Source organism: Sphingobium sp. SJ10-10 (assembly GCF_036038995.2).
Lineage (GTDB): Bacteria > Pseudomonadota > Alphaproteobacteria > Sphingomonadales > Sphingomonadaceae > Sphingobium.
Genome location: NZ_CP158132.1, coordinates 2,727,501 through 2,950,715, shown reverse-complemented (window position 1 = coordinate 2,950,715; position 223,215 = coordinate 2,727,501). Strand labels below are relative to the sequence as shown.

The 223,215-nt window shown below is 64.2% G+C and carries 227 protein-coding genes, 4 tRNA genes, 2 rRNA genes and 1 pseudogene (2 of these 234 running past the window's edge); 93 read left to right on the top strand and 141 right to left on the bottom strand.

Annotation, left to right across the window (positions count from 1 at the left end; genetic code table 11):
• The 29 genes from VVT58_RS14395 to rpsL form a co-directional block, all read right to left on the bottom strand.
• Positions 1–862: the 5' portion of an acyltransferase gene (locus VVT58_RS14395; RefSeq protein WP_327752460.1), read on the bottom strand. 179 nt of this gene lie to the left of the window's left edge; 862 of the gene's 1,041 nt are visible here — the first part of the coding sequence; its start codon is at positions 860–862; its stop codon lies off the left edge, out of view.
• Between the two features lie 139 nt (positions 863–1,001).
• Entirely contained in the window at positions 1,002–1,541 is a 540-nt protein-coding gene (locus tag VVT58_RS14390) for an SRPBCC family protein (protein ID WP_405053707.1), read from the bottom strand.
• Between the two features lie 33 nt (positions 1,542–1,574).
• On the bottom strand, positions 1,575–2,231 hold the full coding sequence (locus VVT58_RS14385; protein WP_066560505.1) for an adenylate kinase: 657 nt from the start codon (positions 2,229–2,231) through the stop codon (positions 1,575–1,577).
• A 48-nt stretch (positions 2,232–2,279) separates the two neighbouring features.
• Positions 2,280–3,644 carry a preprotein translocase subunit SecY gene (secY, locus tag VVT58_RS14380; RefSeq protein WP_087574635.1) on the bottom strand — a complete coding sequence of 455 codons (1,365 nt, stop codon included), beginning with the start codon at positions 3,642–3,644 and terminating at the stop codon, positions 2,280–2,282.
• 192 nt (positions 3,645–3,836) lie between these two features.
• Positions 3,837–4,373: a 50S ribosomal protein L15 gene (gene rplO, locus VVT58_RS14375; RefSeq protein WP_327752462.1), complete on the bottom strand. Its 537-nt coding sequence runs from the start codon at positions 4,371–4,373 to the stop codon at positions 3,837–3,839.
• Between the two features lie 148 nt (positions 4,374–4,521).
• On the bottom strand, positions 4,522–4,701 hold the full coding sequence (gene rpmD / locus VVT58_RS14370) for a 50S ribosomal protein L30 (RefSeq protein WP_066560520.1): 180 nt from the start codon (positions 4,699–4,701) through the stop codon (positions 4,522–4,524).
• A 6-nt stretch (positions 4,702–4,707) separates the two neighbouring features.
• Complete coding sequence (gene rpsE, locus VVT58_RS14365) at positions 4,708–5,418, bottom strand: 30S ribosomal protein S5 (protein WP_082748715.1); 711 nt, start codon at positions 5,416–5,418, stop codon at positions 4,708–4,710.
• 2 nt (positions 5,419–5,420) lie between these two features.
• On the bottom strand, positions 5,421–5,786 hold the full coding sequence (gene rplR, locus VVT58_RS14360) for a 50S ribosomal protein L18 (protein ID WP_066560522.1): 366 nt from the start codon (positions 5,784–5,786) through the stop codon (positions 5,421–5,423).
• A gap of 1 nt (position 5,787) precedes the next feature.
• Positions 5,788–6,321, bottom strand: coding sequence for a 50S ribosomal protein L6 (gene rplF / locus VVT58_RS14355; RefSeq protein WP_087574636.1), 534 nt, complete (start codon positions 6,319–6,321; stop codon positions 5,788–5,790).
• Complete coding sequence (gene rpsH, locus VVT58_RS14350; RefSeq protein WP_087574637.1) at positions 6,321–6,716, bottom strand: 30S ribosomal protein S8; 396 nt, start codon at positions 6,714–6,716, stop codon at positions 6,321–6,323. Before rpsH ends, rplF begins: the two co-directional genes overlap by 1 nt.
• A 12-nt stretch (positions 6,717–6,728) precedes the next feature.
• The gene (gene rpsN / locus VVT58_RS14345; protein WP_066560526.1) at positions 6,729–7,034 is read right to left on the bottom strand and encodes a 30S ribosomal protein S14; all 306 of its coding nucleotides are present in this window, start codon (positions 7,032–7,034) and stop codon (positions 6,729–6,731) included.
• 51 nt (positions 7,035–7,085) lie between these two features.
• Positions 7,086–7,658 carry a 50S ribosomal protein L5 gene (rplE, locus tag VVT58_RS14340; protein ID WP_066560528.1) on the bottom strand — a complete coding sequence of 191 codons (573 nt, stop codon included), beginning with the start codon at positions 7,656–7,658 and terminating at the stop codon, positions 7,086–7,088.
• Positions 7,658–7,969, bottom strand: coding sequence for a 50S ribosomal protein L24 (gene rplX, locus VVT58_RS14335; protein ID WP_025547274.1), 312 nt, complete (start codon positions 7,967–7,969; stop codon positions 7,658–7,660). The genes rplE and rplX overlap by 1 nt, the downstream gene beginning before the upstream one ends.
• Positions 7,969–8,337 (bottom strand): 50S ribosomal protein L14, encoded by a 369-nt coding sequence (gene rplN, locus VVT58_RS14330; protein ID WP_007686569.1) that lies wholly within the window; start codon positions 8,335–8,337, stop codon positions 7,969–7,971. The genes rplX and rplN overlap by 1 nt, the downstream gene beginning before the upstream one ends.
• A 166-nt stretch (positions 8,338–8,503) precedes the next feature.
• The gene (gene rpsQ / locus VVT58_RS14325) at positions 8,504–8,767 is read right to left on the bottom strand and encodes a 30S ribosomal protein S17 (protein ID WP_006960320.1); all 264 of its coding nucleotides are present in this window, start codon (positions 8,765–8,767) and stop codon (positions 8,504–8,506) included.
• A 12-nt stretch (positions 8,768–8,779) separates the two neighbouring features.
• A complete protein-coding gene (gene rpmC, locus VVT58_RS14320; RefSeq protein ID WP_007707894.1) occupies positions 8,780–8,983 on the bottom strand; it encodes a 50S ribosomal protein L29 in 204 nt (67 codons plus the stop codon).
• 4 nt (positions 8,984–8,987) lie between these two features.
• On the bottom strand, positions 8,988–9,419 hold the full coding sequence (gene rplP, locus VVT58_RS14315) for a 50S ribosomal protein L16 (RefSeq protein ID WP_066560530.1): 432 nt from the start codon (positions 9,417–9,419) through the stop codon (positions 8,988–8,990).
• Between the two features lie 21 nt (positions 9,420–9,440).
• Entirely contained in the window at positions 9,441–10,136 is a 696-nt protein-coding gene (rpsC, locus tag VVT58_RS14310; RefSeq protein ID WP_066560532.1) for a 30S ribosomal protein S3, read from the bottom strand.
• A 4-nt stretch (positions 10,137–10,140) separates the two neighbouring features.
• Entirely contained in the window at positions 10,141–10,527 is a 387-nt protein-coding gene (rplV, locus tag VVT58_RS14305; RefSeq protein ID WP_004208717.1) for a 50S ribosomal protein L22, read from the bottom strand.
• Positions 10,527–10,805 (bottom strand): 30S ribosomal protein S19, encoded by a 279-nt coding sequence (gene rpsS / locus VVT58_RS14300; protein WP_046761676.1) that lies wholly within the window; start codon positions 10,803–10,805, stop codon positions 10,527–10,529. Before rpsS ends, rplV begins: the two co-directional genes overlap by 1 nt.
• Before the next feature lie 5 nt (positions 10,806–10,810).
• Positions 10,811–11,647, bottom strand: a complete 837-nt coding sequence (gene rplB, locus VVT58_RS14295; protein WP_066560540.1) for a 50S ribosomal protein L2 — start codon at positions 11,645–11,647, stop codon at positions 10,811–10,813.
• A gap of 2 nt (positions 11,648–11,649) precedes the next feature.
• Positions 11,650–11,967, bottom strand: coding sequence for a 50S ribosomal protein L23 (locus tag VVT58_RS14290; protein WP_066560542.1), 318 nt, complete (start codon positions 11,965–11,967; stop codon positions 11,650–11,652).
• A complete protein-coding gene (gene rplD, locus VVT58_RS14285) occupies positions 11,960–12,583 on the bottom strand; it encodes a 50S ribosomal protein L4 (protein WP_327752463.1) in 624 nt (207 codons plus the stop codon). The genes VVT58_RS14290 and rplD overlap by 8 nt, the downstream gene beginning before the upstream one ends.
• A gap of 2 nt (positions 12,584–12,585) precedes the next feature.
• A complete protein-coding gene (rplC, locus tag VVT58_RS14280) occupies positions 12,586–13,341 on the bottom strand; it encodes a 50S ribosomal protein L3 (protein ID WP_327752464.1) in 756 nt (251 codons plus the stop codon).
• Between the two features lie 275 nt (positions 13,342–13,616).
• A complete protein-coding gene (gene rpsJ, locus VVT58_RS14275) occupies positions 13,617–13,925 on the bottom strand; it encodes a 30S ribosomal protein S10 (RefSeq protein WP_007686587.1) in 309 nt (102 codons plus the stop codon).
• Between the two features lie 209 nt (positions 13,926–14,134).
• A complete protein-coding gene (tuf, locus tag VVT58_RS14270) occupies positions 14,135–15,325 on the bottom strand; it encodes an elongation factor Tu (protein ID WP_066560553.1) in 1,191 nt (396 codons plus the stop codon).
• A gap of 137 nt (positions 15,326–15,462) precedes the next feature.
• A complete protein-coding gene (fusA, locus tag VVT58_RS14265; protein ID WP_327752465.1) occupies positions 15,463–17,535 on the bottom strand; it encodes an elongation factor G in 2,073 nt (690 codons plus the stop codon).
• Between the two features lie 155 nt (positions 17,536–17,690).
• Complete coding sequence (gene rpsG, locus VVT58_RS14260; protein WP_066560556.1) at positions 17,691–18,161, bottom strand: 30S ribosomal protein S7; 471 nt, start codon at positions 18,159–18,161, stop codon at positions 17,691–17,693.
• Between the two features lie 13 nt (positions 18,162–18,174).
• The gene (gene rpsL / locus VVT58_RS14255; RefSeq protein ID WP_007686591.1) at positions 18,175–18,546 is read right to left on the bottom strand and encodes a 30S ribosomal protein S12; all 372 of its coding nucleotides are present in this window, start codon (positions 18,544–18,546) and stop codon (positions 18,175–18,177) included.
• A gap of 372 nt (positions 18,547–18,918) precedes the next feature.
• Here rpsL and VVT58_RS14250 point away from each other — a divergent pair, with 372 nt between their 5' ends.
• The 3 genes from VVT58_RS14250 to VVT58_RS14240 all read left to right on the top strand — a co-directional run bounded on the left by VVT58_RS14250 (position 18,919) and on the right by VVT58_RS14240 (position 22,926).
• Complete coding sequence (locus VVT58_RS14250) at positions 18,919–21,219, top strand: putative bifunctional diguanylate cyclase/phosphodiesterase (RefSeq protein WP_405053743.1); 2,301 nt, start codon at positions 18,919–18,921, stop codon at positions 21,217–21,219.
• Positions 21,220–21,413: 194 nt separating this feature from the next.
• Positions 21,414–22,559, top strand: a complete 1,146-nt coding sequence (locus VVT58_RS14245) for a M23 family metallopeptidase (protein WP_327752467.1) — start codon at positions 21,414–21,416, stop codon at positions 22,557–22,559.
• Positions 22,540–22,926 (top strand): polymer-forming cytoskeletal protein, encoded by a 387-nt coding sequence (locus VVT58_RS14240; RefSeq protein WP_327752468.1) that lies wholly within the window; start codon positions 22,540–22,542, stop codon positions 22,924–22,926. Before VVT58_RS14245 ends, VVT58_RS14240 begins: the two co-directional genes overlap by 20 nt.
• A gap of 118 nt (positions 22,927–23,044) precedes the next feature.
• Here the strand turns inward: VVT58_RS14240 and infC are convergent, their stop codons facing one another.
• Both infC and thrS read right to left on the bottom strand, forming a co-directional pair.
• Positions 23,045–23,578, bottom strand: coding sequence for a translation initiation factor IF-3 (gene infC, locus VVT58_RS14235; protein ID WP_013847538.1), 534 nt, complete (start codon positions 23,576–23,578; stop codon positions 23,045–23,047).
• A 127-nt stretch (positions 23,579–23,705) separates the two neighbouring features.
• Positions 23,706–25,688, bottom strand: coding sequence for a threonine--tRNA ligase (gene thrS, locus VVT58_RS14230; protein WP_327752553.1), 1,983 nt, complete (start codon positions 25,686–25,688; stop codon positions 23,706–23,708).
• 174 nt (positions 25,689–25,862) lie between these two features.
• Between thrS and VVT58_RS14225 the strand changes: the two genes are divergently transcribed.
• The 3 genes from VVT58_RS14225 to VVT58_RS14215 all read left to right on the top strand — a co-directional run bounded on the left by VVT58_RS14225 (position 25,863) and on the right by VVT58_RS14215 (position 28,580).
• On the top strand, positions 25,863–26,300 hold the full coding sequence (locus tag VVT58_RS14225; RefSeq protein WP_327752469.1) for a biopolymer transporter ExbD: 438 nt from the start codon (positions 25,863–25,865) through the stop codon (positions 26,298–26,300).
• Positions 26,301–26,412: 112 nt separating this feature from the next.
• Positions 26,413–27,498: a YjgN family protein gene (locus VVT58_RS14220; RefSeq protein WP_327752470.1), complete on the top strand. Its 1,086-nt coding sequence runs from the start codon at positions 26,413–26,415 to the stop codon at positions 27,496–27,498.
• A 5-nt stretch (positions 27,499–27,503) separates the two neighbouring features.
• A complete protein-coding gene (locus VVT58_RS14215) occupies positions 27,504–28,580 on the top strand; it encodes a M48 family metallopeptidase (RefSeq protein ID WP_327752471.1) in 1,077 nt (358 codons plus the stop codon).
• 162 nt (positions 28,581–28,742) lie between these two features.
• On the opposite strand, the gene VVT58_RS14210 is transcribed toward VVT58_RS14215, so the two are convergent.
• From VVT58_RS14210 to pabB, 6 genes are all read right to left on the bottom strand, one after another.
• Entirely contained in the window at positions 28,743–29,861 is a 1,119-nt protein-coding gene (locus VVT58_RS14210; protein WP_087575968.1) for a zinc-binding dehydrogenase, read from the bottom strand.
• 12 nt (positions 29,862–29,873) lie between these two features.
• Positions 29,874–30,545 (bottom strand): peptide-methionine (S)-S-oxide reductase MsrA, encoded by a 672-nt coding sequence (msrA, locus tag VVT58_RS14205; RefSeq protein ID WP_066560583.1) that lies wholly within the window; start codon positions 30,543–30,545, stop codon positions 29,874–29,876.
• Positions 30,532–30,699 (bottom strand): hypothetical protein, encoded by a 168-nt coding sequence (locus tag VVT58_RS14200; RefSeq protein WP_169576124.1) that lies wholly within the window; start codon positions 30,697–30,699, stop codon positions 30,532–30,534. Before VVT58_RS14200 ends, msrA begins: the two co-directional genes overlap by 14 nt.
• 286 nt (positions 30,700–30,985) lie before the next feature.
• Positions 30,986–32,188, bottom strand: coding sequence for a pyridoxal phosphate-dependent aminotransferase (locus VVT58_RS14195; protein WP_066560588.1), 1,203 nt, complete (start codon positions 32,186–32,188; stop codon positions 30,986–30,988).
• A gap of 183 nt (positions 32,189–32,371) precedes the next feature.
• Positions 32,372–32,995, bottom strand: coding sequence for an aminotransferase class IV (locus VVT58_RS14190; protein ID WP_327752472.1), 624 nt, complete (start codon positions 32,993–32,995; stop codon positions 32,372–32,374).
• Between the two features lie 84 nt (positions 32,996–33,079).
• Positions 33,080–34,255, bottom strand: coding sequence for an aminodeoxychorismate synthase component I (gene pabB / locus VVT58_RS14185; RefSeq protein ID WP_087575967.1), 1,176 nt, complete (start codon positions 34,253–34,255; stop codon positions 33,080–33,082).
• A gap of 95 nt (positions 34,256–34,350) precedes the next feature.
• On the opposite strand from pabB, the gene VVT58_RS14180 reads away from it, so the two are divergent.
• Complete coding sequence (locus VVT58_RS14180; protein WP_327752473.1) at positions 34,351–34,734, top strand: DUF983 domain-containing protein; 384 nt, start codon at positions 34,351–34,353, stop codon at positions 34,732–34,734.
• Between the two features lie 29 nt (positions 34,735–34,763).
• On the opposite strand, the gene VVT58_RS14175 is transcribed toward VVT58_RS14180, so the two are convergent.
• On the bottom strand, positions 34,764–35,201 hold the full coding sequence (locus VVT58_RS14175) for a thioesterase family protein (protein ID WP_066560595.1): 438 nt from the start codon (positions 35,199–35,201) through the stop codon (positions 34,764–34,766).
• A gap of 215 nt (positions 35,202–35,416) precedes the next feature.
• Here VVT58_RS14175 and VVT58_RS14170 point away from each other — a divergent pair, with 215 nt between their 5' ends.
• Together VVT58_RS14170 and VVT58_RS14165 are read left to right on the top strand one after the other, a co-directional pair.
• Positions 35,417–36,649, top strand: coding sequence for a YceI family protein (locus tag VVT58_RS14170; protein ID WP_327752474.1), 1,233 nt, complete (start codon positions 35,417–35,419; stop codon positions 36,647–36,649).
• 43 nt (positions 36,650–36,692) lie between these two features.
• Positions 36,693–37,802 (top strand): AI-2E family transporter, encoded by a 1,110-nt coding sequence (locus VVT58_RS14165; RefSeq protein ID WP_327752475.1) that lies wholly within the window; start codon positions 36,693–36,695, stop codon positions 37,800–37,802.
• 72 nt (positions 37,803–37,874) lie between these two features.
• On the opposite strand, the gene VVT58_RS14160 is transcribed toward VVT58_RS14165, so the two are convergent.
• From VVT58_RS14160 to VVT58_RS14150, 3 genes are all read right to left on the bottom strand, one after another.
• Positions 37,875–39,755, bottom strand: coding sequence for an ABC-F family ATP-binding cassette domain-containing protein (locus VVT58_RS14160; RefSeq protein ID WP_327752476.1), 1,881 nt, complete (start codon positions 39,753–39,755; stop codon positions 37,875–37,877).
• Between the two features lie 281 nt (positions 39,756–40,036).
• Complete coding sequence (locus VVT58_RS14155) at positions 40,037–42,295, bottom strand: glycoside hydrolase family 3 N-terminal domain-containing protein (RefSeq protein ID WP_327752477.1); 2,259 nt, start codon at positions 42,293–42,295, stop codon at positions 40,037–40,039.
• Positions 42,296–42,417: 122 nt separating this feature from the next.
• Positions 42,418–42,504: transfer RNA gene (locus tag VVT58_RS14150), tRNA-Tyr, on the bottom strand.
• A gap of 101 nt (positions 42,505–42,605) precedes the next feature.
• Here VVT58_RS14150 and rlmB point away from each other — a divergent pair.
• Entirely contained in the window at positions 42,606–43,346 is a 741-nt protein-coding gene (gene rlmB, locus VVT58_RS14145; protein ID WP_327752478.1) for a 23S rRNA (guanosine(2251)-2'-O)-methyltransferase RlmB, read from the top strand.
• A 33-nt stretch (positions 43,347–43,379) separates the two neighbouring features.
• Positions 43,380–44,147: a hypothetical protein gene (locus tag VVT58_RS14140; protein ID WP_327752479.1), complete on the top strand. Its 768-nt coding sequence runs from the start codon at positions 43,380–43,382 to the stop codon at positions 44,145–44,147.
• Positions 44,148–44,166: 19 nt separating this feature from the next.
• Here the strand turns inward: VVT58_RS14140 and VVT58_RS14135 are convergent, their stop codons facing one another.
• Positions 44,167–44,484 (bottom strand): 2Fe-2S iron-sulfur cluster-binding protein, encoded by a 318-nt coding sequence (locus VVT58_RS14135; protein WP_066560627.1) that lies wholly within the window; start codon positions 44,482–44,484, stop codon positions 44,167–44,169.
• Positions 44,485–44,563: 79 nt separating this feature from the next.
• Between VVT58_RS14135 and VVT58_RS14130 the strand changes: the two genes are divergently transcribed.
• From VVT58_RS14130 to VVT58_RS14120, 3 genes are all read left to right on the top strand, one after another.
• The gene (locus tag VVT58_RS14130) at positions 44,564–45,181 is read left to right on the top strand and encodes a DNA-3-methyladenine glycosylase (RefSeq protein ID WP_066560629.1); all 618 of its coding nucleotides are present in this window, start codon (positions 44,564–44,566) and stop codon (positions 45,179–45,181) included.
• Complete coding sequence (locus VVT58_RS14125; protein WP_327752480.1) at positions 45,182–45,409, top strand: DUF2188 domain-containing protein; 228 nt, start codon at positions 45,182–45,184, stop codon at positions 45,407–45,409.
• Positions 45,410–45,480: 71 nt separating this feature from the next.
• Positions 45,481–45,918: a response regulator gene (locus VVT58_RS14120; protein WP_066560639.1), complete on the top strand. Its 438-nt coding sequence runs from the start codon at positions 45,481–45,483 to the stop codon at positions 45,916–45,918.
• Here VVT58_RS14120 and VVT58_RS14115 read toward each other — a convergent pair.
• Positions 45,863–47,386, bottom strand: a complete 1,524-nt coding sequence (locus VVT58_RS14115; protein WP_066560641.1) for a sensor histidine kinase — start codon at positions 47,384–47,386, stop codon at positions 45,863–45,865. The two genes, VVT58_RS14120 and VVT58_RS14115, sit on opposite strands and share 56 nt — an antisense overlap.
• Entirely contained in the window at positions 47,379–48,662 is a 1,284-nt protein-coding gene (gene murA / locus VVT58_RS14110) for a UDP-N-acetylglucosamine 1-carboxyvinyltransferase (protein WP_327752481.1), read from the bottom strand. Before murA ends, VVT58_RS14115 begins: the two co-directional genes overlap by 8 nt.
• Positions 48,663–48,869: 207 nt before the next feature.
• On the opposite strand from murA, the gene VVT58_RS14105 reads away from it, so the two are divergent.
• Complete coding sequence (locus tag VVT58_RS14105; RefSeq protein WP_066562060.1) at positions 48,870–49,607, top strand: Crp/Fnr family transcriptional regulator; 738 nt, start codon at positions 48,870–48,872, stop codon at positions 49,605–49,607.
• A 39-nt stretch (positions 49,608–49,646) separates the two neighbouring features.
• On the opposite strand, the gene VVT58_RS14100 is transcribed toward VVT58_RS14105, so the two are convergent.
• Positions 49,647–50,213, bottom strand: a complete 567-nt coding sequence (locus VVT58_RS14100; RefSeq protein ID WP_087574987.1) for an HNH endonuclease — start codon at positions 50,211–50,213, stop codon at positions 49,647–49,649.
• 123 nt (positions 50,214–50,336) lie between these two features.
• On the opposite strand from VVT58_RS14100, the gene gluQRS reads away from it, so the two are divergent.
• The 6 genes from gluQRS to egtD all read left to right on the top strand — a co-directional run bounded on the left by gluQRS (position 50,337) and on the right by egtD (position 55,539).
• Positions 50,337–51,215 (top strand): tRNA glutamyl-Q(34) synthetase GluQRS, encoded by an 879-nt coding sequence (gluQRS, locus tag VVT58_RS14095; protein ID WP_327752482.1) that lies wholly within the window; start codon positions 50,337–50,339, stop codon positions 51,213–51,215.
• Positions 51,216–51,224: 9 nt separating this feature from the next.
• Positions 51,225–51,458 carry a twin transmembrane helix small protein gene (locus VVT58_RS14090; RefSeq protein WP_066560645.1) on the top strand — a complete coding sequence of 78 codons (234 nt, stop codon included), beginning with the start codon at positions 51,225–51,227 and terminating at the stop codon, positions 51,456–51,458.
• A gap of 16 nt (positions 51,459–51,474) precedes the next feature.
• Positions 51,475–52,044: a cob(I)yrinic acid a,c-diamide adenosyltransferase gene (locus VVT58_RS14085; RefSeq protein ID WP_327752483.1), complete on the top strand. Its 570-nt coding sequence runs from the start codon at positions 51,475–51,477 to the stop codon at positions 52,042–52,044.
• A 118-nt stretch (positions 52,045–52,162) separates the two neighbouring features.
• The gene (locus tag VVT58_RS14080; RefSeq protein ID WP_327752484.1) at positions 52,163–53,029 is read left to right on the top strand and encodes a GGDEF domain-containing protein; all 867 of its coding nucleotides are present in this window, start codon (positions 52,163–52,165) and stop codon (positions 53,027–53,029) included.
• A 280-nt stretch (positions 53,030–53,309) separates the two neighbouring features.
• Positions 53,310–54,578 (top strand): ergothioneine biosynthesis protein EgtB, encoded by a 1,269-nt coding sequence (gene egtB, locus VVT58_RS14075; RefSeq protein ID WP_327752485.1) that lies wholly within the window; start codon positions 53,310–53,312, stop codon positions 54,576–54,578.
• 4 nt (positions 54,579–54,582) lie between these two features.
• On the top strand, positions 54,583–55,539 hold the full coding sequence (egtD, locus tag VVT58_RS14070) for an L-histidine N(alpha)-methyltransferase (protein ID WP_327752486.1): 957 nt from the start codon (positions 54,583–54,585) through the stop codon (positions 55,537–55,539).
• A 22-nt stretch (positions 55,540–55,561) separates the two neighbouring features.
• On the opposite strand, the gene VVT58_RS14065 is transcribed toward egtD, so the two are convergent.
• The 3 genes from VVT58_RS14065 to typA all read right to left on the bottom strand — a co-directional run bounded on the left by VVT58_RS14065 (position 55,562) and on the right by typA (position 60,057).
• A complete protein-coding gene (locus VVT58_RS14065) occupies positions 55,562–56,617 on the bottom strand; it encodes a DUF1176 domain-containing protein (protein WP_327752487.1) in 1,056 nt (351 codons plus the stop codon).
• Positions 56,618–56,678: 61 nt separating this feature from the next.
• Positions 56,679–58,001: a NupC/NupG family nucleoside CNT transporter gene (locus VVT58_RS14060; RefSeq protein ID WP_087574981.1), complete on the bottom strand. Its 1,323-nt coding sequence runs from the start codon at positions 57,999–58,001 to the stop codon at positions 56,679–56,681.
• Between the two features lie 235 nt (positions 58,002–58,236).
• Positions 58,237–60,057: a translational GTPase TypA gene (gene typA, locus VVT58_RS14055; protein WP_327752488.1), complete on the bottom strand. Its 1,821-nt coding sequence runs from the start codon at positions 60,055–60,057 to the stop codon at positions 58,237–58,239.
• Positions 60,058–60,278: 221 nt separating this feature from the next.
• Between typA and VVT58_RS14050 the strand changes: the two genes are divergently transcribed.
• Genes VVT58_RS14050 through VVT58_RS14040 form a run of 3 tightly spaced genes read left to right on the top strand, consistent with a single transcriptional unit; the run spans position 60,279 to position 62,379 of the window.
• Positions 60,279–61,490, top strand: coding sequence for a toxic anion resistance protein (locus VVT58_RS14050; RefSeq protein WP_327752489.1), 1,212 nt, complete (start codon positions 60,279–60,281; stop codon positions 61,488–61,490).
• 4 nt (positions 61,491–61,494) lie between these two features.
• The gene (locus VVT58_RS14045; RefSeq protein WP_087574979.1) at positions 61,495–62,208 is read left to right on the top strand and encodes a hypothetical protein; all 714 of its coding nucleotides are present in this window, start codon (positions 61,495–61,497) and stop codon (positions 62,206–62,208) included.
• 15 nt (positions 62,209–62,223) lie between these two features.
• Entirely contained in the window at positions 62,224–62,379 is a 156-nt protein-coding gene (locus tag VVT58_RS14040) for a hypothetical protein (RefSeq protein WP_327752490.1), read from the top strand.
• Between the two features lie 12 nt (positions 62,380–62,391).
• On the opposite strand, the gene VVT58_RS14035 is transcribed toward VVT58_RS14040, so the two are convergent.
• The 5 genes from VVT58_RS14035 to VVT58_RS14015 form a co-directional block, all read right to left on the bottom strand.
• A complete protein-coding gene (locus VVT58_RS14035) occupies positions 62,392–62,691 on the bottom strand; it encodes a PilZ domain-containing protein (protein ID WP_327752491.1) in 300 nt (99 codons plus the stop codon).
• 119 nt (positions 62,692–62,810) lie between these two features.
• Entirely contained in the window at positions 62,811–63,548 is a 738-nt protein-coding gene (locus tag VVT58_RS14030; protein ID WP_327752492.1) for a methyltransferase domain-containing protein, read from the bottom strand.
• A complete protein-coding gene (gene prfB / locus VVT58_RS14025) occupies positions 63,548–64,675 on the bottom strand; it encodes a peptide chain release factor 2 (protein WP_327752493.1) in 1,128 nt (375 codons plus the stop codon). The genes VVT58_RS14030 and prfB overlap by 1 nt, the downstream gene beginning before the upstream one ends.
• Positions 64,676–64,821: 146 nt before the next feature.
• Positions 64,822–67,359, bottom strand: coding sequence for a transglycosylase domain-containing protein (locus VVT58_RS14020; RefSeq protein ID WP_327752494.1), 2,538 nt, complete (start codon positions 67,357–67,359; stop codon positions 64,822–64,824).
• Between the two features lie 82 nt (positions 67,360–67,441).
• Positions 67,442–68,410, bottom strand: coding sequence for an N-acetylmuramoyl-L-alanine amidase (locus VVT58_RS14015; protein ID WP_327752495.1), 969 nt, complete (start codon positions 68,408–68,410; stop codon positions 67,442–67,444).
• A gap of 516 nt (positions 68,411–68,926) precedes the next feature.
• Between VVT58_RS14015 and VVT58_RS14010 the strand changes: the two genes are divergently transcribed.
• Positions 68,927–71,590: a ribonuclease E/G gene (locus tag VVT58_RS14010; RefSeq protein ID WP_327752496.1), complete on the top strand. Its 2,664-nt coding sequence runs from the start codon at positions 68,927–68,929 to the stop codon at positions 71,588–71,590.
• 170 nt (positions 71,591–71,760) lie between these two features.
• Here VVT58_RS14010 and VVT58_RS14005 read toward each other — a convergent pair whose 3' ends face one another.
• Both VVT58_RS14005 and VVT58_RS14000 read right to left on the bottom strand, forming a co-directional pair.
• On the bottom strand, positions 71,761–73,131 hold the full coding sequence (locus VVT58_RS14005; protein WP_327752497.1) for a cytochrome P450: 1,371 nt from the start codon (positions 73,129–73,131) through the stop codon (positions 71,761–71,763).
• Positions 73,128–74,255, bottom strand: coding sequence for a hypothetical protein (locus VVT58_RS14000; protein ID WP_327752498.1), 1,128 nt, complete (start codon positions 74,253–74,255; stop codon positions 73,128–73,130). The genes VVT58_RS14005 and VVT58_RS14000 overlap by 4 nt, the downstream gene beginning before the upstream one ends.
• A gap of 22 nt (positions 74,256–74,277) precedes the next feature.
• Here VVT58_RS14000 and VVT58_RS13995 point away from each other — a divergent pair, with 22 nt between their 5' ends.
• Positions 74,278–74,571 (top strand): hypothetical protein, encoded by a 294-nt coding sequence (locus tag VVT58_RS13995; RefSeq protein WP_066560688.1) that lies wholly within the window; start codon positions 74,278–74,280, stop codon positions 74,569–74,571.
• A gap of 5 nt (positions 74,572–74,576) precedes the next feature.
• Positions 74,577–75,398, top strand: a complete 822-nt coding sequence (gene kdsA, locus VVT58_RS13990) for a 3-deoxy-8-phosphooctulonate synthase (RefSeq protein WP_327752499.1) — start codon at positions 74,577–74,579, stop codon at positions 75,396–75,398.
• A gap of 100 nt (positions 75,399–75,498) precedes the next feature.
• Here the strand turns inward: kdsA and VVT58_RS13985 are convergent, their stop codons facing one another.
• The 3 genes from VVT58_RS13985 to VVT58_RS13975 all read right to left on the bottom strand — a co-directional run bounded on the left by VVT58_RS13985 (position 75,499) and on the right by VVT58_RS13975 (position 80,093).
• The gene (locus VVT58_RS13985) at positions 75,499–76,764 is read right to left on the bottom strand and encodes a glutamate-5-semialdehyde dehydrogenase (RefSeq protein ID WP_327752500.1); all 1,266 of its coding nucleotides are present in this window, start codon (positions 76,762–76,764) and stop codon (positions 75,499–75,501) included.
• Positions 76,765–77,026: 262 nt separating this feature from the next.
• Positions 77,027–77,671 (bottom strand): class I SAM-dependent methyltransferase, encoded by a 645-nt coding sequence (locus VVT58_RS13980; RefSeq protein WP_066560700.1) that lies wholly within the window; start codon positions 77,669–77,671, stop codon positions 77,027–77,029.
• Between the two features lie 130 nt (positions 77,672–77,801).
• Positions 77,802–80,093, bottom strand: coding sequence for a CDC48 family AAA ATPase (locus tag VVT58_RS13975; RefSeq protein WP_082748727.1), 2,292 nt, complete (start codon positions 80,091–80,093; stop codon positions 77,802–77,804).
• A gap of 351 nt (positions 80,094–80,444) precedes the next feature.
• On the opposite strand from VVT58_RS13975, the gene VVT58_RS13970 reads away from it, so the two are divergent.
• Together VVT58_RS13970 and VVT58_RS13965 are read left to right on the top strand one after the other, a co-directional pair.
• Positions 80,445–81,326 carry a LysR substrate-binding domain-containing protein gene (locus tag VVT58_RS13970; RefSeq protein ID WP_066560703.1) on the top strand — a complete coding sequence of 294 codons (882 nt, stop codon included), beginning with the start codon at positions 80,445–80,447 and terminating at the stop codon, positions 81,324–81,326.
• Positions 81,327–81,403: 77 nt separating this feature from the next.
• Complete coding sequence (locus tag VVT58_RS13965; RefSeq protein WP_087575948.1) at positions 81,404–82,567, top strand: diguanylate cyclase; 1,164 nt, start codon at positions 81,404–81,406, stop codon at positions 82,565–82,567.
• A gap of 43 nt (positions 82,568–82,610) precedes the next feature.
• On the opposite strand, the gene VVT58_RS13960 is transcribed toward VVT58_RS13965, so the two are convergent.
• Entirely contained in the window at positions 82,611–83,282 is a 672-nt protein-coding gene (locus tag VVT58_RS13960) for a glutathione S-transferase family protein (RefSeq protein WP_066560711.1), read from the bottom strand.
• 182 nt (positions 83,283–83,464) lie between these two features.
• Here VVT58_RS13960 and acs point away from each other — a divergent pair, with 182 nt between their 5' ends.
• The gene (gene acs, locus VVT58_RS13955; RefSeq protein ID WP_327752501.1) at positions 83,465–85,408 is read left to right on the top strand and encodes an acetate--CoA ligase; all 1,944 of its coding nucleotides are present in this window, start codon (positions 83,465–83,467) and stop codon (positions 85,406–85,408) included.
• A 21-nt stretch (positions 85,409–85,429) separates the two neighbouring features.
• Positions 85,430–85,942: a cytochrome b gene (locus VVT58_RS13950; protein ID WP_087576373.1), complete on the top strand. Its 513-nt coding sequence runs from the start codon at positions 85,430–85,432 to the stop codon at positions 85,940–85,942.
• Between the two features lie 189 nt (positions 85,943–86,131).
• On the opposite strand, the gene VVT58_RS13945 is transcribed toward VVT58_RS13950, so the two are convergent.
• Both VVT58_RS13945 and VVT58_RS13940 read right to left on the bottom strand, forming a co-directional pair.
• Entirely contained in the window at positions 86,132–87,340 is a 1,209-nt protein-coding gene (locus tag VVT58_RS13945; RefSeq protein ID WP_327752502.1) for a UbiH/UbiF/VisC/COQ6 family ubiquinone biosynthesis hydroxylase, read from the bottom strand.
• A gap of 86 nt (positions 87,341–87,426) precedes the next feature.
• Complete coding sequence (locus VVT58_RS13940; protein ID WP_066560724.1) at positions 87,427–88,518, bottom strand: branched-chain amino acid aminotransferase; 1,092 nt, start codon at positions 88,516–88,518, stop codon at positions 87,427–87,429.
• A gap of 152 nt (positions 88,519–88,670) precedes the next feature.
• On the opposite strand from VVT58_RS13940, the gene VVT58_RS13935 reads away from it, so the two are divergent.
• Both VVT58_RS13935 and VVT58_RS13930 read left to right on the top strand, forming a co-directional pair.
• The gene (locus tag VVT58_RS13935; protein WP_327752503.1) at positions 88,671–89,687 is read left to right on the top strand and encodes a beta-eliminating lyase-related protein; all 1,017 of its coding nucleotides are present in this window, start codon (positions 88,671–88,673) and stop codon (positions 89,685–89,687) included.
• The gene (locus VVT58_RS13930; RefSeq protein ID WP_066560735.1) at positions 89,684–90,568 is read left to right on the top strand and encodes a DMT family transporter; all 885 of its coding nucleotides are present in this window, start codon (positions 89,684–89,686) and stop codon (positions 90,566–90,568) included. Before VVT58_RS13935 ends, VVT58_RS13930 begins: the two co-directional genes overlap by 4 nt.
• Here the strand turns inward: VVT58_RS13930 and VVT58_RS13925 are convergent.
• From VVT58_RS13925 to VVT58_RS13870, 12 genes are all read right to left on the bottom strand, one after another.
• Positions 90,565–90,720, bottom strand: a complete 156-nt coding sequence (locus VVT58_RS13925) for a hypothetical protein (RefSeq protein ID WP_327752504.1) — start codon at positions 90,718–90,720, stop codon at positions 90,565–90,567. The two genes, VVT58_RS13930 and VVT58_RS13925, sit on opposite strands and share 4 nt — an antisense overlap.
• A 94-nt stretch (positions 90,721–90,814) precedes the next feature.
• Entirely contained in the window at positions 90,815–91,612 is a 798-nt protein-coding gene (locus VVT58_RS13920; protein ID WP_066560742.1) for an NAD(P)-dependent oxidoreductase, read from the bottom strand.
• Positions 91,613–91,624: 12 nt separating this feature from the next.
• Positions 91,625–91,996 carry an iron-sulfur cluster assembly accessory protein gene (locus VVT58_RS13915; protein WP_066560745.1) on the bottom strand — a complete coding sequence of 124 codons (372 nt, stop codon included), beginning with the start codon at positions 91,994–91,996 and terminating at the stop codon, positions 91,625–91,627.
• Positions 91,996–92,460 (bottom strand): SUF system Fe-S cluster assembly protein, encoded by a 465-nt coding sequence (locus tag VVT58_RS13910; protein ID WP_327752505.1) that lies wholly within the window; start codon positions 92,458–92,460, stop codon positions 91,996–91,998. The genes VVT58_RS13915 and VVT58_RS13910 overlap by 1 nt, the downstream gene beginning before the upstream one ends.
• Positions 92,457–93,662, bottom strand: coding sequence for a cysteine desulfurase (locus VVT58_RS13905; RefSeq protein WP_327752506.1), 1,206 nt, complete (start codon positions 93,660–93,662; stop codon positions 92,457–92,459). Before VVT58_RS13905 ends, VVT58_RS13910 begins: the two co-directional genes overlap by 4 nt.
• Complete coding sequence (locus tag VVT58_RS13900) at positions 93,659–94,411, bottom strand: SufD family Fe-S cluster assembly protein (RefSeq protein ID WP_327752507.1); 753 nt, start codon at positions 94,409–94,411, stop codon at positions 93,659–93,661. The genes VVT58_RS13905 and VVT58_RS13900 overlap by 4 nt, the downstream gene beginning before the upstream one ends.
• Positions 94,408–95,154, bottom strand: a complete 747-nt coding sequence (gene sufC, locus VVT58_RS13895) for a Fe-S cluster assembly ATPase SufC (protein ID WP_066562063.1) — start codon at positions 95,152–95,154, stop codon at positions 94,408–94,410. Before sufC ends, VVT58_RS13900 begins: the two co-directional genes overlap by 4 nt.
• 18 nt (positions 95,155–95,172) lie before the next feature.
• Complete coding sequence (locus tag VVT58_RS13890; RefSeq protein ID WP_327752508.1) at positions 95,173–95,628, bottom strand: hypothetical protein; 456 nt, start codon at positions 95,626–95,628, stop codon at positions 95,173–95,175.
• On the bottom strand, positions 95,625–96,092 hold the full coding sequence (locus tag VVT58_RS13885) for an endonuclease domain-containing protein (protein WP_327752509.1): 468 nt from the start codon (positions 96,090–96,092) through the stop codon (positions 95,625–95,627). The genes VVT58_RS13890 and VVT58_RS13885 overlap by 4 nt, the downstream gene beginning before the upstream one ends.
• A gap of 32 nt (positions 96,093–96,124) precedes the next feature.
• A complete protein-coding gene (gene sufB, locus VVT58_RS13880) occupies positions 96,125–97,609 on the bottom strand; it encodes a Fe-S cluster assembly protein SufB (RefSeq protein ID WP_066560766.1) in 1,485 nt (494 codons plus the stop codon).
• Positions 97,606–98,016: an Rrf2 family transcriptional regulator gene (locus VVT58_RS13875; RefSeq protein ID WP_066562065.1), complete on the bottom strand. Its 411-nt coding sequence runs from the start codon at positions 98,014–98,016 to the stop codon at positions 97,606–97,608. The genes sufB and VVT58_RS13875 overlap by 4 nt, the downstream gene beginning before the upstream one ends.
• 104 nt (positions 98,017–98,120) lie before the next feature.
• A complete protein-coding gene (locus VVT58_RS13870) occupies positions 98,121–98,951 on the bottom strand; it encodes a helix-turn-helix domain-containing protein (protein ID WP_327752554.1) in 831 nt (276 codons plus the stop codon).
• A 466-nt stretch (positions 98,952–99,417) separates the two neighbouring features.
• Between VVT58_RS13870 and VVT58_RS13865 the strand changes: the two genes are divergently transcribed.
• Positions 99,418–100,455, top strand: a complete 1,038-nt coding sequence (locus tag VVT58_RS13865; RefSeq protein ID WP_327752510.1) for a quinone-dependent dihydroorotate dehydrogenase — start codon at positions 99,418–99,420, stop codon at positions 100,453–100,455.
• Positions 100,456–100,503: 48 nt separating this feature from the next.
• Complete coding sequence (gene ggt / locus VVT58_RS13860) at positions 100,504–102,204, top strand: gamma-glutamyltransferase (RefSeq protein WP_327752511.1); 1,701 nt, start codon at positions 100,504–100,506, stop codon at positions 102,202–102,204.
• Between the two features lie 49 nt (positions 102,205–102,253).
• Here ggt and VVT58_RS13855 read toward each other — a convergent pair whose 3' ends face one another.
• The 8 genes from VVT58_RS13855 to VVT58_RS13820 form a co-directional block, all read right to left on the bottom strand.
• Positions 102,254–102,748 (bottom strand): hypothetical protein, encoded by a 495-nt coding sequence (locus VVT58_RS13855; RefSeq protein ID WP_327752512.1) that lies wholly within the window; start codon positions 102,746–102,748, stop codon positions 102,254–102,256.
• Between the two features lie 67 nt (positions 102,749–102,815).
• Positions 102,816–103,238: a SufE family protein gene (locus VVT58_RS13850; RefSeq protein ID WP_405053706.1), complete on the bottom strand. Its 423-nt coding sequence runs from the start codon at positions 103,236–103,238 to the stop codon at positions 102,816–102,818.
• Between the two features lie 48 nt (positions 103,239–103,286).
• A complete protein-coding gene (locus VVT58_RS13845; protein ID WP_327752514.1) occupies positions 103,287–103,520 on the bottom strand; it encodes a hypothetical protein in 234 nt (77 codons plus the stop codon).
• A 36-nt stretch (positions 103,521–103,556) separates the two neighbouring features.
• Entirely contained in the window at positions 103,557–103,808 is a 252-nt protein-coding gene (locus VVT58_RS13840) for a hypothetical protein (RefSeq protein WP_327752515.1), read from the bottom strand.
• Between the two features lie 152 nt (positions 103,809–103,960).
• Entirely contained in the window at positions 103,961–104,341 is a 381-nt protein-coding gene (pspC, locus tag VVT58_RS13835; protein ID WP_066560785.1) for an envelope stress response membrane protein PspC, read from the bottom strand.
• Position 104,342: 1 nt separating this feature from the next.
• On the bottom strand, positions 104,343–104,624 hold the full coding sequence (gene pspB / locus VVT58_RS13830) for an envelope stress response membrane protein PspB (RefSeq protein WP_327752516.1): 282 nt from the start codon (positions 104,622–104,624) through the stop codon (positions 104,343–104,345).
• 3 nt (positions 104,625–104,627) lie between these two features.
• A complete protein-coding gene (pspA, locus tag VVT58_RS13825; protein WP_327752517.1) occupies positions 104,628–105,296 on the bottom strand; it encodes a phage shock protein PspA in 669 nt (222 codons plus the stop codon).
• Positions 105,297–105,335: 39 nt separating this feature from the next.
• Complete coding sequence (locus VVT58_RS13820) at positions 105,336–105,509, bottom strand: hypothetical protein (RefSeq protein ID WP_327752518.1); 174 nt, start codon at positions 105,507–105,509, stop codon at positions 105,336–105,338.
• A gap of 176 nt (positions 105,510–105,685) precedes the next feature.
• On the opposite strand from VVT58_RS13820, the gene pspF reads away from it, so the two are divergent.
• Entirely contained in the window at positions 105,686–106,702 is a 1,017-nt protein-coding gene (pspF, locus tag VVT58_RS13815) for a phage shock protein operon transcriptional activator (RefSeq protein WP_327752519.1), read from the top strand.
• Positions 106,703–106,753: 51 nt separating this feature from the next.
• Here the strand turns inward: pspF and VVT58_RS13810 are convergent, their stop codons facing one another.
• Positions 106,754–107,632 (bottom strand): 3-hydroxybutyryl-CoA dehydrogenase, encoded by an 879-nt coding sequence (locus VVT58_RS13810; RefSeq protein ID WP_327752520.1) that lies wholly within the window; start codon positions 107,630–107,632, stop codon positions 106,754–106,756.
• 182 nt (positions 107,633–107,814) lie between these two features.
• Between VVT58_RS13810 and ybgC the strand changes: the two genes are divergently transcribed.
• The 6 genes from ybgC to pal all read left to right on the top strand — a co-directional run bounded on the left by ybgC (position 107,815) and on the right by pal (position 112,459).
• Entirely contained in the window at positions 107,815–108,285 is a 471-nt protein-coding gene (gene ybgC / locus VVT58_RS13805; RefSeq protein WP_327752521.1) for a tol-pal system-associated acyl-CoA thioesterase, read from the top strand.
• Positions 108,282–109,001, top strand: coding sequence for a protein TolQ (tolQ, locus tag VVT58_RS13800; RefSeq protein WP_327752522.1), 720 nt, complete (start codon positions 108,282–108,284; stop codon positions 108,999–109,001). Before ybgC ends, tolQ begins: the two co-directional genes overlap by 4 nt.
• A 130-nt stretch (positions 109,002–109,131) precedes the next feature.
• Complete coding sequence (gene tolR / locus VVT58_RS13795) at positions 109,132–109,599, top strand: protein TolR (protein WP_327752523.1); 468 nt, start codon at positions 109,132–109,134, stop codon at positions 109,597–109,599.
• An 18-nt stretch (positions 109,600–109,617) separates the two neighbouring features.
• Positions 109,618–110,532 (top strand): cell envelope biogenesis protein TolA, encoded by a 915-nt coding sequence (locus VVT58_RS13790; RefSeq protein ID WP_327752555.1) that lies wholly within the window; start codon positions 109,618–109,620, stop codon positions 110,530–110,532.
• Positions 110,529–111,878: a Tol-Pal system beta propeller repeat protein TolB gene (tolB, locus tag VVT58_RS13785; protein WP_145907136.1), complete on the top strand. Its 1,350-nt coding sequence runs from the start codon at positions 110,529–110,531 to the stop codon at positions 111,876–111,878. Before VVT58_RS13790 ends, tolB begins: the two co-directional genes overlap by 4 nt.
• Positions 111,879–111,949: 71 nt before the next feature.
• Positions 111,950–112,459 carry a peptidoglycan-associated lipoprotein Pal gene (gene pal, locus VVT58_RS13780; RefSeq protein ID WP_066553204.1) on the top strand — a complete coding sequence of 170 codons (510 nt, stop codon included), beginning with the start codon at positions 111,950–111,952 and terminating at the stop codon, positions 112,457–112,459.
• Positions 112,460–112,598: 139 nt separating this feature from the next.
• On the opposite strand, the gene VVT58_RS13775 is transcribed toward pal, so the two are convergent.
• The 7 genes from VVT58_RS13775 to VVT58_RS13745 form a co-directional block, all read right to left on the bottom strand.
• Positions 112,599–114,020 carry an efflux transporter outer membrane subunit gene (locus tag VVT58_RS13775; protein ID WP_327752524.1) on the bottom strand — a complete coding sequence of 474 codons (1,422 nt, stop codon included), beginning with the start codon at positions 114,018–114,020 and terminating at the stop codon, positions 112,599–112,601.
• Entirely contained in the window at positions 114,013–114,915 is a 903-nt protein-coding gene (locus VVT58_RS13770) for an efflux RND transporter periplasmic adaptor subunit (RefSeq protein ID WP_066553193.1), read from the bottom strand. Before VVT58_RS13770 ends, VVT58_RS13775 begins: the two co-directional genes overlap by 8 nt.
• The gene (locus VVT58_RS13765) at positions 114,912–115,127 is read right to left on the bottom strand and encodes a DUF1656 domain-containing protein (protein ID WP_020817535.1); all 216 of its coding nucleotides are present in this window, start codon (positions 115,125–115,127) and stop codon (positions 114,912–114,914) included. The genes VVT58_RS13770 and VVT58_RS13765 overlap by 4 nt, the downstream gene beginning before the upstream one ends.
• Complete coding sequence (locus VVT58_RS13760) at positions 115,124–117,184, bottom strand: FUSC family protein (protein ID WP_327752525.1); 2,061 nt, start codon at positions 117,182–117,184, stop codon at positions 115,124–115,126. Before VVT58_RS13760 ends, VVT58_RS13765 begins: the two co-directional genes overlap by 4 nt.
• Positions 117,185–117,226: 42 nt before the next feature.
• Positions 117,227–117,676 (bottom strand): MarR family transcriptional regulator, encoded by a 450-nt coding sequence (locus VVT58_RS13755; RefSeq protein WP_327752526.1) that lies wholly within the window; start codon positions 117,674–117,676, stop codon positions 117,227–117,229.
• A 166-nt stretch (positions 117,677–117,842) separates the two neighbouring features.
• Positions 117,843–118,145 (bottom strand): hypothetical protein, encoded by a 303-nt coding sequence (locus VVT58_RS13750; RefSeq protein WP_066553190.1) that lies wholly within the window; start codon positions 118,143–118,145, stop codon positions 117,843–117,845.
• 23 nt (positions 118,146–118,168) lie between these two features.
• Positions 118,169–121,039 carry a pitrilysin family protein gene (locus VVT58_RS13745; RefSeq protein ID WP_327752527.1) on the bottom strand — a complete coding sequence of 957 codons (2,871 nt, stop codon included), beginning with the start codon at positions 121,037–121,039 and terminating at the stop codon, positions 118,169–118,171.
• A gap of 149 nt (positions 121,040–121,188) precedes the next feature.
• Here VVT58_RS13745 and VVT58_RS13740 point away from each other — a divergent pair, with 149 nt between their 5' ends.
• Both VVT58_RS13740 and clpB read left to right on the top strand, forming a co-directional pair.
• A complete protein-coding gene (locus VVT58_RS13740; protein WP_327752528.1) occupies positions 121,189–122,823 on the top strand; it encodes a M28 family metallopeptidase in 1,635 nt (544 codons plus the stop codon).
• 165 nt (positions 122,824–122,988) lie between these two features.
• A complete protein-coding gene (gene clpB, locus VVT58_RS13735) occupies positions 122,989–125,568 on the top strand; it encodes an ATP-dependent chaperone ClpB (RefSeq protein ID WP_327752529.1) in 2,580 nt (859 codons plus the stop codon).
• Between the two features lie 79 nt (positions 125,569–125,647).
• Here the strand turns inward: clpB and VVT58_RS13730 are convergent, their stop codons facing one another.
• The 4 genes from VVT58_RS13730 to xseA form a co-directional block, all read right to left on the bottom strand.
• On the bottom strand, positions 125,648–128,662 hold the full coding sequence (locus VVT58_RS13730; RefSeq protein ID WP_087574702.1) for a TonB-dependent receptor domain-containing protein: 3,015 nt from the start codon (positions 128,660–128,662) through the stop codon (positions 125,648–125,650).
• Positions 128,663–128,984: 322 nt separating this feature from the next.
• Positions 128,985–129,821 carry a M23 family metallopeptidase gene (locus tag VVT58_RS13725; RefSeq protein WP_327752530.1) on the bottom strand — a complete coding sequence of 279 codons (837 nt, stop codon included), beginning with the start codon at positions 129,819–129,821 and terminating at the stop codon, positions 128,985–128,987.
• A gap of 16 nt (positions 129,822–129,837) precedes the next feature.
• On the bottom strand, positions 129,838–130,047 hold the full coding sequence (locus VVT58_RS13720; RefSeq protein ID WP_066553168.1) for a DUF2093 domain-containing protein: 210 nt from the start codon (positions 130,045–130,047) through the stop codon (positions 129,838–129,840).
• A gap of 34 nt (positions 130,048–130,081) precedes the next feature.
• Positions 130,082–131,578 (bottom strand): exodeoxyribonuclease VII large subunit, encoded by a 1,497-nt coding sequence (xseA, locus tag VVT58_RS13715; RefSeq protein WP_327752531.1) that lies wholly within the window; start codon positions 131,576–131,578, stop codon positions 130,082–130,084.
• A gap of 7 nt (positions 131,579–131,585) precedes the next feature.
• Here xseA and purD point away from each other — a divergent pair, with 7 nt between their 5' ends.
• Both purD and VVT58_RS13705 read left to right on the top strand, forming a co-directional pair.
• The gene (gene purD, locus VVT58_RS13710; protein WP_327752532.1) at positions 131,586–132,869 is read left to right on the top strand and encodes a phosphoribosylamine--glycine ligase; all 1,284 of its coding nucleotides are present in this window, start codon (positions 131,586–131,588) and stop codon (positions 132,867–132,869) included.
• Between the two features lie 63 nt (positions 132,870–132,932).
• Positions 132,933–133,442 carry a hypothetical protein gene (locus tag VVT58_RS13705; RefSeq protein ID WP_066553162.1) on the top strand — a complete coding sequence of 170 codons (510 nt, stop codon included), beginning with the start codon at positions 132,933–132,935 and terminating at the stop codon, positions 133,440–133,442.
• Between the two features lie 4 nt (positions 133,443–133,446).
• Here VVT58_RS13705 and VVT58_RS13700 read toward each other — a convergent pair whose 3' ends face one another.
• On the bottom strand, positions 133,447–134,403 hold the full coding sequence (locus VVT58_RS13700; RefSeq protein ID WP_066553160.1) for an acyltransferase: 957 nt from the start codon (positions 134,401–134,403) through the stop codon (positions 133,447–133,449).
• Positions 134,404–134,520: 117 nt separating this feature from the next.
• Between VVT58_RS13700 and VVT58_RS13695 the strand changes: the two genes are divergently transcribed.
• Positions 134,521–135,234 carry a GDSL-type esterase/lipase family protein gene (locus VVT58_RS13695; protein ID WP_066553157.1) on the top strand — a complete coding sequence of 238 codons (714 nt, stop codon included), beginning with the start codon at positions 134,521–134,523 and terminating at the stop codon, positions 135,232–135,234.
• A 139-nt stretch (positions 135,235–135,373) separates the two neighbouring features.
• Here VVT58_RS13695 and VVT58_RS13690 read toward each other — a convergent pair whose 3' ends face one another.
• From VVT58_RS13690 to VVT58_RS13675, 4 genes are read right to left on the bottom strand one after another with little or no spacing between them, the layout of a single operon-like run.
• The gene (locus VVT58_RS13690; protein WP_327752533.1) at positions 135,374–136,171 is read right to left on the bottom strand and encodes an inositol monophosphatase family protein; all 798 of its coding nucleotides are present in this window, start codon (positions 136,169–136,171) and stop codon (positions 135,374–135,376) included.
• Complete coding sequence (locus tag VVT58_RS13685; protein ID WP_327752534.1) at positions 136,158–137,504, bottom strand: TldD/PmbA family protein; 1,347 nt, start codon at positions 137,502–137,504, stop codon at positions 136,158–136,160. The genes VVT58_RS13690 and VVT58_RS13685 overlap by 14 nt, the downstream gene beginning before the upstream one ends.
• Before the next feature lie 48 nt (positions 137,505–137,552).
• Positions 137,553–138,473: an NAD(+) diphosphatase gene (nudC, locus tag VVT58_RS13680; RefSeq protein ID WP_327752535.1), complete on the bottom strand. Its 921-nt coding sequence runs from the start codon at positions 138,471–138,473 to the stop codon at positions 137,553–137,555.
• Positions 138,460–139,530 (bottom strand): A/G-specific adenine glycosylase, encoded by a 1,071-nt coding sequence (locus VVT58_RS13675; RefSeq protein ID WP_066553147.1) that lies wholly within the window; start codon positions 139,528–139,530, stop codon positions 138,460–138,462. The genes nudC and VVT58_RS13675 overlap by 14 nt, the downstream gene beginning before the upstream one ends.
• 26 nt (positions 139,531–139,556) lie before the next feature.
• On the opposite strand from VVT58_RS13675, the gene VVT58_RS13670 reads away from it, so the two are divergent.
• The 4 genes from VVT58_RS13670 (at position 139,557) to smc (ending at position 145,249) form a co-directional block, all read left to right on the top strand.
• Complete coding sequence (locus VVT58_RS13670) at positions 139,557–140,099, top strand: DUF721 domain-containing protein (protein WP_327752536.1); 543 nt, start codon at positions 139,557–139,559, stop codon at positions 140,097–140,099.
• Between the two features lie 91 nt (positions 140,100–140,190).
• Positions 140,191–140,850 carry a thioredoxin domain-containing protein gene (locus VVT58_RS13665; RefSeq protein WP_327752537.1) on the top strand — a complete coding sequence of 220 codons (660 nt, stop codon included), beginning with the start codon at positions 140,191–140,193 and terminating at the stop codon, positions 140,848–140,850.
• Positions 140,851–140,894: 44 nt separating this feature from the next.
• Positions 140,895–141,629, top strand: a complete 735-nt coding sequence (locus VVT58_RS13660; RefSeq protein WP_087575531.1) for a thioredoxin domain-containing protein — start codon at positions 140,895–140,897, stop codon at positions 141,627–141,629.
• Positions 141,630–141,805: 176 nt separating this feature from the next.
• Positions 141,806–145,249 (top strand): chromosome segregation protein SMC, encoded by a 3,444-nt coding sequence (gene smc, locus VVT58_RS13655; RefSeq protein WP_327752538.1) that lies wholly within the window; start codon positions 141,806–141,808, stop codon positions 145,247–145,249.
• Positions 145,250–145,387: 138 nt separating this feature from the next.
• Here smc and VVT58_RS13650 read toward each other — a convergent pair whose 3' ends face one another.
• Positions 145,388–146,830 carry a phospholipase D-like domain-containing protein gene (locus VVT58_RS13650; RefSeq protein WP_327752539.1) on the bottom strand — a complete coding sequence of 481 codons (1,443 nt, stop codon included), beginning with the start codon at positions 146,828–146,830 and terminating at the stop codon, positions 145,388–145,390.
• Positions 146,827–147,729 carry a 4-hydroxybenzoate octaprenyltransferase gene (gene ubiA / locus VVT58_RS13645; protein WP_327752540.1) on the bottom strand — a complete coding sequence of 301 codons (903 nt, stop codon included), beginning with the start codon at positions 147,727–147,729 and terminating at the stop codon, positions 146,827–146,829. Before ubiA ends, VVT58_RS13650 begins: the two co-directional genes overlap by 4 nt.
• A gap of 96 nt (positions 147,730–147,825) precedes the next feature.
• Between ubiA and VVT58_RS13640 the strand changes: the two genes are divergently transcribed.
• Together VVT58_RS13640 and VVT58_RS13635 are read left to right on the top strand one after the other, a co-directional pair.
• A complete protein-coding gene (locus tag VVT58_RS13640) occupies positions 147,826–148,572 on the top strand; it encodes a 16S rRNA (uracil(1498)-N(3))-methyltransferase (protein WP_327752541.1) in 747 nt (248 codons plus the stop codon).
• A gap of 111 nt (positions 148,573–148,683) precedes the next feature.
• Complete coding sequence (locus VVT58_RS13635; RefSeq protein WP_327752542.1) at positions 148,684–150,057, top strand: glutamate--cysteine ligase; 1,374 nt, start codon at positions 148,684–148,686, stop codon at positions 150,055–150,057.
• Positions 150,058–150,125: 68 nt separating this feature from the next.
• On the opposite strand, the gene VVT58_RS13630 is transcribed toward VVT58_RS13635, so the two are convergent.
• The 3 genes from VVT58_RS13630 to VVT58_RS13620 all read right to left on the bottom strand — a co-directional run bounded on the left by VVT58_RS13630 (position 150,126) and on the right by VVT58_RS13620 (position 152,942).
• Entirely contained in the window at positions 150,126–151,427 is a 1,302-nt protein-coding gene (locus VVT58_RS13630; protein ID WP_327752543.1) for an isoprenylcysteine carboxylmethyltransferase family protein, read from the bottom strand.
• A gap of 270 nt (positions 151,428–151,697) precedes the next feature.
• Positions 151,698–152,324, bottom strand: a complete 627-nt coding sequence (locus VVT58_RS13625; protein WP_066561234.1) for a DUF1345 domain-containing protein — start codon at positions 152,322–152,324, stop codon at positions 151,698–151,700.
• A 42-nt stretch (positions 152,325–152,366) separates the two neighbouring features.
• Positions 152,367–152,942, bottom strand: coding sequence for a peptidase S14 (locus VVT58_RS13620; RefSeq protein ID WP_327752544.1), 576 nt, complete (start codon positions 152,940–152,942; stop codon positions 152,367–152,369).
• A gap of 138 nt (positions 152,943–153,080) precedes the next feature.
• Between VVT58_RS13620 and ruvA the strand changes: the two genes are divergently transcribed.
• The 3 genes from ruvA to VVT58_RS13605 all read left to right on the top strand — a co-directional run bounded on the left by ruvA (position 153,081) and on the right by VVT58_RS13605 (position 156,813).
• Positions 153,081–153,689, top strand: coding sequence for a Holliday junction branch migration protein RuvA (ruvA, locus tag VVT58_RS13615; protein WP_066553114.1), 609 nt, complete (start codon positions 153,081–153,083; stop codon positions 153,687–153,689).
• Positions 153,686–154,705, top strand: coding sequence for a Holliday junction branch migration DNA helicase RuvB (gene ruvB, locus VVT58_RS13610; RefSeq protein WP_327752545.1), 1,020 nt, complete (start codon positions 153,686–153,688; stop codon positions 154,703–154,705). Before ruvA ends, ruvB begins: the two co-directional genes overlap by 4 nt.
• A 329-nt stretch (positions 154,706–155,034) precedes the next feature.
• The gene (locus VVT58_RS13605; RefSeq protein ID WP_327752546.1) at positions 155,035–156,813 is read left to right on the top strand and encodes an AMP-dependent synthetase/ligase; all 1,779 of its coding nucleotides are present in this window, start codon (positions 155,035–155,037) and stop codon (positions 156,811–156,813) included.
• Between the two features lie 3 nt (positions 156,814–156,816).
• On the opposite strand, the gene VVT58_RS13600 is transcribed toward VVT58_RS13605, so the two are convergent.
• From VVT58_RS13600 to VVT58_RS13590, 3 genes are read right to left on the bottom strand one after another with little or no spacing between them, the layout of a single operon-like run.
• Positions 156,817–157,233 (bottom strand): hypothetical protein, encoded by a 417-nt coding sequence (locus VVT58_RS13600; RefSeq protein WP_327752547.1) that lies wholly within the window; start codon positions 157,231–157,233, stop codon positions 156,817–156,819.
• 55 nt (positions 157,234–157,288) lie between these two features.
• Complete coding sequence (gene gloB, locus VVT58_RS13595) at positions 157,289–158,023, bottom strand: hydroxyacylglutathione hydrolase (protein WP_327752548.1); 735 nt, start codon at positions 158,021–158,023, stop codon at positions 157,289–157,291.
• Between the two features lie 4 nt (positions 158,024–158,027).
• Positions 158,028–158,462: a VOC family protein gene (locus tag VVT58_RS13590; RefSeq protein ID WP_066561228.1), complete on the bottom strand. Its 435-nt coding sequence runs from the start codon at positions 158,460–158,462 to the stop codon at positions 158,028–158,030.
• A 104-nt stretch (positions 158,463–158,566) separates the two neighbouring features.
• On the opposite strand from VVT58_RS13590, the gene VVT58_RS13585 reads away from it, so the two are divergent.
• Positions 158,567–159,271, top strand: a complete 705-nt coding sequence (locus tag VVT58_RS13585; protein ID WP_087576065.1) for an SIMPL domain-containing protein — start codon at positions 158,567–158,569, stop codon at positions 159,269–159,271.
• 26 nt (positions 159,272–159,297) lie between these two features.
• Here the strand turns inward: VVT58_RS13585 and VVT58_RS13580 are convergent, their stop codons facing one another.
• Both VVT58_RS13580 and VVT58_RS13575 read right to left on the bottom strand, forming a co-directional pair.
• Complete coding sequence (locus VVT58_RS13580; RefSeq protein ID WP_066553100.1) at positions 159,298–160,170, bottom strand: tetratricopeptide repeat protein; 873 nt, start codon at positions 160,168–160,170, stop codon at positions 159,298–159,300.
• Positions 160,170–160,925 carry an alpha/beta hydrolase gene (locus VVT58_RS13575; protein WP_327752549.1) on the bottom strand — a complete coding sequence of 252 codons (756 nt, stop codon included), beginning with the start codon at positions 160,923–160,925 and terminating at the stop codon, positions 160,170–160,172. Before VVT58_RS13575 ends, VVT58_RS13580 begins: the two co-directional genes overlap by 1 nt.
• Before the next feature lie 141 nt (positions 160,926–161,066).
• Between VVT58_RS13575 and VVT58_RS13570 the strand changes: the two genes are divergently transcribed.
• A tRNA-Leu gene (locus VVT58_RS13570) sits at positions 161,067–161,153 on the top strand.
• 166 nt (positions 161,154–161,319) lie between these two features.
• A complete protein-coding gene (locus VVT58_RS13565) occupies positions 161,320–162,555 on the top strand; it encodes a phage integrase central domain-containing protein (protein ID WP_327752550.1) in 1,236 nt (411 codons plus the stop codon).
• A 50-nt stretch (positions 162,556–162,605) separates the two neighbouring features.
• On the opposite strand, the gene VVT58_RS13560 is transcribed toward VVT58_RS13565, so the two are convergent.
• On the bottom strand, positions 162,606–163,577 hold the full coding sequence (locus tag VVT58_RS13560; protein WP_327752551.1) for a hypothetical protein: 972 nt from the start codon (positions 163,575–163,577) through the stop codon (positions 162,606–162,608).
• A 194-nt stretch (positions 163,578–163,771) separates the two neighbouring features.
• Between VVT58_RS13560 and VVT58_RS13555 the strand changes: the two are divergent.
• From VVT58_RS13555 to VVT58_RS13540, 4 genes and pseudogenes are all read left to right on the top strand, one after another.
• A pseudogene (locus VVT58_RS13555) lies at positions 163,772–163,927 on the top strand (IS3 family transposase); the annotation flags it as partial.
• 110 nt (positions 163,928–164,037) lie between these two features.
• Entirely contained in the window at positions 164,038–165,552 is a 1,515-nt protein-coding gene (istA, locus tag VVT58_RS13550; protein WP_351999992.1) for an IS21 family transposase, read from the top strand.
• Positions 165,539–166,267 carry an IS21-like element helper ATPase IstB gene (gene istB / locus VVT58_RS13545; protein ID WP_327754304.1) on the top strand — a complete coding sequence of 243 codons (729 nt, stop codon included), beginning with the start codon at positions 165,539–165,541 and terminating at the stop codon, positions 166,265–166,267. The genes istA and istB overlap by 14 nt, the downstream gene beginning before the upstream one ends.
• Before the next feature lie 351 nt (positions 166,268–166,618).
• On the top strand, positions 166,619–166,957 hold the full coding sequence (locus VVT58_RS13540) for a hypothetical protein (RefSeq protein WP_327753794.1): 339 nt from the start codon (positions 166,619–166,621) through the stop codon (positions 166,955–166,957).
• A 166-nt stretch (positions 166,958–167,123) separates the two neighbouring features.
• Here the strand turns inward: VVT58_RS13540 and VVT58_RS13535 are convergent, their stop codons facing one another.
• Positions 167,124–167,450 carry a DNA-binding transcriptional regulator gene (locus VVT58_RS13535; RefSeq protein ID WP_087573693.1) on the bottom strand — a complete coding sequence of 109 codons (327 nt, stop codon included), beginning with the start codon at positions 167,448–167,450 and terminating at the stop codon, positions 167,124–167,126.
• A gap of 348 nt (positions 167,451–167,798) precedes the next feature.
• Positions 167,799–167,873, bottom strand: a tRNA-Thr gene (locus VVT58_RS13530).
• Between the two features lie 113 nt (positions 167,874–167,986).
• On the opposite strand from VVT58_RS13530, the gene VVT58_RS13525 reads away from it, so the two are divergent.
• The gene (locus VVT58_RS13525; RefSeq protein ID WP_254911417.1) at positions 167,987–168,121 is read left to right on the top strand and encodes a hypothetical protein; all 135 of its coding nucleotides are present in this window, start codon (positions 167,987–167,989) and stop codon (positions 168,119–168,121) included.
• A 54-nt stretch (positions 168,122–168,175) separates the two neighbouring features.
• On the opposite strand, the gene VVT58_RS13520 is transcribed toward VVT58_RS13525, so the two are convergent.
• A complete protein-coding gene (locus tag VVT58_RS13520; protein WP_087573692.1) occupies positions 168,176–169,957 on the bottom strand; it encodes an aminopeptidase P family protein in 1,782 nt (593 codons plus the stop codon).
• Between the two features lie 93 nt (positions 169,958–170,050).
• On the opposite strand from VVT58_RS13520, the gene VVT58_RS13515 reads away from it, so the two are divergent.
• Both VVT58_RS13515 and VVT58_RS13510 read left to right on the top strand, forming a co-directional pair.
• Entirely contained in the window at positions 170,051–172,111 is a 2,061-nt protein-coding gene (locus tag VVT58_RS13515; protein WP_327753792.1) for a S9 family peptidase, read from the top strand.
• Positions 172,111–172,509, top strand: coding sequence for an acyl-CoA thioesterase (locus VVT58_RS13510; protein WP_327753790.1), 399 nt, complete (start codon positions 172,111–172,113; stop codon positions 172,507–172,509). The genes VVT58_RS13515 and VVT58_RS13510 overlap by 1 nt, the downstream gene beginning before the upstream one ends.
• Here the strand turns inward: VVT58_RS13510 and VVT58_RS13505 are convergent.
• From VVT58_RS13505 to VVT58_RS13480, 6 genes are all read right to left on the bottom strand, one after another.
• Complete coding sequence (locus VVT58_RS13505; protein WP_087573690.1) at positions 172,506–173,489, bottom strand: TerC family protein; 984 nt, start codon at positions 173,487–173,489, stop codon at positions 172,506–172,508. The two genes, VVT58_RS13510 and VVT58_RS13505, sit on opposite strands and share 4 nt — an antisense overlap.
• A gap of 233 nt (positions 173,490–173,722) precedes the next feature.
• Entirely contained in the window at positions 173,723–175,591 is a 1,869-nt protein-coding gene (locus tag VVT58_RS13500) for an ABC transporter ATP-binding protein/permease (RefSeq protein WP_087573689.1), read from the bottom strand.
• An 80-nt stretch (positions 175,592–175,671) separates the two neighbouring features.
• Entirely contained in the window at positions 175,672–176,511 is an 840-nt protein-coding gene (gene dapD, locus VVT58_RS13495) for a 2,3,4,5-tetrahydropyridine-2,6-dicarboxylate N-succinyltransferase (protein WP_327753788.1), read from the bottom strand.
• Complete coding sequence (locus tag VVT58_RS13490) at positions 176,508–177,179, bottom strand: pyrimidine 5'-nucleotidase (protein WP_327753787.1); 672 nt, start codon at positions 177,177–177,179, stop codon at positions 176,508–176,510. The genes dapD and VVT58_RS13490 overlap by 4 nt, the downstream gene beginning before the upstream one ends.
• Positions 177,180–177,255: 76 nt before the next feature.
• On the bottom strand, positions 177,256–178,131 hold the full coding sequence (locus tag VVT58_RS13485; RefSeq protein WP_327753786.1) for an LOG family protein: 876 nt from the start codon (positions 178,129–178,131) through the stop codon (positions 177,256–177,258).
• Positions 178,132–178,240: 109 nt separating this feature from the next.
• Positions 178,241–178,936: an extensin family protein gene (locus VVT58_RS13480; protein WP_066552985.1), complete on the bottom strand. Its 696-nt coding sequence runs from the start codon at positions 178,934–178,936 to the stop codon at positions 178,241–178,243.
• A 160-nt stretch (positions 178,937–179,096) separates the two neighbouring features.
• Here VVT58_RS13480 and VVT58_RS13475 point away from each other — a divergent pair, with 160 nt between their 5' ends.
• The 7 genes from VVT58_RS13475 to VVT58_RS13445 all read left to right on the top strand — a co-directional run bounded on the left by VVT58_RS13475 (position 179,097) and on the right by VVT58_RS13445 (position 186,831).
• The gene (locus tag VVT58_RS13475) at positions 179,097–180,257 is read left to right on the top strand and encodes a phosphoserine transaminase (protein WP_087573686.1); all 1,161 of its coding nucleotides are present in this window, start codon (positions 179,097–179,099) and stop codon (positions 180,255–180,257) included.
• Positions 180,258–180,380: 123 nt separating this feature from the next.
• Positions 180,381–181,961, top strand: coding sequence for a phosphoglycerate dehydrogenase (serA, locus tag VVT58_RS13470; protein WP_327753784.1), 1,581 nt, complete (start codon positions 180,381–180,383; stop codon positions 181,959–181,961).
• A gap of 55 nt (positions 181,962–182,016) precedes the next feature.
• Positions 182,017–182,403, top strand: a complete 387-nt coding sequence (locus tag VVT58_RS13465; RefSeq protein ID WP_327753783.1) for a DUF559 domain-containing protein — start codon at positions 182,017–182,019, stop codon at positions 182,401–182,403.
• The gene (locus VVT58_RS13460; RefSeq protein WP_327753782.1) at positions 182,400–183,530 is read left to right on the top strand and encodes an ATP phosphoribosyltransferase regulatory subunit; all 1,131 of its coding nucleotides are present in this window, start codon (positions 182,400–182,402) and stop codon (positions 183,528–183,530) included. Before VVT58_RS13465 ends, VVT58_RS13460 begins: the two co-directional genes overlap by 4 nt.
• A 130-nt stretch (positions 183,531–183,660) precedes the next feature.
• A complete protein-coding gene (locus VVT58_RS13455) occupies positions 183,661–184,950 on the top strand; it encodes an adenylosuccinate synthase (protein WP_066552976.1) in 1,290 nt (429 codons plus the stop codon).
• A gap of 4 nt (positions 184,951–184,954) precedes the next feature.
• A complete protein-coding gene (locus VVT58_RS13450) occupies positions 184,955–185,137 on the top strand; it encodes a hypothetical protein (protein ID WP_066526237.1) in 183 nt (60 codons plus the stop codon).
• A gap of 128 nt (positions 185,138–185,265) precedes the next feature.
• Positions 185,266–186,831 (top strand): peptide chain release factor 3, encoded by a 1,566-nt coding sequence (locus VVT58_RS13445; protein ID WP_066552973.1) that lies wholly within the window; start codon positions 185,266–185,268, stop codon positions 186,829–186,831.
• A gap of 5 nt (positions 186,832–186,836) precedes the next feature.
• Here VVT58_RS13445 and metW read toward each other — a convergent pair whose 3' ends face one another.
• Both metW and VVT58_RS13435 read right to left on the bottom strand, forming a co-directional pair.
• Complete coding sequence (gene metW / locus VVT58_RS13440; protein WP_327753781.1) at positions 186,837–187,424, bottom strand: methionine biosynthesis protein MetW; 588 nt, start codon at positions 187,422–187,424, stop codon at positions 186,837–186,839.
• The gene (locus VVT58_RS13435) at positions 187,421–188,572 is read right to left on the bottom strand and encodes a homoserine O-acetyltransferase (RefSeq protein ID WP_327753780.1); all 1,152 of its coding nucleotides are present in this window, start codon (positions 188,570–188,572) and stop codon (positions 187,421–187,423) included. The genes metW and VVT58_RS13435 overlap by 4 nt, the downstream gene beginning before the upstream one ends.
• A gap of 67 nt (positions 188,573–188,639) precedes the next feature.
• On the opposite strand from VVT58_RS13435, the gene VVT58_RS13430 reads away from it, so the two are divergent.
• The 3 genes from VVT58_RS13430 to VVT58_RS13420 are packed head-to-tail and all read left to right on the top strand — an operon-like array spanning position 188,640 to position 191,632.
• Entirely contained in the window at positions 188,640–189,590 is a 951-nt protein-coding gene (locus tag VVT58_RS13430) for a 2-hydroxyacid dehydrogenase (protein ID WP_327753779.1), read from the top strand.
• A gap of 39 nt (positions 189,591–189,629) precedes the next feature.
• Entirely contained in the window at positions 189,630–190,727 is a 1,098-nt protein-coding gene (hisC, locus tag VVT58_RS13425; RefSeq protein WP_327753778.1) for a histidinol-phosphate transaminase, read from the top strand.
• A complete protein-coding gene (locus VVT58_RS13420) occupies positions 190,727–191,632 on the top strand; it encodes a prephenate/arogenate dehydrogenase family protein (RefSeq protein ID WP_327753777.1) in 906 nt (301 codons plus the stop codon). Before hisC ends, VVT58_RS13420 begins: the two co-directional genes overlap by 1 nt.
• On the opposite strand, the gene VVT58_RS13415 is transcribed toward VVT58_RS13420, so the two are convergent.
• Genes VVT58_RS13415 through ftsE form a run of 4 tightly spaced genes read right to left on the bottom strand, consistent with a single transcriptional unit; the run spans position 191,624 to position 194,482 of the window.
• Entirely contained in the window at positions 191,624–192,319 is a 696-nt protein-coding gene (locus VVT58_RS13415) for a lysophospholipid acyltransferase family protein (protein WP_327753776.1), read from the bottom strand. The genes VVT58_RS13420 and VVT58_RS13415 overlap by 9 nt on opposite strands.
• 11 nt (positions 192,320–192,330) lie before the next feature.
• Positions 192,331–192,861 (bottom strand): YdcF family protein, encoded by a 531-nt coding sequence (locus VVT58_RS13410; RefSeq protein WP_066552959.1) that lies wholly within the window; start codon positions 192,859–192,861, stop codon positions 192,331–192,333.
• Positions 192,858–193,772 (bottom strand): FtsX-like permease family protein, encoded by a 915-nt coding sequence (locus VVT58_RS13405; protein WP_327753775.1) that lies wholly within the window; start codon positions 193,770–193,772, stop codon positions 192,858–192,860. Before VVT58_RS13405 ends, VVT58_RS13410 begins: the two co-directional genes overlap by 4 nt.
• Complete coding sequence (gene ftsE, locus VVT58_RS13400) at positions 193,772–194,482, bottom strand: cell division ATP-binding protein FtsE (RefSeq protein WP_066552953.1); 711 nt, start codon at positions 194,480–194,482, stop codon at positions 193,772–193,774. Before ftsE ends, VVT58_RS13405 begins: the two co-directional genes overlap by 1 nt.
• Positions 194,483–194,651: 169 nt before the next feature.
• Between ftsE and VVT58_RS13395 the strand changes: the two genes are divergently transcribed.
• A complete protein-coding gene (locus tag VVT58_RS13395; RefSeq protein WP_327753773.1) occupies positions 194,652–195,449 on the top strand; it encodes an MJ0042-type zinc finger domain-containing protein in 798 nt (265 codons plus the stop codon).
• A gap of 14 nt (positions 195,450–195,463) precedes the next feature.
• On the opposite strand, the gene VVT58_RS13390 is transcribed toward VVT58_RS13395, so the two are convergent.
• Genes VVT58_RS13390 through VVT58_RS13380 form a run of 3 tightly spaced genes read right to left on the bottom strand, consistent with a single transcriptional unit; the run spans position 195,464 to position 196,949 of the window.
• Complete coding sequence (locus tag VVT58_RS13390; RefSeq protein WP_327753772.1) at positions 195,464–196,369, bottom strand: pirin family protein; 906 nt, start codon at positions 196,367–196,369, stop codon at positions 195,464–195,466.
• The gene (locus tag VVT58_RS13385) at positions 196,366–196,641 is read right to left on the bottom strand and encodes a hypothetical protein (RefSeq protein WP_327753771.1); all 276 of its coding nucleotides are present in this window, start codon (positions 196,639–196,641) and stop codon (positions 196,366–196,368) included. The genes VVT58_RS13390 and VVT58_RS13385 overlap by 4 nt, the downstream gene beginning before the upstream one ends.
• A 23-nt stretch (positions 196,642–196,664) precedes the next feature.
• On the bottom strand, positions 196,665–196,949 hold the full coding sequence (locus tag VVT58_RS13380) for a BolA family transcriptional regulator (protein WP_066552946.1): 285 nt from the start codon (positions 196,947–196,949) through the stop codon (positions 196,665–196,667).
• Positions 196,950–196,993: 44 nt separating this feature from the next.
• Here VVT58_RS13380 and VVT58_RS13375 point away from each other — a divergent pair, with 44 nt between their 5' ends.
• A complete protein-coding gene (locus VVT58_RS13375; RefSeq protein WP_327753770.1) occupies positions 196,994–197,626 on the top strand; it encodes a DnaJ domain-containing protein in 633 nt (210 codons plus the stop codon).
• 4 nt (positions 197,627–197,630) lie between these two features.
• Here the strand turns inward: VVT58_RS13375 and VVT58_RS13370 are convergent, their stop codons facing one another.
• The gene (locus VVT58_RS13370; protein WP_327753767.1) at positions 197,631–197,849 is read right to left on the bottom strand and encodes a DUF1294 domain-containing protein; all 219 of its coding nucleotides are present in this window, start codon (positions 197,847–197,849) and stop codon (positions 197,631–197,633) included.
• 155 nt (positions 197,850–198,004) lie between these two features.
• On the opposite strand from VVT58_RS13370, the gene VVT58_RS13365 reads away from it, so the two are divergent.
• The 6 genes from VVT58_RS13365 to VVT58_RS13340 all read left to right on the top strand — a co-directional run bounded on the left by VVT58_RS13365 (position 198,005) and on the right by VVT58_RS13340 (position 204,029).
• The gene (locus tag VVT58_RS13365) at positions 198,005–199,294 is read left to right on the top strand and encodes an Hsp70 family protein (protein ID WP_327753766.1); all 1,290 of its coding nucleotides are present in this window, start codon (positions 198,005–198,007) and stop codon (positions 199,292–199,294) included.
• An 88-nt stretch (positions 199,295–199,382) separates the two neighbouring features.
• Positions 199,383–200,390 carry a cobaltochelatase subunit CobS gene (gene cobS / locus VVT58_RS13360; protein ID WP_066552930.1) on the top strand — a complete coding sequence of 336 codons (1,008 nt, stop codon included), beginning with the start codon at positions 199,383–199,385 and terminating at the stop codon, positions 200,388–200,390.
• A gap of 22 nt (positions 200,391–200,412) precedes the next feature.
• Positions 200,413–200,835: an OsmC family protein gene (locus VVT58_RS13355; protein WP_327753765.1), complete on the top strand. Its 423-nt coding sequence runs from the start codon at positions 200,413–200,415 to the stop codon at positions 200,833–200,835.
• Positions 200,832–201,617 (top strand): tyrosine-protein phosphatase, encoded by a 786-nt coding sequence (locus VVT58_RS13350; protein ID WP_327753764.1) that lies wholly within the window; start codon positions 200,832–200,834, stop codon positions 201,615–201,617. The genes VVT58_RS13355 and VVT58_RS13350 overlap by 4 nt, the downstream gene beginning before the upstream one ends.
• Positions 201,617–203,443, top strand: a complete 1,827-nt coding sequence (gene cobT / locus VVT58_RS13345) for a cobaltochelatase subunit CobT (protein WP_327753763.1) — start codon at positions 201,617–201,619, stop codon at positions 203,441–203,443. Before VVT58_RS13350 ends, cobT begins: the two co-directional genes overlap by 1 nt.
• A 115-nt stretch (positions 203,444–203,558) precedes the next feature.
• Complete coding sequence (locus VVT58_RS13340; protein WP_327753762.1) at positions 203,559–204,029, top strand: GreA/GreB family elongation factor; 471 nt, start codon at positions 203,559–203,561, stop codon at positions 204,027–204,029.
• 176 nt (positions 204,030–204,205) lie between these two features.
• Here the strand turns inward: VVT58_RS13340 and VVT58_RS13335 are convergent, their stop codons facing one another.
• The 3 genes from VVT58_RS13335 to VVT58_RS13325 all read right to left on the bottom strand — a co-directional run bounded on the left by VVT58_RS13335 (position 204,206) and on the right by VVT58_RS13325 (position 205,739).
• Positions 204,206–204,697: a DNA starvation/stationary phase protection protein gene (locus VVT58_RS13335; RefSeq protein ID WP_327753760.1), complete on the bottom strand. Its 492-nt coding sequence runs from the start codon at positions 204,695–204,697 to the stop codon at positions 204,206–204,208.
• 120 nt (positions 204,698–204,817) lie between these two features.
• Complete coding sequence (locus VVT58_RS13330; protein ID WP_327753758.1) at positions 204,818–205,384, bottom strand: TMEM165/GDT1 family protein; 567 nt, start codon at positions 205,382–205,384, stop codon at positions 204,818–204,820.
• 22 nt (positions 205,385–205,406) lie between these two features.
• A complete protein-coding gene (locus tag VVT58_RS13325) occupies positions 205,407–205,739 on the bottom strand; it encodes a hypothetical protein (RefSeq protein ID WP_327753757.1) in 333 nt (110 codons plus the stop codon).
• Positions 205,740–205,972: 233 nt separating this feature from the next.
• Here VVT58_RS13325 and rpmG point away from each other — a divergent pair, with 233 nt between their 5' ends.
• Complete coding sequence (gene rpmG / locus VVT58_RS13320) at positions 205,973–206,140, top strand: 50S ribosomal protein L33 (RefSeq protein WP_007687342.1); 168 nt, start codon at positions 205,973–205,975, stop codon at positions 206,138–206,140.
• Positions 206,141–206,435: 295 nt separating this feature from the next.
• On the opposite strand, the gene VVT58_RS13315 is transcribed toward rpmG, so the two are convergent.
• Both VVT58_RS13315 and VVT58_RS13310 read right to left on the bottom strand, forming a co-directional pair.
• Complete coding sequence (locus VVT58_RS13315; RefSeq protein ID WP_327753756.1) at positions 206,436–208,310, bottom strand: PhoX family phosphatase; 1,875 nt, start codon at positions 208,308–208,310, stop codon at positions 206,436–206,438.
• Positions 208,311–208,670: 360 nt separating this feature from the next.
• Positions 208,671–209,033: a response regulator gene (locus VVT58_RS13310; protein ID WP_176392264.1), complete on the bottom strand. Its 363-nt coding sequence runs from the start codon at positions 209,031–209,033 to the stop codon at positions 208,671–208,673.
• 77 nt (positions 209,034–209,110) lie between these two features.
• Between VVT58_RS13310 and VVT58_RS13305 the strand changes: the two genes are divergently transcribed.
• The 5 genes from VVT58_RS13305 to VVT58_RS13285 are packed head-to-tail and all read left to right on the top strand — an operon-like array spanning position 209,111 to position 212,362.
• Positions 209,111–209,407, top strand: coding sequence for a DUF3572 domain-containing protein (locus tag VVT58_RS13305; RefSeq protein WP_327753755.1), 297 nt, complete (start codon positions 209,111–209,113; stop codon positions 209,405–209,407).
• Positions 209,404–210,060 (top strand): HAD family hydrolase, encoded by a 657-nt coding sequence (locus VVT58_RS13300; protein ID WP_327753753.1) that lies wholly within the window; start codon positions 209,404–209,406, stop codon positions 210,058–210,060. The genes VVT58_RS13305 and VVT58_RS13300 overlap by 4 nt, the downstream gene beginning before the upstream one ends.
• Positions 210,057–210,518, top strand: coding sequence for a RidA family protein (locus VVT58_RS13295; RefSeq protein ID WP_327753752.1), 462 nt, complete (start codon positions 210,057–210,059; stop codon positions 210,516–210,518). The genes VVT58_RS13300 and VVT58_RS13295 overlap by 4 nt, the downstream gene beginning before the upstream one ends.
• Complete coding sequence (locus tag VVT58_RS13290; protein ID WP_327753750.1) at positions 210,502–211,227, top strand: glycerophosphodiester phosphodiesterase family protein; 726 nt, start codon at positions 210,502–210,504, stop codon at positions 211,225–211,227. The genes VVT58_RS13295 and VVT58_RS13290 overlap by 17 nt, the downstream gene beginning before the upstream one ends.
• Positions 211,220–212,362, top strand: a complete 1,143-nt coding sequence (locus VVT58_RS13285) for a GNAT family N-acetyltransferase (RefSeq protein ID WP_327753749.1) — start codon at positions 211,220–211,222, stop codon at positions 212,360–212,362. The genes VVT58_RS13290 and VVT58_RS13285 overlap by 8 nt, the downstream gene beginning before the upstream one ends.
• 84 nt (positions 212,363–212,446) lie before the next feature.
• Here the strand turns inward: VVT58_RS13285 and VVT58_RS13280 are convergent, their stop codons facing one another.
• From VVT58_RS13280 to VVT58_RS13270, 3 genes are all read right to left on the bottom strand, one after another.
• Positions 212,447–213,346 (bottom strand): UTP--glucose-1-phosphate uridylyltransferase, encoded by a 900-nt coding sequence (locus VVT58_RS13280; RefSeq protein WP_327753748.1) that lies wholly within the window; start codon positions 213,344–213,346, stop codon positions 212,447–212,449.
• Between the two features lie 86 nt (positions 213,347–213,432).
• Positions 213,433–213,861 (bottom strand): hypothetical protein, encoded by a 429-nt coding sequence (locus VVT58_RS13275; RefSeq protein WP_066552892.1) that lies wholly within the window; start codon positions 213,859–213,861, stop codon positions 213,433–213,435.
• A gap of 199 nt (positions 213,862–214,060) precedes the next feature.
• The gene (locus tag VVT58_RS13270; protein ID WP_082748337.1) at positions 214,061–214,234 is read right to left on the bottom strand and encodes a DUF1674 domain-containing protein; all 174 of its coding nucleotides are present in this window, start codon (positions 214,232–214,234) and stop codon (positions 214,061–214,063) included.
• 105 nt (positions 214,235–214,339) lie between these two features.
• On the opposite strand from VVT58_RS13270, the gene htpX reads away from it, so the two are divergent.
• A complete protein-coding gene (htpX, locus tag VVT58_RS13265) occupies positions 214,340–215,269 on the top strand; it encodes a zinc metalloprotease HtpX (protein ID WP_327753747.1) in 930 nt (309 codons plus the stop codon).
• A gap of 178 nt (positions 215,270–215,447) precedes the next feature.
• On the opposite strand, the gene VVT58_RS13260 is transcribed toward htpX, so the two are convergent.
• On the bottom strand, positions 215,448–215,744 hold the full coding sequence (locus VVT58_RS13260; protein ID WP_327753746.1) for a hypothetical protein: 297 nt from the start codon (positions 215,742–215,744) through the stop codon (positions 215,448–215,450).
• Between the two features lie 199 nt (positions 215,745–215,943).
• Here VVT58_RS13260 and VVT58_RS13255 point away from each other — a divergent pair, with 199 nt between their 5' ends.
• Entirely contained in the window at positions 215,944–217,218 is a 1,275-nt protein-coding gene (locus tag VVT58_RS13255) for a multidrug effflux MFS transporter (RefSeq protein WP_327753745.1), read from the top strand.
• Positions 217,219–217,255: 37 nt separating this feature from the next.
• On the opposite strand, the gene VVT58_RS13250 is transcribed toward VVT58_RS13255, so the two are convergent.
• Positions 217,256–218,872 carry an amino acid permease gene (locus tag VVT58_RS13250; RefSeq protein WP_087573668.1) on the bottom strand — a complete coding sequence of 539 codons (1,617 nt, stop codon included), beginning with the start codon at positions 218,870–218,872 and terminating at the stop codon, positions 217,256–217,258.
• 163 nt (positions 218,873–219,035) lie between these two features.
• Here VVT58_RS13250 and pgeF point away from each other — a divergent pair, with 163 nt between their 5' ends.
• The gene (gene pgeF / locus VVT58_RS13245; RefSeq protein ID WP_327753744.1) at positions 219,036–219,797 is read left to right on the top strand and encodes a peptidoglycan editing factor PgeF; all 762 of its coding nucleotides are present in this window, start codon (positions 219,036–219,038) and stop codon (positions 219,795–219,797) included.
• 544 nt (positions 219,798–220,341) lie between these two features.
• Here the strand turns inward: pgeF and VVT58_RS13240 are convergent.
• The 3 genes from VVT58_RS13240 to VVT58_RS13230 form a co-directional block, all read right to left on the bottom strand.
• Positions 220,342–220,418, bottom strand: a tRNA-Met gene (locus VVT58_RS13240).
• Between the two features lie 75 nt (positions 220,419–220,493).
• A 5S ribosomal RNA gene (rrf, locus tag VVT58_RS13235) occupies positions 220,494–220,608 on the bottom strand.
• A 127-nt stretch (positions 220,609–220,735) separates the two neighbouring features.
• Positions 220,736–223,215, bottom strand: a 23S ribosomal RNA gene (locus VVT58_RS13230) (it continues 336 nt past the right edge of the window).

Here is a 223,215-nt window from a genome sequence, read left to right as displayed (position 1 = left end):
TTTTCAGCATCACGACAAAGCCGACATGCTGGTGGATGAGGTAGAAGGAATAGCTGATCCCACCCATCCAGACGAGCGGCCGGAGGCTGAGAAAACGCAGCCGCCCCGCGATCAGCGCCGCAAAGACGCCCAGCAGGACAACGCCCGCCAGGGTGATGTCCTGGCTGTCGACCGTCGCGATCGAGAGCAGAGCCAGCGCGGCATAGGGCGCCTGTTGCCGCCAGCTTCGCTGCCCCGCCCAAACGCGATAGGACAACATGCCGATGATGAAAAAGGGCACATAGCGCAACACCAGCAGCATCACGATCCGCTCGGGCATGCCCGGCCACAGCGCATAGAGCCAACGCAGCGCGAGCCAGGCCAGCAGCACCAGCTCCAGCCGCCTGACACCCGCCCATTTCCAGATCGCCACCATGCAGAAATAGAAGGCTATCTCGACCGTCAGCGTCCAATAGGCGCCATCGACCTCGGGCAAGAAGGCAAAACCCTGCAACATGGTGATATTGGCCAGGATCGCGCCCGGCCCGATCAGCAGTTGCGACACCCGCGCCAGATATTCGATCCCCAGCGTCAGCAGCATCGCGACCAGATAGGCGGGATAGAGCCGGGCAAAGCGGTTGATCACGAAATCGGCGGCGGTCCGGATTCGGTCGAGCGTGAAGAAGATCGCAAAGCCGGAAATGGTGAAAAACAGCAGCACCCGGTAATTGCCGCCCAGGAAGCTGTAGGGAACATGGGCCGCCTGCGGAAACAGCTCATGGAAGCGGGTGGAGTAATGAAAAACCAGCACGCACAGCGCGCCCAGACCGCGCAACGCGTCCAGTTCCGTCAAGCGGCCAGTGGAAAGGCGCGACCCCGTCATGTCCTCGCCATAGCAACGGAACAGCAATCTTTCCGTCAATATCGTGGTTAACCGCATGGCCCGGCTGTATTTTCGGAAAGCGTGACGAATTCGGACGTAAGCGCCCCTTGGCGTTCGACAGGGCCAGGCCGGCCCCGAGCTAAGGCTGTCCCGCTTCCGCCGCGCGTTTCAGCCCCTGCAATTGCTCGGTCAGAACCCTGTCGACGAGCGGAGCGATCTTGGACGCGCCCATGCGCATATAACCGCCGACGACATAGCTCATTCCGACCCGCACGCCTTTCCCCGTCGGCGCGATGTCGAAAGTGAGCGTCCCGGTTACCGCCTCCGCCTGCAACGGCCCCAGCGCCCCGGAAAGGCGCAATTGCTTGTCCGGCGCCGCATAGATCACCCGGCCATGCTCGACGCTTCCGGCCTTCCCATCCTTGCCCGGCACCTTTTCGCAGAAGCAGCCGCCCGCAACGGGGTCCAGGCTCAGATTGGCGGGATCGCCGCTATAGCTGTGCTGTCCGTTCCACCAGCGGGCCGGTTGCCCCAACAATCGATAGACAGTCGCCGCATCGGCGGAGACATCGACACTATTCTCCGCCACGAAACCGACATCGCTGCTGCCCGTAACAGCGCAATGGGCCGGCGCGACCATCGCCGCACCAGCCCATGCCAAAATCATGATCTTGCACATCGCCTTCCCTCCCTTGCAGGAGGGTAAATTAGCTCAGGCGCCCTTGCCGTCCAAGATGGCCGCGATCGCAACCGTCACATCGTCCATGTCGGCCATGCCGTCGACCCGCGACACGATGCCGCGCGCTTCGTAGATGGGCAGGATCGGCGCGGTCTTGGCGCGATATTCGGCCATGCGGGTCCGCACGGTTTCCTCATTGTCGTCCGGGCGGCGCTTGAACTCATGGCCACCGCATTTGTCGCAGCTACCCTCGACCTTCGGCGTCTTGAACGTGTCGTGATAGCCCTCGCCGCAGGTCGCGCAGGTGAAGCGCCCGGTGATACGCTCAACCAGCGCGTCCTCGTTCACGTCCAGCTCGATCACATGGTCGAGCGTCCGATTGCGGTCCGCCAATATGCCGTCGAGCGAATAGGCCTGCGCCTCCGTCCGCGGATAGCCGTCGAAGATCACGCCGGTTTCCGGCGACAGCGCATCGAGGGCTTCACCGATGATGCCCGACACGATCTCATCCGACACCAGTTCGCCGGCTTCCATCACGGCCTTGGCCTTAAGGCCGATGGGCGTCCCGGCCTTCACCGCCGCGCGCAGCATGTCGCCCGTCGATAGCTGCACCATGCCCCGGCTATCCACCAGACGCGTCGCCTGCGTTCCCTTGCCGGCGCCCGGAGGGCCGAGCAGAATGATATTCATGTCGCGCATTCTCCCCTGTTCTTCGCGCTTTTCACGTGCTGCGCCCCTTCAGCGCATACGCCCCTTCAGCTTCGCCTTCTTGATCAGATCCCCATATTGATGGGCGAGCAGGTGGCTCTGAATCTGCGTCACGGTGTCCACCGTAACATTGACCACGATCAACAGGCTAGTCCCACCAAGGTAGAAGGGAATTCCCGCCCGGGCGATGACGAATTCCGGCACCAGGCAGATGAAGGCCAGATAGGCCGCGCCGATCACCGTGATCCGGGTCAGCACATAATCCAGATAATTTTCGGTGTTCTTACCCGGACGGATGCCCGGAATGAACCCGCCATTGCGCTTGAGATTATCGGCCGTCTCTTCCGGATTGAACACCACGGCGGTGTAGAAGAAGCAGAAGAAGACAATGCCGAGGCCATAAAGACCCATATAAACCGGGCTGCCGTGCGACAGATACTGGTTCAGCGTCAGCACGAAATCGCCCAGCTTGCTCTCGCCCGCGACCGTCCGTCCCGCGAACTGCGAAATGGTCAGCGGCATCAGCAGCAACGAACTGGCAAAGATCGGCGGGATGACGCCGGCGGTGTTGACCTTGAGCGGCAAATGGCTGCGATCTGCCTGCATCAGGCCCTGGCGCGTCTGACGCTTGGGATACTGGATCAGCACCCGGCGCTGCGCCCGCTCCATGAAGCAGATGAACGCAATCAGACCAAAGCCCAGCACGATCACCAGGAAGATCAGCAGACCGGAAATCGCGCCCGTGCTGCTCGACTTGAACAGGTTGCTGAGCGTCACCGGCAACTGGGCGACGATACCCGCCATGATGATGAGCGACACGCCGTTGCCGATGCCGCGCGAGGTGATCTGCTCACCCAACCACATCAGGAACATGGTGCCGCCGATCAGCGAAATCACCGCCGCGACCCGGAACAGGATGCCCGGATCGACCACCGCCTGTACGCCCGACTGCGCGCCGAAGCTCTCAAGGCCGACGGCAATGAAATAGCCCTGCACCGCAGTCAGGCCGACGGTGCCGTAGCGGGTATATTGGTTGAGCTTCTTGCGACCGCTTTCGCCTTCCTTCTTGATCGACGCAAGCTGCGGCGAGAGGCTGGCGGCGAGCTGCACGACGATCGAAGCCGTGATGTACGGCATCACGCCGAGCGCGATCAGGCTCATGCGCGAGAGCGAACCGCCCGAGAAGGTGTTGAAGATGTCGAGGATGCCGCCATTGGTCTGCTTGTAGAGCTGCGACAAAGCTGTCGGATCGACGCCCGGCAGCGGCACGAAGCTCAGGAAGCGGAAGACGATCAGCGCGCCCAGCGTGAACCACAGGCGCTTCTTGAGGTCGGTCGCCTGGCTGAACTTCGCCAGGCTGAGATTGGATGCGAGCTGGTCGGCTCTCGATGCCATCGTGGCTGCCCTTCAAAACATCTTGCCGGGATTTGGATGCCCGGAGCGGAATCGCTAACCCCTTAGCGGGGTGATGGGGCGCTGTCGAACCGGGAATCGCCGCCGATGCGACAAAAACTTGCCCCGAAACACATGACCCCGCCCACCCATATCGGGCAGCGGGGTCACGCTTGCAAGCCTTGGCAGGCCGGATCAGGCCTTCGCTGCGGCCTTCTTGGCGGCGAGGGTGGTGCCCTTCTTCGCCTTGGCCTTCTCAGCCGCCGGAACGACCTCGATCACGTCGACCTTGCCGCCGGTCTTCTCGACCGCTTCAACCGCGCCCTTCGACGCGCCGGCGACCAGGAAGCTGACCTTGGCGGTCAAATCGCCCTTGGCGAGCAGACGCACGCCGTCCTTGCCGCCACGGGCGAGGGCAGCAGCCTTCAGCGCCGCATGGTCGATGGTGGCGTTGGCGTCGAGCTTGCCGGCGTCGATCGCCTTCTGCACCGCGCCCAGGTTCACGATCGCGTAATCCTTGGCGAAGATGTTGTTGAAGCCGCGCTTCGGCAGACGCATGTGGAGCGGCATCTGGCCACCCTCGAAGCCGCTGATGGCGACGCCTGAACGTGCCTTGGCACCCTTCTGGCCGCGACCGGCGGTCTTGCCCTTGCCCGAGCCGATACCACGGCCGACGCGCATCCGACCCTTGCGGGCGCCAGCATTATCGTTGAGTTCGTTAAGCTTCGTCATCTGTGCACTCGCTTTCGCTATGTTCGCGCAGTCCCACCTCTGATTTTTCGCGGCGGGACAACAAAGAGGGCGCGCCATTAGCGCCCTTTCCCAAAAAACGAAAGAGGGGTTTCCCCCTCTCCCGCCTTATCTCGATGAACCGAAGGGTTTAGCCTTCGACCACTGCCACCATATGGGGCAGCTTCTTGATGGCGCCGCGGACTTCCGCAGTGTCTTCCAGCTCCACCACGCGGTGCATCTTGCCAAGGCCCAGACCGATCAGAATCTTCTTCTGGTCGGCGGGACGGCGGATCGGTGAACCGATCTGCTTGATCTTGATCTTCGCCATGTCGTCTTACTCCGCAATCGCTTCGGCATCAGCCTGCGCGACTTCGGCCGAGGCGCCGCCGCGACGCAGAAGGTCAGCGACCTTCTTGCCGCGACGCTGCGCCACCGACTTCGGGCTGGTCTGTTCGCCCAGCGCCGCGAAGGTCGCACGGATCATGTTATAGGGGTTGGACGTGCCGTTCGACTTGGTCACGACGTCAGCGACGCCGAGGCTCTCGAACACGGCGCGCATCGGACCGCCGGCGATGATGCCGGTACCGGCAGGCGCCGAACGGACCGTCACCTTGCCCGCACCGAAATGGCCGAGGCCATCATGATGCAGCGTGCGGCCTTCCTTCAGCGGAACGCGAACCATCGCCTTCTTGGCCGAAGCGGTCGCCTTGCTGATGGCTTCGGGCACTTCGCGCGCCTTGCCATGGCCGAAGCCCGCGCGGCCCTTGCCGTCACCGACCACGACGAGAGCAGCGAAACCGAAGCGCTTACCGCCCTTGACGGTCTTCGAGACGCGGTTGATGTGAACCAGCTTCTCGATCAGTTCTTCGCCCTGCTCCTCGTCGCGGTTGCCGCGACGGTCATCACGACGGCCACGGCCGCCGCGCTCGCCACGGTTGCGATCGCCGCCGCGACCACGGCCACGGCCGGGACCGCGACCTTCGGTCGGTGCAGCCTCGACGCCCTCGGTGGGGGCGCCGGCTTCAATGGTGTTTTCGTCAGCCATGATCAGAACTCCAGCCCGGCTTCACGGGCCGCATCGGCCAGCGCCTTGACGCGGCCATGGAAGAGGAAGCCTCCACGGTCGAACACGACCTTGGTGACGCCGGCAGCGGTTGCCGCAGCGGCAACGCGCTTGCCGACCTCGGCTGCGGCTTCGGAAGAGGCGCCGGTCTTGCCCAGAGCCTTGGCCCCGATATCCTTGTCCAGGGTCGACGCGGCGGCCAGGGTCTTGCCCTGCGCATCGTCAATGACCTGGGCGTAGATGTGACGGCCCGAACGGTGAACGCTGAGGCGGGGCTTGTGGCCAGAAACCGCCTTGAGCGCTGTGCGAACGCGGCGACGACGCCGCGCGAAGAGGGAAAGCTTTGCCATCTTACTTCTTCTTCCCTTCCTTGCGGAAGATGAACTCGCCGGCGTATTTGATGCCCTTGCCCTTATAGGGTTCGGGCTTGCGCCAGCGGCGGATCTCGGCGGCGACCTGACCCACCTTCTGCTTGTCGATGCCGCTGATCTCGACCGTGGTGTTGTCCGGGGTCTTGATCTCGATCCCTTCCGGAATCTCGAAATCGACGTCGTGGCTGTAGCCGAGCTGCAACTTCAGGGTCTTGCCCTGCGAGTTGGCGCGGTAGCCGACACCGGTGATCAGCAGCTTCTTGGAGAAGCCCTCGGTCACGCCGGTGACAAGGTTCTGGATCAGCGTGCGCTGCATGCCCCAGAAGGCACGTGCCGCTTTGGTGTCGTTGGCTGGCCTCACCAAAATGCTGCCGTCCTCGATCGTGTAGCTGATCTCGTCGCGCAACTGCAGTGCCAGGGTGCCCTTGGGCCCCTTGACCGACAACTGCCCGCCTTCGATCGACGCCGTCACGCCCGAAGGCACGGCGATCGGCTTCTTACCCGTGCGGCTCATCAGAACACCTCCGCCAGCACTTCGCCGCCGACATTCTGCTCGCGCGCTTCGGCGTCGGACAGAACGCCACGGGGCGTCGAGACAATGGTGATGCCCAGGCCATTGCGCACCACCGGCAGTTCCTTGGAACCCGAATAGACGCGGCGGCCAGGCTTGGACACGCGGGCGACATGCTTGATCGCCGGCTGGCCCTCGAAATATTTGAGCTCGATGCGCAGGCCGGGGTGCTTGCCGAGGGCTTCCTCGGAATAGCCACGGATGTAACCTTCGCGCTGGAGCACGTCGAGCACGCGGGCGCGCAGCTTCGAAGCGGGGGACATAACGCTGTCCTTCTTCGCCTGCTGCCCGTTGCGGATGCGGGTGAGCATATCACCCAGGGGATCGGTCAATGCCATCTCAAATGATCCTTACCAGCTCGACTTGGTGACGCCGGGGATCAGGCCCTTGTTGGCCAGATCACGCAACTGCACGCGGCAGAGACGGAATTTGCGGTAGTAGGCCCGGGGACGGCCCGTCAGCTCGCAGCGGTTACGCACGCGGGTCGGGTTGCCGTTGCGGGGGATCTCCGCCATCTTCAGACGCGCGATCAGACGATCGCCGTCATCAGCGGTCGTATCATTCGCGATCGCCTTGAGCTTCGCATAGCGGCCGGCATATTTCTTCACCAGCTTCTTGCGGCGCTCGTTCTTGTTGATCGAACTCAGTTTCGCCATGACTTAAGTTCTCTTCCTTAGCTTAAGCGTTGGGAGAGAAGCGGGGCCAGATTAGGCCGCCTGCTTCTCTTCGAGCGGGAAGGGGAAGCCGAAGAGGCGCAGCAGTTCGCGCGCTTCCTCGTCCGTCTTCGCCGTGGTGGTCACGATGATGTCCATGCCGCGCACCTTGTCGATGCGGTCATAGTTGATCTCCGGGAAGATCAACTGCTCCTTGATGCCGAAGGCATAGTTGCCACGGCCATCGAAGCTCTTCGGATTGAGACCACGGAAGTCGCGCACGCGGGGCAGAGCGATGTTGATCAGACGATCAAGAAACTCGTACATGCGCTCGCGGCGCAGCGTGACCTTGGCGCCGATGGGCATGCCTTCACGCAGCTTGAACTGCGCGATCGACTTGCGAGCCTTGGTGATGACCGGCTTCTGGCCAGCGATCAGTTCCATTTCCTCGGCGGCCTGCGTGACCTTTTTCTTGTCCTGGGTCGCTTCGCCCACGCCCATGTTGAGCGTGATCTTCTCGATCTTCGGAACCTGCATGACGTTCTTGTAACCGAACTTCTCGGTCATCGCCTTGGCGATTTCGGCGTCATACTGCGCCTTCGAGCGCGGCGTATATTTGTCGCTCATTACAGCACCTCACCGGACTTGACGGCGACGCGGACCTTCTTGCCGTCGCGATCCTCGAAACGGACGCGGGTCGGCTTGCCATCCTTGTCAGCGACAGCGACGTTCGAAATGTGAAGCGGCGCCGGCTTACGCTCGATGCCGCCCTGCGGGTTCGCCTGGTCGGGCTTGCGGTGACGCGCATGCACATTGATGCCTTCGACGAGAACCTTGTCCTCCTTCGGCAGCACCTGCAGGACGGCGCCGGTGCGGCCCTTGTCCTTGCCGGCCAGGATGACGACCTTGTCGCCCTTCTTGATCTTCGCAGCGCTCATTACAGCACCTCGGGGGCAAGCGAGATGATCTTCATGTGCTTCTTGGCGCGCAGTTCGCGAACGACCGGGCCAAAGATACGGGTGCCGATCGGCTCCTCGTTCTTGTTGATGAGCACAGCGGCATTGCCGTCGAAGCGAATCACGCTGCCATCAGCGCGACGCACGTCCTTGGCAGTGCGCACGATGACGGCACGATGCACGTCACCCTTCTTCACCTTGCCACGAGGCGCAGCTTCCTTGATCGAGACGACGATGATGTCGCCCACGCTCGCGAAGCGACGCTTCGAGCCGCCCAGCACCTTGATGCACTGGACGCGCTTGGCGCCGCTGTTGTCAGCGACGTCAAGATTGGATTGCATCTGGATCATGGATCCGGTTCCTTCTTATTTGGCCTACCGGAATGATTCCCGGCGGTTCCGAATTTCGTGCCTGGACCCTTGAGTCTCTACGCGAAGCGCGGGCCTGTACCCTTTCCTTGAGAAAAAGGCCAGCCCCGCGTTGCGCATTTGACTCAAAGAGTCAGTGAGCCTTCCCTCAGGCTGCCGTTTCCGGCGACTTGTGGGTGTCCACGCGCTCGATGACCTTCCAGGTCTTGAGCTTGGAAATCGGAGCGGTCTCCTCGATGCGGACCGTTTCGCCTTCCTTGTAGACATTGCCCTCGTCATGGGCATGGTACTTCTTCGAACGGCGGATGATCTTGCCGTAGAGCGCATGCTTCACCTTGCGCTCTACACGAACCACCACCGTCTTGTCGGTCTTGTCGGAAACCACCGTTCCCGTCAGCACGCGCTTGGGCATCGTGTGTTTCCTTTACTTCGCGGCCGAGCGGTTACGCTCGGTCTGCAGGGTCTTGATCTGCGCGATCGAGCGGCGGACTTCCTTGACCCGGCTGGGCTTTTCCAGCTGGTTGGTGGCCGCCTGGAAACGCAGGTTGAACTGCTCGCGCTTCAGGTTGTTGAGTTCGGTCGACAGTTCGTCGTCCGTCTTGGTCTTCAGGTCTGCGACATTCGCCATGTGCTTAACCCTCCAGATGCGAGGTGTCGCCGAGGCGGGCAACGACCTTGGTCTTGATGGGCAGCTTCATCGCGGCGCGCGAGAAGGCCTCTGCTGCGAGCGGGCCGGGCACGCCGTCCAGTTCGAACAGGATGCGGCCCGGCTTGACGCGGGCGGCCCAATATTCGACCGAACCCTTGCCCTTGCCCTGACGGACTTCGGCGGGCTTCTTCGACACGGGAACGTCGGGAAACACGCGGATCCACAAACGGCCCTGACGGCGGATGTGGCGGGTGATCGCACGACGAGCCGCTTCGATCTGACGCGCGGTGATCCGTTCAGGCTCCAGAGCCTTGAGACCATAGGAGCCAAAGTTCAGAGCGGCGCCACCCTTGGCATCGCCCTTGATCCGGCCCTTGAAGGTCTTGCGGAACTTCATTTTCTTCGGTTGCAGCATGACGCTATACCTACCTTATTCTCAGCGCGCCGGGCGCACGCCGGAGGTCTGAGCCTCCAGCATCAGCCGGTCGGTGGCCATCGGATCATGGCCCAGGATCTCACCCTTGAAGATCCAGACCTTGATGCCGCAAACGCCGTAAGCGGTGTGGGCTTCGGCTTCGGCATAGTCGACGTTCGCACGCAGCGTGTGCAGCGGAACGCGGCCTTCGCGATACCATTCGACGCGGGCGATCTCCGCGCCGCCCAGACGGCCGCCGCAGGTGATCTTGATGCCTTCGGCACCGAGACGCAGAGCCGACTGCACCGCGCGCTTCATCGCGCGGCGGAACGCCACGCGGCGCTCCAACTGATCGGCAATGCCCTGCGCCACCAGCTTCGAATCGACTTCCGGCTTGCGGATTTCGACGATGTTCAGCGACACATCCGAAGACGTGAGCGCGCCCAGCTTCTTGCGCAGCTTCTCAATGTCCGCGCCCTTCTTGCCGATGATGACACCGGGACGGGCAGCGTAGATCGACACGCGGCACAGCTTGGCGGGACGCTCGATCACCACCTTCGAAATCGCGGCCTGCGGCAGCGACTTCATGATGAACTTGCGGATCTTGAGATCTTCCAGCAGCAGACGGCCATAGTCGGCGCCTTCGGCATACCAACGGCTGTCCCAGGTACGGTTGATCTGAAGACGCAGACCGATCGGATTGCTCTTGTGACCCATGTGCTTACGCCTCCGCTTCTTCGCCAGCTTCACGCACGACAATGCGCACGCGGCTGAAGGGCTTGAGGATCCGGGTCGACTTGCCGCGGCCGCGGGCGTGGAAGCGCTTCAGGGTGAAGCTCTTGCCCACCGATGCTTCCGCGACGACCAGCGCGTCGACGTCCAGATTGTGGTTGTTTTCCGCATTGGCGATGGCCGAAGCCAGCACCTTGCGCACGTCGACCGCCATCGCCTTCTTCGAGAAGGCGAGGATATTCAGCGCGTCCTCGACCTTGCGGCCGCGGATCAGCGTGGCGACCAGGTTCAGCTTCTGGGCCGAACCACGGATCTGCGTGCCAACGGCCAGCGCTTCATTGTCGGCGACGCGACGGGGAGCCTTTTCCTTGCTCATTAGCGCTTGCCCTTCTTGTCGGCGGCGTGGCCGGGGAAGTAGCGGGTCGGGGCGAATTCGCCCAGCTTGTGACCCACCATTTCCTCGTTCACCGAGACCGGTACATGCTTGCGGCCGTTATAGACGTTGAACGTCAGGCCAACGAACTGCGGCAGGATGGTGGAACGGCGCGACCAGGTCTTGATCGGACCCGAACGGCCACCGGCGTCCTGCGCGGTTTCCGCCTTCTTCAGAAGGCTGAGGTCCACGAACGGACCTTTCCAGACGGAACGAGCCATCTCGCTTACCTCTTCTTCTTCGCGTGGCGGCTACGGATGATGAACTTGTCCGTCGCCTTGTTGTGGCGGGTGCGCGCACCCTTGGTCGGCTTGCCCCAAGGCGTGACCGGATGACGGCCGCCCGAGGTCCGGCCTTCACCACCGCCATGCGGGTGATCGACCGGGTTCTTCGCCACACCGCGCGTCAGCGGACGCTTGCCGAGCCAGCGGTTACGACCGGCCTTGGCGAGATTGGTGTTGGCATTGTCCGGGTTCGACACGGCACCGACGGTGCCCATGCAGTCCGAACGGATGTAGCGCTGCTCGCCCGAGGACAGGCGAACCATCACCATGCCGCGATCGCGACCGACCAGCTGGGCATAGGTGCCCGCCGAACGGCAGAGCTGACCACCCTTGCCGGGCTTCATCTCGATATTGTGGATGATGGTGCCGACCGGCATCTGGCCGAGTTCCATCGCGTTGCCCGGCTTCACGTCAGTCTTCTTGCCCGCGATGACCTTGTCACCGGGCGCCAGACGCTGCGGCGCCAGGATATAGGCCTGGGTGCCGTCGGGATAGTTGACCAGCGCGATGAAGGCGGTGCGGTTGGGGTCATATTCCAGACGCTCGACCGTGCCTTCCACGTCCCACAGCCGACGCTTGAAGTCGATGATGCGGTAACGCTGCTTGTGACCGCCGGCGATGCCGCGCGAGGTCACATGGCCCTTGTTGTTGCGGCCGCCGGTCTTGCGCTTGCCTTCGGTCAGCGCCTTGACGGGCTTGCCTTTGTGCAGGCCGCTGCGGTCGACGAGGATCAGGCCGCGCTGGGCCGGGCTCGTCGGGTTATATGTCTTCAGCGCCATGGTCAGCGCACTCCTTCGGTGATGTCGATCGATTGGCCATCAGCCAGACGAACGATCGCCTTCTTCACGTCCGAGCGGGTGTAGGGCTTGCCCTTCCACTTCTTGGTCTTGCCCTTGGCGACCAGCGTGTTCACGCTCTTGACGCTCACGCCCCAGATCGCCTCGACGGCGGCCTTGATCTCCGGCTTGGACGCGTCATTGGCGACCTTGAAGACCACGGCGTTGTTCTCGGAGAGAAGGGTCGACTTCTCGGTGATCACCGGCGCGACAACGACGTCATAATGACGGTTGTCCACGGTCGCGGCTTCTTTCTTAGCCATTGAAACGGGCCTCCAGCTTTTCGACCGCGGCGCGGGTGAGCACCAGCGAATCGGCCTTCAGGATGTCGTAAACGTTGGCGCCGACGGCCGGCAGCAGGTTCACGCCGATGATGTTGGCCGAAGCCTTGGCGAAGCTGACATTCACCGCGTCGCCGTCGATGAACAGCGCCTTGTTGAGGTTCAGCTTGGCGAGGTGCGCGACCAGAGCCTTGGTCTTGCCTTCCGCCACATCGAGATTGTCGAGAACGATCAGCGAGCCGCTCTTCGCCTTCGACGACAGGGCCATCTTCAGGCCGAGCGCACGAACCTTCTTGTTGAGGTCGTGACCGAAGGTGCGAGCGCGGGCACCGTGAGCCTTACCACCGCCGATGAAGACGGGAGCGCGGCGATCGCCGTGACGAGCCGTACCGCCGCCCTTCTGGCGACCGAACTTCTTGCCGGTGCGGGCAACGTCCGAACGCTCACGGGTAGCGCGGGTCGGAGCGCGACGCTTTTCGAGCTGCCAGGTGACGACGCGGTGCAAAATGTCGGTGCGGGGCTCGATACCGAACACGGCATCGTTCAGCTCCACTTCACCGGCGGCTGCGGCATCGAGGGTCTGTACCTTGACCTTCATGATTAGCCCTCCTGGCCTTCGGTCGCTTCGGGAGCAGCCGCTTCTTCAGCGGGCGTTTCGGCCGGAGCGTTGTTGCTGTTGGCGGCAGCCTTCAGGCTGGCCGGATAGGGCGCGTCGGCCGGACGCTTCACCTTGACGGCGTCGCTGACGGTCAGCCAGGTGCCCTTGGCGCCCGGAACCGAACCCTTGACGAACAGCAGGCCACGCTCGACGTCCGTGCGGACGATTTCGAGATTCTGCTGCGTGCGCTCACGGTCACCCATGTGACCCGCCATCTTCTTGTTCTTGAAGACGCGGCCCGGGTCCTGACGGTTACCGGTCGAACCATGGGCACGGTGGCTGATGGACACGCCGTGGGTGGCGCGCATACCGCCGAAGCCCCAGCGCTTCATGGCACCGGCGAAACCCTTACCCTGGGTGTGACCGGCGACATCGACCAACTGACCGGCGATGAAATGATCGGCCGCGATCTCGGCGCCGACATCGAGGAGCGCGTCCTCGGCGACACGGAATTCAACCAGACGCGCCTTCGGCTCCACTTCCGCCTTGGCGAAGTGGCCGCGCTGCGGTTTGGCGACATTCTTGACCTTCGCGACGCCCGCGCCGAGCTGAACCGCGACATAACCGTCACGATCAACTTCCTTGCGAGCCACGACCTGATTGCCCTCAAGGGCCAGAACCGTAACCGGAATATGACGTCCGTCCTCCTGGAACAGACGGGTCATCCCGACTTTCTTAGCGATCACGCCTGTGCGCATCACTGATTACTCCCATAGAGGCCCGCCTTAGCAGCGGGCGTATCCAACGAAAAAACCGCTCAGGATCTCTCCTTCGCGGCCCAACCCAAATAATAGATCACCCCGTCCGGGTTGGATGCCGATCCCGCCAGGGAAAGGCGACGGGGGACCAGGACCACGAGCCATTCCGGTTTACCGGAAAGGCCGTGCGGTATCCCTTGTGTCGTTTGAGTTTCCGGTTTCCCGAAATACCCGATACCCTGCCCACCTTTCGGAGAGCAGGGACTTGCCGGCGCTTAGGCCAGCTTGATTTCCACGTTCACGCCGGCAGCCAGGTCCAGCTTCATCAGCGCGTCGACCGTCTGCGGCGTCGGCTGCACGATGTCAAGCATACGCTTGTACGTGCGGACTTCGAACTGCTCGCGCGACTTCTTGTCGATGTGCGGACCACGGTTAACCGTGAACTTTTCGATGCGCGTCGGAAGGGGAATCGGACCGCGGATAAGGGCGCCAGTGCGGCGGGCGGTGTCGGCGATGTCGCCGGTCGCCTGATCAAGCACGCGATGATCGAACGCCTTGAGGCGAATGCGGATGTTGCTGTCCATTGTTCCTGTACCGATGCGAAAGAGCCAAAAACTCAGAGCATTTTCATGAATCAGCCGGAGCAGCCGATGATTTATGAAAATGCGCCAACAAAAATTTACCGCCCCGTTTCTTGCCCTTCTAGCTCAGCAAGAGCCGGAGAAAGGCGATCCGGGGCGGTTAAAATCCTCAGCGGCGCGAATCAGACGATTCGCGCCGCTGCGGTCCTATATTACTTCGAGATCGTGCCGACAACCCCTGCGCCGACGGTACGACCGCCTTCACGGATGGCGAAGCGCAGACCCTGGTCCATCGCGATCGGAGCGATCAGCTTGACGCCGAGCTTCACATTGTCGCCGGGCATGACCATCTCGGTGCCCTCGGGGAGGATCACTTCGCCGGTCACGTCGGTGGTGCGGAAGTAGAACTGCGGACGGTAGTTCGCGAAGAACGGGGTGTGACGGCCGCCTTCTTCCTTCGACAGAACATAGACTTCCGCGTCGAACTCGGTGTGCGGGGTGATGGTGCCGGGCTTGGCCAGAACCTGACCGCGCTCGACTTCTTCACGACCCACGCCACGGATCAGCGCACCGATGTTGTCGCCAGCGCGACCTTCGTCGAGCAGCTTGCGGAACATTTCGACGCCGGTGACGGTGGTCTTGCGGGTGTCCTTGATGCCGACGATCTCGACTTCTTCACCAACCTTGACGATGCCGGTTTCGACACGGCCGGTCACGACGGTGCCGCGGCCCGAGATCGAGAACACGTCTTCGATCGGCATCAGGAAGGGCTTGTCGATCGGACGCTCCGGCTGCGGGATGAAGGTGTCGACCGCTTCCATCAGCTTCAGAACGGCCTGCTTGCCGATTTCGTCGTTCGTGCCGTCCAGCGCCTTCACGGCCGAGCCGGGGATGACGGGGATGTTGTCGCCGTCGAAGTCGTAAGACGACAGCAGCTCGCGGATTTCCAGCTCGACGAGCTCAAGGATTTCCGGATCGTCAACGAGGTCGACCTTGTTCATGAACACGACGAGCTGCGGCACGCCGACCTGGCGGGCGAGCAGGATGTGCTCGCGGGTCTGCGGCATCGGGCCGTCGGTGGCCGAAACGACGAGGATGGCGCCGTCCATCTGGGCCGCACCGGTGATCATGTTCTTGACGTAGTCGGCGTGACCCGGGCAGTCGACGTGCGCGTAGTGGCGGGCTTCCGTCTCATATTCGACGTGGGCGGTCGAGATGGTGATGCCGCGCTCGCGCTCTTCGGGAGCCTTGTCGATGTTGGCATAGTCAACGAAGGTCGCGCCGCCGGTTTCAGCGAGCACCTTTGTGATCGCTGCGGTCAGCGAGGTCTTGCCATGGTCGACGTGACCGATGGTGCCGATGTTGCAGTGCGGCTTGGTCCGCTCAAACTTAGCCTTAGCCATTTTATCCTACCTTCTAATCAAATCAGCTTTTGTCTGACCGCTCGGCCGCGCCTCGCGAAGGCGCGTCCATAGCAGCAAATTCACAGATTACCAGCCCCTAACCGAGCCGTTCGCACGGCCCGGCGAGAGAAAAATCGTCAGGCCATCTTCGCTTTGACTTCGTCCGCCACATTCTGCGGCACTTCGTCATAGTGCGAGAAGATCATCGAATAGTTCGCGCGCCCCTGGGTGAAGGAACGGAGCGAGTTCACATAGCCGAACATGTTGGCCAGCGGGACCATCGCCTCAACGACCTGCGCGTTGCCGCGGGTGTCGGTGCCCTGGATCTGACCGCGACGGCTGTTCATGTCACCAATGACGTCGCCCAGATATTCCTCCGGGGTGACGACTTCGACCTTCATGACCGGCTCGAGCAACGTGATACCCGCCTTCTGCGCCGCTTCACGCATCGCCGCGCGACCGGTGATTTCGAACGCCAACGCCGACGAGTCGACGTCATGATAGGCGCCGTCATACAGGTTGATTTCGAAGTCGATGATCGGGAAGCCGATCAGCGAGCCGGTGGCCGCGGTTTCGCGCATGCCCTTTTCGATCGCCGGGATATATTCCTTGGGAATATTGCCGCCCTTGATCTCGTCCTTGAAGATGATGCCCGCGCCGCGTTCGCCCGGCGTCAGCTTCACCTTGATGCGGCCGAACTGGCCGGTGCCGCCCGACTGCTTCTTGTGGGTATAGTCGACGTCGACCGCCTTCTTGAGATATTCGCGATAGGCCACCTGCGGCGCGCCGACATTCGCCTCGACCTTGAACTCGCGCTTCATGCGGTCGACCAGGATTTCAAGGTGCAGTTCGCCCATGCCCTTGATGATGGTCTGGCCCGATTCGTGATCGGTCGTGACGCGGAAGGACGGATCTTCGGCAGCCAGGCGGTTGAGCGCGACGCCCATCTTTTCCTGGTCGGCCTTGGTCTTGGGTTCGACCGACAGCTCGATCACCGGCTCGGGGAACTCCATCCGCTCCAGGATGATCGGCTGGCGCTCGGCGCACAGCGTATCGCCGGTGGTGGTTTCCTTCATGCCGGCCAGCGCGACGATGTCGCCGGCATAGGCCGCATCAATGTCCTCACGCGAGTTGGCGTGCATGAGGAGCATGCGGCCGATCTTCTCTTTCTTGTCCTTGACCGAGTTCAGATAGGTGCCCTTGGTCAGGGTGCCCGAATAAACGCGCAGGAAGGTCAGCGAACCGACGAACGGGTCGTTCATGATCTTGAACGCCAGGCCTGAGAAGGGCGCGTCGTCCGCGGTCGCACGGCTGTCGGGCTGATCATTGTCGGGGTTGATGCCCTGAACGTCTTCGATGTCCAGCGGCGAAGGCAGATAATCCACGACCGCGTCGAGCAGGGGCTGCACGCCCTTGTTCTTGAACGCCGAGCCGCACAGCACCGGCACGAACGACTGGTTCAGCGTGCCCTTGCGGATCAGCTTCTTCAGCGTCGCGACGTCGGGCAGATTGCCTTCGAGATAGGCTTCCATCGCCTCGTCATCCTGTTCGACGGCGAGTTCGATCAGCTTTTCACGATATTCGGCGGCCTTATCGGCGAGATCGGCCGGAATTTCCTCATAGGAGAATTCCGCGCCCAGATTCTCATCTTTCCAGATGATCGCGCGATTCTCGACCAGATCGACCAGACCCTTGAACTCCGATTCCGCACCGATGGGCAGATAGAGAACGGCAGGCGTCGCGCCCAGGCGATCGATGATCGTCTGCACGCAATAATAGAAATTGGCGCCGGTGCGGTCGAGCTTGTTGATGAAGCACATCCGCGGAACCTTATACTTGTCCGCCTGGCGCCACACGGTTTCCGACTGCGGCTCAACGCCCGCAACGCCGTCGAACGCGGCGACCGCGCCGTCCAGCACGCGCAGCGAACGCTCAACTTCGATGGTGAAGTCGACGTGGCCGGGGGTGTCGATGATGTTCAGACGGTGGTCGTTCCAGATACAGGTGGTCGCAGCCGACGTGATGGTGATGCCACGCTCCTGCTCCTGCTCCATCCAGTCCATGGTGGCGGCGCCGTCATGGACTTCGCCGATCTTGTAGGACTTGCCGGTGTAGTAAAGAATACGCTCGGTCGTGGTGGTCTTGCCGGCGTCGATATGCGCCATGATACCGAAATTGCGATAGCGTTCGAGCGGATGGCTGCGGGCCATGATGCTTCTCCGTTGCCGGTGCGCCGGCGGTGAGTGAATGAGTCTTGCGGCTGGCCCCTAAACCAATCCGTCCGCCATGGGTAGCCCCACGGCGAACGGACCGATCTTCAAAACCAGAAATGGGAAAAGCGGGCACCGGAGCGCCCGCTTGCCCGTTACCAGCGGTAGTGCGAGAAGGCGCGGTTCGCTTCCGCCATGCGGTGCGTGTCTTCGCGCTTCTTCACGGCATTGCCGCGGTTGTTGGCGGCGTCCAGCAGCTCGCCCGACAGGCGGGCGGCCATGGTGGTTTCGCTGCGGTTGCGCGACGCTGTGATCAGCCAGCGGATGGCCAGCGCCTGGGCGCGCTCGGGGCGCACTTCGACGGGGACCTGATAGGTCGCACCGCCGACGCGGCGGCTGCGGACCTCGATGCCGGGCTTCACATTGTTCAGCGCATCATGGAACATGCCGATCGGGTCCTTCTTGGACTTCGTCTCGACGGTTTCGAGCGCACCGTAAACGATGGACTCGGCGACGGCTTTCTTGCCGTCCTGCATGATGCTGTTCATGAACTTCGACAGCACGATATCACCGAACTTGGGATCGGGCAGGATAACGCGCTTTTCGGGGCGACGACGACGTGACATGCTTTAGTCTCCCTTACTTCGGACGCTTCGCGCCGTACTTGGAACGGCTCTGCTTACGATCCTTGACGCCCTGGGTATCCAGAACGCCGCGCAGCACGTGATAGCGCACACCGGGAAGGTCGCGCACGCGGCCGCCGCGGATCAGCACAACGCTGTGCTCCTGAAGGTTGTGGCCTTCACCCGGAATATAGGTGATGACTTCGCGCTGATTGACCAGACGCACCTTCGCCACCTTGCGGAGAGCCGAGTTCGGCTTCTTCGGGGTCGTCGTGTAAACACGGGTGCAAACGCCGCGCTTTTGCGGGTTCGCTTCCATTGCAGGGACCTTCGACTTGGTCTTCTGCAGCTCGCGGCCCTTGCGGACCAGCTGGTTGATTGTTGGCATGAAGCCCTTCACCTTTTTCAGTTACTTTACCGCATGCATTCCCGCGTTCTCACCACCCGGAACGACCCGTCTCAAACGAATCGCCTCCAAATAGCAAAGGCCCCGGCGGAAACCCGCCCGGAGCCGCAAGAGCACCGGCAATGTTCAGCTCTGATGCCCCCAGAACCGGATTTGGCGCAGACGAATCCGTCCATTCCGAGCCTTTGGGCAGGCGCGCCTATAGCCATGCCGGCCCCAAGGGTCAAGGACGAGGCAGAGAGGAGTTGTTCCGCCTCCGGCCCGGCATGGTGAAGGTGCCATTAGGAAATTGATAAGGACAGCCAATCTATCCTGATCCGATGTCGTCCAGGAACGGCGCATGTGGACAGCGATGTGACCCAGCTTTCGACGATTACCGGCGAATTTCAAAATCCGGACATGGAAGCCGCTTTCCAGGCGGATCGCCTGCCCGAGTCGCAGCGCCATGCCCGGATATTGTTCCTGCTTTCCGCGTTGCTCAACGCGCTGTTTCTGCTAAGCGACTGGCGCTTTGCAGGGACGCCGCATTTCTGGGTCGCCGTGCCCGCCCGCGTCGCTGTCATACTCTGGTCGCTGGCCTGCCTGTCCTTCAGCCGCCATATGGTGAATTTCCGCGCGGTGGAGCGCATCTGCTTCGCCTGGCAGGTGGCGACCGCGATCGGCGTCGCCTTCCTCGTTTCCTCACGCAGCGACATCGCCATCTTCGTGCTGGTGATGCTGCCGTTGATCTTCTACCTCGTCGTCCCCACGAGCTTCCATGGCAATGTCGGCGGCGGCCTGGGCTGCGGGGTGGCGCTGCTGATCGGCTATATGGCGCCTGCCCCGCTGTCCCCGACGGCACCGGGCATGGTCATGGCGGTGCTGATCCTGCATTGCGGCATGTGGATCGCGATCGCGCGGACCAACCGCCTGCAGCGCAAGGCATGGACCGCGAGCCAGATGGCGCAAAACGCCCGCGCCGCGCTAACCAGCAACGGCGAGACGCTGGAGCGGATGTTCATGAGCGTGCCCATTCCCCTGCTCGTCACCCGGCCGGACGGCACGGTGGTGCGGTTCAACGATGCCGCCGCCCGCGCTTTCGGCACGGAGGACGACATATCGCGCGTCCACATGCTGGGCGAAGGCCCCGCCGCCGTTTCGGGTATGTGGGGCAGCCTGCGCGACTACATCGCAAAGGGGCAGGAGATCGACAATTGCGAATGCCGCATCGTCTCCCGCGACAGCGCGGTCCATGACGTCCTGCTCTCCTCCCGCCCGATCGTGATACGCGGCGAGGATTGCATCCTCTCCAGCATCGTCGACATCACCGCCCGCAAGGAGGCCGAGCGCCACCTGGCCCATCTTGCCATGACCGACGCGCTGACCGGCCTTGCCAACCGATCGCACTTCATGGCGACGCTGGCCCAGGCGGCCGGCGCCACCAGCCGCACCGGCGGGCAGATGGCGGTGGTGCTGATCGACGTCGACGAATTCAAGCGGATCAACGACAGCGCCGGCCATGACGCCGGCGACGCGCTGCTCAGCGCCGTGGCCGATCGGCTGCGCGAAGCCGTGCGGCCCGGCGATCTGGTCGCGCGCATGGGCGGCGACGAATTCGCCGTGCTGCTGACCCGCCTGCGCACGGCAGCGGACCTCGACACCATTCTCGCCCGCATGACCGGCCAGCTCCACCGCCCGCTAAGCCACGGCACGCGCGACATAGACTGCCGCGTCTCCATGGGCGTCGCGCTCTTCCCGGAGCATGCCGGCGACATAGCCGACCTCATGAAACATGCCGACATCGCGCTGTATGAGGCGAAGAATGGCGGCCGCGGGCGAGCCTGCCTTTTCGAACCGCATCTGCTCGAACGCTGGCAGCGCGAGGCGCGGATGCTGGAGCGGGCCCGCGACGCGCTGATCCACGCGCCGCCCGCGCCCTGGTATCAACCCAAGGTCGACCTGACGACCGGCAAGATCATCGGCTTCGAGGCGCTGCTGCGCTGTGTCAGGCCCGACGGGTCGATCATCATGCCGGGCGAGATCGCCGCCGCCTTCGAACATTCGGAACTGGGCCGCGTCATCACCGAACGCATGCTGACGCAGGTGCTGGCCGATTGCCGCCGCTGGCAGGACGAGGGCGTGGATTTCGGCCATGTCGCGATCAACGTGCCGGGCGTCGAACTGCATGACGGCAGCTTTCCCGACCGGCTGCTGGAGCAGATGACCGCCGCCGGCGTGCCGCCACACCGGATCGAGCTGGAGGTCACGGAATCGGTGTTCCTTGGCCGCAACGCCGAAGTGGTGGAGCGCAGTCTCCATCGCCTGAGCGCCGCCGGCATCTCCATCGCGCTCGACGATTTCGGCACCGGCTATGCCTCGCTCTCGCACCTCAAACAATTTCCGATCGACATCATCAAGATCGACCGGCGCTTCATCCACGACGTGGAAACGGACCCCGATGACGCGGCCATCGTGCGCACGGTGCTCAACCTCGCCTACAGCCTCGGCATCCGAACCGTGGCCGAGGGCGTGGAAAATCCGCGCCAGTTGGACTATCTGCGCGCCGGCGGATGCCATTACGGCCAGGGCTTCCATTTCGGCGCCGCCACACCGGCTTGCCATGTGCCCCCTATGCTTGGTTGGAATCCCGCCTACGAAACCCTTGGTCCGGCGTAGAAAAATTTTCGGCGTCCTGGAACCGCAAGGCCGGTTCCACGTTTCAGCCCGTTCATCGTTCGACTCGTCACGAGTCCGTCCTCCCGGATTCGCGCGACTCGATTCCTTTTGTTAGCGCCCCGTTCACTAAAAAATACGCGGGGTCGCAATTGTCGCAACAGAGCAAGACGGGGGCAGCCGCCCTCTGGGCCAGGATGACTGCCCAGTGTTCGAAGCTGTGCCCGGAGCGGGAGATTTTCCTGCGCTCGGGCGGCCAGGTGAAGTTCATCCGCATTTCGCGCAAAGCGCAGCTTGTCGCCGCGGGCCTTGTCTCGTCCGCGCTAATCGGTTGGGCAGGCCTCACTCTGTCCATGGCTGCCAGCAGCGCGAGGATCGAGCAGGACCGCGCCGCCCTGACCGCGCAGGGCAAGGCCGTCGCCAGCACCGCCAGCCAGGTCGCGACCTACCGCAAGTCCGTCGACCAGCTCGTCCATGAGCTGGAAGAACGGCAGGATTTCATGGACGACCTCTACCGCACCCATTTCGGCAAGGAGGATGCAGCCCCCGCCCAGGATGTGGTCGGCAAGGCCGATGCCGGAACCAAGGCGCACAAGCTCGACACCAGGATCAGCAGCGCGCCCGAAGCCGCACCGCTGCTCCAGATCGATGCGCGGCAACGGCGCTTCGCCGCCCTGTTGACCAGCGCGGTCCAGCAGCGCGCCGACAAGGCCGCCGCCGCGATCCGCAGCTTCGGCCTCAATCCCGACAGCCTCGCCCGCAACGCTGCCCGCGCACAGGGCGGCCCCTTCGTCCCGTGGGAAGGACAGGACGCGATGCCCGGCGAGTTCGAAAAGCTCGCCAAGGCGCTGTCCCGCATGGAATTTCTCGAAGCCAGCCTGCTCGCCATCCCCTCCGGCAAACCGACCGCGACGCCGATGCTGAGCAGCAGCTATGGCTATCGCAGCGATCCGTTCAACGGCCATGCCGCCTTCCATGCGGGCCTCGATTTCCCCGGCAGCATGAGCCAGCCGATCCTGGCCGCCGCATCGGGCAAGGTCAGCTTCGTCGGCCAGCGCAGCGGCTATGGCAATGTGGTGGAGGTCACGCACGGCAATGGCCTGATGACCCGCTACGCCCATCTGTCAGCCTTCGACGCCCGCGTCGGCCAGCCCGTCACGCGGGGCGAAAAGATCGCCCGCATGGGCTCGACCGGCCGCTCCACCGGCCCGCATCTCCATTTCGAGGTGCGCGTGAACGGCAATCCCATCAACCCCCGCCGCTTCCTCGAGGCCCGCAAAGATGTTCTCCAGATCCAGCAAATCGCCACGGCGCGCCTCGCAGATGTCGGCAACCGGGGCTAAGAACACGCCCTTTTCCCTGATCGGCGGCGACGTGACGATCAGCGGCAACCTGACCGCCAGCGTCGACCTGCATATCGACGGCACGGTCGAAGGTGACATAAGCTGCGCCGCCCTGGTGCAGGGGCCGGACAGCCGCATCACCGGCCATGTCGCGGCGCAAAGCGCGCGGCTTGCGGGCCTGGTCGACGGATCGATCACGGCAGAGGAATTGGTGGTGGAAAGCAGCGCCCGCATCACCGGCGACGTGATCTATGACAATATCTCGATCGCACCCGGCAGCCGCATCGAAGGGTGCTTCACGCACAAGCAAAATGGGCCGGTCACTGTGGGCGAACTCAAGCTGATCGCCAACGACAGCGCCGGCTGAGGATTGCCCGGTCCTACGACCGCATTTGGCCAAAACCCGAACTTCCGATCTCAAAAACACATCGGGCGGAGCCTGCATCCAGACTCTGCCCGACAAGCGTAAAACTGAAACCAAAGCCTTATTTCGGCGCCAGCACCATCAGCATCTGGCGGCCTTCCATGCGCGGATAGGCTTCAACCTTGGCGATCTCGCCCACATTTTCCGCCACGCGCTGGAGAAGCTGCATGCCGAGCTGCTGGTGCGACAATTCGCGGCCACGGAAACGAAGGGTAATCTTCACCTTGTCGCCATCGCCAATGAAGTCATGGACCTTCTTCATCTTCGTATCATAGTCATGATCGTCGATGTTCGGACGCATCTTGATCTCTTTGAGTTCCTGCGTCTTCTGGGTCTTGCGGGCGATATTCGCCTTTTTCTGGGCCTCGTACTTATACTTGCCGATGTCGAGGAACTTGCAAACCGGCGGATCGGCGGTGGGCGACACTTCGACCAGGTCCAGGCCCAGTTCGTAAGCGCGCTCCATGGCCTCCTGCGTAAACATCACGCCCAGATTTTCGCCTTCGTCATCGATCACGCGCACCTTGGGCACGGTGATGAACTCATTGTAACGGGGACCGGACTTAGGCGGCGGCGCCATCGGGCGGCGCATCATTGGGGGACGTATAGCAGCTTCTCCTACGGTAGTTGATAGAACGACTCTGGCGGCGCTTTAACGCAAAGCCGAAAGGGTCGGCAAGTCCGCAGTTGCGGATTCACCGACCCCATGTGGCATCGCTGCCTCACTGCATATCGGGTGCTCGGCTCTCTTTTGCAAGACGGGCGATCACATCCTCGATGGAAAGGATACTCTGCCCCTCCTTGCCCAACTCGCGCAGCGCCACCGTGCCCTCATCGGCCTCGCGTCGGCCGACGACCAGCAAATTCGGCACTTTTGCGAGGCTATGCTCACGCACCTTGTAATTGATCTTCTCATTGCGAACGTCGGTTTCCGCCCGGATTCCAGCCGCCCGCAGCTTCTCGACCACTGCCTGCGCATAGCTATCTGCGTCCGACACGATGGTCGCCACCACCGCCTGAACCGGCGCCAGCCAGAGCGGGAATTTGCCCGCATAATGTTCGATCAATATGCCGATGAAGCGCTCATAGGAGCCGAAAATCGCCCGATGGAGCATCACCGGCCGGTGCCGCTCGCCATCTTCGGCCACATAGGAAGCGTCGAGTCGTTCGGGCAGCACGCGGTCGGACTGGATGGTCCCGACCTGCCAGGTGCGCCCGATGGCGTCGGTCAGATGCCATTCCAGCTTGGGCGCGTAGAAGGCGCCTTCGCCCGGCAGCTCTTCCCAGCCATATTCGGGGGTGTTCAGTCCCGCCGCCGCCACCGCATTGCGCAGTTCCTCCTCGGCCTTGTCCCACATTTCCTCAGTGCCGAAACGCTTGTCCGGACGCAGTGCGAGCTTGATCGAATAAGTGAAACCGAAATCCTTGTAGATGCGGTCGGCCAGCGCACAGAAGGCGCGGACTTCCTCCACGATCTGGTCCTCGCGGCAGAAGATATGCGCGTCGTCCTGCGTGAACTGACGCACGCGCATCAGCCCATGCAGCGCGCCATGCGGCTCGTTGCGATGGCAGCAGCCATTTTCGTAGAAACGCAGCGGCAGATCGCGATAGCTTTTGATCCCCTGCTTGAAGATCAGGATGTGCGCCGGACAGTTCATGGGCTTCAAGGCCATCCAGTCGGCATCGTCCGACACCAGCGGGCCTTCGTCGGCAACATTGGGCACTTCGTCGGGGATGACGAACATATTCTCGCGATATTTGCCCCAATGGCCGGACTGCTCCCATTGGCGCGCGTCCATCACCTGCGGCGTCTTGACCTCGCGATAGCCCGCCGCATCGATGGCGCGGCGCATATAGGCTTCGAGTTCCCGCCAGATCAGATAGCCCTTGGGATGCCAGAAGACCGATCCATGCGCTTCCTGCTGGAGGTGGAACAGGTCCATCTCCGCGCCCAGCTTGCGATGGTCGCGTTTGCCCGCTTCCTCCAACCGCGTCAGGTGGGCGTCGAGCTGCTTCTTGTTGAGCCAGCCGGTGCCATAGACACGCGAAAGCATGGCATTTTTCTGGTCGCCGCGCCAATAGGCGCCCGACACGCGGGTCAGCTTGAACGCCGCCGGATCGAGCTTGCCCGTTGAGGCCAGATGCGGCCCCCGGCACATGTCGAGCCATTCATTGCCCGACCAATAGACCGTCAGTTCCTCGCCTTCGGGCAGTTCGGCGGCCCATTCGGCCTTGAACGTCTCGCCTTCGGCCTTCCAGCGGGCGATCAGCTCCTCGCGCTTCCACACTTCGCGGCGCAGCGGCTTGTCGGCGGCGATGATCTCGCGCATCTTCGCTTCGACAAGCGGGAGGTCTTCCTCGGTGAAAGGGCGGTCCTTCGGCGCGAAATCATAATAAAAGCCATCGTCGGTCGAAGGGCCAAAAGTGATCTGCGTCCCCGGAAACAGCGCCTGCACCGCTTCCGCTAGCACATGCGCGAAGTCATGCCGCGCCAGTTCCAGCGCGTCGGCCTCATCCCGCGACGTCACCAGCGCCAGTTGCGCGTCACCCTCCAGCGGCCGCATGATATCGCGCAGCTCGCCATCGACTCGCGCGGCGATGGCGGCCTTGGCCAGACCCGGCCCGATCGCCGCCGCAATGTCCGCCGGGGTAGTGCCGGGCGCGACTTCACGCACGGAACCATCGGGCAGGGTGATCTTGAGCATGGCGGACACGGGTGGTCTTTCTTTTGGAATGAGAGATTGCGCGCGGCCCAAAAAGCCGCGCCTTCCCCATAAATCGGCCGCCCGCCCTGTCAATAGAAGCCCTCTTGCCAGCCCGTCCCATTCAAGGCATGTTTCATGTGTTGATATATCATTATTTCAACAGGAGGGATGCAAATGGCTTTGAGCTTCGCAACACCCCAATCGGGCGCAGAGGACAGGCTCCTGTCCGACATGAATAGCACGCCGCTGATCGATGTGATGCTGGTGCTGCTGATCATGTTCATCATCACCATTCCGATCCAGACGCACGCCGTCGGCGTCGACCTGCCGCAAACGCCCAAAGAGCTGCCCCCGACTCCCATCGACACCGTCAAGAACAAGGTCGGCATAGACGAGAGCGGCGTCATCCGCTGGAACGGAGCAGCCGTCGACCGGCTCACGCTGCGCCAATATCTCGCCGCTTCGCTCCGCCTGCCCGTGGAGCCGGAACTTCAGTTCCAGCCCGATGCCGCCGCCCGCTACGTCATGGTGGATGAAGTGCTGGCCGACATCCGCCGCGCCGGGGTCAAGAAGCTCGGTTTCATCGGCAACGAACGCTACGCCCGCTTCTGACCGGCCAAAGTCGCAAGCCATTTCAGCATAATGGCCGCCAAAGCGCGCCCGATCCCTCTTGACCGAAAGCCGCGGGCATAGTCTTCTCCTGCCGGGGCTACAGGGGGTTATCATGGATCAGGAACGCATTGGCGGCGACGGCTTCGCCTTTGAGGGGAATTGGCGCGACTATGCGCCGATCGCCTTCTCCAACCTGCTGCTGACGATCGTGACGCTGGGTATCTATCGCTTCTGGGCGACGACGCGGACGCGACGCTATCTCTGGGCGAACACGCGCTTCATCGACGACCGGCTGGAATGGACCGGCACGGGCAAGGAATTGTTCCTGGGCTTCCTGATGGTGCTGGTATTGATCGGCATTCCCTTCCTCTTCCTGCAATTTGGCGCGCAAGCGCTCATTCTCCAAGGGCATGAAGGCATCGCCGCGATCCTGACGCTCGCAGCCTTTGTGACGATCTTCTACATGGTCGGTCTCGCCCGCTTCCGCGCACTGCGCTATCGCCTGAGCCGCACCTGGTGGCACGGCATTCGCGGCGGCAGCGACGACCAGGGCTTTGGCTACGGCATTTCCTATATGTGGAAGAGCTTTGTCGGCACATTGGCAGCGGGACTGATGATCCCCTGGTCGATGATGTCGCTGTGGAACGAGCGCTGGAACAAGATGAGCTTCGGCCCGCATATGTTCGAGGCAGCGGGCGATCATGGCCCGACCTTCAGGCGCTTCCTGCTTTTCTATCTCTTTCCCATCGTGGCCGTCATCGTCGGCGCCATCCTTGCCTTTGTCGCCATCCCGCTCGGCGGCATGCAGCCGGGCGGGAACGCCGGGAAGGTCGCGGGCATGTTCCTGGGCATATTGTTCTTCGTGGTGGCGATCTATGCCGGTCTGGGCCTGATCGCGCTCGCCTTCTATGCCAGCTTCTTCCGGGAAGCGGTGGAGGGTCTGTCGCTCACCGGCCTCAACTTCCATTTCTATGCCCGAACCAAGGACTGGTTCCTGCTGTTCCTGGGCGACATCGCGCTGGTCATCTGCACGCTCGGCATCGGGTCGATCTTCCTGCAATATCGCCACTGGAAGTTCTTCGTGACCCATATGGGCGCGACCGGGACCATCTACACCGACGAACTGACCCAATCGCAGACGAAGACCAGCCGCCATGGCGAAGGCCTGCTCGACGCGCTCGACGTGGGGGCTTTCTGACCGATATGTCGGACTTCCGGCTCTGGCATTATGACGGCGTGACGGCGGTTCGGCGGAGCGTGCTGCTCCGTCCCGCCGGCACGGGCTTCGTGCTGGAGGAGCCGGAAAGCGGCTGGGTCGGCGCGCCGACCGACTGGAGCGCCCTGACCGTCATCGGCGCCCAGGGCGACCGCTCGGCCTATGGCCACGGCGCAATTCCCGGCTGGCGCATGGGGTTTTCGGGCGAAGCACCCCCCGGCATCGCCGCGCATCTGCCCAAGGGGGAGCGCTATGGCCGCTGGATCGACCGCTTCGGCCTCTGGCCGGCGGCGGGTGTCTTCACGGCGGTCGCTGCCCTGGTCGTCTGGGGCGCGCTGGAAGCGCCCGGCATCATCGCCCCGCTCGTCCCGCAAAGCTGGGAAAACCGCATGGGCGACTCGATGGTGGGCGATTTCGGCGGCCGCTTCTGTCACACCCCCGCAGGCGACGCCGCGCTCAAGGCTCTGGCGGCGCAGCTTGATCCGCAGCATGAAGCCCGCGAAATCGCGCTCGCCAATATCCCGATGGTGAACGCGGTGACTTTGCCCGGCGGGCGGATCATCCTGTTCGACGGCTTGGTTCAGCAGGCCAAATCCCCCGATGAAGTGGCCGGTGTCCTTGGCCATGAACTGGGTCATGTCCGCCACCGCGACACGATGACGGGGCTTATCCGTCAGCTTGGCCTCAGCGTCGTGCTGGGCGGCGCAGGGGGCAATGCGGGCGGCTATCTGAACGGCGTGCTGTCGCTCAGCTATGGCCGGGGCGCGGAAAGTGCGGCGGACGGCGTCGCCATCGACCGGATGCGGGAGGCGCGGATTTCCCCTGCCGCCACCGCTGCCTTTTTCGAACGCCTGGGCGGCCAGGAGGGTGAAGGGACGGAAGCGCAAGCCATGACCTGGCTTTCCTCCCACCCGCTCTCCGCCGCCCGCCGCCGCCGCTTCGCCGCCGCCGTCAAGCCGGGCGCATCCTATCGGCCTGCACTGGATCAGGCCCAATGGCAGGCACTGCGAACCTCCTGCGCGAGCGACCCGAAGGTCGCCAAATTCTGGGGCAAAGCTTTCTAAGGTGGAGGAATGGCCGAAGTTGGTCTTTCCGGACATTTTCGAAGTTCGTCATCCCCGCGAAGGCGGGGATCCATCTCCTGGCCTAACCGCTTGATGCAACGCTAGGAGATGGATTCCCGCCTTCGCGGGAATCACAAAACAGGAAGCGTCCACTCTCCACCCCTATCCGCCATTCGGGACGATCAGATATTTCTCTCCGGTGCGGCGGGCGTTGTAGGTCAGGACCGCGTCCCGGCTGAGCGCTTGCCTGAGGGAGATACGGGCCTTGTAATGGCTGGCGAAGGTGGTGGTGAGGCCGTCGCGGACGCGCTGGCGCAAACGTTCGACCGTTTCGGCGTCGGTCTTTTGCAGGAAGGGGAAGAGCAGCCAGCCGCCGACATTCCACATAAAGCCGAAGCTGCGCGTCAGGACGGTCGGAGACAGGTCCAGCGCGCCGTAGATATAGGCCTGTTTGAGACTGTTCGAGCCATAGCGGCTATAGGGCGCATCCTTGACCTGCACCTGCTCCATGGCATGCAGGATCTTGCTGACCAGATTGCCGCCGCCGATCGCGTCGAAGGCAATGGTCGCGCCGGTGGCGGCGATCGCGGTCCGAAGCTGGGCGGGGAAGTCGTCCTTCGAACTGTCGAGCACATGTTCCGCGCCCAGATCCTTCAGAATCGCCACCTGCGCTTCGTTGCGGACGATATTTACCAGCGGAATGCCGTCCTCCTGGCAAATGCGCACCAGCATCTGGCCGAGATTGGAGGCGGCGGCGGTGTGAACGATCGCCCTGTGCCCTTCTCGTTTCATGGTTTCGACGAAGCCAAGCGCAGTCAGCGGGTTGACGAAGGCCGAAGCCCCCTGCTCCGCTGTCACATCGTCGGGCAGGACCATGCAGCCGCCAGCGCCCAAGAGGCGATATTCCGCGAACATGCCGCCCCCGATCAGCGCCACCCTCTTGCCGAGGAGCGCCTGGGCCTGCGGCGCGTCACCTGCCGCGATGACGGTGCCGGCGCCTTCATTGCCGATCGCCATGGGCTGGCCGACTCGCCCGGCCAGCGCGCGGCGGGCGGAATCTGGCATCCGGGCGACAATGCGGCCTTCCTCATAATCGGCATGTTCCACATCAGCGGAGGCGAACAGCAGGCCAAGATCGGAGGGGTTGATCGGTGCCGCTTCCACCCGGACCAGCACTTCATCGCCGTTGGGAGCGGGCAGCGCTTCTTCCGCCAGTTCGACCACCAGGCGGCCGTCTTCCTGCAACGTCGAGAGCAATTTGAGGCCTAGGGTATCGCTCATGAACACTCCGTTTCAGGCTGAGGGACGATCGCTGTAGAGCGTGGGGAACATGGTTTTGAGGGCCGTCAGCTTCGGCATGTCCCAACGCTGAATATAGGGGTGGCGCGGATTCTTGGTCAGGAAATTCTGGTGATAGCTGTCCGCATCTTGGAAACCGGTGAAGCGTTCGATGCGGGTGACGATGGGATCGCGCCAGAGGCCGGATTGGCCGAGTTGGGCAAGATAGGCTCTGGCTGCCTTGTCCTGCTCCGGGGTCAGCGGGAACAGCGCGCTGCGATATTGGGTGCCATGATCCGGACCCTGATAGTTGAGCGTGGTAGGGTCCGCGATCACCGAGAAGAAAACGCGCAGCAACGTGCCGTAGCTGACCATCTTGGGGTCGTAGGTGACACGAACGGACTCGGCAAAGCCCGTATCGCCCTCGCTGACCTGCTCATAATCGACCTTGCGGTCGCGTGGCCCCCCGGCAAAACCGGAGACGGCCAGGTGGACGCCCTTTAGGTGGGAGAAGACGCCTTCCACGCCCCAATAGCAGCCCCCCGCAAAGACGGCGGTTTCGAGCTTGCGGCTGGAAGCGGCGTCAACCACAGGAACCGGAGTGAGGACCGGGCGTTCGGCGCGCAGCGGGGATGCGACGGCCAAAGCCGCCAGAAAAGCAAGGGCTATGCCGTCAGAGCGCCGCATTGTCCGCGGCCGAAGCCGGAGCCGAAGCCGCCATGGCGGAGCCGGTCAGCGGGGGCGCATCGCCATTCGGCTGAAGCACGAAAACGCCGATGGCGCCGATCACAAACCCGCCTAGAAAACGGAGGAACAGGTCTGATTTCAAGAAGGCCACCATGGCGTTCTTCCTTTCGGTCGTCTTGGCCGCCACAAGCGGGCGGCAATGAATGTCGCGCGGCCTAGTCCCGGATGAACACTGCGCTATGGCAGTTTCGACCAACGCTCGATGCGAGACGATGGGTGACGGGCAAAGCCGGTTTCGGTTCGCAACGGGATATAGAGTCCATCGCCCCATCTGCAAGACGGCACGGGGGAAATTTTCCGTTTCCGAAATGGGGGTGATCGGATGCCTGATGTAAGCTGGTCACCCTCCCCTCTCCCACAGAGAGAAGGAAAATGGCGCATCATTTGAGGGCGGCGCAGGCTTCCTGGATGCGGGTGCAGGCCTTGGCCAGCACCTCTTCGGAAGTGGCGTAGCTGATGCGGAACGCCGGGGAGAGGCCGAAGGCGGCGCCATGGACGGCAGCGACCTTCGCTTCGTCCAGGAAATAGCCGATCAGCGTTTCGTCGCTGTCGATCAGCTGGCCCTTGGGCGTCACCTTGCCGATCACGCCGCTGGCGTCGGGATAGACGTAGAAGGCGCCTTCCGGCGTCGGGCAATCGAGGCCCGGCGCGTCGTTCAGCATGGCGACGACCATGTCGCGGCGCTTCTTGAAGGCAGCGTTGCGTTCTTCGAGGAAGTCCTGGTCGCCGGTCAATGCGGCGACGGCAGCGGCCTGGCTGATCGAGCAGGGGTTGCTGGTCGACTGCGACTGCAGCTTGCCCATCGCCTTGATGATCCATTCCGGGCCACCGGCGAAACCGATGCGCCAGCCGGTCATGGAGAAGGCCTTGGAGCAGCCATTGACGGTCAGCGTGCGGTCGTAGAGGTCGGGGCAGACCTGCGCGATGGTGGCGAAAGGGGTCGGCGCGTACCAGACATGCTCATACATGTCGTCCGTCATCACCAGCACATGCGGATGGCGCAGCAGCACTTCGCCCAGCGCCTTCAACTCGTCGGCCGAATAAGCCGCGCCCGAAGGGTTGGAGGGCGAGTTCAGCATGACCCACTTGGTCTTCGGCGTGATCGCCGCTTCGAGCTGAGCCGCGGTGATCTTGTAGCCCTGACTGGCCGGGCCTTCGATGAAGACCGGGGTGCCCCCCGCGAAGTTCACGATGTCCGGATAGCTGACCCAATAAGGCGCCGGAATGATGACTTCATCGCCCACGTCGACGGTCGCGACCAGCGCGTTGAACAAGGTATGCTTGCCGCCCGAGTTCACGCTGATCTGGCTGCGCTTGTAGATCAGGCCATTGTCGCGCTTGAACTTGAAGGCGACGGCTTCCTTGACGTCGGCGGTGCCGTCGACATCGGTGTAGCGGGTCAGATTGTTGCGAATCGCGGCAATACCCGCCTCTTTGACGAAATCGGGCGTGTCGAAGTCCGGTTCACCGGCAGAGAGGCCAATAACGTCCACGCCTTCGGCTTTGAGGGCATTCACGCGCGCGCTCATCGCCAGAGTGGCGGAGGGCTGGATGCGACCGAGGGCAGCGGAAGTCTGGCTCATTGCAATAGTCTTTCTCTAGAGCGATTTCAAAGCGGGCGGGATAGCCCGCTGGCTTAAGAAATCGCGGCACAATAAAGAATCCCCAAGGCCCGCAATAAGGCGGACGCGAGGCTCCTTAGTGCGCAACGAAAGAAGGGGCAACCGCCAGTTGGCCTCGGCTGGCCGTAACGGCAGATTATGACGTCAGCGCGCCAGCGACGCGGCCACCATGCCACGCGCCGCATTGCCGATGAAGAAGCCATTTTCCAGATCATGCGGTCGCAGATCGGCCTCCACCGCCTCCCCCATTTCGATCAGGCTGCGGCGCAGCACGCCAGGCAGCAGGCCGCGGGAGAGCGGCGGGGTCAGCAGCTTGTCGCCGCGCTCGACGAAGAGGGAGGAGAAGCAACCTTCGGTCAGATAACCCTGTTCGTCCTTCATCACCACTTCATAGGTGCCGCCACGCCGCAATGCGTCGTGGTACAGCGCGCGGTCGGTGGTTTTGTGCATCAGGCGCGGGTCGGCGGCCGGCGCGTTGCGGGGGACGAGCGCCACCTGCATGATCGCCTGCGGCCAAGTGCGATGCTCGCGCACCTCGATGGCGATCGCCCCCCTGCGCGACAACAGCAGGCGCAGACGGCTGCGTTCACGCAGGCGGAAGGTCGCGGCTTGCAGCTCATTGCGCACATCATGGCGGTCGAAGGCAAAGTCGAGGGCGTCCGCGCTAGCCTTCAGCCGTTCCAGATGCAATTCCAGCAATCTGATGCCATCGACCGGATCGAAGGCCATGGTTTCCAGCAGATCGAACCGTCCGTCAGCCAATGCCATGAAAATCCCGTAAACTCCTTGGAGCATTCTGAAATCGGCTGGACCAGCCGACGGCATGCAGAATGCGGACAATAAACACGCCCTTCAAGCCGGTGTGAGGAAGCGCCCCTTGGCCAGACATTCCGCCCATTCGGACGCGACATCCGAATCCGCGACGATGCCCGATCCCAGACCCAGGCGCCCCTCCCTGCTGCCTTCTTCAACACAAATGGTGCGGATGGCAACATTGAAGGCAGCATCGCCCGACGGATCGATCCAGCCCATCGAGCCGGTATAGACGCCGCGCGGGAAGGCTTCGACCGCGTCGATAATCTCCATGGCGCGGACCTTGGGCGCGCCGGTGATCGATCCGCAAGGGAAGAGGACGCGCAGCACATCGACCGGCGAAAGGCCCGGCAGCAGGCGGGCGCGGACGGTCGACACCATCTGATGGACGGTGGGATAGGTTTCGACCTTGAACAGGTCGGGCACCGTGACCGTGCCGGCGCGGGAGACGCGCGAAAGATCGTTGCGCAGCAGGTCGACGATCATCAGATTTTCCGCGCGCTGCTTGGCATCCTGTTCCAGCCAGTGGATGAGGTCTGCGTCGCGGGCGAGATCGGGATCGCGGGGGGCGGTGCCCTTCATCGGGCGGGCGGTCAGTTGGCCCCGCACATTGGTGAAGAACAGCTCGGGGGAGAAGGAGAGGATGGCGTGATCGCCAGTGCGGAGCACGCCGCCATAGCCCGCCTGCTGGCGTGGGCGGAGCGCGGCGTAGAGCGCCATGAGATCGCCCGTGAAATGCGCCGCGCAGGGAAAGGTCAGATTGACCTGATAGATGTCGCCGGCGCGGATGAAATCCTGAACCTGCGCGAAGGCAGCGTGATAGGCGGCCTCATCGATGAGCGGCTGGAGCCGGTTGACTCTCGCGGCGGTCGGATCGGGCAGAAGGCCGGGCATGGCCCCGGGTTCGATCAGGCGCACGCCTTCGAACAGGCCGAACCAGAGCAGCGGGGTTTTCGGCCGGTCCTCCCTGTGCCGCTCGGCCAGCGGGTGGAGGCGGTCCTCCAGCGCGAGACCCGCTTCATAGGCGATGAAACCGGCTGCATGCAGTCCGGCCTCCGCCGCTTCGGCCAGGCGATCGAGCGCGGGCTGCACCTCCGTCAGGCGGTGCGCGGCGATGACCGACACCGGATCGCGATAGAGGCGCGCGGGCGCAGCACCCCGCGTACGGGCGTCATCGAACAGGACAAAGGTTTCGGTCGGTCCCGGGAGGCGCATGGCCGCTCTCTTAACAGGCTTTGCACCGGGCGGAAGCTCTAACAGGGACACCGCATTGTTGCATGGACCGGGCATTGACCATAGGGAAGGACGCCATGACCCAAGGATTGCCCCGGAATGATGCGGCACGACCGCTGCGGCCAGCGCTGGCGCTTGCCCTGCGGGGCCGCTGCCCGGCCTGCGGCGAAGGCCGGATGTTTGCGCGCTTCCTGAAGCCCAGTCCAGCCTGCGAGGCTTGCGGGCAGGCGTGGGACCAGTCGCGGGCGGACGATTTCCCGGCCTATATCGTCATATTGCTGCTGGGGCACTTGCTCGTGCCGCTGATGATAGAGGTGAATGCGGCGCTGGACATTCCGATGGGACTGCAGGCGCTGCTGTGGCCGGGGTTCGCGATCCTGCTGGCGGTGGCGATGATTCAGCCGGCCAAGGCGGCGGTCATCGCCTTCCAATGGAGCCGCCGCATGGACGGCTTCCGCTAAGGCCGCCTCAAAATATCAGCGCGGCAACATCATTCCGGGCGAATGATGAAATTGCGTTCCATCGCTTCACGCAGGCTTTCATCGATGCTGCGGCGTCCTTCGGAACCATGGGTGACGACCGTGGTGTCGGCGGTGGCGACGCACACGCCCTTCTGAAAGCCCGCCGAGCTGATCGTCCAGCTCGTGCGGCCGATATGGCCGATCGCGCAATGCACTTCAAACGGATAGGGAAAGTGCGATTCCTCGACGAAATTGAGGTTCACATTGGCGACCAGCCAGCGCACGCCCTGTTCCTGCGGGTGACGGCCCAGATGATGGTGGAAGCGGATGCGGGCCGTTTCGAAAATCCCGGAGATGGCCACATTGTTGACGTGGCCCATCGTGTCGATGTCCTGGAAGCGGGTGTCGATGCTGGTGACGAAACGATAAGCTTCCGGGCGGAGACGCCAGGATTCGGGTTTGGCCATGTCCTGCTTGTCCTATGTCCTGTTTATCCTTTGCTCTTAACCCCTGACGGCCGGGATGCAATCTTCGGGTCGAAATTGGTCGGACTGCGACCTTTATGACACAGGCGCGAAGGCCATCGTTCCGAGCCGGTAACGGATCGTTTCCAGGTGCAGCGATGGACTTCCGCGCAGGTGCAGCATAGCTTTCGCGCCGGATTTTCGCGCACGGGGTATTCATGCAACGCTATAGTCGGATTGCCATTTTCCTGCATTGGGCGATCGCTGCCCTGCTGGCCTTCCAGATCGCCGTGGGATGGGCGCTGGAAGATCTGGGCGCGCGCGGATTTGCGCTGTTCCAGCTCCACAAGTCGATCGGCATTTCGATCCTGCTGCTGACCTTGGCGCGGATCGCCGTACGTTATTGGAAGCCGCGTCCGGCGCCGGCCGAGCGCGGCTGGCAGGGCGCGCTGGCAAAGGCAGTGCATGCGGGCCTTTACCTGTTCATGCTGGGCGCGCCGCTGACCGGATGGGCGCTGGTGTCGACTGCCAAGGTGAAAGTGCCGACGCTGATCTTCGGGACCATCCCCCTGCCCCATCTGCCCCTGCCCATGGGGGCGCATGAACTGGCCGAGGGCGGACACAGCCTGATCGTCTGGATCGGCATCGCCTTGTTCGCGCTGCATGTGGCGGGTGCGCTGCGGCATCATTTCCTGATGGGCGACGGGCTGCTGTGGCGGATGATCCCGGCGCGCTCGCCGGTGTTGCTGGCGGCTTTGCCCGCACTGATCGCGGTGGGCTTCGTCCTGGGCCGCGTCGTGCTGCCGGAGCCTGCGCCGCAGGTGGCGGTCGCGCCCGTTACGCTGGCTGCGGTCGAGAAGGAGGCGCCTGCCAATGTCGCTGAGGCGATGGACAATGCGGCCAATGCGGCGGCTCCCGCCGAAGCGGACAATGCGATGGCGGCGGAAGAGCCGGTAGGGCCGCCGCCTTCCTGGGCGGTGCAGCCGGGCGGCACGATCGGCTTTTCCGTCGGGAACAGCGGCGAGACGATCAGCGGCGGCTTTTCCAAATGGACGGCGAAGATCGCGATGGATCCGGACCATCCCGATAGCGCCGACATTCGCGTCGAGATCGATCTGGCGAGCGCCAGCGTGGGCGACAGCTATAAGGACGGAATGCTGGCCGGGGACGAATTTTTCGGCGTGGCGGCCCATCCCAAGGCCGTCTTCACCGCCAAGGGCGCGGAAAAGACGGGGGCGAACAGCTACCGCGCCGCGGGCACGCTGACGCTGAAGGGGGTGAGCAAGCCGCAGAGCATCCGCTTCACCCTGTCGGGCACGGGCAAGGCGCGGAAGGTTTCGGGATCGGCCATCATCGCCCGCGCACCCTTTGGCGTGGGCAATGGCGAGAGCAGTACGGGACTTGATCCCAAGGTGGCGGTCAGCTTCGGTTTCAGTGCGCAAGCGGAATGACCGGCGGATAGATTTACATCCCGACTTCTGCCAAAGCGGCGTGATGGACAGCAAACAGTCGCCAGCCGCGCATATAGAGGACGGGGTTTTCCTGGGCTTCGTCCTCATCGTCTCGATCGCCTTCGCTCTGGTGATCGAGCCGTTTTTCGCCGCGATCCTGTGGGGCGTGATCGCCGCCATCCTGTTCGCGCCGGTCAACCAGGCATTGATCGGCATGATACCCCGGCGGCGGAACAGTTCGGCGGCCTTGACGCTGTTGCTGATCATCGCTGTGGTGATCGTGCCAGCCATCATCCTGGCCATGGCGCTGGTGCAGGAAGCAACGATCTTCACCGCCAAGGTGCAGTCGGGGGAGATCAATTTCGCCCGCATGTTCGCGCAGTTCCAGGCGAGCCTGCCCGGTTGGGCGGCGGCCTTTCTGGAACGGCTGGGCATCACCAATTTCGCCGCCGTGCGCGAGATGCTGAGCGAAGGCATCACCTCCAGCTTCCGCACGGTTGCGACGCAGGCGCTGCAGATCGGGCAGAGCGCGTTCAGCTTCCTGATGGCGCTGGGCGTGATGCTGTACCTCACTTTCTTCCTGTTGCGCGACGGGCCGAAGCTGGCCGCGATGGTGGACCGGGCTGCGCCGATGCGGACCGCCTATCGCCGGGCCTTGATGGAGCAGTTCGTCATCGTCACCCGCGCGACGATCAAGGGCAGCATCGTCGTCGCCATCGTGCAGGGGGTGATCGGCGGGGTGGTGTTCTGGGCGCTGGGGTTGCCGGGCGCGCTGTTGTGGGGCGTGCTGATGGGGGCATTCTCGCTGATCCCGGCGGTTGGGACGGGGCTGATCTGGGTGCCGGTCGCGATCTATCTGTTTGTCACCGGGGCGGTGGTGAAGGGATTGATCCTCGCCTTTTGCGGGATGTTCGTGATCGGGATGGTCGACAATATCCTGCGCCCGGTGCTGGTCGGGCGGGATACGCGGATTCCGGATTATGTGGTGCTGATCACGACCTTGGGCGGGATCGATCTCTTCGGGTTCAACGGCATCGTGATCGGGCCGGTCATCGCGGCGCTGTTCATCGCCACCTGGAATATCGTGACACGAATGCGCAGTGGGGTCGACGGGCTGGAAGGGCCGCTGACGGAGGAGCCTTCTGGGGGGTGAACCGCCGTGTTCCTGCACAGGCAGGAACCCTGTGCAGACGTTGCCTTATCCATTGAGGGCAGAACTGGGCTCCTATAGCTCTTCCAGCGCCGCGCTGGCTTCCATCCAGACTTCTTCCACCAATTCCAGCTTCTTCTCGACATCCGCGCGCTTTACCATGAGCTGCGTCATGGTCATCTTCGCCTCCGCGCCGCTGGCGGATTTGGGATCGAACAGCGCCTGATCGATCCGGCTGCGCTCGGCGTTGAGCGTCGCCATTTCCTTTTCGGCCTTGCTGAGGGCGTTCTTCGCCGCCTTCTGCTTCTCGCGCCATTCGGCGGCGTTGCGCTTTTCCGCCTTGCGGTCAGCCTTGGGCGCGTCGCCGCCCCCACCCCCATTGCTGCCGTTCCCGTCGGCCTTGCGCAGGATGATGTCGGTATAATCCTCCAGACTGCCGTCGAAGGGCTGGGCCGTGCCGCCGTCGACCAGCACCAGCCGGTCGGCCACCAGCTCGATCATGTGGCGGTCGTGCGAGACGATCACCACCGCGCCGCTATAGTCGTTGAGCGCCTGCACCAGCGCCTCGCGACTGTCGACATCCAGGTGGTTGGTCGGCTCGTCGAGGATCAGCAGGTGCGGCGCGTCGCGGGTGATGAGCGCCAGCGCCAGCCGCGCCCTCTCCCCGCCCGACATGGAGCCGACCTTCTGCGTGGCGCGCTCGCCGGTGAAGCCGAAGCGGCCGAGCTGGGCGCGGACGGCGGCGGGAGTCGCGCCCTTCATCACCCGGCTCATATGTTCGAGCGGCGTGTCGGTGATATCGAGTTCTTCCACCTGATATTGGGTGAAATAGCCGACGTTCATCTTGGCCGAGGCGTTCATCGCGCCTTCCATCGGCTTTAGCTGCGCGGCGATCAGGCGAGCGAGCGTGGTCTTGCCATTGCCGTTGCGGCCGAGCAGCGCCAGCCGATCGTCGGGATCGATGCGCAGGTTCACCCGGCGCAGGACCGGCGTGTCGTTATAGCCGACCGCCGCCATGTCCATGGTGATCAGCGGCGGGCGCAGTTCGGGCGGGCTGGGGAAACCGAAATGCAGCGTCGGGTCTTCGATGGCGGCGGCGATGGGCTGCATCCTCGCCAGCGCCTTGGCGCGCGATTGCGCCTGTTTCGCGGTCGAGGCGCGGGCCGAGTTGCGGGCGACATAGTCCTGCAACTTCTCCCGTTCCGCCTGCTGCTTGGCGCGGGCGGCTTCCTGCTGGGCGAGCCGTTCGGCGCGCTGACGCTCGAAAGCGTCGTAGCCGCCGGGGTAGAGCATGATCTTTCCGCCCTCCAGATGGAGGATATAGTCGACCACATTATTGAGCAGATCGCGCTCATGGCTGATGACGACCACGGTGCCGCGATAGGCCTTCAGGAAATTTTCCAGCCAGAGCGTCGCTTCAAGGTCGAGATGGTTCGACGGTTCGTCGAGCAGCAGCAGTTCGGGGTTGGAAAAAAGCAGCGAGGCCAGCGCCACGCGCATCTTCCAGCCGCCCGAATAGCTGTCGAGCGGACGGCCCTGCATTTCCTCGTCAAAGCCGAGGCCGACGAGGATGCGCGCTGCGCGGGCGGGCGCGGTATAGGCGTCGATGGCGTTCAGGCGTTCGTAGATATGGCCGAGGCGGTCGGGGTCTTCGGTATGCTCCGCCTCCGCCATCAGGGCTGCGCGTTCCTTGTCGGCGGCCAACACAGTGTCGAAAGGCGTGGCGGTGCCGGAGGGCGCCTCCTGCGCGATATAGCCGAGGCGCGTGTCGCGGGGCATGTCGCAACTGCCCTCGTCGGGGTCGAGCTGGCCGATCATCACCTTCATCAGCGTCGATTTGCCCGCGCCGTTGCGGCCGATCAGGCCCACGCGGCTGCGCGGCGGCAGCGAGGCGCTGGCGCGGTCGAGGATGGTGCGGCCGCCAAGGCGCACGGTGATGCCGTTCAGGGTAAGCATGGCCGCGCCCTCTAGCAGAGCCGCGCCGCGTGGTGAAGGCGCTGGGATGGAGTTTTACAGTCAGCCATGCGCTTGCGAAGTACACAGCGTTGTGGGCGACGCATTTGCGTGGATGCGGACCGGTGGCGTTGATTTCGCAACAGGAGAATTTTTGCGAAATGGTGTACGGACGGTGCCCGGCCGGCGCGGAGCGCAAAGGGTTGACGGTGGGAAAGAGCCATCGGGGTTATGGCATGGGTTTGGCGGTGTAGGACAGGATTTTGAGCGCCCTCCGATTATCCCTACCCCTCCGCATAGAGGGTGAACGTCCCCCTCAATCCCCCGGCGCTCGACTGGCCGACCCACAGGTCGAACGCGCCCGGCTCCGCGATGATCCTGTTCCCCGCGCCCACAAATTGGAGGTCTGTGCGGGAGAGGGAGAAGCGGACCGTCCTGCTTTCTCCTGCCCCCAGAGTGACGCGCTCGATGCGCTTCAACTCGCGGATCGGGCGGGTGCGGCTGGCCACCCGGTCGCGGATATACAGCTGCACGACCTCGCTGCCCTTGCGGGTGCCTTTGTTGGTGAGGCGCGCCGTCACTTCGATGGCACGGTCCCAGCGCAGCGCGCTGTCGGAGAGCTTCAGATCCTCCAGCACGAAATCGCTGTAACTGAGGCCATGGCCGAAGGGATAGCGCGCGCTGTTGTCGGTGGTGGCGTAGCGCGAGCGATATTCGGTGCGGTTGTCGATCACCGGGCGGCCAGTCGATTTGCGATCGTAGAAGAAAGGCTCCTGCCCCGATTCCCACGGGAAGCTGACCGGCAGCTTGGCCGACGGATTTTCCTTGCCGAAGAGGATGTCGGCAATGGCGTGGCCGGATTCGGAGCCGAGAAACCATGTGGCCAGGATCGCCTGCGCATTGGCGACGCCATCATGCAGCGCCAGCGCGCGGCCATGGCGCAGGAGGACGACCACGGGCTTGCCGGTGGCGGCGACGGCATTGGCCAGCGCCTGTTGCACGACGGGGATTTCGATGGCGGTGCGCGATTGCGCTTCGCCCGACATGTCCTGCGATTCCCCCAAGGCGAGAATGACGATGTCGGCCGCCCTGGCGGTTTCCACCGCCGTGGCCACGCCGCCGTCGATCGGGGTCAGGATACCGCTGCCCTGGGCGATCAGCAATTTTGCCGGGTCCGGCATGGCGGCGCGCAGGCCGGTGGCGATGTCGACGCCCTTGCCCTTGTCGCCGTAAAAGGCCCAGGGGCCGTAGATGTTCGCCTTGTCCTCGCCAAAGGGGCCGATCAGGGCGATGCTCTGCCCTTTGGCCGGATCAAGGGGGAGGACGCCGTTGTTCTGAAGCAGCACGATCGAACGGGTGGCGGCTTCGCGGGCCAGTGCGCGATGGGCCGGGGTGAAGATGCGGGTCTTTTCCACCTCCTCGTTCAGCGAGCGGTACGGATTTTCGAACAGGCCGATGGCGGTCTTCACATAGAGGATGCGGCGCACGGCGACGTCGACCGTCTCCATCGGCACCGCGCCGCTTTTCACCAGATCGGGAATGTGGCGGATATAAAGGCCGCTCTGCATCGACATGTCGACGCCCGCGAGAATGGCAAGGCGGGTGGCGTCGCGCTCATCCTCCGCATAGCCGTGGGCGATGAGTTCCTCGTCAGCCGTATAGTCGGAAAAGACGAAGCCCCGGAACTTCATCTCGCCCCGCAGCGTGTCGGTCAGGAGATCGCGGTCGGCGGTGGCGGGCACGCCGTTGATTTCGCTAAAGGCCGCCATGGTGGTGAGCGCCCCCGCCGCGAAGGCCGCGCCGAAGGGCGGAAGATGGGTTTCGCGCAAGGTCTCGTCGCTGATGTCGACGCTGCCATATTCCAGGCCGCCTGAAACAGCGCCATAGGCGGCGAAATGCTTGGGGCAGGCAAGCAGACTGTCGTCGCGGCGCAGATCGCGCCCCTGAAAACCGCGCACCCGCGCGGCGGCGAACAGGCCGCCAAGATAGACATCCTCCCCCGCCCCCTCGACCACCCGGCCCCAGCGTTGATCGCGGGCGACATCGACCATCGGCGCGAAGGTCAGGTGCAGCCCCGCTGCGGTGGCCTCGACCGCCATGGCGCGGGCGGTGCGTTCGGCCAGCGAAGGATCGAAACTGGCCGATTCGCCCAAAGTCACCGGGAAGATCGTCTTGATGCCATGGATCACATCGCCCGCGAACAGCAGCGGAATCCGCAAGCGGCTTTGCTTGAGCGCGATGTCCTGGGCGCGGCGGGCGCCGGCTACGCCGATGCCATTGAACAGGCAGCCGACACGGCCCTTGCGGATTTCGTCGGCCAGATCCTTTTCATTCTGGATGCCGACCTGCGGATTGGGCGGGTTATAGGGGCGGAAACTGTCGGCCAGGCAGGTCATCTGGCCCGCCTTTTCCTCTATCGTCATGCGCGCGATCAGCTCGTCCACACGCTCTACCTCGCTCGCGGCGAAAGCGCGGCGGGGAAGCGGAAGAGTGAGAAAGCCGGCAAGGGCGGCGGTCAGGACGGCGCGGCGATCGATAGTCATCGAGGGGAGTGTAGCAGATGTCGGATAAACCGCACTTGTCCCGTCAACGCATGCAGGAAAGCAACTGGCGGAGCGGTGGGATGAGCCGTAAGGCCGATCAATATCAGCCTGAAACCTGGCGATGGTGGACAGGGCTGGATTCGAACCAGCGTACGGGAAACCCGGGCAGATTTACAGTCTGCTGCCTTTAACCACTCGGCCACCTGTCCAGTCGCCTAACCGTGTCGAAGAATGCCCCGATCGGCTGGAGGGCGCTCCAATGGCGAATGGAGACTTGCCTGTCAATGGTGCAATGTGAAAAGAGCGCGTCATGAAAAGAGGAAATCGCACCGGAAAGTCCAAAGGGACCTTTCCCCGCTTTTATGGACGGCATGCCGTCATCGCCGCGCTCGCCAATCCGGACCGGATCGTGCGCAAGATCTGGGGGACGCGGGAGGCGCTGAATGCGCTCGACCTGCCGCCGGTCTTGCCCATCGTCTATGCCGATGTGGCGGACCTTGGCCGCATGGTGCCGTCGGACGCGCCGCATCAGGGCATCGTGGCCGAAGTCGAGCCGCTGGACGATGTCTGGCTGGGCGACGCGCTGGAGGCGGGACGGGACGACAACCGGCCTGTGCTGGTGCTGGATCAGGTGACGGACCCGCATAATGTCGGCGCGATCCTGCGGTCGGCGGCGGCGTTCGATGCGCTGTGCATCGTGACGCAGGACCGGCACGCGCCGCCCGAATCAGGGGTGCTGGCGCGGTCCGCTTCGGGCGCGCTGGAGATCGTGCCCTGGGTGCGGGTGGTGAACCTGGCCCGCGCGCTCGATGAGATTGCGGAAGCCGGTTACTGGCGCATCGGGCTGGATGGCGAGGCGGATCAGACGCTGGGCGAGGCCATCGGCACGTCGCGGGTCGCGCTGGTGCTGGGGGCCGAGGGCGAAGGGTTGCGCCACAACAGCATGGCGCATTGCGACATTTTGGCTAAACTGCCGATCAGCCCGCGCATGGAAAGCCTCAATGTTTCCAATGCCGCGGCAATCGCCCTTTATGCGGCTGCCAGCCGGTAAACGCATAATGGCTGAACGACAGGGGGGTTCGACATGGCCGCTTTTCTGCGCGCTGCCACAGCTTTGGCGGCCTGTCTGCTGCTCTCTGCCTGCCTGGTGACGCCTGGCAAGTTCGAATCGACGCTCGACATCCGCGCCGACCGGAGCTTCAGCTTCACCTATAAGGGCGAGATATTGGCGACCGATATGAGCAAGGGTCTCGGTTCGATGCCCTCAGGCGACGATCCGGTCGACGACGCTGCGCCCAAGGAGCAGCAGAGCACGCTGCGCACTGCCCTCCAGCCCAAGGAACAGGGCAACACAGAGGAGCGGTTCGACGGCCCCGACAGCAAAAGCGGGAACGACAAGAGCGACGAGCAGCAGATGCAGGCGATCGCGGCGGCGCTTTCGAAGGAAAAGGGCTTTCGGTCAGCCCGCTACATGGGCAATCACAAGTTCGAGATCGACTATGCGATCAGCGGCAAGCTGACCCACGCCTTCCTCTTCCCCTTCAACAGCGACGCGCAGATCGTGCTGCCTTTCGTCGCGGTGGAACTGCGCGGAGAGGATCGGGCGCGGATGAAGGCGCCCGGCTATTCCAACGGCTATGACAAGAGCCAGAACCCGATGGGCGGCAGCAGCTCGGGCGAGGACGCGGCCAAGGCGCTGGACGGCACCTTCACCCTCACCACCAATGCCGAGATCGTCAGCCAGAATCAGGAAGACGGCGCTCAGAATGTGCCGCAGGGCAAGCGGATCGTCTGGAAAGTAACGCCGCTGACCAGCGAGGCGCCCGCCGCCACGCTAAGGTTCAAGCCTTAGCGCGGCGGGCGGCGCTCAATCAATCTTCCGGCGCGATGGTGATGCGCAGGCCGTCCAGCGAATCGCTGAAGGTGAGCTGGCAGGACAGGCGGCTCGTCCCGTTGCGATGGTCGGAGCTGTCGAGCAGGTCGTTCTCATCTTCGCTGACCGCCGGCAGGCTGTCGGCAAAGGCCGGGTCGACATAGACGTGGCAGGTCGCGCAGGAGCAGCAGCCGCCGCACAGAGCCAGCAGTTCGTCAAAGCCGTTGTCGCGGATGATTTCCATCACGGAAAGGCCGCTCTGTGCCTCCACCGCTTGCTCTTCGCCCGAACGGTTGACCACAATCAGTTTCGCCATGTACCCAGGTCCCTCAAAATTTTTTCCCGCCGCTCATGTCGGACGGGCAGCGGGAAATCAAGGGCCGGACTGCAATTCTATGGTGAGCACAGCAGAACAATTGCGGATCGGCCTGGATAATATCGCCGCGATGGAGCCCGGTTTCGCCGCCGCGATCGGCCGGGTCGGCTATCCCCTGCCCCGTGTCCGCGAGCCGGGCTATGAAACATTGCTGCGCACCATCGTCGGCCAGCAGGTGAGCGTCGCGGCGGCGGCGGCGGTCTGGCGCAAGCTGGAGGCGGAACTGGGCGAAGGCTGCGCGCCGGACGCGCTGCTCGCCCGCGACTTCGATGCCTTGCGCGCCTGCGGCCTGTCGCGGCAGAAGCAAGGCTATGCCCGCAGCCTGGCCGAATTGGTGATGGACGGCGGCATCGACCTGCACAAGCTGCCCGCCGACGATGAAGAAGCCATCGCCCAATTGGTGCGGATCAAGGGGATCGGACGCTGGTCGGCGGAAATCTACCTGTTGTTCGCGGAAGGGCGCCCGGACATCTGGCCCGCGGGCGACCTGGCCGTGCAGATCGAGATCGGGCGGATATTGGGCTTGCCGGAGCGGCCCAGCGAGAAGCTGACGCGCGACCTGGCCGAGCGCTGGCGCCCGCATCGCGGCGCAGCGGCGATCATGGCCTGGCATCATTATAATATGGAGGTTTTGTAGGTGTCTCTGCCCCATGCCCGCTACATCGTCCTGGAACATGAGGGCGTGTGGAAGATCAATCTCGACAACCGCTATTATGGTCCGTTCGCGACATGCGAAGCCGCTGTTGAAAACGCCACGGCGACAGCGCGCAAGGCTGGCGAGGCGGGTTATCCGGCCTCTGTCCTGCTGATGCGGGGGACCGATTTCGAGACGCTCTGGAGCAGCGTGCCGGAAAATAGGGGGTAAAAGTTTTTCGCACCTGCGGGAACCGGCTCGCCCTTTGCGCATTTATTGCCTCCAGTTGCGTGGGCTTTGGGATGAGCAAAAAGGTTCTGATCGTAGAAGACGAGATTTTCGTCGCGCTGGAAATCGAACATATCGTCGAGGATGCGGGCTTCACGGTCGGCGCGATCGCGGCTGACCGTCAGGCTGCGCTCGACGCCGCCGATGATTGCGACATCGCGCTGGTCGACCTCAATCTGCGCGATGGGCCGACGGGACCGGGCATCGGCGTCGAACTGGCCAGCCAATATGGCATCCGCGTCATCTATGTGACGGCCAATCCCGCGCAGATCGGCGCGGCGTCCGCCGCCGCGCTGGGCGTCATCACCAAGCCGTTCCGGGCGCACAGCATCGCTGAGACGCTGCACCTGGCCGCGACCGACCAGCCAAAGCTGGAAGCCGCTGAAATTGTGGGCTTTACGCCTTTCCTGCCGTCGTCCGGCTCATGGACCGCACTGGAATCCAGAGGCTGAGGCGCAGGCCTTCGGGCCGCCAGTCGCGCATCATGCGTCCCCCCAATTGCCGTTCGATGCTAAGTTGCATCAGCCGGCTGCCAAAACCTTCGCTGGTCGCGGGGACGGCAGGTGGACCGCCCTCCTCCCGCCAGTCGATGCGGATATCCCGGTCCTCGCCCTTCACCTCTATCGTGACCCGGCCCTCAGGCACCGACAGCGCGCCATATTTGGCGGCGTTGGTCGCCAGTTCATGGAACAGCAGTGCCAGCGGCGTGGCGGAACGGTCGTCGACCGGCGGATTGTCGCCCGAAAACCGGATGCGCGGGCCCATCGCATCGCGATAGGGCGCGAAAATCTGCTCCAATATGCCCCAGAGCAGACCCTCGCCATGATCCGGCTGGGAATGGGGGCCATGGGGCCGCACGAAATCATGGGCGCGGCCCAGCGCCATGATGCGGTCGCGCAGATCGTCGGCGGCGGCACGGATTTCGGGATGCTCGCGCGCCGACAGGCCGATCAGACCGGAAATCACCGAAAAGATGTTCTTGATGCGGTGGGACAGCTCATGGGCGATGACCTCCCGCTCCTCCACCATCGCGATCTGGTCGTTGATGTCGGTGCAGGTGCCGATCCAGCGGATGATCGTCCCTTCCGCATCCCGGATCGGCAGCGCGCGGCCCAGCGTCCAGCGATAGTCGCCGCCGTGGTGCCGCATGCGATATTCGATCTCATAGGGGTCGCCGGTTGCAAGGCTGTGGCGCCAACGTTCCCAGGCCCGCGGCTGATCCTCCGGATGGAAGATGGCGCTCCATCCCTCGCCATCGGTGGCGCCCTGCGCGACGCCGGTAAATTCGTACCAGCGGGCGTTGAAATAATCATTATAGCCATCGGGCAGAGCCGACCAGACCATTTGCGGCATGGTGTCGGCCAGGGTGCGGAACATGCGGTCGCTTTCGGCCACCGCCTGCGCATCCCTTTCCTGCTGGGCAATGACGTCGCGGTCGCGGCGGCGCCCCTCCAGTTCCACCATCACCTGCCGGGCGAGCAGGGTCAGACCCTGCCGCTGGAGATCGGTAAGGTCCGCGCGCGGCTGATCATCGATGACGCAGAGCGCGCCGAGAGACGCGCCTTCGCTGTCGATCAGCGGCGCTCCGGCATAGAAACGGATGAAGGGCGCGTCCGTAACCAGGGGGTTATCGGCAAAATGCGGGTCCAGCGTGGCGTCGGGCACCACGAAGATCGCCTCCCCCAACATGGCGTGGGCGCAAAAGGAAATGTCGCGCGGCGTTTCCTCCGCATCGAGGCCGGAGCGGGCGAGGAAGCGCTGACGGTCTTCCTCGACGATGCTGACGAGCGCGATCGGCGTTTCGCAGAGCGCGGCGGCGAAGGCGGTAATCTGATCGAGCGTGGCAAAGCCACCGGTATCGAGATCGTAGCGCGCCAGCAGCGCCGCGCGATCCGTCTCGAGCCCGCGCCCTTCAGCCATCGCTGACGCGCTCTATGTCGGCGCCGACGGCGGAGAGCTTCTCCTCCAGCCGTTCATAGCCCCGATCGAGATGATAGACGCGGTTAACCTGGGTCTCTCCCTCCGCGGCCAATCCCGCCAGGATGAGGCTCATCGAGGCGCGCAGGTCGGTCGCCATGACAGGCGCGCCGACCAGCCGGTCTACGCCGCGCACCACCGCCGTGCGGCCATTGACGCCTATGTCCGCGCCCATGCGCGCCAGTTCGGGCACGTGCATGTAGCGGTTCTCAAAGATCGTCTCGGTCAGCACCGACGCGCCGTCCGCCAGCGTCAGCATCGCCATGAACTGCGCCTGCATGTCGGTCGGGAAGGCCGGGAAAGGCGCGGTCGAGATGGTGAGCGGGCGCAGCCTGCCGTCCGCCGACACCTTGATGCCGTCCTTCAATTCCTCGACATGGACACCCGCGTCGCGCAGCGCGGCGAGGATGGCGTGCATGTCGTCGGCGCAGGCGCCCGCCAGTTCCAGCGAACCGCCGGTGATCGCGGCGGCGCAGGCATAGCTGCCCGCCTCGATCCGGTCGGGCATGACGCTGTAGGTTGCGCCATGCAGCCGGTCGCGGCCGTGGATGATCAGCTTGTCGGAACCGACGCCCTCTATATCGGCGCCCATGGCGATCAGCAGCTTGCAGAGATCGACGATCTCCGGCTCCCGCGCCGCATTTTCCAGGATGCAGGTGCCCTTGGCCAGCACCGCCGCCATCACCGCATTTTCGGTCGCGCCGACCGACACCACCGGGAAGGTGTAGATGCCGCCGGGCAGGCCGCCATCGGGCGCGCTGGCGCGGACATAGCCGGCATTGATCTCGATGATCGCGCCAAAGGCTTCCAACGCCTTCAGGTGCAGATCGATCGGGCGGTTGCCGATGGCGCAGCCGCCCGGCAGCGACACCCGCGCCTCGCCCGCGCGGGCGAGCAGGGGGCCAAGCACCAGGATCGACGCGCGCATCTTGCGCACGATGTCATAGGGCGCTTCGGTCGAGGTGACGCGGCCTGCGCGCAGCGTCATGACGCGGCCGAAATCCTCCGGCCGGGCGCCTTCGATCATGGTCGACACGCCAAGCTGGTTGAGCAGATGGCCGAAGCTGTCGACGTCGGCCAGGCGCGGCAGATTGCGCAGCGTCACCGGCTCGTCGGTCAGCAAGGCGCAAGGAAGCAGCGTCAGAGCGGCGTTTTTCGCGCCGGAAATGGGAAGGCGGCCATTGAGCGCTTTGCCGCCGCGAATGTGAATGCGGTCCATCGCTGGGTTCTTACCGTTAATTGCGTTTTTCGCAAGGCGGGTCGGCTCGACATTGCGCGCGCCGCGCCTCTTTGTGACGCCGCCATGAAACATTTGTGCGTTCGCCCGCGCATTATTGATCGAGTTTAGTGCAACTTGCGGAAATGCAGCCAAAAGACGCGTGGGGCGTTTTGCCATCGTAACGACAATGTAAGCAAGAAGGTGTTTTTGGTGGCAACAAGTTGTTTCGCGGACAGATTGGCGAAGCATGTGCCTCTGTCCGATGCAGAAAAGAAAGCGCTTGCCCGGCTTGAGGAAAACCCCCGCAAGGTAAAGCGCGGCGCGATGATCCAGCGGGTCAATGATACGGTCACGGAACTGTTCGTCCTGCGCGAAGGACGGGTGATGAGCTTCGTCATCCTGCCCGACGGCAGCCGGCAGATATTGCGCGTCTATTTTCCGGGCGATTTCATCGGGTCGGCCAGCACCATCTACAGCAAGGCGCCGGAATCCCTGGTGGCCCTGTCCGACGCGATCATCTGTCCGTTCGACAAACATGCCTTGCGGCGTCTGCTGGAGGAATATCCGCGGGTCGCGGCGCTGCTGTTCCTGCTGTCCAATGCGGAGCGCGTCGCGCTGACGGACCGGCTCGCCTCATTGGGGCGGACCTCGGCCAAGGCGCGGGTCGCATCCTTCCTGCTCGATATCTTCGATCGGCTGCGCGTGACGGACGATGGAATCGTCGACAGCTTCGACCTCAAACTGACGCAGGAGGAGATTGGCGACGCGATCGGCCTTACCTCCGTCCATGTGAACCGGATGATCCGGCAGATGGAGCAAGAAGGGCTGATCGGGCGGGCCAATGGTCGGATAACCCTGCTCGACATGGCGCGGCTGGAGGAGATCGGCCACTATACCAACCGGCACAAGGATATGGATCTGGACTGGATTCCGGCAATGTCGTGAAAACGGCCATCTCCCTTCCCTTTCAAGGAAGGGGGATTGTCACGCCAGCAGTTCCACATCCCAATAAAGCCAGTCGTGCCAGCTTTCGTGCAGATAATTGGGCGGGAAGGCGCGGCCATGCTCCTGCAATTGCCAGCTTGTCGGGCGGATCGGCGTCACGTGCAATTGCATATGCGCCTCCTTGGGCGTGCGGCCGCCTTTCTTGAGGTTGCAGGGCGAACAGGCGGTCGCGACATTTTCCCAGGTCGTGCGCCCGCCGGCGCGGCGCGGTATGACATGGTCGAAGGTCAGGTCATGGGGCGAACCGCAATATTGGCAGGCGAACTTGTCGCGCAGGAACAGGTTGAACCGGGTGAAGGCGGGATGTTCCGACGGCTTAACATATTGCTTCAGCGCGATCACCGAGGGAATCTGCATCTGGATGCTGGGGCTGTGCACCTGCCGCTCATAGCTGGCGACGATGTCCACCCGATCCAAAAAAACCGCCTTGATAGCGGTTTGCCAAGGCCAGAGGCTCAACGGATAATAGCTTAACGGCGTGTAGTCCGCATTCAAGACCAGGGCCGGACAGTTTTCCGGATGTCGTATCAGGTCGGGATGGTACATATATTACCCTTCAACCCCCTTTGTCTCCGCTCTGATTGACCAGAAACGTGACGGGAGCATGACAGCATTAACGACCCCATCCCGTCAAGGGCCAGTATGATTCAATCCCCCAGACCACAGCATATGGTGACTCGCTTCGCACCGAGCCCAACCGGTAGGTTGCATGTCGGACACGCCTGGTCGGCATTGCTGGCCATGGACATGGCCCGCGCGCAAGGCGGATCATTCCGCCTCCGGATCGAGGATATCGACGGCACACGCAGCCGGCCGGAACATGTCGCCGGGATCGTCGAGGATCTGCACTGGCTGGGCGTCGCATGGGACGGCGACATCGTCTTTCAGTCGGCGCGACTGGACCATTATGAAGCGGCGTTGCGGCGGCTGGAGGCGATGGGATTGCTCTATCCCTGCTACTGCACCCGCGCCGATATCGCGGCAAGCGCCATGGCGCCGCACGGACCGGAAGGACCGATCTATCCGGGGACGTGCAAAGGGTTGGCCGAGGAGGAACGGGCGCGGCGGATCGCTGTGGGCCAGCCCCATGCGTGGCGGATCGACATGGCGCAGGCGGTGGAACGAGTGGGGTCTGTTAGCTGGAACGCGCTGCCCTTTCCGCTGGAAGATGGGTTACAGGCGCAGGTGATCAAGGCCAGACCGATTGCGGCAGGCGACGTCGTGCTGGCGCGCAAGGATGCCCCCGCCAGCTACCACCTGTCCTGCACTCTGGACGATGCGGCGATGGGCGTGACCCATGTGCTGCGCGGCGACGATCTGCGGGACGCAACGGATATTCACCGGCTGATCCAGGCGCTGCTCGACCTGCCCTCACCCGCCTATATCCACCATCCCTTACTATTGGGGCAGGACGGCAGGCGGTTGGCCAAGCGCGACGGGTCGATCGCGCTGGCCGATCTGCGGGCGCAGGGCGCCGATCCGCAGCGTCTGGCCGACGACCTCCGCCACATGCGCTTTCCGATTGGCATTTCTCTGGCGACAGCCTAGATTCATGACATGAACACCCTTCTCGTCATCGCCCTAATCCTGGCCATGGGCGCCACCCTGTTCGCGCTGATCCGGGGGATCGTCGCCTTTCTGCAGGCAAGCAAGGAACAGTTGAACTCGCCCGAGGGCGGGCCAAGCCAATCCAGCCTCAAGCAGAACAGGATGATGATGAACCGCATCCTGTTCCAGGCGGTGGCCGTGATCATCGTCGCCATCCTGCTGCTGATGAAGGGCAACGGTTGACGGGGGTTGGCCGGTCATGGTGAAGCTCAACAAGATATACACCCGCACCGGCGATGCGGGCACCACCGGCCTTGTCGACGGATCGCGCCTGCCCAAACATGCTCCGCGCATGCAGGCGGTGGGCGACGTCGATGAAGCGAACAGCGCCATCGGCCTTGCCATCGTCGCGATCGGCGCCGCGCCGGAAGCGGGTTGGCTGACCACCATCCAGAACGATCTGTTCGATCTGGGCGCCGACCTTGCCACACCCATTCCCGAAGGGGAGGATGAGCCCTGGGCGCTGCGCATCGTCGCGTCCCAGGTCGAGCGGCTGGAAGGGCAGATCGATGCAATGAACGCCGAACTGGCGCCACTGGACAGCTTCATCCTGCCGGGCGGATCGGCAGCCGCCGCAGCGGTGCACCTCGCCCGCGCCGTCACCCGACGCGCGGAACGGAGCGCGACCGCCGCAGCGGCGGAGGTGGCGCTCAATCCCCAGGCGCTGGCCTATCTCAACCGGCTTTCCGACCTGCTGTTCGTGCTGGCACGGCGCCTCAACGGCAATGGCGCGGGCGACGTCAAATGGGTGCCGGGCGCATCCCGCTGACCATTCGACTCTTGAAGGGCACGATTCGTCCATGGAACAGGCATTAACCCTGTTCCTTCATTCCCCCTTTACACGCCGCACCAATTTTGGGCCTCGATTTCAACGACAGGGTCCAGGGATGCAGTTCTACCTCGCAACTTCCTTCCTCTTTCCCCGCGCCCTGCGGTTCCGGCTCTTCGCGCTCTGCTTCGCCACCACGCACCTGCCACTGCTGGCCTATATCGGCTGGGGCGCGGCAACGGGGCGGTTCGCATGGGCGGAGTTCATCATCCTGATGCTCGCCACCTTGGCGGCCGCCGCAGGAGCATTGCTGGGCATCGGCGCCTTGCTGGACCCGATCCATGAGCGGGAAGGGATGGTGGAAGAGCCCGAAGGGAGACGAAGCGCGCTGGCCCTGCCTGAAATCAGCGACATCATCTCCAGACTCTTTTCCGGAATGCGCCGGGCGGCCGTAATGACGCAGGAACAGGTCGACGAACTGAACATCGCCGCGCATGAGGACGCGCTGACCGGCATCGCCAACCAGCGCGGCTTCCTGGCGCAGCTCGACGCGCTGCCGCTCGCCAGGCGCAGGGGGTGTATTGCGATCATCGACATCGACCATTTCGAGCAGGTCAACGGCCAACTGGGCCATGATGCCGGGGACCGCCTGTTGGCCGACTTCGCCACGCGCCTGTCGTCGCAGACCCGCCGCATCGACATCGTCGCCCGCTGGGGCGGCCAGGAATTCGCCATCTTCTATCAGGACGCGATCGAGGATGAGGCGAGTTGGTCGCTGGCCCGCATCGCGGAACGGATGCGGCAGGAGCCGGTCGGCGCGGTAAACGGCCAGCCGATCACCTTTTCTGCCGGGCTTTGCGCCTGGCGCGGCGGCCCGGTGACGGCGGCGATCGACCAGGCAGACGAAGCGCTCCACCGCGCCAAGCGATCCGGGCGCGATCAGATCCGGCGGGCCGAAAAGCCCTCTGCTTCCGTTTATAGTTAGGGGAGAGGTGGGCCGGATTGGGTGGAAGGCGGACGGTCTGCTTAGCGCTTTTTCTTGAAGTGCATCGTGCTCCTGCAAAGGCAGGAGCCCAGTTCCTACGGTGCGATGATCCACAAGCGGCGGAACTGGGTTCCTGCCTTCGCAGGAACACGGATGCGCTCAATGGCTTGCATTGGCCAATCCTAGCCCCACCTAATATCCCAGTCTTCCGGTCGGAACCTAACCGCCCCTTCATGCGATTGTCCCGCGAGAGCGGCGCAACCGTATCGGAGGGGCATGCATGGCCAGAAGCCGGACAGCACCGAGCCAGATCGACCTTATCACCCGCTATCGCGAGGTCAGGGCGCTAAGCGAAGCGCTGGCCGCGCCGCTGTCCGACGCCGATGCGACCGTCCAGTCCATGCCCGACGCATCGCCCGCCAAATGGCATCTGGCGCATGTAAGCTGGTTCTTCGAAAGCTTCGTCCTGCGCGATCATATGGCGGGCTACAAGCCCTTCGACCCGCATTACGCCTATCTGTTCAACAGCTATTATGAGGCGGAGGGGCCGCGCCATGCCCGGCCGATGCGGGGCATGCTGACCCGGCCGACACTCAAGGAAATCCGCGCCTATCGCGCTCATGTCGACAAGGCGCTGATCACCGCCCTGCCGATGCTGATGCCCGATGCGCAGGCGCTGGTGCTGCTGGGCCTCCACCATGAGCAGCAGCATCAGGAACTGCTGCTGACCGACATGCAGCATCTGCTGTCGCTCAATCCGCTGGAACCCGCATTGTTCGCCGCGCCCAATGCGCTGCCTGCGCCGGTTCCCGGCCCGCTGCACTGGATAGAGGGGCGGCAGGGGCTGGTCGAGATCGGTGACGACGGCAAGAGCGATTTCGCCTTCGATTGCGAAACGCCCCGTCACAAGGCGGTGCTCCACCCGCACGCCCTGGCGCACCGGCTTATCACCAACGGTGAATGGATCAACTTCATCGAGGATGGAGCCTATGACGATCCCTCCCACTGGCTGTCGGATGGCTGGGCCTGGGTCCGGGCCGAGGGGATAGACGCGCCGCTTTACTGGCGGCGCGGCGATCAGGGCTGGACGCGCTTCGGGCTGGATGGCCGCAAGCCGGTCAATCCCGCCGCGCCCGTCAGCCATATCAGCCTGTATGAGGCGGACGCCTATGCGAACTGGGCCGGTGCGCGATTGCCGACCGAGGCGGAATGGGAAAGCGCCGCGCTGAACGTCGCGCCGACCAGCGGCAACCAGTTGGATGGCCCCGCCTGCCCCCGCCCCCGCGCGCCGGAGGGCGGATCGGCGCTGACCCAAATGTACGGCGATGTCTGGGAATGGACCGGCAGCGCCTTTCGCCCGCATCCCGGCTTTCGGGCGGCGGAAGGCGCCGTGGGCGAATATAATGGCAAGTTCATGTCGGGCCAGTTCGTGCTGAAGGGCGGCAGTTGCGCCACCCCACGCGGCCATATGCGGGCGAGTTACCGCAATTTCTTCTACCCCCATCAACGCTGGCAGTTCACCGGGCTGCGGCTGGCAAAGGATTTGTGAGGCGATGCTGCTGACTAAGGACGCTACGCTGCCGCTGCGCGCGCCCGATCCGGCTTTTCGGAGGGACATTATCGAGGGGCTGTCGCGCCACCCCAAGGCGACGCCGCCCATCTGGTTCTACGACCGGCGCGGGTCGGAACTGTTCGAGGCGATCACCGACCTGCCCGAATATTATCCGACGCGCACCGAAACCGCGCTGCTGGAACGGCATGGCCCGGATTTCGCCCAAGCCATCGGCACCGGCCGGGCAGTGGTGGAATTCGGCGCGGGCAGTTCGCGCAAGACCCCGCATCTGCTGCGCGCCGTCGACCCCGCCGCCTATGTGCCGATCGACATCAGCGGCGATTTTCTTCGCGCCGCGAGCGCCGAACTGGCATCGGCCTTTCCCGGTCTGCCCGTGCTGCCGGTGGTGGGCGATTTCAACGGCGAACTGGCCTTGCCCGCCGCGATCGATGGCTTGCCGCGCCTCGGCTTTTTCCCGGGATCGACCATCGGCAATATGGAACCCGATGCGGCGGTCGACCTGCTTCGGGCGATGTGGCGGCTGCTGGGCGAGGAGGCGATGCTGCTGATCGGCATGGACCGGATCAAGGACCGCGACCGGCTGATCTCCGCCTATGATGATGCGGCCGGGGTGACGGCGGCGTTCAACCTCAACCTGATCGCCCGCATCAACCGCGAGTTGGAGGGCGACCTGCCGCTGGACGGCTTCGTTCACCGGGCCATCTGGAACGATGACAAGGCGCGGATCGAAATGCATCTGGAGGCGGTGCGGCCCTTGCACTTCCACGTCGCGGGACAATGTTTTCGCATGGCGGCGGACGAGACGATCCATACCGAAAGCAGCCATAAATATGGCGCACGCGACGAAAGGCTGCTGCTGCGCGCAGGCGGATGGGAGCCGGTGCGCGAATGGAGCGATGCGGACGGGCTGTTTTCGCTGATCCTCGCCCAGACATGAGAAAGGATCACAGCTCGCGGTCCTATTCGGTGACCTTCGCGGACCAGGTGGTGATCCAGTGCCAGGCGCCACGGCATTCTCCCATGGCGCTGGCCTCGACCAAACGGAAACGCGTTCCGTCCCACACATAGGATTCGCTGCCGCCGCAATCGCCCAAGCCCCGGCCCTTGGCATAGCTTTGCAGGGTAGAAGTCTCCGGCGCCCAGCTTGCATTGACCAGCATCGGATGGCTGGCATCCTCGCTCCAGCCCGGCTGATAATCGAAGCTGGCGAAGCGGAAGATCCGGCGCCCCGCTATGCCGGTGGCGATCACCGGGACGGACGTGAAATTATAGGCTCCAGCGCCGCAGGGCACCAATACCAGCGTCTCCGTCTTCGAGAGGCGATACAGATCGGGGGGAGAGGATGCGTCCTTCATCTCATCGGCGCAGCCGGTGAATGTGCCAAGCGAGGTCAGTTCCTCGCGCCAGAGCGCAGGCGGTTCCGCACCGCCGGGCACGGTGGCGCGCCGGATCGACGGGATGGCAGGCGCGGGGCGCACGGCGCTGCGGGCGAGCGGGCCGGTCACGACCAGAGCCGCCACCGTTCCTGCCCGACCCTGTTTCGCATCCATATAGCGCAGCGCGGCGGCTGACCCGGCCAGCGACGGCCGATCGATCCGCTTGGCGCCGGAGCGGATTTCCATGCCCCCACCCTTCGCCATGGCGATGGCCAGCGCGGACGCCTGCGGCCCCTGCACGCTGGCTTCGCCATCCACGCTCGCCGCGCTGGCGATCTTGCGGCCATCGATCAGAAAGTCCAGCGTCTCGCGCCCCTTGGCGTCGCGGCTGACCCAGATTTCGGAATCGGCGGCTGCGCCGGCATCCCGGCTGATGCCCAGCATGACCGGCGTATCGGGCCAATCGCCGCCCTCGGGCAACAGCGACACGGCCTCGCACCGGTTGCGATTGTCGCAGCCGATGGTCCAGTCCTTATAGCTTTCCAACGTGCCGGGCTTTGGCGCCTGCGCGATGGCCGGTGCCATTCCCATGACCGCCGACAGCATGACTGCCAGCCCGAATATGCGTTTCGCCCCCATGGGTTAACCATAACCGATTCTACCGGCAACGGGTAGAACTTTCGTTATAGACTCGGAACGATCAGCGCAGGCTGAGCATCAGGCCCGCCAGCGCCGCGCTCATGAGATTGGCGAGGCTGCCCGCCACCAGCGCCTTCAACCCCAGCCGCGCGATCACTGGCCGTTGGTTGGGCGCGAGATTGCCGGTGACGGCCATCTGGATCGCGATCGAGCTGAAATTGGCGAAGCCGCAAAGCGCGAAGGTGACGATGGCGATGGTCGCGGGCGACAGCGCGCCCTGCACCTGGCCCAGATTGATATAGGCGACGAACTCGTTCAGCACGACCTTGGTACCGAACAGGCCGCCCGCGATCTGTGCTTCGTTCCAGGGGATGTTGAGCAGATACATGACCGGCGAAAACACATAGCCGAGCAGTTGCTGGAAGCTGAGGTTCGAATAGCCGAACCAGCCGCCGATCCCGCCCAATATGCCGTTGGCCAGCGCCACCAGCGCCACGAAGGCCAGTACCATGGCACCGACCGCGACGGCCAGCTTCACGCCGGTCTGCGCGCCCTGCGCCGCCGCCATGATCAGATTGGCGGGCTTTTCCTCGTCATGGGTCGCGGGCGGCATCGGCTCGCCGGGCGTCGCTTCGGGCAGCAGCGCGGCGGGACCGGCGCCGCTGATACGGGTTTCGGGCAGGGCGATGTCGGGATGGTCGCCCAAGGGCAGTTCGGGTTCGCGCTCCGGCTCGTCGGGCATCATGATCTTCGCCATCAGAAGACCGCCGGGCGCGGACATGAAGCTCGCGGCAAGCAGATAGTCGATCTTGATCCCCATGGAGGCATAGGCCGCCAGGATGGTGCCCGCCACGCCCGCCATGCCGCTGGTCATGACGGCGAAGAGCTGCGGCGGGGTGAGGCCCGCCAGATACGGGCGGATGACGAGCGGGCTCTCGCTCTGGCCGACGAAGATATTGGCGGCGGCGCACAGGCTTTCGACCTTGGACACGCCCGTCACCTTCTCGATCGCGCCGCCGACCCAGCGGACGATCTGCTGCATGATGCCCAGATAATAGAGGATCGACACCAGGCTGGCGAAGAAGATGATCACCGGCAGCGCGGCGATGGCGAAGCTGGCCCCGCCGATTTCCGGCCTGGCGAGCGGGCCGAAGATGAAGTCTGTCCCCGCCTGCGCATAGCCAAGCAGGTTCGACACGCCATGCGACATGCCCGCGATCACCGCACGTCCGGCAGGCACATAGAGCACCAGCAGAGCGATGCCTGCCTGCAACAGGAATGCCGCGCCCACGACCCGCGGCCGGACGGCGCGGCGGTCGGAGGACAAGGCGAAGGCAATGGCAAGGATCAGCGCGATGCCGGCTAGGCCAATGAGAAGATGCATGAAAAGCTTTCGCGGGAAGAGCAGACGGCGCGACCATAAAGAGGGCGCAGCGGGGAGGCCAGCAGCTTTACGAGGGTGCAAATAGGTTTGCGGGAAGATGTTGGGGTGCAGCCTGCTCCTGCCTTCGCAGGAGCGCGCATCTCTCAATGGCTACAATCGGCCTTGCCGGACTTCCCACGAAAAAAAGGCCGGCGTCTCGCGATGCCGGCCCCTTTTTTCATCCCTCAAAACCCGATCAGGCGGCAGCCTTGGCCCGCGACATGCGCTTGCGCTCGTTCGGGTCGAGATAGCGCTTGCGCAGGCGGATGTTCTTGGGCGTCACTTCGACCATTTCATCGTCATCGATATAGGCGATGGCCTGCTCCAGCGTCAGCTTGCGCGGCGGGGTCAGGCGGATGCTGTCATCCTTGCCGCTGGCGCGGAAGTTGGTCAGCGCCTTCGACTTCATCGGGTTGACTTCCAGGTCTTCCGGCTTGGCGTTTTCACCGATGATCATGCCTTCGTAGAGCGCCTCGCCCACGCCGACCATCAGGATACCGCGCTCTTCCAGCGGGCCGAGCGCATAGGCATTGGCCTCACCCGCGCCGTTGGAGATCAGCACGCCGTTCTTGCGGCCTTCGATCTTGCCCTTGTGCGGCCCATATTTCTCGAACAGGCGGTTCATGATGCCGGTGCCGCGCGTGTCGGACAGGAATTCGCCATGATAGCCGATCAGGCCGCGCGACGGCGCGGAGAAGGTGATGCGGGTCTTGCCGCCGCCCGAAGGACGCATGTCGGTCATCTCGGCCTTGCGGATGTTCATCTTGTCGACGACCGTGCCGGAAAATTCATCGTCCACGTCGATGACGACGATTTCATAAGGCTCGGTCCTGTTGCCGTTCTCATCCTCCCCGAACAGCACGCGGGGGCGCGAGATGCCGAGTTCAAAGCCTTCGCGGCGCATGGTTTCGATGAGCACGCCCAGCTGCAATTCGCCACGGCCGGCGACTTCGAAGCTGTCCTTGTCGTCGCTCTCCGTCACCTTGATGGCGACGTTCGATTCGGCTTCGCGGGCCAGACGGTCGCGGATCATGCGGCTCGTCACCTTGCTGCCTTCGCGGCCCGCCATCGGCGAATCGTTGACGGCGAAGCGCATCGACAGGGTCGGCGGATCGATCGGCTGCGCCTTGATCGGCACGCTGACCGATGTATCGCAGATGGTGTTGGCCACGGTCGCGACGGTCAGACCGGCGAGCGAGATGATGTCGCCCGCCTTCGCCTCATCCACCGGCACGCGATCCAGGCCGCGGAACGACATGATCTTCGACGCGCGGCCGGTTTCGATCACATTGCCGTCCATGTCGAGCGCGTGGATCGGCTGGTTGACCTTGACCGTGCCCGACTGGACGCGGCCGGTCAGGATGCGGCCGAGGAAATTGTCGCGGTCGAGCAGCGTCACGAGGAAGCTGAACGGCGCCTCCTGATCCAGCGACGGCGGCGGCACATGATCGACGATCTTCTGGAACATCGGCTCCAGCGTGCCCTCGCGGCGGCTGGGGTTGTCGCTGGCATAGCCGTTGCGGCCCGAGGCATAGAGGACCGGGAAATCGAGCTGCTCGTCAGTGGCGTCCAGCGTCACGAACAGGTCGAACACTTCGTCCAGCACTTCCTGGATGCGCTCATCGGGGCGGTCGACCTTGTTGACGACGACGATCGGGCGCAGACCCAGCGCCAGCGCCTTGCCGGTCACGAACTTGGTCTGCGGCATCGCGCCTTCCGACGAGTCGACCAGCAGGATCACGCCGTCGACCATGGAGAGGATGCGCTCCACCTCGCCGCCGAAGTCGGCGTGGCCAGGCGTGTCGACGATGTTGATGCGGATCCCGTTCCACTCGACCGAGGTCGGCTTCGCCAGGATGGTGATGCCCCGTTCCTTTTCGAGGTCGTTCGAATCCATCGCGCGTTCCTCGACGCGCTGATTGTCGCGGAAGGTGCCGGACTGGCGGAAAAGCTGGTCGACGAGCGTGGTCTTGCCATGGTCGACGTGCGCGATGATCGCGATATTACGCAGGGACATGTCTTGCCTTTGGGATTTAAGGTTTCCCGGCGGGCACCACGCCTGTCCAGGACTATCGGGCGCGCCCCTACAGGAAATGACGCGCTGCGGCAAGCTTTGCGGGTGGGGCAGGAGCGATTGCAATGGCACGGGCAGGCCTTTAGCGTGCGGCACAGGCTTGCAGCCGGACTGTTCTATATACATATAACAGTGCAAACGCTTGATGGCCCCTGGGAGATGACATGGCTTCGACCGCGCCGACCGCCACCGCCGATACGCTGAACCTCACCCCGCCCGACCCGGTGCCGCCCGTCGCGCCCGAAAAAGCGGCAGGGCTGGTGCCCCTGGAAGACGAGAAAAGGTCGAAGCTGGACGAAAAGGTCGATGCCTTCATCGACGATCTGGTCGCGCAGGACGCCAATTCGCCCGAATTTGGGCAGCGCGTCGACCAGCTCACCAATATGGGGCGCAAGGAAATCGCGGAGGCTGCGGGACATTCCAACCGTTTTCTCGACCGCCCGGTGCGCGCCATGGACAGCGACAACAAGGTCGGCGTCGATCTGGCCGAACTGCGCCGGACCATCGAAGACCTTGATCCGGGCAAGCGCGGCAGCCTGACCGCGCCCAAGAAGCTGTTCGGCCTGATCCCCTTCGGCAACCGGATGCGCGATTATTTCGACAGCTATAAAAGCGCGCAGAGCCACATCAATTCGATCCTCGGGTCGCTCGCCAGCGGCAAGGACGTGCTGATCAAGGACAATGCCGCCATCGATGTCGAGCGGCAGAATATGTGGCAGACCATGGGCCGTCTGGAGCAGATGATCCATATCTCCCAGACGCTGGACGCCCGGCTGGAGGCGAAGGCGCTGGAGCTGGATTCAGCGGACCCGGCCAAGGCCAAGGCGATCCGCGAGAGCGCGCTTTTCTACATTCGCCAGCGCACGCAGGATCTGCTGACGCAGATGGCGGTGACGGTGCAGGGCTATCTGGCGCTCGATCTGGTCAAGAAGAACAATGTCGAACTGGTGAAGGGCGTGGACCGCGCCGGCACCACCACTGTCGCCGCGCTGCGCACCGCCGTCACCGTGGCGCAGGCGCTGGTCGGGCAGCGCCTGGTGCTGGAGCAGATCACCGCGCTCAACACCACCACCGCGAACATGATCGATTCGACCGGCGAGATGCTGAAGACCCAGACCGCGCAGATACACGAGCAGGCGGCCTCCAGCACTATTCCGATCGAGACGCTGCAACGCGCCTTCCAGAATATCTACGATACGATGGACAGTATCGACACGTTCAAGCTGAAGGCGCTGGAGAATATGAAGACGACGGTGTCCACGCTGTCGAACGAGGTCGAGAAATCCAAGGGCTATATCGCCCGCGCAGAAGGACAGGCGCAGGCCGCGCAACAGGCACGCGTCGACAATCCGCTGCTGAGTTCGATCGAGGCCTGACAGGATGAGCCGGTCCGAACGCGTCCTGGCCGATGCCGAAGCGGTGCTCCGCCGCCATAGCGAACGCGGGCAGAGCCTCTCGGCACGCGCGCGGCAAAGGCGCAATGCCGCGCTGATGCGCAAGGTCAAATATGCCTTCTGGGCAGTGATCGCGGTGCTGATCGGCAGCGCGGTGGCGGGCTTTGTGGCGCCGATCGGGACAAGCGGGGTCATGATCGCGCTGGGCGTCATGCTGGCGGCGGTGCTCCTGATCGCGGCGCTGCCGGGAGAAAAGCGCGTCAGGACAGAGGCGCTGGCGGAGACCGCGCTCACCGCCCTGCCGCTCCAGACCGAGATTTGGCTCGAAAATCAGCGGAAGGCTCTGCCCGCCCCCGCCGTCACTTTGGTCGACAGCATCGGCGTCAAGCTGGAGACGCTGGCGCCGCAACTCGAAAGGCTGGGCGAGCAGGATCCGGCGGCGCAGGAAATCCGCAAATTGCTGGCCGATCATCTGCCCGAACTCGTCACCGGCTATCAATCCATCCCCGAACCGTTGCGGCGCGAGGAGCGCAATGGCCGCGTCCCGGAAAAGCAGTTGATCGACGGGCTTGGCGTCATCGACGCGGAAATCGCCCGGATGAGCGAGACGCTGGCGAGCGGCGATCTCGACAAGCTGGCGGTGCAGAACCGCTTCCTGGAGCTGAAATATCAGGAGGCGAAGGAACTTGGGCAGGAATAACGTCTTCCTAGCGTAATGATTCACCTTACGCTGATCATCGTCGATTTCCTGACTGGCTTGCTGGCGGCCGGCGCCTGGGCACTGGCGAGCGCCGGGGTAGCGATCGCGGCGCTGGTCGGCGGCGGGCTGTTGGGCGTATCGCTATTCCGGAAGTGGCGGCAGAAGGGATGAAGGAACGGCTATTCAGGCGCCTTCGATCCACACGGCCAAGGCATGCTGGGTCAAGGGCTGGTTGAACTGAATGCCGAAACGCTTGCCATTGGACCACATGACCCGGCCGCTCGCCTGCATGCCCAGCGCCTCGACGATGAGATAGGTGCCGGTCCTGGGCGGCGTTTCGCAATGGGCCAGCGCGCCCGAGCAAGACAGGTCCAGAAAATGCGCCCGGGCCGCCGTGCCGCCGAAACGCAAGGCGACGGGTCCGAACATCTTGTGGCGCGGATCGTGCCGCCGCTGCCCGGCGGCGCCAGTCAGGTCAGCCATATCCTGCCCTCCCCCCAAGGCATATGATCATAAAATGGTCAAAAGCGTCCATCGAATCATGGTTGTCCGCCCATTAACCATAATATGCGCAAAGAAAAGCGTTAGCCGGCCGTAACGGATCAGGACCGCAAGGCACAGGGGACGATGGAGGATGGTTCGGGCCGTGCGGCAATGCGCTTGAACCGGGCGAAATAGCCGCCCGCCGTCGGCTTGGGAATCAGTTCCTCCAGACGGAAGCCCATGGCCGCCAATTCGCAGGCCAGCAGGCGCGGCGGCGTGCCGTGCTGGTCGGTCGGACGATCGGCGTCCACCACGATCAGCTCGCCACCCGGCTTGAGCGCTGGACTGAGGTTCCACAGAAAGGCGTAGGGTTCGGCAATCTCATGATACATATGGACCATGAGGATGCGGTCGAAGCTGTTTTCAGGCAGCCTGGGGTTCTCCGGCGCGCCCAGCCGGACGCTGACATTGCGCCAGTCCTCCCGCGTGATGCGGCGGCTCAAGGCGTCGATCACCTCGGGCATGATGTCTTCGGCCAGGACGCGGCCCCTGTCGCCCACCCTCTTCGCGAGGCGCACGGTGTAATAGCCCTCGCCCGCGCCAATGTCCGCCACCGTCATGCCGGAACGGATGCCGGCGCGGTTCATGATGTCTTCGGCTTCGTTCACCCGGTCGCGCGCCTCCTCGCTCGACCAGCGGGTGGAGACGATCGGCGCCACCGGGCGATCGGCGCGCGGAAAGGCGCGGGCGGCGGCCGGGCGATCGCTATTCTTGTCCGACGAGAACGGGCCGCAGCCCGCCAGCAAAGCCAAGCAGCCCGTCAGCGCCCAAGCTCTGGCCGCTGGCAAACGCTTCATCAGTCGACATCCTCCACGTCGACCTTCTCGCCGGTCACTTTCTGGCTGAGCGCGGCCGCCATGAAGGGATCGAGCGCGCCGTCCAGCACATCGTCAGGCGAGGTGGAGGTGACGCCGGTGCGCAAGTCCTTCACGAGCTGATAGGGCTGAAGCACATAGGAGCGGATCTGGTGGCCCCAGCCGATCTCGGTCTTGGCCTGATAGTCGGTCGATGCCGCTTCCTCGCGGCGACGCAGTTCCGCTTCATAGAGGCGCGCCTTCAGCATGTTCATGGCCGTTGCGCGGTTCTTGTGCTGCGAACGGTCGTTCTGGCTGGCGACGATGATGCCCGACGGAACGTGGGTGATGCGGACCGCCGAGTCCGTGGTGTTGACGTGCTGACCGCCTGCCCCGCTGGCGCGGTAGGTGTCGATCTTGAGGTCGCTTTCCTTCACCTCGATATCGATATCGTCGTCGATCACCGGATAGACCCAGACTGACGAGAAGCTGGTGTGGCGGCGGGCCGAGCTGTCATAGGGGCTGATGCGGACCAGGCGATGCACGCCGCTTTCGGTCTTGGCATAGCCATAGGCATTCTCGCCCTTGAACAGGAAGGTGGCGGACTTGATGCCCGCCTGGTCGCCCGCCTGATAGTCGACCAGCTCGACCTTATAGCCGCGCCGTTCAGCCCAGCGGCGATACATGCGGCTGAGCATTTCCGCCCAATCCTGGCTTTCCGTGCCGCCCGCGCCCGCATGGATTTCCAGATAGGTGTCGCTGGCGTCGGCCTCGCCCGCCAGCAGCGCCTTGATCTTGTCCTCGTCGGCGCGGTCGGCCAGCGCCTTCAGCGAGGCGATGGCTTCGGTGACCATATCCTCGTCACCCTCCGCATCGGCCATTTCGATGAGTTCGGCGGTGTCGGTCTTCTCGCCGTCGATGGCGCGGGTTGCGCCGATCGCGGCTTCGAGCCGTGTGCGCTCCCGCATCACTTCCTGCGCCTGTTTCTGATTGTCCCAAAGCGTCGGATCCTCGACGCGGGCGTTCAGTTCGTCGAGGCGGCGAAGGGCGCGGTCCCAGTCGAGGAAGCGGCGCAGCAGGTCCAGCGCGGCGTCGATGCGGTCTATATATTGCTGCGCTTCGGCGCGCATGGGAGGTCTCCAGACATTCGCATGTTTCCTGTTCGTGCAGGAAACGCATCATGCGCCCGGCCCTATCCGAGCGCGGAGAGTTTGGGAAGATTCAATCCTTGCGGGGGACGAGCTCAAATTCTCCCCACGCTTCGCGCAGGGAGAATTTAGTAAATCCCGCCCTGATCCTGCAGGAAGTCGCTGTCGGTGCGCTGGCGGCGCTGGACGGCGGCTTCGACGCGCGCGGCGGCCTTGTCCTGCGCGGCCACCTCTTCCTTGCGGATCGATCGGCGGGGTTCGGATTCGGGCTTGAACGCTTCCCAGATCACAGCGGGCTTGGGCTCATCGGTCGGCCAGACGCCATAGACGCGCTTGCCCGAGCGGCGGTCGATGGTGACCATGCGGATGCCCGCCGGGGCGATGAAGGGCGTCTTGGGCATCGCCTCCAGCACCGGCGTCATCGCCGCTTTCCAGATCGGCGCGGCGACGCGGCCGCCCTGCGCCCAGCCGCCCAGGCTCCTCGGCTGGTCATAGCCGATATAGACGCCCGCCACGATATCGGGCGATCCGCCGACGAACCAGACATTGGTCGGGCCGTTGGTGGTGCCGGTCTTGCCGAACAGCGGGCGCTTCAAATCCGCCAGCACCGTGGCGGTGCCGCGCTGGATGACGCCCTCGGCAATGTGCACGACCTGATAGGCGGTCATCGGGTTCATCACCTGCCGCCCCTCGAAGCCGAAGCGGGGCATGGCCTTGCCGTCCCAGTTCGCCATGTTGCAGCCATCGCAAGCGCGCCAGCGCAGCGGCCAGATCACCTTGCCGCGCCGGTCCTGCACATAGTCCATCAGCTTGGGGCTAAGCTGCCGCCCCTGATTGGCGAGCATGGCATAGGCGTTCACCATCCGCTCGACCGTGGTTTCGCCGGCGCCCAACGCAAAGGAGAGATAGGGCTGGTAATCACCGATCCCCATCGCCTTGATGGTGCGCACGACGCGGTCCATGCCGGTCTGGCTGGCGGCGCGCACCGTCATCAGGTTGCGCGACTGCTCGACGCCCCAGCGCATGGTCTGCGGCCCGGCGCTGCCGCCAGTGAAATTGCGGAAGCATTTCTGGCCAACGCCCGCGCCCTGATAGACGCAGAGCGGTCCGTCGACGATGATCGAGGCCGGGGTCATGCCATTGTCCAGCGCGGCGGCGTAGACAAAGGGCTTGATGGTCGATCCGGGCTGGCGCATCGCCTGGGTGGCGCGGTTATAGGAGGAGAGGCGGTTGTCGAAGCCGCCCTGCATGGCGCGGACGCGGCCCGAATGGGTTTCCTCCACCACCATGCCGCCGGAGACTTCGGGGACGTTGCGCAGCGCCCATGACGAGCCGTTGCGCGCCACCACGATCAGGTCGCCGGGCTTCATCGCAGCGAAGGCCGGGCCGCCGCTCTTGCGATAGGGCAGTTGCGCCGCATCGGCGGACAGCGTGCCCGTCGATCCGTCGGAAAAGCCGATCTGCGCGGCGCCGCTGTTCCGGCTGACGATCACGGCGACGCGCCATCCGGCATAGTCGACGTCGATATAGCTCGCCGCCAGTTCACGATGCCAGCCGCGATCCATGTCGATCCTGCCGATCGGCCCGGACCAGCCCTTGCCCGCATCGAAGCGCAGCAGGCCGTTGCGGAGCGCCGTGGTCGTCAGATCCTGAATCTTCGGGTCATAGGGGCTGCGCACCCAGAGGCCGCCGGCATAGACGCTGTTCGGACCGTCCGATGCCTTTTCCCCGAATTGCTGGATCAGGCGGCGGCGCACTTCCTCCATATAATAGCCGCCTGCGCGGGCATCGAAGCTGGAGCCATGCGCCGCCACGGTGCCGAGCGGCTGGGCCTGCGCCTCATCGCGCTGGGCCTGGGTGATCCAGCCATTCTTGACCATTTCGCCAAGAGCCCAGTTGCGGCGCTCCAGCGCGCGTTCATGGCCGGTGGGGCTTTCCGGGCGATAATTGGCCGGACCTTTGGGCAGGATCGCGAGATAGGCCATTTCATGCAGCTTGAGGTCGCCCACATCCTTGTCGAAATAAGCGCGGGCAGCCGCCTGCACGCCGTAGGCGTTGCGGCCGAGGAAAATCTGGTTGAGATAGAGTTCCAGGATCTGCTGCTTGGTCAACACCCCTTCCATGCGATAGGCGAGGATCATTTCCTTCACCTTGCGCGTGGGGGAATATTCGTCACCGATCAGCAGGTTCTTGGCCACCTGCTGGGTGATGGTCGATCCGCCGCGCGCGCGCTGGCCCGAGCCGATCTTGGTCGCATAGTCGAACACCGCGCCGAAGAAACCGGGAATGTCGACGCCATGATGTTCGAAGAAGGTCTTGTCCTCCGCCGACAGATAGGCGCGGATCAGCAGCGGCGGATAATCGCTATATTGCAGCTGGACGCGGCGCTCACGGGCATAGCTGTGGACCGGCTGGCCGTCGGTGTCGCGCACGATCGTCGGCAGCGGCGGTTCATATTCCAGCAGCGTCGCCGCGTCCGGCAGGCCGCGCGCGAAGATCAGCCAGAAAAGCGCATAAGCGAGGATGAGGCCGCCAAGGCCGACCGCGATCCAGCGGAACCAGCGCTTGTCCCAATGGGGTGCGAGCCTTTCCCGAAGTCCGCTCGCGCCGCTACGCAGGCGATGGATGAAGGACGATGCGGCGTTTTTGGGGCGAGCCTCTTCCATGATGGTCGAGGCTGTACGGTCAAAATGGGTGAAGCGCCAGAGTGGAATGCTTTGAACGGAATGTCGGCCGGTCCGGACCTTCTCAGCCGCCCGTCCCATCCCCGCGCATCGTCAGCTTGCGGGCGAAATGCACTTCGATGGCGCGGGCGACGCCCTTGGCGATATTCGCCTGACCTTCCTTCGACGCCAGGAAAGCCGCATCGGCCGTGTTGGAAATATAGCCCGTTTCGAACAGCACCGAGGGGGTATCCGGAGCCTTCAGCACCATCAGCGAGGCGAAGCGATGCGCCGCGCTGCGGAACGGGACATAGGGCGCGGCCTCGCGTTGGAGCAGCCGGGCGAAGCTCACCGAAATGTTCATCGATTCCCGCTGCGTCAGGTCGATCAGGATCGAGGAAACATCGTTCGACTGGCCGCCCAGATTGACGCCGTTCAGAAAGTCGGCCTTGTTCTCGCGCGCGGCAAGGCGGGCGGCTTCGCGGTCGGAGGCGGTCTCGGACAGGGTATAGACGGTCGCGCCCCGCGCCATGTCATTGTCCGCCGAATCGGCGTGGATGGAGATGAACAGGTCGGCGTTCAGCTTGCGGGCAATGCCATAGCGTTCCTGCAGCACCAGGAAGCGGTCGGCGTTGCGGGTCAGCGCCACCCGGACGCGGCCTGACTTGACCAGTTGGTCGCGGACCGCCTGCGCGATGGCCAGCGTCACATCCTTCTCCCGCTCGCCATTTTCGCGGTTGACCGCGCCGGGATCATGGCCGCCATGGCCGGCGTCGATCACCACCAGCGGGCGGGATGCGTCGCGCGGCCCCTCCACCGGCGGCAGCGACAGGCCCCGCGCCACAGGCGGGATCGGCACGGTGATGCTGTGAAGACGCCTGGCCGGGCGCGAGGCCATATGCGCGGGCGCGTCAAAGCGCATGCCCGCCCGGCCGCCATCGGGGATAACGGCGGAAAGCGGCGCGCCGGAGAGGATCATGCTTGCGAGCGCAAGACTTTGGAACATGCGCCGCTTGTGCAACGTACGGGCCTTGGCCGTCCAGCCGAATTTCATGACGCCCGTCCACCGATCGTCCCGGCGCTATCCCGGCGATATGAAGCATAGCCGCTTTTCGCGCATCGAAACGGCAAGGTTAACCCCATCTTCACCATGATCGCTATAGACCGCCGGGCGAAGTTCCGCCGGGAGCGAAAGCCGCGAAACAATATTTCGAGTGGCCGTTGCTCCTTGCCATTTTGACTGCTACCCATTCACATTCCCAAAAGACGCGCCATATTCGGCGGCAGTCCTTTCGGGGATATTCACGATGGCACCGGCGGGCGACAACGCCCGGCACGGATGCACGAACAGGTTGACGCTGCATGAGGCATGATTTCCAATCCACGCTGGCCCCGGTTCCGGGCGATGCGGCGTGGTTGGTGGTGTCCGGCACATGGTCCGGCCCTGCCCCGGCAGCAGACACGCGTTTTTTCCTTCAAAACCGGACGATGCAGCAACTCGCGCCGTCCCCTTACTATCGCGTGGCAGCCCGGCCCAGCGCCGCTGGCCGCCAACGCCGGAGACTCATAAATGACAATGCGTATGCTGATCGATGCGCGCCACCGGGAAGAGACCCGGGTCGCGGTCGTCAAAGGTAACCGGATCGAGGAATTCGACTTCGAATCGGCCGAGCACAAGCAGCTCAAGGGCAATATCTATCTCGCCAAGGTTACTCGTGTAGAGCCTTCGCTCCAGGCGGCCTTCGTCGATTATGGCGGCAATCGCCATGGTTTCCTCGCTTTCAGCGAAATCCACCCCGATTATTATCAAATTCCCCGCGAGGACCGCGAAGCGCTGCTGCGCGAGGAACGCGAGCATGCCGAGGAAGAGGCCGCGCTGCGCGCCGATTTCGATGATGATGAGGAACATGGCGGCGCGTCCGACGGTGGCCTGGAAGTCGTCGAGGCCACCCATCATCATGACGATGAAGATCATGAAGGCGAAGCTGCGGCCAGCGAAGGCGCCGAGGGCGGCCGCAATGGCCGTGGCCGTCGCGGCAAGGGCGACGAGGCCGCCGACGAGCTGCGCCGCAAGCGCATGGCGCTGCGCCGCCGCTACAAGATTCAGGACGTCATCAAGCGCCGCCAGGTGCTGCTGGTGCAGGTCGTCAAGGAAGAGCGCGGCAACAAGGGCGCGGCGCTGACCACCTATTTGTCGCTCGCGGGCCGTTATTGCGTGCTGATGCCGAACACCAGCCATGGCGGCGGGATTTCGCGCAAGATCAGCAACGCTGCCGACCGCAAGCGCCTGAAGTCGATCATCGCGGAAATGGCGCTACCCTCCACCATGGGTTGCATCGTCCGCACCGCCGGGCTGCAACGCACCAAGCCGGAGATCAAACGCGACTTCGACTATCTCGCCCGTCTGTGGGACGAAATCCGCGAAAACACGCTGAAATCCGACGCCCCCGCGCTGATCCACAATGACAGCGACCTCATCAAGCGGGCGATCCGCGATATCTACAACAAGGATATCGAAGAGGTCATCGTCGAGGGCGAATATGGCTATAAGGCCGCCAAGGATTTCATGAAGCTGCTGATGCCCAGCCATGCGCGCCGGGTGAAGCAATATGCCGATCCGATCTCGCTGTTCCAGCGCGCCAGCGTCGAGGATCAGCTCGCCGGGATGTACAATCCGGTCGTACAGCTCAAATCCGGCGGCTATCTGGTCATCAACCCGACCGAGGCGCTGGTGTCGATCGACATCAACTCGGGCCGGTCGACCCGCGAGCATGGCATCGAGCAGACCGCCGTCGCCACCAATCTGGAAGCCGCCCGCGAGATTGCCCGGCAGCTCCGCCTGCGCGACATGGCGGGCCTGGTCGTCATCGACTTCATCGACATGGAGATGAACTCCAACATCCGCAAGGTCGAGAAGGCGATGAAGGAGGCGCTGAAGGACGATCGCGCCCGCATCCAGGTCGGCCGCATTTCGGGCTTCGGCCTGATGGAAATGAGCCGCCAGCGTCTGCGCACCGGCGTGCTTGAAGCGTCGACCCGCCAGTGCCCGCATTGCGAAGGCACGGGGCTGGTGCGGACGGCTTCGTCGGCGGGTCTGTCGGCGCTTCGCATGCTGGAAGAGGAAGCGGCGCGTGGTCGCGGCAGCCTGATCACCCTGCGCGCCAGCCAGGAAGCGGCTTTCTACGTCCTCAACAACAAGCGCCGCGAACTGGACGAGATCGAGCAGCGCTATGGCGTGCGCATCGCGATCCTGCCCGATGGCGAAGTCGAGGGCGCGCGCATGTCGGTCGAGGCCAGCGGGCCGCGTCCGGAGCGGGTGGTCGACTATACGCCGATCGTCGAGGAAGAGGACGATCTCGAAATCGTCGAGGAACTGGACGAGGAAGAGGTCGAGGAAGTCGAAGCCGCGCATGAGGAGCATGGCGACCGTGGCGAGGATCGCGAGGGTGGCCGTCGCCGCCGTCGTCGCCGTCGCCGCCGGGGCGGGCAGCGCGATGAGCATCGCGCCGAGCCTGCGGCTGAAGGCGATGCTGGCGAGGACGCCGACATTTCCGACGAGGCAGAGGAAGTCGAGGGTGAAGCCGAAGCCGAAGCTGCACCGGTCGAAGCCGCTGTCGAGGGTGAGGGCGAAGGCCGTCGCCGCGGCCGCCGCGGCCGTCGGGGTGGACGGCGCCGTCGTGAGGCAGGCGAGGAAGGGTTGAGCGAAGGTTCGGCCGCCAGTGAGGAGTCCGTCGAGGCTGAGGCCGCTCCGGAACCGGTAGTGGAAACGGCTCCCGAAGCGCCTGCCGAGGAGGAAGCGCCCAAGACCCGCCGCCGTCCGCGTGCGCGCAAGGCGAAGGAAGCTGCTGCGCCTGCCGCCGAAGCCGAAGCGGTCGAAGCTCCGGTGGAAGTCGTGCGGGAGGAGCCGGTTGCCGAAGAGGCGCCTGCCAAGCCCAAGCGCACCCGTCGCAAGAAGGTGGAGCCGGTCGCTGAGGAAGCCGTTGCTGCCGAACCTGCTCCGGTTGCCGAAGAGGCGCCTGCCAAACCCAAGCGCACTCGCCGCAAGAAGGCCGATCCGGTGGTCGAGGAAACCGCTGCCGCAGAGGCCGCACCGGCTATCCAGGCGCCCGTCGAAGCCGCCTCCCCCGCGGAAACCGCCGAAGCGGTTACGGTGAATGGCGAGGCCGGTGACGAAGGTGAAAATGAAGACGGCACGCCGCGCCGCGGCTGGTGGCAGCGCACTTTCGGTCAATAAACGGACACTCGATAATGCAAAACGCCGCTGCCTCGCCGGTTCAACCGGCCAGGTGGCGGCGTTTTCTTTTCGGTTGGAAATCAGGGAAATTGGAAAAACAGTGCTGAGGGCATCAGTGCTTTTTGGCTAATTGCGGTTATGAACAATCGTGAGGCCCGCTCTGCCCCCATTCAGGACACTAACTCGAACATCAGCTGCATGCCCGTCCTCGGCCGGATCGTCAGGCGGCTGATCGGCTCCGGCTTGAACCCTTGCGGCACCGACAAGCGATAGCGGCGCACCACGCTGGCGATCACCGTCATCACCTCCTGCTGGGCGAAACCGGCGCCGACGCAGACGCGGGGGCCGCGGCCGAAGGGGAACCAGGCCTGCTTCACCATCTCCGCATTGGCGGGGTCTTCGAAGCGGGCGGGGTCGAAGCTGTGGGGGCAGGCCCAATTATCCTTGTTGCGCTGCGTGAGCCAGGGGGCGACGACCAGCATCGCGCCTTCCTCCAACTGCTTGTCGCGCATCGGCATCGGGCAGGTGACTTCGCGGGGGAAGAAGGCGACCGGGGGATAGAGGCGCAGCGTTTCGCGGAAGATGTTACGGATCGCGCCCATATCCTTGAGCATCGGCGCAGCGAGCGGGGCACCTCCCCCGATTTCCGCCACTTCGGCGCGGGCGGCGGTCTGAATATGGGCGCATTCCGCCAGCATGTAGAGCGCCCAGGTCATGGTGCTGGCCGAGGTCTCATGGCCGGCGAGGAAGACGGTCGAGACCTGATCCATCACCTGTTGCAGCGTGAAGGGTTCGCCGCTTTCCGGATGCTTCGCCTCGATCAGCGACTGAAGGATGTCCTTGTGGGGAGCCTCGCCACGCTGGTGGAAGCCCGCGTAGCGCGCTTCGACGATGGGGCGGAAGACATCGTGGATCGCCTTTGCCGGGGTCAGCGACCGCTTCTCGAACCAGCGCGCAGGGAAGCCGTAGAGGCGCAGCATCGAGGCGCTGTGGGCGAGGCGCTGGAACTTGCCGAAGGCGGTGTGGATGATGTTGGAGCGGCGCTCGTCCAGCGCTTCGGAAAAGAGCGTGCGGAAGATGATGTCGGCCGCGACATGGGTCATCATCGGGTCGATATCGACCGGCTTGCTGCGGTCCGCCGCGTCCAGGCGGGCGAGCAGATCATCCGCCGCCGCGACCATCAGCGGCATCGAGCGATTGAGCGCGGTATGGGCGAAGGCCGGGTTCACCATGGCGCGCTGGCTTTCCCAATCCTCGCCATTGGCGGAGAAGACCGAATTGCCGATCAGCGGCGAGAGGTTGCGCACCAGCTCGCGATGCTTGGGATAGGCCGTGCCGCCGCGCAATATCTGGTCCACCAGCGGCAGTTCATTGGCGATATACATGGTCTGGCCGGGCATGCGGATTTCACCCAGCTTCATCGTGTAGCTCTTTTCGAACAGCACATGAATCCAGCTATGCCAGCCGCGCAGGAAGCGCTTCATCAGGCCGCGCTTGGTGCGGGGCGGCTCTGGATAAGGCGGCGTGAAGGGCTGCGTCACTTGATCGTCCTGAACTGCGCTATCGCTTCGTCGATGGTGCGGCGGCCGGCGGTGAGGCTGACATAATCGACCGGCGAGAGGCGGTCGCCCACGCGCAGATAGTCGAAATGCGCCTCATATTTGTTCGACCAGCCGCTGTGGTAATTTTCCGGATCGTAGAAGAGGTGGAAGCGCGGCGAGAGCAGGTCCACGCGGGCGGCGCATCGGTCCGAGACAAGGTGGATCGGGTGGACGTCATAATAGGCCGCGCCGTCCGGCGGGGCGGAGAAGTCGACCAGGCGGAAAGGCTTGTCGTCCAGCGCTTTCAGATCGGCATGATACCAGCTTGCGTCCTTGCGGAGCGCGACGACGGGGACGACCTGCCCCAGCGTCAGGACGGTGAAATTGTCGGGCAGCGGCCTGTCCCCGCGCAGTTCGAGGATGCGGCGCAGGACGCTCATCGCATAGATGGTGCCGTTGCTGTGGGAGGCAAAGATCACCTCGTCATGGGAGCCGTCCATTTCCTCGACAATGCGGGTGGCGAACTGGTCGAGGCGCTCGTCCATCTCCGCGCCGGGGCCGTCGGCGGCGACCGAATGGTTATAATACATGAAGCGCAGCAGCCAGGGCACGATCAGCTTGTTGAGCAGGCGGCCCGACAGAGCCACGCTGATGCCGATGCCGATGAGCGCGGCGGCCCAGAAGGGCAGCAGCAGCGTCAGCAGCAAGGCGGGAAGCAGCGCGAGGGCGAGCGGGATCAGCACGGCCAGCATCGGCGGGTAGAGGATGGTGATGACGGGGCCCGGACGCAGCTTGCGCATCCGCAGGAACTGCATGTGCCGGGCATGGGCGCTGTAGGTGGCGATGGAGCGCCATGCCAGCAGCAGCGGATTGCGAATCCAGACCTTGCCGACCAAATCCTCCCAGCGGAGGAATTCATAGTCGGTCTCGACCCCGGCGCTGTGGTTGGTGACAGTCCAGATCGCGGACGAGGCCGGGCCGGAGCGGCGGGCGCTGACCTCCACCCGCTCGCCCGACAGGCGCGCATAGTTTTCCGCCTGCTCGCGATACATCTGGTGATAGAAACGCACCCCGCGCGGATCGAAACCGCCAAGGTAGAAGAGTTTACGCTTGAACTTTTCCATGGCCCCTGTTCCACATCGGGCCATGACGACACCCGAACGCGACTACTGCTATTTCATAGACCACCGCAAATACAACCGAAACATCGGCTGTCGGCGCCATGACAATGCCTATGGCATCAATGGTGGCGGCAGCGAGCGGGACCGGTGGCGGGCGGACTTCGCCTTCTACCGGCACATGAAGGGGGAAGGCGATCCGATGGCGCTGCCGTCGTTGCTCGCCTGTCTGGTCTTCGGCTGGTTTTGCTGGAATTATCACCCCGGCAAGGGGCTGTGGCGGGGGCAGCTCTTGCGCCGCTTCGCCAAAGCGCCGAAGTGAGCGGCATGACAAAGCATGTTTCCATTGGGCCGGTGATGGTCGGCAACGACCTGCCCTTCGTCCTGATTTCCGGCCCCTGTCAGATCGAGAGCCGCGATCATGCGATGATGATGGCGGAAAGACTATCGGGCATCGCCGCGAAAGCGGGCGTGCCGTTCGTGTTCAAATCGTCGTTCGACAAGGCGAACCGGACCTCTGTGTCAGGACAGCGAGGCATCGGGATCGATGCGGGGCTGGCAATTCTGGCGGAGGTGAGGGCCAGCTTCGGCTGTCCGGTGCTGACCGATGTGCATGAGGCGGGGCAGGTCGAGGCGGCGGCTCAGGCTGTGGATATCTTGCAAATCCCCGCCTTTCTGTGCCGCCAGACTGACCTGTTGCTGGCGGCGGGAAAGACCGGCGCGGTCGTCAATGTGAAGAAGGGGCAATTCCTCGCGCCCTGGGACATGGCGGCGGTGGCGCAGAAGGTCGCCTCGACCGGCAATGAGCGTATCCTGCTGACCGAGCGCGGGGCGAGTTTCGGCTACAACACGCTGGTTAGCGACATGCGGTCGCTGCCGGTGATGGCGCAGACCGGCTATCCGGTGGTGTTCGACGCTACCCATTCGGTGCAGCAGCCGGGTGGGCTGGGTTCAGCCTCGGGCGGGCAGCGCGAATTTGCGCCGGTGCTGGCGCGGAGCGCTGTGGCGGCAGGCATCGCTGCGGTCTTTGCCGAAGCGCATGACGATCCGGACAACGCGCCTTCGGACGGGCCGGTGATGCTGCCGGTCGAGTGGGTCGGACCGTTGCTGGAGAAGCTGAAGGCGATCGATGAAGCGGTGAAGGGGTAGAGCACCCCTCCCCGTTCGGGCGGAGCGCAGCGAAGGCTTCGACTTCGCTCAGCCTTGCCCTTCGACAAGCTCAGGGCGAACGGGGAAGAGATTGGCGGATTTACGGCCGGGTCTGGCCTGTTCCGCGCACCAGCCATTTATAGGTCGTCAGACCTTCCAGCGCGACCGGGCCTCTTGCGTGGAGGCGCCCGGTCGAAATGCCGATCTCCGCGCCCAGCCCGAACTCGCCGCCGTCCGCAAACTGGGTGGAGGCGTTCCACATCACGATCGCGCTGTCGACGGCGTTCAGGAAGCGCTCGGCTTTGGTCGTGTCCTCGGTGATGATCGCGTCGGTGTGGTGGCTGGCATGGGCGGCGATATGGGCGAGTGCCTCGTCCAGCCCTTCCACGATCCGGACCGAGACGATGGCGTCGAGATATTCCGTATCCCAATCCTCACCAGACGCGGCGATCACGCGGCTGTCCATCGCCTGCACAGCTTCATCGCCGCGCACTTCGCATTTGGCGTCGAGCAGCGCCTTCACGATGGCGGGCGCCTGAGGATAGGCCTTGTCGATCAGCACTGTCTCGGTCGCGCCGCAAATGCCGGTGCGGCGCATCTTGGCGTTCACCACCAGTTTTTGAGCCATGTCCGGATCGGCGGCACCGTCGACATAGCTGTGGTTGATGCCGTCGAGATGCGCGAGCACGGGCACGCGCGCCTCTTCCTGCACGCGGGCGACCAGGCTCTTGCCGCCACGCGGGACGATCAGGTCGATGAACTCGGCGGCCTTGAGCAGCGCACCCACGGCAGCGCGGTCCGTGGTGGGGACCAGTTGCACCGCGTCGGCGGGCAGACCGGCAGCGGCGATCCCTTCGGCCATGGCGGCGTGGATGGCGCGGTTGCTTTCCTTCGCCTCGCTGCCGCCGCGCAGGATCACGGCATTGCCGGCGCGCAGGCAGAGCGCGGCGGCATCGGCGGTCACGTTGGGGCGGCTTTCATAGATGATGCCGATCACGCCCAGCGGCACGCGGACGCGGCTCAACTCCATGCCATTGGGGCGAACCTGCTTATCAATCACGCTGCCCAGCGGATTGACGAGCGTCGCCACCTGATCGACGCCCGCCGCCGTCGCGAGAACGCGATCCTCGTCCAGCCGGAGCCGGTCGAGCATGGCGGGCGAAAGGCCGTTGGCGGCGGCATTTTCCATGTCGCGGGCATTGGCGGCGATGATCTGCGGCGCCTGATCCCGCAGCGCCTGCGCGGCGCGGCGCAATGCGTCGATCTTCTGCGCATCGCTCGCGGCGGAAAGGACCGCTGCCGCAGCGCGCGCGCGCGCGCCCATGGTCGCGATCAGCATTTCGGGGGTCTGGGTAAGGTCGTTCATGAAATATCTCGCCGTGTTTCGCGCCGGGCCTTATCATGAAAGCGGGCCAAAGCGAAACCACCGTTGCGGATGCGGCAGGGCCAAAGCCGACAGCCGGACCATGGGTCGCAAAATGGCCCGGCTGCCAGCAGGCAGAAGGAACTGCCTATTTCGCACGCCTAGCGATCAGGTCAGGCCAGCGCATACCCAAAACAGGGTATAGACCTAGCCAAGCCGAAAAATTCGCTCAAAATGCCGCAAATTCAATATTAAAGCGGATCGATCAGGCCGCCTGGGCCAGAATCTCCTGCTCCATGGCGGTGAACATCCGGCAGGGCGGGATATTGCGCCATTCGACCCGTTCCCGAATCTCTTCGAACAGGGGGGAGAGCAGGCGGCGCACATAGCCGGAATATTGATAGACCATGAAAGCCCCCCCAGCCTTCAACACCGACCGGGTTTCGGCGCAGATCGCCTCGCCCACGCCTTCTGGCAAGGTCGAGAAAGGGATGCCGGACAGCACGTAATCCGCCTGGGCATAGCCCGCTTCCTTGATGAAGCGGCGGACATCGGCGGCGGAACCATGGACGATGCGCAGCCGGGGATCATCGATCTCCGCCTCCAGATAAGCGACGAAATCGAGATTGAGGTCGATCGCGAGCAGGGTCGCGTCCGGATGCAGCCTGTCGAGAATGGGGCGCGTGAACGTGCCGACGCCCGGCCCGAATTCCACGAACAGCCGGGTCCGCTGCCAGTCCACGCCCTCCAGCATGCTGTCGACCAGCATCTGGGAAGAGGGAATGACCGACCCGATCATGCCTGGATGCTTGATGAACTGCCGGAGGAACATGCTCCATTGACCCAGGAAGGTGGAGGATTGCTTTCCGGGAAAGACCCGATTTTTCTTCTTCAAAGAAATGGAGGCCATTCATTCTCGCCTGTCTGCCTTGACCTGACCGACTCGCAAAAATCGCACCGGCATGCAAGCGCCTTCACGGCGGAAGGGGTAAAAGCATGGGCGGGTAAAGGGATTTCCCCTCCCCCGCCCGATGATCGAGTCAGTCCCGGTTGCGGGGGCGCAACATGCCGGGCGCGACAAAGCCGATGGGATCGACCTGCATCACGCTTTGCTTGAGCGTGGCCTGGATCTGCTCATATTCACGCTCCATTTCGGGCGTGACGGAGGCACGGGTGTCCTCCAGCGCCGCTTCGAAATGGGCCTGCGTCACCTTGTCCACCGAGAGCGACTGGCGCAGCGCGACCAGCCCCGCCCGGCGAACCAGATCCTCCAGATCGGCGCCGGTGAAGCGTTCGGTGCGCTCGGCCAGCACATCAAGATCAACATCCTGCGCCAGCGGCATCTTGCCGGTATGAATGGACAGGATGCGCCTGCGCCCGGCCCGATCCGGCACGGGGACATAGATCAGTTCATCGAACCGCCCTGGCCGCAGCAGCGCCGGATCGATCAGCGTCGGCCGGTTGGTCGCGCCGATGACGACCACCGATTGCAGCTCCTCCAGCCCGTCCATCTCGGCCAGGATGGTGTTCACCACCCGCTCCGTCACTTGTGGTTCGCCCAGGCCGCCGCCCCGCGCGGGGACCAGGCTGTCCAGTTCGTCGATGAAGATGACCGTCGGCGCCACCTGCCTTGCGCGGGCGAAGAGGCGGGCGATCTGCTGTTCGCTCTCCCCATACCATTTGCTCAGCAGGTCGGACGATTTGGTCGCGATGAAATTGGCCTGCGCTTCCCGCGCCACCGCCTTCGCCAGCAGCGTCTTGCCGGTGCCGGGCGGGCCATAGAGCAGGAAACCCTTGGCCGGGCGGATACCGATCCGGCGGAAGGCGTCGGGATCCTTGAGCGGCAGTTCCACCCCTTCCTTGAGGCGCATCTGCGCATCGTCCAGCCCGCCGATATCGGCCCAGCCGATGTTCGGCGCCTGCACCATCACCTCGCGCATGGCGGAGGGCTGGACGCGCTTGATCGCCGCCATGAAATCCTCCCGCGTGACGGAGAGTTCCTCCAGCACATCGGGCGGGATCGTCCCTTCCTCCAGATTGAGGCGCGGCATGAAACGGCGGACCGTCTCGATCGCCGCCTCGCGGGTCAGCGCGGCAAGGTCCGCGCCGACAAAGCCATAGGTCATGCGGGCGAGTTCGCTGAGGTCGACCTTGTCGCCCAACGGCATGCCGCGGGTGTGGATGCCCAATATTTCCCGCCGCCCGCGCTCGTCCGGAACGCCTACGATGATTTCGCGGTCGAACCGGCCGGGACGGCGCAGCGCCTCGTCAATCGCCTCGGGCCGGTTGGTCGCGGCGATGACGACGAGGTTGGTGCGCGGCTCCAGCCCGTCCATCAGCGTCAGCAATTGCGCGACGAGACGCTTTTCCGTCTCGCCGGTCACATTGCCCCGCTTGGGCGCGATCGAATCGATCTCGTCGATGAAGAGGATCGACGGCACAGCCTTGGCGGCGGCCTCGAATATCTCGCGGAGCTGCTTTTCCGACTCGCCATAGGCCGAACCCATGATCTCCGGGCCGTTGATCAGGAAGAATTCCGCTTCCGATTCATTGGCGACGGCCCGGGCCAACCGGGTCTTGCCGGTTCCCGGCGGGCCGTGGAGCAGCACGCCCTTGGGCGGATCGACGCCCAGCCGCTCGAACAGTTCGGGATAGCGCAGCGGCAGCTCCACCATCTCGCGCAACTGGTCGATCGCCTCCGCCATGCCGCCGACATCGTCATAGGTGACGTCGGCGCGGCGGGATTCGCGCGGCTCCTCATATTCGGCGCGCAGTTCGACTTCGGTGTCGGCGTCGAGCATCACGAAGCCCTTGGGCACGGTCGACACCACCACCAGCCGGATTTCCTGCAGGGCGTAGGCGGGCGCGGCCAGCATCTGGCGCAATTGGGGCGGCATGTCGCCGGGCGGAACCTGTTGCTGTCCCGCCGTGGCGACGATATCGCCGGAGGCGAGCGGCCGTTGGAAGAAAACCCGCTTCAATGCTTCGGGATTGCCCTGCAACCGCAAATTATTTTGTGCAGGCGCGAAGACGACGCGCTGGGCAGGGCGTGGTTCGACCTTGCTGATCAGGACGAAGTCGCCCGATCCGACCCCGGCATTCGCGCGCTGAAGCCCGTCGAGGCGCAGGACGTCAAGCCCCTCATCCTCCTTATAGGGCCGCACCACCCGCGCGGGGGTTGAGCGCTTGCCCGCGATCTCGATCACATCGCCTTCGGCCAGATGGAGTTCCGCCATCACCGCCACCGGCAGGCGCGCAAGGCCGCGCCCCGCATCTTCCGGCCGGGCGTTGGCCACCTGTATCCTGCGTCCTGCGGTTTCTTCTTCGGCCACGTCGGCTTCCCCGTTCTTGTCGCTGCGTAACGAGATAGGGAACGTCGCGGCCGAGGAAAAGGGGCCATAAGGAACCCCGGAAGGAATAAAAAAAGGGCCGGCCCGAAGGCCAGCCCGTAAAGTTTATAGGAGAGGATGCCTGAAAGGCCTTTCCTATGTGCAGTGCGGGATGTATTTTCGCAAGTGCGAAAAGAATCGAGGAGTTGCATTTTTTGCATCTTGCCAACCGCCCTTTTTTCCTGCTCAGTGGCCCAGTCTTTGGATTGAGGATGCTTGAGAGCCGGTTTGCGCGCCGTTTGAGAAGAAGCAATGACGCGTCGCAGCGGATCGGCCGAATGAACATGACGGTTTATGCGTAGATTGCCGCCTCTTACGGCCCTGGAGGCCTTTGTTCAGGTCGCCCGCCTTGGTTCGGTCAAGGCGGCAGCGGAAGAGCTTGCGCTCTCGACTCCGGCGCTGAGCCGCCGGGTTCAGGCGCTGGAGCGGTTCATCGGCCGCCCCCTGTTCGACCGCAAGCATCAGGCGCTGGAAATCAACGCCGACGGGCAAAGATTGCTGGACGACATAGCTCCGACGCTGGATTCATTGAGCCAGGCGCTGGAGAATATCCAGAGCGGCGGCAACCAGTTACGCCTCAGGCTCGCGGTCATGCCGCTGTTTGCGACGCAGCGGCTGTTCCCGCATCTGGGCGCGCTGCGGCAACGCCATCCGCAGCTCCATATCGATATCGAAACCACCCCCTATGCCGTCGCCCGGCTGGGCGAAGGGCTGGACGCCGCGATCGTGCTGGCGAAGGACATCGACCCGGCGCTCTATGCCCATGAGCTGGACCATGACGAGGTCTATCTGATCGGACGCAAGGCCATGCTGGAGGCGCCGAACGCGCTGACATCCCCGCAAGAGCTGGCCAATCATACGGTGTTGCTGCACCGCGACATGGCGCTGGCGTTCGAGGCGTGGAAGGAGGCGGTCAACCTGCCCGACCTGCAGCCGCTGGCGATCGACAATTATGATTCCGGCCAGTTGATGCTGGAGGCCGCCGCCCAGGGGCTGGGCGTCGCGGTGATGCATGCCAGCCATTATAATGAAGCGCAGGATCCCCGGCTGGCAAGGCTGTTTCCGGAGAACCGGGTCGAGAGCCCCTATCGCTATTATTTCGTCTGCCGCCCCCGCGCGTTGCAGACCCGGGCCGTGCGGATCTTCCGCGACTGGCTGATCGGCGCGGATATATAATCGATGTCGATCAACGCCTTGCCGATTTTCGCTTGGCGTGTCCTTAACCTTGTTTATCCCCCGTCGTTATAGCGGACATGACTGGGGCATCATCTTCCGCAAACGCGCAACATGGTCTGACCGATCGGCTGGCCCGCTGGGCCCGCGGCTTTTCGGGCAAGGCCGCTGACGAGGACATGGACGAGCCGGAAGAGGCGCAGCGCGCCCGGGCGGGCAGCGCGGCCAACCGGGAAATCACCCGGCGGCGCAAGCTGTACGAGGATATTGGCGACTTCCTTTTCGCCCATGACCTGGACCTGACGCCGCTCAATTTCGGCGTGGCCCATGACTATCTGACCGGATCGCATATCGGCGTGGAAAAGGCCGTGAAGGCCGTGCTGGCCGAACGCGGCAAGATCACCAACGGCTGGGTCGAAAATGTCGCCGCCGAACAGCGCAATGATGAGGTGACGCCCGAAGCGCTTGCCTCGATGCTCGACAAGGTCGAGGAAAATCTGTCGCAATTCACTGGCCTGATGACCGAATCGCGCAATTCGGCCAAGGATTATGGCGCCGCGCTGCAGGAAGAGGTGAAAGGCCTGTCCGCCGGTGCCGATAATCAGCCGGTGCTGGCGCGCCTGGTGGCGCTGACCCGATCGATGGTCGAAAAGACCCGGCAGGTCGAAAGCCAGCTACGCAACAACCAGAAGCAGACGCAGCTCCTGAAATCCAATCTGGAAAGCGCGCGCCGCGCGGCCGAGCATGACCATCTGACCGGCCTGCCCAATCGCCGCGCCTTTGAAGCGGTGCTGCGCGACGAACTGAAACTGGCGCAGAATCAGGGGGAGCCGCTCGCGGTGGCCTTTTGCGACATCGACCATTTCAAGCTGATCAACGATGCCCATGGCCATGATACCGGCGACCGGGTGCTGAAATTCGTGGCGGGCCTGCTGTCCAAGGCGAGCAACGATCAATGCCATGTCGCGCGCCATGGCGGGGAGGAATTCGTCATGCTGTTCCGCGGCAAGACGGCAGCCGAAGCCTGCGAGGCGGTCGACAGCGTGCGGCAGGATCTGTCCACCCGCAGCCTCGTCAACCGGGCCAATGGCGAACGGATGGAGCGGGTCAGCTTTTCCGCCGGCGTCGCCAATGTGCTGGCCTTTGAAGACCCCCGCGCCGCGTTGAAGGCGGCGGACCGGGCGCTGTATCTGGCCAAGGAACATGGGCGCAACCGGGTATATCTGGCGGCCGAGTTGGATTAGGGATTACACCTCCCCTCCCGCCTGCGGGAGGGGAATTATCGCTTCAGAAATCCGGCTTTTCATAATGCGGCGGCGGGGTGATCACCTCCATCCGCTCGGAAAGCAGCGGGCGGAAGGACGGGCGCGACTTGAAGCCCGCATACCAGCGCTTCACCGTCTCATGCCCGGCCCAGTCGATGCCGCCCAGATAATCGGCCACGGACAGATGCGCAGCGGCGGCGATGTCGGCCAGACTGAGCGTCGGACCCGCCATCCAGCTTCGGTGATCGAGCAGATAGTCCATATAATCCATATGGACATTGGCCCGCTTCATCGCCTCGCGCAGCACGCGGGCGTCAGGCGGGGCGCGCTCGATCAGCCGCTTCTTCATCCGCTCGTGCAGCAATGGGCCGACGACATCGCCGTAGAAATTCTGGTCGAAAAAGGCGGTCAGCCGACGCACTTCGGCCCGCCCCGCCGCCGTGCCGGAGATGAGCGGGAATTTTTCGACCGTTTCCTCGAAATATTCGCAGATCGCCTGGCTGTCGATCAGGGTGATGCCCTTTTCCTCGTCCACCATCACCGGCGTCGTGCCGGCGGGGTTGAGGTCGAGAAATTCGTCGCGCCCCTCCCAGGGCGATTCGCGCACGAGATCGTAGCCCACGCCCTTTTCACCGAGCAGCAGACGAACCTTGCGCGAGAATGGACAGAGCGGAAATTGGAAAAGTTGCCACATATTCCCTTCCTGTTAGGCCCAGCAAGCCCATGCGAAAAGCGGCAAATGGCATGATCCTGCTTAATTCCCGGCCGATAATGGTGGAAACTGTGGCGGAAGGAGAACGATCCTGTCTTCCGGCCATCGCGCCTTGGCTCTAGGAGGGGCCATAAGCGAGGATTTCGCAAAGGAAAGGATGCCGCATGTCTGACGATTTTTTCCCGGTCCCAGCAGAATGGGCGGCCTCCGCGCTTCTCGACCGGGATGGGCGCGCGGCGGATTATGCGCGGTCGATCGGGGATGCCGACGCCTATTGGCTGGAACAGGCCAGGCGGCTCGATTGGGAGAATTTTCCCACGAAAGCCGATGAGAGCAGCTTCCACGAGGCCGATTTCGGGGTGAAATGGTTTGCCGACGGCGTGCTGAACGTCAGCGCCAACTGCATCGACCGGCATCTGACGGCAAGGGGAGATCAGACCGCGATCATCTGGGAACCGGATGCGCCGGAGGAAGAACCGCGCCGCTTCACCTATGCTGAGGTGCATGAGGAGGTCTGCCGCTTCGCCAATGTGCTGAAGGGCGCGGGCGCGAAGAAGGGCGACCGGATCACCGTCTATATGCCGATGATCCCGGAGGCTGCCTTCGCCCTGCTCGCCTGCGCGCGGATCGGGGCGATCCACTCGGTGGTCTTTGGCGGTTTCTCGCCCGAGGCGCTGGCGGGGCGGATCACCGATTGCGATTCGACGCTGGTGATCACCGCCGACGAAGGCCGTCGCGCAGGCAGACAAGTGCCGCTCAAGGCCAATGTCGACGCGGCGTTGAAGCTATGCACCAGCGTCCGCACGGTGATCGTCGTCAAGGCCACCGGCGGCGCCATCGCCATGGAGGAAGGCCGCGACCTGTGGCTGCATGAGGAAGCGGCCAAGGTTTCCGCCGACTGCCCCGTCGAGCCGATGCAGGCGGAAGATCCGCTGTTCATCCTCTACACTTCGGGTTCGACGGGCAAGCCCAAGGGCGTGCTGCACACGACCGGCGGCTATCTGCTCTGGGCCAGCCTGACGCATGAGCTGTGCTTCGATTACCGGCCCGGCGACATCTACTGGTGCGCGGCGGATATCGGCTGGGTCACGGGGCATAGCTATATCGTCTATGGCCCGCTGGCGAACGGTGCGACGACGCTGATGTATGAGGGTGTGCCGAACTATCCGACGCCCAGCCGCATCTGGGAAGTGGTCGACCGGCATCAGGTGCAGACCATCTTCACCGCCCCCACGACGCTGCGCGCGCTGATGAAGGAGGGGGATGATTTCGTGACCCGCACGAGCCGCAAGTCGCTGCGCCTGCTGGGCACGGTGGGCGAGCCGATCAATCCCGAAGCCTGGCGCTGGTATCATCATGTCGTGGGCGAGGATCGCTGCCCGATTATCGACACCTGGTGGCAGACCGAAACCGGCGCCGCGATGATCGCGCCGATGCCCGGCGCGACCGATCTGAAGCCCGGTTCCGCGACCTTCCCCATGCCCGGCGTGGTGCCGCAGATCGTCGATGCCGAGGGCCATGTGCTGGAAGGGGCGACCGAAGGCAATCTCGTCATCGCGCAGAGCTGGCCGGGGCAGATGCGCACCGTCTGGGGCGATCATGAGCGTTTCTTCCAGACCTATTTCACCACCTTCCCCGGCAAATATACGACCGGGGACGGGGCGCGGCGGGACGCGGACGGCTATTATTGGATCACCGGGCGCGTCGATGACGTGATCAACGTGTCGGGCCACCGCATGGGCACGGCCGAGGTCGAAAGCGCGCTGGTGCTGCATGAGGCGGTGGCCGAGGCGGCGGTGGTCGGCTTCCCGCACGATATCAAGGGTCAGGGCATCTACGCCTATGTGACGCTCAACAGCGGCGAGGAAGCGACCGACGAACTGCGCAAGGCGCTGGTCGCCTGGGTCCGCAGCGAGATCGGGCCGATCGCCACGCCCGATGTGATCCAATTCGCGCCGGGCCTGCCCAAGACGCGTTCCGGCAAGATCATGCGCCGCATCCTGCGCAAGATCGCGGAAGGGGAGGTCTCGCCCCAGGCGCTGGGGGACATTAGTACACTTGCCGATCCCTCGGTTGTGGATAATCTGGTCGCCAATCGTCAGGGGTAAAAAATCAAGCAGGAGTATTTGATGGATCGCTACAGCTCCGTTGCCCGCGCGTTGCACTGGATCCTGGCGATCCTCATCCTCTTCAACCTCTTCCTGGGCTTCGCGCATGATGCGCTGCCCAAGGAGTGGAAGGTGATGCCCGTCCACAAGTCGATCGGGCTGACCGTGTTGGCCCTGACGGTTCTGCGCATCCTGTGGCGGTTCATGCACAAGGCGCCGCCGCTACCCGCCGCAATGCCGGCCTGGGAAAAGGGTGCCGCGCATGTCACGCATTTCGCCTTTTACGCGTTCATGCTGGTCATGCCGCTGACCGGATGGATCATGTCCTCCGCCGGGGATCGGCCCCTGAACTGGTTCTTCCTGTTCGACGTGCCCAAATTCGCCGTGTCGAAGGGCGATGCGATCGTCGGGATTTCAGGCGAGACGCATGAGATTATGGGCTTTGCCTGGGCGGCGTTGATCATCGTGCATGTGCTGGCGGCGCTGCGGCATCATTTCATCCTGAAAGACAATGTGCTGCGGCGGATGATTTGATCGGTGCCTGGAAGGGTGGAGGGTGGACGGTCTGCTTCGCGCTGCTTTCCTTGAAGTACACCGTGCTCCTGCGAAGGCAGGAGTCCAGTCCCGCCCTCTGTGGATCATCGCACCGTAGGAACTGGACTCCTGCCGTCGCAGGAGCACATATCGCTTGGTGACGGCAAATGGCCGAAAACAGCCTAAGACCTAAACCATCTCGCCCGTCAGCAGCCGCGGCAGCGCGCCGGATTTTCCCCGCGCTTCGGCCATGAAGCGGTTCTTGAGCAGGGACGTGCGCTGCACCGTCGCCAGTCCCGCGCGGCGGACAAGCGAGGGAATGCGCCCCGGCACATCGAACAGCCGGACCAGCCCGTCCATCGCCACGCTGGTCATCATCGCGTCCAATCCCCGCCAGCGCTGATAGCGCGTCAGCAATTGCGCATCGCCCGGATCGAGGCCGAGCCGCATGCCCTCCACCAGAACCTCCACCAGCGCGGCGACATCGCGGAAGCCGAGGTTGAGACCCTGCCCTGCGATCGGGTGGATCGCATGGGCGCTATCCCCGACGAGGGCCAGGCGCGTGTCGGTGATCCGCGCCGCATGGTGGAAACCGAGCGGATAGCTGGAGCGCGGCCCGGCCAGCGCGATCTCGCCCAGGAAGCCGCCCATGCGCTTCTGCGCCTCCGCCAGCCAGGCGCGTTCAGACAGTTTGAGCATCGCCGGAGCCTGCTCCGTCGGCACGGTCCAGACGATGGCCGAACGGGTGCCCGGCAGCATCGGCAGCAGCGCGAAAGGGCCGCCGGGATAGAATATCTCATAAGCCGTGTTGGCGTGCGGCACTTCATGATCGATGGCGGTCACCATCGCGACATGCTTGTAGTTCCAGCGCGTGGTGCGGATGCCCGCAGCCTCGCGGGTCGGGCTGTTGCGCCCCTCAGCCGCGACCAGCAGCGCGCCGTGAATGGTTTCGCCGCTGGCGAGGGTCAGCGTCACGCCGTCGGCATTGCGCTCGACATGCAGTGCCCGGTCGGGCTGGAAGCGGGTGAGATTTTCCGCCTTGCTCCCCGTCTGCGCCAGGGCGACGCGCAGGTCGCGATTGGGGAACATGATCCCCATCACGCCGTCATCCGCATCCGGCGCGAAGTCGAGCGCGCCCGGTTCCAGACCGTCGCTGACCCAGATGCGATCGATTGGGCAACCCTTGCCTTCCAGATGGTCTGCCACGCCTATGGCCGACAGCATGGCGAAACTGGTGGAGCTGATGGCCGAAACCCGCCCGTCGAAACCGGCGGCGGTGGTCTCCACCGGATTGGCCGGATCGATCACGGCGCAGCGCACGCCATGGCCGGAAAGCGCGATGCCAAGGGTCAGGCCGACCAGGCCACCACCCAAAATGACGACGTCGAAGCGTTGCATGAGGGCGGTTCTAGGCGGTTGGGACGGGATTGGGAAGCGACCAGTTACTCCGTGCTCCTGCCTGCGCAGGAGCACGATCTCATTTTTTAAAGCTTGCGCACCCAGTTCGCCGGATCGGCCACCGTGCCGCGCTGGATGCCGGTGAGGTCGGCGCGCAGCGCTTCGGTGACGATGCCGCCGTCGCCATTGCCGATGGTAAAGGCGCCATCGACGCTCTTGACCGTGCCGATCGCGGTCACGACCGCCGCCGTGCCGCAGGCGAAGGCTTCGCGCAGCTTGCCGCTGGCGGCGTCGGCCCTCCACTGGGCGAAACTATATAGTTCCTCGCGCACGTCATGTCCCTTGGCGCGGGCGAGCGAAATGATGCTGTTGCGGGTGATGCCCGGCAGGATCGTGCCGGAAAGCGGCGGGGTGACGATCGATCCGTCATCCATCACGAAGAAGACGTTCATGCCGCCCAATTCCTCGACCCACTTGTTCTCGGCGGCATCGAGGAACACGACCTGATCGCAGCCGTGGCCGATCGCCTCCTTCTGCGCGACCAGCGAAGCGGCATAGTTGCCGCCGCATTTGGCGGCGCCGGTGCCGCCACGCGCCGCGCGGGTGAAATGCTCCGACACCCAAAGCGTGACCGCCTTCTTGCCGCCCTTGAAATAGGCGCCGGCGGGCGAGGCGATGACGCAGAAAATATATTCGTTCGCCGGGCGCACGCCCAGGAAGGTCTCGCTCGCGAACATGAAGGGGCGCAGGTACAGGCTGCCCTCGCCGCCCGGAATCCAGTCGGCGTCGATCTTCACCAGTTCCTCGACCGCTTCCATGAACAGGTCTTCGGGCAGGACCGGCATGGCCATGCGCTCGGCCGATTCAGCGAAACGGCGGGCATTTTCCTCCGGCCGGAACATGGCGATGCTGCCATCCTCCAGGCGATAGGCCTTCATCCCTTCGAAGATTTCCTGCGCATAGTGCAACACGGCGCAGGCGGGATCGAGCTGGAACGGTTCACGCGGGCCGATGCTGTGGCTGTGCCAGCCCTGCCCCTCGGTATAGCGAATCGTGACCATATGGTCGGTGAAGAGCTTTCCGAAACCGGGGTCCGCCAGCAATACCGCGCGCTGGTCAGCCGATACAGCCTTGCTGCTGCGGGTGACGGTGAAGCGCGATGTCTGCTGGACGTCCATGATGAAAGCTCCTTTGGGTTGGACGGGCCGCCTATGTCACAGATGGCGGCGCGAAACAATCGGTCAATATTACTGACCCATATAACCGCCCATAGCCGATCCGATCAGGGTGGCATCTTGGCGCTGAGGCACGGCACGGCTATCCCCTGTCCATGCACTTTTTTTCCGACAATGCGACGCCGGTTTGCCCGGAGGTGATGGCCGCGATCGCGGCGGCCGACCACGCCGACCATGGCTATGACGGCGATGCCTGGAGCGGGCGGCTGAACGGTGCCTTTTCCGCGCTGTTCGACACGGAAGCGGTGGCGCTGTGGATCGCGACCGGCACGGCGGCGAACAGCATCGCGCTGGCCTGCCTCTGTCCGCCCTATGGCGGGGTGCTGTGCCATGAGGAAGCGCATATCGTCGTTGACGAATGCGGCGCGCCCGGTTTCTACACCCATGGCGCGACCCTGATGGCCTTGCCAGGCGAGGGCGCCAAATTGTCGCCCGAGGCAGTGACCGAACGGTTGAAGGCGATCCGGCCCGATGTGCATCAGGTGCCGGCGCGGGCGATCAGCATTACGCAGGCGACCGAATATGGGCTGGCCTATACGCCCGATGAGGTGGCGGCGCTGAGCGCGGTGGCGCATGAGCATGGGTTGGGCTTCCATATGGACGGAGCGCGCTTCGCCAATGCGGTGGCGCATCTGGGTTGCCATCCGGGCGATGTAACCTGGCGGGCGGGGGTCGACATACTCTCCTTCGGCTGCGTCAAAAATGGCGGGATGATCGGGGAGGCTTTGGTCTTTTTCGGGGATCAGGCGGAGGCGCGGGCGGCCGAGGCGGCGCGCTGGCGCAAACGGGCGGGGCATCTCTTTTCCAAGGGGCGCTATCTGGCCGCGCAGTTGCTGGCGATGGTCGAGGGCGATCTCTGGCTCCGCAATGCGCGTGCGGCCAATGCGGCGGCGCAGGCTTTGGCGGAAAGCGCGACCGGGCGGCTGATGCACCCGGTCGAGGCCAATGAACTGTTCGTGCGGCTCACCTCCGCCGAGAAGGCGCAGTTGCGGGCGCAGGGCTTCGATTTCTACGACTGGGGCGAGGAAGCGGCGCGGCTCGTCACCAACTGGTCGCAGGATGCCGCGAGCGTGAGGCCTTTGGCCGATGCGCTCAAGGCCTTGAAGGGATGAGCGAGGGCAAGGGCGTCGCCTTGCCCTTCATCCTGGTCACACTGATCTGGAGTTCCACCTGGATCGTGATCCGCGACCAGATCGGCAATGTCCCGGCGAGCTGGTCGGTCTGCTATCGCTTCCTGCTGGCCGGGGTGGCCATGGCGATCTTCGCCAGGGTGCGGCGCGTGCCGCTCAATATCGGCGGCAAGGGGCTGGTCTTCGCCGGGTTGCTGGGCGTGGCGCAGTTCGTGATGAACTTCAATTTCGTCTATCGCGCCGAGCATTATCTGACATCCGGCGTGGTGGCGGTGGTCTATGCGATGCTGCTGATCCCCAACAGCATCCTTGCCTTCCTCTTCTTCCGCCAGCCGGTGAGCCGGGCCTTTGTCGCCGGATCGGTGGTGGCGGTGACGGGAATCGCGCTCATGCTGGCGCATGAAGCGGCGAGCGTCAGGCCGGACATGGTGCTGCTGGGCACCGCTTTCTCGGTCGCCGGGCTGCTGAGCGCTTCGGCCGCCAATGTGATGCAGGGGATGGAGATTGCCCGGCGGCTGCCGATGGTGGCGGTGCTGGCCTGGGCGATGCTGATCGGCGCGGCGGTGGATGCGCTCTTTGCATGGATCACCACCGGGCCGCCGGTTTTCGAGCCGCGAATCGGCTATGTGCTGGGGATAGGCTGGTTGGGGCTGGCGGGATCGGTCGTGACCTTCCCGCTTTATTTCCGGCTGATCCAGAGGATGGGCGCGGGGCGCGCGGCCTATAGCAGCGTGCTGATCCCGGTGATCGCCATGCTGATCTCCACGCTGGTCGAGGGCTATCGCTGGACGGCGCTGGCGGGTGCCGGCGCTTTACTCGCCATCATCGGGATGGTCATCGCCCTACGGACGAAACAGGCCTAGCGGCGGACGCCCGGCTGATAGCATCGCTTGGCGGCGTTGACCTTGTCGATCAGGCTGGCGAGCGGGACCGGCGCGGACGTGGCGCGTTCGGGCAGGGTCAGGCCGTTGATGCGCTGGCCCAGGGCGGTGAAGGCGTGATCGAAGCGGTCCATCTGACTCAAGTCCCATGCAAAGCTGACAGGACCGCCATCGGGCCAGCATGGTTAAGAAGACGTTAGCGATGACCTGTCCTTGCGACGGGCCGAGTCAAAGGCAGGCGGGCAGCCCTTCGCGATAGGTCGGATAGCGGGGGGACCAGCCCAGCAGGCGCTTGGCCCGCCCGTTCGCGACGCGGCGGTTTTCGGCATAAAAAGATTGCGCCATGGGCGTGAGCTGGGCTTCCTCCAGCGTCAATAGTGGCGGAACCGGCAGGCCCAGCATGGCGCAGGCCGTTTCGATCAGCCGGTTCTGCGCGCAGGGCAGGTCGTCCGAAAGATTGTAGATGCCGGGCGACCCCTGGTGGAGCGAGGCGATGATGCCCGCGACGATGTCATCGACATGGGCGCGGCTGAAGACCTGATCGGGCAGGTCGATGCGATGCGCCCGCCCTTCCCGCACGCGGTCGAGCACCGAACGTCCGGGGCCGTAAATGCCGGGCAGGCGGAAACGGCGCAGATCGGGGCGAAGCGCGCCCCAACCGGCATCGGCCTGCGCCCGGGCGGCGCGGCGGCCCAGGCGCAGCGGGGTGGCTTCATCCACCCATGCGCCCGCCGCATCGCCATAGACGCCGGTGGAGGAGAGATAGCCGGTCCAGATCGCGGGCGCGGCGGCGATGGCGGCGCCGTAGCGGGTCAAGACAGGATCGGCGTCACCCTCGGGCGGGACGGAGGAGAGGATGTGGGTGGCCTGCGCGATGGCCGCACGGACGGCGCTTTCGTCATCGAAGGCGAGCGCGTCGGCATCGGCGGTGCGGCGGACGCCGGTGACGTGCCAGCCATCGGCGCGCAAGCGGGCAGCAAGACGCGATGCGGTATAGCCCAGCCCCAGGATCAGCATATGGGGCATGGACGGCTATCCTCAGACCGTGAAGCTCTCGCCGCAGCCGCAGCTGCCCTTGGCATTGGGGTTGTTGAAGACGAAGCCGGCGGTGAAGTCGTCTTCCACCCAGTCCATGGTCGATCCGACCAGATAGAGCACCGACGCGCCGTCGATGTAGAAGGTGCCGCCGGGCGTTTCGATCTTCTCGTCGAACCTGGCTTCCTCGCTCACATAATCGACCGAATAGGCAAGGCCCGAGCAGCCGCGGCGCGGGGTGGAGAGCTTGACGCCGATCGCGTCTTCGGGGGCATCGGCCATCAGGTCAGCGATGCGCTGCTCGGCGGCGGGCGTCAGGATGACGGCGGCGGGGCGAGCGCGGATTTTGGTGTCGCCATTGGGAGTAGGGGTCATCAGAGCATTCCCAGTTCGAGCTTGGCTTCGTCCGACATTTTCTGCGGATCCCATGGCGGATCCCAGACGAGGTTCACCTGCGCATCGCCCACGCCCGGCACCGCGCCGACGCGCAGTTCGACTTCGCCCGGCATGGATTCGGCCACCGGGCAATGCGGCGTGGTCAGCGTCATGGTGACGACGGCATGGCCGTCCTCCGTGACGTCGACGCCGTAGACCAAGCCCAGATCATAGATATTGACCGGGATTTCCGGGTCGTAGATTTCCTTGAGCGCATCGATGATCGCATCGTAAAGGCTGCCGCCCGGCTCGCCCTTGGGCGTTTCAATGGGCTTGGCGCTCAGGAATCCGTCGAGATAGTCGCGCTGGCGCTGGCCAGAATCAGAAGCTTCCTCGACACGCGTTTTGGGCGGGGTGTTCACCGCCTCGACCTCTTCCATCAATATCTTCCGCTCTTCGCTCATCCGAAGATTTTCCTCACTCGTTCTATGCCTTTGACCAGCGCATCCACATCGCTTTCGTCGCTGTAGATGCCGAAGCTGGCCCGTGCCGTAGCCTCGACGCCGAGATGACGCATCAGCGGCTGCGCGCAATGATGTCCCGCCCGGATCGCCACGCCCGTTTCGTCCAATATGGTGCCGACATCATGCGGATGCACCCCCTCAACCTCGAAGGAGAGGATGCCCGCCGAATCCTCCGGCCCGAAGACGCGCACGCTGTTGAGGCTTTCCAGCGCCACCCGCGCCTTGGCGACCAGCGCGCATTCATGGGCGTGGATCGCGTCAAGGCCGATGGCCTGCACATAATCGATCGCCGCCGACAGGCCGACGACGCCGGTGATATGCGGCGTCCCCGCCTCGAACCGGGTCGGCGCGGGCGCGTAGGTGGTTTTCTCGAACGTCACCTTGTCGATCATCGATCCGCCGCCCTGATAGGGCGGCATGGCGTCGAGCAGATCCTTGCGCGCCCAGAGAGCGCCGATGCCGGTCGGGCCGTAGAGCTTGTGCGCAGAAAAGACGTAGAAGTCGCAGTCCAGCGCCTGCACATCGACGGCGAGGCGCGGGACGGCCTGGCAGCCGTCAATCAGGATCTTCGCGCCAACGCTGTGGGCAATGTCGGCGGCGCGACGCACATCGAGGACACTGCCCAGCACGTTCGACACATGGGCCAACGCGACCAGCTTGTGTTGCGGCGTGATCATCGCCTGCATGGCGTCGAGATCGATCTTGCCGTCCGCCGTGAGCGGCACGACGTCGATCTGCGCGCCTTGCCTTTCGGCCACGATCTGCCAGGGGACGATATTGCTGTGATGCTCCAGCATCGAGAGCAGGATGCGGTCGCCGCTTTCAAGCTGCGTACCCGCCCAGCTTTGGGCGACGAGGTTGATGCCCTCGGTCGCGCCGCGGACGTAGACAATCTCGCTGTCCGACGCCGCTCCGATGAAGTTCGCGACCTTGCGGCGCGCCGCCTCATAGGCAAGCGTCATATTGGCCGAGCGCTCATAGACGCCGCGATGGACTGTCGCATAGTCCGGGCCATAGGCGCGGGCGATGGCGTCGATCACCGCATTGGGCTTCTGCGCGGTGGCGGCGCTGTCGAGATAGTGCCAGTTGCCGACGCCGGGGAAATCATCCCGCAAGCGCAACGCTTGAGCCAGATCGGTCATACCAGCGTCTCCAGCTTGGCGATCGCGGCGGCTTCGAGCCTGTCCTTGACGGCTTCGTCGGCGACATCATCGAACACGCCCGCGACAAAGGCTTTCAAGAGCAGCGTCTTGGCCGTTGCCGGGTCCATGCCGCGTGAAGCCATGTAGAAGAGCGCTTGGCGGTCCAGCTCGCCCACGGTCGCGCCATGGGCGCATTTCACGTCGTCGGCGTAGATTTCCAGCTCCGGCTTGGTATTGGCCGTGGCGGTGCGGTCGAGCAGCATCGCCTTGACCGACTGGAAGGCGTCGGTGCGCTGCGCGTCGCGGGCGACATTGATGCTGCCCAGATAGCTGCCGGTGGCGTGCTGGCCCAAGATTGAGCGGATGGTCTGGCCGCTGGTCGAGTCCGGCTTCGCATGGGTGACGGCGGTGATGATCTCCAGCGTCTGGTCGCCGCCACCGATGATCGCGCCGTTCAGCTCGAAATGCGCGTTGCTTCCCAGCGTGACGGTGAAGGTCGCGCGACCGAATTTACCGCCGATGTTGAGGACATGGAAATCGCAGCGCGCGCCGTCGGCAATGGTGATGACATAGTCATGCACCGCCGCCGCGCCTTCGGCCGCGTCCTGCAACAGATGATGGCGCGCCGTTTCCCCAGCGGCCACATAGATGCGCGTCGGCGCGGGCGTCGGCCAGATGGCGGCCAGCGCGTCGAGATCGCTGTAGCGCCATTCTTCAGCCTTGCGCGTGGGAAGGGTGAGCGTGGTCACGCGGCCACCACCTCCGCATAACCCTCGCGCTCCAACTCCAGCGCCAGTTCGGGGCCGCCCGACTTCACGATCCGACCGCCGGCAAGCACATGGACGAAGTCCGGCTTCACATAGTCGAGCAGGCGCTGATAGTGGGTGATGAGCAGCACCGCCTTGTCGGGCTTGCGCATGATGGCGTTGATGCCCGCGCCCACGATCTTGAGCGCGTCGATGTCGAGGCCGGAGTCGGTCTCGTCCAATATCGCCAGCCTGGGGTCGAGAATGCCCATCTGCACCATTTCGGCGCGCTTCTTCTCGCCGCCCGAAAAGCCGACATTCACCGGACGCTTCAGCATCTCCATGTCGAGGCCGAGCAGGGCGGCCTTTTCCTTGGCGAGCTTGATGAATTCGCCGCCGTTCAGTTCCTTCTCGCCCCGCGCGCGGCGCTGCGAATTGAGGCTCTCGCGCAGAAATTGCAGGTTGGAGACGCCCGGAATCTCGACCGGATATTGGAAGCCCAGGAACAGCCCTGCGGCGGCACGCTCATGCGGCTCCAGCTCGAACAGGTCTTGCCCTTCGAAGGTCGCGGTGCCACCGGTCACGTCATAGTTCGGACGGCCGCCCAGCGTATAGGCCAGCGTCGACTTGCCCGCGCCATTCGGCCCCATGATCGCATGGATTTCGCCCGCCTTGATGGAGAGCGACAGTCCTTTCAGGATTGCCTTGCCGTCGATTTCATTCGAGAGATTATCGATCGTCAGCATCATTCACACCCCAAAAAATCAACGACTCTGCGCGCGCTGGAGCGTCCGCGCGGTCCAGAAAGCCATGTCCCGCACATCGCCGGGCGCGGGGAACAGCGTGTCGATATGGCGTTTGATCGGCATATAGGGCCACCAGTCGGCGCCCGGCTCGGGCGCGCCCTTTTCCAATATGCCGGTCACGAACTCGGTCACCGGACCCATGCGGGCGAGATTGGGCGCCTTCGCCTTGTGGAACGCCTTGTCGCTGCGCAGCTTCTCCGTGAAGGCGACATCGCCCTGCTCCAACGCGGCGCGGCATTCGGCCTGATAGGCGTCGAGATCACCAAAATCCTTGGCGGCGCGGGCGGCAAGCTCGCCCTCTTCCAGCTCATAATCCTCGGTCAGGATGCGAATCGCGGCGGTCCATGCCTGGCCATTGCCGACATCCTCCGCGAAATCGGCGAGGGCGTCCTGAATATCGTCTTCGTCGCTCAAAATTCTTGTCCTTGAGAGTGGGAAAGCCCCTCCCCTTCAGGGGAGGGGTTGGGGTGGGGGCTCGCCCAACGATCCGGCGCCTGTTGGAGCGCGCCAAGGATCGCGGCGCAAACCCCTTCGATATTCTGCCTCACGTCATGGTTGGCGATGCGAATGATGCTGTAGCCCATTGCATTCAACGCCTCATCACGCGCCTTGTTCGATTCCACGCTATGCGTATCGCCATCGACTTCGACGATCAGCGCTTTTTGCGGGCAGAGGAAATCCGCAATGAACGGACCGATCACGGTCTGGCGGCGGAATTTGTAACCGCCGAGTTGTGAGCGGGACAGCTTTGACCAGAGGCGCTTTTCCGGTTCGGTCGGTTCGCGGCGCATTTCGCGAGCGAAAGCCGCTAACTGAGCGAGGCGTCCAGTCGACAGCCCCCACCCCCGGCCCCTCCCCTGAAGGGGAGGGGAGCCCAAGCGCTTTGCCTGATCGAGAGGCGTCAACTCCCTCAACCGACCGACCCTTCCAGCGAAATGCCCAGCAGCTTCTGCGCCTCGACGGCAAACTCCATCGGGAGCTGTTGCAGCACTTCCTTGGCAAAGCCGTTCACGATCAGCGAGACCGCGCTTTCCTGATCCAGCCCGCGCTGCATCGCGTAGAAAAGCTGGTCGTCGCTGATCTTGCTGGTGGTCGCCTCATGCTCGATCTGGGCGGAGGGATTGCGCACTTCGATATAGGGCACGGTATGCGCGCCGCACAGGTCGCCCAGCAGCAGGCTGTCGCACTGGGTGAAGTTGCGCACGCCCTCCGCGCCCGGCGCCACGCGCACCAGGCCGCGATAGGTGTTGTTCGACCGCCCCGCCGAAATACCCTTGGACACGATGGTCGAGCGGCTGCCCTTACCATTGTGGATCATCTTGGTGCCGGTGTCGGCCTGCTGCATGTTGTTGGTCAGCGCCACCGAGTAGAACTCGCCCACGCTGTTCTCGCCGTTCAGCACGCAGCTTGGATATTTCCAGGTGATGGCCGAGCCGGTTTCCACCTGGGTCCAGCTGACCTTGCTGTTGCGGCCCTGGCAGAGCGCCCGCTTGGTCACGAAATTATAGATGCCGCCCTTGCCGTTCTCATCGCCGGGATACCAGTTCTGGACGGTGGAATATTTGATCTCCGCATCGTCCAGCGCGACCAGTTCGACCACGGCGGCGTGGAGCTGATTCTCGTCGCGCATCGGCGCGGTGCAGCCTTCGAGATAGGAGACATACGCCCCCTCGTCCGCAACGATCAAAGTGCGTTCAAACTGCCCCGTATTTTCCGCGTTGATGCGGAAATAGGTGCTGAGTTCCATCGGGCAGCGCACACCCTTGGGAATGTAGACGAAGGTGCCGTCGGAAAAGACCGCGCAATTCAAGGTCGCGAAATAATTGTCGTGCATCGGCACGACCTTGCCCAGCCACTTCTTCACCAGATCGGGATATTCGCGCACCGCCTCGCTGATCGAGCGGAAGATGACCCCCGCCTCCTCCAGCTCCTTGCGGAAGGTGGTGGCGACCGAGACGCTGTCGAACACCGCGTCGACCGCGACCTTGCGGCTGCCCTTGACGCCAGCCAGCACTTCCTGCTCGGCAATGGGAATGCCCAGCTTCTGATAGGTCGCCAATATCTCCGGATCGACCTCATCCAGCGAGTTCAGCTCCGCCTTCTTCTTCGGCTCGGCATAATAATAGGCGTCCTGATAGTCGATCGGCGGGATGTTGAGCTTGGCCCACTCCGGCGGGTCCATCGTCTGCCATAGGGCAAAGGCCTTCAGCCGCCATGCCAGCAGCCATTCCGGTTCCTTCTTCTTGGCCGAAATGAAGCGGACCGTATCTTCGTTCAGCCCCTTGGGCGCGAAGTCCTGCTCGATGGCCGAGGACCAGCCATGCTCGTAGGTGGAGGCGCGATCGGCGGCCTCATGCGCTTCGAGATTGCGAACAGTGGTTGCTTCTTCGGTCATGCCATTTCTCTGGTAAGGCTGGCGATCGTCACCCGGGCCAAAGCCGATCGGATCGCATTGTTCGCGACGTTCATATGCGGGCGCACGCGGCAGTCCTGCTCCAGCGAGCAGTCATGCGCGCCATGGTCCGCGCAGGCGGTCATGGCGATGGGGCCTTCCACCGCCTCCACCACATCGGCCAGCGTGATCGCGGCGGGAGGACGGCTGAGACGCACGCCGCCGCCGGTGCCCCGGCTCGATTCGAGCAGGCCGGCGGCAGAAAGACGGCTCACCAGCTTCTGCGCGGTGGGCAGCGGAATGCCGGTTTCGGCGCTCAGCGTGGTCGCGTTCATCTTCGCCGCACCGCAATGGCGAGCGGCGGCCGACATCAGCACCACGGCATAATCTGCGAAACTCGAAAGCCTCATGACCTGCGCCTTGCGAACCATTCTCAAATCGGATCGAATCAATCCGATTGGCATGTGGTCCCGCCAGCGGACGGAATCAAGGCATTTTTGCTTGGGTGAGGGCGCTAGCTGAAACGGTTGATCACAGCCACGTCTCCGCCCAGCGACCGGCGCAGCAAGGTGAGCTGCGCCACGGCGCTCGGTTCAGTCTGCAACTGATGCGGGGTCAGGCCGATGAAATGCTTGATCTCCCGAATGAAATGCGACTGGTCGTAGAAGCGCCCGTCATCGCACAGCGCCTGCCAGCTTTCATGATCGAGCGCGATCCGCGCGCTGCACCGGAGCGCGCGATATTTCCGCGCCAGCAGCTTGGGCGGGCAGCCATAATATTTGTTGGTGAGCCGGGCGAGTTGGCGCGGCGACAGGCCGGTAATATCCGCCAGCGTCTCGATCCGCGGGGAGCCTTCCCCCATCAGCCAGCCGTCCACCGCCTCCAGCAGCCGCCATGTCGATTCGGGTAGCGCGACCAGCCTTTCCGCCAGGAAGGACCAGCAAAGCGCCGCCATCGCCTCCGCATCGACGGCGGCGCGCAGCTTTTCCAGCAGATCCCGATATCCCGGAAGGTGCCCCATATCCTTTACCCGATCGGTCAGGACACTGGCATCGCCCCCATGCAGCGCGATCCATCCCGCCGGAAGCAGGGAAATGCCGACCACCCGGCCGGGGCCGTTCAATTCGAACCGGGTCGCGCCCAGGGTCGGACCCAACAGGCAGACTTCAGGGGTCGGCGCGATCTTTCCGTCGTGAAAATGATAGTCGCCGCTATTTTCCAGCATGAAGCGAAGTTGCGGCACGTCGGCGCGGGTCACATCGGAATAATGATCGGCCGTTTCGGTAAAGATATAAAGCGAGCCGAAATAGGCGTTGAGTTGTTCGGGCAGCGCGAAGTAGCGCAAACGCACCGGTCCTTGCGCCGCATCGACGGTATAGGACAATGGCGCCTGACCATCTTTTGCCGTGATATTTGGCGCCCCCCCGGGCGCTTCGCTGTTATGCGACCCCATATCTCACCCCAGCACGCAATATGCGCCATCGCCGCCAAGGTGCAAGGGCTATGCTTAACGGAATATCACTTTCCGTCCTGTCCGGAGACGATGGAACGGGACGTCTCATAAAAATGACCCGGCAGTTTTCACCGCCGGGTCAGGAAAAGGTCTCGTCAGCCAAATGGCCTAGAGCCTTCGGGTCGCAGGACTCTCTTACGTCCGAATCGGGGAAATTTTATTGGATGGATCGGACATTAGCCGGACCAAAACGGGACGAATCCCAATGAATCTTGTTAAGAAATGACGATCCTTCCCTACTGTTGCCGCGTTGCAACAGCGACTCGACGTCGGCCTTCCGCGCTGGCATAGCGCCGCCATGTCCTACAGCCTGATCCGCCCCCTGTTTTTCGCGCTGGAAGCCGAGCGCGCCCATCATCTCTCCATCAAATTGCTGCGTCTGATGCCGGTGCCTCCCGCGCTGAAACCCGATTCGATGCTGGCGCAGACGGTGGCGGGAATCGCCTTTCCCAATCCGGTCGGTCTGGCGGCGGGTTATGACAAGGAAGGGCTGGTCGCGCACAAGATGCACGGGCTGGGCTTCGGCTTTGCCGAACTGGGGACGCTGACCCCGCTGCCGCAGCCGGGCAATCCGCTGCCCCGGCTGTTCCGGCTGGTCGAGGACCGGGCGGTGATCAACCGCATGGGCTTCAACAATGGCGGCCAGGCGGCGGCGGCGGAGCGGATCGCGAAGCGCAAGCGGCCAGGCGGTCCGGTCATCGGCATCAATATCGGCGCCAACAAGGATGCCGCCGACCGAAGCGCGGATTATGCCACGGGCGTGATCTGCATGGCGCCGCTGGCCGATTATCTGACGGTCAACATCTCCTCCCCCAATACGCCGGGGCTGCGCGCCTTGCAGGATCGGGCCGCGCTGGACCAGTTGCTGGGCGCGGTCATGGCGGCGCGGGGATCGAATCGCACTCCCATTTTCCTGAAGGTCGCCCCCGATCTGGAACCAGCCGATGTCGAGGATATCGCCGCCGCCTGTCTCGACCACCGGATCGACGCGCTGATCGTTTCCAACACCACCATTTCCCGGCCTTCGCTGCGATCCGCGCAGGCTGGTGAGGCGGGCGGCCTGTCGGGCGCGCCGCTGCACGATCTGGCGCTGCAAAGACTGCGCGACTTCCGCCGGGCGCTAGGCACGCGCCTGCCGCTGATCGGCGTAGGGGGCATCGCCAATGCGGAGCAGGCCTATGCCCGCATCCGTGCCGGGGCGAGCCTGATCCAGCTCTACAGCGCGCTGGTCTATGAGGGGCCTTATCTCGCCAAGCGGATCAATGCGGGCCTGAAAGCGCTGATGGCGCGTGACGGGGTCAGGAATATCAGCGAGATAGTGGGTATCGACGCCTGATCCGTCATATGGGTTGCAGACCGCAACGCAGCGATTAGGATGCCGGACATGACTTCTCGCCTTTTCGGCCTGCTGGCTCCCTTCACCCTTTACGCCCTCATTCCTGCGCCACTCGCGGCGCGGGAGCCGGTTTCGGTCAACGTCACCGTCTCCGCCGCCGATCCCCGCGCCGCCGAGGCCGGGCAGGAAATATTGCGCAGGGGCGGCAGCGCCACCGACGCCGCCATCGCCATGATGCTGACGCTCAATGTCGTCGAACCGCATAATAGCGGCATCGGCGGCGGCGGCTTCCTGATGCATCATGACGGGCGGACCGGCGTGCTGGATTCGATCGACGGGCGGGAGACGGCCCCGGCGGCGGCGCGGCCCGACCGTTTCATGGGTGCGGACGGCCAACCCCTGCCCTTCCGCGAAGCATGGCCGGGCGGCTATTCCGTCGGCGTGCCGGGCAATTTGCGGCTGGCCTGGGACGCGCATCGCAAATGGGGCAAGCTGCCCTGGGCCGAGCTGTTCCAGCCCGCCATCCGCTTTGCCGAACAGGGGTTCGAACTGCGCCAGCGGCTCGACACGGCGATGAAGGCGGTGGCGCCGGTCTGGGCGGACTTTCCCGAAATCCAGAAATATTTCTGGATCGACGGCAAGCCCGCGCCGATGGGCACGATCCTCAAGAACCCGCCTCTCGCCGCACTGTTCAAGCGAATCGCAGCGGAGGGGCCGGACGCCTTCTATCTGGGCGACAATGCCAGGGCGATTGCCGAAACCGTCAGCAACGCGCCGAAAAATCCGGTGCCGATGACGGAGGCCGACCTCGCCGGCTATCAGGCCAAGCCGCGCAAGCCGGTTTGCGGTCCTTATCGCATCTATACGGTCTGCGGCATGGGTCCGGCTTCGGCGGGTGGGATCACCGTTTTGCAGGTGCTGGGCATGGTCGAGCGATTCCCGTTGGCGCAATGGGGCAAGGACGATCCCCGGTCCTGGCATGTGATCGGGGAGGCAATGCAACTCGCTTATGCCGATCGCGACACTTATCTGGGCGATCCCGAGTTCGTGTCGGTGCCGATCGCCGGGTTAATCGACCCCGCCTATCTCAAGCAGCGATCGGCGTTGATTTCCATGGGCAAGGCGCTGGGCGACTATCGCCCCGGCATTCCGCGGGGCGCGGGGAAGCGCACCGCCGCCCTGCCACAGCCGGAATCGGGCACCAGCCATTTCGTCGCGGTGGACCGCAATGGCGATATCGCCGCCTGGACCTCCACCATCGAAAGCTTCTTCGGCAGCCAGCTTGTGGCCAATGGCGTGATCCTGAACAATGAGCTGACCGATTTCAGCTTCACGCCCGAAAAGGACGGCGCACCCGTCGCCAACCGGGTCGAGCCGGGCAAGCGACCGCTGTCGTCCATGTCGCCCACCATCGTCTATGACGCGGCGGGGACGCCCATCTTCACCGTCGGCGCGGCGGGGGGAAAGACCATCATCATGCAGGTCGCAAAGGCGCTGATCGCGCATTTCGACTGGGGGCTGTCCGCGCAGGATTCGATCGCGCTGGGGTTCGAATTCTTCGACAAGGACGGGCTAGTGCTGGAACAGGGCACGTCGCTGGAGGCGATGAAGGCGCCGCTGGAGAAGCTGGGGCACAAGGTATCGATCAACCGCTTCGGCCTGAAGGCCAATGCGGCGGAGCGAAGAGCGGACGGCCATTGGGTCGGCGGCGCCGATCCGCGCAGTCCGGGTGTGTCGTTACAGGAGTGAAGCGTCTTGGCGGGTCATGTTCCTGCGAAGGCAGGAACACGGCAATGCTTCACCCCTTCAAATCCAGCCCGGCGACATTGAACTGGAATGGGAAAGTCTTGTCCTTCGGTCCCACCACCAGATTCACTTTGATCGTCTTACTGTCCTTGATCGCGCCATAGGCTCCGGCTGCGGGCAGGACTTCGATGCCGTCCTTATTATCCGTCATCCGTCCCTTCCATTCATGCGTCTTGCCGTCATCCGTGGTGGCCGTGACGCTGCAATCGGACAGGTCGCAGATAAAAGGCGCGCCGACCAGTTTGACGGTGACGTCCGCCTCTCCCTTTTCCATCGGCTGGACCAGCAGGACGGAAAAAGTGTCCGCCGCCGTCATGGTCTGGACCGTGTTGGCGCTGCCGATATAGGCGACCTTGACCTTTCCATGCTCGCCGCTCTCATATTTCCAGACCTGCCCGATCTGGTCGCGCTGGGTCGGCGCCTTGTCCTCCGGCGAGGAGCAGGCAGCGACCAGTCCCACGGCGGCCAGTGCCCAGAGGGTGCGCATCTTTTCTCTCCTATCCCGTCGTCATTACGGGAGGAGAACGCATCAGCCGGGCCCGGTTTCCCTCGGTTCAGCTATAGCGCGAGGCAGTTTCCCGGATCAGCGCGATCATGTTGGGAATACCCTGCGTCCGGTTGGAGCTGAGCTGGTTGCGAAGATCGAAGGGCGAAAGCGCAGATTCGATGTCGGTCGCGGCGATCGCGGCGGGCGACCGGTCCTGCACCGTCAGCAGCACCAGCGCGATGATCCCCTTGGTGATCGCGGCGTTGCTGTCGGCCAGGAAATGGAGCCGCCCGTCTTCAAGCACGGTCGGATAGACCCACACCGCCGCCGAACAGCCCCTGACCAGCGTCGCATCGGCCTTGAGCGCGTCGGGCATGGGTTCCAGCGCCCTGCCAAGATCGATCAGCAGCCGATAGCGGTCGTCGGCATCGAGAAATTCATATTCTTCGTAAAGATCGGCAAGGACGGCGTGATCGGTCATAGCCGCCATATAGGAAGAAAAGCGGCGGAAGAAAGCCGCTTTTCCTCCTTCGAAGCATTAGAGGTCCACGCCCGCGGCGATGGCTTCCAGCTTGCGGATGCGTTCCTTGAGGTCCGCCACCTCGATCCGCGTGGCGGCCGATGGCGGCGCGGTTTCATCCGACCGCCGCGCCAGTTCCGCGCGCTTGAGGTCCAGCCAGCCGTTCCAGCCCCGCAGGGTGGTCATGGCGACGATGACGAGTCCCGACAAACCCGCCACCGCCAATGTCAGAGTGATAAGGGGGTCCTGCATATTGTCCTCCCTAAGGCATGTTTCCTTCAGGCCGCGTCAGTCGCGGTCCCTGAGCTTGTCGAATTCCCGCTCCAGCGCGGTGGAACTGTCGGTCGCCAGCCGTTCCAGCACGGCGACGCGATCCTTGAGCGCCTTCACCTCCGCCTGCAGCCGTTCCGCTTCCGGATCGGGGCCGCGGGACACGAAGTCTTCGCCCTTGTGCCGGCGCACGACGCCATATTTGGCGCGGACGACGCTGGCGATGGCGGTGATCGCGACGATGGCGACGACCATTTCGAACGGATTCATCTGTCTGTCTCCCTTGCTCCGCCTCGGCGCGCCCAAGGCGGCAAGCTGTGCGGCAACCGATGCGGCGCCTTCAGCTTTTCGTTTTCATGAGGTCTCGCAGCCTGGTTTCGACCGGCGCCGCTATCGGTTCGATGAACGGCGTCCCCCTGCGCTCAGCGCAGGCTGTCGATCTCGTCGGCCAGGCGCGTGTTGCGGCTGGTATAATAGGTTTCGATGTCGGCCAGGCGCCGGTCGATGTCGCGGAACTTGGACCGCACATCGCGGGTGGAGCGCGCCGGGTTGGTGCGCACGCCCTGCCAGAATTTCTCGTCATCCCGGTCCGCATAAAGGCCCAGCGGCTTGTTCTCGGCAAAATAGGCGACGACGAAATAGGCGATCAGCGTCCAGGGAAAGGCCCCCATCAGCGTCACCAGCACCGCGCCGACCCGGACCCACAGTACGTCGATCCCCGTATAGTCGGCAATGCCGGCACACACGCCCATCCACTTGCCATTCTGCTTGTCGAGATAGAATTTGGTGCGACGGGCAGCCATTTCAGTTCCTCCGGTCGGGATGTTGGCGGTCGAATTCATAGCCATCGTCCTGCGAGGGACGGGCGGGGCGGAAATCAGGATTGTCGGCGGCGACGATCCGTTCGACCGTCTGCAACCGCTCCTCCAGCCGCCGGGCGAGCAGATGAAGATCGTCCAGCAGTTTCTCGTCCTCATCGGTGATCTTGGGGGCCTGCTTCCATTTGGTGACATAGTGGAAGATCAGCCAGGGCATGCCGATGAACAGCATGCCGCAGATCATGATGGGCAGGAACACGTCCTCCATGCGTCACTCTCCCTTTTGCATGCTGGCCTTGAGCGCGGCGAGTTCGGCATCGACCTTGTCCGACGCCCTCAGCTCGGCAATCTCTTCCTCCAGCGTCTTGGGCTGCTGGCCCAAAGTTACGGCATCGGCGCGGCCTTCGGCCATGTCCACGCGGCGCTCCAGCATGTCGAAGCGGGCGAAGGCGTCATTCACCTTCTCGCCGGCATAGGCTTCGCGGACGCGCAGCCGATTCTGGGCGCTTTCCATGCGGGTCACAAGGCTGTTCTGGCGGGCGCGGGCCTCGCGCAGCTTGGCCTGAAGCTTGGCGATATCCTCTTCCGAGGCGCGCAGCGCTTCGTCCAGCACCTCGATCTCATGGGAAAGCTGTTCCGCCATGTCGGCCGCCTTCTGCTTTTCGACCAGCGCGGCCTTGGCAAGATCCTCGCGATCCTTGCTGAGCGCGAGCTGGGCCTTTTCCGTCCAGCTATCCTGCAAGCCCTGGAGCCTGGCGATATGACGCCGCATTTCCTTCTGGTCGGCGATGGTGCGGGCGGCGGAGGCGCGCACCTCGACCAGCGTCTCCTCCATTTCGAGGATGATCATGCGGATCATCTTCGCCGGGTCTTCCGCCTTGTCGAGCAGGTCAGTGACATTGGCGGCGATGATGTCGCGGGTGCGGGAGAAAATACCCATTTGAACTTCACTCCTGGTACGACTTGTTTGGGTGCGGCCTTACGCCAGATAATGCGTGGCCGCGGGGCATTCAGGGTTCGCGAGCAGGGGCATTTCGCTGGCGCGGGCCGGGCCGACCGCCGAAAGGATCAGGGTCGATCCGAACAGGACGGAGGCGATGACGACGGACAGGAACTGGCCGATTTCGCGAACGCTGTTGCTTTGCTTTTCCATGGTAAACTCCTGAACCTTGGCCTTCATTGACGTGCCGCTTGATGGGTCAGCGGCTTCGCTTTCCGACTTTGCAGGAGGCATGCCAATTTTCGAAAATGGTGGAATTGCGCCGTTTTTTACGGTCGTCCAAGAATAGTTCTTGCCGAAAGGTGGGAAATTTCACCATAAGTTGGGGCATGGAGAAAAACACCCAGTTCGTCGGCCAGTCGCTGGCCTTTCTGGATGCGGTCGAGCAGGCCGGGCGGGCGGCGGAACTCAACCGGCCGATCCTGGTGATCGGGGAACGCGGCACCGGCAAGGAACTGATTGCAGAGCGCCTCCACCGCCTGTCGCCGCGCTGGGACGGGCCGCTGATCATCATGAACTGCGCCGCCCTGCCGGAAACGCTGATCGAGGCGGAACTGTTCGGGCATGAGCAGGGGGCCTTCACCGGCGCGGCGCGGACACGGGCCGGGCGGTTCGAGGAAGCCGATGGCGGCACACTGTTCCTGGACGAACTAGGCACTCTGTCGATGGCGGCGCAGGAGCGGCTGCTGCGCGTGATCGAATATGGGGAGGTCACGCGGATCGGGGCATCAAAGCCGCTGACCGTGGATGTGCGGATCGTGGCGGCGACCAATGAGGATTTGCCTGCCGCCGCCGATGCCGGGCGGTTCCGGCCCGATCTGCTGGACCGGCTGAGTTTCGAGGTGATCACCTTGCCCCCGCTGCGAGGGCGGGAGGGGGATGTCCCGGTGCTGGCCGATCATTTCGGGCGGCGCATGGCGGCGGAGATCGCCTGGCCGCAATGGCCCGGCTTTTCCGCCGCCTGCATGGCCGAGCTGGAGGCGCATGACTGGCCCGGTAATGTGCGCGAATTGCGCAATGTGGTGGAGCGGGCCGTCTACCGCTGGAACGACCCGGCCCGGCCGATCGCGGCGATCGTGTTCGATCCCTTCGCCTCGCCCTGGAAGCCCAAGCCGCTGATGCCTGCCAGGGCGCCTGCGGAGACGGCGCCGTCAGCCGCGCCCGTAGCGAATGGCCATGACGCGATCACCGACCTCAAATACGCCGTGGATGCGCATGAGGCGGCGATCGTGCGGGCGGCGCTGGAGCGCTATCGCTACAACCAGCGCGCGACCGCCAAGGGCCTGGGCCTTACCTATGACCAGCTTCGCCATTGCATGAAGAAGCATGGGTTGAGCGCGGGGTAGGTTGACCCCTTATTCCGTCATCCCCGCGAAAGCGGGGATGACGATGGGGGATCAACGCGTCGGCACAGGTTCCGTGCCGGAATAATCATAGAAACCCTTGCCCGTCTTGCGGCCCAGCCAGCCCGCCTCAACATATTTCACCAACAACGGCGCAGGGCGATATTTCGGGTCGCCGGTCGTGTTCTGAAGCACCTTGCAGATCTCCAGACAGGTATCGAGACCGATGAAATCCGCCAGCGTCAGCGGCCCCATCGGATGGTTGAGGCCCAGCATCACGCCCTTGTCGATATCGACCACGCTACCCACGCCCTCGCCCAGCGCGAAGATCGCTTCGTTGAGCATCGGCAAAAGGATACGGTTCACCACGAAGCCCGGCGCGTCGAAGGCATGGACCACCTGCTTGCCCAGGCTTGCGGCGAAGCGCTCGACCGCCGCCACGGTTTCAGCGCTGGTGGCAAGGCCCCGGATGACCTCGACCAACGCCATCATCGGCACGGGATTGAAGAAATGCACGCCCACGAAGCGGCCCGCATCCGGCGCCGCCTGCGCCAGCCGGGTGATCGGAATGGAGGAGGTGTTCGACGCCAGAATCGCATCGTCCGCCAGCAATGCGCCGACATTGGCGAAGATGGCGCGCTTGATTTCTTCGCGTTCGGTCGCTGCCTCAATCACCAATTGGCAGGCCGCCAGCGGCGCGACTTCGCCCACCGGCGTGATCCGGGCTATGGCGGCGTCGGCGTCAACCTGCGCCAGCTTGCCCTTTTCCACCGCCTTGGCGAACTGGCGGATGATGCCGTCGCGGCCCTTCTGCGCACGGGGCAGGTCTACGTCGGACAGGATCACTTCATAGCCCGCCTGCGCCGCCACCTGCGCGATGCCCGCGCCCATCTGGCCCGCGCCGATCACGCCCACGGTCCGAATATCCGTCATTGCTGAAACCCTCCTGCACTGAATCGCTCGTCGCCAGCCCCCGTAGCGCCATGACAGGCAGGCCGCCAGAGCTTGCGGGCCGGGCGAAAGCGGACGGAAAGCCCCAGACGGTCGGCGGAGCGCTTTTCTTTCCGTCATTTCCGGCTTTGCGCCGCGCCTGCTTGATGGTTAAAAGCCCCGGCATGTCCGTTTCAGACCTGCTGCCCGCGCCGGCGACCGGAAGGTTCATCGCCGCCGTGCATCATTTTCCATTGCGCGTCTATTTCGAGGATACGGATCTGTCCGGTCTCGTCTACCACGCCAATTATCTGCGCTATATGGAGCGGGCGCGGTCGGACATGCTGCGCATCGCCGGGATCGACCAGCGCGGCAATCTGGAGGAGGGAGAGGGCGTCTATGCCGTCACCGACCTGCAACTCCACTATCGCCGCCCCGCGCGGCTGGACGACGTCCTGATGGTGGTGAGCCGCGTGACGAAGGTCGGCGCGGCTTCATGTTCCATTCATCAGACGGTCATGCGCGATGAGGAATTACTGACGCAAGGCACGGTTTCCGTCGCCTTTCTGACACCCCAGGGCCGCCCCCGCCGGCAACCCAAGCCCTGGATCGACATTTTCAGCCGTTTGATGAGAGGGGAAGACATCAACCCATGAGCCTTTCGATGCCCGACGTTGGCCTTGCTGTCGGCACCGCCGCGCAAGCCGCCACCATTTCGCCGCTGAACCTGTTTCTTCAGGCCGACATCGTCGTGAAGGTGGTGATGCTGGGCCTGCTGCTGGCCAGCATCTGGACCTGGGCGATGATCATCGGCTTCAGCTTCACGCTGCGCAAGGCCAGCAGGCAGAGCGCCGCCTTCGAACGCGATTTCTGGAAGGCGGAGGATATCGACCGCTTCTACGAAGCGCGCGGCAAGTCCGAATTTCCCGCCGCCAAGGTGATGGCCGCAGGCGTCACCGAATGGCGCCGCTCGACCGCGCAGAAGGTGATCGACCGCGACGGAACGCGCGACCGCCTGTCCACCGCCATGACCAGCACCATCGGCGCGGAGGTCGACCGGCTGTCGGATCGGCTCAATATCCTCGCCACCATCGGATCGGTCGCGCCGTTCGTCGGGCTGTTCGGCACAGTCTGGGGCATCATGCGCGCCTTCACCAGCATCGCAGCGGAGCAGAACAGCAGCCTCGCGGTCGTGGCGCCGGGCATTGCGGAGGCATTGTTCGCCACCGCCATCGGCCTGTTCGCAGCGATCCCGGCGGTGATTGCCTATAATCGGTTCAGCCATGGCATCAACCGGATGGAGGCCGGGCTGACGCGCTTTGCCGACAATTTCTATTCGACGCTCAGCCGCGAGTTGGAGGCGCAGCGGTGAGTCATATCCTCCTTCCGTTCGCCCTGAGCTTGTCGAAGGGTTGTACTTCTCTTCAAAGGAAAGACAGGGCTTCGACAGGCTCAGCCCGAACGGGGATAGCTAAGGTCCGCCGTTTCGGAGGACGTGCCTGATGGCCATGTCCGGACCGCCCTCCGGTCGCCGGGGCCGCCATCGCGCGCCCATGGCGGACATCAATGTCACGCCGCTGGTCGACGTCATGCTGGTGCTGCTGATCATCTTCATGGTGACGGCGCCGCTGCTGGTGACGGGCGTGCCGGTGAACCTGCCCGAAACCCGCGCCAAGGGGCTGGATCAGGACCAGAAGCCCACCGTCGTCTCCATCGACCGCGACGGCGGCGTCTTCATCGACGATGCGCAGATCAGCGATGCCGAACTGCCGGACCGGCTGGCCGAGATCATGTCCGCCAATGCGGGCAAGGACCCGCCGCCGCAGATCTTCCTGCGCGCCGACAAGGGGCTGGACTATGGGCGGGTGATGCTGGTCATGGGCGAGCTGAACCGGGCGGGGCTGAACAAGGTCGCGCTGGTCAGCACCGGCACCGAGGACGGGTCCGCTGTCAGCAGCGGTTCAGAATAGGGGCCATAGGTCTTGCCCATGGATCGCGCGGAGAAAATCGGCCTTGGCGTGGCGACGGCGGGACATGTCCTGCTGTTCGGCCTGCTCTCGTCCGGCTTTCTGGCCACCCCCAATCCCCTGAAGCTCAATTCGCCGCCGATGGACGTCAGCCTGGTGGACGAGGTCGCGCTGAAATCCATGGCACCGCAGGTCTCGACCCAGCCGCCGCCGCCCAGCGTCGCGCCGGAACAAGGCCCGACCGAGGATGCCTCACCCGCGCCCGCGCCGGAACCAGCACCCCAGCCCGAACCAACCCCGGCGCCGCCCGCGCCACCCAAGCCGGTGGCGAAGCCTGCGCCACCCAAACCCACGCCCGCGCCGCCGAAGAAGGACGTGCCCGCAGCCAAGCCCAAGCCGAAACCCGCGCCCGAAAAGCCAAAGCCCGCTGCCGCCGCGCCCGCCAAGGCATCGCAAAAGCCAGCGGCCAAGCCGAAACCCGACTCTCCAGCCCGCGCTTCGGGTCAGGGCAAGGTGGACAAGCCCAAGGGCTCGCTGCTGGGCAAGGATTTCCTCAAGGGCATCAACGCGGAGGATGACGCGCCGCGCAAGTCCGCGCCGCCGCCCGCCGCCGCCATGGGTCCGGCGCAGAAGGCCGCGCTGGACGCGGAAATCCGCCGCCAGCTCAAGCCCTATTGGAAATCCCCGAGCGGCGCGGATATCGAACAGCTCCGCACCTTCGTCGACGTGCAGCTTGCCCGCGACGGATCACTGGCGGGCCAGCCGCAGGTCGTGAACACGACCGGCATCACCGCCAGCAACCGCGCGCAGGTGACGCTGCATCAGGAACTGGCGGTAAAGGCGATCCGCCTCGCCGCGCCTTTCAAGCTGCCGCCCGATCTTTATGATGGCTGGAAATCCCTCCGCATCTCCTTCGACAAGAGGCTATCGCAATGACGCCACCCTTCATGACCGGAAAGGCTCGGGCCGCATTTGGGGCCACGCTGGGGGCGCTGCTGCTGGCGTTCGCGCCCGCCGTTTCGGCACAGCTCAGCGTCGACGTGACGGACGAATCCTCCTCCAACCTCAAGATCGTCGTCCCCGCGCTGCCCGCGCAGGCGGAAGTCTCGACGCCCGCAGGCGGCTCGACCGAACTGGGCCGCAAGATCGCGGAAGTGATCGCCGCCGACCTCAAGGGGTCGGGCCTGTTCGATCCCTCCGGCCCCAACGGCATCCCGACCATCGCCTTTCCCGAAGTCACCAGTCCCGCCTATGACAAATGGGGCGCCTATCAGGCGCTGGTGCAGGGTTTCGTGCGCACCACGGGCGGCGAGGCGGACATCACCGTCGGCTGCTATCTCTACGACGTGGCGCTGAAGCAGGAATTGACGCGGCAGGGCTATGTCGTCGCCCCCCGCGACTGGCGCCGGGCCGCGCATAAATGCGCCGACGCCATCTATGCGCGGCTGTCGGGCGAAAGCCCCTTCTTCGACAGCCGCATCGCCTATATCGCGGAAAGCGGCCCCAAGGGGAACCGCACCAAGCGCCTCGCCATCATGGATTCGGACGGCGCCAACCACCGCTTCATCACCAACGGCCAGTCGATCGCGCTGACCCCGCGCTTCGCGCCCGATTACAAGTCGATCGTCTATGTGAGCTACCTGAACAACCGGGTGCGTATCTACATTTACGACATCGGCACCGGACGGCAGCGGCTGGTGACGGAGAGCAACAATCCGACCTTCGCGCCGCGCTGGTCGCCCGACGGACGCAACATCCTCTTCTCCATGGCGATCGCGGGCAATACCGACGTGTACCGCGTCTCCGCCACCGGCGGCGCGCCGGTCCGACTGACCACCGCGCCGGGCATCGATGTCGGCGGCAGCTATTCGCCCGACGGCCGCCAGATCGTGTTCGAAAGCGACCGTTCCGGCAGCCAGCAGGTCTATGTCATGAACGCCGACGGTTCGGGCCAGCGCCGGATCAGCCATGGCGGCGGCCGCTACGCGACGCCCGAATGGAGCCCCCGCGGCGACCTGATCGCCTTCACCAAGATTTCGGGCGAATTCAAGATCGCGGTGATGACGCCCACGGGCGACAATGAGCGCATCCTGACCAATGGCTGGCAGGACGAGCAACCGAGCTGGTCGCCCAATGGCCGCGTGCTGCAATTTTTCCGCACCACGCCGGGCCGCGACGGCAACAGCCAGGTGTGGCAGGTCGACCTGACCGGCGTGAACGAGCGGCGGATACCCACGCCCTTGAGCGGCTCCGACCCGGCCTGGGGTCCGCTACTGCCTTAATCTGCATCATGATCGGAACCGAATCGTCCCGACTGCGTAACGACTTTTAGAAAATGTTGAGGAGCAACCCGATGAAACTTTCCCGCACCTTGCTGGTGGCGACCGCCATCGTAGCTCTCGCCGCCTGCTCCAAGAAGCCGCCGAAAGAATTGCCGCCCGCACCCGGTGGCGACACATCGGCTTCCACGGGCCCGACCGCGCCCTCTGGCCCGGTCAAGGGCAGCCAGGAGGATTTCGTCGCCTCGGTATCGTCGGACCGCATCCTGTTCGGCACCGACCAATATGATGTCGACGCGCAGGACCAGCAAATCCTGCAAAGCCAGGCCGCCTGGCTGCAACAGAACCCCAATGTCCGCGTGACCATCGAAGGGCATTGCGACGAGCGCGGCACCCGCGATTACAATATCGCGCTGGGTGAGCGCCGCGCCAATGCGGCGAAGAATTATCTCGCATCGCTCGGCATCGACGCCGGCCGCATCACCACCGTCAGCTATGGCAAGGAACGCCCTGCCGCGCTGGGATCGGACGAAACGGCCTGGGCGCAGAACCGCCGCGCAGTGACGGTCACCGTCCAATATTGATCATGTGAAGCTTTTGGGTCGCACCTGTGCTTCATGACCCGCCGGTCGTTCGGCCGGCGGGTCTTTTCTTTTCCCGCCGACAGATTCTCAGGCCGGGGGAAGACTTTTGCTTGCCGCCCGCCTTGGTGAAGCGGACTGCCTAACGAGCGCCGTCATCCTTCCGCGACCACCCGCCCCCAAGCGCCAGGAAGATCGCGATCTGATCCTGCACCAGTTGCACCCGCGCCGCCGCAGCCGACGCCTCCGCACCCGCCAGCGACCGCTGCGCGTCCAGCAAGGACAGGAAATCCCCGCGCCCGAAGCGGAATAGCTTGCCCGCTTGGACCCCCGACACCCCCGCGCTGTCCCGCGCCCGGTCGAGCGCTGCCGCCTGCTCGGCATGGCGGCGGTAGCTTTCCAGCGCCGTCTCCGTCTGCCGCAAAGCCTCCAGCACCGTCCCGTCGAAGCGCGCCAGATCGGCCTGCACCTGCGCATCGGCCTGCGCGATCCGCGCCTTCACCACTGGCCGGTTAGGGAAACTCCAGCTTAGCAGCGGCCCCAGACTCATGCCGAAGCTCGTCCCCGAACCGAAGCTTTTCAGCGGCCCGCCCAGCCCCAGCGATCCGCCGATGCTGATCTGCGGATAAAGGTCCGCCGTCGCCACCCCGACGCGGGCGGTATCGGCGGCGATCTCTCGTTCCGCCTGCCTGATATCGGGCCGCCGCCGGATAAGCGCCGCGCCGTCGCCCACCGGCAGCGGCGCATGCAGCACCGGCAGGGTCGCGCAACCCTCCACCTCCTTCGGATAATCCGCCGGCGCCCGCCCCAGCAGCGTCGCCAGCAGGTACAACCCGCTCTGTCGCTGCGCCTCGAAAGCGGGCAGGCTCGCCTCGCTGGCATCGACGGCCGCCCGCGCCCGGCTGACGTCGAACGCCGTGCCGCGTCCGCCCTTGAACAATCGCTGCGTGGCGTTGAGCGTCTCGCGCTGCAAGGCGACCACCCGGCGGTTGACGGCCAGCGAATAATTGGCCGCGCAGACCTGCGCATAGGCCTTGGCCGTGGCCGCCGCGACGCTGACGCGCGCATAGTCGCGCGCTGCCACGACCGTTTCCAGATCGGCGGTGCTCGCCTCGATCGCGCGCTTGATCCGACCGTTCAGATCGAGCGGATAGGAGGCGCCGAGGCCCAGATCATAGCCGACCACGCCCGGCAAGCTCTCGCCCGTGCCCGAAGGCCGCGCCAGCGACACACCGCCGCTGATCGCCGTGCCGATCGTCCGCCCCGCCTCCGCCTCGCGCAGCACGGCTTCCGCCGCGATCAAATTCGCGTCGGCCACGCGTAGGTCGGTATTGGCTGACAGGGCCTGCTCGACCAGCGCGTCCAGCCTGGGATCATCATAAAGCCGCCACCAATGGTCGGGCAGCTCGGCATTGCTGAAACCCGCCCCCTGCGCCGACAGGAAGGCGCCCTGCGCACCCGGAGCCGTCGCGGCCGATTGTTCCGGCGGCCGGTAATCCGGTCCCGCCGTCGCGCAGGCCGCCAGCGCCAAAGCCAGCAAGGGCGTCCAGCCCCTCTTACGCATGGTGGCAAGCCCCCGGCTTCGCGCCCTTCCTCGCCGGTTCGATCGTCACCGTGGCGGTGCGCCCGGCAATCAGCTTCACCTCCGCAGGCACTTTGGTCAGTTTCACCCGCACCGGAATGCGCTGGGCCAGGCGCACCCAGGAAAAGGTCGGCTCGACCGTCGGCAGCAGATTGCCGCTGTCGCTCCGGCTCGAATCATTGATGCCATAGGCGATGCTGTCGACCCGGCCATGCAGGTCCTCCGCCTCGCCCATCAGCCTTACCGTCACCGGCGCGCCGATGCATACGAGCGGCAGCTTGGTTTCCTCGAAATAGCCCTCGACGCGCAGGCTGTCGCGGTCGACCAGCGCCATGGCCTGCTGCCCCGCCGCGACGAAATCGCCCGGATGCAGGTCAAGATTCGTGACCACACCGTTGACCGACGCCACCACCTGCGTGCGCTTCAGGTTGAGCGCAGCGGCGTCCCGGGCGCTCATCGCCTCGGCCAGCGCAGCCTCCGCCGTCGCCACCCGCGCGACATTCTGCTCATGCGCTTCCTTCGCGACGAGGTCGCCCAGCGCGACGTCGCGTGTCGCCTCCCGCCGCGCCTGGCCCAATGTCGCCTTGGCGCTGGCGATCCGCGCCTCGGCCTGCTCCAGCGCCAGCGCATAGCGCGGCCGGTCGATCACGAACAGCAGGTCGCCCGCCGTCACCGCCTGATTGTCATGCACCGCGACAGAGGTGACGAGGCCGCCGATATCGGGCGTCACCCGTACCACATCGGCGCGCACCCGCCCGTCGCGTGTCCAGGGGCTGCGCTCATAATGGTTCCACATCCACACCGCCACCAGCACGGCAATGATGACGATGACGATGGTGGCGGTGCTCCTGATCAGCTTGGCAGTAAGGCGGTTCATAGGCGGATTCCAAGGGTGGGAACGAGAATGGCGAGCGCGCCCAGCATCAGCACGAAAATGCTGAGGTCGACCGCCGCCCGATAGGCGAGAAAGCGATAAAGGCCGAAGGCGCCGATCAGCCGGGTCACGCCCCAGCTCAGGATCAGCGCGACCAGCGCCAGCAACAAAAGGGTCGGCACATAGACGCCGCCCAGGGCGATTTCTCCGGTCATGCGGCGACTCTCCGATAGCCTTCGCTCTCAGGGAACAGGTTGCGGCGCAGGCTGACCAGCCCGAGTATGGCTTCCCGCCTGATCGGAGCGCTGGGATTGCGCGCCAGATCGCTGATCGCCTGGTCGATATCGACCAGCAGGGCGGACCGGGCAGGCATGGGCGCATCCGGGTCCAACTCGCGATAATGCGTGCTGACGCCTGTCAGCACATCCGCCAGCGGCGCCGCTTCGTCGGCGGGCAGATCCAGCCGCAACTGCCGCAATTCGCCAATGGCGACACCCGTCCGCAGGTCGCGCAGCGCATCGTAAAGCGGCTGCCCGCTCTCGGACCGCGTCGCCGCCAGACGGGGTGCGAGCAGGGCGATGCGGTCCAGCATCCGGTTGATCCAGCCGCGCACATCGGGCGGCGTCATCAGCGTGGCGCGGTTGGCGATATCGTTCCACCCCGCGCGCACCGTGCGCCGGATCGCCCGTTCGACACCCGCCGACTGCAACAGCCCGGTCATGATGATCGCGAACCAGAGGCCGACCAACTGCGCCACCGTGCCGTTGGCATAGCTGGCAAAGGCATCCCTGTACCGATCCGACAGCAGCACCGGACTGCCCAGCCCCAGCAACGTGGGCAGCGCGATTCCGGCCCAACGGGGCGACGCCATCATCGTCCCCAGCAGCAGCAGCATCGGCGCATAGGCCGCCGCCAGCATGGCGAACCCGTCCAGACGCGGCATGATTACATAGCCATAGATCGCCCCCAGCAGCGAGGCGGCGATAGTGCCGATCATGAAGCCCTTGAGCGGCGCCAGCGGATTGTCGGATGCCGCGAACAGAGAGAGGAACACGCCCGCCAGCATCACCGCGCTGCCGCCGTCCTTCCAGCCACTGCCGATCCACAGCGCGCACCCCACGGCCACGGTGATGAAGGCGCCGAAGGCCCCACGCGCCGCCCCGGCATAATCCTTGTGCAATTCACGGTTGCGCCGCCCCTCCAGCAATTCACCGACGCGGGGGCTGACCGCCTCGCGCCTGTGCGTCACCATCTGGTCGTAAAGATCGCGGCAATCGCGATGCGCCGCGATCAGGGCGGACAATCGCGCAAACAGGCTGAGGCGCATCATGTCAGCCCAGTCCATCTCCGCCCGCGCCGCCGGCTCCAGCGCAGCGCAGTGGGCGATCAGCGCGTCCGCCGCCGCGGTGCGGGCGGCGATATCTTCGCCGGGGTCCACGATCCAGGCCCGCGCATCGGCTATCAGGCTTGCGACCTCATGCGGCACCTTTCCGCCGCTCGCCGCCTTCAGCATCGCCAGCCGGTCCTCCACCGCCGCGCCGAGCGGCAGCAGCAGGGAAAGCTGGTCCTGCATCGCCCGGACCGTGCGCACGCGGGGGGCCAGGCGGCTGATGTCGAAGGGCAGGTGCACCGACATCTGGTGCAACTCGGTAATGTCCTGCGCCAGGCGGCGGCGCTCCTGCTCCAACCCTTCGACCGGCTCCAGCGCAATGGCGTCATGCGACCAGCGCTCCGCATCGCGCAGCATCGCCTCCACCCGCGCCAGCAGCAAATTGGTGATGGAGCCGGGGAAAACCACGCCGTGGATCAGGCTGCCGCACAATATGCCGATGGTGATTTCCTGCACGCGCAATGTCGCCACGGTGAAGATGGTCTGCGGCGTGTCGACATCGGGAAAGACGATCAGGCAGGCGCTATAGCCCGCCAGCACGAACATATAGGATCGCGGCGTGCGGTCGAGCAGCGACACGAACACGCAGGCCGCCATCCACAGCGCCATGGCGAGCGACAGCAGTTCGGGCGCATTGACCAGCGGCGGCACGATGGCGACAGAAAAGATCGCGCCGGTCAACGTGCCGATGACGCGAAACACCGCCTTGGAAATCACCGCGCCGGCCAACGGCTGGGCGACGATATAGCTGGTCAAGAACGCCCAATAGGGCCGCTCCAGCCCGATGCTGAGCGCGACATAGAGCGCCAGCATCGCCGCCGCGAAGCATTTCAGGGAAAAGAGCGCGGCGGGCCCGCCGATGCGCTCGCCAAAGGCGTTCATCTCAACGCTCGCATGCCAAGCCACCCCACATCAGGCCACTCATCACGACTGCCCCCGCCGCTCGGCCATGCGCCGTTCCAGCAGGCTCAGCAGGTTGACGATGATCTCGATCGCGGCGTCGGGCACGCCATCCAGCAACTCGCGCCGCAAATTCCCCAACTTGGCTTCGATCTGCCCTACCAGTTCCTGACCCTCCGGCGTGAAGGCGACTCGGTTCGAGCGCCGATCATCCGGATTGGGCACGCGCTCGACAAGTCCCGCCGCCTGCAACTGGTCCAGCGTCCGCACCAGCGAGGGTTGGGTGATGCCCAGTTCCTCGGCCAGGTCGGCCTGCCGAATGTCCGGTCCCAGCCGGTCGAGATAGATCAGGCACCAGCCCGCGCTGTTCGAGACGCCGAATTCGGCCAGCGCCAGATCGGCCAATTGCCGCCACTGACGCGCCACCTGGGGCATTTTATGCGCCAAGACGCGCTTCAACTCCGATCGAGACATTTTTCTTAGATAGCTAACTAATGTCTTTCGTCAAGAGAGTCGTTGCAATTTGATACTGCATTTCCCCAAGTTACGAAAAAGGCCGGAGATTTTCCTGCCTCCAGCCCCATTACCCAACCGTCATTCCCGCGAAGGCGGGAATGACGAAGATGGGCAAATGTGATCCTCAGCCCCGGCGCGTGCCCGAAAAGCCCGCTGCGCCGAAAGCCCCAAGCTGCATCGTGCCGGTGATGCTGTCCCCGCTCACCTCAGCCTCGCATTCCAGCGTCATCGGCATGGGGATGGTCATGTTCATCTTCCAGCTCAGCTTGTTGCCTTCTACCTTGCCTTCAGCCACGTCGAGCGAGCCCATCATCCCCGCAAAGGTGCCGTGAAAGCTTTCGCCCGCGCTGATGACGGTCAGCACGCCATTCTGGTCGCCCATCGGGGTCTTCGCCACGCAATCATAGGCACCGTCCACTGCTGCCATAGCACTTCTCCTTTACGTAATCGTCAGTCGGCCAATGTGCCCATCTCGACGGGAAGGCCAACCGCGTCAAGCTGTGGTTTCACCAGTTTCGCATCGCCCACGACCACCCAGATCAGCCGGTCGGGATTGATCGCCTCCCGCGCCGCCTTATCGAGGTCGGTCGCCGTCATCGCCCGATAGACACCCGGCAGGCTGGCATAATAGTCGTCCGGCCGTCCCAGCATCCGGTTGCGCATCATCGCCCCCAGCAGGTCGGACGAGGTTTCGAAGCTGCCCGGCAGCGACAATATCTGGCTGTTGATCGTCTGGTTGCGTTCCGCCTCGGTCGTGCCCTTGGCCGTCAGGAAATCGCTGATGTCCTTGCGCGCGGCGACGATCGATTCGCCAGTCTTGTCGGTCTGCACCGGAGCATAGACCAGCAGCGGGATCGTCTCCTTGACGCCGGGAAGCGCGCTGCCCGCATAATAGGCCCAGCCCTTGCTCTCGCGCAGGTCCATGATCAGGCGGGAGGTCGAACTGCCGCCCAACACTTCATTGGCGGTCAGCAGCGTCACCGGATTGTCGGTGCCCGCCTTGTTGGTCAACAGGCCCGCCAGGATCATCGACTGCGGGCTTTGCGGCTTGTCGACCAGGATGATACGCGACGGGCGCATCATGCGGTCCATGCGGAACAGCTTGGCGCCCTTGGCGACCTTGGGCGCTTTCCAGTCCCCGAAGCGCTTTTCCAGCAGCGGCATCACATCGGCCAGCGTGGTATCGCCGGTCACGAAGATGGTCGCATTGTCGGGCCGCAGCCATTTGTCATGGAAGGCGACCAGATCGGCCCGCGTCACCGCCTTGACCCCGCTTTCCGTGCCGGAGCCTGTGAAGGGGATGCCATAGGGATGCGCCTGCCCATAGAGCAACGGCGGCAGCAGGCGCTGCGCGATCGGCATCGGCTCGGTCTTTTCCGCCGCGATCCGGGTGAGTACCTGCCCGCGCAGACGCTCCACCTCGGTCGGCGCGAAGGCCGGGTTGCGGATCACATCGGCCAGCAGGCCGAGCGACGCGTCCAGATTGGGCTTCAGCGCATAAAGGCCGACATTGGTGGCGTCCATGCCATTGCCCGCGCTGATCGAGGCGCCCAGCCGCTCCTGCTCCTCCGCGATCTGCACCGAGCTGCGCGTCTTCGTGCCTTCGTCCAGCAGCGCCGTGGTCAGCCCCGCCGTACCCAGCTTCGCCTTGTCATCGGCGGCATTGCCTGCGTCGAAGGAGACAGAAACCCGCACCACCGGCACCGTCGCCCGGCGCGCGAAGACGATGGGAATGCCGTTCTTCAACGTCGCATGCTCGACCGCCGGGAACTCCAGATCCTTGACCGGCTCGATCCCCGGTTCTGCGATCTTCGTTGGCGGCGGCGGGGTGGCGGCCACTGGAGCGGGCTTCTTGGGATCGCGGAAATAGGCGGGATGATGGATGGCGTTGCCCGCCAGCGCATTATCCTCCGCCGAACGTTCGCCCGGCGCCACGGTCAGGCGGAACACAGGCCTTCCCAGCCATTTGCGCGCAGCCTCGCTCACCGATTGCGGCGTGGCGGCGGCGGCGGCGGCCAAGTCCTTCTTATATTTGGCCGGATCGTTGGAATAGACGGCGCCCTCGGCCAGCGTCACCGCCTTGCCGCTGAAGCCTCCGACCTTCTCCAGTCCGCCGATGGTCCCCGAAAGCTGCTGCGTCGCGGCGCGCTGCACCTCGTCGGCGGACGGACCCTTGGCGAGATAATCGGCCAGGAGCTGGTCGAGCCGCTTGCCGACGGCCACCGGATCCTGTCCCGGCTTCACGTCCACGGTAATCTCCGCGAGCGAAAGCTTCTCAAACGGCTGGATGCTGGCCTTGACGCCGACCGCCACCTTCTCGTCCCGCACGAGAATATTGTCGAGCCGCGAGGATTTGAGGCCGCCGAACACCGCCATCGCCAGATTGAGCGGCGTCAGATCGTCCGAATTCACCCCCGGCACGATCCAGTTGCGGTAGAGCCGGGTCGCGGCGACATTGTCGTGCATCACCTTCTCGACATCTTGCCCAAGCGTCGGCACCGTCGCATCCACATCCTTGGGCGCGGGCCCGGCGGCGATATTGCCGAACCATTTTTCGACCTTGGCTTTGGCGGTCGGCACGTCGATGTCGCCCGCCAGCACCAGCACGGCGTTATTCGGGCCATAATGCGTCTTGAACCATGTCTGCACGTCGGCAAGGCTGGCTGCGTTCAAATCCGCCATCGAACCGATGGTCGAGTGGCGATAGGGGTGCCCGTCGGGCAGCATCGCGGCGAGTTGGGCATATTCGACCAGGCCATAGGGCTCATTCTCGCCCATGCGCTTTTCATTCTGGACGACGCTGCGCTGCGCATCGAGCTTGGTCTGGGTGACAGCGCCCAGCAGATGCCCCATCCGGTCGGACTCCAGGAACAACGCCCGGTCGAGCGCGCCGGTCGGCACCGTCTCGAAATAATTGGTGCGGTCGAACCAGGTCGTCCCGTTCCAGTCGGTCGCGCCGATATCCTCCAGCCGTCCGAAAAACGGCCCGTCGGCATTTTCAGAGCCGTAGAACATGAGATGCTCGAACAGATGAGCGAACCCGGTCTTGCCCACGGGTTCGAAACGCGAGCCGACATGATACCAGATCGACACCCCGACCACCGGCGCCTTGCGGTCGCTATGGACGATGACGCGCAGGCCGTTTTTCAGCGTGAATTCCTCATAGGGAATGTCCACCGCCGCCACCAGGCTGGAAAGCGGCGCGGGCGCGGCCACGCTGGCGGCCTTGGGCGCCGCCACCGCCTGCGCCGTCGGCATGAGGGCAAGCGAAGACAGGCCGAGCATCAGGGCTACCCGGCGAGAAAAATGGGAAAGAGTCATGGGCGCCTCATGATGGTCAATGGATTGGCCGGCAGCATAGCGAGGCGTTTTAGACGCGCAATACGCATGTGGGCAGAAGAGGCCGCTGGACAGGCGAAACCAGCGCGTTAGGCTCCCCTTCCAACCATAAAAGAGAGGTTTCGCATCCGATGCGCCTGCGCTCCTTTGCTTTCGCTTCCTCCCTCGCCCTTACGCTCGCCACCCCCAGCCTCGCCTCCGCCCAAGCCGCCCCCGCCATCACCGGAGAAGCCATCCGCGCCGATATCGGCTTTCTGGCCGACGACCTGCTGGAAGGACGGGACGCAGGCACGCGGGGCTATGACATCGCCGCCCGCTATGTCGCCGCGCGGTTCGAGACGCTGGGTCTGCAACAGGCCTTGCCGAATAGCTGGTATCAGCCCGTGACCCTCGCCGTCGCACGGCTCGACAAGGCGCCCCCCCCCTCGCTCACCATCGGCGGCAGGCGCTTCGCCAATGGCGATGATGTCGCGATCGGCGCCTTCGGCCGCGAACCACGGCAAAGCATCGAAGCCCAGGCGGTGTTCGTCGGCTTTGGCCTGAAATCGGATCGCGAGAAGATCAACGACTATGCGGGCCTAGACCTTAAGGGCAAGTTCGCGGTCGCGCTTTCGGGTTCCCCTGTCGGCATGCCGAGCGAGATCGGCGCGCATCTGGCCGCCGAAAAGTCATTGGCCGCGCAACAGGCGGGCGCCATCGGCCTGATCACCATCCCCAGCGCCAGCATGCTGGCCCGCACGCCCTGGGACAAGCTGCGTGAACGGGCGCAGAGCCCGATGGTGAGCTGGATCGACAAGTCCGGCCAGCCCTATGTCCGCACCCCTGCCATTCGCGGCACCGGCACTGTGACCGGGGCCGCCGCCGATGCCCTGCTGGCCGGATCGGGCAAGAGCCTCGCAATGATCCGCACCCAGGCCGAAAAGAAGGGCGCGCGGCCCAAGGGCTTCGCGCTCAAGCAAAGCATCCGCATCGACCGCGCCAGCTCCGTCGAGACGGCACCCAGCCGCAATGTGCTGGCGGTGCTGCCCGGCTCCGACCCGGCGCTTGCCCATGAATATGTGCTGCTGATGGCGCATCTCGACCATCTGGGGGTCAAGGAAGACACCAAGGGGCCGGACAAGGTCTATAATGGCGCGATGGACAATGCCTCGGGCGTGGCGACCATGCTGGCGGTGGCCAAGGCTTTCGCGGAAAGCGGCGAGCGGCCCAGGCGCTCCATCCTGTTCGCGGCGGTGACGGCGGAGGAGGACGGACTGCTCGGTTCGCAGTTCCTTGCCAAAAATCCGGTGCTGCCAGCAGGCGCCAAGCTGGTCGGCGTGGTCAATCTCGACATGCCGATCCTGACCTATGATTTTCAGGATGTGGTGGCGTTCGGCGCCGAACATTCGACCCTCGGTCCCATCGTTGCCAAGGCGGCCAGAGCGGAGGGTGTTTCGCTCTCGCCCGATCCGCTGCCCGCCGAGGGGCTGTTCACCCGATCCGACCATTATCGCTTCGTGCAGGAGGGGGTGCCTGCGGTGTTCCTGATGACCGGGTTCGCCGGACCGGGGAAGGAGGCCTTCGAGCATTTCCTCAAGACCGACTATCACCAGCCTTCCGACCAGATGAGCCTGCCCTTCCACTGGGAAGCCGCTGCCAAATTCGCCAAGGTGAACTATGCCATCGCCCGCGAGATTGCCGATGAACAGGAGGCGCCGCGCTGGTATAAGGGCGATTTCTTCGGGGCCGCCTTTGCACCGGATGCGCTCAAGGCGGTGAAGCCCTGATACACCACGTGCTCCTGCGAAGGTAGGAGCCCAGTCCCAAGGTTCGAACTGGATTCCTGCCTGCGCAGGAATACGGAGTATCAAGACCTAAGGATATTTGCGTAGGGCATCTTGTGTTGCTTTTATGCAACATTACATCGTGACCAGCTTCACGAAGGGGATATTATGAACCTCGAAAAATTCACTGACCGCGCCAAGGGCTTTCTCCAGTCGGCGCAGACTGTCGCGATCCGGATGAGCCATCAGCGCATCAGCCCGGAGCATCTGTTGAAGGCGCTGCTGGAGGACCAGCAGGGCATGGCGTCCGGCCTCATCAAGGCGGCGGGCGGCGACGCGAGCGTAGCACTGCGCGAAACCGATGCGGCGCTGGCCAAGGTGCCATCCGTGTCCGGCAGCGGCGCGCAGCAGACGCCCGGCCTGGACAATGACGCCGTGCGCGTGCTGGACAGTGCAGAGCAGGTGGCGACCAAGGCGGGCGACAGCTTCGTCACGGTCGAGCGGTTGCTGCTGGCGCTGACGCTCGCCACCACCACGGCGGCGGGCAAGGCGCTCAGCTCTGCGGGCGTGAAGGCCGAAGCGCTCAACGCCGCGATCAACAATCTGCGCGGCGGCCGCACCGCCGACACGGCGGGCGCGGAGGATCGCTATGACGCGCTCAAGAAATTCGCCCGCGACCTGACCGAAGCAGCGCGCATGGGCAAGCTCGACCCGGTGATCGGCCGCGACGAGGAAATCCGGCGGACCATCCAGATCCTTGCCCGCCGCACCAAGAACAACCCCGTCCTCATCGGTGATCCCGGCGTCGGCAAGACTGCCATTGCGGAGGGGCTGGCGCTGCGCATCGCCAATGGCGACGTGCCCGATACGCTCAAGGACCGCACCTTGATGGCGCTCGACATGGGATCGCTGATCGCGGGCGCCAAATATCGCGGCGAGTTCGAGGAGCGCCTCAAGGGCGTGCTGGACGAGGTGAAGGGCGCCGAAGGCCAGATCGTCCTCTTCATCGACGAGATGCACACGCTGATCGGCGCGGGCAAATCCGAAGGGGCGATGGACGCGGGCAATCTGCTGAAACCTGCGCTTGCTCGTGGCGAACTGCACTGCATCGGCGCGACCACGCTCGACGAATATCGCAAATATGTCGAGAAGGACGCCGCGCTCCAGCGGCGGTTCCAGCCCGTCTTCGTGGGCGAGCCGACGGTGGAGGACACCATCTCCATCCTGCGCGGCCTCAAGGAGAAATATGAGTTGCACCATGGCGTGCGGATCACCGACGGCGCGATCGTGTCGGCGGCGACGCTCTCCAACCGCTACATCACCGACCGCTTCCTGCCCGACAAGGCCATCGACCTGATGGACGAAGCCGCCAGCCGCCTGCGCATGGAGGTGGAGAGCAAGCCCGAGGAGATCGAGACGCTCGACCGCCGCATCATCCAGCTCAAGATCGAGCGGGAAGCGCTCAGGAAGGAGACCGACAAGGCCTCGGCGGACCGTCTCGCCGCGCTGGAGGAAGACCTCGCCAACCTCGAACAGCAGTCGGCCGAACTCACCCAGCGCTGGCAGGCGGAGAAGGACAAAATTGCGGGCGAAAGCAAGCTCAAGGAACAGTTGGACGCCGCCCGCGTCGAACTGGAGCAGGCGCAACGTGCGGGCGACCTCGCGAAAGCGGGGGAGTTGGCCTATGGCCGCATCCCCGAACTGGAGCGCAAGCTGGCCGAAGCGCAGAATGTCACCCAGGGCGCGATGCTGCGCGAGGAAGTGACGAGCGAGGATATCGCCTCGGTCGTCTCCCGCTGGACCGGCATCCCCGTCGACAGGATGCTGGAAGGCGAGCGCGAAAAGCTGCTCGCCATGGAAGCGGAACTGGCCAAGCGCGTCATCGGTCAGGCCGATGCGGTGAAGGCCGTCGCTACCGCAGTGCGCCGCAGCCGTGCGGGATTGCAGGATCCGAACCGGCCCTTGGGTTCATTCCTCTTCCTTGGCCCGACAGGCGTCGGCAAGACGGAACTGACCAAGGCGCTCGCGGGCTTCCTGTTCGACGACGACAGCGCGATGGTGCGCATCGACATGAGCGAGTTCATGGAGAAGCACTCGGTCGCCCGGCTGATCGGCGCACCTCCGGGCTATGTCGGCTATGAGGAAGGCGGCGTGCTGACCGAGGCCGTTCGCCGCCGTCCCTATCAGGTCGTCCTGTTCGACGAGGTCGAAAAGGCGCACAGCGATGTGTTCAACGTGCTGCTGCAGGTGCTGGACGACGGCCGCCTGACCGATGGTCAGGGCCGGACGGTGGACTTCACCAACACGATCATCGTACTGACGTCGAATCTGGGCAGCCAGTTCATCGCCAGCCTGGCCGACGACGAGCCGGTCGAGAAGGTCGAGGATCAGGTGATGGACATCGTCCGGGCGCATTTCCGGCCGGAATTCCTGAACCGCCTGGACGAAGTGATCCTGTTCCACCGCCTGGGCGCCGCCCACATGGCGCCGATCGTGGACATCCAGGTCGCGCGCATCGGCAAGCTGCTGAAGGATCGCAAGGTGACGCTCGACCTGACCGATGGCGCGCGGGCGTGGCTGGGGCGGGTCGGTTATGATCCGGTCTATGGCGCAAGGCCGCTCAAGCGCGCGGTGCAGCGCTATCTGCAAGACCCGCTGGCCGACCTCATCCTGCGCGGCGAGGTGCCGGATGGTTCGACCGTTCGCGTCGATGAAGGCGATGGTGCGTTGAAGCTCAGCATCGGCTGATCTTCTTTCGCCGAACCAAGAAAAAGGGGCGCTTCCCGATGGAAGCGCCCCTTCTTTTCTGTCCGAAGGACGGGGAAGATCAGTAGTTGAACTTCGCGCCGATGCGGAAATAGCGGCCCAATATGCCTTCGCCACCCTGAACCGGGTTGTAGGCATGGGCGCCATAGGTGATCGTGTCGATCGGAGGCAGCTTGTCGAACACGTTCAGCATGTTGGCGTAGAAGGTGAAGCGGTCCGTCACCTTGACCTGCGCATTGAGATCGAAGGTGATGTAGTCCTTCACCCGGCAAGGCAGCGAGCCGTCGTTCAGGCCGCAATCCTTGTAGCCGGTGCCCTGGTCCATCGCCGATGTGTCGTAACCGCCGAAGAAGTTGGCCGTACCGCTGAGCGCGAAACCGCCAAAGTCAAGCGTGTTGGTCCAGGTGCCGCGCCACTTGGGCGTGCCCGAACCGGCGGTCAGGTTGAAGTTGCCGAGCGTGCCGTCATAGCGTTCCACCGAACCGTCGGGAAATTCGGTTTCCAGACGCAGGATGTAGCTGGCTTGCAGCGAGCTGTTCCAACGGATGCCCTCGGCGACCGGCAGATCGATATTGGCTTCGAAGTCCAGGCCTTCCGACTTGATGGTGTTGGCGTTGATGAAGCCCGACTGGACAAAGGCAACGCGCGGCTGGCGCGGATCGCCCGGCGCGATGGGCACGTCTTCGATGACGTTGAAGCCTGCCGGGATCGGCAGACCCGCATAATAGGCCTGCAACGCCGGGGTGTTGTCGGCCGTGGTGATCGCGCCCGTCTTCTTGATGTTGTAATAGTCGACCGAGAAGGACACGCCCCGCATCGGCTCGACCAGGATACCGGCCGTGAAGCTGCGCGACTTTTCCGCCTTCAGCTCCGGATTGGCGAGCGAGGTCGCGCCATAGCTGCCGCTGCGGATATATTGCGGGCACGAGCTGAAGGTCGCGACCGTGCAGCCATATTGCGCCAGATAGGTGTCGTTGAACAGGCTCTGGTTGTTGGTGACGAAGCCCGTCGTCGGGAAGGTCGCATTCGCTTCACCGAAGCTCGGAACGCGGAAGCCCTTCGAGAAGGTGCCGCGCAGCAGCACTTCCTTGATCGGCTTCACCTTCACGCCGATCTTCGGCGAGAAATTGTCGAGACCACCCGAATAACGGTCATACCGGCCCGACGCATCGACTTCGACCTGGTCGATGATGGGAGCCGTAAGTTCCGCAAAGGCCGAATAGACCCGGCGATCACCCTTCACGGCGAAACCGTTCAAACGATAATAGCGCTCCGTGCCGCCATTGATATCGGAGTTGATCGACGGAGAGTCGATCGCTTCATAGCGGAACGACACGCCCGCGGCGAACTGCAGCGGGCCGCCCGGCAGGTCGAACAGTTCGCCCTGGACCGCTCCCTGAACCTGAACCATGTCCGACGTCGAATTGGCGATTGCCGTCGGCATCAGATAATCCATGCTCGCCTGGCTGTTGGCGTTAGGATTCAGGAAGTTGAAGCTGCCATCCGCGATCACGTCCAGCAGGTGCTGGATGTAGACATAGCCGTCCGACTTGCGGCGCAGATCCATGTGCATCGCGGTCGCGTCGACCTGATAGCTCCACTTGTCGTTGATCGGGCCCTTGATGCCGAGCGCACCGCGATAGGCGCGGGTACGCGATTCATCATGCTCGATCGAGTTGGGCAGACGGCCGATCAACGCCGCCTTCTGGCCTGCGGCCGCAAACGGGTTGTTCGGGTTCAGCGTGCCATTGGCAGCCGTGCAGGCGACGGTCGTTCCGCGCGGGCAGACATAGACCGGCAATTGCAGGATGTTGTTGTTGCCATAATAAGCGACGTTGCCCGAGGTGCTGTAGCGCGGGAAGTAGAAGGGCGCTGGCGCGTTCGCACGAAGCGTGCTGGGCAGGCCGTCATAGGCGACCTTGGTGGTCAGGAAGTTGAACTCGGCATAGGCTTCGCTCGAATCACCGACGCGGGCGGTGAAACGGGCCGACAGGCCGTAACGCTCGATATCCGGGTTGATGACGCCGTAATTCTTGGTCAGGTCTTCCTGACATACGGTGGTCGGGGCGGCGGCGTTGGCCGGATCAGCCAGTTCGGCACCCGTCAGATTGTAGAGGCTGCCGCGCTGACAGGCGACGGCCGGGTTAAGCAACTGATAGCGGCCGCTCTGCGTGCCGGTCAGGGCATCGGCCCGACGCACGAACAAGGTGCTGCCGGTGTTGGTCACAACCGGGCTGAAGCCTGGATAGGCGCCGTCGCCGTCCAGACCGTCAACGATATTGTTCGGACCGCAGACGCCGTCATGGCAGATGTTGCGATAGTCGTCGGTATTGTAGGGATAGCGGCGCTGGTCGTTCTTCAGTTGCTTGCTGTTATAGTAGAAGCCGCTGACATAAGCATTATAGCCATTGTCATCGAGATCGCCGGTGCCGGCGGTCATCGACAGGCGATATTGCTGGCCATCGCCACGGCTGGAAATGCCGCTTTCGACGCGACCCGAAATGCCCTTGAAATTCTTCTTGGTGATGACGTTGACCACGCCCGCAATGGCGTCCGCGCCATAGACGGAAGAGGCGCCGTCACGGACCACTTCGATATGGTCGACGATATCGTCCGGGATGGTGTTCAGATCGACGAAGTTGCGCGTGCCGTCATCCGAAAGCGGATAATAAGCGGCGCGCATGCCGTCGAACAGAACCAGCGTCGAGTTGGTCGACAGGCCGCGCAGCGACACAGCCGAAGCACCGGCGGCGAACGCACCATTGGCCGAGAAACTGTTGGTCAGCGCCGGGCCATTATTGGCGGCAATCCGCTGCAGACCTTCCTGAACCGTGCTGATGCCGCGCTTGTCGAGATTTTCGACCGAAACGGTTGTGACCGGCGAAGGCGTTTCGGCATCGGTACGGCGGATGATGGACCCGGTGACGACGATGACATCGCCTTCGTCCGAATTGGCGCCCTGCGCTGCATCCTGGGCGAAAGCGGGTGCGGAGAATGCCGCGAGGCCCGCGCCGACGAGAGTCAACGCCTGAAGAGCCGCGCCACCGCGCAGCCCGATCTTGGTTATGGTCTTCACTATCCAGTCCCTTGCTCTGGAGGTTCGCGGACTGCGCCGCGCGCTTTCTTTGACGCGTGAAGAGAGCGAAAAGAGCCCGACAGCAAACCCTCTTCACACGTACTGCGGGTTACTCTGCGCAGTCGTTTTATGAGTGTAAAGCAGGCTCTGGGGTCGGAAATCGCATTTGGCGGAAACTGTAGTAAATATGCCACAATCGCACAAAATGGCGATTGAATAGCCGTATAACAACATTGTTGCAGGCCCGAGTTTCCGGGAAAAACTTTCGCATTTCGGTGCGCGAAAACACACGAATAAAATTATAGTTCCGTGAAATATTACGTCAGTTCGGCGGCATGGGTCCGGCGAGCAAAAGCGGATCGATCCGCGCGTCATTCCACTTCATTCCCCAATGAAGATGCGGTCCAGTGGCCCTGCCGGTGGCTCCGACCGCGCCGATGCGCTGTCCCTGAATCACATGTTGCCCGGGAATCACGTCGATCCGCGAGAGATGCAGGAAGGCGCTGTTGAGGCCATGGCCATGGTCGATCATCAACAGATTGCCCTCCAGCGTGAAGGGATGATCGGCGGCCAGGATCACCACCCCGTCGGCCGGGGCGACGACAGGCTCGCCCGTGGCGCCCGCAACGTCGACACCGCTATGATAGGCGCCCGGCTGCCCCTGATAGATGCGCTGCGACCCGAACAGGCCGGAGAGGCGGCCGATGCGCGGCCAGATGAACCGCTGGCGCCAGCCCCTGGCGTCCGTCACCACGTCGCGGGCGGCGGCGATCTGCTCCAGTTCGGGCTTGCGCAGGGCGAGGAAGGCTTCCGTATTTTTCGTCGGGCGCAGTGGTGCGTCGACCTGCTCGATCCGCCAATCGCGGGGCGCGACGGCGAAGGCGCGGTCCAGCAGCGTGCCGTCGGCCAGACGCCCTGTAAGCCGGGCCTGCGGCACGGCATCGCGGTCGAAGGCGATCAGGAAGCGGCCATCGGCATCGACGGGGACCAATTGGCCGTTGAAGCGCAGTTCGACCGTCCCCTTGGGCGCCGTCCCCAGCAAGGTGCCGCCCTGAATGGGCACGCCGGTCAACAGCAGTTCCGCGGCGGGCGGCGCTGCGAAAGACGCAGCCGTCACGCCCGCCATCGCCAGCGCAGCGGCGGCAATCCACCTCTTCATTTACGACCCCGACATTTTACAGGCCACGCGCCTTCAATTCGGCCTGAGCGGAGATTTCGGCGCTGGCATAGGGTTCCTGCCGGGCGATGCTCCAGTAGCGCAAATCCTCCAGCGAGATCTTTCGCCCGCTGACGGCGCAGACGACATGGTCGCCCGCCTGCAGGATGCGGAAGCTGTAGGCCATATAGTGCAGCCGGGCCGGGCGATCGCGGTTGGACATCAGCATGGGGTCACTCGGCCTTTCTTGCGCAATGGCGTCATCAGGAAAACAGATCCTGCTGGTCCGTTCCCTTGCCCTCGCGCGGCTTGCGCGGCGCGCGGGACGGAGTCGATATAGCCTCGGCGGACGGCTTCTCAAGAGGCGCGTCGCCATCGATGCTCGCGCCCACCGCGCCGTCGCGGAAGTGCAGGCTGACGGCGCCCGCGGCCTGGGCCTCCGCCACCGATTTCACCAGCCGGTCGCCCGCCATCACCCGCGCAAAGCCGCGCTGCAACGGCAGGTCCGGATTGACCGAGGTGAACAGGCGCGAAACCCGGTCGAATGTCGTCGCCCGGTCCTGATAGACCCGCGTCAGATAATCCGGACGCAGCCGCAGCCGGTCGACGCGCTCGGCTGCGCGGCTGACATATTGACGCAGCAAGGCAGGCCGCAATGCTCCGCCTGCCTGCCCCAGATAGGCACGCGCATCGGCAACGCGATGCCGCAACCCGCTCACCAGACCGTCCGACATCTGGTCCAGTTTCTGCCGCTGCGGCGCCAGCAGCATATCCGGCGTCGGCATCAGCCGCGCCTGCATTTCCAGCCGTTCCCGCGCCTGCGCGGCGCCCCGCCGCACGGCGCGATCCATGCGCAGCCCCTGCTCGGTCAGCATCGCCAGCAGTTCGGCCCGGACCGGCACCGCCATTTCCGCCGCAGCCGTGGGCGTGGGCGCCCGCACGTCGGCGGCATAGTCGCACAGCGTCGTGTCCGTTTCATGCCCCACGGCGGAGATGATCGGGATCGAGCATTCGGCCACCGCCCGGACGACGATCTCCTCGTTGAAGCTCCACAAATCCTCGATGGAGCCGCCGCCACGCGCCACGATCACCAGATCGGGACGCGGCAAAAGCCCGCCGGGCTGCATGTCGCTAAAGCCGCGCACCGCCCGCGCCACCTGCTCGGCGGCGCCCTGCCCCTGCACCAGCACGGGCCAGAGCAGCACCTGGGTCGGGCAACGATCCTCCAGCCGATGCAATATGTCCCGGATCACCGCCCCCGTGGGCGAGGTCACGACGCCGATGACGCGGGGCATGAAGGGCAAACGCCGCTTGCGATCCCGGTCGAACAGCCCCTCCGCCGCCAGCTTCTGCTTCAATTTCTCCAGCAGAGCCATCAGCGCGCCTTCGCCCGCCAGTTCCATCCGCTCGATCACGATCTGATATTTGGAGCGGCCGGGATAAGTGGTGAGCTTGCCGGTGGCGATCACCTCCACCCCGTCCTGCGGCGCGAAGGGCAGACGCGCCGCGCCGCCCTTCCACATCACGCCGTCGATCACTGCATTGTCGTCCTTCAGGCACAGATAGATATGCCCAGACCCCGCCCGCTTGAACCCGGAAATCTCGCCGCGCAGGCGGACATGGCCGAAACGGTCCTCGACCGCGCGCTTCAACAGGGACGACAATTCGCTCACCGACAGCGGCGGCGCGTTGTCCCCTGCGCGTTCCTCGGCTAACAGGCGCCCCGAGACATCGAAACCAGCTTCATCTTCCGGGGACATGGGCGAAATGAACATCCTTCTGTTGGGCGGCGGCGGCCGCGAACATGCGCTGGCGTGGAAGCTGGCGCAATCGCCTGCCCTTACCACCCTTTATGCCGCGCCGGGCAACCCCGGCATAGCCCAGCATGCGACATTGGTCGACCTTGATGCCACGGATCATCGCGCGGTGGTCGATTTCTGCCTGCGCCATTCGATCGGGCTGGTGGTGATCGGGCCGGAAGCGCCGCTGGTCGACGGGCTGGCCGACAATCTGCGGGTGAAGGGCTATCCGGTCTTCGGTCCCGGCAAGAAGGCGGCGCAGCTCGAAGGCTCGAAGGGCTTCACCAAGGATCTGTGCAAGCGCGCCAACATCCCCACCGCCGCCTATGAGCGCGTCACCAGCAAGGATGGCGCGATCGCCGCGCTCGACGATTTCGCGCTGCCGGTGGTGATCAAGGCGGACGGCCTGGCGGCGGGCAAGGGCGTGATCATCGCGGAAAGCCGCGAAGAAGCCTTGGAGGCGCTCGACTCCATGTTCTCCGGCGCGTTCGGCGCGGCGGGCGAGGAAGTGGTGCTGGAGGAGTTCATGACCGGCGAGGAAGCGAGCTTCTTCGCCCTGACCGACGGCAGCGCGATCCTGCCCTTCGGATCGGCGCAGGACCACAAGCGCGTGGGCGATGGCGACACCGGCCCCAATACCGGCGGCATGGGCGCCTATAGTCCCGCCCGCGTGCTGACCCCGGAACTGGAAGCGGAAGTGATCGAGAAGATCATCCGCCCCACGGTGGAAACGCTCGCTGCCGAAGGCACGCCCTATAGCGGCGTTCTTTATGCCGGGTTGATGCTGACCGACGAAGGGCCAAAGCTGATCGAATATAATGCCCGCTTCGGTGATCCCGAATGCCAGGTGCTGATGATGCGCTTCGACGGCGATCTGGGGGAATTGCTGCTGGCGGTGGCGGAAGGCCGGCTGGCCGGTCAGGGGCCGGTGCAACTGGCGGACCGCACCGCGCTGACCATCGTCATGGCCGCGAACGGCTATCCCGGCACCCCGGAAAATGGCGGCGCGATAACCGGCATCGACGCGGCGGAAGCCACCGGCGCGCGTGTTTTCCACGCGGGCACGGCGGACAAGGACGGCACGATCATCGCCAATGGCGGCCGCGTGTTGAACGTCACCGCGACCGGCGACACGGTGAAGGCAGCACAGGAGGCGGCCTATAAGGCGGTCGACGCCATCGGCTTCCCGACCGGCTTTTGCCGCCGCGATATTGGCTGGCGGGAAGTCGCGCGGGAGGATGCCTCGCACTGATCCCTTGCAGCGCGCACTCAAGCGCTCTTAAATAAAGCAAAGTTGGACAGGGAGGGACGAGCGATGCAAGAATTTTTCATGGACTATGGCCTGTGGCTGCTGATCGCGCTGCTGGTCCTTATCGGCATCGTCTTCCTGCTGTCCGGGCGCAACAGGCCGAGCGAGCCTCCCGTCGCTGTAGAGGCGAAGAAGCCTGCCGCGCCGGTCGCCGCTCCGTCCGTCTCCGCACCGGTCGAGCCGGTGGCGCCCGAACCCATCGCCGCTGCCCCGGCTCAACCGACGCCCGCGCCGGAGCCGATCCCGACATCGCCCGCCGTCACCACGCCGTCCGGCGATGCGGACGACCTACTGAAGCTGAAGGGCATCGGCCCCAAGCTCAACACGCTGCTGATCGAGCTGGGCGTCACCCGATATGCGCAGATCGCGGGCTGGAACGATACCGACATCGCCGTAATCGACGCCAAGCTAGGCAATTTCAAGGGCCGTCCGGTGCGCGACCAGTGGATCGACCAGGCGAAATATCTCGCCGCCGGCGACGTCGCCGGGTTCGAAGCCAAATATGGCAAAATCTGAACAGTCAGGCCGGTAAGGGCGCTTTTGCGGGCGTGGTCCGCACGGTGCGCCCCTGCGGCACGCTGCCGAACAGCAGCGGCAGCAGCGTCCCCGACGCCGCAAGGCGGTTGCCTAATGCCAGCAGCAGGATCGACAGCGCCAGCGTCGCCACCGCTCCCACTCCAGTCATGATGACCACGCCCATGACCAACGGGTGCCAGAGATAGAAGAACAGACTGTCGCGCCCGATCGCATTGACTGGGGCAAAGTCCAGCCGCAGCACCGACAGCATCGGCAACAGCGCGATCAGGCCGAGGCACATCAGCAGCCGCGCCGGCACGAAAGCCAGCTCATCGTCGGCATCGTAAAGCCCCGACCACCACAGGATGCCAAGCAGCGCGACGGCCCCGGCAATCGGCAGATAACGTCGCGAAACGCGCCGCTCCGCCATCAGCATGCCGAAGAAGAAATAGACCGGATAGCGCAGGAACCGGCTGTCGATCGACAACAGGCTGTGCCCGATCGGACCGTGATTGAGGCCGAAGCTGTACATGACGGCCAGGCTGACCGGCGTGCCGATGGCCAGCAGGACCAGCGGCGAGAAGGGCAACAGCCGCGTCAACATGATCAGGAAGAACAGCGTCGGCACATACCAGAGGTGGAAGGGCGGCCGGAACATCAGGTCGAAAGGCGTGGTCCAGTGCAGCGCCTCTCCGCTGGCAACCATATAGACCAGCCCGGCAAAGGCCCAGGGCAGCAGCATCCGCCGGCCGTAGCGGGACATGAGAAGCTGGGTGGAATCGGCACGGGTGCGGGTGACGTTGAGCAAATAGCCGGAAATGCCGACCATCAAGGGCATGCGGAAACCAGATCCGACCCACAGCGCCAGATCATGGCCGCCGGTCAGCTCCATCACATGCCCGCCCATGACGAGCAGGATCAGCACGCCTTTCAGCAGGTCGATCGACGGATTCTTGCCCACGTAATTTTGCCCTAGCGCCCCGGTCGGAACATTAACGTTGATAGGGTTGCGACATCGTTAAGAAAAAGAAACGAATATGGCTTTGCAGCCGAAAAAAAACTCTACATATATCTTTCGATGAAGACGCCGCTGCTGCAACGCCTCGACGCCTCGCCTTTTGCCAAGATCGGGTTGGCGGTTCTCGTCTTCTGCCTGATCTTCGGCGGCTGGCTGGCGGCCGGCCATTACCGCGATGCGCGAGCGACGCTGCCGAACGACGACCCGCGACAAAGCGCCTGCTCGCTCTGGTTCGTGGGCAGTTCGTCCATGCACCGCTGGACCAGCCTCAACCAGGACATGGCGCCATGGTTGGCGCATAACCGGGGCATCGACAATGCGACCTTCGCTGAAATCCTGCCCCGCTTCGCCAATACCGCGGACGACCACAAGCCGGCGGCGATCATCCTCTATGCCGGCGAAAACGACATCGCCAACGGCATCGCGGTCCGAACCGTCATCCGCGACCTCGCCTACTTCCTCGATCTGCGCAACCGGATGATGGGCGACGTGCCGGTCCTGGTGCTGTCGATGAAGCCTAGCCCCACGCGCCGTTCGATCTTCCGCAACCAGCTATTGTTCAACGCGGCGGCGCAAAGGCTGATCGACCGGATTCCGCTGACCTATTATGCCGACATCACCACGCCGCTGCTGAAGGACGGGAAGCTGGGCGACAATTACCGGCCCGACGGGGTGCATATGAACCCGGCCGGATACCGCATCTGGGCCGGGGTTGTGCGCCAGCGGCTGAGCGAAATCCTGCCACCCGAGACGGTACGCCGCTGCACGCCTTGATAGGTGGAGGGTGGACGGTCTGCTTCGCGCTGCTTTCCGTGAAGCGTATCGTGCTCCTGCGAAGGCAGGAGCCCAGTTCCACCGTCTGATCTGGGCTCCTGCCTTCGCAGGAGCACGTATCGCTTGGCAGACCTAACCCCTAGCCCCGCCCCAATATCTCCCGCGCACGCGGCGCCAGGCGCTCCGCCGCCGCGGCATGAATCCCCGGCGCGGCGCATAACAACCCAAAGGCGGTGGGCTGCGGCCGGTTGAAGGAAAAGGGATTGCTGAGCGCATCGGTGACGATCGCCCCCGCCTCCTCAGCGATCAACGCCGCGGCGGCGACATCCCATTCATTGCCCCAGCGAACCGTCGCGACCAGATCGGCCTCGTCCGCCGCCACCATCGCCATGCGCAGCGCGATGCTGTTGGGCTTGTCGACGGTGACGAGATCGCGGTCATAACGGGGAAGCTGATCGGCGGGCACGCGGGAACCCGGCAGCACGGCACGCGAGCCCGCCTGCAAGATACGCCCGTTGCGGGTCGCCCCCGCGCCCGCCCGCGCGATCCACAGCTCATTGCGGGCAGGCGCCGCCAATATGCCGAAGCGCACCGCGCCATGCTCCACCAGCGCCACCGACACCGCCCAGCCGGGCCGCCCGCGCAGATAGTCACGCGTGCCGTCGATCGGATCGACCACCCAGACGCGGGGCAGGTCGAGCCGGTGCACGGTATCCGCCGTCTCCTCCGACAGCCAGCCCGCCGACGGATCGATCGCATAGAGCCGCTCACGCAGCATCGCGTCCAGTTCCAGATCGGCTTCGCACACCGGATGGCCGGGAACCTTCTCCCACTGGCGCACGCGCGTCTCCCCGCCCGCCCAGAGCGTCAGGGCACGGTCCGCCGCATCCGAAACGACGGCAACCACATCGCGCAAGGGGATGTCAGCCGCCGGCAACGGTCATCCCGTCGATGCGGATCGTTGGCACGTTCATGCCATAGCGGAAGACCAGGTCATTGGCCGGCACCAGCGCCCGGAACATGTCCTTCAAATTGCTGGCGATGGTGATTTCCGACACAGCCTGACCCACCACGCCATTTTCGATCAGGAAGCCCGCCGCCCCCCGGCTGTAATCGCCGGTCACGCCATTGACGCCCATGCCGATCAGTTCGGTGACGTAGAGGCCGCGCTTCACATCCGCCATCAGTTCGCCCGGCGACAGCGCCCCCGGCTCCATATGCACATTGGTGACGCCCGCGCCCGGCGCGCCGCTGCCGCCGCGGCTGGCATGGCCGGTCGGCTCCAGCCCCAACTGCCGCGCCGAGGCGCTGTCCATCAGCCAGCCGGTCAGCACGCCCTTGTCGATCAGCGCGCGGCGCTCGACCGGAAGGCCTTCCCCGTCGAAGGGCCGCGAGCGCAACCCGCGCAGCCGCAGCGGATCGTCGATGATCGTAATGCCCGAATCGAACAGCGCCTCGCCCAGCGACTCCAGCAGGAAACTCGACCGCCGGGCGATCGCCGGGCCGACCATGCCGCCGATCAGATGGCCGACCAGACTGGAGCCGATGCGGGGATCGAAGATCACCGGCATCACGCCGCTGCCAACCTTCACCGGATTGAGCCGCGCCACCGCGCGATGCCCGGCGCGGGCGCCGACCGCTTCGGCATCGTCCAGATCCTCGATATGGCGGACGCTGTGGCTGGCATGGTCGCGCTGCATGTCGGCGCCGGTCCCCGCGAGCACGCTCGCCCAGGTCGAATGACTCGTCCCGGCATAGGCTCCGGCAAAGCCATGGCTGGTGGCGAGCGCCATCTGGCTCCGCCCGGTCGCCGCGCCGCCGCCCTCGCTGTTGGTGACGCCCGGCACGGCGCGGGCCGCTTCCTCAGCGATCATGGCGCGTGCCCTGAGATCCGCCGGTTCCGGCTCGAACGGATCGGCCAGGTCCAGCGCGGGCAGCACCGCCTTCAGCAGCCGGTCCTCAGGCGCCAGCCCGGCATAGGGATCCTCCGGCGCCTGCCCCGCCATGGCGATGCAGCGGTCGACCAGCGTCGCCAGCGTCGCCGGATTCATGTCCGACGCCGAAATGCTGGCGGATCGGCTGCCGATGAACACGCGCAGGCCGATTTCCTCACCCTCCGACCGTTCCACATCCTCCAGCGCGCCCAGCCGCACCGACACGTTGGTCGACGCGTTGCAGGCATAGATGGCGTCGGCCGCATCCGCCCCTGCCCGGCGCGCCGCCGTCACCAGATCCTGTGCGCGAGACTGGGCTTCTTCTAGGCTGAGCATGGGCTGTGTCGTTTCCTGTAATGGGACATGCAGGGCGAGTGGGCGGCCTTACGCGCTTGGCTCACGGTCGGCAACCTGCCCATCCAGCCAGTGCTTCAGCAGATGCCAGGCCACCGCCATCGGCGGCGGCGCGACGAAGGGCGCGCCTTCTTCTTCCGCCATCGCGGCCCGAACCCCCTCCACATCGCACCAGAAGGCATGCTCGATCTCGGTTTCGTCGATCTTCAGCGCGTCGTCATCCGCCTGCGCCATGCAGGCGATCATCAGCGAGGAGGGGAAGGGCCAGGGCTGGCTGGTCACATAGCGCACCTTATGGGTGGCGACGCCCGCCTCCTCCTTGATCTCGCGAACGACCGCTTCCTCCAGCGTCTCGCCCGGCTCGACGAAGCCGGCCAGCGCCGAATAGCGCCCCGCCGGCCAGCTATGCTGCCGCCCGAGCAACACCCGCCCGCGATGCTCGGCCAGCATGATGACGACCGGATCGACGCGGGGAAAATGCTCGGCCTCGCAGGAACCGCAGCGGCGCGACCAGCCCGCCTTGACCGGGGCGGTGCGCTGCCCGCACACGGAACAGAAGCGGTGCCGCGCATGCCAGGCCAGCAGGCTGCGCGCCGTGCCGTAGAGGGCGACCTCATGTCCCGGCACCTCGCCCGCCAATGCCCGGCTGCGCGGCGTGGCGAAGAAGCTGTCCGGCGCATCCGCGAGCAGCTCCGCGAAGATCGGCCGCTGCCGCTCATCCACGCCCAGCAGCGCATGATGCTCGATCCAGGCATCGTCGGGCAGCGGCTCCATCACCAGATGGCCACCCTCGACCACTGGCTCCAGTCCCTCCAGCACGACACGGCGGGCCAGCGGAGAGGCAAAGGCCTCCGCCAGCAGGGCAGGATTGCTGCGGATATGATCGACCCGGTCCAACCGCCCCCCGCCAAAGGCCACAAGCTGCGATTCCGGGGCATTAGAGCCGTGCATCGTCCATCCTCTCCTTCATCGCCACTTCGGCGGCGCGGGCGAAAAGAGTCGGCAGGCCCGCCTTCCCGATTTCGGCCACCGGCCACCATTCACCCTCGCCGGGTGGGGTCACGTCCTGCCCGACATGGGCATGGTGGACCGTCAATGCGAGGGAGAAATGCGTAAAAACATGCGCCACCGGCTCCGCCGCCTGCCGCCAGCGGGCGGATAGCGGCGGCCTGGCATCGGGCGCGTCGTTCCATTCGGAGGAAGGCAGCGCGCGCATGCCGCCCAACATCCCCTTATCGGGCCGCCGCACCAGCCAGACATGTCCGTCCGGCCGCTCGATCCACCAGCCATGGCCCAGCCGATGCGGCTTGGCCTTTTTCGCGGCCTTGACCGGAAAAGCGGCAGGATCGGCGGTCCGGAAAGCCGCGCAATCCTCCCGCAAGGGGCAAATCCCGCAGGCGGGATTGCGCGCCGTACAGATGGTCGCGCCCAGATCCATCATCGCCTGCGCAAAGTCCCCGGCGCGCAGATCGGGCGTGATGCTGTCGGTCGCCGCCCGAATCTCCGGGCGTGCCGCAGGCAGAGGCGTCGCGATGGCAAAGAGCCGGGCCACCACCCGCTCGACATTGGCGTCGACCACCACGGCGCGCCGCCCGAAGGCGATCGCCGCCACCGCCGCCGCCGTATAAGCCCCCACGCCCGGCAGGGCGCGAAGTCCGTCCTCGGTATCGGGAAACACCCCGCCATGCTCGCCCGCCACCGCCCGCGCACAGGCCAGCAGATTACGGGCGCGGGCATAATAGCCCAGCCCCGCCCAGGCGGCCATGACCTCGGCATCCTCCTCCGCCGCCAGGGCCGCCACATCAGGCCAGCGATCCGTGAACTTCGCGAAATAAGGCCCGACCGCCGCCACCGTCGTCTGCTGGAGCATCACCTCCGACAGCCACACCCGATAGGGATCGGCGGCATTGGCCCCCGGCGCCGCGCGCCAGGGCAGCCTGCGCGCATGGACGTCATAATGGGCGAGCAAATCGGATGCTATTTTCTGGATGTTACCCTCGACGCGCATGGCGCCCCTATGCCATTAAGCGAGGCATGACGGAACGCCCCGCGACTCCCAAAATGAAAAGCCGCAAGGAACAGGCGGAGGAACGCCCGCGCATCGGCGCCCCGCGCCGGATCGCGGACCTGATGCCCGCCATCGGCGCCGCCGCCTTCCGCAAATTCGGCTTCGTCCAGTCCAGCATCGTTACCCGCTGGGCGGAGATCGTCGGGCCCCATTATGCCGGGATCAGCGAACCCGAATCGATCCGCTTCCCGGCGGGCAAGAAAGCCGGGGGCACGTTGCAGCTCACCGTCATGAGCGGCCATGCGCCGATGATCCAGCATGTGCTGCCCGACATCATCGACCGGGTGAACCGCTTCTTCGGCTATGCCGCCGTCGCCAAGGTCTCAATGAAGCAGGGCATGGTCCAGCCCCGCGAGCCGGAACGCCGCCCGCCGCCGCGCAACCTCAAGCCCATTCCGGTGGAACTGGGCGATTCGCTCCGCGACATTGGCGATCCCGAACTGCGCGCAGTGTTGGAATCGTTGGCGCAGGGGCTTGCCAATTCCAATGGTTTGCCCAAGATCAGCTGAGTTCGAGGTGCCGGGACGCGCCGGTGCACATCGCACCTCGATTCGATCCATCCTCAGCCGTGACAGGGGCGGCGTTTCACTGGACCACCGCATGACGAAACTCAGATTGCTGTTGCTCACTTTGCTCGCCATCCCTGCGAGCGCTCTTTCTGCCCCCGCCGCCAATTGGCTGAATCAGATCGTCCTGTCCCCGATCGGCGGCTATGTGCTGGGCAATCCCGCCGCGCCGACCAAGTTGGTCGAATATGTGAGCTACACCTGCTCCCACTGCGCCCATTTCGTGGGCGAGGCCAGCGAACCGCTGCGGGCCAATTATGTGAAGGGCGGCAAGATGAGCGTCGAAGTCCGCAACGCCGTGCGCGACAGGTATGACCTGACCGCCGCCCTGCTCGCCCGCTGCGGCGGTCCGAAGCGTTTCTTCGGCAATCACGAAGCGCTGTTCGCCAATCAGGACGCCTGGATGGAAAAGCTGATGGCCTATGAAAAGGACGCGACCAAGCCGACCGAACAAAAGGCTGCCCTGCGCGACATCGGCCAGAAGACCGGACTCTACGCCCTGATGGCGAAGCGCGGCTACAAGCCCGCACAGCTCGACGCCTGCATCAACGATCCCGCGTCGATGAAGCAGATCCTCGCCATGACCGACGAAGCCTGGAACAAGGTGCAGATCACCGGCACGCCCGCGTTCACGGTGAACGGCACGTTGGTTCACGGTTCCGACTGGACGCGGTTGCAGGCGGCATTGCCCTGATCTAAACGTGCACGATAACGCCCGACAAACGGAGCCAAAATAACGTGAAAGCCCTTTCCGGACTTGCTCTCATCGCCCTTAGCCTGACCGTCGCCGCCTGCGGCAAGAAGGATGCGGGCAGCGCCACCTCAGCCGAACCGGTCGCCGCCGTCGCCGCGCCGGCAGGCACCAAATGGTCCGAAACCATTGCCGCCACGCCCGAAGGCCATTTCGTCATGGGCAATCCCAATGCGAAGGTGAAGCTGATCGAATATGGCTCCTACACCTGCTCGCACTGCCGCGATTTCGCCGCCGAATCGGCCGAAGAGATCAAGCAGATCGTCGACAGCGGCAAGATGAGCTTCGAATTCCGCAATTATGTGCGCGACCCGATCGACATTTCGACGGCGCTGCTGGCACGCTGCGGCGGCAAGGACATCTTCTATCCGCTGTCCGAACAGTTTTTCGGCAACCAGAACGCCATGTTCGAAAAGGCGCAGGCGCTGGGCGACGAAAAATACAAGGCGCTGATGAGCGCGCCCCCGGCCCAGCGCTTCGGCCAGTTGGCCGCCGCCGTCGGCCTGGTCGATTTCGCCAAGCAGCGCGGCATAGCCGAGGATCAGGCGAAGCAATGCCTGGCCGACACCGCCGCCGCCGAAAAGCTGGCCAAGGGCGTGGAAGAGGCGAACCAGCAATATAAGATCGAAGGCACGCCGACCTTCATCCTGAACGGCGTGATGGTCGAAAACACCGCCGCCTGGCCAGCGCTGCGCACCAAACTCAAGGAAGCGGGACTCTAAGTCAGGGATTTAGGATTGAATAAGAGGGGGCTGACATCATCGATGCGGGTTTCCGCTAAAGTGATTTCAAGCCAGATGGCAACATCTGGCGGCTCGGAAATCACGGGCAACAAACACATGCTGGCCCCGAAAGGGGCCAGCCGCGGGGTGGCTTCGCGCTGCCCCGATCTTGCGCGATGCAGATAAGGCGCCTCAAGCTTTCCGGCTTCAAGAGCTTCGTCGACCCGACGGAACTGCGCATCGAACCCGGTCTCACCGGCATTGTCGGGCCGAATGGCTGCGGCAAGTCGAACCTGCTCGAAGCGATCCGCTGGGTCATGGGCGAATCCAGCGCCAAGTCGATGCGCGGCGGCGGCATGGAGGATGTGATCTTCGCGGGCACCTCCACCCGCCCCCAGCGCGATTTTGCCGAAGTCTCGCTGCTCACCATCCAGGAACAGGGCGAACTGTTCAACGCGGTCGAGGTCGCGGCTGACGGCGAGTTGGAAGTCACCCGCCGCATCGAACGCGGCGCGGGCAGCGCCTACAGAGCCAATGGCCGCGACATCCGCGCCAAAGACGTGTCGCTGATCTTCGCGGATGCCGCCACCGGCCCGCATAGTCCAGCTTTGGTCAGCCAGGGCCGCATCGCCGCCGTCATCGCCGCCCGCCCGCAGGAACGCCGCGCCATGCTGGAGGAAGCGGCGGGCATTTCCGGCCTCCACGTCCGCCGCAAGGATGCCGAACAGAAGCTGCGCGCCGCCGAAGCGAACCTCATGCGGCTGGATGAAATCCTGTCGGACATGGACGCCCGCGCCAACAGCCTGCGCCGTCAGGCCAAGGCGGCGGAGCGCTATATCCGCCTGTCCGAACAGATCCGCATTGCCGAGGCGCGGGTGATCTTCGCCCGTTGGCGCGAAGCCGCCGCCAGCGCCGATGCCGCTCGCGCCGAGGCGAAGCAGGCCGAAACCGCCGTCGCCGCCGCGCAGGAAGCCCAGCAGGCTGCCGCCGTCCACGCCAATGCCGCCGTCGAAGCGCTTGCCGCAAAACGCGCCGCCGCCCAGACCGCCCGCGACGCCGCCAGCGAGGCGGGCCACAAGCTTACCGCCCTGCGCACCGAACGCGACGGCGTGGTCCGCCGCCTCCACGACCTTGCCCAGCAAGCCGCCCGTCTGGAAGAGGACCGGGAGCGGGAAGGCACGCTCGCCAATGACGCGGCCGAAGCGATCGCCCGCCTCACCGACGAAATCGCCGTGCTGAAAGGCCGCATCGCGGAAACTGAAGCGATGCGCCCCGATTTCGCCGGCCGCATCGCCCGCGCCGAGGACGCCGCCCGCGACGCCGAACTCGACCTGGCGAAAGCCATGGCCAAGCAGGCTGGCGAGCAGGCCGAACTGCGCGTTGCCGACGCAGCCCTCGCCGCCGCCCGTAGCCGCCTGGACCGCGCCGCCCGCGAGGCCCAACGCCTCGAAGCCGAAGCCGCCGCTCTACCCGATGCCGCCCCGCTGGAAGAGAAGCGCACCGAAGCACTCACCGCCCAACAACAGGCCGGCGCCGACCGTGACGCAGCAGAAGCCGCGATCCGCACCGCCGAAACCACTCGTGCAGAAGCCGCCGAAGCCCGCGCCACCGCCGAAGCCGCGCTTTCTTCGGCCCGCGCCGCTCTCGCCGCGCTGGATAGCGAAGCCGCTGCCCTGAAACGGGCGGTGGAAAGCAGCACCGGCAACCGCAGCCGCGCACTCGATCAGCTCAAAGCCGCCTCCGGCTATGAACGCGCCCTGGCCGCCGCGCTGGGCGACGATCTGGAAGCTCCTATCGCCGCTGAGGGCAAACGCCGCTGGGCAGGCGCCGCCCCGCTCGACAACGATCCCGCACTGCCCGCGGGCTGCACGGCGCTGTCCACCCATGTGACCGCCCCGCCGGAACTCGCCCGCCGCCTGGCGCAGGTCGCGGTCGCGGAAAGCGACGAGGGCCAATCCCTCGCCGTCGGCCAGCGGATCGTCACCAAGGATGGCCAGCTTCGCCGCTGGGACGGCTATATCGCCGTCGAAAGCGGCGCGGCCGCCGCCGAGCGCCTGATCCGCATCAACCGGCTCGACGCCATCGCCGCCGCCCGTCCCGCCGTCGAGGCCGAGGTCGATGCCGCCCGCATGGCGCAGGACGCCGCCGCCGCCCGCGAGCGCGAAGCAGCCCAGACCCTTGCCACCGGCCGTACGCAACTCTCCAATGCCGACCAGCGCCTGCGCACCGCCCTGCGCGCCGCCGACGAAGCCGCGACCGCGCTCGAACGCCTGTCCGGCCGCCGCGAAGCGATTGAGGAACGGCTTGCCGAAGCCCGCGCCGACCTCAACGCCGCTGAAGCCGAACACGACAAGGCACAAGTCGCCCGCGCCGCCATGCCGGACGGAGAGGAAACCCGCACCCTCGCCACCACGCTGCAACAGGCCAGCGAAAAGGCCCGCCTTGCCGTCAGCCAGCTTCAGGCCGACCAGGCGATGGCCGACCGCGCTCTCGCCAGCGACCGCGAACGCATGGCCGCCGCCGACGCCGAAGCCAAGGGCTGGCGCGCCCGCGCAGGCGAAGCCGCCAAGCGCATCGCCGCCATGGTCGAACGCAATGAGGCCATCGCCCAGGAACGCGCCGAAATCGCGGAGCAGCCGGACCAGCTCGCCGCCGCCATCGCCACGCTTGGCGAACAAGGCGACGCACTGACCCAAGCCGCCGACACCGCCCGCCGCGAGGAAAGCGAAGCCGAAGCCGCCCTGCGCACCGCGGAACAACGCGCCGCCCAAGCTGGCGAAGCCCTCGCCGGATGCCGCGAAGCCCGCGCCACCGCCGTCGCCCGCGCCGAAGCCGCTGACGAAAAGCGCGTCGAAACCAACCGCCTTTCGGGCGAACGCTTCGAATGCCCGCCCCCGGTCCTGCCGGAGAAATTGGGCTTCGCCAGCGCCGACATCCGCATCGCACAGACCGAACAGGCCGAGCATGACCGCCTCGTTACGGAGCGCGAGCGCATCGGCCCGGTCAACCTGGTCGCCGCGCAGGAACTGGAAGAGCTGGAAGCGACCCAGGCCAACAGCCGCGCCGAAAGCGAGGAACTGAGCCAGGCCATCAACCGCCTGCGCGGTTCCATCGGCAGTTTGAACCGCGAGGGCCGCCAGCGCCTGCTCGCCGCGTTCGAGGCGGTGGACGGCCATTTCCGCCGCCTCTTCACCACCCTCTTCAACGGCGGACAAGCGCATCTGGAACTGATCGACAGCGACGATCCCTTGGAAGCGGGGTTGGAGATCATGGCCCAGCCGCCGGGCAAGAAGCTGGCCGCGCTTACGCTGTTGTCAGGCGGAGAACAGGCGCTGACCGCCGTCGCGCTGATCTTCGGCCTGTTCCTGACGAACCCCGCCCCGATCTGCGTGCTGGACGAAGTCGACGCCCCGCTGGACGACGCCAATGTGGAGCGCTTCTGCGATCTGCTCGACGCGATGGTGGGGCAAACCGACACGCGCTATCTGATCGTCAGCCACAATGCGGTGACGATGGCCCGCATGCACCGCCTGTTCGGCGTGACGATGGTGGAGCGAGGAGTCAGCCGCCTCGTCTCGGTCAATCTCGGCGGCGCGGAGGCGTTACTGGCGGCGGAGTAGCTGGCCCAACACCTTATCACTGTCATTCCCGCGAAGGCGGGAATCTATCTCCCATACTGAGCCTCAAGCACAACGCTCAGGAGATGGATTCCCGCCTTCGCGGGAATGACGGTAAAAAGAGAGCGATTTTCGCTCGACTCAGCCCTTCATCCGCCGAAACAATCCCCGTTTCGCAATCGGCTCCAGCATCTCGCCCGGTCCTTCGGGGTCCAGCACTTCATTGTCCGCCAGCCATGCCTGCACGTCGTTCAGATCCGGCGTCACATAGGGCCGCAAGGTCCGCCCCGCTTTCTCCCGCAACTGCTCGATCGCCGCGATCAACCCGCGCTCGGCAATCACCGCCGCCACCCGCTCGACCGGCAGGTCCAGATGCTCCGCGACAAGATCGTCGCGAATGCCCCGAATCGCATCCTCCCGCCCCGCATTGGCCGGCAGCGCCGCATCGATCGTCACGTCGCATTCGGTGTCCAGCCGCATCGAGCGGTTGTTCATGTTGGATGAGCCGACCCGCACCACCCGATCATCGACGATCAGCACCTTGGCATGGACATAGATCGGCTCCCCTCGCGCGGTGAAGGGGTGGTAGAGCCGGAAGCGTCCATGCACATCCCGCGCCTTCAACGCCTCGAACAAACGTGCGCGGGCCGTGTCCATCGCTTGGATCTCCAGCCAGCCATCGGCCTGCTCGGGATTGACGATGACGATTTCCGGCCCGTCTTCCTCGCCCAGCCGTGCTGCGATCGCCTCGGCAATGCGGCGGGAGGCGAAATATTGGCTCTCCGCATAGATGCTGTGCCGCGCTGACGCGATCTGATTCACATATAGCCGCTCGATCTCGATAAGCGGCTCCTGATCCTCCATCTCTGGCGCGGAGCGGGAAATGGCGACGTCGACGCCTTCGAACTGCACCGGCAGCGCGTCGGGCCAGCAATCCTCCATGCCTTCGACCGGCGCGAGTTCCTCGCCGCCCGCGCCCTTCCACCGCGCCCGCGCATGGTCACCCAGCGCCGCCGCGACCGGCCCCTGCAAGGCCGTCGTCGCATCGTGCCACGGCCCATAGGCGGACCCGTCCGGATGCCGCCGCCCCGGATCGTCGTCGCGGTGATGCCGCGTGTCCCAGCGGTCCGCCGTCATGTCGATCCCGCCGCAAAAGGCGAAGCAATCGTCGATCACCACGATCTTCTGATGATGCGAAGCCGCCGTCGGATGATGGCTGTCCAGCTTCACGGTGATGCGCGAATTGGCCATCCACCGAACGGTGGTGAACAGGTTCGACGGCCGCACCATCGACTTCATCGCCCCCACGTCCCAGCGCAGCAGGTAGATTTCCAGCTCCGGCGTCCGCTCCACCAGCCAGCTTATGAAATCCCCGATGACAACAGGCCCGTCGTCGCTCGCCTCATCCTCCCGGATCAGGCTGATCGCGGCGTCGAAGTCCCAGCCGATCAGCATGATCCGCTTCTTCGCCTTCATCATCGCCGCGCGGGCATGGCGGAAATAGGCATCCGCATCGACGATCACGCTCGCCTTCAAGGCGCGCTCGATGCGCCAGCAATCCTCCCCTGGCCGGGGCGCGCTCATGCGCTGCCTACCACCAGGCAGCCAAGGAACATCAGCAGCCCGGCAAAGCGATTGGACCGGAATTTCGCCAAGGGATCGACGCCATCCTCCTTCAAAGTCGCCACCTGCCAGCCCAGATGCGCCGCCATCGGCAGCAGCGCCAGCAACGCCAGCCCCTGCGGCCGGACCTGCCAGATCGCGCTCCCCCAAAGCGCCAAGGCCAGCGCATAGCAAAGCGTTACCCCGCCCCGCACATGCCTGCCCATCGACAGAGCGCTCGATCCGATGCCGATCAGCGCGTCATCCTCCCGGTCCTGCAACGCATAGATGGTGTCGTAGCCCACCACCCAGAAGATGCAGCCGCCATAGAGCAATAGTCCCGGTATGGTGAGAGTTCCCGCCACCTCGCTCCACCCGACCAGCGCGGCCCAGGAAAAGACCAGCCCCAGCCAGATTTGCGGCCACCCGCTAATCCGCTTCATGAAGGGATAGGCCGCCACCAGCGCCAGCGACCCAAGCGCCACGAGCTGCGCATGAAGATGCAGTTGCAGCAGCACCACCAGCCCGACCAGACAGAGCGCCAACAGCCAGGCCCAGGCGGTCTTCAGCGACACCGCCCCGCTCGCCAAAGGCCGCGAAGCCGTCCGCGCCACCTGACGGTCCAGATCGCGGTCTACGATATCGTTGAACACGCATCCGGCCCCACGCATGGCGACGCTGCCCAGCAGCAACCACAGGATCAGCGGCCAATGCGCCCAGCCCTCCCCTGCCAACGCCACCGCCCAGGCGCCCGGCCAGAACAGCAACCACCAGCCGATCGGCCGGTCGAACCGCGCCAGCAAGGCCAGAGCTCGCGGAACATCGGGCAGGCGCGCAACCAAACCACGCGCTTCGCTGTCGGGGACGATCGTCTGATTCACACCAACTCCGTTCGGGCCAAAGCTTGTCGAAGCCCTCCCCTTCTCTTTAGGGAAGAACGTCGCGCCGACAAGCGCGTCCCAAATGGAAGAGACAAAATGACCGCAACCCCCGCCTGGCCGCCACAAAGCGCCCCGCGCCTCCACGTAGAGACCCCGTTGGGCGAGGGCGTCGCCGTGCCGGTCGACGGCAATCCGGCCCATTATCTCATCAGCGTGATGCGGGTGAAGGCGGACGATATCGTCCTGCTGTTCGACGGCCGCTCGGGCGAATGGGCGGCGAAAGCCCGCGACATCCGCAAACGAGACCTGGTGCTGGAGGTCATCAGCCAGACCAGGCCACCCGAAGCCGTCCCTGATTTCTGGCTCTGCTGCGCGCCGATCAAGAAGGGCCGCATCGACCTGATCGCGGAAAAGGCCTGCGAACTGGGCGTGGCGCGGCTGCAACCCGTGCTCACCCGCCGCGCCGTGGTGGACAAGCTGAACCTCGACCGCCTCCACGCCCATCTGGTCGAGGCCGCCGAACAATGCGGGCGCACCGCCCTCCCCGACCTCCATGAAATGACAAAGCTCGACGCGCTGCTCAGGGATTGGCCCGGCGACCGCTGGCTGTTCTTCGCGGACGAAACCGGCGGCGAACCGCTGGCGGATACGCTGAAAGCCCATGCCGGCCCCGCCGCTTTCCTGATCGGCCCCGAAGGCGGCTTCGATCCCGCCGAACGCGAGGCGATCCGCGCCCACCCCAAGTCCGTGCCCGTCTCGCTCGGCCCCCGAATCCTGCGCGCCGAAACCGCCGCCATCGCCGCGACCACCGCCTGGATGACGATCAACGGCGACTGGAAATGACCTGCTTTCGGGTTTCATTCCGCAATGGGATTGAAGCCTTCATCAACGCAGCCTATTTGAGCGCCGAACGTTGCGCCTTTGCCGCAACCGGGGGATAGATTAAGGCGGGGCATGAGCACCAGAACAGACTCAGGGGGCGACGATCCCATCATCGAGAGCCGCGACCAGTTGATCGCGGCCTTCGCCAAGGGCGCCAAGCCCAAGGATCGCTGGCGCATCGGCACCGAGCATGAGAAATTCGTCTATAGCCGCAAGGATCATCACGCCCCCAGCTATGACGAGCGGGGCGGCATCCACACGCTGCTGATCGGGCTCACCCGCTATGGCTGGAATCCGGTGTTCGAGGGCGAGAATATCATCGCCCTCTCCGGCGCCGACGGCACCATCAGCCTGGAACCGGCGGGGCAGCTCGAACTGTCGGGGGCGCCGCTGGAAAATCTGCACCAGACCTGCGCGGAAACCAGCCGCCATCTGGAACAGGTGAAATATGTGGGCGACATGCTGGGCCTGGGTTTCCTGGGCCTGGGCATGTGGCCGGACAAGACGCGCGAAGAGCTGCCCATCATGCCCAAGGGCCGCTACGACATCATGCTGCGCCACATGCCGCGCGTGGGGTCGATGGGCCTCGACATGATGCTGCGCACCTGCACCATCCAGACCAACCTCGACTATGGCAGCGAGGCGGACATGGTGAAGAAGTTCCGCGTCTCCCTGGCCCTCCAGCCGCTGGCGACCGCGCTGTTCGCCAATTCGCCCTTCACGGAAGGGCGGCCCAACGGCTTCCTCTCCTACCGCAGCCATATCTGGTCGGACACCGACCCCGGCCGCACCGGCATGCTGCCCTTCGTGTTCGAGGACGGCTTCGGCTATGAACGCTATGCCGACTATGCGCTCGATGTGCCGATGTATTTCGTCTACCGCGACGGCGGCTATATCGACGCTGCGGGCCACAGCTTCCGCGATTTCCTTGAAGGCAAGCTGGCCGTCCTTCCCGGCGAAAAGCCGACGGAGAAGGATTGGGAAGACCATCTCTCCACTGCCTTCCCCGAAGTGCGGATGAAGAGCTTCCTCGAAATGCGCGGCGCGGACGGCGGCCCCTGGAACCGCATCTGCGCGCTGCCCGCTTTGTGGGTCGGCCTGCTCTATGATGAAGGCGCGCTCGACGCTGCCTGGGATCTGGTCAAGGACTGGAGCATGGAGGAACGGCAGGTTCTGCGCGATTCCGTGCCGAAACTGGCCCTCGACGCCCCCATCGCAGGCGGGCGCAAGCTGCGCGACATAGCAGGCGAAGTCCTCAACATCGCCCGTAGCGGCCTTTCCGCCCGCGCCCGGCTCAATGCCTCAGGCGACAACGAAACCGGCTATCTCGCCCCGCTGGACGAGATCGTGGCGTCGGGCCAGACCCACGCCGAACGCCTGCTCGCCCGCTATCATGGCGAATGGCAAGGCGACCTCAGCAAAATCTACGCCGAAGAAAGCTTCTGACGATTTTATCCTTCTCCCTTGATGGGAGAAGGATAAAACGCCTTATGAATGAGGGTGTTGCGTAACGCTCACTCCGCAGGCTGAACCCCGCCTCCCTGCCGAACCTTCCGCCCCACGACCCAGGCAAAAAACCGCGGCACCGCGCCGTTCCGTTCCATCCAGTCACTATAGGCCCGATACTCCGCATCCGCCCGCAGATGCGCCTCCTCGGTCTTCGCGCGCCAAAAATAGACCGCATTGGTCACCGCCAGCAGCGCCGAGTTCCGCACGACATCGGTCAAACTTCCCGACACGCTCAGAAACGGCAGCGCGGAAAACCACCAGAAGAGATTTTTCGACAGATAGGCCGGATGCCGCGTCCAGCGATAAGGGCCGTGCGTCAAAATCCCCCGATGCGTCAGGTTGGAAAAGCGCAACCCGAAAGCCACCGTCGCCCAGGCATAGACAGCGGTCAGCAACACCAACCATCCGCCCAGAATCCATTGCAAGACGCCATGCCCCTGCGTCCAGACATCCCACTCCGCCCCGCCCGCATGATAATCGAGCGGCCCGCCATTCCCCATCAGCACGAAGGGGGGGTAGCAGATCAGCGCCGCCACCCACCCGGCCAGCAGCGGATTGGCCGTGCGGATATGCGAATCCAGCGGCTTCAACGTCAGCATATAGCCCACGGTCGCCATACAGACGTCGATCATGAACATGACTGCGATCAGGAACCCGGCCAAAGCCACCGGATGGCTGAAGGCGTCCTCGATCCGCCATTCCACCACGCTGGCGAAATTGCCCGGCACGATCGACAGCATGAAGGCCAGGAAAAAGCCCTTCACCGCCCAGGCCCGCGCATGATGGGCGACCTCGACGCGATCCGGCACCCCCGCCGCCCCACCGATCACCCATTGGCCGAAGGCGTAACTCGCATCCTTGGGCTCGACCAGCCGCCGGTCCAGCCAGATCACATAAGGCGCCGACGCCGCCAGCAACCAGGGCGCCGCCCCCCTGAACAGATCCATGGAAAAGCGGTAATCCCCGCTCCAATACCAACGGGCAACGCAATAAAAGACCGCGATGGCGAGCCATGTCGCCCACAATCCCGCGATCTTGACGATGCTGACGTCCAGCACCGACCGCCAGGGCCGCGCCGGCGCGGTCCAGTCGATCCCGGTCGATGCGCGCCGATGCACCTTGTCGACCAGCAGCGACCACAGCATCATCGGCACGCCACAGGCCGCCACGGCGGCAAAGCCCGCATTCGGCCCATTCATCCCATAATGCCGCGCCACCAGCGTCCAAAGCCCCAATCCCACCAGCCCGGCTATGCCGACGCCGTGGCTGACGGCGGATTTCGGACAGGGATCGGCATTGTCGCTCATGCCGCCGCGTTAGCGAAAATTGGTAAACAACCCCCGAAGGTCCGGATTGGGGTGGAAGGTGGACCTTCCGTTTCCGTTTGCCCTGAGCTTGTCGAAGGGCTCTGCTGAGCGAAGGCGAAGCATGGGAGCCTCGCTCCGCTCGGCTGAGGGCTTCGACTTGCCGAAGGCAAGTTTATCCTGAGCGCCTGCCTTGGCAGGCAGACGAAGGGCTCAGCCCGAACGGATATCACGCGTCAGCAATTGGCCAAAACCCTCTTCCGGTGCCCCCGATTACCCCCCTCCGAGCACATTGATCGTGAACGCCAATATCCCCAGGTTGAACACGAACGCCGCCAGACAATGGAACAGCGCCGTCTGCCGCATCCCCCGATTCGTCACCGCCACGTCGGACGTCTGGAACGTCATCCCCAGCGTGAAGGCGAAATAGAGGAAATCCCAATAGCCCGGCTCCCGCGTATCGGGGAAATCCAGCCCGCCGCTATCCCCGCCCTTTTCGCCGGCCAGATAGAAGATATGCGCATAGTGCATCGCATAGACGAGGTTGGAAAACAGCCAGGCCAGCGCCAGCGTCCCCAGCAGCAACGCAATCACTGGCCCCTTCGGCCCGCCATGCTGGCTGACCGCGACACCCACGGCGATCAGGATCACCACCGAAACGATCGCGGTCAGCAGCAGCATCAATTGCCGGTTCGCGTCATTGTCCGCCGCCTTGCGCCGCATCGAATCCGGATCGGCGTCGAACAATGGCCATGCGGACAGAATGAACGCCAGCGCCGCGACGTCGAATCCCGCCATCACCGCCTCATGCCAGGGCAGCAGGAACCCGAACGGCGCCATGCTCGCCAGCAGGGTCAGGAACATGCCATAACGCCAGGGGAAGATTTGCGACCGGATCATGCCGCGCATCAAAGGCATAATCGGCGCCCCGCACAAGCCGCTTTATATCACCGCCGCGATCAGCCCCAGCGCCTGCGCCTCATTCGCCTCCAGATACCAGTTTTCGGGCGCGCGCGTCAGCAGCTCCTCCATCGACACCCGCGATCCCAGGATCAGGTTCGCAAAGCCTTCATTCTGGATCGCGATCGACGCCTCGATCTCATGCAGCGTCGCCTTGAGCGAGGCGATGCAGGTCGATAGCGGTCCTTCCAGATGGATGTCCCGCGTGATGATCCGCTCATGGATCATCAGCCGCGTTCCCCGCGCCAGATAGCGGTTTTCCGCGGCGAAGAAGCCCATGAAGGTCACGCCCGCCGAATAGACCGCCGTCTTGCCCAGAAACACCAGCCGCCGGGCTGGATAGAGGTCGGAATGAAAGCGGATATCCTCCCCCATCATCCGCGCAATCTCCGGATCGCCGCCCAGGGTGGCGATCTCCACCACCACCAGTCCCTGCTGCGGCGCCGACGACAGGCAGTTGCGGAAATGCAGATACATGCCGTGATCGACAATGCCCGACAGCATGATCGCGGGATATTCGAAATCCTTGGACCCCAGCAGCGACGCCTGCGTCGACATGAAAAACGGCTCCTTTTGGCATATCCCCGCCGCTGCTCTACGCATGGGTCCGCAAATGGTGCCGTCCCCCATCGCTTTTGACTGGCGCGGCGCCGGAGAGGCCCGTAAGGAACAGATCATGACCAAAGGGCGGGGCGCATGATCGCGAAACTCAAGGGACGGCTGGACAGCACGGGCCTGGACCATGCCATCATCGATGTGGGCGGGGTCGGCTATCTGGTCGGCGCCTCCTCCCGCACGCTCGCCGCGCTGGGGCCGGTGGGGGAGGCGGTGACGATCCACACCGAAATGCTGGTGTCGGCCGATGCGATCCGCCTCGTCGGCTTCGCCCGGGCGGAGGAACGCGACTGGTTCCGCCTGCTGACCGGCGTGCAGGGCGTGGGTTCGCGGGTGGCGCTGGCCATCCTCTCCGCGCTCGAACCGGCGGAATTGCATCGCGCCGTGGCGACCGGGGACAAGGCGATGATCGCGCGGGCCAATGGCGTCGGCCCCAAGCTCGCCCAGCGCATCGCCAATGAGTTGAAGGACAAGATCGGCGCAGTGCCCATGCCCACCGGCGCGGTCGGCGGGGGATTTGCGGTCGTGCCGACCGGCGGCCATGGCGCCGATGCAATCTCCGCGCTGCAGAATCTGGGCTTCAGGCCCGCCGAAGCCAGCAGCGCCGTCGCCTCCGCCGAAGAGGAACTGGGCGAAGACGCCTCGCTTGACGCTCTGGTCCGCCTCGCTCTCAGGAAAGCGGCGAAATGAGCGAAGACCGCCTGATCTCCTCCACGCGTCGCATCGAAGATGCCGACGCCGCGTTGCGCCCCAAGTCGCTGGCCGAATTCATCGGCCAGCAGGCGGCGCGCGAAAATCTGCGCATCTTCATCGAGGCCGCCAAGGGGCGCGGCGAAGCGCTGGACCATGTGCTCTTCTTCGGCCCGCCCGGCCTGGGCAAGACGACGCTGGCGCAGATCGTCGCCCGCGAAATGGGCGTGGGGTTCCGCGCCACATCCGGTCCGGTGATCGCCAAATCGGGCGACCTGGCCGCGCTGCTCACCAATCTGGACGAGGGCGACGTCCTCTTCGTCGATGAGATTCACCGGCTCAATCCGGCTGTCGAGGAAGTGCTCTACCCCGCCATGGAGGACCGGGCGCTCGACCTGATGATCGGGGAAGGCCCCTCCGCCCGCTCGGTGCGGATCGACCTGCCGCCTTTCACCCTGGTCGGCGCGACCACACGGCAAGGCCTGCTGACGACGCCCTTGCGCGACCGCTTCGGCATTCCGGTGCGGCTGCAATTCTACACCGTCGACGAGCTGGAACTGGTCGTGCGGCGTGCGGCGCGGCTGCTCGACCTCGCCATCACCTCCGACGGCGCGGTGGAGATCGCCCGGCGATCGCGGGGCACGCCGCGCATTTCCGGGCGGCTGCTGCGGCGGGTGCGCGATTTCGCCAATGTGGCGGGGGCGCCAGCCGTGGACGCCAAGGTGGCCGACGCCGCGCTGACCCGGCTGGAGGTCGACCATCTCGGCCTCGACCTGATGGACCGGCGCTATCTGATGATGATCGCGGACATCTACCGCGGCGGGCCGGTGGGCGTCGAAACGCTGGCGGCGGGCCTTTCCGAAGCCCGCGACACGATCGAGGAAGTGATCGAGCCTTTTCTCATCCAGCTCGGCCTGATCGCCCGTACCGCACGGGGGCGCTGCCTGAATGGGCCCGGCTGGAAGCATCTGGGGCTGAACCCGCCGTCCAATGTTCAGGATGGATTGTTCGATTAGGATAGGTCGACGGAGATGGCCGCTAGCTGCCATTGAGCGCATCCGTGTTCCTGCGAAGGCAGGAACCCAGTTCTGCCGCTTGTGGATCATCGCACCTTAGGATCTGGGCTCCTGCCTTCGCAGGAGCACGATGTGCTTCAAGAAAAGCAGCGCTAGGCAGACCGTCCCCTATCCACCCTATTTCCATCCTGAATCAATCCGCCCACACCCCAAAGCGAATCTCAGGAAATCCGCTAAAAATCATGGCCGTTACGGCTTGGCGCGGTTATAGCCTGCCGATCGGGCGAAGAAGCGCGCCGGAGACGCGCCGCGAGTGAGGAGATGCCGTTTTGAGGGCGATCGAGCGTTTTCCCAATCTGGTGACCATGTTCTTTGCCCGGGCCAGGGCGATGGGCGACGCGCCCTTCCTCTGGCGCAAGGTGGCGGGCCAATGGCAATCGCTGAGCTGGACCGAGGTCGCTCATGACGTCGCCTCGCTCGCCAGCGCGTTGCAGGCGCAAGGGTTGAAACCGGGCGACCCGGTGATGCTGGTCAGCGAGAACCGGCCGGAATTCTGCATCGCGGACCTCGCCATCATGGCGGCGGGCTGCGTCACGGTGCCGACCTACACCACCAACACCACCCGCGATCACCAGCATATCCTGACCGACAGCGGCGCCCGCGCCGTCATCGTCTCCACCGCGAAGCTGGCGCAGAATCTGATGCCCGCCGTGCTGCGGTCGCAGGCGAGCTTCGTCATCGGCATGGAGCCGCTGCGGGGCGCGCAGGGCAGCGTCGCCTGCCATCTGTGGAGCGACCTGATCGCCCATTATCCCACCGACATCGACGCCTGCGCCGCCAGCCAGACGGCGGGGCGCGACGATCTGGCCTGCATCATCTACACCAGCGGCACGGGCGGCGCCCCTCGCGGGGTGATGCAGCATCATGGCTCCATCCTCTGCAATATCGAAGGGGCAGGCCGGCTGCTGGAGGAGGATTTCGGATGGGGCGAGGAGGTGTTCCTCTCCTTCCTTCCCCTCTCCCACGCCTATGAGCATAGCGGCGGCCAGTTCATGCCGATCATGCTGGCGGGGCAGATCTATTATGCGGAGGGGCTGGAAAAGCTGGCCAGCAATATCGAGGAAACGCGCCCGACCATCATGGTCGTCGTCCCCCGCCTGTTCGAAGTGCTGCGCACCCGCATCATCAAGTCGATCGAGAAGCAGGGCAAATTCCCGGCCTATCTGCTTGGCCAGGCGCTGCGGATCACGGCGAAGGAACAGCGCGGACAGAAATCGCTGCTCGACCTGCCTATGAAGGCGCTGCTGTCCCGCACGCTCAAGCCCAAGATCGCGGCGCGCTTCGGCGGACGGATGAAGGCGCTGGTGTCGGGGGGCGCGCCGCTCAACCCCGATGTCGGCCTGTTCTTCGATGCGATGGGACTGACGCTGCTCCAGGGCTATGGCCAGACCGAGGCCGGGCCGGTGATCAGTTGCAACCGCCCCCGCGCCGGGATTGCGATGGATACGGTCGGCCCGCCACTCGACGGCGTCGAAGTACGGATCGCGGAGGATGGCGAGATTCTCGTGCGCGGCGAACTGGTGATGCACGGCTATTGGCGCAATCCGGCGGAAACGGAGAAGGCGCTGCAAAATGGCTGGCTGCACACCGGCGACATTGGCGAGATCGACGCCAAGGGCCGCATCCGCATCACCGATCGCAAGAAGGATCTGATCGTCAACGACAAGGGCGACAATGTCTCGCCCCAGAAGGTGGAAGGGATGCTGACGCTCCAGCCGGAGATCGGGCAGGCGATGGTCTATGGCGACCGCCGTCCGCATCTGGTGGGGCTGCTGGTGCCCGATGCCGAATGGACGCGGGAATGGGCGCAGGCGCAAGGACGCAATGTCGACGGGATCGGGAACGACCCCAGCTATCAGGCTGCGCTGCGGGCGGCGGTCGACCGGGTGAATGACGACCTGTCGGTGATCGAGCGGGTGCGGCGCTTCATCCTGGCCGACGAGCCCTTCACCATCGACAATAGCGAAATGACGCCGTCGATGAAGATCCGCCGTCATGTCATCCGCGCCCGCTATCAGGAACGGCTGGACGCGCTGTACAAGGGGTGATCCTTATTTCCCCGGCGCGCGATAGGGCGTGAAGTCCCCCAGCGCGCAATTTCCCGTCACCATGCCGGTCGTCAGATCCGCGCTGGTCGCCATGTCGCCGCGGCAATATTGCGATCCCCAGGTCTTGATGATCAGCGTGTCGCCCCGCGACAGGCCGGAACAACTGCCGATCAGGTCGTTGCGATAGACCAGCCGCCCGCTCACCCGATAGAGCAGCACGCTGTTGCTGATCGCCGTCAGATTGGCCTGCGATACGCGATTGACGCAGCTCGTCTTTTCGCCTGCCACCTTGCCGGCCAGAGCGCGTTCCAATTCGCTGGTCTGCTTTTCGGTCAGCTTGGGCGGCTCATAGCTGCCGGAACAGCCCGCCAGCAGCAGCGGCCCCAGACATAGCCCGGAGCGCAACATCCATGAGCGCATGACACCTCTCCTCATTCGTCCCCGCTTCCAAGACGATGGAACGGCGCGAAAACCGTCACGCCGCATCCTTGGCCGCGCGCCGTTCGGCCAGTTGCGCGACATTGCGGGCGCGCATGAAGACATTGGTCGCGCGCTCCTGCCCGATGCTGGTCGGCACCGTGGCCTCGCCCCGCGCCCGCGCCGCGTCGACCTCCGCCATACGGGCGCGCACGGCCGCATTGTCCGGCTCCACCGTCAACGCGAAACGGCCATTGGATTGCGTATATTCATGCGCGCAATAGACCGCCGTATCGTCCGGCAAGGCCGCGAAGCGCTGCATATTGGCGAACATCTGAGCGGGCGTCCCCTCGAACAACCGGCCACAGCCCATGGCGAACAGCGTGTCCCCCACGAACAGCAGATGATCGTCCGCCAGATGATAGGCGATATGGCCGGCCGTATGAGCAGGCACCTCCAGCACCGCGGCCTGATGATGGCCGATGCGGACGCTGTCGCCCTCCCCCACCACACGGTCGAGCGTGCCGATCTTCTCAGCCTCGGCCGCCGGGCCGGTGATGGTGCAGCCGCCCCATGCCTCTGCCGCGGCTTTGATCGCCGCATTGCCGCCGACATGATCGCCATGCCAGTGCGTGTTCCAGATCTGGCCGATGGTCCAGCCCCTCAGCCTTGCCACCTCCAGCACGGGTTCCGCGACGGCGGGATCGACCGCCACCGTCTCCCCGCTGGCATCGTCGTGCAGCAGCCAGACATAATTGTCGTTGAGTACGGGGATGCGGACGACTTCCAGCATGACCTTACCAGACTCCCTTATTGGGCATGGACGCCCAGGGTTCGGCCGGTTCCAGATGCCCGTCCTGCAAGATTTCGATCGAAATATTGTCCGGCGTCCGCACGAAGGCCATGTGCCCGTCGCGCGGCGGGCGGTTGATGGTGACGCCCGCATCCATCAGCCGCTGGCAGGTCTCATAGATATTCTCGACCCGATAGGCGAGATGCCCGAAATTGCGGCCGCCGCCATAGGCCTCCGGCGGGGTGCCGTCCTCGGCTGGCCAATTATAGGTCAGTTCGACCTGCGCCTCCTCATCCCCCGGCGCGGCGAGGAAGACCAGGGTGAACCGCCCCTGCGCATTGTCGAAGCGCTTCTGTTCCTCCAGGCCCAGCAGCCGGAAAAAGGCGACCGTCCGGTCGACGTCGGTCACGCGGATCATCGTGTGCAGATATTTGGGCAATTACTCACTCCATTCGTCGCCATAAAGCAACGGTTCATCTCTGAAATCCTAGGAACATCCCCAAGATAAGATGCGTTGGGCGTGGAAGGAAGAGGGAGGCGTGCATGGACCTGGCCTATCATGACAAGCTGTTGCTCGGCTGCGCGGGATTGCTGGCCCTGGGGATCGTCAGCGGCGGCTATCTGCTGGGCGACGGGCTGAAACGGGCCAAGGCGGCGGACCGCTCCGTCACCGTGCGCGGGCTGGCGGAAAAGGATGTGACCGCCGACCTCGCCACATGGTCGATCAGCTATTCCGCCACCGGCTTCGACCTGCCCGCCGTTCGCGCCCAGATCGACAATAATACACAGGAACTGCGCGCTTATTTCGCCAGCCTCGGCTTCCGGCCCGACGCGCTGACCGCGACCGGCGCGGGGGTCAATCAATATATCAACAATGGCGTCAACACGATCACCATCACCCAGCGCATGCTGCTGCGCACGACCGATATCGCCCGCGCCCAGCGCGCCGTGGCCCAGCAGTTCGACCTGGTCCGGCGCGGCGTGACGCTACAGGAAGGATCGGGCATGCGCTACAGCTTCACCAGGCTCAATGACGTGAAGCCGCAAATGGTCGCCGCCGCCACCAAGGACGCTCGCGCCGCCGCCGAACAGTTCGCCCACGACAGCGGCGCCAGCGTCGGTGGCATCAAGAGCGCGACCCAGGGCTATTTCTCGATCGATGCCCGCGATGGCGAAGCGGACGGGGCGAGCGACACGCCCTATAAGAAAGTGCGCGTCGTCACGACCGTCGATTTCTACCTCAATTAAAAGGACCAAGCTTCAGTATCGGCCAATCAGTTGGCGGGCTTTGGCGCTGGCAGGCGGGAGAGATTGTCGGCGGCCGCTTTCCCCGCGGGCGATTGTGCTGCCAGCTTCACCGCGCGCTGCCAGGCGGAGCGGGCCACGTCCTCCTGATCGGTAAGGATGGCGATATTGCCCTCCTCCAGCGCGACCGAGGCATCGTCGGGCGCAAGCTGCACCGCCCGCGCAACATGCGCCTGCGCCAGCTTCAGTTCCCCCGAGCGGCGGGCCAAAGTGGCCGAGAGCAGCCAGGCGAGCGGGTCTTGCGGCACCTGCTCCAGCGCGATGTCGAGTGAATCGCGCGCGCCCTTGGCATCGTTCAGCGCCACCAGCGCGCGGGCGCGGTCCAGATGGACCTCGCCCTTCTCCACACCGTCGGGCAGACCACGCACCAGCGCCGCATCGAAATCGTCGCGTGCCTTGGCGGCATCCCCGCCCGCCAGCGCAGCATTGCCCGCCTGCGCCCAGAGCCGCCCGCTCTGCACCATTTCGCCATTGCGTTCGGCTTCGTCGGCCCCCTGCTCGAAGGAGACGATGGCGGGCGCCCAGCGTTCGGCGCGGGCATAGGCAAAGCCCATGCAGTTGCGTGCATAGAAGCTCCCGCCGTCGATCCGCCATTGCTGCGCGAAGACGACGGCCTTGTCCGGCGCCTCGATCGCCTGATCCAGGCAGGCCTGGAATTTCGCGGCATATTTGTCCGGCACCGGGATGCGGCCATCGCTCGCCGCCGCCCGCGCCGGAGGGGCGGCGGCCGAAGCGGAGGCCGCGGCTTCCGCCTTTTCCTTCCTCTTGCGGTTCATCACCGCCTCGATCTCCGGATCATAGGCCTGCGGGGCGAGCAGCAGCAGCGGGAGCAGAAAGGGCATCAGAGGCTGTCCAACAGGCTGGCGACGGCGCGGATCAACAGGGCGATATCCGGGTCGCGGGAAAGACGATGGTCGCCATCCTTAATCAGCAGCGTCTGCACATCGGATGAACGCAGCCGCTCCGCGATCCGCAGCGCCGTCTGCCAAGGCACATCGGGATCGTCCTGCCCATGCAACAGCCGCACCGGGCAATCGATCGCAATCTCCCCCTCCAGCAGCCGTAGCGACTGGCCGGATTCCCAGAAAGCCAAAGTGGTGACATAGGGATCGTCGCCATAGAGGGTCGGCTCGACGATCCGCCCCTCCGTCGCCAACAGCGCCTTGTCCGAATCGGTAAAGCCCCATTCGGTGAAGTCCGGCGCCGCCGCGATGCCGACCAGCCCCACGACCCGCTCCGGCCGCGCCAGCGCGATCAGCAGCGCCAGCCACCCGCCCATGGAAGACCCGACCAGCACGACCGGGCCCGGCGTCAGCGAATCGATCAGCAGCAGCGCATCGTCGCGCCAGCTCGCCAGCGTGCCATCCTCGAACCGGCCCTCGCTCGCGCCATTGCCGGCATAGTCGAGCCGAAGCATCGCCCGGCCCTGACCCTGCGCCCAGCCATCCAGCGCCACCGCCTTGCCGCCTTCCATGTCGGACATATAGCCGGGCAGGAAGACGATCATAGGCCCCGTTCCAGGCCGATGGCGATAGGCAAGCCGTACCCCGTCCGGGCGAGCATATAGGGCGGGCGGCGCGACATCGGGGCGTTCCATGCGATTCTCCAGTTCAGCGGCAGGAGCCTGAAAAAAGGGCCGTAAAAAGCTCTTGGCCGGGAAACCAGAAAAATAAAAATAATGCGGCTGCCGTGATTGACAGCCCTCCGGCCAGCGGCTAGTTGCGCGCTCCTACCCCGTGCCCAGATGGCGGAATTGGTAGACGCACCAGCTTCAGGTGCTGGCGATCGCAAGGTCGTGGAGGTTCGAGTCCTCTTCTGGGCACCATTTGTTCTTCCGGAGGCGTCCGTGGACGTCCCGGAAATGGCTGAAATCCATCGATTCTTGTGCTATAAGCGTCCGGCGAAATCCGGGCGGATACGGCACCAATCGAGAACAATTCGGGTATCTCGGAAGGTATCGTTCTCCTCCCTTTTTGGAGGCGATACCTCAGATGGCCACCCTCTTTGCCACGACCGTGGTCAGCGCCAAGCCGGCCGCGAAGGACTATAAGCTCTCCGACGGCGCCGGGCTATACCTGCTCGTGCGGCCAAACGGCTCGAAGCTGTGGCGCTTCAACTATGTCCACCACGGCAAGCACCGCACGCTCGCCTTCGGCGCGTGGCCCGAGGTCGGCCTTGCCGACGCACGCGGCAAGCGCGACGAGGCCCGCCGGCTGGTCGCGGCCGGCCTCGACCCCTCGCATGAGGAGAAGGTCGCGCGGGCCAAGGCGCGCGTCGAGGAGAACGACACCTTCAAGACGGTCGCCAAGGAGTGGATCGCCAAGAATGAGCGCGAGGACATGGCCGAGATCACGCTCAGCAAGATCCGCTGGCTGCTCGACATGGCCTATCCCAAGATCGGCAACCGCCCGATCGCCAAGATCACCACCCAGGAGGTGCTCGCCGTCCTCCGGTCGGTCGAGGCGACCGGGCGCTATGAAAGTGCGCGGCGGATGCGGAGCGTCCTGGGTCGCGTCTTCCGTTACGCGGTCGCCACCACGCGCGCCGAGCGCGATCCGACCGGCGACCTGCGTGGCGCGCTCACAGTCCCCAAGGCCAAGCACCTCGCCGCGATCACCAACCCCAAGCGCGCCGGCGAATTGATGCGAGCGATCGAGAGCTATAGCGGGCATGCCATTACGCTCTATGCGCTGCGCCTCTCCGCGCATTTGTTCGTGCGCCCGGGGGAGCTTCGGCAAGCGGAGTGGTCGGAGTTCGACTTCGACAACTCGGTCTGGAACATCCCGGAAGAGAAGATGAAGATGCGCCGCCCGCACCGCGTGCCGCTCTCGACCCAGGTGATGAGCCTGTTCGAAGAGCTCTGGGATTTGACCGGCACGGGCCGCTATTGCTTTCCGTCCTTCCGCGGCGACCGACGGCCGATGTCGGAGAACACGGTCAATGCCGCGCTGCGCGTGCTCGGCTTCGAGCAGGCGGAGATGAGTGCGCACGGCTTCCGCGCCATGGCCGCCACCTTGCTCAACGAGAGCGGGCAATTCCATCCCGATGCGATCGAGCGCCAGCTCGCCCATATTGAGACCAATGGCGTTCGCCGCGCCTATACGCGCGGCGAATATTGGAACGAGCGGGTCACGATGATGCAGTTCTGGTCGAACGAACTCGACCGGCTGCGCAGCGGCGCCAAAGTGCTCAAGCCGAATTTCGGAGGCCGACAGGCTTTGGCTTGATGCGGCTGGCCAAGAGCGATCTATCCTGAGGATGCAGGATTGGGAGGCGGTCAGAGGAGCCTGTCTCCCCGTCGCTTTTGGGCGCGATAGCCTCGCACTCTCCCGCGCAGCTGTTCAATCCACCCAGGGCGATGTTCTATGCGGTCGTAACTGTCACGGTCGCCCGCCAGCAGCTCGATCCGGCTCTTCTGGCTGAGCGCCTCCCAACCGTCGTACATGATATAGAGCGCGTTGCCGTATCGGGCGTTTTCAAAGGCAACGAAGTCGTCGCCAAACTTTGCACCGAAATAGCGCAGAAAACCGTCCGTTCCCGTGATGTAGGCCTCCGGCTGGAGGCGCTGCATTACCGTGACGCGCTCCTTCATCACGGCCTGCTGTTGCGCTGACACCGGTCGCTTCCCCCGCAACATCGCGGCTACCACCTCGTCGACATTGCCCGGCGGCAGTAATTGCCAGTCGACCTTGACGCTCAAGGCGTAGTCAGCAAGCGAGGTGGCGCTTTCAAATACGTCAGCGACGCCCACATTCTCCTGAAGCAGATTTAGATTATAGAGCAGTTCCTGCTCGAAGTTTGGGGTTCGCCGACTGAGAACCTGATCGATCGCAAACCTAAGGAGAAACCCTTCACCACGTCGTTCGACTAAAACGATCGAGAGGTTGACCTGCTTTGGAGGATAAACCTCGCGAATGTAGACCTCGCGGTCATGCGAAACGTAATGATAACTCCCCGATTTCCACGAGGGTGCCCAGAAACCATACGATTTGGTGACTTTGGGAAGGTCCTTGCGGACCTTTTCCATGCCGTAAAGATTCGCGTTGGAATAGCGGCCTGCGGCGGGATTAGGCGGCTGGGGGTCTGGAAGCCCAATGTCGTCACCATTGAGCGAAATGCCTAGCCGTGTGTAAGTGGAGATATCAGCGGGGAGCACCAGCTTCACGGTTGCGGCAACCACGTCGTCCTGGTCAAAAGTCGCCAAGCGCTGGAAGATATGCCCAGGGACTTTCAGCAGGTTCTTCGTCATACACCGATCAAATCCGCATGTTCAGAAATCTGTCGGCAGCTAATAGCACATCTGCAATAAGGTGCGCCAATTCGCCCTGATGTCTTGGCACCAGCGCAGCGTCCAAAGGCAGCTCGTTCAGCTTCCACTCGACAGGTGGTGTGAACCGCCCCGGGTTTGCCGGAGGCTCCAACTTCTGAGTAAGTGGAGCCGATATGAGCAGGACGACGAACAAGTTTGCACCTGAGGTGCGCCAGCGTGCGGTACGCATGGTGCTGGATCACGAGGTCGATCATCCCTCTCGCTGGGCGGCGATGGTGTCTATCGCTGAGAAGATCGGGTGCTCGGCGCACACCCTGAACGAATGGGTGTGGATCGGCGTGCAAAAAGAACCCCGTTAGCGGGGTGATCGGCGTCTAAAAGGGACCCCTCATTTCGATAGCTTAAAGAGCCGTCTGGATGTTCAGGCGGCGAGATCGGGATGTTGGTTTTGGAGACAGTGGTTCGTATCCGGCGTGAGTATGCCGGCGGGAAGGCGATCAAGGCGATCGCGCGTGATCTGCATGTGTCGCGGAAGGTGATCCGCAAGGCGATCCGGGCGCCGGAAGGCGCATTTGATTATCGACGCAAGGTTCAGCCGCTGCCGCGGATTGGTCCGTTTCAGGATCGCCTGGATGTGCTGTTGGAAGAGAACGAGTTACGGGGGCGGCGTGACCGGCTTCGGATGACCCGTATCCACGACCTTCTGGTGCGTGAGGGTTTCGAGGGGTCTTACGATGCCGTGCGCCGCTATGCCGCACGGTGGAAGGTCGAGCGGCGCAGGGATTTCGGCGACGGGACGACGGCCTTTATTCCGATGCTGTTCCAGCCCGGCGAGGCCTACCAGTTCGACTGGAGCCACGAGGATGTCGAGATCGCCGGCAAGCCGATGCGGGTAAAGGTCGCGCACATGCGGCTGTGCGCGTCGCGGGCGGTCTATGTCCGGGCCTATCCACGCGAGACCCAGGAGATGCTGTTCGACGCGCATGCGCGCGGCTTTGCCTTCTTCGGCGGCGTGCCCCGGCGCGGCATCTACGATAATATGAAGACGGCGGTGACGAGCGTGTTCACCGGCAAGGAGCGGGTGTTCAACCGGCGGTTCCTGATCATGGCCGACCATTATATGGTCGAGCCCACGGCCTGCTCGCCGGCGGCGGGCTGGGAGAAGGGTCAGGTCGAGAACCAGGTGCAGACGATCCGGGGGCGTTTCTTCCAGCCTCGTCTGCGGTTCGCCAGCCTTGAGGAGCTCAACGGCTGGCTGGAAGCCGAGTGCCGGCGCTGGGCCGAACGACAGGCGCATCCTGAGCAGGGCGAACAAACCGTGGCGCAGATGCTGGAGATCGAACGCCCTGCATTACAGTCGATGCTGGGGCCGTTCGACGGCTTCAACGAGAGCGAGCATGGCGTGAGCGGCACCTGCCTTATCAGCTTCGATCGCAACCGATACTCGGTCCTCTCGACGGTGGCGCGGCGCACAGTGCAGGTCCGGGCCTATGCCGACCGCATTATCGTGCGATGCGGCGATGAGGTCGTCGCCGAGCATCCCCGCTTCTTCGGGCGGAACCGCACCATCTATGATCCCTGGCACTATCTGCCGGTGCTGGCCCGCAAGCCCGGCGCGTTGCGCAACGGCGCGCCCTTCCAGGACTGGGAGCTGCCGCCAGCGCTGGCCCGATTGCGACGCAAGTTGGGCAACGGCGATGATGCCGATCGGCGGTTCGTGCGCGTGCTGGCGGCCGTGCTGACCGATGGCCTGGAACTCGTCGAGGCCGCCGTGCGGGAGGCGCTGGCGACCGGCACGGCGAGCGACGACTTGATCCTCAATATCCTGGCACGGCGCCGCGAACCACCGCGACCGCTGACGATCGTCACTTCGGAGGACAACGCCCTGCGGCATCCCCCGATCGCCGACTGTGCCCGTTACGACCAACTGAGGAACTTCCATGCAGCGGCATGACATGATCGACGCGATGCGCGGGCTCGGACTCAAGGGGATGGCCGGCGCGTTCGATGAGGCCGTCACCACGGGCCTCCAGCGTCAGCGCACGACGATGGAGATACTGACCGATCTGCTGCGCGCGGAGGCAACGCACCGCCACGCGGCCTCGATCCGATACCGGATGGCGGCCGCCAAGCTGCCGGTGGTGAAGGATCTCGATGCCTTCCACTTCGAGGGGACACCGATCAACGAGGGGCTGGTCCGTTCGCTGCACAGCGGCGCGTTCCTGCCCGCACGGCGCAATGTCGTCCTGGTCGGCGGCACCGGCACCGGCAAGACCCACCTGGCCATCGCCATCACCGCCAATGTCGTTCGCGCCGGGGCGCGGGGGCGTTACTTCAACACGGTCGATCTGGTGACCCGCCTCGAAGAGGAGGCCCGGATCGGCAAGAGCGGCGCGCTTGCCTCCCAGCTCTCCCGGCTCGATCTCGTGGTTCTGGACGAGCTTGGCTATCTGCCGTTCGCCCGTTCAGGCGGGCAGTTGCTGTTCCATCTGGTCAGCAAGCTTTACGAGCAAACCAGCGTCGTCATCACCACCAATCTGGCGTTCGGGGAATGGCCCACCGTGTTCGGCGATCCCAAGATGACCACCGCTCTCCTCGACCGCGTCACGCATCATTGCGACATCATCGAGACCGGTAATGACAGCTGGCGCTTCAAGAACCGAAACTGATCCCCGCTGCACGCCGCGATTAACATGCTTTGCGCTGCGCGCGCCTCCGGTCGGGCTCCGCCCTCCCTACGCCGCGCGCAGCGCAAGGAGCGTCCCTCCACCGTCGTACCATCCTTGAAAGGGGGTCCCTTTTGCGCGCCGATCGGGGGTCCCGTTTGCACGCCGATTGACATATTTGGACGTACCCGGAGGGCAAGACCTCTCCGCCCACGGAACTGAAGCGGAGCCTAAAGGCAAAATCCATAGCCGAGCCTGACGCCCTCCAAATTTATCAGGAGGCAAACGCGGAATGGGAAGCGACTGAGGGCGGCCTCTGCCTTCGATAGGCTAACATCTGAGAACATCGGCTGCATGGCCAAGCTGTTCGTGCAGCAATGGCACGCCGCCGACGAAGTGTCCCTCCAAGCTCGTGGTGACGGCTTCGCGATCCCGTCGCGCCACTTCTGGGAGGAGAAGCTCTCGAATTATGTCTGCGGGCAAGGCGAGAGTGACACAGACGCAATCATGGAGGAGTGGACCGACCGCGCCGAACAGCTCCTTAAGGCGCAACGGTTTGTTCGGAACCTGGAGGACGCGCTGGGCTTCGAGCGGCTCTGTAAGCCTCTCAAGGCCGCCGTGGCTGACTGGCTCCAGCTCCTCGGGCAGCGACCCGAAGCTCCCAGCTTCTCAGCGGGACTTGCCGCTCCGTGACGTTGCCGAGCTGTATCGCGACCAGGACGCCCCCCGGCTCTCGCATAACAGCACGGTGAATCCGGGGTTATCAATGTCCCTACCAACTTGCTCCTAGTGGTGTAGCGACATTTTCTTAAGAAACGGGCGCCCCGTCGAAAATCAGGTTAAAAGCGATGCGGGGCAGCTACGCGACGGCCTGCAAGCCCTTGCGCTGGATGATGGACAGCAGACGCAAGGCGGAGCCACCGGGGCGCTTCACGCCGCGCTCCCAATCGGATACCAGATTGCGCGATACGTTGAGATAGTCCGCAAACACCGGCTGTGAGACATGCTCGCGCTCGCGGATCGCGCGGATTTCATTGCCCGCGAGTGTCGGAGCGGGAGCAAGGCGCGCCTCGTCAAAAGTGCGAAGCGTTGCACGCGACACTACGCCCGCGTCGTGCGCGTCACTCATCATTTCATGGATCGCGCCTGCGATCTCGCTGCGATAGCCTTTATCCTTCGTCGCCATCTTCGATCTCCACCAGCATTCCCGACGCCCCCAGCCGGTCCCGTTCCTCGCCATTCCATTTCAACGCTTTGGTTGCCGCTTCACGCAACAGCGCCACGTCGGCTTTCGATATGTTCCCCGTTTTCGCAGAAACCATAGGCGCGCGCCCAAGCCCCGATCATAAAGTCCGCGTGGGATGCCGAGCATAAGGCATGTGCCGAGCCCCAGGGAACTTGCAAGCGCCATTCCGCATGAGCGGCATCACGGATCGATGGAAACCTGTATCCTAACAACACAGTCCCAGTCATTATCCGAATTGCGCCCAGGGCGCCTTCTGGAGAAGGAATGGATCGCTATGTCATTGAAAAATGGTGCTGCCGGTGAGGATTGAACTCACGACCTCAGCCTTACCAAGGATGCGCTCTACCACTGAGCTACGGCAGCACTATTTCATCCATCTGGCTATATCGCGCCAGCGGAGCCGGGCCTATGGCCGCCTCATCGGCCCATGTCAAGGCGGCTTGCGGCGGAAGATGCAATTTGATTAAGGGCGGGCCATGGCAAACGATCAGGACGAACGAAAAGAGCGTTTGGCGCAGGCATTGCGGGACAATCTGCGTCGCCGCAAGGCCCAGTCACGCGAATCGCGCGACGCGGACAGCCCTCGAAACTCCACCGACGCCAAAGAATAGACCGGGCCAGTGGAGGCGCTTTGCTCCCGCAAAAGCAGGAACGCCATGAGCCGCCTACAAAGGCGCGCAGGCCGCCTTTAGCCAGTCAAGCGCATCGCCCTCCAGTTGCGGCCCGACGATCTCGATCACCTTGGCATGATAGGCATTCAGCCAGGTGCGCTCCTCGCCGGTCAGCAAGTCCACGGCAATCGCGTTGCGGTCGATCGGCGCGAGGGTCAGCGTCTCGAACCCCAGCATTTCCCGTTCGGCGCCCGGCACGTCGCGCGGTTCGACCAGCACCAGATTTTCGATGCGGATGCCATATTCGCCCGTCTTGTAATAACCCGGCTCGTTGGAGAGGATCATGCCCGGCTGGAGCGCCTCGTCGCCGCCGCCGAAGGTCGCGATCCTCTGCGGACCTTCATGCACCGACAGGAAGCTGCCGACGCCATGGCCGGTGCCATGGGCGTAGTCCAGCCCCTCAGCCCAAAGATACTGCCGTGCCAGCACGTCGAGCTGACCGCCCCGCGTCCCCTTCGGAAACTGCGCCCGGCCGAGCGCGATATGGCCCTTCAACACCAGCGTGAAGCGGTGCTTCATTTCCTCCGTCGGCGTGCCGATGGCGATGGTGCGCGTCACGTCGGTGGTGCCGTCGCGATATTGCCCGCCCGAATCGACCAGGTAGAGGCTGCCGGTCTCGATCGGCCGGTTCGTCTTTTCCTCGACCCGGTAATGCACCACGGCGCCGTTCGGTCCCGCGCCGGAAATGGTGTCGAAGGACAGATCCTCCAGCAACCCGGTCTCCTTGCGGAACGCCTCCAGCCTGGCCGCCGCGCCCAGTTCATCGACGCCGCCCTTGGGCGCCTCGACTGCGATCCAGTGCAGGAAACGGCTCAACGCCGCGCCGTCCCGCGCCTGCGCCGCCTTATGGCCGGCAATCTCGACCGGGTTCTTGACCGCCTTGGGCAGCACCGCCGGATCGCGCAAGGAAAGCACGGTCGCGCCGCCCGCCTCCAGCGCCTCGAAGATCGCCGCCACCGCGCGCTCGGGGTCCGCCGCCACGGTCTTCCCCGCAAAGCCCGCCAAGGCTCCGGCGAAATCGGCCCGGTCGTGCACCCGCACCGCATTGCCGAGATGCTTCACCACCGTCTCATCGATCTTCTCCGGCGCGACATAGATGTCCGCCGTCGCATCGGCATGGACGATGGCATAGGCGAGCGCCACCGGCGTCCGCTCCACATCCTTGCCCCGGATGTTGAAGGTCCAGGCCAGCGAATCGAGCGCCGACAGCACCGCCGCATCGGCGTGTTTCGCGGTCAGCCAATCGGCCATCGCCTGCCGCTTCTCCGCCGCCGACTGTCCGGCATAGCGGTCGTCATGCACCACCAGCTTGGCCTCGCTGGGGGCGGGGCGGTCCGGCCACACCGAATCGACCGGATTGGTGTCCACCGCCACCAGCGCCGCGCCGCGTTCGGCCAGCGCCTCGCTCGCCGCCTTCACCCAGGCGCGCGTGTGCAGCCACGGGTCATAGCCGATCCGGCCACCGGCAGGCGCATGCTCGCCCAGCCAGGCCGCCACGGATGTCTGCGGCACGCTCTCATATTGCCAGTGCGCCGCGTCCACCTGCTCGCGCACCTGGAGCGTATAGCGCCCGTCGACGAAGATCGCCGCTTCCTCCGGCAGCACGACGGCGCTGCCCGCCGAGCCCTGAAACCCCGTCAACCAGGCCAGCCGCTGCGCATAGGCGCCGACATATTCGCTCATATGCTCATCGGTCAGCGGCACGACAAAGCCATCCAATTTATCGCGCACCAGTTGGGCGCGGAGGGCTTTCAGCCGGTCTTCATGCGTAGACATCAAATTTCCCTTGGACTTGTCGCCCCTCTTGCACAGGGCCTATGGCCGCCAACATAAGCAGACCAATATCGTTTCGCCAGATCAGGATAGTGAATGACCGCTTCCCCCAAAGCCCCCACCGCCGACCGCCGCCAGCACAGCTTCTCCCATCACGGCATCACGGTGGAGGATCCCTATGCCTGGCTGCGCGATCCCGGCTATCCGGAGGTGAAGGACAAGGCGGTGTTGTCCTATCTGGAGGAAGAGAACGCCTTTTTCGAAGCCGCGATGCAGCCGCACAAAGTGCTGACCGACGCGCTGTTCGAGGAGATGAAGGGGCGCATCAAGGAAGATGACAGCTCGGTCCCGCAGAAGGACGGCGACTACATCTACTGGCGCGCTTTCGAGATCGGCGCGCAATATCGCAAATGGTATCGCAAGCCCGTCACCGGGGGGGAGGATCAGCTCATCCTCGATGAACCTGCTCTGGCGGAGGGGCATGAATATTTCCGCCTCGGCGCCATGTCGGTCAGCCCGGACGGACGCTACCTCGCCTATGCCATCGACAATAATGGTTCGGAGCGGTTCGAGGCGCGGATCAAGGATCTCTTTACCGGCGAAATCCTGCCAGAGATCATCCCCGACACCCTGTCCTCGCTGGTGTGGACGAGCGACAGCAAGGGCCTGCTCTACGGTATCGCCAATGAGCAATGGCGCACCGACAATGCCCGCCTCCACTGGCTGGGGCAGCCGGTGGAAAGCGACATCGAGCTGTTCCATGAGGATGACGAGGGCTTCCGCGTCTCGGTCGGCCTTACCTCCTCGGAAAAGTGGATCGTGATCGCGACCGGGGACCATGTGACGACCGAAGCCTGGCTGCTCCCCGCCGACAATCCCACCGCGAAACCACTGCTCGTCGCCCCGCGTCAGCCCGGCCGGGAATATGAGGTCGATGAGCATGAGGGCACGCTCTACATCCGCACCAACGACACCCATCCCAATTTCCGGCTGGTGAGGGCGACGCTGGAAACGCCCGGCCAGTGGGAAGAGGTGATCGCGTCGGACCCGCATTTCTACCTGACCGATTTCACGCTGTTCAAAGGCTTCTACGTCACCGAAGGGCGGCAGGACGGCCTCGACCAGATCGAGTTGCGCGACTATGCCACCCATAGCCCCAAGCGCATTCCCTTCCCGGAGGCCAGCTATTCGGCCTCGCTGGACGATAATCCCGAATATGACGTGACCAAGCTGCGCATCGGCTATGAATCGATGGTCACGCCGGACACGATCTATGACTATGATCTGGCGACGGGTGAACTCGAAGTCCTGAAGGTGCAGGAAATCCCGTCCGGCTATGACGCGACCCGCTACGCTACCGAGCGGCTGATGATCCCGGCCCGCGACGGCACGCCAATCCCGGTGTCGATCGTCTATCCCAAAGACCTCCCCCGCAATGGCAGCGCGCCGCTCAGTCTTTACGGCTATGGCGCTTATGGCATCGCGATGGAGCCGGGCTTCTCCACCAGCCGGCTTTCGCTGCTGGACCGCGGTTTCGCCTTCGCCCTTGCGCATATTCGCGGCGGCGATGATCTCGGCCAGCAATGGTATCTGGATGGAAAGCTCGACAAGCGGATCAACACTTTCACCGATTTTGTGGATGTGGCGAAGGGTCTGATCGACTTGGGCTACACCTCTAAGGGCAAAATCGGCATTTCCGGCGGATCGGCGGGCGGCGAGCTGATGGGCGCGGTGATCAACAGCGATCCCGATCTCTGGGGCGCGGTGGTGGCGCATGTGCCTTTCGTGGACGTGCTGAACACCATGCTGGACGAGACGCTGCCGTTGACGCCGGGCGAATGGCCCGAATGGGGCAACCCGATCGAGGACAAGACGGCGTTCGAGACGATCCTCTCCTACGATCCCTACAGCAATGTGAGCGCGCAAGGCTATCCGCCGCTGATGGTCACGGCCGGCCTCAACGACCCCCGCGTGACCTATTGGGAACCCGCCAAATGGGTCGCCCGTTTGCGCGCCACGAAGACGGACGACAATATCCTGATCCTCAAGACCAATATGGGCGCGGGCCATGGCGGCAAGTCGGGCCGTTTCGAAAGCCTCCACGAAACGGCAGAGGAATTCGCCTTCATCCTCTGGCAACTGGGCGTCGCGGACTGATGTCCTCCACCTATGTCACCCGGATCATTGCAGGCCCCGAGCATATCGACATTCTGGGTCATGTGAACAACGCCGTCTGGGTCCAGTGGATGGAGCAGGTCGCGACCGAGCATTGGACCCGCGATGCCGATCCGGCGCATCTCGATGCCTATGTCTGGGTCGTGACCCGGCATGAGATCGACTATCGCGGCAATGTGCAGCAGGGCGAAACCGTTTCTGTCCGGACCTGGATTCCGCAAGGTCCGCGCGGTGCGCGCTTCGACCGTCACATGGAATTCACCGGCCCGGACGGCAAGGTGAAGGTGTCGGCCAAGTCCACCTGGGCGATCATCGACAAGGAAACGGGCCGCATTCTCCGGGTTCCGCCAGAGGTCGCGGCCCGCTTTATCGAGGGCTAGGCGAGCCGCCGCTCCTCCGCCCTCGTCTTCCACAGCGACCAGCCCACACCTGCGCCGATCAGCGCGAAGGTCACGCCCAGGCTCAGCGCGGGCGGGAATTTTCCTTCATCCAGCAGGAAGTCCGCCACGAATATCTTGGCACCAATGAACACCAGGATCGCGGCCAGCGCATATTTCAGATAGTGGAAGCGATGCACCATCGCCGCCAGCGCGAAATAAAGCGCCCGCAGGCCCAATATCGCCATCACGTTCGACGTATAGACGATGAAGGTATCGGTCGTGATCGCGAAGATTGCGGGCACGCTGTCCACCGCGAATATCAGGTCGGCAAAGTTGATCACCACCAGCGCCAGCAGCAGCGGCGTCGCCGCCATCACCACCTTGCCCGTCTTCGGATCGGTCGTGCGCGCCAGGAAATGCTCGCCATGCAGCTCCGGCGTCACCCGCATATGCTTTGAAATAAAGCTGATTGCGGGATTCTTGCCCACATCCATCGGCTCATCGCCGCTGAACATCATCTTGATGCCGGTGAAGATCAGGAAGGCGGCGAACAGGTACAGCACCCAATAGGCCTGATGCAGCAGCATCGCCCCGCCCGCGATCATCAGGCCGCGCAGCACGATCACGCCGATGATGCCCCAAAGCAGCGCCCGATACTGATATTTGGCCGGAATGGCGAAATAGGTGAAGATCAGGCTGATGACGAAGACATTGTCGATCGACAGCGCCTTTTCGATGAAGAAGCCGGTAAAATATTGCATTCCCGGCTCCGGCCCGCGCACGAACCAGACCCAGCCGCCAAAAGCCATGGCGATGCTGATGTAGAAGACGGAGAGTTTCAGACTCTCCCTGATGTCGATTTCCTTATTCTCCTTGTGCAGGAAACCGAGGTCGAAAGCCGTCAGCGCCGCGACGATGGTGAAAAAGGCCAGCCAGAACCAGGCGGGCGTCCCCAGCCAGTCCATGAAGAGAAATTCCATGGGATATGCTCCTCTCGTTCAACAACAAAGGTTGATCGGAGAATCCGCTGCGATGGTTGGGGGTGGTAAGAGCCAAGCCGTCATGCGCATCGGAATGTCCGATGCGGTCCGACATCACGCGCTGTTTCAACATCAGCGCGCCAGAGGGGCCCGGTCCGCGAGGGAGAGATTAAGCGAGAGGGCGCCCGAAATCAAATCCTCCCTTCGCAAAGCGTGGGGAGGATTTGGAGAGGTCAGCCCCTGCCGCCCGGCACGACCACCTCGAACAGGTCTTCGATCTTCGGCTCGATCCCCGGCTCGACCGGCATATCGTCCCGCTCGGTCGCCTGTCGCGCCCACATGGCGGCGTAGAGACCATCGGCCCGCACGAGATCGCCATGCCGCCCGCGCTCGACGATCCGGCCCTGCTCCAGCACGATGATTTCATCCGCATCCACAACGGTGGACAGCCGATGCGCGACGATCAAGGTCGTCCGCTTGCGCGATATGCTGCGCAGCACGTCCTGGATTTCCGTCTCTGTTCGGCTGTCGAGCGCGCTGGTCGCCTCGTCCAGCACCAGCACCGGCGGGTCTTTCAACAGCGTCCGCGCAATCGCCACCCGCTGCTTCTCGCCGCCGGAGAGTTTCAGCCCGCGCTCGCCCACCCGCGTGGCATAGCCTTGCGGCAGGCCCATGATGAAATCGTGGATGGACGCCGCCCTGGCCGCCGCTTCGATCTCCGCCTGCGTCGCGCCTTCGCGCCCATAGCCGATATTATAGCCGACCGTGTCGTTGAACAGCACCATATCCTGCGGCACGATGCCGATGGCGGCGCGCAGGGATTGCTGCGTCACCCCGGCTATATCCTGCCCGTCGATCAGGATGCGCCCGCCCTGAATGTCGTAGAAGCGGAACAACAGCCGCGCGATGGTCGACTTGCCCGCGCCCGAAGGCCCCACAATGGCAAGGGTCTTACCCGCCGGTACGGTGAAGCTCACCCCATGTAAAATTTCGCGCTCCGGATCATAGCTGAAATGCACATGGTCGAAGCGCACTTCGCCCGCATGCGTTTGCAGCATCGGCGCGCCGGGCGCATCGCTGATCTCGGCCTGCGTATCGATCAGCTTGTACATCGCCTCCATGTCGATCAGCCCCTGCCGGATCGTCCGGTAGACCATGCCCAGCAGGTCGAGCGGCCGGAAAAGCTGGGCGAGCAGCGTGTTCACCAGCACCACGTCGCCGGTCGAGAATTGCCCCCGGCTCCAGCCCCAGACGGTATAGCCCATGGCGCCCGCCATCATCAGATTGGTGATCAGCGACTGGCCGATATTGAGCCAGGCGAGGCTGTTCTCCGACTTGACCGCCGCATCGGCATAGCGCCGCATCGCCTTGCTGTAGCGGGCCGCCTCGCGGTCCTCGGCGCCGAAATATTTGACCGTCTCGAAATTGAGCAGGCTGTCGACGGCATGGGCGACGGCGCTTGTGTCCATGTCCACCATGTCGCGGCGGAGCTGGTTGCGCCATTCGGTGATGGTGCGCGTGAACCAGATATAGAGCGCCACCATCACCAATGTCGCCGCGACCAGGCCGGGCCCGAATTTCACGAAGAAGATGACGCAGACCGCCGCCAGTTCCAGCACCGTCGGCGCGATGTTGAACAGCAGGAAATAGAGCATCGTGTCGATGCTCTTCGTGCCGCGCTCGACGATCTTGGTGACGGCGCCGGTGCGCCGGTCGAGATGGAAGCGCAATGACAGCCGGTGCAGGTGGACGAACACGTCATCGGCCAGCCGCCGCCCGGCTTCCTGCCCAACGCGTTCGAAAATGGCGTTGCGCAGATTGTCGAACAGCACGCTGCCGAAACGCGCGCCCGCATAGGCGACGACCAGCGCGATGGCGAGGCTTGCGCCGGACTCCATTCCCGGCGCCATGCGGTCTATGGCGCCCTTATAGGCGAAGGGCATGGCCAGGCTGACGATCTTCGCCACCAGCACAAGAGCCATGGCAATTGCGACCCGTCGCCGCAGCGCTGGAGCGTCGGCGGGCCAGAGATAGGGAAAGAAGCGCCGCATCGTCGCCCAGACGGGCGGAAGAGGCGAATTGTCAGGCGTGGATGGCGGCATAGGAGCCTATGTAGGGCTTCCTGCCGCCTCTATCCAGTCACAGAACAATGTGCTCCTGCGAAAGCAGGAGCACATCGCACTTAGTCCCGCAGCAGTTCGTTGATCCCGGTCTTCGACCGCGTCTGCGCATCGACCCGCTTCACGATCACCGCGCAATAGAGGCTCGGCCCCGGCGTGCCGTCGGGCAGCGGCTTGCCGGGCAGCGAGCCGGGCACGACCACCGAATAGGGCGGCACTTCGCCCAGGAAGACTTCGCCGGTGGTGCGGTCGACGATCTTCGTCGATTGGCTGATATAGACCCCCATCGACAGCACCGAACCCTTGCCGATGCGCACGCCCTCCACGACTTCGGAGCGGGCGCCGATGAAGCAATCGTCCTCGATGATCACCGGATCGGCCTGGAGCGGCTCCAGCACGCCGCCGATGCCGACGCCGCCCGACAGGTGGACATTCTTGCCAATCTGCGCGCAGCTTCCCACCGTCACCCAGGTGTCGACCATCGTGCCTTCATCCACGAAAGCGCCGATGTTGACGAAGCTCGGCATCAGCACGACGTTTTTCGCGATATGCGCACCCGCGCGGGCGAAGCTGCCGGGCACGGCGCGGAACCCGGCGGCGCGGAAGGCCGCTTCGTCCCAGCCGGCGAACTTGCTGGGCACCTTGTCCCACCAATGGCCGGCGCCGGGGCCATTGTCGATCATCGCATTGTCGTTGAGTCGGAAGGAGAGCAGCACCGCCTTCTTCAGCCACTGGTTGACCTGCCAGCCCTCCGCGGTCGGTTCGGCCACCCGCGCCTCGCCGCTGTCCAGCATCGCCAGCGCCTTGTCGACCGCCTGGCGCACGGCCCCCTGCGTCGACAGGTTCACATTGGCCCGGTCCTCCCAGGCGGCGTCGATGGTCGCGATCAGTTCGTTGCTCATGGTTGTTCCCCAAAAATATCCGCCAGAAACGGCGTCAGATGGTCGGTTTCGAAATCGATGAAATCGGGATGATGGCCATGGTCGCCCGCTTCCGAGCCGTTATTGACCCAGATGGTGGTCATGCCGATCGCCTTGGCGGGCTTGAGGTTGCGCGCCATATCCTCGAAAAAGGCGGCGCGGGCGGCATCGACCTTGTGCACGCGGCACAGCTCCGCATAGCCTGACGGGTCGGGCTTGGGCACATATTGGCAGGCGTGGATGTCGTGGATCAGTTCGAACGCGCCGGTCAGGCCCAGCTTGTCCAGCACCCGCGTGGCATAGGCGGCGTCGCCATTGGTGAAGATCAGCCGCCGCCCCGGCAGCGCGGCGATATGGGCGTTGAGCGCCTCGTCGACCTCCAGCCGGTCCATCGAAATGTCATGCACATAGTCGAGAAATTCGCGCGGCTCGATGCCGTGATGATGCATAAGGCCGGACAGGGTCGTGCCATGCTCCAGGAAATAGCGTTTCTGCGTCTGTTTCGCGATGACCGAATCGCAGCCGAGCAGACCCTGGATGAACTCGCCCATCTTCACGTCGATCAGCGCGAACAGGTCCGCCTTCGCCGGGTAGAGCGTATTGTCCAGATCGAAGATCCAGGTGTCGACATGGGCGAGATCGGCGCGCATGGCCGCGCCCTAGTCCTGTGCGACGGGGAGGGCAAGGATTGCTTGAAGCCGCTCCCCGATGCGGCGAGGATAAGATTCAGCAACCCGGCGCGTCGCTGTCCTGATAGAAGGTCTGCACTGCCTCCCACGCATCCTCTGCTGTCTCCACCCAGGTCAGCAGGTTGAGGTCGGACGGCGAGATCACCCCTTCGTCCGCGAGCGCCTCGAAATCCACCACCCGCGACCAGAAATCCTTGCCGAACAGCAGCACCGGGATCGGCTTCATCTTGCCAGTCTGGATCAGGGTCAGCAGCTCGAACATCTCGTCGAACGTGCCGAAGCCGCCCGGAAACACCGCCAGCGCCCGCGCGCGCAGCAGGAAATGCATCTTGCGCAGCGCGAAATAGTGGAACTGGAAGCTGAGTTCCGGCGTCACGAAACGGTTGGGCGCCTGCTCATGCGGCAGCACGATATTCATACCGATGGTGGTCTGGCCGACATCGGCCGCGCCGCGATTGGCCGCTTCCATGATCGAAGGGCCACCGCCCGAGCAGACCACGAAATGGCGGCATCCCGCCTCATTCACCGGATATTGCGCCGCAATCTGCGCCAGCTTGCGCGCTTCATCATAATAGCGCGCCTTCCTGCCCAGATTTTCGGCAATGCGCTTCTGCTCGGGTGTGGTCGCGGCATCGATCCGCGCCTGCACCTGCTCGGGTTCGGGAATGCGGGCCGAGCCGTAGAAGACGAAGGTCGATTCGATCTTCGCCTCGTCCATCAGCAATTGGGGCTTGAGCAATTCGAGCTGGAACCGCACCGGCCGCAAATCCTCCCGCAACAAGAATTCGGTGTCCTGAAAAGCCAGGCGATAGGCTGTGCTGCTGGTTTGCGGTGTTTCCACCCCCTTGCGGGCGTCGGCGGCTTCCTGACGGGCGGGGCGGAATTTGCGTTCTTCGATTTCTTTTCTGGTCATTTCCGTCAAGGTAAGCGGCCAAGGCGACAAAGCCAAGGTGCTTATCGGCAAAAGCCGCCGCTTTCCTGTTCACGCTCAACGGCAAAAGCCGCCGCTTTCCTGTTCACGCTCAACGGCAAAAGCCGCCGCGGCCGCCCATGTCGAAATGAAAATGATCGTGATGGGCCGCGTTATAATCGGGACTCAGCACCGTGCGGAACCGCTTGCAGGCGCTGGCATGGATGATCTCCAGAAACTGGCGGACGCGCTTGTCGCCGTTCCAGTCATTCTGGATGGTGATATGCCGTCCATCGCTCAGCAGGAAGCCCGACACGTCGACCGCATTGCTGTGCGCATGTTCGGAAAGCTTCCCGCTGCCCGCGATCGGCCGGCAATTATAGGTGCCGAAGGTCTCGATCCGCTCGACCTCCGCCCCCAGGATCAGTCGTGCGGCGGGTTGCACGCCGAAACGCGCCCAGGCCGCGAAATTGGCGGCGAGGCCACAGGTCATTGCCCCCAAATTGGTCGCCGGCACGCCGATGTCGATCAGCTTGACGCTACCCATCGCGTTGCATCCGCCGCCGAAATTCTGGTCGGGCAGCGGCGTGAACAGGATCGATTGCGAGTTCAGCTTCGCCATGCACTGGCGCAACTCCATCGTCGGCGGCGCGGCCGGGCGGGCGGTCCTGACCGGCTTGGACGGGCGCTCGACACGCCCGCGCGGCACCAGATCGCCGCCACAGCTTGCCAGCGTCAGCGCAACCGTCGCCAGGCCTGCAAAGCCCATGCCGCGAAGGACCGCTTTCCCCCTAACCCGCTCGAACATGGCTCAAGCATTTACCACGTCCGGCTGGCTCAAGGGTTAACGGCCGACTCGGTTCATCGCGTGCAGACATTCAACTTGACTCTTTGGCCGGAGACTTTAGGGCGGCCAGCGGGCCACGCGGTCCCAACGCCGCGCGAGCTCTCTGCAAGGAGAAGCGTACATGACTGATATGATTGCTGCAGACGCCACCATTGCGCCTGCCGCCAAGCCCGCAACCAAGCCGGCTCGCCCCTATTTCTCTTCCGGTCCCTGCGCCAAGCCTCCGGGCTGGAGCGCCGACAAGCTGAGCGCTGACTCCCTCGGCCGCTCGCACCGCGCCAAGATCGGCAAGACCCGCCTCGCTTACTGCATCGACCTGATGCGCGAGCTGCTGAACCTGCCCCAAACCCATCGCATCGGCATCGTCCCCGGCTCCGACACCGGCGCCTTTGAAATGGCGATGTGGACCATGCTGGGCGCCCGCCCGGTGACGACGCTGGCCTGGGAAAGCTTTGGCGAGGGCTGGGTGACGGACGCCGCCAAGCAGCTCAAGCTCGATCCGACGATCATCCGTGCCGATTACGGCCAGCTTCCCGATCTGGGTCAGGTGGACTTCTCGAACGACGTGTTGTTCACCTGGAACGGCACCACCTCGGGCGTGCGCGTGCCGAATGCCGACTGGATTCCGGCCGACCGCGAAGGCCTGACCTTCGCTGACGCCACCAGCGCGGTGTTCGCCTATGACATCGACTGGGCCAAGATCGACGTCGCCACCTTCTCCTGGCAGAAGGTGCTGGGCGGCGAGGGCGGCCATGGCGTGCTTATCCTCGGTCCCCGCGCGGTCGAGCGTCTGGAAAACTACACCCCCGCCTGGCCGCTGCCGAAGGTCTTCCGCCTTGTCTCGAAGGGCAAGCTGGCCGAGGGCGTGTTCAAGGGCGAGACGATCAACACCCCCTCGATGCTGGCGGTCGAAGATGCGATCTTCGCGCTGGAATGGGGCAAGTCGCTGGGCGGTTCCGCGGGCCTGATCGCGCGCAGCAACGCCAATGCGGCGGCGCTGAACAAGATCGTAGAGGAACGCGATTGGCTCGGCCATCTCGCCGCCGACGAAGCGTCGCGTTCGACCACCAGCGTCTGCCTGACCGTCGAGGGTGCGGACGAGGCCTTCATCAAGACCTTCGCAGGACTCTTGGAGAAGGAAGGCGCCGCTTATGACGTCGCGGGTTATCGCGACGCTCCGGCGGGCCTGCGCATCTGGTGCGGCGCCACGGTCGAGACTGCCGATATCGAGGCGCTCGGTCCGTGGCTCGACTGGGCCTATGCGACGGCCAAGGCTGCTTAATCCACCTATTTCCCTATTCCCCGTCATCCCAGCGAAGGCTGGGATCTCGGGCCTCTAGGTTCCACCTAGCCGCCTGAGATCCTGACTTTCGTCAGGATGACGAATGCAGAAAGGCAATTCGTCATGCCCAAGGTACTCATTTCCGACAAGATGGACCCCCGCGCCGCCGCGATTTTCCGTGAACGCGGCGTGGAAGTCGACGAAATCACCGGCAAGACGCCCGAAGAGCTGAAGGCGATCATTGGCGACTATGACGGCCTCGCCATCCGCAGCTCGACCAAGGTCACGAAGGACATTCTCGACCACGCGACCAACCTGAAGGTCATCGGCCGCGCCGGCATCGGCGTCGACAATGTCGACATCCCGGCCGCCTCGTCCAAGGGCGTGATCGTCATGAACACCCCGTTCGGCAACTCGATCACGACCGCCGAACATGCCATCGCGCTGATGTTCGCGCTGGCCCGCCAACTGCCCGAAGCCAATGCGCAGACGCAGCAGGGTCTGTGGCCGAAGAACGGCTTCATGGGCGTGGAAGTCACCGGCAAGACGCTGGGCCTGATCGGCGCGGGCAATATCGGCTCGATCGTCGCCAGCCGTGCCCTCGGCCTCAAGATGAAGGTCGTCGCCTTCGACCCCTTCCTGACCCCGGAACGCGCCGTGGAAATGGGCGTGGAAAAGGCCGATCTCGACACGCTGCTGGCGAAGGCCGACTTCATCACGCTGCACACGCCGCTGACCGACCAGACCCGCAACATCCTGTCGAAGGAAAATCTCGCCAAGACCAAGAAGGGCGTGCGCATCGTCAACTGCGCCCGTGGCGGTCTGATCGACGAAGCCGCGCTCAAGGAAGCGATGGATGCGGGCCATGTCGCGGGCGCCGCACTCGACGTGTTCGTGCAGGAACCGGCGAAGGAATCGCCGCTGTTCGGCACGCCCGGCTTCATCTGCACCCCGCATCTGGGCGCATCGACCGACGAGGCGCAGGTCAATGTCGCGCTTCAGGTGGCTGAGCAGTTGAGCGACTATCTGCTCGACGGCGGCATCACCAATGCGCTGAACGTGCCGAGCCTGTCCGCTGAGGAAGCCCCGAAGCTCAAGCCCTATATGGCGCTGGCGGAAGAGCTGGGCAGCCTTGTCGGCCAGCTCGAAGGCGACCGCATCCAGAGCGTTTCGGTCGAGGTCGAGGGCCATGCCGCCGAACTCAACCAGAAGCCGATCACCGCTGCGGTGCTGGCCGGTCTGATGCGCGTCTATTCCGACACGGTGAACATGGTCAACGCGCCCTTCCTGGCAAAGGAGCGCGGCCTTGACGTGCGCGAAGTGCGCCATGACCGCGAGGGTGACTATCAGACCCTCGTCCGCGTCACGGTGAAGACGGAAAGCGGCGACAAATCGGTTGCAGGCACCCTCTTCGGCCATTCGCAGCCGCGCCTGGTCGAGCTGTTTGGCATCAAGGTCGAAGCCGACCTCGCCGGTGACATGCTCTACATCGTCAATCAGGACGCGCCGGGCTTCATCGGCCGCCTGGGTTCGACGCTGGGCGAGGCGAACGTCAATATCGGCACCTTCCACCTCGGCCGCCGCAATCAGGGCGGCGAAGCCGTGCTGCTGCTGTCGGTCGACGGCGCGGTGACCGAGACCGTTCTTGCCGGCATCTGCAAGCTGACAGGCGTCAAGACGGTGAAGCTGCTGCGCTTCGCGTAACGCCCTGAAAGCCCTCCCCCCTCGGGGGGAGGGTTTGGGAGAGGGGGAAGCAACGGTGCGCCTCGACCCGAAGCTCAAGGAACGCGCCAGATATATGCGCGCCAACCCCGCTCCGGCTGAACAAAAGCTTTGGCTCGCCCTAAGAGCCAACCGCTTCGAAAATCAGCAATTCACGCGCCAGACGATTATCGCGCCCTATATTGTCGATTTTGCGTCCAAGGCGGCCAAACTGATCTTAGAGATCGATGGGGATACACATTCCGCCAAAGATCGCTATGACGCGCGACGGACAGAGTTTCTGGAATCGCTGGGGTATCATGTGGTCCGTTTTGGCAATCCCGATGTGATGGGAATTATGGAGGGCGTGCTGAGTGTGATCGCTCAGGTGTTGCGCGAGTCCCCCTCTCCCCAGCCCTCCCCCCCTGGGGGGAGGGAGCTATGACTACGATCCCGCCCGGCCTCCTTCCCGAAGGGCTCTCCGACCGCCTGCCGCCAGAGGCGGAGGCGTCCGCGCGCCTTGTCCGCCGCGTGCTCGATACCGTCGCCGCTCATGGCTATGAACGGGTCATGCCACCGCTCGCGGAGTTTGAGGATACGCTGGTCAGCCGCCTGAAATCGATGCGCGCGGAGGATCTGGTCCGCGCCATCGATCCCGTTTCCCAGCGCAGCCTGGCGCTCCGCCCCGACATGACCGCGCAGGTCGGCCGCATCGCCGCCACCCGTTTGGCGAGCGCCCCGCGCCCGCTGCGCCTGTCCTATGCCGGTCCGGTCATCCGCCTGCGCGCGAATCAGCTCCGCCCCGAACGCGAACGGCTCCAGGTCGGCGCCGAACTGATCGGCAGCGACAGCGTCGCCGCAGCGGTGGAAATCGTGAATGTCGCCATCGAATCGCTGCAGGCGGCCAGCGTCACCGGCATCACCATCGATTTCACCCTGCCCGACCTGATCGACGCCCTCGCTGCCGGCCCGCTGCCCTTGGCGCCGGAAGAGATCGAGGCCGTCCGCGCCGAACTCGACGCCAAGGATGCCGGCGCGCTCGTGGCGATCAGCCCGGCCGCCGCCGCCTATTTCCCGCTGATCGAGGCGACCGGCCCCTTCCACGCCGCGATGGAGCGGCTCGAAGCGTTCAACGCCCAGCTCGGCGGCGCCATCGACAGTCGTATCGCGGGCCTGCGCGCCATCGCCAAGCCGATCGGCTGGGACGTCACCCTGACGCTCGACCCGACCGAGCGCCATGGCTTCGAATATCAGAACTGGTTCGGCTTCTCGATCTTCGCGGAAGGTTTCACCGGAGAGATCGGCCGGGGCGGCAGCTATGCCATCACCCGCGCCGACGGCTCGGAGGAACCGGCCATGGGCTTCTCGCTCTATCCCGAGCCGCTGATCGACGCGGGCTTCGGCGGGGAGGCTCCCAAGCGCCTGTTCCTGCCGCTGCACCATGATCCCGTCCTTGCCGCCCAATTGCGGGCGGAAGGCTGGCAGACGATCGCGGCGCTCACCCCGCAGGAGAATGGCGAGGCGCTGCGCTGCACCCATTGGCTCGAAGGCGACAGCCCGCGCGCCTACTGACTTGACTTCACCGGGGCAGCGCGGGTAGGCGCGGCCCGCAACAGGGCGACACGCCCATTTGATCCCACCGGCATGCCGAGTCCCGTCGAAGGGCATGGCCGGTCCGCGCGGCGGGCGGAGGACTGTATCCATGGCAAATGTTACCGTGATCGGCGCCCAATGGGGTGACGAAGGCAAGGGCAAGATCGTCGACTGGCTGTCGGAGCGCGCCGACGTCGTTGCCCGTTTCCAGGGCGGCCACAATGCCGGCCACACGCTGGTCGTGGGCGAGAAGGTCTACAAGCTTTCGCTGCTCCCGTCGGGCATCGTGCGCGGCACGCTGTCGGTTATCGGCAATGGCGTGGTGCTGGACCCCTGGCACTTCCGCGATGAGGTTGCCAAGCTCAAGGGCCAGGGGGTCGCCATCACCCCTGAAAACCTCCAGATCGCGGAAACCTGCCCGTTGATCCTGCCCTTCCACCGCGACCTGGACGGGCTGCGCGAGGATGCTTCGGGCGCGGGCAAGATCGGCACCACCCGTCGCGGCATTGGTCCTGCCTATGAGGACAAGGTCGGCCGCCGCGCCATCCGCGTCTGCGACCTGGCGCACCTGGACGATCTCGGCCCGCAGCTCGACCGTCTGACCGCGCACCATGACGCGCTGCGCGCCGGGTTCAACGAAGCGCCGATCGATCGTGACGCGCTGATGGCGGAACTGCGCGACATCGCCAGCTTCATCCTGCCCTTCGTCAAGCCTGTCTGGCTGACGCTCAACAAGGCGAAGGCGGAGGGCAAGCGCATCCTCTTCGAAGGCGCGCAGGGCACGCTGCTCGACATCGACCACGGCACCTATCCCTTCGTCACCTCGTCCAACACGGTTGCGGGCACGGCGGCGAGCGGCACCGGCCTTGGCCCTTCGGGCGCGGGTTTCGTGCTGGGCATCGTCAAGGCCTACACCACGCGCGTCGGCTCCGGTCCCTTCCCGACCGAGCAGGAAAATGACGTCGGCCAGCGGCTGGGCGAACGAGGCCATGAATTCGGCACCGTGACGGGGCGCAAGCGCCGTTGCGGCTGGTTCGACGCCGTGCTGGTGCGCCAGTCGGTCGCGGTCTCGGGCGTCACCGGCATCGCCCTTACCAAGCTCGACGTGCTGGACGGCTTCGAGGAACTTAAAATCTGCGTCGGCTACAAGATCGGGGAGCAGAGCTTCGACTATCTCCCCGCCCATGCGCAGGATCAGGCGAAGGCGGAACCGGTCTATGAGACGATCGAAGGCTGGCAGGAAACCACCGCGGGCGCCCGCAGTTGGGCTGAGCTTCCGGCGCAGGCGATCAAATATATCCGCCGCATCGAGGAGTTGATCGGCTGCCCGGTCACGCTCGTCTCCACCAGCCCCGAGCGCGAGGACACCATCCTCGTGCGCGATCCCTTCGCGGATTGATCCGATGGCCGGCGAACGCTTCGAGCGCCACAAGCAACCCTGGACGGCGGATGAGCTGCAAAAGCTCCACACGCTGGCGAAGAAGGGCATGGCGCTCAAGGCGATCGCCAAGGCTCTGACCCGCAGCGAGGAATCGGTGAAGGCCCGCGCCAAGCAGGACGGGCTTTCCATCGCGAAGCTGCGATAGTCGTGCGTGTGCCGGCGAAGCACTCGAACGAGACGAGTGGCTTCGCAGGAATGCATGGAGCGCTTTGAGGCGGAGGCTTTGCCAAGCGCCGCTGGCGATTCCCAAGCGAATCGCTATATGGGCCGCCCATGAGCATTCCTTCCCGCCGTACCTTTGCCATCATTTCCCACCCCGACGCGGGTAAGACCACGCTGACCGAAAAGCTGCTGCTGGAAGGCGGCGCGATTCACCTGGCCGGAGAGGTCAAGGCGCGCGGGGCGAACCGGCGCGCCCGGTCGGACTGGATGAAGATCGAGCAGCAGCGCGGCATTTCCGTGACCTCGTCCGTGATGACCTTCGAACGCGACGGGATCACCTTCAACCTGCTCGACACGCCGGGGCATGAAGATTTTTCCGAAGACACCTATCGTACGCTGACGGCGGTGGATTCGGCGGTGATGGTAATCGACGCGGCCAAGGGCATCGAGCCGCAGACGCGCAAGCTGTTCGAGGTCTGCCGGTTGCGGAACGTGCCGATCATCACCTTCGTCAACAAGGTGGACCGCGAGGGCCGCGATGCCTTTGCGCTGCTGGATGAGGTGGCGGACGCGCTGGCGCTGGACGTATGCCCGATGAGTTGGCCGGTCGGCATGGGCGGCGAGTTTGAGGGGATTTACGACTTCGCGAAGAACCGCCTGCGCCAGCCTTCGGGCGCGAGCAAGGAGTTTGAGGGACGCCAAGCCTTTTTCTCCGGGATCGATGATGACGCATTGGCCGGGCATCTGTCGGGCCAAGGTCTGGCTCGGCTGCGTGAGGAGGCGGAACTGGCCGTCGGGGGCTATGCCGATTTCGATCTGGCGGCCTATCGGCATGGCGATCTGACCCCGGTCTATTTCGGGTCGGCCTTGAAGCTATTTGGCGTGACCGAGCTGATCGACGCGCTCTCCGCCCATGCGCCGCCGCCGCGTGCCCAGCCCGCCGAACCGGCGCCGGTCGAGCCGGAGGATAGCGAAGTCACCGGCTTCATCTTCAAGGTGCAGGCCAATATGGATCCGCAGCACCGTGACCGGATCGCGTTCATGCGGCTGTGTTCGGGCAAGTTCAAGCGCGGCATGAAGCTGACGCCTTCGGGCAGCGGGAAGCCGATCGCGGTGCATTCGCCGATCCTCTTCTTCGCGCAGGACCGCGAGATTGCGGATGAGGCTTTTCCGGGCGACATTATCGGCATTCCCAACCACGGGACGTTGCGGGTCGGGGATACGCTGAGCGAGAAGGCGGGGGTGCGCTTTACCGGCCTTCCGAACTTCGCGCCGGAAATCCTGCGGCGCGTGGCGCTCAAAGACCCGACCAAGACCAAACAGCTCCGCAAAGCGCTGGACGATCTGTCCGAAGAAGGCGTGATCCAGGTCTTCTATCCCGACATCGGCAGCGCCTGGATCGTCGGCGTGGTCGGGCAGTTGCAGCTCGACGTGCTGATTTCCCGGCTGGAGGCGGAATATAAGGTCGCCGCCGGGCTGGAGGCTTCGCCCTTCGACACGGCGCGGTGGATTTCAGGCGAAGATGCCGCGATCAAGGATTTGGTGTCGTTCAACGGCGCCAACATGGCCAAGGATCGCGACGGCAATCTGGTCTTCATGGCGAAGAGCGCCTGGGACATCGGCTATCAGCAGGAACGGCATCCCAAGGTCAAGTTCAGCGCCACCAAGGAGCGCTGACGCCTTCATCTCCGCAGCAGAAATACCGCATGCTCCGCGAACAAATTGGCGTTCGCGTGGGTGGTTTCCCTGTCGCCCTTGAGGAACCACTGGCCGTCTATGGTCCAGCCGCGATCCTTCACCAATGCGCGGAAATCGTCGACCGTGACATGGTGGATGTTGAGCGTGTCATACCATGTGTCGGGCAGCAGCCGCGTCACCGGCATGCGCCCGCCCCAGAACAGCGACAGCCGTCCGCGCCAATGGGCGAAATTGGGGAAGGACACAAAGGCCTGTTTGCCGATCCGCAACAGTTCCTCGACCACCCGGTCCGGGCGGCGGGTGGTCTGGAGCGTCTGGCTGAGAATGGCATAGTCGAAGCTGGCTTCGGGGTAATAAATCAGGTCGGTGTCGGCATCGCCCTGCACCACGGAAAGACCCCGACCCACGGCGCCGGCGACATTGTGCGGGTCGATTTCGAGGCCTCGGGCATCGACCTGCTTGCTGTCGCGCAGCGCCGCCATCAGCGCGCCGTCGCCACAGCCGACATCAAGGACTCTGGCGCCAGGGGAGACGGTGCGCGCAATCAGGGCAAGATCGGGGCGCAGGCTCATGCGCGGCCGCCCTTGAGGAAGCCGTCGACCACGCGGTTGAGTTCGGGACATTCCAGCAGGAAGGCGTCATGGCCGAAGGGGCTGGAGAGTTCGACGAAGCTCGCCTGCGCGCCGCTGGCGTTGAGGGCGTGGACGATCAGGCGCGATTCCGCCGTCGGATAGAGCCAGTCGGTGTCGAAGCTGACGAGGCAGAAGCGCGCTCTGGAGGCGGCGAAGGCTTTGGCGAGGCTGCCGCCATGATCCTCCGCAATGTCATAATAGTCCATGGCGCGGGTAATGAAGAGATAGCTGTTGGCGTCGAAACGCTCGACGAAGCTCAAACCCTGATGGCGCAGATAGCTTTCCACCTGGAAATCGGCGTCGAAGCCGAAGGTCTTGGACCCGTTGGGATTTTCCGGGCGCCCCTGTAACCGCCGCCCGAATTTCTCGGTCAGGCCCGCTTCGGAAAGATAGGTGATGTGCGCCGCCATGCGGGCGACGGCCAGGCCCGCGCTGGGAATCTGGCCGTCGGCATAATAGTCGCCGCCGCGCCAGTTCGGGTCGGCCATGATCGCCTGCCGTCCGACTTCGTGGAAGGCGATGTTCTGGGCGCTGTGGCGGGCGGTGGAGGCGATGACGATGCAACTTTCGACACGCTCGGGGTAGAGGGTCGGCCAGGTTAGCGCCTGCATCCCGCCCATGGAGCCGCCGATGACGGCATGCAGGCGGTCGACGCCCAGATGGTCGAGCAGCATCGCCTGCACGCGCACCATGTCGGCTATGGTGATGACCGGGAAGCGCATCGCATGGGGTTCGCCGGTCGCGGGATCGAGGCTGGCAGGGCCGCTGGAGCCCATGCAACTGCCGATCACATTCGCGCAGACGATGAAATGACGGGCGGGATCGACGGGCTTTCCCTCGCCCACCAGTCGCCACCACCAACCGGGTTTGCCGGTGACGGGGTGCTCCGACGCGACATATTGGTCGCCGGTCAGCGCATGGCAGATGAGGATGGCGTTGGAGCGGTCCGCATTCATCCGCCCATAGGTTTCATAGGCGATGTCGACCGGACCAAGAAAGGCACCGCTTTCGAGTTGCAGCGGGCCGGTCAGGCGCACCTGACGGCGCAGGCCGAAACGGATGTCATCGGAAAAGGACGCGCTGGCCATTATCCGTCCGGGCTAGGGCCGGGGCTGGACTCTGTCAATCGGCTGTCCTTTGCCCTAGATCGCTGTCATGACCGATAAAGCTCCGATTCCTGTCGCCACCTTTGGCCCCCTCTATCCCTATCTGGACGAAGCGCTGGCGCAGCGCTTTACCGTTCATGCCGTCGCACAGGATGCCGATCTCACCGCATTGCCACCCGAAGCGCGGGAGGCGCGGGCATTGATATCCTTTGGGACGGTCGGCGCGCCCGCGGCGATCATGGATGCCCTGCCAAAGCTGGAGATGATCGGGTTGTGTTCCGTGGGCTATGACAAGGTCGATATCGATCATGCGCGGGCCAGCGGCATCCGCGTCACCAACACGCCCGATGTGCTGACCGATGACGTGGCCGATCTGGCGGTGGGACTGCTTTATGCGACGGCCCGCAACATCGTCGCCAATGACCGGATGGTGCGCGCCGGGGATTGGGCCCGGAACGTGAAGCCTGCCCTTTGCGGCCGCTTGACGGGCAAGCGGATCGGCATATTGGGATTGGGCCGCATCGGGCGCGCCATTGCCCGGCGACTGGAGCCGGTGGCGGGCGAGATCCTCTATCATAACCGGCGGCCCGCAGCGGACGGCGCCTATCGCTACGTGGCCGATCCGCTCGATTTTGCGCGCCAGAGCGATGTCATCATCGTGGCGACCTCGGGCGGGCCGGAAGCGCGCAAGCTGGTCGATGCGGCGATGCTGGATGCGCTAGGGCCGGATGGCGTCATCATCAACATCAGCCGGGGCAGCGTGATCGATGAAGAGGCGCTGGTGGCGGCGCTGGCGGAAAGGCGGATCGGGGGCGCGGGCCTGGACGTGTTCGCAAACGAGCCGCATGTGCCCGAAGCCCTGCTGTCCATGGAGCATGTGGTGCTGCAACCGCATCAGGGCAGCGCGACGGTCGAGACGCGCAAGGCGATGGCCGATCTGGTGCTCGCCAATCTCGACGCCTGGGCAGCGGGCCAGCCTTTGCTGACGCCTGTCGTGTGAGTCTTTGCCTTTGGCCAAGAAGCCGCTAAAGCGCGGCGCATGACCAAGCCTGCCCCCAAAGACTGGATTCTCGGTATTTCGCCCTATGTGCCGGGCAAGTCGGCCGCCGATGACGGCCGCCAACTGGTGAAGCTGTCCGCCAATGAAAATCCGCTGGGCACCGGGGAAGCGGCGCGGGCCGCGATGGTGGCTGCGACGGCGGACCTGGCCACCTATCCCGATCCCGGCGCGGCCAAGCTGCGCGAGGCGATCGCGGCGGCGCATGGGCTGGACCCGGCGCGGGTGATCTATGGCACGGGGTCGGACGAGCTGCTGCACATCGCGGCCAGCGCCTATGCCGGGCCGGGGGATGAGGTTCTCTACGTTCGCTACGGCTTTTCGGTGTACGATATCGCCGCGCGGCGCGTGGGCGCCACGCCGGTGATCGCGCCGGATGCTGACTATGCGACCGATGTGGACGCGCTGCTGGCGGCAGTGACGGAGAAGACCAAGCTGGTCTTCCTGGCCAATCCCAATAATCCGACTGGCACCATGACGTCGCGGGAGGAAATCGCCCGGCTGCATGCGGGGCTGCGGCCGGACATATTGTTCGTGCTGGATCAGGCCTATGCGGAATATCTGGACGCGGATGAGGATGATGCCGGGCTGGAACTGGCGAAGAATGCGTCCAATATGTTCGTGACGCGGACCTTCTCCAAGATTTACGGGCTTGCCGCCGAGCGGATCGGCTGGGGCTATGCCAGCGCCGATGTGATCGACGTGCTGCATCGCATCCGCGCGCCGTTCAATGTGACGACGGCGGGGCAGGCGGCGGCGATTGCGGCGGTGAATGACACCGCCTGGGTCGAGGCGAGCCGGGTGCATAACCGGCAATGGCGCGAATGGCTGGCGGCGGAGGTGGCTTCGCTGTCCAATCACGGGCTGCGCGCCGTGCCGAGCAAGGCGAACTTCCTGCTGATCCTGTTCGACGGCAAGCTGACCGCGGAGGAGGCGATGAAGGGGCTGTGGGACGAGGGCTTCGCCACCCGCTGGCTGCCGGGGCAAGACCTGCCCAACGGGCTGCGTATCACCATCGGCACCGAAGATCAGGTGCGCAAGGTCGCGGCCAAGCTGCGCGCCATGGCGGAAGCGGCCTGATGCTGCCTTTTTCGCGGGTCACGATCATCGGGCTGGGCCTGATCGGCTCTTCGCTGGCGCGAGCGATCCGGGAAACTATGCCGACCGTGCGGGTGACGGGCTATGATGCCGATGCGGGCGTTCGGGAAACCGCGCGGGCCATCGACCTCACCGACGATGTGACCGATACGGCGGGCGCTTCGGTGACGGATGCCGATCTGGTCGTGCTGTGCGTGCCGGTGCGGGCGATGGGCGCGGCGGCGGCGGAGATTGCCGCCGATCTGCCGGCCGAGGCGATCGTCAGCGACGTGGGATCGTGCAAGGGCGACGTGCTGGCGCAATTGAGCGCCGCGCTGCCAGGGCAGACCATCATTCCGGCGCATCCTGTCGCGGGGACGGAGAATAGCGGGCCGGAGGCTGGCTTCGCGTCGCTGTTCCAGGGGCGCTGGTGCATCGTGACGCCGCCTGCGGAGGCCGATCCGACAGCGGTGGAGCGCGTGGCCGAACTGTGGCGGCGCGTGGGCGCCGATGTCGAGATGATGGACCCGGCGCATCATGATCTGGTGCTGGCGGTGACGAGCCATTTGCCTCACCTCATCGCCTATACCATCGTCGGCACCGCGAGCGATCTGGAGGATGTGACCCAGTCGGAGGTGATCAAATATTCCGCCGGTGGCTTCCGCGACTTCACCCGGATCGCGGCGTCCGATCCCACCATGTGGCGCGACGTGTTCCTGGCGAACAAGGATGCGGTGCTGGAGATGCTCCAGCGCTTTTCCGAGGATCTGTCGGCGCTTCAGCGGGCGATCCGCTGGAATGACGGGGATGCGCTGTTCAACCTGTTCACCCGAACGCGGGCGATCCGGCGGTCGATCATCGAACAGGGGCAGGACGATCCCAAGCCCGATTTCGGGCGTTCACATTGAGGCGTTCAACGCATTGATCGCCGCATGGACGCGGGCTTCGGCTTCACGGCGATCCAGGCCGGGCGGGACGATCTCACCGACCTTGTAGGTGATGGTGCCGGGGCGCTTCATGAACTTGCCGCGCGGGGAAACGCGGCCGCTGTCGACCGCGATCGGCACCACCGGCAGGCCTAGCAGCACATAGAGACCCGCGAACCCAGCGCGCAAAGGCGGGCTTTCGCCGTGGGGGACGCGGGTGCCTTCGGGAAAGAGGCAGACGGCGCGGCCTTGCGCCGTCGTGGCCCTGGCGGCGGTGCGCAGGGCGCGCAGGGCGCTGGCCCCGGCGGTGCGTTCGATCGGGATCAGGCCATAGCGGCGGGCGATGCCGCCCCAGAGCGGGATATCGAACAATTCGCGCTTGGCGGCGATCGCCGGACGATCCAGCAGACAAAGCAGGTCGATCGTCTCGAACATCGATTCATGCTTGAGGATGTAGAGATAGGGGCCGTTTTCCAGCGTTCCTTCCACTCGCACCTTCTGCCCGAGCAGCCAGCGCGCGCAGCGTCGATGGAAGCGGCTCCAGTGGGTGGCGACCGCCGGGATCGATCGGGGCGCGACCAGATTGCTCGCCATCGCCGCCAGCACGAACAGCAGCGAGCCGACATAGAAAACCAGCATGAAGGCCAGGGATCGCAGCGCGGTGAACATCGCAAAAACCGTCAGATACCAATCAACGCCGCAGCCCGGCGCAGCAGATATTTATTATATTCCCGCGCCAGCATGGTGAGGCTGGGGCGACTGGGCACGGCGTCGTAGACCAGCGTGACCCGGCCCGGCAAGGCCTGCCGCAGTTCAAGGGCGGAGCGGCGCATATGCCAGTCGGTGGTGATGAGGCGCACCGTCTTGAAATCGCGCCGTTCCAGCCAATGCGCGGTTTCGATGGCGTTGGAGCGGGTGTCGATGGCTTCGCGCCCCAGGGTGATGCAGCAGGTGAAGAGCCGTTCGGGCGCCTTATATTGCGCGGCCAGCTCGACCGGGCGAACCGATCGGTCGACGCCGGAGATCAGCATCCGCTTGGCCGCGCCGTCCTGAAGCAGGGAGAGGCCGCGATCGATGCGCCCCGCCCCGCCCGTCAGCACGACGATGGCGTCTGTCTGTCGCCCGTCCAGCGGTTGCGGCAGGAAAATCGCGAACCAGGCGAAGCCCAGCATCCATCCCAGCAGCATGACGGCGATGAAGCGGACGATCATAGCAGCCGCCCCAGCGATCGCAGCACCGTCCAGCGCGCGGCGATCGTCGCCAGCAGCACGCAGCCGATCGGAATGGCGGCAAGGATCGCCCAGCTTGTCCATGGCAGATGGATGGCGCTCAACAATTCGGAGCCGGTCGCCAGCAGCCGCACGCCCAGCAACACGATCACCAGCAACGCGACGGTAAAGCCGAGCGCGCCGCCGAACAGCGCATCCAGGCCGATCCGGCGCTGGAACAGCCGGGCGATCTGCACATCGGTCGCGCCCATCAGGTGCAGCACGTCGATGGTGCCGCGATGGCTGTCATGCGCGGCCCGGGCAGCCAGCACCACCACCGACCCGGTCGCCAGCGTCATCAGCAGCACGATTCCCGCCGCCAGCCAGCCAAGGGCCGAGAGCAGGCCGGCCAAAGGCGCCAGAAAGGCAGCATGGGGTTCGATGCGGATTTTTGGCGAGACAGCGCTGAGCTGGCGGCGGAGGCGGTCGACCTTCGCGTCCGTCTGGCCGGGCGTCAGTTCGATGTCGATCAGCGCCGGGATCGGCAGGTCGCCGCTCGCCGCATCCTGCCCCAGCCAGGGGCGGATTTGATCGGCAAGGGTTGAGGCCGCGACCGGATGGACGGCGCGGACTATGCTGACTTTGCGCAGTATGTCAGCCACGCTGGCGCTCAGACGGTCGCGCTGCTGCGCATTGGCCTCGACGATCTGCACCGTGGCGCGTCCGGCAAGGTCCGCGCCCATGGCCTTCACCGCCGCGCCCAGGCCCAGCCCGGCGGCGGCCGACAGCACGGTCAGGAACATCATGATCGCAATGATCCACGGCATCGGTCCTGCCACCCTGCCCTCCGGCAGCAGCCGGTGGCGCGCAGCGGCGGCGGCGCGACGATCGCCCATGCTGCCGGGGGAGGCCATCAGCCGTTCACCTGCGGCCGGGGCGGGTAGCGCAGCGATCCAGTGGGGTCCGACAGGCGGCCCTTGTCCAGCTTCATCATCTGCGCGCTCCCCACCTGCGCGATCAATGGCAGATCGTGGGTGGCGACGACGATGGTGGTGCCGAGGCGATTGAGCGCCTCGAACAAGGTCAGCAGGCGACGGGCCATATCGGCGTCGACGTTGCCGGTCGGTTCGTCCGCCACCAATATTTCCGGGCGGCCGATCACTGCGCGAGCGATGGCGACACGCTGCTGTTCCCCGCCCGAAAGGGTGGCGGGGCGCGCTTGACCGCGATCGCCAAGGCCGACCCAGTTCAGCATTTCGCTGACCGGGGCGTCGATCTCGCCTTCCGCCAGGCCCGCGACGCGCAACGGCAGGGCGATATTGTCATAGACCGACAGATGCGGAACCAGCCGGAAATCCTGGAACACCACGCCGATGCGGCGGCGGAATCCGGGCAGGCGCTTGCGGGGCAGCGTCACCACATCCTCCCCGAACAGGCGGATGACGCCGCGACTGGGCCGCTGGGCAAGGTAGAGGAGCTTCAACAGCGAGGTCTTGCCCGCGCCCGACGCGCCGGTGAGGAAATAGAAGCCGCCACTGGCGAGCGAAAAGCTGACGTCGGACAGCGTCTCGCTATCCAGACCATAGCGCAGGCCGACATTTTCGAACTGGACGATGGCCGACATGCGTCAATTTCAGCGCCTGCGCGCTCCCTGCTTCCCCGAGCGCCTAGCCATGGCACAGCGGACGGGCGGCCGTAAAGTCTTGTCGGCCTGACTCCGCGAGTCGCGCCCGGATCGGTTGCCATGTTTGAAGCCGCTTGCCCTCGAATCCAACTCATGCCTATGAAGCGTCATGATCCTGGTGTGTCCCAACTGCGCCACGCGCTATATCGTGCCGGACAGCGCCGTCGGCCCGAACGGCCGCCAGGTTCGCTGCGCCGCCTGCAAACATAGCTGGTTCCAGGAAGGGGCTGCGCTCGCGCCCCGCGAGGAAGCGCTGATGACGGCCGGCGCGCCCGAAGTGGCCGCGCCTGCTCCTCCCCCTCCTCCACCCGTTGAGGAGGCTGTCGCCCCGCCGGTCGAACCGGAGGAAGTGGAGCCGGTCGCCACCCAGGCCGAGACACCCGTCAGCGCCAAGGCTGACTATCGGTTCGACGATATTTACGGGCGCGCCGAAGCGGATGCGCGGAACGATTGGGCGGAAGCCGAACCGGCGCCGGTGAAACCGCGGCGCAACCGGCTGAAAATCTGGACCTATGCCGCGTTGCTCTTCTGCCTCGCGGTGGGGGCCGCTGGCGGAGCGCTCTGGTATTTCGGCACGCCGAGCTGGGCGATCAATCTGGGATTGGTGCCCGAAGAGGGCGATCCGGACCTGCTTTTCTATCTCTCAAAACCCGCCGAGCGGCGTAAATTGCCCACCGGGGAGGAATATTTCGCCTTTGGGGCGCGGATCGTGAACAGCGGGAAGCAGACGCTGCCGGTGCCCCCGGTGCTGGTGCAATTGCGCGACCGGCAGAACCGGCTGGTGTTCAGTTGGACGACCAAGGCCGACCGGACGAACCTGAAGCCGGGCGAGGAAGCGTCGATCAATGAAAGCCGGATCGACATTCCGAAAAATGCCGAGAATCTGTCGCTGACCTTCGTGCAATAATGACGGCCTGAAAATCAGGGATAGCTGATCGTTTTCGGCCGCCCCTGGGGAATCGGGATGAATTCCTGATCGTCGCCGGGAATCAGGGGAAAGCGCATGGCTTCCCAATCGTCGCGGGCCTGCATCAGCCGTTCCTGGGTCGAGGACACGAAATTCCACCAGACATGGCGCGGCGTCCGGAATGCCTCGCCGCCGCAAAGCATGACGCGGCCGCCGTCGACGCTCATCAGTGTTGCGCGGATGCCGGGGCGCAGGACGTAGAGCGTCTGCGGCTGGAGCATCACCCCGTCCAGCGCCGCGTCGCCGCCGGAGACATAGATCGCCCGCTCCTCCGCCTCCGCATCGATGGGAACCGAGCCGCCGGGGGAAAGCTGAATGTCAGCGTAGATGGTGTTCGCATAGGTGGTAACGGGCGACGTCTGGCCCCAGAGGCTGCCCATGATCACGCGCGCCCTCGCATGGCCGCCATCGATAATGGGCAGGCCGCCTTCGCTGACATGCTCGAAGGCGGGGTCCATTTCCTCATGGCGGTCGGGCAGCGCGAGCCAGGTCTGGATGGCGGAGAGTTTGGAGAGCTTGGCGCGGTCCTCGTCCGGCGAGCGCTCGCTATGGACGATGCCCTTGCCCGCCGTCATCAGGTTCACCGCGCCCGGCTCGATCAACTGCTCCGTGCCCAGGGAGTCGCGATGGAGGAAGCTGCCCTCATACATATAGGTGACGGTGGCGAGGTTGATATGCGGGTGCGGGCGCACGTCCACCCCCTGCCCCGGCGCGATGCGGGCGGGCCCGGCCTGATCGAAGAAGATGAACGGGCCGACCATGGTGCGCCCCTTGGCAGGCAAGGAGCGATGGACCCGAAAGTCGCCCAGATCATGGGTGGTGGGGGTGATGGTCTGGATGATCGGGTCTGTCAGGGTCATGCTGCGTCCAGTTCGGGGTAGTGGCGGAAGACGTCTTCATTGGTGAACGGCAGGCGCCGGTCGCTGCCCAGATAGTCCTGCAATTCAGGGAGCGCCGCAACCCGCTCATCCAGGTCGGCAAGGCGCGGGAAGGAGGGCATCAGCGTCGCCATGCGCAGCGGGAAGGCATAACGCAGCCCGGCGATCAGCCGCACGAATTCGCCCCGGCCGGGGATGGTGGACCAATACCGGAAATCATAGTCCGTGCGCCGCGCCTCCTTGGACGGCGGCACAACGCCTGAGACGGCTCAAAGTGTCATTCGCCGGGAGCGCGGGCCTTGATCGCGAGGGCATGGACCTTGTCGCGCAGCAGGTCGGCCAATGCGGCGTTGACCAGGCGCTGCCGGGCGACCCGGTTCTGGCCGGTGAAGCGGTCGGAGACGATCTCCACGGTGAAGTGGCTTTCGCCCGATCCGTCATGCCCCGCATGGCCGCGATGCTTTTCGCTGTCGTCGATCACGGCGAGCTGTTCGGGGCTGAGGGCGGCCTGCAGGCGGGCTTCGATTTCGGTGGCGACTGGGCCTTTTAGAATCTCGGTCATCGCCCCTATATAGGCTCTTTGCCCGTAGTTGCATCAGGACAATCTTGGCCAGCGATCCCTTCTCGAACCGGCGTTTCAACCGTTTTCATGGCCGCGTGGAAAGCGACCGTCCCTGCGCGGTTCCCGGCTGTCGCGAGCCGGGCGAATTCCGTGCGCCGCCGCTGGAGGGAAGCGGGTCGAGCCATGCCAGTGCCCATCATGAAGGCCCGCGCTGGCGCTGGCTGTGCCTGGAGCATGTGCGGGAATTCAACCAGGGCTATAATTTCTTCACCGGCATGAGCCCAGAGGAGATCAACGCGGCTCAACGCCCCTATGCGGGGTGGGAGCGGGAGACTCGGGCCTTTTCCACCAACGCCGCCAGCCCCCCGCCCAAATGGTCGGATTTTCAGGATCCGCTGGATGCCATCGGCGCCAAGTTCAAGGAACGCGTGGCGAAGGCGCGGGCCGACAACAAGATGCGGCAGGACGGGAAATTCCTGTCGAAGGAAGACCGCCGGGCGCTGGACGTCATGGGGCTGACGATCGATGCGGACCGCAGAGCCTTGCGGCAGCGCTATACGGAATTGCTGCGGCGCTTTCACCCCGACCATAATGGCGGGGATCGAAGCCATGAGGCGTTGCTGCAAGGGGTGATCGAGGCCTATCAGCTTTTGCGCAAGGCTGAGGCTTTCGCCTGATCGGTCAGAGCAGGAGCCAGCCGATGCCAGTGCCTATTTGCGCGGCGACAATGAGCAGCAACAGGGTCGAAAAGGGCTGCTTTCGCGTCTTGTGACGGAAAATATGGCGCGCAAGCAGGGCACCGGGCGAGCCGCCGATCAGCGCCAGGCCGAGCAGGTCTTTTTCCGGAATACGACGGCGGCCCACGATCGCGGCAGCCTTGTCCTGCCAGAAGCGCAGCATCGTCCAACCGTTCAGCAGCAAGAAAAGAAGAGAGAGGATCGCTATTTCCATGATGCTGCGGTAGCGAACGGGCGCTTAATTTCCCACTATAGAGTCCGGGCTTGCTCCCGGTCGCTGCCGCTGTCATAGGCGCCGCCCCTTCCCCGGAGACCAGTATGACGATGCCCCGCGCCCTGGGCCTTGATTTCGGCACGACCAACAGCGTGGCCGCACTCGCCAATGGCAGCGGGTCGGAACTGGTCGAGTTTTCCGGCAGCCAAGCGACCGGCGCGGTGTTCCGTTCCGCGCTCTGTTTCTGGCATGACGGCGACGCGAAGGGCGGCATGGCGCATGAGGCAGGCCCATGGGCCATCGCGGAATATCTGGAATTTCCCGAGGACAGCCGCTTCCTGCAAAGCTTCAAGTCAGTGGCGGCCAGCCCGTTCTTCGAAAGCGCCAACGTGTTCGAGAAGCGCTTCCGATTCGAGGAACTGGGGCAGATCTTCCTGTCGCGCATGGTCGGCCATGCCGGCGGAACGCTGGACCGGCGGCCGGAGCGGATCGTGATCGGGCGGCCGGTGGAATATGCGGGGTCACGGCCCGACGAAGGGCTGGCACGGCGGCGCTATGACGCCATGTTCGCGGGGTTCGGGGACGAGCTTCATTATGTCTATGAGCCGCTGGGCGCCGCGTTCAGCTATGCCAGCCGCTTGACCGAGGCGGCGACCATATTGGTGGCGGACTTTGGCGGCGGCACCAGCGACTTTTCCATCGTGCGGGTCGAGGCGCCGGGGGCGGCGCGGCGTTGCGTGCCGCTGGGGTCTACGGGTATCGGTTTGGCGGGGGACCGGTTCGACTATCGGATCGTCGATCATCTGGTGCTGCCGATGCTGGGCAAGGGCGGAAGCTACCAGAGCTTCGGCAAGGAACTGGAGATTCCGCGCAGCTATTTCGCTGATTTTGCCGACTGGTCGCGGCTGGCGCTGATGCGCAACCGGCGGACCATGGATGAACTGGCGCGCTTGCAGAAGGCGGCCCATGATCCCGACGCTATCGGACGGATGATCACGGTGATCGAAAAGGAACTGGGCTATCCGCTCTACGATGCGGTGGGGTCGCTCAAGCGGCGGCTGTCGGAGGCGGAGAGCGCGACCTTCCGCTTCGAGGGCGGCGGGCTTGCCATCGAGGCGGAAGTGACGCGCGCCGATTTCGAAGGCTGGATCGCGCTCGACATCGCCCGGATCGAGGCGACGGTGGACAAGGCGCTCGCCAAGGCAGGCGTGGCGCCCGATGCCATCGACCGGGTGTTCCTGACGGGCGGGACTTCGCTGATCCCGGCGATCCGGCACATTTTCGACCGGCGCTTCGGGAAAGACCGTATTGCGACGGGCGGCGAACTGACCTCTATCGCCCATGGACTGGCACTGATCGGGCAGGAGGCCAATTTGGCCGAATGGGCTGCTTGATCCTTGCCGCTTAAGGCTCCACTCTATCGACATGCCTGTCCCTGATGGTTAGGGCAGTGCCGACCAGACCGTTCAAAGAGATTAGAAGATGACCGACATCCCGAACGTCCAACCCGATACCCGCGCCGAAACGCTGTTGGCCTCGCCCGACCGCGAAGTCGATGCGCGCGACGTGTTCGGCATCGATGTCGACATGAAGATCCCGGCCTTTTCGGAGGCCGACGAGCGGGTGCCCGACCTTGACCCCGCCTATGTGTTCGATCCGGACACAACCCTCGCGATCCTGGCGGGCTTTGCCTATAACCGCCGCGTGATGGTGCAGGGCTATCACGGCACCGGCAAGTCGAGCCATATCGAACAGGTCGCCGCCCGCCTGCGCTGGCCGTGCATCCGCATCAACCTGGACGCGCATATCAGCCGTATCGATCTGGTCGGCCGCGACGCCATCGTCCTGAAGGACGGGCAGCAGGTCACCGAATTCCGCGAAGGCCTGCTCCCCTGGGCGTTGCAGCGGCCGGTCGCTTTGGTGTTCGACGAATATGATGCGGGCCGCCCGGACGTGATGTTCGTGATCCAGCGCGTGCTGGAAACCGACGGCAAAATGACGCTGCTCGACCAGAACCGGGTCATCCGGCCCAATCCCTGGTTCCGCCTGTTCGCGACGGCCAATACCGTGGGTCTGGGCGACACGACCGGCCTTTATCACGGCACGCAGCAGATCAACCAGGGCCAGATGGACCGTTGGAACCTGGTGGTGGCGCTCAATTACCTGCCCGCCGCGACCGAGGCGCAGGTGGTGCTCGCCAAGTCCGGCGAGTACGACCATGAGGGCGGCCGCAAGGAAGTCGAGAATATGATCAAGGTGGCGGAGCTGACCCGCCAGGGCTTCATCAACGGCGATATCTCGACCGTCATGAGCCCACGCACCGTGATAAGCTGGGCGCAGAATGCGCTGATCTTCAAGAATATCGGCTTCGCCTTCCGCCTGAGCTTCCTCAACAAATGCGATGAGGCGGAGCGGCCGCTGGTGGCCGAATATTATCAGCGCGTCTTCGGCAAGGACCTGCCCGAAAGCGTCGCCCACCGGGCGGCCTGAGCGCCGCAGGGAGGAAAAAGCCATGATCGTCGTCGAACGGATCGATCCGGAGGGTGGCACCGCCCATCGGATCAGCATTCGCGGGCATGAACTGATCGCGGACATGACGGCGCCGGACGGTCATGATGCCGGGCCGGACCCGCATGATCTTTACGATTCGGCCTTGGGCGCGTGCAAGGCGATGACCATGCTCTGGTATGCGCAGCGCAACGGCATTCCGGTCGAGGGCATCCATGTCGGCGTGGTGCGCGATGCGAGCCAGGAGCGGCAGGGCATCTACAAGCTGACCACGCGAATCGCGCTCTCCGGTCCGTTGAGCGAGGAGCAGCATGACAAACTCATCGCCGTCGCCGCGAAATGCCCGGTGCACAAGCTGATGAGCGAGGTCGAGACGCAGATCGAAACCATCGCCGTGCCCTATGTCGGGGAGGGCGAGCGGCCATGAGCGAGACTGTCGCCCTGACGCCGGAGGAAGGCCGCCTGCCTTTGGAGAACGCCTTCAACCTGCGCGACTTCGGCGGCTATGCGACCGCAGACGGACGCTGCGTGAAGCGCGGCATGCTCTATCGGTCGGGGACGATGGCGCTGCTGACGGACGGGGATGCGGACCATCTCCGCTCGCTCGGCATCAGGGCGATCTGCGATTTTCGCCGCGGCAATGAGCGAACCGCCGAACCTACGCGCTGGCATGGCGCGGAGGTCGATTATTTCTGCCGCGATTATACGGAAAGCAGCGGGTTGCTGGGCGAGATGCTGAAGCGCAACGGCGCAACGGCGGACGATATGCGGCAGACGATGATCGGCCTTTATCGCATCATCCCGGTGGACCATGCCGAATCCTACCGCGCCATGTTCGCCCGAATCTTGGACGTGCGCGTGCCGCTGCTGATCAACTGTTCGGCGGGCAAGGACCGCACCGGGGTCGGCGCGGCGCTGATCCTGGCTGCGCTTGGCGTGCCGCGCCAGACGATCGTCACGGATTATCTGGCGACCAATGCCCATGCCGATTGGGACTGGCTGCTGGCGCAGCGCAACACGTTGGTGGCGCGGATGCGGTTGACGAAGACCGATATGCTCGAACCTTTGTTGAAGGCCGAAGCCGTCTATCTGGATACGTTGTTCGCGACGCTGGATGAAAAGCATGGCGGCGTGGACGGCTATCTGAACGACGTGCTGGGCGTAGACGCCACGGCGCGGGACGCCATGCGCGGGATGTTGCTGGACTGATGGCCGACCGTTCGCCCCTCGATGCCTTCAAGGACGTGCTGTCGGGCGCGGCGCGTTCGATCGCGCGCGACGCGGAGGTGGAGGTGAGCTTCACCGCCGACACCCCGCATATGGCGGGCAAGGCGATCAAGGTGCCGATGCCGGGACGCAACCTGCCCGCCGAACAGGTGGCGCTGGCGCGCGGCTTTGCGGACGCCAATGCGCTGAAATTGCGGCACCATAATGCGAAGATCCACAATGCTGCCGCACCGGCTGATGCGACGGCGCGGGCGGTCTATGACGCGGTCGAACAGGCGCGGGTCGAGGCGATCGGTTCGCGGGCGATGGAGGGGGTTCGGGCGAACCTTAACCATGCGCTCGACCTGAAATTGAAGTCCGATCCGATCCGCCGGGCGCGCTCCGCCGATGAGGTGCCCTTGTCGACGGCGCTGGCGCTCAAGGTGCGCGAACGGCTGACCGGACAGGCGGCGCCCAAGGATGTGCTGCCGGGTCTGGCGATGGTCGACCAGTGGATCGAGGACAAGGCCGGGGCCGATCTCGACGCGCTTGCCATGGCGATCGACAATCAGCGGGCCTTTCAGAAGCTGACCTCGGCCATGCTGGAGCATCTCCAGCTCATCGACGCGGATATGCCGCCTGAAACCGACGATTCGGAAGCCCAGGAAGAGGGCGAGGACGAGGAGCAGCAACAGGAAGAGGGCGACAGCGGCGAGGATCAGGCCGGCGACAGCGACGCCTTTGCCGAGGCGCGGGCCGAGGACCAGGGCGGCGACACCGAGGACGGCGAGACCGAATATAGCGACGAGTTCGACGCCGACAGCGAGGAAGGCGCGGACGATATGGGCGAGGAAGGCATGATGCCGGTCCGCCCGAACCGGCCGATGTCGGACCTGCCGCCGGGCTTCGACTACAAGCCCTATACGCAGCTTCACGATGAGGTCGTGACCGCCGAGGATCTGTGCGACGAGGATGAATTGCTGCGCCTGCGCGGCTTCCTCGACCAGCAATTGGTGAGCTTGCAGGGCGCGGTGACGAAGCTCGCCAATCGCTTGCAGCGGCGGCTGATGGCGCAACAATCGCGGTCGTGGGACTTCGATCAGGAAGAAGGCCTGCTCGACGCGGCGCGGCTGGCGCGGATCGTGATCGATCCAACGCGCTCATTGAGCTACAAGATCGAACGGGATACCGAGTTCCGCGATACCGTCGTGACGCTGCTGATCGACAATTCAGGCTCGATGCGCGGGCGGCCGATCTCCATTGCGGCGATCAGCGCCGACATCATGGCACGCACCCTGGAGCGTTGCGGGGTGAAGACCGAGATTTTGGGCTTCACCACCCGCGCCTGGAAGGGCGGGCAGAGCCGCGAGGACTGGCTCGCCGCCGGGCGCCCGCCGATGCCGGGGCGTTTGAACGACCTGCGGCACATCGTCTACAAGAAGGCCGACGAACCCTGGCGCCGGGCGCGCAAGAGTCTGGGCCTGATGATGCGCGAGGGGCTGCTCAAGGAGAATATCGACGGCGAGGCGCTGCTCTGGGCGCATAGCCGGTTGCTCGCACGTAATGAAGAACGCCGCATATTGATGGTGATCTCGGACGGCGCGCCGGTCGATGACAGCACCCTGTCGGTGAACAGCGGCACCTATCTGGAGCGGCATTTGCGGCAGGTGATCGAGTGGATCGAGAATCGCTCGCCCGTGCAGCTCGTCGCCATCGGCATCGGCCATGACGTCACGCGCTATTATCGCCGCGCGGTGACCATCATGGATGCCGAACAGCTCGGCGGGACCATGGTGGAACAGCTCGCCGGACTGTTCGACGAAGATTAGAAGCCCTGCTCGTTCGGGCTTCCGCGATGTCGAAGCCCCGGGCCTTCCCTTGAAAAGAAGATCGGCAGTTTCGACCTCGTGTCGGCGCGAGTGAGCGTTTTGACAGGAGAGTGCAATGAGTGTCGCCTTTCGTCGCGAGAGTGACGAGGAGCATCTGGAACCCACTTTCGAGATTCCGTTGCCGCCCGGCCCCAATTGGGTGACGGCGCGCGGCCTGCGGCTGACGCGGGAGAAGGTGGAAGCGCTGGAGGCGGTCGAAACCGAGGCCATGGCCGAGGAGGACGCCAAGAAGCTGAAGCGCGAGCTGCGTTACTGGCGGACACGGCTGGCGACGGCGGAATTGCGGCCGGTGCCGGATGGGGAGGCTGTCGCCTTCGGCAGCCGTGTGGCCTACCGGCTGGGCGGCAAGGAGAAGCGGATCGACATCGTCGGGGACGACGAGGCCGAACCGACGAAAGGGCGCATCGCTTTTTCGGCGCCGCTCGCCCGCGCGATGATGGATGCCGAGGAAGGCGAAACCGTCGACTTTGGCGGCAAGCCGGGTGCGCTCATGATCCTCGCGATCGAAGCGATATTGGAGGAGTAGACCTCGCAACATGTCGGATTGTGTTCCTGCGAAGGCAGGAACCCAGTTCGGACGGCAGGACTGGGCTCCTGCCTTCGCAGGAGCACGCTGCAAAAAGATCGGTATCGTTCAAACGGATAAATGCTGATCAAAAAAGAAGCCCTCCAGTTTCGGCTGGAGGGCTTTCGTCTATTCGATCAAGCGTTGCGGCCTGCTTCGAACAAGAACCAGGCGCGCTCCTCGGCCTGGTCGGTCCAGTCGTCGATAATGCCTTCGGTCGCATTGTCGCCGGCTTCGGTGGCGGCCGCCTTGGCGGCGCGCAGCGCTTCGACGAGCTTCAGATTGTCCTCGCGCAGCTCGTTCAGCATGTCGCCGGGGCTGACATAATCGGCATCATTGTCGACCACCGACTGGTGGCGGGAAATGTCACCGATCGAGCGCAGCGTGGTGTTGCCCGTCTTGCGCACCCGCTCCGCGATCAAGTCGGTGGTGGCCAGGATCTGCGTCGCCTGTTCGTCGAACATCAGATGATAGTCGCGAAAATGCGGGCCGGAGACGTGCCAATGGAAATTCTTGGTCTTGAAATACAGCGCATAACTGTCCGCGAGCACGCCGTTCAGCGCCTGCGCGACCGACTTGGTCGCATTGCTGCGCAAGTCCGTCGGGGTCTTGAGGTCGGGGGAAGTCATGCCTGGCTCCTGCTGAGGGGACTTGGTGTCGCAGATATAATGAACTGTCACCGATAAGGTGCCATGCCAAACAACGAATTTTAAGGCGGAATTTTCGGTCAGTCTGATGAAGACGCTCGATCAGGCGAGATGCAGCGCCGATACCGCCACGGTCAGACCGATGAGTAGCACCAGCACCCCGCCGCCCCGGCGAATGGCGCGTAGCGGGAGCATCTTGAACAGTTGCTCGCGCCATAGGATCACGGGCACCGTCGCGGCGATGATGCCGATGGCGCCCCCGGTCGCGGCGAGAAAGGGATCAGCGGTTCGCACGGCGATGCCCAGGATCAGGAATTGCGCGCCGTCGCCAAAGCCCAGGATGAAAAGGCCGAGCGCAGTGGTCGCAAACGGCCCCAGCCGCCAGCCCGCCAGCGGATCGGGCTGCTTCGTCGGCCAGAACATGCCGAGAGCCAGGAAGATCAGCGCCAGCGAAAGGAACAACAGCCGGGCATCAGACCCCAGCATCGGCGCCAGAAAGGCACCCGCCGCCGCGCCGATGGCGGCATTGGCAATGGCGGCCGCGACGACCCCCGCGATCACCGCGCCGTCGCGCTGGAAACGCATGGCCAGCGCCAGGGCGAGCAACTGCCCCTTGTCTCCAATCTCACCCAACAGGCAGCCGAGCAGGGCGATCAGCAATGCGTCCATGCGGCGGCCGTCTTGATTCGGTTCAGGCGGTCAGATGCGCGCCGGTTGCCGATGCGGGCTTGGCGACCGCGGGCATCGGGATGACATCCCCCTCCGGCATTTCCGCCGCGATCGCATCGCGCATCAGGTCGAGATAGGACATCACCACCGGCCCCGCCCCCTGCAACGACAGCGCCGATTGCAATGTGCTCGCGAGGCACTCCACCGTATCGAGGTGAAAGGCCCGCGCGATGTGGCGAATCCGGTCGATCTCGTCACGCAGCCGCGCCACCGGCACATGGCCCCGTTCCCCCGCAAGTCCGTCGACCCGCCCCAGCAGATCGACAAGAATGGCCAACATCGGATCATGTCGCATGGAGAAGACTCCCCCCGTTCTCTGGCCCTGTCCTTGAGCCCCGACTCCTTCATGAACCAGAGCCGGTTAAGGCCGCGTAAAGTGTAGCATGGCGGCAGGAGTTAGGCCACGCGCCTTGACATGGAACCGAATCTGCCTCATGGGGCACCGCTGAAACGGGGCGGTCCCTTCCTCGCAAGAGATTTGGGGGCCGCTCTTCTTTTTCACGATATTCACGACCAGGGACTAAGGCCATGGCCAAGCCAGCAACCGTCAAGATTCGCCTCGTCAGCTCGGCTGACACCGGCTTCTTCTACGTCACCAAGAAGAATCCGCGCACCAAGACCGAGAAGCTGAGCTTCCGGAAGTACGACCCCGTCGTGCGCAAGCATGTCGAGTTCAAGGAAGCCAAGATCAAGTGATCTGACGGCGGCTCGCGCCGCCTGACGATTTCTGGGTTTGCGGCCTGAAGCATTTTCAAATTGGCTGTTCGCAGTCGATGACTCGGAAAATGCGACATCCCACAATCTGGCGCCCGAACGAAGAGGCCCGTCCCCTTGAGGGAACGGGCCTTTCCTTGTTGCCTGTTAGGTTCAGAGCGAGGGCGGCGCAGCGCCTTCCTCGCGATCGGGCGGTGCCGGCAAGGATGGCTTCCTTGCGCCGGAGCGCAGAAAACCATCCCTCGCCGGAGAACAGGGCCGAACCGGCGCCAAATCCTCAGTTACCGACCGGCTGGCCGTCCGTGCGGCGCACCACGATGGTCGAGGAGCGCGGCTGCTGCCCCGAGACCGGCCAGTTGCCGGTCGGATGCTGGATGTTGATGAAGAAGCTCTTGAGATCCGGCGTATAGGCGATGCCGGTGATCTCGCAGCCCGTGGGACCGACCAGGAAGCGCTTGGACGCCTTGCTCGTCTGGTCGACATGGTACATCGAATTATTGCCGAAGGCCTGGGTCATGTTGACCGCCGCGCCGTTCAGCGTGCCCGCATTGCCGGTAAGGTTATGGTCGGTTTCCACCCACAGGCGGCCCTGCGGATCGATGCGCAGACCATCGGGGCTGGAGAAATAATCGCCGCTGATATTCCCCTTGAGGTTCGATTCGGCAAGGTTGGGATTGCCCGCCAGCAGGAAGACTTCCCAGGTGAAGCGGGTGGCAAGCGGCGAATCGCCATTCTCGCGGAATTTCAGAATATGGCCGTGCAGGTTGGTCGTGCGCGGATTGGGATTGTCGGTGACGCGGCGACCGCTGTTATTCGTGAGCGTCACGAAGATCGCTTGGCGGTTCGGCGCGACCGTGATCCATTCCGGGCGGTCCATCAGCGTGCCGCCCGCGACGCGTGCGGCCGACTGGGTGTTGATCAGGACGTCGGCGGTGGTGTTGAAGCTGACCGTCGTGGGGGTCGGCGGCGTGGTCGACTGGCTGACATTGCCCGGATCAGAAGCATTGGCGACAAGACCGTTCTGTCCCTGCACCAGCGCGCGCCATTCACCCGTGCCGTCGGCGTTGAAGCGCGCGACATAGAGCGTGCCATAATCCAGCATATCGATGTTCGATGCGCGGTTGCTGGTGCTATAGGCGCGGTCGGGCACGAATTTGTAGATGCAGCCGGGCGTCGAATCGTCACCCATGTAAAAGGCGACGCGGTTGTTGCCGTCATTCAGATAGGCGACATTCTCATGGCTGAAGCGGCCCATGGCGGTGCGCTTCGTCGGCGCGGCCAGTTCCTGATAGGGGTCGATCTCGACCACCCAGCCATAATTGTTGTTGGGCTGGGTCGTGTCGATATAGTTGTTGGTCGTTTCCTCGCAGGTCAAATAGGTGCCCCAGGGCGTACGGCCCGAGGCGCAGTTGTTCAGCGTGCCTTTTATGGTCGAGCTGAGCAGGCCCGCAGCCGGGCCGCCGGCGCGATAATCGGTGTTGCCGGTATAGCGCTTGTTGAAGCGCGAACCGGCCTTGACCGCGAACTTGCCGTCCGTGCCCTTGGCGATCTCCACGACGGAAACGCCGACGGCGGACAGGGCGATCGCCTTTTGGTCGGCGGTGGCAGTGGCAGCGGTGTAGGTGCCGCTGGAAAAGAGGATGTTATAGTCCGGCAGCTCATGGTTGATCGCCAGCAGGCCGCCCGCATTGGGATCGACGCCCGACAGTTCGAAAAATTCCATGCCATCATGATTGCCGCCGGCCCAAAGGTTGGTCTGGGTCGCGCTGTTCGGGAAGCTGCCGGGCGCATAGGCGGTGCCGGTTTCGACCGAATCGCCGGCCTTCAGCAGCACGTCGATGGTGTAACCTGCGGGGACGGTGACGGTGTCGTTGCTGTTGATCGCAACCGACGCGAAATTGATGGCATAGCTGGCCGCAGGAGTCGGCGTGGGGGTCGGCGTCGGCGTGGGGGAGGCCGAAGCATCATCATCGCCGCACGCCGTGAGCGCGCCCAGCATCGGCAGCATGGAAAGGCCCAGCAGGCCGTTCTTCAATATGGTGCGGCGCGCCGGATTCGCGGCGACGATCGACTCCAGGCTGTCTTCCCCGGCAGTGATCTTGGGCTGCGCGTCGCGAAAGGCCGCGCGCGCCTCGTCGGTCAGATGAGACATGGATGATACCCCTGTGTACAATTCGGGCTGTCGGCTGGACGCCGCGCCCTGGCGGACGGGGCATGGCAGAGGCGGATGACGGCAAGGCTGCGGAAGCGCGACGGATCGATGAAAACCGTATGACAGGGCGGTGACAGAGTTAAAGTGGGTGGATTCCAGTCGTTCCCCCTCCCGCAAGCGGGAGGGGGCCGGGGGGTGGGCTGGCGCGACACTAGCGGCGATTTTCAACGGCTAACCCGGAAGCTCGCTTCGCTCGCGCCCACCCCTAACCCTTCAAACGAGGCACGTGACTCGTTTGAACGCCTGCGGGAAGGGAATGTCTTGGAATGGCCGTTTCCAGACCCCGCCCATCAGCACGCCCTAAAGCAGCGCGTTCACCTGCTCGACGAAGCGCAGCACCGAAATCGGCTTGGACACATAGGCCTGCGCGCCTGCCCCGCGAATCCGATCCTCATCGCCATGGCCCGCATAGGCGGTGACCGCCATGATCGGCACGGCGGACAGTTGCGCGTCCCGCTTCAGCGAGATGATGAGGTCAAGGCCGCTGATATGCGGCAGGTGGATGTCGGTGATCACCAGGTCGGGATGGAACTCCCGCGCCTGCGTCAGCAGGTCGCGCCCGTCGCGCAGCGGCAGCACCTCATGCCCGTGCGCGCGCAACAGGTCGCAAAAAAGTTTGAGATTAAGTTCGTTGTCCTCGACAACGAGCACGCGCTTTGCCACCAGTCACCCGCGTTTGGAGAAATCCGCAAACATATTGGAAGCGCGCCCCCTAAGCCCGCCCTTCGTTGAGATCAATCATGCGTCCCGACATTAACCATGGCAAGCAACATAGTCCAAGCGAGACTCGAGAGCCATCCGTGCTGGCGCTGATGGCGCTGGTCTGGACATTGGCGGACGATCGCCGTGCCGACCGGCTGCTGGCGCTGACCGGGCTGGATGCCGATACGCTAAGGGCAGGCGTGGGCGATCCGGCGATATTGGGCGCGGTGCTGGCTTTCCTGGCCGATCATGAGCCGGACCTGATCGCCTGCGCCGAGAGCATCGACAGCACGCCAACGGCGCTGATCGCCGCGAAGGAGGCTCTCACCGCATGAACCGCCCGCTGATCATCACCGATTGCGACGAGGTGCTGCTGCATATGGTGGTGCCCTTCCGGCAGTGGCTGGACGAAAGCCATAATGTCCATTTCGACATGCGCGAGCGCGGCTTTGCGGAGGCTCTGCGTCACAAGGACAGCGGTAAGCCGCTGGAGCGCGCGCTGGTCTGGGAATTGCTGATCGGCTTTTTCGATACGCAAATGCACCGCCAGGCGCCGATCGCGGGCGCGGTGGAGGCGATCGGCCGCCTGAGCCGGATTGCGGACATCGTGGTGCTCACCAATATCACACAGCGGCATCACCGGCAGCGCGAGGAACAACTGGCGGCCCACGGCCTGTCATTCCCGGTCCACTGGAACCAGGGCGGCAAGGGGCGGCCGCTGGCGGCCATCGTCGCGGAGCGCCAGCCCAGCGTCGCCCTGTTCATCGACGATCTGGCCGAACATCATGGGTCGGTGGCGGATCATGCGCCCGGCGTCTGGCGCCTGCATATGGTGGGCGAGCCGGAAATCGCCGCCGAAGTCGCCGCCGCGCCCCTGGCCCATGCCCGGATCGACGGCTGGGCCGCCGCCGAAGCCTGGATCGCCGCCCGACTCGCCGAAGGACCGGCGCCCGACTCTTTCCCGACTGTCCAAGGAGCATCCATATGAGCATCGAAGCCCGCCTGACTGAACTCGGCATCGCCCTGCCCGCCGCCGTCGCACCGTTCGCAGCCTATGTCGCGGCGGTGGAAGCCAACGGCCTGCTGCATATTTCCGGACAGATCTCCCTGTCCGACGGCCAGTTGATGACGGGCCGGCTGGGCGAAGATCGCGACCTCGATTACGGGGTCAAGGCGGCGCGGGCCTGCGGCCTCAACCTGATCGCCCAGATGAAGGCCGCGCTCGGCAGCCTGGACCGGGTCGAGCGGATCGTGAAGCTGGGCGCCTTCATCAGCAGCACGCCCGAATTCACCGACCAGCCCAAGGTCGCCAATGGCGCGTCCGAACTGATGGTCGAGGTCTTCGGTGACGCGGGAAAGCATGCCCGCAGCGCCGTGGGCGTGCCAGTGCTGCCGCTCGGCGCGGTGGTCGAGATCGACGCGATCGTCCTTGTCCGCCCGGCCTGACGCCTTCCCCTTCCTGACCGAGCGTCCCTTCGCCCATCGCGGGCTGTACGGGGGCAGAGTCAGCGAAAACGGCATGGCGGCTTTCACGGCCGCCATTGCCGGCGGTTTCGGCATCGAATGTGATGTGCGCCTCAGCCGCGACGGCGTTGCGATCGTCTTCCACGACGACGCGCTGCAACGCATGACCGGCGAAACGGGCACGGTTTCGGATCAAGACGCCGGGGCGATCGACCGGCTGATGCTGCCCGACGGCGGCAGTGTTCCACGCCTGCGAGCCTTGCTCGATCTGTGCGGTACGGACGTTCCGCTGCTGATCGAGATCAAGGTGGACGAGCGGCATGTCGCCCCCATTTGTGCGGCGGTTGCCGACGATCTGGCGCGGCGGCCCAAAACCCTGGCGGCGGTCATGTCGTTCAATCCCATGGCGATAGGCTGGTTCAGGCGGCATCGGCCCGCTGTAGCGCGCGGGCTGGTCGTGACCGAGCAGGACAAGCGGGGCTGGCGCGGCAGAATCGCGCATACTCTTGCACTTTGGACCGCGAAACCCGATTTTATCGCTTGTGATATTCGCGACCTGCCTTCGTCCCTGGCCACCGATGCCCGTCGGCGGGGCATGCCCGTGCTGACATGGACGGTGCGCGGCGAGGAGGAGCGCGCCTGCGCTGCGCTGCACGCCGACCAGATCATCTTCGAGCGGTCGCATGACTGAACGCGTGGCGCGCATCTCCCAGGGCGTGGCCGAATTGCCGCGCGACCAGTGGGATGCCTGCGCGGGGGATGCCAATCCTTTCATGAGCTGGGATTTCCTTGCCGCGCTGGAACGTTCGGGCAGCGTCGGCGGCAATAGCGGCTGGCAGCCCTTGCCCTTGGTGATCGACGGAGCGGACGGGCGGATCGCCGCCGCCGCGCCGCTTTATGGCAAGACCCACAGCCAGGGCGAATATGTGTTCGACCATGGCTGGGCCGATGCCTGGGAACGGGCAGGCGGGCAATATTATCCCAAGATTCAGGTCGCCGCGCCCTTTTCGCCGGTGCCGGGTCCCCGGCTGCTGCTACGCGACGAAGGCCTCGCCCCGGCGCTGATCGCGGGGATCGAGGCGGTGGTGGAGCAGAATGAGCTCTCCTCCGCCCATGCGACGTTCATCTCGCCAGAGCAGGTTGCGCTGTTCGAGGCGGCGGGCTGGCTGATCCGGGAGGACAGCCAGTTCCATTGGGCCAATCGCGGCTATCGCGATTTCAACGACTTCCTGGCCGACCTGTCGAGCGCCAAGCGCAAGAATATCCGCAAGGAACGCGAACGCGCCGTCGAGGGGCTGGAAATCGTCCATCTGACGGGGAATGCGCTGACCGAGGTGCATTGGGACATCTTCTGGACCTTCTATCAGGATACCGGGGCGCGCAAATGGGGACGCCCCTATCTGACCCGCGCATTCTTCTCGATGTTGGGCGAAAGCATGGCCGACCGGGTGCTGCTGGTGCTGGCGCTGCGCCATGGACGGCCGATCGCCGGCGCGCTCAACCTCATCGGCGCGGACGCCCTCTATGGGCGCTATTGGGGCTGTACCGAGGACGTGCCCAATCTGCATTTCGAGCTATGCTATTATCAGGCGATCGACATCGCCATCGCCCGCGGGTTGAACCGGGTGGAGGCAGGCGCCCAGGGCGGCCACAAGCTGGCGCGCGGCTATGCGCCGGAGCCCACCTTTTCAGCGCATTTCATCCCCAATGCCAGTTTCCGCCGGGCGATCTCCGATTTCCTGGCGGCCGAGCGGCAGGGCGTGCAGCGGGACCGGCTCTGGCTGACCGATCGGACACCCTTTCGCAAGGTCGAAACAGGGAACTGACGCGGAGGCTGGATTCCTGCCGTTGCTCCAGCCGGCCATCCCCGCCTTCGCGCGAATGACCGGCTGCAAACAGGCAAACCACCTTCAGGCCGCGGCGGCAATCCCGCTGACGCCCAGTTCCGCCAGAGCGAACCGGCGGATATGCTCGCCCAAATCCTCGCGCCCCAGCGCCAGCGCCAGGTTCGCCTCGATATAACCCGCCTTCGACCCGCAATCGAACCGCCGCCCATCGAAGGTCACGCCGTGGAAAGGCTGCGTCCCGATCATCGACGCCATGGCGTCGGTAAGCTGAATCTCTCCGCCAGCGCCCTTTTCCTGCGTCTCGAGTATCTTCATCACTTCCGGCTGAAGGATATAGCGCCCCGGCAGGATCAGGTTCGACGGCGCCGTGCCCGGAGCCGGCTTCTCGACCAGCCCCTTCACCTCGGTGAGCGCGCCGTCACGCTTGCCCGGATCGATCACGCCATAGTTCGGCGTCTCCGCCATCGGCACTTCCAGCGCGCAGACCAGATTGCCGCCGACCTTGTCATAAGCCTCGACCATCTGCTTCAGGCAGCCACGGCCCGGCGCGCCCTTCATGAACTCGTCAGGCAGCAGGATGGCGAACGGCTCATCGCCCACAATGTCGCGGGCGCACCAGATGGCATGGCCCAGGCCCAGCGGCTCCTGCTGGCGCAGGAACACCGCATTGCCGGGCAACAGCCGCGTTCCGTCCAGCGAGGATAGATCCTTGCCCCGCTCGCGCTGGGTGGCTTCGGCCTCATAGGCCATGTCGAAATAATCTTCGATCGCGCCCTTGCCGCGGCCGGTGACGAAGATCATCTGCTCGATCCCCGCTTCCCGCGCCTCGTCCACCGCATATTGGATCAGCGGACGGTCGACGACCGGCAGCAGTTCCTTGGGCACCGACTTGGTCGCCGGAAGAAAGCGCGTGCCGAGACCTGCGACAGGGAAAACGGCTTTGCGAATCGGTTTGTAGGACATGAGGCTCCTGTTTTCTCGCTAGGCGCGCAGAGAGGCTTCGCCCTCCGCCGCATAAAGATCAAGCACGGAAGATGGCTTACTCCGTTTCAGACGGCCAGCAGGCGCTGTGCCACCCTTTCGAGGGAAGCAATCTCCGCTTCGAGTTGCTCAAGCGAGACATGCGTCTGGTTATTCCGCGCATCGCGGCATGTAAAGCCGCCGGGCGCGGGCTGCTGAAAGCCGCCGATGATGAGCGACCGGAACCGGTCGATCCTCTGCATGTCGCGCTCGATATCCGATATTTCCATCAATGCGCCGGCATTGCGCCGGTCCCGCATCGCCACCATGGTTCGCAGTTCGGTCATCAGCTTCGTCATGCCCGGACGAGTCCGGGCACCCACGGTCCGCACATCCCCCATGGCTTCCCGCATTATCGCGATCTTCGCCTCCAGGCTCTGTTCCAGCATCGTCCAGGCACAGACCAGACGACCCACTGCACACAGAAGCGCCGCATCCTCTGGCGCATAATCCGACACTGATCTTACCGCAATTTCAGCAACCACGTTCACTTCATCCGCGCCCCGGTATATTTTGCTTTCCGCTCGGGACAGAGCCTGCCCGTATTGCAGTGCAAAAGGCTAGGGGGGTGGAGCCGGGTCGCTCGCAGCAGCGGCACAGGCCATCGCCAACTGTGCCCAAACAGCGATGAGCCGTTAACCGTCTTTAACGGCCGGATCAAAAATCGATAGCGATTCCCTTGCGTTCCCAGTCGCCATAGCGAACCGGGCTCAATAACTCGTCATGGCGCGACGGATTGTCGATCGGATCGGGTTGCGGCACCGGCGGGCTTTTCGACAGATGCGCGGGCGGCTTCACATGCGCCGGGCGCTTGCCGTTGAAGGTTCCCATCGATCCATCCTTTCGATTGCGGGGGCGTCATCGTCACCCCATATTCAGGGGCGCCCCATATTCAGAGTAAGGCCGCTATCTGGGCCGCCAAGGAGATTTACGCAAGTGAATGGCATGAAGACGGTGATGCTGTTGTCGGCCCTGACGGCGCTGTTCATGGCATTGGGCTATACGCTGGGCGGCAGCGGCGGGGCGATGATCGCGCTGCTGGTGGCGTTGGGCATGAACCTCTTCACTTTCTGGAACGCCGACAGGATCGTGCTGTCCATGCACCATGCGCGGGAGGTCGACGCGACCAGCGCGCCGGAATTTTACGGCCTCGTCGCGGAACTGGCCCAGCGCGCGAAACTTCCCATGCCCCGCGTCTATCTGATCGACGAGCCGCACCCCAACGCCTTCGCCACCGGCCGCGATCCGCAGCATGCCGCCGTCGCCGCCACCACCGGGCTACTTTCGATGCTGAGCCGGGACGAAGTGGCCGGCGTCATGGCGCATGAACTGGGCCATGTGCGCAACCGCGACACGCTGATCATGACGATGGTCGCGACCATTGCGGGCGCGATCTCGATGCTCGCCAATTTCGGCCTGTTCTTCCGCGGCGGCAATCAGGAGAACGGCAACAGCAACCTGATCGCGACCCTGCTGGCGGTGATCGTGGCTCCTTTCGCCGCGATGATCGTGCAGATGGCGATCAGCCGCACCCGAGAATATGGCGCGGATGCGGCGGGCGCGGAGATCAGCGGCAACCCGCGCGCGCTTGCCTCCGCCCTCGCCAAGATCGCCGGCCGCGCCGAAATGATTCCCAATCCCGTTGCGGAACGTAATCCCGCCGCCGCCCAGCTCTACATCGTGCCGGTGCATGTGAGCGAACTCTTCTCCACTCACCCCGCGACGGAAAAGCGCATCGCCGCGCTGGAGGACATGGCGCAGGATATGGGCGCAACGCCCTCGCAGCGCGCCTCTGCCCTCTCACCGGCAGCAGCGGCGCCCAAAGTTCGCAAATCGAGCGCCCTGAATCCTTTGCGCCGCGATTAGGCTATGTCGGAATTGGTTGGATTGCGGCCCTTACCATAGTCGTCATGCCCGCGAAGGCGGGCATCCATCTCTTGAACTAACCGCTTGATGCCACGTTGGGAGATGGATTCCCGCCTTCGCGGGAATGACGGAAGCAGATAGTCCCCTATTGGCCATTCAGGCCAAACCCCTGAAAAACCTAGGCGGCGCGCAATTGCGTCGTCGCGATCAGCGCTCGGGCCTGGCGCTGGGCTTCCGCGATTTCTCGTGCCGACATTTCCTCGGCCACTTCCGCCCGCATCGTCTGCCCCTCCTCGCTGCCCTTGAGGGCGGCCAGGTTGAACCATTTATGCGCTTCGATCAGGTCGACGGGCAAACCGCCAGTGCCGCAGCTATAGGCGACCCCCAGATCGAAACAGGCTTCCGCAGTTCCGCTTGCCGCACCCGAAAGACGGCTTTCCATCAGAAACTGCGCGCTCTTCAGACCATTGGCCATAACCGAATCCCCCTCATGGATTTCGACTTGCTGGTTTTCGACAAGCGGCAGGCTGCACCGGCGGCGGATAAAAAATGGTTAATGCGCTCAAAACCAATTTCCAGGAAAATGCCAACGATGCGCGGAGGAGCAGGGTTAACGTGCCCGGACGGTACAAAAAGGGTAGCGCGAGCGTCCGATTGTCCCCATAGCCACCGGCATGACCGATCATCCCGAAATCCCCGCAGGACAGGCGAAAAAGGACATAGCTTTCCGCGAGTTCGTGATGCTCTGCGCCTGCCTGATGGCGATGAATGCGCTGTCGATCGATCCGATGCTGCCGGCGCTGCCCGCCATCGGCCGGGATCTTGCGATCCCGCATCCCAATGACCGGCAATTGATCATCAGCGTCTATTTTCTGGGACTGGGGATCGGTTCTCTGCTGTTCGGCGTGCTGTCCGACCGATTCGGGCGAAAACGCGTGTTGGGGAGCGCCATGGCGCTGTTCATCCTCTCTTCCATCGCCTGCGCCGGCGCGCACAGTTTCACCATGATGCTGGCCGGGCGCGCCTGCGCCGGTTTCTTCGCGGGCGCGAGCCGCGTCATCACCGTCGGCATCGTCCGCGACCGCTTCCGGGGCGATGCGATGGCGCGAGTCATGTCGCTGATCTTTGCGGTGTTCATGCTGATCCCGGTCATGGCGCCGACTTTCGGCCAGGCGATATTGTGGATCGCCCCCTGGCGCTGGATCTTCTGGGCGCTGTCGATCCTGGCGAGCCTGATCCTGCTGTGGATGGCGATGCGCCTGCCGGAAACGCTGCTGCCGGAGAATCGCTTGCGAATGAGCGCGCGCGCGATTTTTCGGACGGTCGGCGCGATCATCCGCACCCGCAGCTCGATCGGCTATATGCTGGCCAGCGGGGTGGTGATGAGCGGCCTGATCGGCTTCATCCTGTCGGTGCAACAAATATTCTTCGACATTTTCGGGGCGCAGAAGATCTTCCCCTTCGCCTTCGCCGCCATCGCCGGCAGCATGGGGATCGGCAGCCTGCTCAACAGCCGCCTCGTCTCCCGCTTCGGCGCGCGGCGATTGAGCCAGACGGCGTTGCTGTGCCTGGTGCTGATCAATGCCGTGCATTTGACGGTGATCCTGACGGGGCATGAAACCATCGTCAGCTTCATGATCCTCCAGGCGTCGACGATGATGACGGTCGCCTTCACCGCGTCCAATTTCAGCGCGATTTCAATGGAGCCCTTTGCCAGAGGCGCGGGCGTCGCCTCCTCCTTTCAGGCCTTTCTCACCACCGCCGTGTCGAGCGCGCTGGGCAGCCTGATCGGCCATGCCTTTGACGGGACGACATTGCCGCTGACATTGGGATTGATGGTGTTCGGCTCGATCTCTTTCCTGATCGTCGCGTGGGCGGAACGGGGGAAAATGTTCACCCGCCCGCATCATGCAGGGCTGCGCGATCCCGAATTCGAAGTCTTGCGTTAAAAAAAGGGGCGGTGCTACCCGCCCCTTTTTTTGTAGCTCAGGCGTCCTGGCCGCCCGGCGTGTGCGCGCCGGGCATCGGCGGCACCGGCATCGGTGGAATGCCGACATCCTGTTCATGGGTTTCGACTAGCCCACGTCCGACATGGCTCTTGCGATAGCCATAGACGAAATAGAGCACGAGACCCAGGCCACCCCAGATCGGCAGGACGAGCTGCGCATCGACGGGCAGATTGAAGAAGAGGAAGACGCAACCGAAAGCCGCCGTCGGCGCGATCGCCCACACTATGGGCGTGCGGAACGGACGAGCCCGCCCCGGTTCCTTCACCCGCAGCACCAGCACGGCGATCGACACCATGAAAAAGGCGAACAGCGTGCCGGAATTGGAAATGTCCGCGAGCTGACCCACGGGCAGCAGCGCGGCGCCGATGGCGACGAAGACGCCGGTGACCATGGTGACGATATGGGGCGTCTTGAACCTGGGGTGGATGCTGGCGAGCTTTTCCGGCAGCAGGCCGTCGCGCGCCATCACGAAGAAGATGCGGGTCTGGCCGAACATCATCATCAGGATGACCGACGGCAGCGCAAGGTTGGCGGCCAGGCCGAGCGCGTTGCCCACGACCGTCCAGTTGATCGAGCGCAGCACATGAGCCAGCGCTTCATTGGAGCAGACGAGATCCTGAGCATGGGCAGCAGTCGCACAGGCGGCGGCAAAACCCTGCGATCCGGGCGCCACCACTGAACCGTCTGGCCCCAAAACGGGCTGCGCGCCGATCGCACCGACCGCGCCAGCCGCGACCAACAGGTAAAAAACGGTGCAGATCGCAAGGCTGCCGATCAGGCCGATGGGGACGTTGCGCTGCGGGTTCTTGGTTTCTTCCGCCGCGGTCGAAACCGCATCGAAGCCGACATAGGCGAAAAAGATCGACGCGGCGGCGCCGACAATGCCCATGCCGCTGGTGCCTTCCGGCCCGAACCAGCCATTGGGCGCGAAGGGCGAGAAATTGCCGGTGTCGAGCACGGGCAGCGTCAGCAGGATGAAGGCGGTGAGCGCGGTCACCTTGATGGCGACGAGCACGGCATTGACGCGGGCGCTTTCGGTGGTGCCGATGACCAGCAGGGCGGTCACGGCGAGCGCCACGACGATCGCCGGGATGTTGATCACGCCATGGGTGAAATCGGCGTGCGGAATGAGGCCGTTCATCGTCCAGACCGGGCCGGCGGAAAGCGCCTGTGGCAGATCAAGCCCGGTTACGCTCTTGACAAGGCCCATGAAATAGCCGGACCACCCCACCGAAACGGCGCTGGCGGCGACCGCATATTCCAGGATGAGCGCCCAGCCCACCATCCAGGCGAGAAGTTCCCCGACGACCGCATAGGTATAGGTGTAGGCGGAACCGGACACCGGCACCATGGAGGCGATTTCGGAATAGCAGAGCGCGGCGAAGGCGCAGACGGCCCCCGCGATCATGAAGCTCCACATCATGCCCGGCCCCGCCTTTTGCGCGGCGGCGGCGGTCAAAACGAAAATGCCGGTGCCGATGATGGCGCCGACCCCCAATAGCGTCAGTTGAACCGGCCCCAATGTGCGGACGAGCGATTTTTTCTCGGCCGTGGCCAATATCGCGTCCAGTGGCTTTATGCGCCCGAAGATCATGGTGGAGCCCTTTATCTTGATGTCTTTTGCCCGGGCGGCCGTTGCAGCCGCTCCCCTTTTGTGATGAAGCGGAGACTATCGTCTAATCTGGCGTGCGCAAGTATGTTGCGCATTCAGGACATGGTCCAAAAGCGGTTCCCATGGCGTGATGAAGGAGTGAAGCATGGTCGAATTGCTGCGGGCGGCGGGCTTGGGCGATGTCGTGCACGGTTTTGCCGGGCGACGCGGCGGCGTTTCGACCGGGATTCACGCGGGTCTGAATGTCGGATTAGGGTCGGAGGACGAGCGGGAGGCGGTGTTGCGCAACCGGGATCTGGCACGTAACGCGCTGTTGCCCGGCGCGACGCTGGTGACGGTGCATCAGGTCCACTCGCCTGATGTGATCACGGTCACGGCGCCGATTTCCGCTGACGACCGGCCAGCGGCCGATGCCATGGTCACGAATCGACCGGGATTGATATTGGGGATTCTCACCGCCGATTGCGTGCCGGTGCTGTTTGCCGATGCTGCGGCTGGCGTCGTCGGCGCGGCGCATGCCGGATGGAAGGGCGCATTGGGCGGCGTTACGGACCGGACGATCGCTGCTATGGAAGCGCTGGGCGCGTCGCGTGACCGGATGGCTTGCGCGATCGGTCCGTGCATCGGGCGTTCGTCCTATGAAGTGACGGTGGATTTTTCGGCGCGCTTTATGGCGGCGGATCCGGATAATGATCGTTTCTTCACCGTGGCGCGCACCGGGCATTGCCAGTTCGACATTGCAGCCTATGTCGCGGCACGGCTGGCAGCGGCGGGGATCAGCCGGATCGAGCTGCTGGACGAAGATACCTATAGTCAGCCGGATCGCTTTTACAGCTATCGCCGGTCATGCCATCGCAGCGAGCCAGATTATGGTCGGCAGATTTCGATGATTACGTTGGCGGAATGAGGCATGGCGTCGGAACCGCCGGGGTATGGAGCAGGGCGTGTTCGTTCCGCATGATAATCTGAGAATATCTCAGGCTGACGGAAGCGGCAGCTTTTGCTTAAAGCCGGCTCGAAGATACACCGAAAGATCGGCATCGGAGGCAGCCTGCTATCATCGAAGAATTTCTGCCGCGTGCTCAGGAGAGCGGCTTGTCGCGAGCCTGTTGTTGGGCAGGACCGGCCTTCAAGGAGTTATTGGCAAATACCCGAGCGCCTGAACCCCATCAAGATATGGTTCATAGGCGGAGGATCGTTTCCGTATCGACGAGCGGCATCGCGCGCAATTGCTGGGGTAATCGCAGGACGCAGCGTGACAAACCGACCGAGGGCTATAGAGTATTCTCATGCAAACGCGCCAAGGCCTTGCCAGGCCTCCTGTTCGCTTTGATTAGCGACACGGTCTTTGTTGATGGCTACCGAAAGCTGTTTAGGAAAATGTTACGCGCGGGTCTGCTCTATTAAAGCCCGACCGGCATCATGCGCTATAATTTACGAGTTGCGGCCTCTGGTTGCGGGAGTAGGATTTGAACCTACGACCTTCAGGTTATGAGCCTGACGAGCTACCGGGCTGCTCCATCCCGCGACACTAGAGATCGCTGCGGAGGCCGCATATTGTATGTGAATGGGTTGTGTATGTTTTCAAAGCGCGAGCTGCAATGCCTGGCGACGCCCTACTCTTCCGGGGCTTGAGCCACAGTACCATCGGCGCAGACTGGTTTCACGGCCGAGTTCGGGATGGGATCGGGTGGGTCACAGACGCTATGGTCACCAAGCAATGAAGCTTGCGCTTTGGGTTTCAATCGATGCCGTGCACTTAAGGTAATGATGTCTGGCATGAGGGTTGATCACCACATGTCGCTGACGCTGGTTTTATCCAGTGTTGTCATTGATGGTGGGACTCTCAGGCGCGATCAGAGCAATTAGGACCGGTTAGCTCCATATGTTACCACACTTCTACATCCGGCCTATCAAGGTCGTGGTCTACGACCGCTCGAAGAAATCTTATCTTGAGGGAGGCTTCCCGCTTAGATGCTTTCAGCGGTTATCCCGTCCATACATAGCTACCCTGCTGCGCCCTTGGCAGGACGACAGGTACACCAGAGGTATGTTCAACCCGGTCCTCTCGTACTAGGGTCAACTCCTCTCAAATTTCGACGCCCACGGCAGATAGGGACCAAACTGTCTCGCGACGTTCTGAACCCAGCTCACGTACCACTTTAATTGGCGAACAGCCAAACCCTTGGGACCTGCTCCAGCCCCAGGATGTGATGAGCCGACATCGAGGTGCCAAACGATTCCGTCGATATGAGCTCTTGGGAATCATCAGCCTGTTATCCCCGGCGTACCTTTTATCCGTTGAGCGATGGCCCTTCCACGAGGGACCACCGGATCACTATGACCGACTTTCGTCTCTGCTCGACTTGTCAGTCTCGCAGTCAGGCGGGCTTATGCCATTGCACTCTAACAGACGGTTTCCAACCGTCCTGAGCCCACCATCGCGCGCCTCCGTTACTCTTTAGGAGGCGACCGCCCCAGTCAAACTACCCGCCACAGAGGGTCCCTGCACCGGATAACGGTGCGAGGTTAGACATCAGAAAACAACAGGGTGGTATTTCACCTATGGCTCCACCAGATCTGGCGACCTGGCTTCAAAGCCTCCCACCTATGCTACACAGTTCTTTCCTAATGCCACTCTGAAGCTGCAGTAAAGGTGCACGGGGTCTTTCCGTCTAACCGCGGGTACTCCGCATCTTCACGGAGAATTCAATTTCGCTGAGCATATCCTGGAGACAGTGGGGAAGTCGTTACGCCATTCGTGCAGGTCGGAACTTACCCGACAAGGAATTTCGCTACCTTAGGACCGTTATAGTTACGGCCGCCGTTTACCTGGGCTTCAATTCAGTGCTTGCACACCTCCTCTTAACCTTCAGGCACCGGGCAGGCGTCAGGCCCTATACGTCGTCTTGAAGCCGACTTAGCAGAGCCCTGTGTTTTTGCTAAACAGTCGCTACCCCCTGGCCTGTGCCCCCCACAAGTGCTTGCGCATATGTGGGGCCTCCTTCTTCCGAAGGTACGGAGGCAATTTGCCGAGTTCCTTCAGGATACTTCTCTCAAACGCCTTGGTATACTCTACCATTCCACCTGTGTCGGTTTAGGGTACGGTCTATACGGTGGGGCTATTTCCTGGGACAACTTCCCTGCCCGGACCAATCCAATAAGGCCGAACAAGTTACGCCATCCGTCACACACCACCAGGCCCACGAATATTAACGTGGTTCCCATCGACTACCCCCTTCGGGCTCGTCTTAGGGGCCGGCTTACCCTGCTCAGATTAGCTTTAAGCAGGAACCCTTGGAATTTCGGCGACAGTGCATCTCACACTGTTAATCGCTACTCATGTCTGCATTCGCACTTCCGATACCTCCACCACCCATTACCAGATGGCTTCAACGGCCTACGGAACGCTCCGCTACCGCGTGATCGTAAACGATCACACCCTAAGCTTCGGTGCACGTCTTGAGCCCCGTTACATCTTCGCCGCAGAACCTCTTATTTAGACCAGTGAGCTGTTACGCTTTCTTTAAAGGATGGCTGCTTCTAAGCCAACCTCCTGGTTGTTTTGGAAGTTCCACATGCTTTCCCACTTAGACGTGACTTGGGGACCTTAGCTGTAGGTTAGGGCTGTTTCCCTTTTGACGACGGACCTTAGCACCCGCCGTCTGTCTGCCGGACTAGACTCGTTGGTATTCGGAGTTTGGTTAGAGTTGGTAGATCTCGCGACCCCCGCATCCATCCAGTGCTCTACCCCCAACGGCAATCATCCGACGCTCTACCTCAATAGATTTCGCGGAGAACCAGCTATTTCCCGGCTTGATTGGCCTTTCACCCCTAAACACAACTCATCCGATAATTTTTCAACATTAAACGGTTCGGCCCTCCAGTGCGTGTTACCGCACCTTCAGCCTGGTCATGCCTAGATCGCCGGGTTTCGGGTCTAATGCATCATACTCATGTCGCCCTATTCAGACTCGCTTTCGCTGCGCCTACACCTAACGGCTTAAGCTTGCATGATACACTAAGTCACAGACCCATTATGCAAGAGGTACGCGGTCAGATCTCAAGGATCCTCCCACTGCTTGTAGGCATCCGGTTTCAGGTACTGTTTCACTCCCCTCATCGGGGTGCTTTTCACCTTTCCCTCACGGTACTGGTTCGCTATCGGTCATGTACGAGTATTTAGGCTTGGAGGGTGGTCCCCCCATGTTCAGACAGAGTTTCACGTGCTCCGCCCTACTCAAGTCCTGATGTTTCGCTTTCACATACGGGGCTGTCACCCGCTATGGCGCCACTTTCCAGAGGCTTCTGTTAACTAAACACCA

Bases quoted from the DNA above. Each gene is read 5' to 3' on its own strand.
- VVT58_RS14390 (WP_405053707.1), bottom strand. From the start codon at position 1,541: ATGTGCAAGATCATGATTTTGGCATGGGCTGGTGCGGCGATGGTCGCG.
- VVT58_RS14385 (WP_066560505.1), bottom strand. From the start codon at position 2,231: ATGAATATCATTCTGCTCGGCCCTCCGGGCGCCGGCAAGGGAACGCAG.
- secY (WP_087574635.1), bottom strand. From the start codon at position 3,644: ATGGCATCGAGAGCCGACCAGCTCGCATCCAATCTCAGCCTGGCGAAG.
- rplO (WP_327752462.1), bottom strand. From the start codon at position 4,373: ATGACGAAGCTTAACGAACTCAACGATAATGCTGGCGCCCGCAAGGGT.
- rpmD (WP_066560520.1), bottom strand. From the start codon at position 4,701: ATGGCGAAGATCAAGATCAAGCAGATCGGTTCACCGATCCGCCGTCCC.
- rpsE (WP_082748715.1), bottom strand. From the start codon at position 5,418: ATGGCTGACGAAAACACCATTGAAGCCGGCGCCCCCACCGAGGGCGTC.
- rplR (WP_066560522.1), bottom strand. From the start codon at position 5,786: ATGGCAAAGCTTTCCCTCTTCGCGCGGCGTCGTCGCCGCGTTCGCACA.
- rplF (WP_087574636.1), bottom strand. From the start codon at position 6,321: ATGAGCCGCACGGGTAAGAAGCCGATCGCCGTGCCTTCGGGCGTGACG.
- rpsH (WP_087574637.1), bottom strand. From the start codon at position 6,716: ATGGCATTGACCGATCCCCTGGGTGATATGCTCACCCGCATCCGCAAC.
- rpsN (WP_066560526.1), bottom strand. From the start codon at position 7,034: ATGGCGAAACTGAGTTCGATCAACAAGAACGAGCGCCGCAAGAAGCTG.
- rplE (WP_066560528.1), bottom strand. From the start codon at position 7,658: ATGAGCGACAAATATACGCCGCGCTCGAAGGCGCAGTATGACGCCGAA.
- rplX (WP_025547274.1), bottom strand. From the start codon at position 7,969: ATGAGCGCTGCGAAGATCAAGAAGGGCGACAAGGTCGTCATCCTGGCC.
- rplN (WP_007686569.1), bottom strand. From the start codon at position 8,337: ATGATCCAGATGCAATCCAATCTTGACGTCGCTGACAACAGCGGCGCC.
- rpsQ (WP_006960320.1), bottom strand. From the start codon at position 8,767: ATGCCCAAGCGCGTGCTGACGGGAACGGTGGTTTCCGACAAGACCGAC.
- rpmC (WP_007707894.1), bottom strand. From the start codon at position 8,983: ATGGCGAATGTCGCAGACCTGAAGACCAAGACGGACGACGAACTGTCG.
- rplP (WP_066560530.1), bottom strand. From the start codon at position 9,419: ATGCTGCAACCGAAGAAAATGAAGTTCCGCAAGACCTTCAAGGGCCGG.
- rpsC (WP_066560532.1), bottom strand. From the start codon at position 10,136: ATGGGTCACAAGAGCAATCCGATCGGTCTGCGTCTTCAGATCAACCGT.
- rplV (WP_004208717.1), bottom strand. From the start codon at position 10,527: ATGAGCAAGGAAAAGGCTCCCCGTCGCGTCGCCGACAATGAAGCGCTG.
- rpsS (WP_046761676.1), bottom strand. From the start codon at position 10,805: ATGGCTCGTTCCGTCTGGAAAGGTCCGTTCGTGGACCTCAGCCTTCTG.
- rplB (WP_066560540.1), bottom strand. From the start codon at position 11,647: ATGGCGCTGAAGACATATAACCCGACGAGCCCGGCCCAGCGCGGCCTG.
- VVT58_RS14290 (WP_066560542.1), bottom strand. From the start codon at position 11,967: ATGGCTAAGAAAGAAGCCGCGACCGTGGACAACCGTCATTATGACGTC.
- rplD (WP_327752463.1), bottom strand. From the start codon at position 12,583: ATGAAGGTCAAGGTACAGACCCTCGATGCCGCAGCCGCCGGTGAAGTG.
- rplC (WP_327752464.1), bottom strand. From the start codon at position 13,341: ATGCGCACAGGCGTGATCGCTAAGAAAGTCGGGATGACCCGTCTGTTC.
- rpsJ (WP_007686587.1), bottom strand. From the start codon at position 13,925: ATGGACAGCAACATCCGCATTCGCCTCAAGGCGTTCGATCATCGCGTG.
- tuf (WP_066560553.1), bottom strand. From the start codon at position 15,325: ATGGCTAAGGCTAAGTTTGAGCGGACCAAGCCGCACTGCAACATCGGC.
- fusA (WP_327752465.1), bottom strand. From the start codon at position 17,535: ATGGCCCGCAGCCATCCGCTCGAACGCTATCGCAATTTCGGTATCATG.
- rpsG (WP_066560556.1), bottom strand. From the start codon at position 18,161: ATGTCACGTCGTCGTCGCCCCGAAAAGCGCGTTATCCTGCCCGATCCC.
- rpsL (WP_007686591.1), bottom strand. From the start codon at position 18,546: ATGCCAACAATCAACCAGCTGGTCCGCAAGGGCCGCGAGCTGCAGAAG.
- VVT58_RS14245 (WP_327752467.1), top strand. From the start codon at position 21,414: ATGACTGCCCAGTGTTCGAAGCTGTGCCCGGAGCGGGAGATTTTCCTG.
- VVT58_RS14240 (WP_327752468.1), top strand. From the start codon at position 22,540: ATGTCGGCAACCGGGGCTAAGAACACGCCCTTTTCCCTGATCGGCGGC.
- infC (WP_013847538.1), bottom strand. From the start codon at position 23,578: ATGATGCGCCGCCCGATGGCGCCGCCGCCTAAGTCCGGTCCCCGTTAC.
- thrS (WP_327752553.1), bottom strand. From the start codon at position 25,688: ATGCTCAAGATCACCCTGCCCGATGGTTCCGTGCGTGAAGTCGCGCCC.
- VVT58_RS14225 (WP_327752469.1), top strand. From the start codon at position 25,863: ATGGCTTTGAGCTTCGCAACACCCCAATCGGGCGCAGAGGACAGGCTC.
- VVT58_RS14220 (WP_327752470.1), top strand. From the start codon at position 26,413: ATGGATCAGGAACGCATTGGCGGCGACGGCTTCGCCTTTGAGGGGAAT.
- VVT58_RS14215 (WP_327752471.1), top strand. From the start codon at position 27,504: ATGTCGGACTTCCGGCTCTGGCATTATGACGGCGTGACGGCGGTTCGG.
- VVT58_RS14210 (WP_087575968.1), bottom strand. From the start codon at position 29,861: ATGAGCGATACCCTAGGCCTCAAATTGCTCTCGACGTTGCAGGAAGAC.
- msrA (WP_066560583.1), bottom strand. From the start codon at position 30,545: ATGCGGCGCTCTGACGGCATAGCCCTTGCTTTTCTGGCGGCTTTGGCC.
- VVT58_RS14200 (WP_169576124.1), bottom strand. From the start codon at position 30,699: ATGGTGGCCTTCTTGAAATCAGACCTGTTCCTCCGTTTTCTAGGCGGG.
- VVT58_RS14195 (WP_066560588.1), bottom strand. From the start codon at position 32,188: ATGAGCCAGACTTCCGCTGCCCTCGGTCGCATCCAGCCCTCCGCCACT.
- VVT58_RS14190 (WP_327752472.1), bottom strand. From the start codon at position 32,995: ATGGCATTGGCTGACGGACGGTTCGATCTGCTGGAAACCATGGCCTTC.
- pabB (WP_087575967.1), bottom strand. From the start codon at position 34,255: ATGCGCCTCCCGGGACCGACCGAAACCTTTGTCCTGTTCGATGACGCC.
- VVT58_RS14180 (WP_327752473.1), top strand. From the start codon at position 34,351: ATGACCCAAGGATTGCCCCGGAATGATGCGGCACGACCGCTGCGGCCA.
- VVT58_RS14175 (WP_066560595.1), bottom strand. From the start codon at position 35,201: ATGGCCAAACCCGAATCCTGGCGTCTCCGCCCGGAAGCTTATCGTTTC.
- VVT58_RS14170 (WP_327752474.1), top strand. From the start codon at position 35,417: ATGCAACGCTATAGTCGGATTGCCATTTTCCTGCATTGGGCGATCGCT.
- VVT58_RS14165 (WP_327752475.1), top strand. From the start codon at position 36,693: ATGGACAGCAAACAGTCGCCAGCCGCGCATATAGAGGACGGGGTTTTC.
- VVT58_RS14160 (WP_327752476.1), bottom strand. From the start codon at position 39,755: ATGCTTACCCTGAACGGCATCACCGTGCGCCTTGGCGGCCGCACCATC.
- VVT58_RS14155 (WP_327752477.1), bottom strand. From the start codon at position 42,295: ATGACTATCGATCGCCGCGCCGTCCTGACCGCCGCCCTTGCCGGCTTT.
- rlmB (WP_327752478.1), top strand. From the start codon at position 42,606: ATGAAAAGAGGAAATCGCACCGGAAAGTCCAAAGGGACCTTTCCCCGC.
- VVT58_RS14140 (WP_327752479.1), top strand. From the start codon at position 43,380: ATGGCCGCTTTTCTGCGCGCTGCCACAGCTTTGGCGGCCTGTCTGCTG.
- VVT58_RS14135 (WP_066560627.1), bottom strand. From the start codon at position 44,484: ATGGCGAAACTGATTGTGGTCAACCGTTCGGGCGAAGAGCAAGCGGTG.
- VVT58_RS14130 (WP_066560629.1), top strand. From the start codon at position 44,564: ATGGTGAGCACAGCAGAACAATTGCGGATCGGCCTGGATAATATCGCC.
- VVT58_RS14120 (WP_066560639.1), top strand. From the start codon at position 45,481: ATGAGCAAAAAGGTTCTGATCGTAGAAGACGAGATTTTCGTCGCGCTG.
- VVT58_RS14115 (WP_066560641.1), bottom strand. From the start codon at position 47,386: ATGGCTGAAGGGCGCGGGCTCGAGACGGATCGCGCGGCGCTGCTGGCG.
- murA (WP_327752481.1), bottom strand. From the start codon at position 48,662: ATGGACCGCATTCACATTCGCGGCGGCAAAGCGCTCAATGGCCGCCTT.
- VVT58_RS14100 (WP_087574987.1), bottom strand. From the start codon at position 50,213: ATGTACCATCCCGACCTGATACGACATCCGGAAAACTGTCCGGCCCTG.
- gluQRS (WP_327752482.1), top strand. From the start codon at position 50,337: ATGGTGACTCGCTTCGCACCGAGCCCAACCGGTAGGTTGCATGTCGGA.
- VVT58_RS14090 (WP_066560645.1), top strand. From the start codon at position 51,225: ATGAACACCCTTCTCGTCATCGCCCTAATCCTGGCCATGGGCGCCACC.
- VVT58_RS14085 (WP_327752483.1), top strand. From the start codon at position 51,475: ATGGTGAAGCTCAACAAGATATACACCCGCACCGGCGATGCGGGCACC.
- VVT58_RS14080 (WP_327752484.1), top strand. From the start codon at position 52,163: ATGCAGTTCTACCTCGCAACTTCCTTCCTCTTTCCCCGCGCCCTGCGG.
- egtB (WP_327752485.1), top strand. From the start codon at position 53,310: ATGGCCAGAAGCCGGACAGCACCGAGCCAGATCGACCTTATCACCCGC.
- egtD (WP_327752486.1), top strand. From the start codon at position 54,583: ATGCTGCTGACTAAGGACGCTACGCTGCCGCTGCGCGCGCCCGATCCG.
- VVT58_RS14065 (WP_327752487.1), bottom strand. From the start codon at position 56,617: ATGGGGGCGAAACGCATATTCGGGCTGGCAGTCATGCTGTCGGCGGTC.
- VVT58_RS14060 (WP_087574981.1), bottom strand. From the start codon at position 58,001: ATGCATCTTCTCATTGGCCTAGCCGGCATCGCGCTGATCCTTGCCATT.
- typA (WP_327752488.1), bottom strand. From the start codon at position 60,057: ATGTCCCTGCGTAATATCGCGATCATCGCGCACGTCGACCATGGCAAG.
- VVT58_RS14050 (WP_327752489.1), top strand. From the start codon at position 60,279: ATGGCTTCGACCGCGCCGACCGCCACCGCCGATACGCTGAACCTCACC.
- VVT58_RS14045 (WP_087574979.1), top strand. From the start codon at position 61,495: ATGAGCCGGTCCGAACGCGTCCTGGCCGATGCCGAAGCGGTGCTCCGC.
- VVT58_RS14040 (WP_327752490.1), top strand. From the start codon at position 62,224: ATGATTCACCTTACGCTGATCATCGTCGATTTCCTGACTGGCTTGCTG.
- VVT58_RS14035 (WP_327752491.1), bottom strand. From the start codon at position 62,691: ATGGCTGACCTGACTGGCGCCGCCGGGCAGCGGCGGCACGATCCGCGC.
- VVT58_RS14030 (WP_327752492.1), bottom strand. From the start codon at position 63,548: ATGAAGCGTTTGCCAGCGGCCAGAGCTTGGGCGCTGACGGGCTGCTTG.
- prfB (WP_327752493.1), bottom strand. From the start codon at position 64,675: ATGCGCGCCGAAGCGCAGCAATATATAGACCGCATCGACGCCGCGCTG.
- VVT58_RS14020 (WP_327752494.1), bottom strand. From the start codon at position 67,359: ATGGAAGAGGCTCGCCCCAAAAACGCCGCATCGTCCTTCATCCATCGC.
- VVT58_RS14015 (WP_327752495.1), bottom strand. From the start codon at position 68,410: ATGAAATTCGGCTGGACGGCCAAGGCCCGTACGTTGCACAAGCGGCGC.
- VVT58_RS14010 (WP_327752496.1), top strand. From the start codon at position 68,927: ATGACAATGCGTATGCTGATCGATGCGCGCCACCGGGAAGAGACCCGG.
- VVT58_RS14000 (WP_327752498.1), bottom strand. From the start codon at position 74,255: ATGGAAAAGTTCAAGCGTAAACTCTTCTACCTTGGCGGTTTCGATCCG.
- VVT58_RS13995 (WP_066560688.1), top strand. From the start codon at position 74,278: ATGACGACACCCGAACGCGACTACTGCTATTTCATAGACCACCGCAAA.
- kdsA (WP_327752499.1), top strand. From the start codon at position 74,577: ATGACAAAGCATGTTTCCATTGGGCCGGTGATGGTCGGCAACGACCTG.
- VVT58_RS13985 (WP_327752500.1), bottom strand. From the start codon at position 76,764: ATGAACGACCTTACCCAGACCCCCGAAATGCTGATCGCGACCATGGGC.
- VVT58_RS13980 (WP_066560700.1), bottom strand. From the start codon at position 77,671: ATGGCCTCCATTTCTTTGAAGAAGAAAAATCGGGTCTTTCCCGGAAAG.
- VVT58_RS13970 (WP_066560703.1), top strand. From the start codon at position 80,445: ATGCGTAGATTGCCGCCTCTTACGGCCCTGGAGGCCTTTGTTCAGGTC.
- VVT58_RS13965 (WP_087575948.1), top strand. From the start codon at position 81,404: ATGACTGGGGCATCATCTTCCGCAAACGCGCAACATGGTCTGACCGAT.
- VVT58_RS13960 (WP_066560711.1), bottom strand. From the start codon at position 83,282: ATGTGGCAACTTTTCCAATTTCCGCTCTGTCCATTCTCGCGCAAGGTT.
- acs (WP_327752501.1), top strand. From the start codon at position 83,465: ATGTCTGACGATTTTTTCCCGGTCCCAGCAGAATGGGCGGCCTCCGCG.
- VVT58_RS13950 (WP_087576373.1), top strand. From the start codon at position 85,430: ATGGATCGCTACAGCTCCGTTGCCCGCGCGTTGCACTGGATCCTGGCG.
- VVT58_RS13945 (WP_327752502.1), bottom strand. From the start codon at position 87,340: ATGCAACGCTTCGACGTCGTCATTTTGGGTGGTGGCCTGGTCGGCCTG.
- VVT58_RS13940 (WP_066560724.1), bottom strand. From the start codon at position 88,518: ATGGACGTCCAGCAGACATCGCGCTTCACCGTCACCCGCAGCAGCAAG.
- VVT58_RS13935 (WP_327752503.1), top strand. From the start codon at position 88,671: ATGCACTTTTTTTCCGACAATGCGACGCCGGTTTGCCCGGAGGTGATG.
- VVT58_RS13930 (WP_066560735.1), top strand. From the start codon at position 89,684: ATGAGCGAGGGCAAGGGCGTCGCCTTGCCCTTCATCCTGGTCACACTG.
- VVT58_RS13925 (WP_327752504.1), bottom strand. From the start codon at position 90,720: ATGGACCGCTTCGATCACGCCTTCACCGCCCTGGGCCAGCGCATCAAC.
- VVT58_RS13920 (WP_066560742.1), bottom strand. From the start codon at position 91,612: ATGCCCCATATGCTGATCCTGGGGCTGGGCTATACCGCATCGCGTCTT.
- VVT58_RS13915 (WP_066560745.1), bottom strand. From the start codon at position 91,996: ATGACCCCTACTCCCAATGGCGACACCAAAATCCGCGCTCGCCCCGCC.
- VVT58_RS13910 (WP_327752505.1), bottom strand. From the start codon at position 92,460: ATGAGCGAAGAGCGGAAGATATTGATGGAAGAGGTCGAGGCGGTGAAC.
- VVT58_RS13905 (WP_327752506.1), bottom strand. From the start codon at position 93,662: ATGACCGATCTGGCTCAAGCGTTGCGCTTGCGGGATGATTTCCCCGGC.
- sufC (WP_066562063.1), bottom strand. From the start codon at position 95,154: ATGCTGACGATCGATAATCTCTCGAATGAAATCGACGGCAAGGCAATC.
- sufB (WP_066560766.1), bottom strand. From the start codon at position 97,609: ATGACCGAAGAAGCAACCACTGTTCGCAATCTCGAAGCGCATGAGGCC.
- VVT58_RS13875 (WP_066562065.1), bottom strand. From the start codon at position 98,016: ATGAGGCTTTCGAGTTTCGCAGATTATGCCGTGGTGCTGATGTCGGCC.
- VVT58_RS13865 (WP_327752510.1), top strand. From the start codon at position 99,418: ATGTCCTACAGCCTGATCCGCCCCCTGTTTTTCGCGCTGGAAGCCGAG.
- ggt (WP_327752511.1), top strand. From the start codon at position 100,504: ATGACTTCTCGCCTTTTCGGCCTGCTGGCTCCCTTCACCCTTTACGCC.
- VVT58_RS13855 (WP_327752512.1), bottom strand. From the start codon at position 102,748: ATGCGCACCCTCTGGGCACTGGCCGCCGTGGGACTGGTCGCTGCCTGC.
- VVT58_RS13850 (WP_405053706.1), bottom strand. From the start codon at position 103,238: ATGGCGGCTATGACCGATCACGCCGTCCTTGCCGATCTTTACGAAGAA.
- VVT58_RS13845 (WP_327752514.1), bottom strand. From the start codon at position 103,520: ATGCAGGACCCCCTTATCACTCTGACATTGGCGGTGGCGGGTTTGTCG.
- VVT58_RS13840 (WP_327752515.1), bottom strand. From the start codon at position 103,808: ATGAATCCGTTCGAAATGGTCGTCGCCATCGTCGCGATCACCGCCATC.
- pspC (WP_066560785.1), bottom strand. From the start codon at position 104,341: ATGGCTGCCCGTCGCACCAAATTCTATCTCGACAAGCAGAATGGCAAG.
- pspB (WP_327752516.1), bottom strand. From the start codon at position 104,624: ATGGAGGACGTGTTCCTGCCCATCATGATCTGCGGCATGCTGTTCATC.
- pspA (WP_327752517.1), bottom strand. From the start codon at position 105,296: ATGGGTATTTTCTCCCGCACCCGCGACATCATCGCCGCCAATGTCACT.
- VVT58_RS13820 (WP_327752518.1), bottom strand. From the start codon at position 105,509: ATGGAAAAGCAAAGCAACAGCGTTCGCGAAATCGGCCAGTTCCTGTCC.
- pspF (WP_327752519.1), top strand. From the start codon at position 105,686: ATGGAGAAAAACACCCAGTTCGTCGGCCAGTCGCTGGCCTTTCTGGAT.
- VVT58_RS13810 (WP_327752520.1), bottom strand. From the start codon at position 107,632: ATGACGGATATTCGGACCGTGGGCGTGATCGGCGCGGGCCAGATGGGC.
- ybgC (WP_327752521.1), top strand. From the start codon at position 107,815: ATGTCCGTTTCAGACCTGCTGCCCGCGCCGGCGACCGGAAGGTTCATC.
- tolQ (WP_327752522.1), top strand. From the start codon at position 108,282: ATGAGCCTTTCGATGCCCGACGTTGGCCTTGCTGTCGGCACCGCCGCG.
- tolR (WP_327752523.1), top strand. From the start codon at position 109,132: ATGGCCATGTCCGGACCGCCCTCCGGTCGCCGGGGCCGCCATCGCGCG.
- VVT58_RS13790 (WP_327752555.1), top strand. From the start codon at position 109,618: ATGGATCGCGCGGAGAAAATCGGCCTTGGCGTGGCGACGGCGGGACAT.
- tolB (WP_145907136.1), top strand. From the start codon at position 110,529: ATGACGCCACCCTTCATGACCGGAAAGGCTCGGGCCGCATTTGGGGCC.
- pal (WP_066553204.1), top strand. From the start codon at position 111,950: ATGAAACTTTCCCGCACCTTGCTGGTGGCGACCGCCATCGTAGCTCTC.
- VVT58_RS13775 (WP_327752524.1), bottom strand. From the start codon at position 114,020: ATGCGTAAGAGGGGCTGGACGCCCTTGCTGGCTTTGGCGCTGGCGGCC.
- VVT58_RS13770 (WP_066553193.1), bottom strand. From the start codon at position 114,915: ATGAACCGCCTTACTGCCAAGCTGATCAGGAGCACCGCCACCATCGTC.
- VVT58_RS13765 (WP_020817535.1), bottom strand. From the start codon at position 115,127: ATGACCGGAGAAATCGCCCTGGGCGGCGTCTATGTGCCGACCCTTTTG.
- VVT58_RS13760 (WP_327752525.1), bottom strand. From the start codon at position 117,184: ATGAACGCCTTTGGCGAGCGCATCGGCGGGCCCGCCGCGCTCTTTTCC.
- VVT58_RS13755 (WP_327752526.1), bottom strand. From the start codon at position 117,676: ATGTCTCGATCGGAGTTGAAGCGCGTCTTGGCGCATAAAATGCCCCAG.
- VVT58_RS13750 (WP_066553190.1), bottom strand. From the start codon at position 118,145: ATGGCAGCAGTGGACGGTGCCTATGATTGCGTGGCGAAGACCCCGATG.
- VVT58_RS13745 (WP_327752527.1), bottom strand. From the start codon at position 121,039: ATGACTCTTTCCCATTTTTCTCGCCGGGTAGCCCTGATGCTCGGCCTG.
- VVT58_RS13740 (WP_327752528.1), top strand. From the start codon at position 121,189: ATGCGCCTGCGCTCCTTTGCTTTCGCTTCCTCCCTCGCCCTTACGCTC.
- clpB (WP_327752529.1), top strand. From the start codon at position 122,989: ATGAACCTCGAAAAATTCACTGACCGCGCCAAGGGCTTTCTCCAGTCG.
- VVT58_RS13725 (WP_327752530.1), bottom strand. From the start codon at position 129,821: ATGAAGAGGTGGATTGCCGCCGCTGCGCTGGCGATGGCGGGCGTGACG.
- VVT58_RS13720 (WP_066553168.1), bottom strand. From the start codon at position 130,047: ATGCTGATGTCCAACCGCGATCGCCCGGCCCGGCTGCACTATATGGCC.
- xseA (WP_327752531.1), bottom strand. From the start codon at position 131,578: ATGTCCCCGGAAGATGAAGCTGGTTTCGATGTCTCGGGGCGCCTGTTA.
- purD (WP_327752532.1), top strand. From the start codon at position 131,586: ATGAACATCCTTCTGTTGGGCGGCGGCGGCCGCGAACATGCGCTGGCG.
- VVT58_RS13705 (WP_066553162.1), top strand. From the start codon at position 132,933: ATGCAAGAATTTTTCATGGACTATGGCCTGTGGCTGCTGATCGCGCTG.
- VVT58_RS13695 (WP_066553157.1), top strand. From the start codon at position 134,521: ATGAAGACGCCGCTGCTGCAACGCCTCGACGCCTCGCCTTTTGCCAAG.
- VVT58_RS13685 (WP_327752534.1), bottom strand. From the start codon at position 137,504: ATGCTCAGCCTAGAAGAAGCCCAGTCTCGCGCACAGGATCTGGTGACG.
- nudC (WP_327752535.1), bottom strand. From the start codon at position 138,473: ATGCACGGCTCTAATGCCCCGGAATCGCAGCTTGTGGCCTTTGGCGGG.
- VVT58_RS13675 (WP_066553147.1), bottom strand. From the start codon at position 139,530: ATGCGCGTCGAGGGTAACATCCAGAAAATAGCATCCGATTTGCTCGCC.
- VVT58_RS13670 (WP_327752536.1), top strand. From the start codon at position 139,557: ATGACGGAACGCCCCGCGACTCCCAAAATGAAAAGCCGCAAGGAACAG.
- VVT58_RS13665 (WP_327752537.1), top strand. From the start codon at position 140,191: ATGACGAAACTCAGATTGCTGTTGCTCACTTTGCTCGCCATCCCTGCG.
- smc (WP_327752538.1), top strand. From the start codon at position 141,806: ATGCAGATAAGGCGCCTCAAGCTTTCCGGCTTCAAGAGCTTCGTCGAC.
- VVT58_RS13650 (WP_327752539.1), bottom strand. From the start codon at position 146,830: ATGAGCGCGCCCCGGCCAGGGGAGGATTGCTGGCGCATCGAGCGCGCC.
- VVT58_RS13640 (WP_327752541.1), top strand. From the start codon at position 147,826: ATGACCGCAACCCCCGCCTGGCCGCCACAAAGCGCCCCGCGCCTCCAC.
- VVT58_RS13635 (WP_327752542.1), top strand. From the start codon at position 148,684: ATGAGCACCAGAACAGACTCAGGGGGCGACGATCCCATCATCGAGAGC.
- VVT58_RS13630 (WP_327752543.1), bottom strand. From the start codon at position 151,427: ATGAGCGACAATGCCGATCCCTGTCCGAAATCCGCCGTCAGCCACGGC.
- VVT58_RS13625 (WP_066561234.1), bottom strand. From the start codon at position 152,324: ATGATCCGGTCGCAAATCTTCCCCTGGCGTTATGGCATGTTCCTGACC.
- VVT58_RS13620 (WP_327752544.1), bottom strand. From the start codon at position 152,942: ATGTCGACGCAGGCGTCGCTGCTGGGGTCCAAGGATTTCGAATATCCC.
- ruvA (WP_066553114.1), top strand. From the start codon at position 153,081: ATGATCGCGAAACTCAAGGGACGGCTGGACAGCACGGGCCTGGACCAT.
- ruvB (WP_327752545.1), top strand. From the start codon at position 153,686: ATGAGCGAAGACCGCCTGATCTCCTCCACGCGTCGCATCGAAGATGCC.
- VVT58_RS13600 (WP_327752547.1), bottom strand. From the start codon at position 157,233: ATGCGCTCATGGATGTTGCGCTCCGGGCTATGTCTGGGGCCGCTGCTG.
- gloB (WP_327752548.1), bottom strand. From the start codon at position 158,023: ATGCTGGAAGTCGTCCGCATCCCCGTACTCAACGACAATTATGTCTGG.
- VVT58_RS13585 (WP_087576065.1), top strand. From the start codon at position 158,567: ATGGACCTGGCCTATCATGACAAGCTGTTGCTCGGCTGCGCGGGATTG.
- VVT58_RS13580 (WP_066553100.1), bottom strand. From the start codon at position 160,170: ATGCCCTTTCTGCTCCCGCTGCTGCTGCTCGCCCCGCAGGCCTATGAT.
- VVT58_RS13575 (WP_327752549.1), bottom strand. From the start codon at position 160,925: ATGGAACGCCCCGATGTCGCGCCGCCCGCCCTATATGCTCGCCCGGAC.
- VVT58_RS13565 (WP_327752550.1), top strand. From the start codon at position 161,320: ATGGCCACCCTCTTTGCCACGACCGTGGTCAGCGCCAAGCCGGCCGCG.
- VVT58_RS13560 (WP_327752551.1), bottom strand. From the start codon at position 163,577: ATGACGAAGAACCTGCTGAAAGTCCCTGGGCATATCTTCCAGCGCTTG.
- istA (WP_351999992.1), top strand. From the start codon at position 164,038: ATGTTGGTTTTGGAGACAGTGGTTCGTATCCGGCGTGAGTATGCCGGC.
- istB (WP_327754304.1), top strand. From the start codon at position 165,539: ATGCAGCGGCATGACATGATCGACGCGATGCGCGGGCTCGGACTCAAG.
- VVT58_RS13540 (WP_327753794.1), top strand. From the start codon at position 166,619: ATGGCCAAGCTGTTCGTGCAGCAATGGCACGCCGCCGACGAAGTGTCC.
- VVT58_RS13535 (WP_087573693.1), bottom strand. From the start codon at position 167,450: ATGGCGACGAAGGATAAAGGCTATCGCAGCGAGATCGCAGGCGCGATC.
- VVT58_RS13525 (WP_254911417.1), top strand. From the start codon at position 167,987: ATGGCAAACGATCAGGACGAACGAAAAGAGCGTTTGGCGCAGGCATTG.
- VVT58_RS13520 (WP_087573692.1), bottom strand. From the start codon at position 169,957: ATGTCTACGCATGAAGACCGGCTGAAAGCCCTCCGCGCCCAACTGGTG.
- VVT58_RS13515 (WP_327753792.1), top strand. From the start codon at position 170,051: ATGACCGCTTCCCCCAAAGCCCCCACCGCCGACCGCCGCCAGCACAGC.
- VVT58_RS13510 (WP_327753790.1), top strand. From the start codon at position 172,111: ATGTCCTCCACCTATGTCACCCGGATCATTGCAGGCCCCGAGCATATC.
- VVT58_RS13505 (WP_087573690.1), bottom strand. From the start codon at position 173,489: ATGGAATTTCTCTTCATGGACTGGCTGGGGACGCCCGCCTGGTTCTGG.
- VVT58_RS13500 (WP_087573689.1), bottom strand. From the start codon at position 175,591: ATGCCGCCATCCACGCCTGACAATTCGCCTCTTCCGCCCGTCTGGGCG.
- dapD (WP_327753788.1), bottom strand. From the start codon at position 176,511: ATGAGCAACGAACTGATCGCGACCATCGACGCCGCCTGGGAGGACCGG.
- VVT58_RS13490 (WP_327753787.1), bottom strand. From the start codon at position 177,179: ATGCGCGCCGATCTCGCCCATGTCGACACCTGGATCTTCGATCTGGAC.
- VVT58_RS13485 (WP_327753786.1), bottom strand. From the start codon at position 178,131: ATGACCAGAAAAGAAATCGAAGAACGCAAATTCCGCCCCGCCCGTCAG.
- VVT58_RS13480 (WP_066552985.1), bottom strand. From the start codon at position 178,936: ATGTTCGAGCGGGTTAGGGGGAAAGCGGTCCTTCGCGGCATGGGCTTT.
- VVT58_RS13475 (WP_087573686.1), top strand. From the start codon at position 179,097: ATGACTGATATGATTGCTGCAGACGCCACCATTGCGCCTGCCGCCAAG.
- serA (WP_327753784.1), top strand. From the start codon at position 180,381: ATGCCCAAGGTACTCATTTCCGACAAGATGGACCCCCGCGCCGCCGCG.
- VVT58_RS13460 (WP_327753782.1), top strand. From the start codon at position 182,400: ATGACTACGATCCCGCCCGGCCTCCTTCCCGAAGGGCTCTCCGACCGC.
- VVT58_RS13455 (WP_066552976.1), top strand. From the start codon at position 183,661: ATGGCAAATGTTACCGTGATCGGCGCCCAATGGGGTGACGAAGGCAAG.
- VVT58_RS13450 (WP_066526237.1), top strand. From the start codon at position 184,955: ATGGCCGGCGAACGCTTCGAGCGCCACAAGCAACCCTGGACGGCGGAT.
- VVT58_RS13445 (WP_066552973.1), top strand. From the start codon at position 185,266: ATGAGCATTCCTTCCCGCCGTACCTTTGCCATCATTTCCCACCCCGAC.
- metW (WP_327753781.1), bottom strand. From the start codon at position 187,424: ATGAGCCTGCGCCCCGATCTTGCCCTGATTGCGCGCACCGTCTCCCCT.
- VVT58_RS13435 (WP_327753780.1), bottom strand. From the start codon at position 188,572: ATGGCCAGCGCGTCCTTTTCCGATGACATCCGTTTCGGCCTGCGCCGT.
- VVT58_RS13430 (WP_327753779.1), top strand. From the start codon at position 188,640: ATGACCGATAAAGCTCCGATTCCTGTCGCCACCTTTGGCCCCCTCTAT.
- hisC (WP_327753778.1), top strand. From the start codon at position 189,630: ATGACCAAGCCTGCCCCCAAAGACTGGATTCTCGGTATTTCGCCCTAT.
- VVT58_RS13420 (WP_327753777.1), top strand. From the start codon at position 190,727: ATGCTGCCTTTTTCGCGGGTCACGATCATCGGGCTGGGCCTGATCGGC.
- VVT58_RS13415 (WP_327753776.1), bottom strand. From the start codon at position 192,319: ATGTTCACCGCGCTGCGATCCCTGGCCTTCATGCTGGTTTTCTATGTC.
- VVT58_RS13410 (WP_066552959.1), bottom strand. From the start codon at position 192,861: ATGATCGTCCGCTTCATCGCCGTCATGCTGCTGGGATGGATGCTGGGC.
- VVT58_RS13405 (WP_327753775.1), bottom strand. From the start codon at position 193,772: ATGGCCTCCCCCGGCAGCATGGGCGATCGTCGCGCCGCCGCCGCTGCG.
- ftsE (WP_066552953.1), bottom strand. From the start codon at position 194,482: ATGTCGGCCATCGTCCAGTTCGAAAATGTCGGCCTGCGCTATGGTCTG.
- VVT58_RS13395 (WP_327753773.1), top strand. From the start codon at position 194,652: ATGATCCTGGTGTGTCCCAACTGCGCCACGCGCTATATCGTGCCGGAC.
- VVT58_RS13390 (WP_327753772.1), bottom strand. From the start codon at position 196,369: ATGACCCTGACAGACCCGATCATCCAGACCATCACCCCCACCACCCAT.
- VVT58_RS13380 (WP_066552946.1), bottom strand. From the start codon at position 196,949: ATGACCGAGATTCTAAAAGGCCCAGTCGCCACCGAAATCGAAGCCCGC.
- VVT58_RS13370 (WP_327753767.1), bottom strand. From the start codon at position 197,849: ATGCTGCGCTTCTGGCAGGACAAGGCTGCCGCGATCGTGGGCCGCCGT.
- VVT58_RS13365 (WP_327753766.1), top strand. From the start codon at position 198,005: ATGACGATGCCCCGCGCCCTGGGCCTTGATTTCGGCACGACCAACAGC.
- cobS (WP_066552930.1), top strand. From the start codon at position 199,383: ATGACCGACATCCCGAACGTCCAACCCGATACCCGCGCCGAAACGCTG.
- VVT58_RS13355 (WP_327753765.1), top strand. From the start codon at position 200,413: ATGATCGTCGTCGAACGGATCGATCCGGAGGGTGGCACCGCCCATCGG.
- VVT58_RS13350 (WP_327753764.1), top strand. From the start codon at position 200,832: ATGAGCGAGACTGTCGCCCTGACGCCGGAGGAAGGCCGCCTGCCTTTG.
- cobT (WP_327753763.1), top strand. From the start codon at position 201,617: ATGGCCGACCGTTCGCCCCTCGATGCCTTCAAGGACGTGCTGTCGGGC.
- VVT58_RS13340 (WP_327753762.1), top strand. From the start codon at position 203,559: ATGAGTGTCGCCTTTCGTCGCGAGAGTGACGAGGAGCATCTGGAACCC.
- VVT58_RS13335 (WP_327753760.1), bottom strand. From the start codon at position 204,697: ATGACTTCCCCCGACCTCAAGACCCCGACGGACTTGCGCAGCAATGCG.
- VVT58_RS13330 (WP_327753758.1), bottom strand. From the start codon at position 205,384: ATGGACGCATTGCTGATCGCCCTGCTCGGCTGCCTGTTGGGTGAGATT.
- VVT58_RS13325 (WP_327753757.1), bottom strand. From the start codon at position 205,739: ATGCGACATGATCCGATGTTGGCCATTCTTGTCGATCTGCTGGGGCGG.
- rpmG (WP_007687342.1), top strand. From the start codon at position 205,973: ATGGCCAAGCCAGCAACCGTCAAGATTCGCCTCGTCAGCTCGGCTGAC.
- VVT58_RS13315 (WP_327753756.1), bottom strand. From the start codon at position 208,310: ATGTCTCATCTGACCGACGAGGCGCGCGCGGCCTTTCGCGACGCGCAG.
- VVT58_RS13305 (WP_327753755.1), top strand. From the start codon at position 209,111: ATGCGTCCCGACATTAACCATGGCAAGCAACATAGTCCAAGCGAGACT.
- VVT58_RS13300 (WP_327753753.1), top strand. From the start codon at position 209,404: ATGAACCGCCCGCTGATCATCACCGATTGCGACGAGGTGCTGCTGCAT.
- VVT58_RS13295 (WP_327753752.1), top strand. From the start codon at position 210,057: ATGAGCATCGAAGCCCGCCTGACTGAACTCGGCATCGCCCTGCCCGCC.
- VVT58_RS13285 (WP_327753749.1), top strand. From the start codon at position 211,220: ATGACTGAACGCGTGGCGCGCATCTCCCAGGGCGTGGCCGAATTGCCG.
- VVT58_RS13280 (WP_327753748.1), bottom strand. From the start codon at position 213,346: ATGTCCTACAAACCGATTCGCAAAGCCGTTTTCCCTGTCGCAGGTCTC.
- VVT58_RS13270 (WP_082748337.1), bottom strand. From the start codon at position 214,234: ATGGGAACCTTCAACGGCAAGCGCCCGGCGCATGTGAAGCCGCCCGCG.
- VVT58_RS13260 (WP_327753746.1), bottom strand. From the start codon at position 215,744: ATGGCCAATGGTCTGAAGAGCGCGCAGTTTCTGATGGAAAGCCGTCTT.
- VVT58_RS13255 (WP_327753745.1), top strand. From the start codon at position 215,944: ATGACCGATCATCCCGAAATCCCCGCAGGACAGGCGAAAAAGGACATA.
- VVT58_RS13250 (WP_087573668.1), bottom strand. From the start codon at position 218,872: ATGATCTTCGGGCGCATAAAGCCACTGGACGCGATATTGGCCACGGCC.
- pgeF (WP_327753744.1), top strand. From the start codon at position 219,036: ATGGTCGAATTGCTGCGGGCGGCGGGCTTGGGCGATGTCGTGCACGGT.